The organism is Gardnerella sp. KA00718 (assembly GCF_049244285.1).
Classification (GTDB): Bacteria; Actinomycetota; Actinomycetes; order Actinomycetales; family Bifidobacteriaceae; genus Bifidobacterium; species Bifidobacterium vaginale.
The window spans coordinates 115,344-346,029 of record NZ_CP058370.1 but is presented as its reverse complement, the minus strand read 5'-3'; the positions used below and the strand labels follow the sequence as shown (position 1 = coordinate 346,029).

The window sequence follows — 230,686 nt, the reverse complement described above, 5'->3', positions numbered from 1 at the left end:
GCAGCTTCTGCCTTATTTTCTGCCTTATCTTGATCATATTCAGGTTTTGCTTCATCAAAATCAGTTGGATTTACTGGACTATCATCCAACTGCTCAGCCCAAATAAGCAATTCTTTAAGCAGCTTAGGACCATCCTGATGCAAACGTTCATCTTCCATATCACTAGATTTAAACGCGCAAACAATATCTAAATTTCTACGAGCTAATGCTAACGAATCAAGAAGTATGCCCTTACCGCCTTCTTCTTCCAAAACACCAAATTGTTGCAAAAGCCTACCGTGAGAAGTTTTTGCATAGCATAAGGAAAGAATAACATCCGTAGCGGCAGCACCAACAGACTCACTAGCATCTACAAGACGAACATGGCGAAGGAATCTATTCATATTTTCATCTTTAATAGCAAGAGCCTTAAGCTCCGCTCCTAAACGATTCCTAAACACACTCGTAAGAGTTACAACTGCAAGAACATAGCTGGAAGGAACTACCGTGAAAGTCGTAGCACGCTGTTTTATCAAGGAAACAACTTCGTCAATTTCCCTCTGACTACTCTCAATCAAACCAGTAGACATAACAGGAACACCAGAAGCCTCAACTTGGTGAAGCTTAACTTTACCTTGCATTCTATCTACAGGAACATCGTGACGAAGCGAACCATACCCATGATTTTCAAGGAAATTGGCAAGACGAAGAGAACGCCTAGTAGCACGAGATTTAACATGTACAGAAGGCAAAACACTAATCAAATCGTTAACACTCTGCGAACTTACCGTATTCTTATGAGCAATGACCACAACTTGGCGAGCACGAGCGAGAATGCTAAGAAGCTCAATATTGCTCAAATGCTCAACAGAATCAAGGATCACAATGTCTACAATCGGCTTAAATTCAGTCATCATAGTCAAAGTAGAAGGCATAGCAACCATAATTGGCTTAGCAGCAAGAAGAAGATCTGCATGAGAATTCATCAATTTGGTAAAAGTCACGCCAGAACTATTACTTGCCAGAGTTGTGTGAAGCTGATTAGCTTCCTGAGACCTAGAGAAAAGAAGTTCACACAAACGTTTTAGAGTCTCTTGTTGAACCATAGGCCCCACAGAGCGCACATGCTCAGTATCTACCTGAACAAAACGGTCAGAAGCATCTTGCATAGCCGAACCATCTTGGTTAGAAATAATCGCGGAAGAATTAACGATATCTTCAAAAACCGTAGTCCACCAAGCCAAGTGAAGCTCACCATCTAACGCAGAACCAGTAACATTACGCCTACGCAAATCGCAAACAAGGTCTTCTAAACCAACACCGCGTAAATCGCGCTCAATCACACACCTACCAGGTAAAGTATCTAAGGAAGCACGATCGTCATGTAAAGCCTGCAAACGCTCATCAAGTTTAGTAAACTCAACATTTTCAAGATCAGCACCCAAACGCGTGGTGGAAAGAACAGCATCAAGAGCTACAAGATTACGATCCAAAAGCTCCTGAGTACTAACAATCTCATCTAACTTAGGCGGTAACACAGGCCACCCTCCATGAGGAACAAAAGTACGCCACTGAGCAGCTTGCTGAGCAACAATCTTCAAAGCCTCATGAAGATCATCTACTTTAGCTCCTACACGCAAAAGACTACGAGCTTCTTTAATATGACGTCTACGCTCCCAGAAGCCCATTACTGTACCTTCACGCTTGCGAACAGCTTTAGGCTTACTTGCTTCAATCATCGCGCTAAGATCACGTTCAAAAATATCTGCTTGGAAAACATCTAAAACTCGGCGAAGATTCTTTAACACCGTAACCTGTCTACCCCATTCGCGTGCGGTAGCGGGAACAGGAAAACCGCAGTTTTGAACAGTTGATTTAACATGTTCGCGTGCTGCAGGAAGAAGCTTTAGTAGAACATCTACAACGCGCTGATATACAGCAACAGCCTCATTCTCATTGAACAAAGACGCGCCAAACCACGGGGTATCTTCAGGCTTTATCGTAAATTCTCCAAGCTCATCTGCTTGATGTAATTTTTGCGCCCATTCATCTAAATGACCAGAAAGCGATCTTGCAGCAGCAACATCTAGTCTTACATGAGTACAAGGATGAGTAGGCAACATTGCAATAGCAGCAAGATTTTGCATTGTCTGATACGCTGACACACCCCAACGCTCATCTACTCCGTGCAAGTCTCCCAAATAACGATTTAAGCGAGTTTTAACACCAACTAACTCGTCACAAACCTGCTCAAAACGGCTAGAAGCAACGCTTTGACGCGCCCCAACTGCAGCTATGAGCTGAGAATCCACATGTTTCGCAAGGTGAGAATCCGAAACGTCTAGCGCAAGCGAAGAAATCTCATTCGCACTAAGAGCATGACGGAATCGACGCTGTTGTTCCATAACATTTGGAACATATAAAATGGACTTTCCAGCAAGAACACAGCGTGAAGAAATCGCAGCCGCGATAGAAGCAGAATCAGATCCAGCATCCACGTCTAAAGCCAGAGAAACGCCATTAGCAGCTAAACCAGATGCATAACGTACAACATTATCTACATCACCGACTTCATATTCACAATGAGGGTCTACATCTAGAGGAGAATACTCTTGCCTATCATTTGCTGCCAACTCTTTAAGCGCACGCTCATCGCCAGCAACCGCATCAATCATAGTGTTTCCAACATTCCCAACTTTAAGCGCCTGCAAAATCTGAGCGCTTTCAGCCAAAAATCTGGATCCCGAATCAGTAAAACATCCAAGAACAATATCTCGTTCAATATCAAAATCTGGGAACACGCTGCGAGCAGATGCACAAATTGCATCAAAAACAGCTGACGTTTCTGGTGTTCCGCTTTCATAGTTTGCGCCGTCAAAAAGCGCATCTTCACTAAGATTCACGCCTCTCTCTTGCAATCTAAGAACAAGAGCATGGTTTAAGCGCACATTGCCAGAAAAGTAGATTGTTGCGTATGTTTCATCCTTGCCAGAGTCTCGAATAACTCTCACTGGGTATGTTAAAACTGGCACATGATTACCGCTCCACGATGCCACTCCAACAACAAGCGAAAGCTCCGAAACACCATTTTCGTGCGCCTTATTATCTCTATCTTCAAAAACCCTGTCTAGTCTGCGCCCTGCCGCGCGCAACATTCCAGAATCGCGGAATAACGCCTGAAGAGTTACTTTTCCACTCGCAAAAAGTTGCGCTATCCCAGATGGGTGAGCATGCGTTAATTCTAATTGTGCGGAAAGTTTCGTTATGTCTTCAAGCGGCGAAGGCGCAAGCTGTGACTTGTATTGTTCGCGCCAAGAGTTTATTCGCCTTAACTTTTCATCTCGCGAAGCTGTAGCCTGCGCACTTTCATGCTTTATTTGCGCATTCTGCTCGTAAGCTTCTTGATAATTTTGTTCACTCGCATTATGCGCTTGATTTACTTGGCTTATAAAATCATTCTGTTCGCCGCTCATACTACTAAACTCCCCTGTTTATAAACCTACTGCGTTGCGGTAAGCGTTATACCCGCTATTTTGCGCTAAAGCTTCATCTACATCTGCATTGCCTTGAGCCGAAAGCCAAGCGTATAAATCGTCATAAAGACCTGTATTCATGGCTAAAAATGGAAGTAATTCTTGATATTTTGCTATCTCAAACTGCTTAGAGAAATCAGTGGTTTTCTGAGCTTCTTCCGAAGTGAATCCACCTGCTTGTACAATTTCTTTATGCGCGTTGAATTCTCCATTTGACACTTTTTCGAACACAGACCCTGGTTCAAAAGCTGGAGTGTATTGCGAATCTTCTTGAATATTGACTGAATTGGATCGAATGAATTGTTCATGATTTAGTTGAATTTGAGGTTCATCTTGCAATGAATCGTCGGTTGCTTGCGACTCATCTTCTGCACCATCTTGTAATTCATCCTCATCTTGATAATTGATTTGAATTTCTGCTATCTCCTCTTGTTCAGTATTCTGATCTTGCGTTGTATGATCCTCGTTTTCAACATCTACATTTTGTGAGTACTGAATATTAGAATCGTCTTGAACATCGTGAGAATCAAAAGAATCATTTGCAACAACACTGTTGTCAGAAATAGCAGCGTTACCTGCAACAGCACTGTTATCCACAATATTATCTGGATTCACAGTTTCATCACTATTAGTTTTGTCACTACTAGCTTGTGATGCATTAGCTTGTGCTGCATCATCAAAAAGATTACGAGGTTCTGCAGCAGACTCAAAATCTTCACGCACAACAGGAAGAACAACCTGATTAGCAATCACGGGATCGCTTTGTTTTACAGGATTTACTGAAATATCAGCCTTGCTTGCACTATAAACATCATCAGCTTTACCGGCGGCATTTAATTTGGACTGATTATCCCACACTAAATTAGGGTGTGAAACAGATTGTGCACGGAAAACGCCTGTTGGCTCTCCAGCACGAATATCAAGAATATCATCGACCGACAAATCCGAAGCATCTGGCTCTTTAATGGAACCGTCAGCAGCATAAGAGAACAAGTCACGAACAGGCTCCGCACTATTTTCAGCCAAAGGAACTGGCTCTTCTATACGCACAAAGTCAATTGGCACATCTCCAAATTGCATGCGAACAATGCTATCTGGCATATGAAAATCAACATCTGGATCTAATCGCAGCAAATCGCCGCTTTCGTTTACAAGATAAGTTCCGTTTGTAGAATGCAAATCTCGAATAGTCGCCACGCCACTTGTGTCTACTATAAGAAGCGCATGCCTTTTAGACATTGAGCGCTTATTGTCTACAATGTCTACACGCATAAAACCGTCTTCGCGCAAAGGTCGTATAGGCTTTCTGCCGATCTCCACAGACTGACCCGCTCCAACGCGCGCCTGCTCGACACCACCTACTGTAATCATCCAACGCTGCAAGGTTTGTCGACTTCCCACGGAACCTGCTCCCTTCAAAAAACACACTACATACTATTGTGTCATGCTTTGTGTATATTGCGCGAATCGACAACTCCGAGCTGCATAATGCGCGAGATCACCTCGATTCGCTGAGTCTATTAGAGCAGAAGCAATAGCTTGCGTTATATTTGTAGCTCACATGATGCGTTTGTAACGTTTTTACCGCAAAAAACGTTACAAACATCTCATCAATGATACAAATGTAACGAAAATCAGCAAAAAAACGTTACAAATGCCTCACAAGCGATACAAATATAACAAACAAGAAAAGTACGAGCAATGTAAGCTATATCTTTTATCTTTGAAATACAAAAAAGCCCTCGTAAAATACGAGGGTTATTCGCTGGGGTACCTGGACTCGAACCAAGAATGGATGAACCAGAATCACCTGTGTTGCCAATTACACCATACCCCAATTGGCAGGCTTCGCGGCTCTTGGAACCGTTCCGTCTTTGTACCCCCGACCGGATTTGAACCGGTGTTGGCGCCGTGAGAGGGCGTAGTCCTAGGCCGCTAGACGACGGGGGCTTCATTTATCTGCTACGCCTCTAGACGCAACAAATGTCGACTTTACAACATAACAGCTCAATACGCAACCGCGGCGTGTCGAAAATACGCTAAAACTCCTAAAAACACAAAAAGCGGAAATGCAGAATTCCACTACATTCCCGCTTTATACAAAATCTACTTAAGATTTAAAAGCTATTTGCGATTTACAAATGCTCACGCAATCCAGTCAAACGAGCCAAAGTCACGTCTTTACCGACGATTTCCATGGACTCAAAAAGCGGAGGCGAAACTCTGCGACCAGAAAGAGCCACTCGCACAGGGCCAAATGCCAATCGCGGCTTGTATCCAGCTTCTTCAACAAGCTTCTTGTTCAAAAGCTCGTGCAAAGAATCCGTATGCCAATCAGAAGCATCAACACTTTGCAAAGCAGCGAGCGCAGCATCTAGCACATCACCAGCAGATTCCTTAAGCTGCTTACGCGCATCGTCATCTGGCTCAATATAGCCATCTTCGCTTAACAAGCTAGAAACCATGCCAGCAACTTCACCAAGCAAACGCACGCGAGGCTGAACAAGAGGAGCAGCAGCGGTGAGCACTTCACGCTCACGGTCAGTTAACGCATCCCAAGAATCCGCGCTAACTACGCCATCCTTATGCAAGTAAGGCACAGAACGGTTCAAAAAATCTTGAGGCTCAAGCATGCGAATATGCTCAGCGTTAATGGAAATTGCTTTGTCTAAGTCGAAGTGTGCAGGGTTTGCCTTAACGTCTCGCACATCAAACTTTTCAATCATCTCGTCCATAGTGAACACGTCGCGATCAGGAGCGATCGACCAGCCAAGCAAAGCCAAATAGTTCAGCAAGCCTTCTGGAATAAAGCCATTATCCCTATGCAAGAACAAGTTGGACTCAGGGTCTCTCTTAGAGAGCTTCTTCTTGCCTTCGCCCATAACGTAAGGCATGTGGCCGTAAAGGGGAGTTTCCTTCGCAATACCCATTTCCATAAGATAACGGTAAAGCACAATCTGACGAGGTGTGGAGCTGAGAATATCCTCACCGCGCAAAACAACGTTCACATCCATTAACGCATCGTCAACAGGGTTCGTAAGCGTGTAAAGTGGATCACCATTCGGGCGCACAATCACATAATCTGGAACAGATCCAGCTTTAAAGGTGATTTCGCCACGAATTAAATCGTTAAAAGTAATGTCTTCATTTGGCATCTTCAAGCGAAGTGCAGGCTTGCGACCCTCCTCGCGGAAAGCTTGCTTCTGCTCCTCAGTAAGGTTGCGATCATAACCATCGTAACCAAACTCAGCTGGGCGCCCTGCAGCAATATTGCGCTCTTTAATCTCTTCTGGAGTAGAGAAGGACTCGTAAGCGTATCCTGCATCAAAAAGCTTTTTCGCTACATCCTTATAAATTTCCATACGCTGAGACTGGCGGTAAGGGCCATTTTCTCCGCCAACATCAATGCCTTCGTCCCAATCAATATTGAGCCAACGAAGAGCCTCAATAATCTGCTGGTAGCTTTCCTCGCTATCTCGCTCATTATCTGTATCTTCAATGCGGAAAAGCAATTTACCATGCGTGTGGCGAGCTTCCGCCCAGTTAAACAGCGCTGTACGAACCATGCCAACGTGAGGCGTGCCGGTTGGCGAAGGGCAAAAACGCACACGAACATTCTTTGGAAGTTCAGGCTTTGTGGATTTTGTTGCATTATTAGCAACTTCTTGAGTTTCCTCTGTATCAGTCATAGGTTCCATTGTGCCGCGCGTTACGGACGTGCCTATCTAGTCAAGCGCTTGCGTTGATTCCTTATTACCTTCCACATGCGCAAACTTTGCAGCAAGAGCCTCGCGAGACTTTCTATCGTCTTCTTCTTTTGCAAGCTTCTTAGCCTCTTCTGGATCCCAAAGTACGTCTTCCTTATGCTTTAACCATTCGCGCTCAAGCAATGGGGCTGCAATTTCAAGTAGCGTGCTCATACTATTTTCGCCAGTTTCGCCATCATCGCCACTTTTTACGCAATCAACAATCGCACGCCACTGATTATCCTTAAACATCATTCGCGGAACTCCCGCGCACTCACACACTTCGTTAATATATAGGAATATAGGCAAAGTTTCGTAAATGTTGCTTGTTTTTTCAATAAGACTTTTAAGAATAGACAGTATTGCTGTAATTTTTTGCGATTCTACAGAATTAAGTCCGCAAAAATCACACTCTTGTTTTGCGCATCTAAACGCATCTTGCAAGCTATCAACACTCCAATTACCTGCAACGCTTAAAGAATCCGCAGCACCGTTGATTGCGTTAACATCATTAGAAAGATTTGATTCAAGCTTGTTAAAAATAGCGCTAACATCATTCGTGTTATTTTCTAGCTCTTCTTGCGCTTCGCTGTAGTCTGGTTCGTAGCATAAATCCATATCATCGTAAGCGTTTGCAGCAGCTAAAAGCGCGTCAACTATCTCTTGAGGGCGTCCTGGAATTTCGTCTGCACCTTCATACACAAACTCTGCATCTGGAACAGTAACGTCTAAATCTGTAATAATTCGAGCAATAGTGCGAATCGCCCTAACCTCAAGATTTTCAGCATATTTTGCGTCATTATCTAAATGGCGAGCTTCGCTTAAAGGCCACAATTTAGTTAAATCCGCGGCCGACTTTGCAGCAGACTCAAGCAGACTCAAAGCCTTTGAATCCAGCTCTTCTACAGAATCACCCATAATAACGCTCCTTCGCATTAGCTGTAAAAAACAGTTTCTACGCATCTTTTATGCATATTTTAAAGTCTATTGCTTATTATTCCACACGTTCTATTGCACACGCGCCGCAGGATCCACATATGTGATGGAAAGCACATTCATATTTGCGCAATCGTACGTAATCGAAGTAATCGATGCTAAGGCCGTTTTACGCAAAAGCATATTGTGCTCAGCGTGACCTGTTTCTAGCAAATGACGGTAAGACCATATTGGCGATTCGTGCGTTACAGCTACGATTTGCTCTCCTGGGTGATTTTTCACTTGTTCGCACGCAAAATCGCCAACGCGCGCAGCAATACTCTTGTAGGATTCTCCCCAACTTGGCTTCCACAAGTTAGATACAAGTTTCCAATTGTTGTTTTTCCACAAAGCGCCTTCGCCGTAGCCGATTCTTTTCCCTCGAAAATTGTTTTCTGCTTCGATTAGACGATTGTCTAAAATAATCGGGCCAATTTGCAAAGCGCTTGCGATTTGTTGCGCTGTTTCTTGCGTGCGCTCCAAAGGAGACGAGTAAATCGCACTAATTCCGCGCATTTGTGGAACAGTCGCAATGTATTTTGCTGTAGCGCAAGCCATTTTTAAGCCGCGATTAGATAAGTGAAATCCTGGGAGCCTCTCGTAAAGCACGTGATTTGGATTTTCCACTTCCCCGTGGCGCACAAAATGAATAGTCGTAGCTGGCATATTTTCTAAACCTACTTCCAAACCTACTTCCACCCTTTTGGAGTGTGACTTAACGACCATTCACCTAACTTGTGAGCAAAAGTATTGTCTTTAGCGGCATCATAATCAGGTTTTTGCGACTTTGTGTCGTCTAAAAGCCATTTTCTAATAACAAAATTCCACACAGCTACAACAACTGTTGCAATAAGCTTGCCAATGTTTGTGCGAAGCATGTAAATCGCAGTACCACGCAAAGTTTGTGCCATTCCAAGCGTGCTAAGCCAAATAATCGCATCGTTAATAAGCAAACCAATAACTGCAGAAATAATAAAAATCAGCAATTCCATCCAACGAGCCATGTCTTCGCGGTGCTTAAACACGTACTTCATGCTGGCAATATAGTTAAAAATAAGTGAGATTATAAAAGATATTGTTCCAGCAACAACGTTATTAAGATGCACAAGAAGAAGCAGGTTTAGCAATACTACGTCAATAATCAGCGCAATAATGCCTACGATTCCAAACTTAACAACCTGTTCAATAAGTTTTTTCATACATTCAATTAAACACGCGGAGGCTAACAATTCACTATAATTATTGCGTAACGCAGGTTTATTATTGCGTAACATAAGTTGCGCAGCACAAGTTTATAAACTTAAAAAATTCATAAAACTTAGCAAAGGAGCGATTATGCCAGTTATTCACACTCATGTTTCTGTAAGCACTACACCTGCTCAGCGCGATGCCTTAAAAGCAGCATACGGCAAAGCGATTAGCGCAGTTCCAGGCAAAAGTGAGCATTGGCTTATGTGCCCGTTTGAAGACAATATGCCAATTTATTTTGCAGGAGACAATTCTAAGCCTGCAGCTTACGTTGAAGTGAACGTTTTTGGCTCTAGCGTGCCAGGATCTGCTTGGGAAAAGTTGACAGAGCAGATTATGGCAGCTTTGAATCGCGAGCTTGGCGTACCACAAGACCGCACTTACATTCGTTACACTGCAACAACTGACTGGGGCTGGAACGGCGGCAACTTCTAGTCGCAAGTCGCAAGCCTAAAATCTCAACTCGCAAAAATCGCCATATCGCAGCTCATATGAGCATTAATATGGCGATTATTTATTATTACAACTATCTATACAAATAGTTGTGAATTAGTCACTAGGATTGATTGCCAAAATTAGGCTCGTCAACAGTAGACTTAGCAGATACAGCGAACGCATCCGACTCGTCAAAATCAGCATCGCTTGAAGAATAATCATCGCTATTAGCAACGCTGCCTTCAAGATCTGGGCCAGCAGCTACGCGAGCCACTTCTTCCATACCTTTGTTGTCACATAAAACCATACGAACATAGCCAACAACAAATCCAACAGCAGCAGGGCAAACCCAAGCCATTCCAAATTCCGAGAACGGCAACCAGTTTTGAGCAACCAACAACATATCGTTCATATGCAATGCGTTGCGCAAAGCGGATGGCAAACTATTTAAAAAGTCAAATACAGCTGCAACACCAGTAAAACCAAGTGTCCAAGCGTACACAACTTTGGAATTTCCAAAAAGTCGACCACACAAAGCCAAAAGAATCAGCACGATTGACAGCGGATACAAGAACATTAATACTGGAACCGCATATTCGATGATTGCGCTCAAACCAAAGTTTGCAAGGCCAAACGAAACAAGCGTAATCAATACAGACCAAACACGATAGCTAGGACCTTTAGGGAATAGCTTAGAGAAAGTTTCCGAACAGCTTACGATTAAGCCAACTGCCGTCTTTAAGCATGCAAGAGTTACAGTTGCAGCAAGCACGAATAAGCCAACGTTTCCAAGATGATAGCGTGCAACTTGCGCCAAAGTCACGCCACCATTTTCCGCAGGTGGGAACAGCGCGCGGCTACGCACACCAACAACAACAATCGCAACGTAAATCAACGCCATAAGCAAGCAGCTAAAGAATCCAGAGCGGGCAGTATTAACTGCCACATCTTTAGGATCTTTTACACCAAACTGACGAATGGTGCTAACAACAACAATTCCAAATGCCAAGCTAGCTAAAGCATCCATTGTGTTGTAGCCATCTAAGAATCCTGTAAAGAATGACTTATTAACATAATTTCCTATAGGAGCAGCATCCGAAGAAGCACCGCTTATAGGAGAAAATAGTGCAGTAAATACCAAAACAGCTAGGAACACAAGGAAGATTGGCGTAAGAACTTTACCAACCCACGTAAGTATGCCGCTTGGCTTCATAGCAAAGAAGAACGCGAGCGCAAAGAACACTACAGAGAACAAGAACAAGTATAGTTGTCCGTTTCCGTCTTGCGGAATAATTCGCTCCAATCCAACAGTGTATGAAGTTGTTGCACAGCGCGGAATTGCGAAGAACGGGCCGATTGTTAAATAAAGAACGCATGTAAAGAACATGCCGTATTTTTTGCTAGCTTTGCTAGAAAGCTCAAAAAGACCGTTTGCGCGGCTCATTGCAAGAGCTGTAACACCAAGTAATGGCAAACCAACGCCAGTAACAATAAAACCGATTGCTGCAGGCGCAGAATTGTTTCCTGCGTTAGCACCAAGGAATACTGGGAAAATCAGGTTTCCAGCGCCAAAGAACATGCCGAACAACATGACCGCCACGTATGCGGATTCAATAATTGTCAAGTTCCTTTTTTTCGGGGCACTGTCTGTGCTGACACTTTGTGTTGTGACGCTCATGCTACACCTCCTATATGGTGAAAAATTGTTTAAGCATATTATTTAACGCATTGAATAACAAAACTGAAACCGAAAAATAATATTAGGGGGTATACTAATCAATCGCATGTACTTAATCGACAAAAATTTGCAATTTCGCGCGTGTCTACTAGTCAAAAATAAAAGGACGCTAGCGTAAAAACTAACGTCCTAAATAAAAAAGCAAATGCACTAAATCACATCTTGTCTGGAGCAGAAACTCCAAGCAAATCAAGGCCAGATGCAATAACTGTGCGAACAGCCTCGTTAAGCTTTAAGCGAGCTGCAGCGCGTGCTGGCTCTGGGCACTTTGCAATGCGCTGAGCTTCGCGCTCTGCTTCTGGCAAACGATTTTCTGGGTCGCTCAACTCCATTGGCACTACGCGCTCAAGGTTGTACCACTTGTGGTAGCTTGCTGCCAAATCTTCAAGATAATGCGCAACTCTGTGTGGAGCACGCAAATCGCCAGCTTGTGCAAGAGCTGCAGGCCATTGCGCCAAAGCAGCCAACACTTCGCCATCTGCCTCAGTATTAAGCAAGCTTAAATCGGCCCCATCTGCACTAATTCCAGCATCCGCAGCGTTACGAGCCACATTACAGCTGCGTGCGTGAGCGTATTGCACGTAATACACAGGATTATCGTTGCTGTGAGAAGCAAGCAAATCCAAATCAATATCAACGCTTGTGTTGTAGTCGGTGCGCGCAAGCGAGTAGCGAGAAGCATCAACGCCAATTGCATCAACTAAATCGTCAATCGTAATAACGTTTCCAGCACGCTTACTCATGCGCACAGGCTTACCATCTTTCATAACGTTTACCATCTGACCAATAAGAATCTGCATGTTTTCGCCTGGCTCATCCCCAAAAGCCGCGCACATTGCCATCATTCTGCCAATATAGCCGTGATGATCCGCGCCAAGCATGTAGATTGCTACGTCCGCAGGATTCTGTTCGCGATGACGCTTGTTGCGATAGTACGCAATATCTGCAGCAAAATAGGCGTAATTGCCGTCAGACTTAATAATTACGCGATCTTTATCGTCGCCATGCTTAGTAGATTCAAACCAAGTTGCGCCATCTTTTTCAAAAATGTCTCCACGCTCACGCAAATCTGCAATAGCGCGCTCAACTTCGCCATCCTCGTACAAGCTGTTTTCGTGGAACCACACGTCGAAACCAACGCGAAAATCGCGCATTGACTTGCGAATTTCCGCAAACATCATTGGAACTGCGCGCTTGCGGAACTCTTCACGCTGCTCAGAGTCGCCCTCGCCAAGCGGCAAACCTTCCTCGTCTTTACCAAGATCAATTCGAGGTAAGGAAAGAACATCAACGCCGTCTGCTTGCGCTTCTTTTATAACAGCATCCGCGATTTCGTTAATATACGCGCCTTTGTATCCGTCTGCAGGCGTTTCTTCGCCGTGAGCTGCAGCAACTAAAGACTTAGCAAAACGGTTAATTTGCTCGCCGTGATCGTTGAAATAGTATTCGCGCACAACTTTTGCGCCGTTCGCTTCCAAAACTCGAGCCATAGAATCACCAACTGCCGCCCAGCGAGTGCCACCAATATGAATTGGGCCAGTTGGGTTTGCGGAAACAAACTCAAGGTTTAGGGTTTTTCCGCCCAAGTGCTCATTCTTACCAAAATCCGCGCCCTGCTTTAATACTTCGTCAACAACAGCCGCTGCAGACGCAGAATCAAGCGTTATATTAATAAAGCCAGGGCCTGCCACTTCTACGCGCGCAATACCTTGCGCTTCTTGCAAACGCTCGGCAAAAAGTTCGGCTAAATCATGAGGCTTCATACCAGCTTTTTTAGCGAGTTGCATAGCAACATTCGTGGCCCAATCGCCGTGTGCGCGATCTTTTGGCCTCATAACTGCGAGTTTTTCGGCAGCTGGAATCAAATCTTCTGTTAGATTGCCAGCTTTACCACTTGCTACTAAATCTTTCGCGATTTTTTCAATTAATTCACTTAAGCTTTCTGGATTCATGGTTTACAGTCTAGCGTTACCGCGCGATGCTTAGTATTTACAATACACAAAAAGCGCTGGAGTCAAAGATTAACTTACAGCGCTTTTGTTTTGCAATTAATCGCGAAGAAGCTTACGATTAGTTACTTCGCGATTAATCATTTTCGATTACTTGCGATTACTGGCGATTACTTCTTTTTTGCAGGAGCTTCACCGAGTTCGCTTTGAGCAACAGAAACGTTTACATTAGTTGCATCAGAATCTGCATCTGCAGACGAAGAATCCGCCGCCGAATCGCCAGCATCCGCAGCCTTAACAGCGTTAAGCTTTACTTCTCCAGTAACGCGTCCAGCTTCAGCAACGTCATCCAAAGTCTCCTCAACAGCCTTATAAGCATTTTCTGCTACGTTCAAAGTCACTTGCAAAATAGGAGTCTTCATAGAAACCTTTGCTTCAGACTTAATCTTTCGCAAAGTAGCCAAAGCTTCACCCGCGTAAGCCAAAGTGTCTGCAGAAACACCGTTTGCAGCAGCCTCATACGCCTTAGCGCATGGCCAGCTAGCGCGATGCACGGAACCTTCGCCGTCATGCATCCAACTCCACACTTCTTCCGTAGCATAAGGCAAGTAAGGAGCAAGCAAGCGAGCCAAAGCGTCGAGCGCAAGACCAAGAGTTGTGCGAGCAGACTTTACAGCAGCTTCACTTGGAGTACGTCCAGTGGATTCCGCAGTACCATAAGCACGATTCTTTGCAAGCTCAATGTAATCGTCACAGAACTCCCAGAAGAATGTTTCGATTGCTTCCAAAGCCTTGGAATGCTCGTAAGATTCAAGCGCATCAGTTGCGGTACGAATAACGGATGCGAGCTTTGCCATAACAGAGCGATCCAAAACTTCCGTAACGTCTGCAAAATCCCAATCCGCACTAGCAGACTCAAGAACTTGATGTTCATCGTTTTCTCGGCCAATCGCGAGCGCAAACTTAGTAGCGTTTAAAAGCTTAATCGCAAGGCGGCGGCCAATCTTCATCTGGCCTTCGTCGTAAGTTGCATCCAAGCCAAGCTTTGCAGAAGTTGCCCAGTAGCGCACAGCATCCGCACCAAACTCTTCGATTGGCTTATTTGGCACAACCACGTTGCCTTTAGATTTAGACATCTTCTTATGGTCAGGATCAAGAATCCAGCCAGAAAGCGCAGCATGCTTCCAAGGCAAGCATCCGTTTTCAAGATGCGCACGATCAACCGTACTAAACAGCCAAGTACGAATAATATCCTGGCCTTGTGGACGCAAATCCATTGGGAAAGTAGCCTTAAACAGAGCTTGATTTTCCTCACCTGGCTCTTCCCAACGAGTCACAATTTGTGGTGTTAAGGAAGATGTAGCCCAAGTGTCCATAATATCCTGCTCAGCAGTAAAGCCATTTGGCTGGTCTCGCTGAGATTCATCGAAGCCTTCTGGAACGTCAATAGTTGGGTCGATTGGCAAACGATCTTCGCTAGGCGTCAAAGGATGCTCGTAATCCACTTCACCATTTTCATTTACTGGGTACCAAAGTGGGAATGGCACGCCGAAGAAGCGCTGGCGAGAAATAAGCCAGTCACCATTCAAGCCGTGAACCCAATTCTCGTAGCGCACGCGCATAAAGTCTGGGTGGAAGTTAAGTTCCTTACCGCGCTCAATAAGCTCAGCATTCAGCTTCTCATCTGTGCCGCCGTTCTTTAAGTACCATTGGCGAGAAGTGACGATTTCCAAAGGCTTATCGCCCTTTTCGTAGAAGTTCGTCATACGCTTTGTTGGCTTTGGTTCGCCTTCCATATCTCCAGCTGCTTGCAAAGCTTCAACAACTTCCTTGCGAGCGGAGAACGTGGTTTTGCCGGCAATTTTCTCGAACATTTCACGGCCAGACTCGTCCGTAATCCAATCAGGAGTCGTCATTACAATGCGGCCGTTACGCTGAATAATTGGTCGAGTTGGCAAACTCAAGTCGCGCCACCACTCAACGTCAGTTACGTCACCGAAAGTGCAGCACATTGCAATGCCAGCGCCCTTGTCCATTTGAGCTGCAGGATGCGCCAAAATCGGGACCTTCACCTTAAACAGCGGTGAGTAAACTTCCTGACCAAAGTACTTCTTGTAACGCTCGTCGTCTGGATGCGCGATCAAAGAAGTGCATGCAGCAAGCAATTCTGGGCGCGTAGTTTCAATATAAATTGGCGTACCATCTTCAAAGCGGAACGCAATCTTATGGTAGAAGCCAGGATATTCGCGCGCTTCAAGCTCAGCCTGCGCAACTGCAGTCTGGAATGTAACATCCCACAAGCCTGGAGCGTCTTTCTGATAAGCCTCTCCACGAGCAAGATTGCGCAAGAATGCTTTTTGTGCAACTCGGCGAGGCTGCTCGCCAATAGTGTGATAAGTTTGCGACCAATCAACAGAAAGACCAAGCCTACGCCACAAAGCTTCAAAAAGCTTCTCATCTTGAGAAGTTAGGCGCTCACAAAGCTCAATAAAGTTCTGTCTGCTTACAGGAACCTGATCCTTAGCTTCAATCTTCTTGCCTTCAGTGCCTTCAAAAGGCGGCTTAAAATCAGGGTCATACTTCAACGAAGTATCCACTCGCACACCGTAATAATTCTGCACGCGGCGTTCTGTTGGCAAGCCGTTATCGTCCCAACCCATTGGGTAGAACACGTCAAAACCTTGCATACGCTTATATCGCGCAATCACATCAGTATGCGTGTAAGAGAATACGTGACCAACGTGCAAGTGACCACTAACTGTTGGAGGTGGAGTATCGATAGAATATACTGCCTTACGGTCGCGAGAATTATGGAATGCGTAAGTCTTAGCTTCGTCCCAATTGCTACGCCACTTGTCTTCAAGACCATCAACGCCAACTTTGTTAGGAAGAGGCGTTAAATGTGCGTGTTTTACTGTGTTATTATCCTGTTCGCTCATGAACTGAATATTAGAAACTCAGCGCGACAACGTCAATATTTTTACAAATATTTGCAAAAATTATTCAAATCAACGGTTGCTTGCGACTAATCCCAAACCACACGCACTTATATTCCTTAAATAATCCTGGATTTATTTTACGTTTACATCGTGCAATGGTAAAAGTTGATCAGTCATGTTTGTAGGATATCCGCTAACATTAGATTTAGCTACCACAATGCTCTTTCGCGCATACATCCAGTCAGAAACAGCGTAATTATTCAACTCTCTAGCATACTGTTTGATATTTGACTCATATCCTTCTGCATTTGTTGATTTCATTGCCTGTGCAAAATATTTCTGAGACTCATGATCTTGGAACAAATAAGTAGACTTTGTATCTGCATACGCTCCAGAATCCAAAGTGTGATTCATCCATGTGAGTGCTAAGTCATATTTACCATCATGAATTCGCTGTTTCATAGTGTTCTCATCTACTTCTTCGACATTCACACGGAAACCGCCGGTAGCGTTTAACTGAGAACCAAGCGCATTACCAATATTGCTCATTCCAAGAGGTACGAGGAATGTAATTTTACCAAGGTAGGCAGCAGAGAAATATGAGAATAGAGATCGAGCTTTTTGAGGATCGTGTGGATAAGTGCCACTTAAATCCTCGTATCCTGGCGACAATGGGGAAATTGGTCCGCGCACAATTTGACCACCAAATGGATCAGCCGATAAAACAGTGTTTACATCCATTGCGTAACTGCTTGCCCTACGAACGTGCTGATCGCAGAAAATAGACGATATTCCAGTGTTATAAGCAATCATTCGTATTCTAGTGCTCTGACCTTCAACAAGTTGAGTATTTGGCATTGACGCCATACGTTTGTTTTCATTGCCATCAAGAGGAACAGCCATTTGAATATCGCCATTCTGCATGGCATTTGCTAAAGATGTATCGTCATTAAAGTATTTAAGAGTTATGCTAGCGCAGCCAGATGCTGTACCCCAATATTTGTCGTTTCTCACAAGAACAAGGTCTGAACCTTTACTATAACCGTTAACTTTAAAAGGTCCTGTTCCCATAGCGTCTGAAGCGTAGTTTAATGAAGCGCGAGTGTCATATACAATTCCAGCTCTACCTGCTAATCTTCGCAGCAGTAATGGATCTGGCATTTTTAATGAAATGTTTAGAATATCAGGTCCTGAGTTAGATACGCTTGTAATATTCGTCAACTTTTCATAGCCTGGATAGCTTTTTGTAATACCTTGTTGAAGTGATTGCAGTACGGAGCCAGAGTCCATTACGTCTCCATTTGCAAACTTCACGCCTGAACGAATCCTAAACTTATAATTCAAACCGTCGGAAGATACGCTCCAAGACTGAGCAAGACCTGGTTTTAAAGCATTATTGCCGTCTCGTTTAATAAGCGTTTCATAAACGTTTTCAATAAGAGCTTGTTGCAGTGAATCACTGTCGTCAGTCCTAATATCTAAGGATGCTGGGGCTGTACGCAAGCCTATTTTTAAAACTGAGCCTGATGCTGGAACAATACTTTCTGGAACTATTGATCTTCCATCTAAAAATCGCCATCCACCCCATGCAACAACAGACATAATGGCAATTAAGACTATAAAAATAACCCACGAGGACACGCCTTTTTTAGCTTTTTTTGCATAACGTGCTTTTCTCATATGTGATCCAGATGAGTATCTTTCAAATTCAGACATAGCCAACAGTGTATATCATCGATTGAATCATACGTAGAATTTATGCAGAAAATAATCTAAAAATACCCTAAGAATATTCTAAAAGTTAATTATATGAGATATTAGAAAAATCCGTTACGACAACCACAACGCAGCTACGACAAAATCCACGACAAAACCTACAACATAACTACAACATAACTACAACATAACTACAACATAGCTACAACGAAACAGATGGGCACAGAAATCTTAGAGGGCAGTCAGCACAATGCGGATTTCTAGCTGTACATATTTTTCTACCATGAAGAATAAGGCGGTGAGACAAATTAGTCCATTCTTCTGGCGGAAAATAAGATGTAATTTCACGCTCAACTTTTATAGGATCTGACTTAGCGATTTTCCAATCGCTTCTCCATCTAAGCCTTGACGTCACACGCATAACGTGGGTATCTACTGGAAACCCTGGGATACCAAAAGCATTGCCCAATACAACGTTTGCTGTTTTTCTTCCTACACCTGGAAGTTTTGTAAGATCATCCATATTATTTGGAACTACACCATTGAAATCGTCCATAAGTTTTTGCGAAAGCTCTATAATATGCTGCGATTTTACTCTATAAAATCCAAGTTGATGGATGATCTCTTGTACCTTATATATTGGTGCGCGCGCTAAATCTTTTGGCGTAGGATAAGTTCTAAAAAGTTGTTCCGTTACAATATTTACACGTCTATCAGTGGTTTGTGCGCTAAGAACAGTGGCTATTAGTAGTTCAAATGGATTTGTAAAATTTAATGCACACTTTGGATTCGGTATTTCTTCGCATAAAATCCTATACTCTTCACTCATCCTAGCAATTTTTTTAGATTTTCTAGAATTGGAAGATGATTCTTGACTACTATTCACGCTTTGTAATTTAACCAATATAATAAACCACTAATCCTCTACAGAAATTCTAGTCGGAAGCTGCCGACGAATCATTATTATCAGAATCTGTAGAATCTACAACTTCATCCTGAGACTCTAAAGGATCGAAACGATATCCAACATTCCTAACCGTTCCAATAACGTGCTCATATTCAACGCCTAATTTCGCGCGTAACCTACGAATGTGAACATCCACTGTACGAGTTCCACCGTAATAATCGTAACCCCAAACCTCTTGAAGTAGGTGAGCACGAGTGAATACTCGCCGAGGATGCTGAACAAAGTATTTAAGAAGCTCAAATTCTTTATACGCTAAATCAATAGGCTTTCCGTGCAAGCTAACTGTGTAACTCTGCGTATCTACGACTAAATCCCCAGAGCACATTTGACCGCTACTGTTAATTTCCACGCTACCAGAATCAGCTACATGTTCTTTAGAAGTAGATTCAGCCGACCCACCTCGTTGAGAAGCTAGTCTAAGTCTACCTTCTACTTCGGCTGGTGAAGCGGTTGTCAGCATAACATCGCTAACACCCCAAGATGCATTAACAACTGTGAATCCGCCTTCTGTAAGAATTAAGATAACAGACATTGTTAAATTAGAAGCACGAACAATAGAGCATAAAGATTTCGCCAAAGACAAATCTTCTCTAGCATCTACAAGAAGAATAGTGTTTTCTGGCATCTTAAGCATACTAGACGGTTCCATTGGGAGCACTCGCACTCTATGCGAAAGTAGAGTCAAAGATGGCAAAACTTTTGCAGGCGCGGCACAAGAGGTCATCAATGTAATATCCGTCATATTGATACCTCCAGAACGCATAGAATTGAATAACAAATTCAAAATCAAGCTGTTAAAAGAGAATTGTAATCCATACTTAAGATACTTAATAAGAATCGAAGCATGCAAGTGTACGCTTACATATAAAATAAGTTAATACGGCTAAACAATTTATTAAAATTATCTTATAAAACGCGATAGGAGCGTAATATGAGCAACGATAACATCGCACATAATGCAATGCACAATCACATTACGATTATTGTAACTCAATTCGTTGCTATAGCTCTTTTAGCAATTGCAGCCATTCTGCCAATAGCAACAACAAAAGCCGTTATAACCGTTTGCGTGATTATTCTTCTTGCTCTAGTTACTTTCTGGCCGTTACAAGGTTCTACAGCAGATAAAGCTATTCCGCTTTTTGCCGGAATCGCATCCATGTGGTGCGCGACATTAGCTTTAAAAGGTTGGCTTCCTAGCAGCGTAATAGATAATACAGAAGTTAGTATGGATAAGTTCATTGCAGCTATTCACCCATATGAACGTTGGGCTGTTAGCTTTGCTCTAATTCTTGTTGCTGCAACTTTTGTTAGCTTTGGTCGTCAAATGCTTAGGGAAGAGAGATCTAATCTGGTAAGAAATATTTCACATTCTCTTACAGCAAGTATCGCTTGTGCAGCTCTTCCAGGATGGCTTTTTTTGCCTTCGATTATTCGTTTCACATTCTCCGTGCGTATTCTAGAACTTGGCATACTGGTAGCAGTATTGGGTTTGCTTGCCGTGATTGTTCTAGCTGGACTTTCTCATCTTTGGGTTAAAGATGCAAAATACAATACTGACATGCTTTTGCCACAAGTTGGTACTGCTTTGATTCCCGTGATGATGGGCGGAATGGTTGTTTACGCAACTGGTTTAGGAATGCTACTAATCGCTTAAATTTTTTAGAATAAAAAAAGTGTCTAACACATAAAAATGTGTTAGACACTAGCAAACGCGTTTCTAAAACGCTCGGAAGATTCGCGACTAATATCGAAAACTACTTTTCGCTTTCTTCAAGACGCTTGCGAGCTGCGACAATTTCCTTTTCAGCCTGCTCAACTCCAGCCCAGAAGTCACCAGGAAGAACTTCCTTACCTGGCTCCAAAGCCTTGTACTGCTCGAAGAAGTGCTTGATTTCAGCCTTGTGATACTCATTCACGTCATCAATATCCTTGATGTCGTCGAAACGAACATCTGCTGGAACGCACAAAACCTTATCGTCTCCGCCAGCTTCGTCAACCATGTGATACAAGCCAACAGCGCGGCACTCAACAACGCATCCTGGGAACACAGAGTTTGGAATCATAACAAGAGCATCGAGTGGATCGCCATCTTCGCCCAAAGTTCCATCAATGTAACCGTAATCATCTGGATAACCCATAGCTGTGAAAAGGGTACGATCCAAGAAAACGCGACCAGTTTCGTGATCAACTTCATACTTATTCTTGGATCCGCGTGGGATTTCTACCACAACATTGAATGTTTCTGCCATGTTTACTCCTTAATGCGTAAAACACACTGTTTATCAATCTAACGTTTATACACCTAAATTAGACTGTTCAGTCTAACTCTAGCGCGCAGCAAAGAGCACGTAAAACGCGTTGTATAACATTGGCATTTTAGCAAACAAAAGTCGAAAGCAACCGCACTAAAAAATAACAGAGAAAAATCTTAATAAAAACGAATAATTACCTTGAAAAATATTTAAATCCATATTAAAAAATTTCATAAAACTTGCAAAAAACATAAGAAAAATCAAGGAAAAACTAGGGAAAAACTAAGACACGCTATAACTAACTACAGTGTCTTAATACGTAGATAATATGACTACGTTTTGGGCGATGTTAGTCATAAAACAATTCATACCCACATCATGTCCACAACCAAAATTAAACCACGTATTAGCAAGTTGCAGGCAAAATGACAGAGATAAACAACGCAGCTAACACTACAAGCAAACGCAACGCTGCAATAGATGGCATGCGTGCTATTGCTGTTATTGCGATTGTAGCGTTCCACCTACGTCCAATAGTACTTCCAGGAGGATTCTTGGGAGTAACAATGTTTCTTGTTATGGCTGGATACTTCAGCACTGTATCTCTGCTAAAAATGTTTGAAACATCAAATGCGCAAAAGTCGCCAGCAACCAGCGAACAAACCAAAATACCGGTAAAGTCTAAAATATTCGCCTACTTAAAATACTTGTTTAAACGCGTAAAACGAATTTGGCCGTCTACTATAGGGATTATTGCTCTGAGCGCCCCACTAATGTGGCTATTTTCACCAAGTCTTTTAACAAAACTACAATCTGACGCACTAACAGGCGCTAGCTTTACAAGCAATATGGCGTATATTTTACGAAAAGTATCTTACTTTGAACAATCAGGACTACCATCCCCAATAAAACACCTTTGGTATTTGGGACTTATTATGCAAATCTTTGTATTTTGGCCGATTATACTATGGGCGATTCTTAAAATTGTGCACTCTAAATTTGTAAGAATGTGCGTTACGGCGATTCTTATGATTGCATGTTCGTTGGCAAACCTAGCAATTACGATTTTTTATGGAGATGGCCAAACCATTGCGCGCGTGTATTACTCTATTGACACTCGAGCTGGAGAATTCTTAATTGGTGCATTACTAGCAATGTATTGCACATGGTTTAGCGAACGTTCCATTATCAAAATTATTGCAGATGCTTGTAAATATATTGTTGGAAACAAAAGCAAAAAAACACAAATCGAAAAAATAGAGGATTCATCAGAGATAGAAGCGCAAAATACACAAAATACGCAAAATAAAAGCCAATCCTCAGAAGCCTCGATACCAGACGATTTACTAGCAGGATTGCAAGTAAACATGATGGAATCTGATAAAGATGGCGAATATGACGAATCCGATGAATCTAATAATGAAATTGCTGGGGAAAAGTGGCAACAAACCAACGAATCAGAAAACACTGATAAAGTAAAAACTGATCTAAAAAATAAATCAGAATCTGGTAAATTCGCAAAAATAGCAAAAACTCTTCAAAAACCTCTAAGCACACTACAAAAATCGATTATAGGATTGGCTGCGTTAATTTTTATTCTATGGTGCTTATTGAAAGAAGACGGTTCAAAAACCTGGATTGTTTACGACGGATACACGATATTCGCAATAGTTTGCGCGATTTTAATGTGGTCCTGCCTACAGAAAAATAGTATTTGCACTAAAATACTTGAAATTGCTCCACTGAAATATATAGGTCTAAGATCTTTTGCGATTTACATAGTCCACTTCCCTATTCTAGAAATACTAAACCCTGCTACAAGAACCACACAGATAACTCTTTGGGAACAGGCAGGGCAATGCGTAATAGTTATTATTGCAGCAGAGGTTTTTTACAGAATATTCGAGATGCCTCTTGCAAATAAGCATATAACCTTTAGTATTAGCCAGAAAGACGATATTATCTCGGACAATATCGACGCGAAAAACCCTGATTTATCTCCTGATTTATCTTCAGATACGTTAAACGTTAAAAGTAAGAATATAAGATTGCCGTTTGTTTTAAGAAGAACGGTAATAGTGATTTGTGCAATAGTTGGGCTAGCAATAATTGCAGCGCCAGTTAACTGGAATAGTATTGCGCAAGCGCGAGCTATACAATTAAGACCAGAATTAAACGCGCAAGACGCGAATACTCAAAACAAAACTGCACAAAACAAAACTGCACAAGAAAAAAATTCCGCTAATACGAAGAAAAAAACAGGCGGAAAGCGCGAGAACATAGAAAAACAAACGCTTCCAACAAAACCATCTGACCATAGGATTCTCAACCCGATTGCAGAAAAAGTGCCAGAAAACATAAATACAAAACCATGGAAAATAGACTCAAAACGCAATGTTTGCACTGCAGACATAACAATGGTTGGAGATTCCGTAACAGAAGGCGCAAAACCATACCTTATGCAAGCATTACCAAACGCTTGGATTGACGGAAAAGTGAGCAGACAAATATTCCACGGAGCGGAAGATTATCAGCAAGATTTAGTTGGGAAACACCCTGGAAGCGTTGTAATCTATGAGCTTGGAACAAACGGACCTCCTAGAGACGAATCTGTTTTGCAAAATATGGTAAATGTTACAGGTGGCAAACCAGTGTATTTTGTAACAACCCGTGTTCCACAGCCTTGGCAAGACGAAACAAACGCAAGACTGCGCGCTTTTGCAGCGAAACGCAAAAACGTTGGAATAATAGACTGGTATGGTTTAAGCGCAGGACACTCCGAATTCTTAACAGACGATGGAATACATTTGACTCCTATTGGAGGTCCACAATACGCGCGAATGATAAGACTAGCCGTGTGCGGAGGATAATTTACTGGTAAATCCTAGTAAGAATCATGGTAAGTCCTGCGCAAATTTTGGTAAGTCCTGCGCAGCAAATCAAGTCGAAACATTACGATGGTATACATGACTGAATTAAGAACCGCAATATGCTCGACTGCGCATAGCGAAGAAACAACAGCTTGGAAAAATCCGCTACGCGATCCACGAGACTTGCGTTTGGCTCGTATTGCAGGACCATGTAGTTTAGTAATATTCGGAATTACTGGCGATTTAGCGCGCAAAAAACTTATGCCAGCCGTATACGATTTGGCGAATCGAGGGCTTTTGCCACCTGGATTTGGTTTAACGGGCTTCGCAAGACGCGACTGGACAGATGAACATTTTGTAAACTTTGTGCGTGAAAATATTCAACAACACTGCCGCACACCATTTCGTGAATCAACATGGATTAACCTTGCTAAAGGCATACGTTTTGTTCGCGGAACATTCGACGACGCAAGCGCATTTGAGCGCTTAAGCAAAACCGTAAGCGAATTAGACAGAGATCTCGGAACTCGCGGAAATCACGCGTTTTACATGTCGGTTCCGCCTTCTAGCTTCCCTGTTGTGGCACAGCAGTTAGCAGCATCGGGGCTTTCACATTCCTCCGAAAACGCGTGGAGACGAGTGATAATAGAAAAACCTTTTGGTCACGATTTAACAAGCGCACAAGAGTTGGATCGCGTAGTTTCCGAAGTTTTTGACCCTAATTCTGTATTCCGCATAGACCACTATTTAGGCAAAGAAACTGTGCAAAATTTGCTGGCTTTTCGTTTTGCAAATGCAATGTATGAGCCAATTTGGAACGCTAATTATGTTGACCACGTGCAGATTACTATGGCAGAAGATATTGGCATAGGCGGCAGAGCTGGATATTATGATGGGATTGGAGCAGCCAGAGATGTTATTCAAAATCATCTGCTGCAACTAATGGCTCTTACTGCTATGGAAGAGCCAGTAAGTTTTAGTGCTAGTGACTTGACGGCTGAAAAAACTAAGGTCTTGTCTGCTATACGCTTGCCTAAAGATTTAGCAACAAATACTGCGAGAGGTCAATACGCAGAAGGTTGGCAAGGATCGTATAAAGCCGTTGGATATTTGCAAGAGCAAGGAATTAGCCCGGATAGCACTACGGAAACATACGCTGCCGTGCGTTTAGACGTAGACACTCGTCGCTGGGCTGGAGTTCCGTTCTATTTGCGAACCGGAAAGCGCTTAGGAAAGCGCGTTACAGAGATTGCCGTGATTTTTAAGCGCGCTCCACACTTGCCTTTTGAGTCCACTGCTGTGCGCGAACTTGGTAGTAATGCGATTGTGATTCGCGTTCAGCCAGATGAAGGCGTAACAATGCGATTTGGCGCAAAAGTGCCAGGCGGAACATCTATGGAAGTTCGCGATGTTTCTATGGACTTTAGTTATGGAAGATCTTTTACAGAAAACTCTCCAGAAGCCTACGAGCGCCTTATTCTAGACGTTTTACTTGGCGAGCCACCGCTTTTCCCAACTACACAAGAAGTTGATTTAAGTTGGAAAATCTTAGATCCTATTGAAGATTTTTGGAGTTCGCTTGGTACACAGCCTCAGCCATACCGTGCTGGAACGTGGGGTCCAGCGGAAGCTGACGCTATGCTTGCTCGCGATAATCGCCATTGGAGGCTGCCATGATTATTAATCTTCCTAACACAAACACGTCTAAAATCTCTGCAAAAATCGACGAGCTTCACGAAGAGCGTGGAGAATCTGCAACTGGACGCGTGCTAACTCTTCTTATTGACACCACTCTTAAAGATCTTGAAAACGCACTGGGAGCAGCAAATGCAGCTAGTCGCGAACACCCTTGTAGAGTTATTGCCATTGTTCGCGAATCACAAGTCAATATAGCAGATTCACGAAGCGAAGAAACGCCAAACTTAGACGCGCAAGTACGCTTTGGCGCAGATGCTGGAGCTGGGGAAATCATTATTCTCTATCCTCATAATGGCTTAGTTCGACATCCAGATACGCTTGTTATTCCTCTGCTTGTTCCAGACGCGCCGATTGTTGCGTGGTGGCCTACAAATGCACCAGAAAATCCTGCTAAGGACTTGCTTGGAACTATGGCAAGTAGCAGAATCACTGATGCTCAAAATGCGGACAATACCCTTGAAACTGTGAAAAATTTGCGCAAAAACTGGTCTTCTAAAGATGTTGATCTTTCTTGGACTCGTCTTACTCCTTGGCGTGCAATGCTAGCTTCTATGCTTGATCAGCCTCCGCATTTACCTGTTATTAGCGCTAAGGTTAGCGGTCCAAAGCATTATGTTCCGATGCATTTGCTCGCACAATGGCTAAAAATATCGCTTAATGTTCCTGTTGAAATTGTTGAGGATTCGAGTGCGCATGCAATTACGGAGGTAAGTCTTAAAAGACAAGATGGCGTGCTTTCTTTGACTCGTCCTTCTGGAGAAGAACAAGCAATGATAAGTCTTCCAGGACAAGCAACACAGCCAATTGCAATGCCAATTAGATCTTTAGAAGATTGCTTGAGTGAGGAGTTGCGTAGAATCGATCCAGATGAGATCTATGCTCAACTTGTTCACGCAGATTGTTGCACAATGCAAGATAACGAACTTTAATACAACGGGTAAAAAATAATAAAAGGATTCATTATGGCTGAAGATTTTAGATTTGCGCATAACGCAACAGTGTACGGCTACGATAATCAAGATATTCTAGCTGCTGTTGCTGCGCAAAAACTTGTGACTTTGATTATGCAATGGCAAAACAATGTTGAAAATCTTAATAAGCCATTCCATCTTTTGCTAACAGGTGGAACAGATTCTATTCGCATGTTTCAAATGTTAGCTAGCAACCCATTGCTTCCAGCAATCAACTGGTCCAATGTTCATATTTGGTGGGCAGATGAACGTTTTGTAGCTTATAACAGCGACGATCGCAATGCGCTCAAGGCTCGCGAGCTACTTCTTAATATGCTTAGCGATCACAAAGTTTTGCAGGAGTCTCATATTCACGAAATGCCTGCAGATGATCGCAATGCGCAAGAAGTGGCAAATGCTAGCGATGCTGAAAACAATGCGATTTTAGACGCAGCAGCACGCGATTACGAAGAAGAAATTATAGGCTTACTAGGCAAAGAGCCTGTGTTTGATTTGGCAATTCTTGGCATGGGACCAGACGCACATATGGCTTCACTTTTCCCAGGATTGCCGCAAATTCATAATCGCGATCGCATAGTTTTAGGCGTGAATCACTCCCCTAAGCAACCGCCAATGAGATTAACTCTTAGCGCACCCGTGCTGGCTCATAGCCGCCGCACTTGGTTCTTAACGGCTGGAGAGCAAAAAGGAAAAGCTTTAATGAACGCGCTTTCTTCGGATAATAACCCAGATTATCCTGCGTCTTTTGCCAACGGCACGGAAGAAATCGCATGGCTAACCACCGCAGAAACTTTGCACGCTGCAATTCAGTAATCTGCATAATATTCAGCAAGTCAAAAATTAAATGCGCTACATAAATTGGCGCAAATGCGAAAATAGCATGTTTAAAACATGGCGCATTTGGGAAAATCTTCATAAAACCATTGAAATATCAAGGAAATCAATCAATTTAAGAATATTAGTAAAATTCAGCAATAAAATATGCTAAAAAAGATCAGAATAGAGTACATGCCTCTGCATAATAATGCAAAGGCATGTTAGTTATAAATATTATTTGATTTAATCTTGCTTTACTTCTGGGCGATTAGGCTCTGCCCACAAAGTGTGGAATACTCCTGGCTCGTCAATGCGACCGTAAGTGTGAGCGCCGAAGAAATCGCGCTGAGCCTGAATAAGCGAAGCTGGCAAACGCTTGGAACGCAAGCCATCGTAGTATGCAAGCAAGCTAGAGAATGCTGGCACAGGAACCCCGTGCTCAACTGCGCGCGCAATAACACGACGCCAAGCAGCTTGAGACTTTTCAATAGCATCCTTAAAGTAAGGAGCAAAAATCAAGGAAACACTCGCCTGCCCAGATTCAAAAGCCTCGGAAACGCGGTTTAAGAATTGTGCACGAATAATGCATCCGCCTCGCCAAATGCGAGCAACAGCAGCCTGGTCAATCTTCCAATCATGCTCAATTGCAGCAGCTGCAATCTCGTCGAATCCCTGAGCGTAAGAAACAATCTTAGAAGCATACAAAGCTTGGCGAATATCCTCAATAAACGCCTTACGCTCAGCATCGTTCAAATCAAAATGCATATCTGGACCAGTCAAGCCTTGACTTTCAGCAGCTTCTCGCAAAGCAACTTGGCTTGAAAGTCCGCGAGCAAACACAGCTTCAGCAATACCCGTTACAGGTATTCCGAGAGAAAGCGCAGACTGCACAGTCCAAGTACCCGTGCCCTTCATACCAGCGTGATCCACCATCATCTCAACCAAAGGCTTACCAGTCTTAGCATCCTTCTGTCGAAGCACATCTGCCGTAATCTCAATCAAATAAGAATCAAGCTCGCCCTTGTTCCACTCGCTAAACACGTCCGCAATTTCGTCAGACTTCATGCCCAAACCACGAAGCATTAAATCGTAGCTTTCTGCAATAAGTTGCATATCCGAGTACTCAATACCGTTGTGAACCATCTTCACAAAGTGGCCAGCGCCATCAGTGCCAATATGGGTTACGCAAGGCTCACCTTCTGCAACAGCTGCAATCGACTTTAAAATAGGGCCAAGAGTCTTCCAAGACTCCTCCGTGCCACCTGGCATCATCGAAGGACCGCGCAAAGCGCCTTCTTCACCACCAGAAACACCGCAACCAACGTAGTGAAGACCGCGCGCGCGAATGTTACGCTCTCGGCGAATCGTATCTTCAAAGTAGGAGTTTCCGCCGTCAACAATAATATCTCCTGGCTCCATAGCGTTTGCAAGCTCTTCAATAACAGCGTCTGTAGGAGCACCAGCTTTTACCATAATGATTGCAGTGCGTGGGCGCTTAAGCGAAGCAACAAATTCTTCAACAGTTTTAGCAGGAACGAAAGCACCTTCACTGCCGTGCTCATTCATCAAGGTTTCTGTGCGCGAATAATGACGATTATAAACAGCAACTGTATTACCGTGATGTGCAAGATTTCTCGCTAAATTCGACCCCATAGCCGCTAAACCAACAACGCCAATATTTGCTCTAGCTTGATTTTCCGCCATTTTGCACCTCTATCTTTTAATATTTATAACCGTAATATTTATAACCGTTTTATTATTTTATGATTGCTTTATTTTTAACACTTAACCAATCAAAACACACTTTTTTAAGTTTATCTACCTATATGCACAAGCGTCATTCATACGATCACAAAGCCTACGACATAGCCCACGCGTTAATGGCAATTTTGTGATAAAGATTACATTTTTACTTTTATTAGTCGCTATTAAAAAAACATAAATACCGCTTAAATCTTACAGACACGCGTGATAGCCAAAATTTGGACACACTAAATATAGGGATTAGACATACAACACGCCACTATAAATAGTGTTAAGTGGTAGTAGACTGTTAAATCGTGCCAAAAAGCACAAACTTAAATAATCATAAAGAAAAAAGACTTAGAATACACTCAACGAAGGGAGAAGAACCGTGACTATTACAGTTTTCACCAAGCCACATTGCCCACAGTGCGATGCCACAAAGCGTCAATTCACTAAGCTAGGCGTGAATTTTGAAACAGTAGACTTAACTCAAAGCCCTTCTACTTTAGACCAGTTGCGCGCAGCAGGATATCGCCAAGCGCCAGTGGTGATTACTCCAAACTCGTCGTGGAGCGGATACCGCCCAGATTTGATTGCCCAAATCGCAAGTCAACTAGAAGACGAAAATAAAAACGATTAAAGCAATCAAGAATCAAGAATAAACAATCAACAATCAAAATAATCAAAGCAATCAAGAAGCATAAAAATGTGTGATCAAGAAAATATGTCACAACCAAGCGAGCCAGAAGCGCGCGCACAAGGCGAATCAATCGGAGCTGTAGTCTATTTTTCTTCCGTCTCCGAAAACACACTACGATTCGTGAAAAATTGCGATTTTCCAAGCAACAATGTGAACGTATATCGCATACCGCTTCGACCAAAAGAGCCAGAATTGCACGTGCGCGAGCCATACGTTTTGATTGTACCGACTTACGGCGGCGGAAATATTTCTAAAGCAATACCAATGCAAGTGCGAAAATTCCTAAACAATCGCGAAAATCGTTCGTTTATTCGCGGCGTAATATCTTCTGGAAATACGAATTTTGGAGACGCATATTGCGCTGCAGGCGGTCAAATCGCAGGAAAATGCGCAATCCCAAATATGTATTCGTTTGAACTTACAGGAACTGCAGAAGATATAGAAAAAGTAGCGCAGGGAATACCAAAATTTTTAAGGCAATTAAAAGAAACAGAAAAATAGAAGAAACAGAAGAAACGAAATAAACAAATAAACAAAATCAACAAAAAACAGCGTTTGAAAAGCAAAACTAACGCACGAGGAAAGGAATAAACACCATGAATAGCACGGATCCGATGAGCGAATCTACTTCGCTTAATCTTGATCACACTGACGACACCAACACTGCTAGCAGCACAGCAGAGCGCATTCGCAACAGCCGCGACTACCACGTTCTTAACGCTATGCTCGGTCTTTTCGACCCAGAAAAAGGTATTCAGTTTGATAAAGATCAGGAAGCAGAAAAGCTTTACGTTTCGGGTTACGTGCAAGAACACAGCATGAAGTTTGCTTCAACTCATGAGCGCTTGAACTATTTGATTAGCAACTACTACTACAACGGAAACGTGTTCAGCAAGTATAGCAGCGAGTTTCTAGATAAGTTCTACGAGCACGCAGAAGCTGCTCACCACACTTTTGGCACTTTCTTGGGTGCTTTTAAGTTCTACACTTCTTACGCTTTAAAGACTTTCGACGGCAAGCAATATTTGGAAAACTTCGCTCAGCGCGCAGCAGCCGTAGCTTTGGAACTTGCAGATGGCGATGAAAAAGCAGCGCTCAACTATTTGGACGAGATGCTTGCAGGCCGCTTCCAGCCAGCCACTCCAACGTTCTTGAATCTTGGTAAAGCTCAGCGCGGAGAGGCTGTGAGCTGCTTCCTCGTGCGTTTGGAAGATAATATGGAGTCTATTGCACGCGGAATTAACTCTGCTTTGCAGCTTTCTAAGCGCGGCGGCGGCGTGGCTCTGCTTCTTACGAATTTGCGCGAGCTTGGTGCTCCTATTAAGCGCATCGAAAATCAGTCGAGTGGCGTTGTGCCTGTTATGAAGCTTTTGGAAGATTCATTCTCTTATGCTAATCAGCTTGGCGCTCGTCAGGGCGCTGGTGCCGTGTATATTAGCGCTCACCACCCAGATATTATGCGTTTCCTTGACACTAAGCGCGAGAACGCGGACGAGAAGATTCGTATTAAGTCGCTTTCTTTGGGTGTTGTGATTCCAGATATTACTTTTGAGCTTGCTAAGCGTAAGGAAAAGATGGCTTTGTTTAGCCCTTACGACGTTGAGCGCGAGTACGGAAAGCCTTTTGCAGACATCTCCGTTACCGAGCATTACGATGAGATGGTTGCAAATCCTCGCATTCACAAGAAGTACATCGACGCTCGCGAATTCTTTATGACTCTTGCAGAGATTCAGTTTGAGTCTGGATACCCTTACATTTTGTTTGAAGATACTGTAAATCGCACGAATCCTATTGAGGGCCGCATTACTATGAGCAACTTGTGCTCCGAGATTTTGCAAACTCAGGAAGCAAGCACTTATAACGCCGACTTGTCTTATAGTCACGTTGGCCGCGATATTTCTTGCAATCTTGGCTCGCTTAATATTGCTAAGGCGATGGACGGTGACTTGGGTACAAGCGTTGATTTGGCTGTGCGCGCGCTCACGTCTGTTTCGGAGCATACTTCGATTGATTCCGTGCCTTCGATTCGTCGCGGAAACGCAGAGGGCCATGCTATTGGCTTGGGTCAAATGAATTTGCACGGTTTCCTTGCTCGCGAGCACATGCAGTACGGAAGCGAGGAAGCTCTTGACTTTACAGACATGTACTTTATGACGGTTGCTTACCACGCTTATAAGGCTTCTCACGCTTTGGCTGTAGAGCGCGGGACTGCTTTTGCAAGCTTTAAGACTAGCGCTTACGCTAAGCCTGCAGGAAAAGGCAACTACTTCGATAAGTACACTGATGGCAGCCGCTCGCTTGAGCCTAAAACTCAAAAGGTTCGCGATTTGTTTGCTCGTTTTAACGTTGCAATTCCAACCGTTTCGGATTGGGAGCAATTGCGCGACGAGATTTTGCGCGATGGCATTTACAACGAGTATTTGCAGGCTGTTCCTCCAACTGGTTCCATATCGTACATAAACCATTCCACGAGTTCAATACACCCGATTGCTTCTCGCATTGAGATTCGCAAAGAGGGCAAAGTTGGCCGCGTCTACTACCCTGCTGCATACATGACGAATGACAATATGCAGTACTTTAAGGATGCTTACGAGATTGGTTGGAAGGCAATTATTGACACTTACGCGGAGGCAACTCAGCATGTAGATCAGGGATTGTCTCTTACTTTGTTCTTCCCAGACACTACGACTACTCGCGATTTGAACAAAGCTCAGATTTACGCGTGGCGTAAGGGTATTAAGACTCTTTACTACATTCGTATTCGCCAGAAGGCTTTGGAAGGTACAGAAATCGAGGGTTGCGTAAGCTGCACGCTGTAAACCTTATGGTTGTAAATCTTTCGCAAATTAAATCAAAAACTTAAAAATTTTATAAAACGTAAACACAGAATCAGGAGTAATTATGACAGAACTCAGCCCAACTGCGCTCGATCCAACAGAACTTCGCAGTAGCTTAGATAAGCCTTTCGGCACGAACCGCGTAATCGCAGACGACGCTATGATGGCAGATTCCATCACCCCAGCTCAATACCGCTATCATCACGGATCTCGCGTGCGCCCAGTTAATTGGAATAATATTGTTGACGACAAGGATTTGGACGTTTGGAATCGTCTTATTGCTAACTTCTGGCTTCCTGAAAAGGTTCCGCTGAGCAACGATATTCCTTCTTGGCGTTCCCTCACCGATCTTGAACGCAAGACAACTACTCGCGTTTTTACAGGCTTAACTTTGCTTGATACCAGCCAGGCAACTATTGGCGAACTTTGCCAGATTGAGCACGCACGCACGGAGCACGAGCAGGCTATTTACACGAATATTGCTTTTATGCAGTCGATTCACGCGCGCTCCTACTCCTCTATTTTCTCCACTCTTTGCTCTAGCGAGGAGATTGACGAGGCTTACCGTTGGGCTGTTGGAAACGACGTTTTGCAGCAGCGAGTTACAACCGTGCTTTGCGAGTATGAGAGCGAAGATCCACTTAAGCGTAAGATTGCTGCAACTATGCTTTCTTCGTTGCTTCTTTACGCAGGTTTCTACCTTCCGCTTTACTTTGCTTCCCGCGGCAAGATGATGAATACTGCCGATATGATTCGCTTGATTTTGCGAGATAAGGCGATTCACGGCTACTATTCTGGCTACAAGTTCCAGCGCGGTTTGGAGCTTAGAAGCGAGAACGACAAGAAGAATCTTGAAAAGTTCACTATGAACTTGCTTGATACTTTGTATGATTTGGAAGTTGAGTATTCTGGTCAGATTTACGAAGGATTTGACTTCCACGATGACGTTTTTGACTTCGTTCGTTACAACGCTAACAAGGCTTTGATGAACCTTGGCTACCCTGCTAAGTACAGCGAAGAAGAAACTCACGTAAGCCCAGAGATTCTTGCGGCTCTATCTCCTGCAGCCGACGAAAATCACGACTTCTTCTCTGGCTCTGGTTCCAGCTACATTATGGGCAAGTCTGTTGAAACCGACGACGACGATTGGGATTTCTAGTCGCTAGTCGCTTTACTAATTAATTAGGTTGCTTATGCACTTTCATAAGCAACCTTTTTTATTTAATTATTTAAGAATATTTCCGTTTTGGAACTATTTTTAAATATCCGCGTACTTACTGAGTTATCGTGGCAGATTTTATAAGATTTGCATTTTCTGCCATGATAACTGTGTGCGTCACACATTTGCTGGTTCTATTGCAATACGTCCACCTAATGCTTGAACAACCTTCGCAATAGTTTGGAAGCTGGGATTGCCGTCTCGTCTTAAGCTTTTGTAAAGGCTTTCCCTTCCAACCTCGGCTTTTTGAGCAATTTCTTTCATTCCTCTAGCTTTTGCAATATCGCCTATAGCGGCTTGCAACAAGCGAGGATCGTTAAGTTCTGCTGCAGCATTGAGATACGCAATAACATCATCATCGTTCTCAAGATACTCACTCGCATCCCATTTACTTATATTTACCATTTTCTCATCCAATTGCGATACTCATCTGTTTTAAGTATCTCCATAAAAATATTTTATCCTGCAGGATACAATTTTGCAATTTTTGCCATGATAACTTGTTATTTTGTAATAATTGTGTACACAATGGCGCTACTTTGGCATTACGTTGGGTGCTACATGTCTGCTACAATAAAGCAAAGCACGAATAACAAATTTATGATTCTAAGCTTAAAGGAAACGACATGACTTCTACAAAAACGGTTAAAACAGGCAGATTAAGTGTAAGAGTTAATCCAGAAATACGAGATAGTGCATCGCAAGTTCTTGAACATTATGGTCTTGATATGAGTTCAGCAGTCAACCTATTTTTGTATCAGATTGTAAATACGCAACGTTTCCCATTTTCACTTGAAAGTTCTCCATATGAGCACTCTATTGATGAAGCTATGAAAGAAAAACCAATAGCTGCAGGTACTGTTGACGATTTTGCTGAGCTGATGCGCAATGCCTAAACCGCCATTTTATAGTCCAATCTATCTGCGAGATGTTCTACTGTTGTATCAAGTTAAAGAAGATTGCATTATATTCCTACGCTTAGGATCTCATGACGACTTATTCTAGTTAGCAAAAACTGTCACGATAACGCATGATTGCGTTGAGCATATTGAAAAATAATATAATTTAGATTATTATAATTATGATTATAATAATCGCGATTATATTAACTAGAGTGCAGATTCAGCAGCAATAAGATGCGCTGAAAAGTATTGCAATTATTGGCGTAACGGCAGGTGGAATATGGTTTTTGTTGGCAGACAAGACGAGTTACAAGTACTTGAAAAATTATATGAGAACAGCAAACACTCGTTCCAAATGGCAATAGTTTATGGTCGAAGACGAATAGGAAAAACTTCGCTTATTTCACAATTCTGTAAAAATAAGCACGCAATACTTTTTACTGCTCGCGAGCAAACTAATATCGAGAATTTGCGTGATTTCTCGCGCACTGTGTACGACTTCTTCAATCTACCGTCAACTACAGGATCGTTTAATAATTGGAACGACGCTCTCGATTTTGTTGCGCAACAATCTAACGCCGTAGACCAGAATGCTCCTAAATCTCCACTTATTCTAGTTTTCGACGAATTTCCGTACGCAGCTCAAGCAGATAAATCCTTAGCGTCAACATTCCAAGTCGCAATAGATCATAAATTTAAAAACGCGAACATGACTCTTATTTTGTGCGGCAGTAACGAAGGATTCATGGAAAGTGAAGTGCTTGGCAAAAAGAGTCCGCTTTATGGAAGACGTACCGCACAGATTCGCTTGCAACCATTTAATCTTTTTGAAGCATCTGAGCTTATGCCAAATAATGCTACTTGGGAAGATAAAATCAACTATTTTGCATCCCTTGGAGGAACACCATACTATATAGAGCAGTTAGATAATAAGTCTTCGTTTGCGGAAAATCTTGAGCAATTATGCTTTAACATTTCGGGAATTTTGTACGCTGAACCAGACATGCTCATGCGCCAGGAATTGCGCGATCCTTCAACATACAATAGTGTGCTAAATGCTCTTGCTACGGGATGCAATACTCCGACTTTAATATCGGATCGCATTGGATTGCCAGCTACATCAGTGAACGTGTATTTGAAAACATTAGAAGGCCTTGGATTAATTGAAAGAAATATTCCATTTGGCATGAATCCACTTCATTGCAAAAAAGGATTATGGCAGATTTGTGACCCATTCTTTGCGTATTGGTATAGGTTTGTAGCGCCTAATAAAGGATTGATCGAACGCGGACTTTCACACGCTGCCGCAAGTAGTGTTCTTGGCGGTGAGCATGAAGCGTTTAGTACTTTTGTAGGTCAACAGTTTGAGAAAATGTGCGAACAGTGGATTGTGCACCAATGCAAAGTTGACGGAATGGACTTTTTGCCAACTAAGTTAGGTAAATGGTGGGGTGCGGATCCTATTGCTCGTGAGCAAACCGATATTGATATTGTTGCAGAAGACGATATTAACAAGCAGCTTCTTATTGCAGAATGTAAGTGGCGTAATAATCTTAACGAAGCTGAAGCAGTGAGCAAGTTGTTGCAGCGCGCAACTTTAGTTGAGAATGCAAAAAATAGCGATTATAAGAAAATATTTATGTTGTTTACAAAACATCCAACTTCTTACAATCCTCGTCATGCTAAAACAATCATCAACTTCGTTGACGCACAAACAATGTTTTTTAACTGATTGCGCGACAATAGTTACGTACTATATCGCGCAGCCGAAATCACGCGTTATCGCGTCAGTTTTTATAAGATTTGCAATTTTTGTCACGATAACTTCATCTTCTCATATGTTACGTAAATATATATCTTTATTATTTTTGCGACAAAACGACAATTTTGGCGACATAAAAATGTCGCTTTGTGCCATATTTCCCATGTTTATTCTTGACAAACTCATACAGCAACTTTAATATTTTTAATAAAAGTTTAATTTAATTAAAGTTTATAGGCTGAAGAAAGGGGTGATATGGATCATATTCCAAGATGGATGGCTAATCTCACAGACGAAGACATGTCGTTTATAAAGAACTTTGTATTATCGTCTGGATCGTTAAAAGAAATGTCGCAAATGTATCAAGTCTCTTACCCAACGATGAGAATCAGGCTTAACAGGCTCATTGAAAAAATTCAAATAAGCGACAATGAACCAGAAGACCCGTTCGTTCTTTTAGTAAAGAGTCTTGCTATTGACGATAAATACGATGTTGACACAGCTCGAACACTCATAAACGAATATAGAAAAAGAAAGGATGAATCATGAGCTATGCATTATTTGGTCCGATAATTGACATTCTTATCGCACTTGCTATATGTGCTTTAGTGTTCTTTATCGCAAGAAGTCTTATTCGCTATGCGCATTCTCTTAAAAAGGACGATAAGTCATCTAAGCAGTCTGCAGAAGATAAAAGAATTGCGTTACAGGACTTATAAAACACAAAAACCGAGTTATCGTGGCAGTTTTTGCTAGATTTGCAATTTTTGCCACGATAACTCGATATAAAATAGCAACGAAACAGCATTCTGCATCACATATTAACCGCTTACTTGCATCTGCTGCACAAAGGCGCGTCCAAATACTCGATTGAAAAGCATCCAAATACTCGATTAAATCGCAAGAAAGCACAATAATTAATTATTCTTGCATAATGGCTATTTCTCTACATGAAGCGGAACGTGTACATTAATAATCCACGAATCGTCATCTTCAATAACTTTAAAAGTTCCACCAGCCCGTTCCGCAAGCATCTTATGAAGACGCAGTCCATATCCTAATTGCAAGTTAGCAAGAATACCGCGTTGCGCACTATTTATACACGTAATATGACATTCATGGTCATTAAGCATTACATTCATAGCATATTCTTTAGGTTTTGCAGCATGCTTTTTTACGTTTGCAAGTAGTTCTCGACAAATATATTCAATTTGAGCACATTCTTCAAAAGGCAAACGCATTGATCGAGAATCTTCAGCAGTTAAATCACTACTCAAGTCAATGGAACCAATATAGCCAAGCTTTTCAAATGACTTTTGTTCACAGTCAAATAAAACACGTAAGCCTGTGCAAAAATCTTTATAACATGTAGTAGATTGCATAACATCACCAGTGCTTGCAGTTGTAGCATTGTCAAGAAAAGAAATGATATTGCGTGCTTTATGAATAGTTGTAGTAGCACATTGAAGAATCTCTCGTGAATTTTCATGCTCTTGGTCATGAGTCGTTTGAGGTTCAATAGATTGTTGTGCCATCATCATAATACTGGAAAGCTCATTAGTTACTTCATCGTGCATGCGAATTGCCGCAATAGTGGCATATTTTTGAAAAACGTTGTAACGCTGTGCAAATAACTGCTCCTGTTGCTGGTGAATAGTAGAAATATAGTATTTTACGATTGCGCTAGAAATAAGAGTGATAAGAAGCCACCACCCCAACACATAAGCGTTTTGAAAATCGCATATAATAAAGAGCCATGAAGATACTCCGCAAGAAGCAAGCACGGTGTACCAAGGTTGAGTAATTACAGCAATTGCCAAACAAATCAATATGGTAAGCATCATAGATGAATAGTTGATATTGGGTGCAACAATTACCAACGGCATCCAAATGAGCACAATAAAAGATGCCTTACGTGGCCATATTGCAATACATAAGCATATTACAATCCATACTATTTCAACTGTAATTGCATGCCAATTAGAGTAGTAATGAAGATTATTATAGGAACAAATTTCAAGAATCAAAGTACAACTTATGATTGCACCAATTCCAATTTTCTGCCAAGCATCATGCGGCAAAAAATTGATCATACGCATTAATAATTTCATAACTACCTACTTTTACACGTTAATTTCTTACACGTTATATGTCATGCGAGTATTTTGCGAGCGCAGCGAGCGCCTGCATGCGACTTTTAACTTGAAGTTTTCCATAAATACGCCGTAAATGCGTGTTGACTGTTGAAACTTTCACATTAAGCTGATCTGCAATCTCTTTCGTAGAAGATCCCTGTTTGCACAAGCGCATAATTTCCGATTCTTGAGGAGACAAAACTGAAGTCTTCGGAAGTTGAGAAATCATATTAAATGATTCTTGCGGAGTGTGAAAATAGTCAATATATTGTGGCAATTCTGGGCAACCGTAGCTTGTTGCGCGCGATTGGATGGCTGCAACTACGTCTGCTAAATTGTCTTTATGTACTAGCGCTTGACCACCCGACTTAGCAACTTGCAATACGTATTCATCTAGCATGTAGGAAGTAATGCCAATTAAAACAATATTGCTATTGCGCTCGCGAATTGCCTTAATTACATCAACACCACTCATTTCTCTCATTGACATATCTACTAAAAGTACGTCAGGAGTATTCTCTGCAACGCAACGATGAATAGCTTGTTTTGCAGAAGAACACATCCATGCACAAACAAAGTTTTCAGGCAAACGACTTTTAAGAAGAAGTTGCATATATCGCAATACAAGCGTGTCATTATCAACAATTGCGTAAGTAGTGTTCATACAATATATGATATCTTGTTTTGGAATCCGCTTATCAAGAGATGTGCGATTGTATTGTTTTTCTCAAATTATCAAGATTGTACACATTAAAGTGCCATACGCTAGCACTTTCCGTTGGCACACTCCATTCTTCGGTTTTGCCATTCGCAGTAAAACGAATTATTTGAGTTGTTGGTTTACTTATAACTTCAAAATTAGTGAGTTGATTCCACGCAATACGACGAAGATACTTATCGTCTAATTTAGCTAGATTACCCGAGCCTAAAATGACATTCGGATTAACAATAATAAACTCATTATTAGTGGCAGCAATAATACGCGCAACAACGCCTTGCGCTACATAGAATAATTTAGGTAACAAAAATAGTTTGATTAAATCTTTCCACCAAGGGTCGTATTTCATTGTAAATACATACGTCTTATCAACTGAAAGATTGTGATCTTTAAAATACTTGACGATATCTTCTTCTCGCATACCGCGCAAAGGATTAGTCATAATAAGCACCTCCTCGTGATTCTCGTTTTGTAAATTACCAACATACTAGCGTGCAGATTTTATCTACACAAATAAGCGTACCTATTTTTAACGATAGTGCTTTTAGAAAACTTTTAAAAAACTTTTACTATTAGCAGTTTGTATGTTCTCAACAATCAACATTTAAGAATATTTCCGTTTTGGAATTATTTTTAAATAGAGGCGTACTTATGGAGTTATCGTGGCAGATTCTGTTAGATTTGCGATTTTTGCCACGATAACGCAAGAGTCTGATTGATACTAGTTTAGCGGAATAACAACATTGACCAGCCAAGTGTCGTCATCTTTTTGCGCGTTTAAAGATCCACCTAAACGTTCCACAAATTTTTTGTGGAACAGTAGCCCTTTGCCAAAAACAAGCCTTTCGCCAAACTTGTTCAACGTCGAAATCGAATTCATGCACATTATTTTGCATTCACGCTCATCAACCATAACATTCATAGAAAAATCAACGCTAGTACTGCAATGCTTACGAATATTAGTAAGCAGCTCGCTGCACATGCGAATAGCACATTGAGCTTTTTCAGTACTAATAGTTGCAGATGCAGTAAAATCACCACTCCCCGAACTTTTATCATTCACTGTTAGAGAGCCATAGTACCCAAGCTGCTCGCAAATCTTACGTTCAGCCTGTAAGCGTGCGCGAATATTGCATAAGAAATCAGCCAAACTTATGCGATTATTGCTATTAGAACTATAAATAAACTGCGTGCTGGCAATATTTGAATCTAAAGAATCATCATACTTATGCTCAGCTTGCTCAAGTAGATTAATAACAAGTCGCGTTTTAGAAAGCGTATTACGAGAATGCTCAACAATCTGCTCTAGCGACTCTTTTGTATGATCACTTTTCTCGGTATACAAAGCATCAGTCGCAAGCAATGTAATATCCGTAATCTCATTGTTCACATCGTCGTGCAATTGCAATGCAACAGAAGCAATATAAGACTGGAACTCACTGCGCACAATATCCATTTTTGCGCGATTATTTTCCTCCAACATGTTCAAATACTTGCGCAAAGCGTAACCGCAAATCATGGAAATAAGAATAAAACAAGGGAAAGTAAGCGGAATATACGCCATTTTTGCAAAGTACATAATATTCAGCGAAACTATGTACGCACAAAGCAAATACTTCCACGAATCGTAAAAGCCTGCAACAAACATGCTAGCGATCAATGAAAAAAGAAAGCAAGTTGCATTTACGCCTGGTACTGCTAACGTTACGCAATATAAAATCGGAGTTACGAGGGATATTTGACGAGGAAAAGCAATCAAAAGAAATATTGCGAACATCCAAACGTATTGGCACACAGATTGTAATGGATTATGCCACAAACCAGCTGTATTGCAAGATTGCACATCCATTGACACTACAAGAATCGCCAATATTATGAATAAAGTTCGTTGAATTTTCCAGCTTTTAACCAACTCAATAACGCGCGAAAATGTTTTCATTAACATGCGTTATCCGTTTCTTGCAAAAGATTCGGATGATTCTGCGGCGAATCATTAAAATATTGCATATTGCTATTTTGCTCACGATTTTGCATTGCAGCAAACGCGGATATTGCTTGCACTCGGTTAGAAACATGTAATTTTTTGTAAATTCTATGAATATGCGTGTTAATAGTGTTTGGCATAAGACCAAGTTGAGACGCAATCTGATTCGTTGTGTACCCTTTAGCAAGCAGATCCATAATTTTTAGTTCTTGAGGCGGCAAAACGCTGCGCGATCTTGATTTAGAAAGCCTAATAAAAGATTCTTGCGGAGTAGCAAAATCGTAAACAACGTCTTTAACGCAACGGCAGCCATACACATTCTGCTTATCGCAATATTGCAAAGCTTCTGCTAGCCATTTGAAATTGTCTTTAGCAACCATCGCTTGCCCGCCAACTTGCGAAACCATAGAAGCGTAGGATCTACAATCGTAAGAAGTCATGCCAATTAAAATAATGCTGTTGTTTTTCTCACGAATTGCGCGTATTACGTCTACTCCAGACATGTCTTTCATTGACATATCTATCAGAATATAATCTGGAGTAGTTTTTGCTACTTGGCAATATTTCAAAGCTTGCACGCCTGATTTTACGCACCATTTGCACTCGTACTCGCTTGGCAAAAGCTTGCTGAGCACGTTTTGCATAACCGCTAAAACTAATGTGTCGTTATCTACTATTGCATACGTTTTTTGCATAATGGCTTTCTTGCAATCTTATGCTACTTTTCCTACATTCTACTTTATAAGCATGCGCAAAATAGAGCAAATCGTGTAGTAATAAATGATTACAAGTAATGCATGTAAATCAAATGTGATTATAATGAGTGACAATATGTGACTTTTGGTTGCGTTGAAAATTTATTTTTAATAATGATTGCAGCAGGATTATATGAAAAAACGACTAGTAGTATTGCACTCCGCAGAAGTAGCTGCGATGGCGTTTGCCTCAGCAGCTGCTTTTATGCGTAGCTTTGACTTTTTCGCTTTGTGGCTTGTTCTAGGACTTCTTTCTGTTGCAATGTATTCTTGTGCATATTTTTTCTTGCTCAAAAGCGTTATTAAAGCAAAAAATGCGTATATAGAAAATAATATATCTAAGCTTAGCGGCGCGGGCGCTAACAGCATAAGTAGTGATGTTGAGAATATAGAAAACAACAAAGATTACATAATGACTCTTGAGCGAGAGCGCAAAAAAGTCGAATCACAAAATAATCAAATACTCAACAATTACTCAAATAATTTAATAAATATTATTACATGCTTTATTTGTGGGCTTATTCACGTTCCTTGGATTTATTACTACGGAATTGCAAATGGCGTTTTAACATTAGTGATTCTGTGGCGAGTAATAAAGCGTCCACAAGGTCACCCTATTGATGAAAGCGATTTTTAAAGATTTAAGACTTTAAGGATTTAAGCTTATTGCTGATCTTCCATTGAAAGATTTAATCCTTTTGCAGCATTGCGAAAATATTCTATGTGATCGCCATAACCGTCTGCAATAATAGCATCCTCTTTTACAACAAAAGAGCCATTTTCTAGCACAATATATTTTGTAAAGAATTCTTCTAATTGCTTAGCTAATTCATCAATTTCATCTTGTGAAAGCCCATCGCTACTATTTTCCGCAAAGTTATCTTCCTGCTTTTGAATTTGATTAATGCTATTTTCACTAACATTTCCTATTTTGTTTACGTTATCTTCTGGCTGCCAAGAGTTTATGCCAAAATCACTCATGCTTACACTACCCATATTTGCGCTACTCATGTTTGTGTCTCCTTGTATTTGTAACATATTCACAACTTATATTCGCAGCACATTTGTGCGTTGCTTTAAGTCTAATTACAAACATTTTCCGCGCAATCTTGAGTACTGAGTTCTGAGTACATAGTATTGCTCGAGGGATTGCAACATTTATACTAGAAATACAAAATACATACGAACGATAAGCAATGTACATGAATTAGCTACAATGCTCACAAACAAAACAGCAAATTGGAAGGGAAACAACTCATGAGCAAGTACTATATAAAACTTATTAAAAAAACGCTTATTTGGATTCTTAAGTGGGCAATATTTACAGCATTCGAATTCCTTATTTTGTACGTTGCGCTTATATCTTGTAATCATGATTTTGTACAGTTCATGCACGAATACAGTAATGCTATTATTCCATTTATGGCAACAACCGGAGCCATGACAGCAACGATGATTCGCAACGAAGGCACTATTTTTGAAGTCAAAGATTAAGGTGGTTCAAGATTATTTTGCGGATTGAATTGAAGCCTCTTGGCGAGCAACGTCAAGCGCTTTGTTGAAGGCATCACTAGTCCAACTTGCTCCAGCAACAACCGAAATATGCAAATCTTTTAACGGTTTTCCAACGATTTTTCCTGGAATAGCCTCACTGAAAGCGCTCATGTGTTTTTTGGAGATTGGCGTAAACGGATGAGACGTTATTTGCACACTGCTAATATTTCCATTTGCAACGCTTAAATTCACGTCAATGCTATCTTCTGCAACTGGCCCATACTTAGCTTTGATTTTGTAATCGCCATCTTTGTAATTGCCAGTGTCTGTTTTAGGCGAATTTTGCTGATTTTGCGAATCCTCACTTTGCGCGGAAGCGTGCGATTGTTGAGCACCAGAATCGTAAGATTTCGAAGCATTGCCACTATCGTTTTCGCTTTGACCAGAGTTTCCTGCAAACTCATCATTCATTGGAACGGCACTCGGCTCGCCGCAAGATGCAAGAAACGCACTTGAGCTAGCCAAAACCGCAATCGCAGCAACCGTTTTTGCAATTTTTTTAGACTTCAAATCATCACGCAAATTAGTGCAGCGTGAAACATTGTGAAACATATTGTCTAAAATCATAAATCATCGCCTTTAAATCTTAAATTAAAACTATGCGCAACTAATCATTTAAAAACTAATCATCTAAATTCGCTAATTTAGGTGACTTAGTAGGCTCATGATTTTGCAAAGCTTCCGCAACGCTTTCATCAACATGTGCACTCGTAAACGCAGGCTTGCCACCAATCGCCTCGTACGCTTTGCGCGCAACCTCATTATTCCAACGTTCACCAACAAGCACACCGTGGTTGAGCATAATTTCACGATCCGCGCATTGAGCAACCAAAGAATCGTGCGTTACAACAATAATCGTAGTTCCCTGGGAATGAAGCTGCTTAAACAAGTCGAGTACAATCTGCTCATTCTTTTCGTCCAAATTACCAGTCGGCTCATCCGCAAGAAGCAACTTCGGGCAGTTAATAAGAGCACGCGCAACGCAAACGCGCTGCTGCTCACCGCCAGAAAGCTGGCTTGGTAAATGATGTGCTCTGTCCTTTAATCCCACGCGTTCCAAGGCTTCCATTGCTTGCGATTCATCTACAACTGAATGATAATATTGCGCAACCATCACATTTTCTACAGCTGTTAAATGTGGCACAAGATAAAACTTTTGAAACACAAGACCGATTACGTTTTTGCGAACGTCTGCAAGCTGGCCCGCGTTCAAATCCTCGAGTTTGCGGCCTTGCAAAGCAACGGAGCCTTTAGACGGCGAATCCATGCACCCAATAATGTTCATTAGCGTAGTTTTGCCAGAGCCGCTCGAGCCAACAATCGAAAGCCACTCGCCTTGCGGCACAGTAAGCGACAAATCGTCAACAGCGCGAAGAGAGCCGTAAATCTTGGAAACATGGTCCAAAGTCAACAGCATTTCTGGCTCAGCTTTTGTGCTCTCCAGCTTAGTTTCTTTATTCTCTGTCATATTAAATCCTTAACTAAACACTATAAAATCACTCTAAAAATCACTATAAAAGCTATTCTTCTCGAAGCACAATCGCAGGGTCTATTTTTGAAGCGCGCAAAACAGGCGGCAACGCAGCAACGCAAGACGCTGCAACGCTAAACACAATAGAAAACACAACCAGCCACCAATTTACGCTCAAATCTCGCGCAAACACCATTGACGCAAGCAATCGCGCAAATCCATACCCCACTGCTGTACCAGCGATTCCGCCAATAAAACCATAAAGCCCAGATTCTGCAGTGAACTCAATGCCAATGCTTTTAGCGCTCGCACCCAAAGCTTTGCGCAAGCCAATCTCATTTCGGCGCTGCTGCACAATCGAAGAAATCGTAGTGCTTACGCCAACCATCATCAACGCAAGAACAACCAGCGAAACAATCCAAAATAGGCTGCGAAGCATAGCAATAATGCCAGTATCTGCCGCCGTAACTTTAGTAACTTGTTGCGCACGAACACGCATAGAAGTCATATCGTTAATGCTGCGCACAACAGCATCTACGTTCGGAGCAGAAGACGAGTAAGCAATCACGTCCGCACCGCGCTTAACGCCTGTAAGCGCACGCAAATCCGCGTTAGTTGCGTAAAGCATGGAATCTTCGGCGTCTCCCGTATCTAAAATGCCGCAAACGCGGAAAGTTGTGCCGTGAGTATCCATAATATCTGTGGAAACTCTGCCTTCAACAAGCTTTTTTTGAGAAGATTTATCTGTTTGATTTTCTGCTTGATTGCCTGCTTGATTACCTTGCGATTTTTGCGCAAGGCTATGCGAATCCGAGGAATTATCGCCAGCGCGATACGCGATTGCAATGCGCGAACCAATCTTCAAGCCCATAGCCGAAGCAACATCTCGCCCAACCATAACGTTGCCACTGCTAGGCCAAGCGCCGTCCACGTTCCAATGCTTATTAAGCGACTTAACAGCGGAAATATCCACTCCAGCAAGCACGTACGGAGCCGCATTAATGCGCACATTTTCGTAACGGTAGGTAGCAGATCGCATAGCACCTTTTGCAAGAACCATGTCGTTAGTGTGCAAAACCATTGCGCGATCAATGCCATTTTTCCACTCGCCTGCAAGCGGCGTCACAATAATATTCGCTCCGTATGCGCGCATTTCGTCACTCATTTGTTGAGGAACAACAATGCAGATTGCAGCCAAGCAAAATAGCGTAGCGGCACCAACAAGAGTGGCAACTACTGCCATAAGCGCACGCGACTTTCGGCGAAAAACCGCGCCAAAAAGCATAGTCGCAAACATTGCGCTATTAGAAGTCATACCCGAACCAGATTTAACGCCCATGAAGCACCTCCGCAGGACGCACATGCAAAATAGAGCGAATAGAAGAGCCAGCAGCAGCAAGAACAGTAATCGCAAGAAGCACAAACACCAGCACAAACACCATTGGTCGAAGCGAAATCGCAGAACCAAACACGCTAAATCCAATCACTTGCGCAACGCCAAAGCCTGCAATCATGCCAATAAGCGCACCAGCGCATGCAATAACCGCTGTTTCCATAAGCATTAGCCGCGCAACAGCACCATCGCGCGCACCCAGCGCCTTGAGCAGCGCAAGCTCCCCCGAGCGCTCCGAAATCGCAGCCGCCATAAGATTCGCAACCGCAACAGCCGCCGCAACCAAGCTAAGCGCCGTCATAAGCACCATCACAGCGCGCGTCTTGTTAAGCACGCTGCCTTGCATAGCCGAAACTTGCCGCACTTGCTTTGCAACAGCGTCTGGAATCACTTCTTCAATTTGGTAAGTAATCGAGCTTGGGTAGGCTGTGCAATACCACGTCTCCCACTCTTCTTGGCTAAGCGCCGCTGGATTCTTCGCCGCTTTACGCGCTAAATCGTTTTCTGGCGTAGTCAATGCTTTAACTTCAATCACCTCAACCATATTTGGCTTGTTTGCAATACGCTGTGCCTGGCTGGAATCCGCGTAAATCGCGTTATTGTCGCTATCTCCAGAATCGTAGATGCCAACAATTTTAAGTGAGATTTGCCTGCTAGAACGATCTAGTTTTATTCGCTGACCAACTTTTAGATTATGACTTTTAGCAAGATTTGTGCCAACAGCGGCCTCGTGCTTAAAATCGCGCGGGAATCTGCCTTCAAGCATCTTCCACCAAGACCGCATTCCTTGTACACCAACAACTGTTGTTTCTCCAGAAGCGAGCGCAAGCTTGCGATTAAACCACGTGCCAACAATTGGGACTACTGAATTAGCAGAATTAGCAGATTCGGCAGAAGAATTTGCTTTAAGATTTGCATAAATCGTTAGTTTTGGCGCAAAATTCGTTATGTTAAACGCCCAAAAAATCATTTTGATTTTTGCAGCATCCGATTCCTTCAAAAAAGCGGTAGATTCTTGACTTTCCGCATCAGCCAAAGTTTGAGAAGTTCGAGAAGTTTGCGAATTACTATAGTTCGACTTTGTGCGAGACGCATACAAGTCGTTCACAACAGCATTCGACTTAGGCTGAACAATAATATTGGATCCGTAAGAGCTAAGCTCCGCGTTAATTTTGTCTCCAACGTCGTAAACAACACTAAGCATTGCAACGCTTACACACGCACTCAAGCACACAACAATCGCTATAAGAACTCGCTTTTTAATCTGCCTTGCAAGAGATCGCGCAACCATTCGAATCATAAACATTTGCAAGCACTCCTACTTAAAGTGCGAGCTAAGCACGTCTAAATCGGCTGTGTGAATGGTAATTTTGCCACCACCAGCCTTGTACGGGAATGGAATCGGGTTGCATCCGCCCTTAAACCCAATAGTCGCCAAATTTATTGCAACATCGCATTTTCGGCATATTATCTTGCCATCTTTTTCGTAGTAGCCAGCATCTCCGCAATTTTCGCAAGCATCCAAGCCCACGCCATACGCTCCACCATTTTTCTTGATGATTATAAAGCGCATAACAGTGCCATCTTTAGCTTTGTATTGGAATCTATGCAAGTGGCCATCGCTAATTTGCACAAAGTTGATTGTTGCTACGCCATCATGCAACTCGTACGGTTCTGGCGGCGTAAGCGTTGGCTTAATATTCATAAGAGACACACCAGCAGTAAGCGTAAGTATTACTACGATTGCAGCCATTAGCGCCGCAAGCGCAGACCTTCTAGACTTGCGCTTAAACGCTCGCTTTGCGCGGATTTGTGCAGAATTTTCTCCAACTACAGGCGTCTTAAAACCAATTACAAGAGAGGCGAATGCAGGAATCAAAAACATGCAAATTTGCGCCATAATCATAAGCGGAGAGTTGTTTATAAGCCAAACAAGAATGCTAAACGAAAAATCGTCTATATACAGCAAAATACTTCCTTGCATAATTTGCAGCAGGGATGTTAAATGCTGAATTAGTAAGATTATTATGCTTAGAATAATTGCGATTCTAAAGGCGCCAATACTCGCGGTTGCGCGCAAAGATCGCACCATAAGACTTATGCAAATCGCAGCAGCCGCGCCAAGAATAAATCCTAGCGCGCGAAGAAGCATATCGGAAGTAAACGGAGGCGTGCTGGAGTCAACGAAAATCGTAAGCTGCAAAATAACGTCTGGGAGCGCGTAAAACATTGTAAACGCTAGGCAAAGCGCGCCAATCGCATTGCTTATGTGCAAGGGCAGCGGATTTTTGCGCCATTTTGCAACCGTTTTGCCAGATGCGCCAACACAAACGATTGTGGCAACATCTAGCGGAACAGCAATGCAGAGCGCTGGAAGATTCACAAAATTGCGCTGATTAATCACCACGCTTGCGCGCAAAAATGCAAAAACAAGCGCCGCAACTGTTCCAAAAATCAAGCCAAAAAGTCGCCAGCGAGAGCTGATTGGCTTATCTCGCCCCTCGCCGACGCTTAGCGTGGCGCTTAATCCCATTGTAAGCAGCGCAAGAGGGAGCAGCCCTGGAAGTACTGTAACGAACATCCTGAGCATATTCCCTCCTTTGCTGTTTACATGATTATTCGTTATCTATTTTTGTTTTTTATTTATGCGCCATTTTGCACTATTTATGCATTACTCATGCATTCTATTGGCAAAACTACCACTGGCAAAACTACCACTGACGTGGAGTGTACTTCCAATCGTCGAATGTAGCGGTAATTGGCTCAGTCCAGAATCTGCCAGTCACGCCCGTAGCAGGATCTACATGAAGCATCCAGCCCTTCTTTTCTGGCGATTCGACAGAAAGCACTAACTTGTAGTTTCCAGCCTTATCGAGCTTAACATTTGCGCCGTAGTGAGGACCGTCGGAAGCGTTCATTTGCATAAACGTTCCCTTTACAACGGCTTCGCCGCTCGCCTTATCAATAATTTGATAATTCACAGTCAAATCTGGAATAAACTCGCCCTTGCCGTAGCCAAGCTTTGTACCTTCCTTGTTTGCGTGAATATCTGCCTCAAGGTGGAAGCTTGCCTCGCTTGCCTTTAAGCCCATGCCTGCTGGAACCATGTCAACTGGCTGGAAGTACACGGCGCCAATCGTAAGTGGGCCAATGTTCTGGTCTTGGTTAGGTCCAACTGGAACCTCTTCAAAGCCTTTGTCTCCGCCCTTGTCGTCAGCCTTTTGCTCGGATGATTGTGGCTTTGCAGCAGATTTTGCCGCGTTTCCGTTTGCACCGCAACCAGTGAGTGTTAGCATTCCTGCCAGCGCTAAGGCTGCAATTGCCATCATCTTTTTGTTCTTCATATCTAACCTTTTCTGTTAGTTAATTATTTGTTTATTATTGCTTGATTTTTAGTTTTGATTTTTAGTTTTGACTTATCCGCGAACGGTTGCTTGCGACTTGTGTGTGCGCAAAATAGACACGCATAGCAGTGCAATAACCACGATTGCAGCTACGACTTGCGCCGAAATCGTTTCAACGTACGGATAGAATCCAAGCCAATCGTTAGTTGGCAAGCCTTGAATATAAACCCCAGCGAGCGCATCACCCTCTATAAGCGCGTGCACGCCTCCGCCAGCAAAAATCACCACTAGGATACACATTAGAGCGCTGGTTCCTGTAAAGAATGGGCGAATTGGTATGCGAACGGATGCAAAGCGAATTAGCAGGAAGATTACAACCAAAACAGCGGCTGCGGATACAAACCCGCCCCAGATCATGGAATCTGCTCCACTTGATACAGCAAAAATCGCTTGATAGAAGATTACAGTTTCTGCACCTTCGCGAAACACTGCTAAGAAGCTTAGCAGCGCTAGAGAAATCAGACTTCCTTTAGAAACTGCTGCCGTCGTTTGGTTGCGAATATACTCGTTCCAAGCTTGCACAGAAGATCTTGAAATCATCCAATTGCTTGTGTACAGCAGCATAAGCATTGCAAACAGTGCCACAACACCTTCAGTGATTTCTTGCTGCGGACCAGAACCGTTAAACAACAATCCAAATAGCGCAGCAACAATAAGCGAAGCTATGATTCCTGCAACAAGCCCCATGTAAATGTACTTAACCATGCTCTTGTGCCCAGATTTAATAAGATACGCGATTATTGCAGCCACGACCAGCAGCGCTTCCAACCCTTCGCGCAACAAGATTATAAAAGCCTGCCCAAAGGAGCTTGTTATAAATTGCATAAACGGGTTGGAGTTAGATGCCGCTCCGCCGTCTAGTTTTGCTGCATCTTCAATAAGCATTGACTTAAGATCTGTCACGAACTTTTTTGTTTGCGCAAACGATTTGCCATCGTTCATAGCCTGCCTGCACTCTTTGAACTGGTATTCAACAGTGCTTACTCGGCTGCCGCTTATTGCGTTCATCACGTTCTTCTCAAAACCGAGCTTTTCGTAATATTGGTAGTAGGCTTCGTTTACTAAATCAACAGCTTTGGCAACTTCTTGCTTATTTCCTTTTGCCGCTTTGTACGTTGATGCAGATTTATCTAGTATAACGTTCATTTCTCGCGCTACTTGGCTCCAAGTTCTGCCATTTCGCCCAAGATTTTTCTTTTTTGCTGCATCGAGCTTTTTACGCTCTTTTGCGATTTGCGCGCGCAACTTGGCTGCGTAAACATTCGGCTTATCTAGCTGCGTGTTTGCATCGAGTTGAGAAGCGGTTTGCGCAATATCTCTTTCCAGAGTAGATGCCACTTCACTAATCTGTGCGCTTTGATTTTGTTGATATACCAAAGTTTGCAGTTGCTGGAACTGGTCACTTTGCGACTGCACCTTATCTTGCCCAATTGTGTCTCTAACAACGGTTATGAAGTTTGATGCTACGTATACCGAATTGTATGCAGCTTGGAATCTGGTTGCAGCTCCTGCCATATTTGCACTATTGTATTCGTTTTTACCTTGTTCTATTTGGCTTGTAACTGCTGAAGAAACTTCTGACCAACTGTTATAGGTTTTGTCAGCGTCAGTTGCGTAGGCTATTGTTGGCTCTCCAACTAATCCTACTAATCCAACTACTCCCATTGCACAACTTATTAAAATGCATATTGACAACAAAAATGCCGATGCGCTCGCAACTTTTTGGCGCGCTTTTGCACACGCGTGCATAATGTCTCCATATCTCCTTTGGCTCTAATCCCCATCGAGCGCACACAATTTTTTCTATTTTCGTTTAGTTTTAATCGTTCAAATTTTTTGGCGGCTTTTGCACGGTTTGTATTTCCGTTTTTATTCTGTTTAAAGTCGCTTCGCAAGTAACCCCATGAACATAATATCGATATATCAAGTAGATTGATATAGTTAGACGCAAAAAACACGCAAATATTACAAAAATGATATTGATAATGATAATTATCAATCTTTTTGCGAATCGTATTGAGAAAAGCCAATAAGCCCAACAAACTCATTAAACATGTTTCTCATACTTTCTACAATGCGACTTTTCTTCTCAGCGCGCGCAATCGCCGCAGCGCCATTGCTATAATCCGCAAGCTCTCGAAGCTCTTTTTCGTTAAGCTGCGCAATAAATCCTTCAATAAGCTTCTTTTTACTACGCAACTGCGGACTAGCGTCAATCTCCACCCTAATAGAAGAAAGAATATTTTTATCTCTGATTTGTGTTGGCGTTTGTTGTGCGTGTGGGGGGGTGAGTGTTGAATGTGTTGCTTTCGGTTTTGTTTGCTACTAGGGGCATTCAAAACCGAAAGCTTTTTGTTTTTGTTCTATTTGTTTCCATACTGCGTTTTGAACGTTTTACGCATTTTGTGTATAGCTAAAAACTTATACGCGATTTTGCAAGTCACATCTGCATTTGTTATTTCGTTTCATTTGTTATTTCACTGCATTGTTATTTAGTACCCCTTGTTATCTCATCTCTTTTTTGCCAAATTGTGTTATTGCAATCAAAAATACAAACACAGATATTGCAATTGCACATGGCAAAAATGGTATAAGATTAAATCCGTTTCCTAATCCTGTTGATGTAACTGCATGTAGAGAGCGGGAAACCATATATCCGCTGTAACAATAAGGATAAACTACCCAAAGTGGAGTATTTGCTATTAATACGCCAGGAATCACAAGAAGTATATTTAATCCAACGGATAACATTGACTTTTCAAAAAGAACAGTAATCGCCCACATGACTATTACGCTTGGAATCATAGTCAAAAACAGATCTAAACACCATTTTAGTAGATACATAATTGGGAGCGTTTCTGTAACTCCTGTGCTACTGGTTGCAAACAATCCTGCTATGACGAATACAGCAAAAAATACGACCATTTCCATAAGCAAATAAAATAATAGTACGCAAAATTTTGCAGCAGAAATCGCGTATCGACTAACAGGCAGTGCCAGCATTTTTAGTATTCCGTTATTGCTCGTTTCTCGTCCGGCAATCATCACGCAAATAACAATCATACTAAGAGGAAGCAAATAGTATGAATAGACTAATGCGCTTTGAATAAACATAGCAGCCCATGCGTGTGTATATTCTGGAGTGAAGTATCTATGAAGGCTTGCTACACCAGATCCAACCACAATTAGTGGTGCAATAAAAATCAAAGGAATAATTTTACTACGCTTTACTTTCTTAAATTCGATTCTAAGAAGTTCAAAAAATCTCATTTTCATAATCTCCTTATTCGTAGTGCAGCTTCTTAGCTGCCCACAATCCAGAACATAAAAACAGAAGTGTTTCAACTATTGATACGATTACGACCGTAGTATTAGGTTGCGCGCTCATGGCAACTGCTGGTTTTAGCATAACGATAAAAGGTGATGCCATAAAAAGCACGATGTCTGACGAAGCCAATGCCATGCCGCTTAAAAATCCTGCTACACCAATTCCAAGCGTTACCCACATGTTTTCAAATCGTGATGATACAAAAATCATAAAGGACAATACGGGCATTGATGTAATAAATGAATATGCAGCAAAAGATATAAGAGTACTTACATTAAACGTGCCTTGTGGCAAATCTGTTACACCGATTTTTGCAAGTGCTAAATTTTGTATGCAAATAGCGATTAGTAACAGAACGGTCAGCAGCATAAATTTGCATAGGTACATAGTTGGAACACTCATAGGAAGCATATGCATCTTTTTTACTGCATTTCCCTTAAATTCCATGTTGTAGATAATGCATGCGGCAACTATTATGCCGAACATGTTTAACACCATAATCATGCCGTAAAGCTGTGTAAGAAGAATATCCATAGGAGCTAAAGGCAGATTTAATAATGTACTTTTTCGTACAATGAAATTCACAAAAGCGTACGCTGCTCCCATAATGCCAATAGCAATCATAAGAGCTATAAAACCAGTTCTCTTGCATTTTTTTAGTTCGATTACAAGCGTTTTCATAGTCTTGCACTCTGCTTCCTGATCTTATTGTCTTCATCAATCATGGATAGGAACATATCTTCCAAATTGTCGGAAGCAAAACCAGATTGTAAAGCATGCTGTCGTAGTTCATCTAAACTACCTTCAAATAACAAGTGTCCGTGATTAAGTATTCCAATATCATCTGCAATAAGCTCAATTTCGGATAGCATATGAGAAGAAATAAGAATCGTGCAATCGTAAAGATCTGGCAACGACTTAATCAGATTTCGGATTTCATGTATGCCAGATGGATCTAGTCCATTTGTTGGCTCATCTAAAATCAAAATAGGTGGTCTACCAAGCAATGCTCCAGCAAGACCAAGCCTTTGCTTCATGCCAAGCGAATATTTTTTTGCAAGACGGTCTCCAAACTCAGAAAGACCCACTAATTCTAATGCGTCATCAACTGCACTCTTAGGCAATGCTAAAATGCGACGTATAATGTCAAGATTTTCTCTACCTGTTAGATTTGCATAGAAAGATGGCGATTCAATAAACGAGCCTATTTCTTTCAAAATAGGTATGCGGTCGGCAGGAAACTGCTTTCCGTCGATTGTAAACACACCTTTTGTTGGAGCCGTAAGCCCTAAGAGCATTTTCATTGTTGTAGATTTTCCAGCTCCATTTGGCCCAAGAAAGCCGTAAATGCTACCTTTGCGAATATGAAGTGAAACATCATTAACAGCAATAAATGACTTATATTTTTTTGTTAAATGTTCTGTTGTAACAATATTGTTCATGGCAATATCTCCTTTCAGGATTTATGATATTGCGTCAACCTTTCTACAACATTCTCTTCACCTTACATCTACCTTACATTTTTATGCGAGGTCAAAAAATGAATATTCACATGGCATAATATATGTTAGGGGGTTCTCCATGAATCTGAATGATTATTTATTGAACAAGCATCTGCTGCTTGTTGACGATGAGCAGGAACTTCTAGATATGGTTGTGTCCATATTAAACGAATACGGTTTTTATAATATAACGACTGCAAAAAGTATAAAAGATGCCGTAGAAGCAACACAAAAATTACGTCCAGAATTAGCAATCCTTGATGTTATGCTCCCCGACGGTAATGGGTTTGAACTAATGAAGCAGATAAAACAATATAGTGATTGTCCTATTTTATTCCTTACTGCTTGCGGTGAAGATGAAGATAAGTTTAAGGGATTTGACTTAGGAGCAGACGATTATATTGTAAAGCCGTTTCTTCCAAAAGAGCTAACGTTTCGCATTATGGCAATTTTAAGACGAAGCTACAAGAGCGAAAATCCCATTGTTAAACTGAAAAATAGTCAGATTGATTTTTCTTCTGCAGAAGTAATAAAAAATAACGAACATATTCCACTTACAGCCAAAGAACACGATTTGCTTTCTGCTTTATATAGAAATGCGGGACGTATCGTAACAATTGACGCGTTATGTGAAGCTGCATGGGGTGATAATCCTTTTGGATATGAAAATTCTTTAATGGCGCATATACGTCGTATCAGAGAAAAAATAGAACTCAATCCATCGCAGCCTGTTTCATTGGTAACAGTAAAAGGTTTAGGATACAAGCTGATTGTGGAGTAAAGCAGAATGAAAAGCATACCAAAACTAATACAACGCTTTATAAGTATTTTTCTACTAAGCACTGTGCTCATAGTATTAATGAATATTATTGCGTTTGTTGTACTTATAGGGAGTTACGCACCCGATAAAGAGATGTCTCCCTATAACATAGCAAAAGAGACGGGAGAAGCATTACAATTATCCGCAAGTGGGGATTATGTATTATCAAAAAATATGTCTTCCAAATTGACAAATTCTGGCGCATGGGCAATTTTGATTGATAATAATACGTTAAGAGTCGTATGGAAAACAAAAGACGTTCCTGCAACTATTCCAAACGATTATACTTTGTCTGATGTAGCTAATTTGAGCATTGGCTACATTGATGGTTATCCAACTTACACTGGTGATAATAAGAATGGAGTTGTCGTAGTCGGATTTCCGCACAAAAGCTTTTGGAAACATACGCAACCAAGTTGGAACTACAGTTTAATCTCAAATTTTCCACAGATTGTTTTAAGCGTATTCTTCATCAACATTTTGCTTATTCTTGGAATTTATTTAATAGCTAATATAAAACTACTAAAATCAATTAATCCGATTACAAAAGGGATACAACGTTTATCTAGTGGAGAAAGCGTGCATATTCCAGAAACAGGAGCACTTTCAGAAATTTCATCTAACATAAATTCTGCTTCCGATATTTTGCAAATACAAAAAGAACAATTGAGAAAAAAGGAGACTGCAAGAGCGAATTGGATAGCTGGAGTTTCGCATGATATTCGTACTCCGTTATCTATGGTTATGGGATATGCGGGACAGTTAGAAAATTCTCTCCATATTTCGCAAGAAGATCGTAAAAAAGCGACGATGATTATTAAGCAAAGTGCAAGAATGAAGAATTTGATTAATGACCTTAATTTGGCTTCAAAACTTGAATATAATATGCAACCCATTATGAAAAAAGAAGAAAATATTGTTGCTGTTGTTAGGCAAGTTGTTGTGGATTTTATGAATATGGGTATGCAAGATGAGTTTTCGATTAAGTGGGAAACAGATGCTAAATTGACTGTTTGCAATATTAATGTAGACAAAGATTTATTAAAACGAGCAATATCTAATCTTATTCAGAACAGCATATCTCATAATGAAAATGGGTGTACGATTTATGTATCCGTTGCTGCAAATAATAATAATTGTATTATTTGTGTTGAGGATAATGGTATAGGTGCTTCAGATGAAAAAATCGAAAAGCTTAATCATGCACCGCACTATATGATTTGTGATACAAGTACTGCAGAACAGCGGCATGGTTTGGGTCTGCTAATTGTTCAGCAGATTATTGGCGCTCATAATGGAACAGTTGATATAAGTAGAAGCAAATACGGTGGGTTTAAGGTTGAGTTAACAGTGCCAAGTAAAAAATTTGGGTTATAGGTCTTTTGGCCTATAACCCAAATATCCAGTACTTATTAGTTGTCTTCTTTGTACACTACCAGAAATAATTAAGCCGCTATCTCTAAGATGTCGCATTAAAGAATCAACTGTTTTATAAGACATTACACACAATCTCCTTCTCTGCAATTTTTTACTTTACAGTAAAATTTATTTTACAATTTTACTATGCACGTTTGAAAGTGGAAGCTGATTGCAACGCTACCGTATTGTTTGCGTCTAGCTTCGATTCTTGCAAGCAAGCTAGCTCGCATAGTCATTATTGGGCATTAGTTGGAATTATTCAGCATTACTCAGCATCACTCCGAAAAAAGCGCGCTGGGAATGCACGCGTTTTGCGAAGCGTTTTATTAGGCAGCATTACAGCAAACTCAGCACTGGTGGTTTGCACGATTTTTTGCAAATCGTTTTCTTGCGATACAAACAACGCAGTTGCGAGCGCATCAGCGTAAGCAGTTGGGAAATCGCAAGTTTTAGCAGGAATATAAACCCAGCTTGCGCATAAATCGCAAGCAGGAATGCCATCAAGCGCATTAATCAAGTGAGTCGCAATTAAATTAGACTCAAAGCCACTTGCATCTTTGCCTAAGTAACTTGTGTCTTTTACTTTCCAACGCCTTCTTGCGCTAGACGACGCACACAACGCTCCGCTTGCGATTGATGCCACTGCAACTGCTTGAGTTGTGTCAAACGGATTTTCCAGAGCAACTTTTATTTGGTAATCTTCATTGCTAAAGCAAGCGCGCATATCACCGCCAGCGTTTACCAAAAAATCAAAATCCGCAGGAGAATCGCTATTCGAAGGCGAATCGCCGCTAAGCTCCTCTTTAATAATCCGCGTTACAAGATCTACAAAATAACCTTTACCCGCTGCACCAAAATCAAGCTGCACTGGCTGATTCGTGTGAAGCGTTACGCTGCCGCAATCTCGCGAAATATTCCCCCACGTAACTGGCAAAGCGCGGCGATAATTAGCCCAACTGTCACTATCATCACTCGCGCTAGCTGCCGATTGCGGAACGAATTGCACGGAATTATCGTAGCCAAGCGCAAGCAGATCTGCACCAATACAAGCGTCGAAAGCTCCGCGAGTGGCAGCGTAAAACTCGCTATAAAGCGCAAAAAGTGGCCCAGCCCATTCTGGAAACTCAAAATCGCCGCCATCAGCCGCACAAGCCATGCACGAAACAAGCGAATCTGCACGAAAGCGCGAAAGCACCGATTCATACTCTTCAACAAAAGTGCGAATCCGCTTCTGCACGCGCTGCGAAATCGGCTTGCTGCTAGAGATAATAATCCCCGTTCCAAGCGCGCGCTCAATCGCCATTACGTTCCTAAACATCGCTTGCTTCACTCCCAATATCAAACACTCTATCAATCATCAAAAACCATAACAATATCCCCCCAAAATCCACAAAATAGCAAAATGTCGTCATAGTTTACAGAAAATCGCATTCTATACCGACATTTTTAAAAAATAGCAGCATAGCGAGTAAAAAACATTCATCTATACCGACATCGTGGGAAAAATACTGTATCAACAACTATATTAAGATTGATGGTAAAGTCAGCATAAATCACAAATCCTCACTTATATACATGCCAGATCGCAATTATCTTTAATATTTTCACATCAGCATATTGCCAACGAAAAATATTTACAAAATATATAAATATAATATTTATGTACTTTACCTTGGTAGAATTTGTCTAAAAATTAATCAACTTATTGAATTCTGTCGAATAAGAAAAATTAAAAACAATATTGACATTCGATATAGTAATTGCAAATCATTAAGACTCTTCAGGGAAAAAATCAAATATATTATCATCGCATAAACAAGACTTACTACAACAACCAACATGCTTGCAACATGCCGGTAAAGCTTTTGTATTATTGCAAAAAGATTAATATTCCGACAATGACTTTATTAGCTAAAAATACATTACAACGGTATTCATAATATAAAAATAAACTTACTTTTTGTATTTAGCACTTAATTTATTATTAAATTGTACATATAATTATCCCATATTATTCAGTCGTATATGAAAATCGAAAATTAGTCTACTAACTTATGCAGCTAAAGATGATTATCATGCGTGAATGGGAAAATGATGAAAACAGATCAATTAGGCATGACCCACAAAGATCATCAAGCTTTAGACGTTGCAAAGCTTTATTACAATGGATTATCTCAAGCTGAAGTGAGCGAAGTTTTACATGTTTCAAGGCCGAACGTGTCAAAATTATTATCTCATGCTAAAAAACGTGGATTCGTAAAAATTACAGTAGAAGATCCAAGAGAGAAAGACATACATCTTATAGAAACATTAAAAAAATATTTTCAACTTGATGAAGTTAGACTTGTCTCTCCTATAAGAGGACGCGATACAAATCTACATAAATCATTAGGAAAAGCTGGTTCACAACTCATAGCTAGCCTTCTGAGAGATGGAGATACAATTGGAATATCTTGGTCAAGGACAATCGATTATGTTGCTTCACAAATGCCAGAGATGCATTTTAATAACATACATGTTGTTCAATTGCGCGGAGACATGTCTTTGCCTTCTATGGATTTTTCTATGATGAACGCATTAAAAGCATTCCATATCGCTTTAAATGCCACTATACATACAATTGCTTATCCAATTATTTTTGAATCTGTTGAAGCTAAACAGGCTGTAGAACGTCAAACTGGCATAAGGAATGTGATTTCTCATGCAGAAAAAGCAAGAATTGTCGTCTATAGTGTTGGTTCAAATGAATCTACATCGCCTCTTATGTCTTCTCCACTCATAACAAACAATGAGAAAAAAGAATTAACTGAAAATTCTGTCGGCGATATTTGTTCACATTTCGTAGATAGAAATGGTAGGGTTTGCTTACCAGATTTAAATGCTCGGACTCTTACGATTTCTTTGCCAGAATTACGGCACAAAGAACAACGCATTTTAATAGCAGGCGGAAATGAAAAATTAGACTCCATTTATGTTGCATTGACTTATAAATATGCAAATCGATTGGTTATAGATGTACCAACTGCGCACAAACTAGCGTCGATATGTAAAAAGAGTAACAATTCTTAAAAATTGCACATATGTTCTGAAATTTTGTTCAAATACGTCTCCTGAACTACTACACTCTATGCCTAGAGAAACTGAGGTAGTTTCTCTAAAGTCAAAGGAGACAAAATGGAAGAAAAAGCTAAATACATAGATCACACATTGTTAGCTCCCGATGCAACAACAGAACAGGTCATAAAAATCTGCAACGAAGCTAAAAAGTATGGATTCTGCTCAGTATGCATAAGCCCATGCAGAGTTAAACTAGCTTCAGAGCTCCTTAAAGATAGTGACGTGAAAGTTTGCACTGTAATTGGATTCCCTTCTGGAACGCATTGTACAGAAGTCAAAAAGTTTGAAACAGAACTTGCAATCAAAGAAGGTGCAAATGAAATCGACATGGTTATTAATATAGGAGCCGCGAAAGAAGGCGACTGGGGATATGTAACCAAGGACATTGAGGCAGTTGTAGAAGGTGCAAATCGCCAAGCTATTGTTAAAGTCATCCTTGAAGTGTGTCTATTAACAGATGAAGAAATAGTAAAGGCCAGCAAATGCGCACAAGAAGCTGGCGCTGATTTTGTTAAAACTTCAACAGGCTTCTCTACTGGAGGAGCGACAGTACACGCTGTTAAACTTATGCGAAAAACTGTTGGACCAGATATGGGCGTTAAAGCTGCTGGGGGAATTCATACATCAAAAGAGATGAACGAAATGATTGAAGCTGGCGCCAACAGGATCGGAGCCTCTGCTGGAGTGAAACTTCTCTCAGGAGAAGAATCATGATTACACAGCAGTCAGATTTAGCAAATGAAGAAACATTTGCTACTAATAACACTTGGGGAATTATAAAAGATAAAACCATACAACTAAAAGATGGATATCTAAATAAAACTCCTATTTTTCAATACATGCTATTATCGATATGCTTCCCAATGTGGGGAATCGCAGCAAGTCTTAATGATGTATTAATCACTCAATTTAAGTCGGTGTTTTCACTGTCCGATTTTGCATCAGCATTTGTACAATCAGCATTCTACGGGGGGTATTTCTTAATCGCTATACCTGCGTCTAGAGTAATTCGGCATTCTAGCTACAAGGTTGGCATACTGATAGGTCTTACCGTATACATAATTGGATGCTCATTGTTCTTCCCAGCATCCACTATGGCAACATATTCTGTGTTCTTAGTGTCTTTATTTGCAATAGCAGTAGGTTTGTCATTCTTAGAGACATCATGCAACACATATTCATCGATGATTGGAGAAAAACGACTTTCCACTTTGAGATTAAACATTTCTCAAACTTTCTACCCTCTAGGGTCTATCGCTGGTATTCTGCTAGGAAAGTATTTAATCTTCACAGAAGGTGAATCTTTACATAATCAAATGGCAAAAATGAGTGTGGCAGAGAGCCAAAAGTTTGCCAGGGAAATGTTACAAAGGACTCTACATCCATATAGGGTTATCATTTTAATCCTGTTAGTAATGCTAATTATTATTGCTATAACACAATTCCCATCTTGCAAACCTACACACACTGATGAGGATGCAAAAGATAATGCATCAATAGTGGAAACACTACGCTATCTAATAAAAAATTCTAGGTTTAGAATCGGCATTCTAACACAATTCTTGTATGTAGGAATGCAGACGGCTGTTTGGTCGTTCACTATTAGACTTGCTCTCAATATAAATCATGGTTTAAATGAACGCACCGCAGCAAACTTCATGATCTTTTCATTCATTGGATTCTTCGCAGGAAAGTTTATTGCAAACTTACTTATGACGAAGATAAATCAAGATCTTGTGCTTATTGGATACTCAGCATGCGGATTTATTGCATTAGTGTATGTAATACTTGTTCCAAATATGACTGCCGTATATGCAGCAGTGTTAGTATCAGCACTATTTGGACCATGTTGGGCAACTATTTACTCGCGTACTCTGGATTCCATAGAAGACAAACGTTTCACAGAGACTGGCGGCGCGGTAATTGTTATGTCAATAATCGGTGGAGCAATTGTTCCCGCAATACAAGGACTTGTATCTGATCACACTGGCTCTATGCAAATCTCATTCATAGTTGATTTAGTCTGCTTTGCAGCGGTATTCATCTATTTCTACTTAACCTACAAAAAATCTAAAAAAGAAAGCTGAATGTCATGTCAGAATTTAATATTAATCTTTTCGAATCACAATTCACTGAATCAGTAAAAGAAATATTACACAATAATGAATGGTCTGTTACCACGAAACAATATCCTCAAGGTATTGCATCCTTGACAATACATAATTCTAGAGGATATGTTGAAGTGCTCCCATTCATGGGACAGATTATTTGGGATGCAAATTTTGATGGTAAAAGTTTGAGAATGGATAACATGTTCTCAAAACCTAAACCAGCAAACCAAATTGTTAACACATACGGGTGCTTTGCATTCCATTCTGGACTTTTAGCTGCAGGGTGCCCTTCTCCGGAAGATACGCATCCTTTACACGGTGAATTCCCATGCTCGCATATGGATAATGCAAAATTAATTGTTACCGAGACATCTATAACAATTGAATCTTCCTACGAATACTTACAGGGCTTTGGTGATCACTATGTTGCAAAACCTTCAGTAACTTTACACGAAGGTTCTTCAATGTTTGATATTCATTTAGAAGTAACCAATAAGTCGCTATATGCGTCAATGCCACTACAGTACATGTGCCACATGAACTATGCATTTGTAAAGGACGCTAAAATAACACAAAACTTTGGCAATGACACATTCAAGTTACGAACATCTATTCCTGCTCACGTAAAGCCAACTCCAAGATGGACACAACTTAATGAAGACATACTAAGTGGTAAAAAAGATGCTAATTCATTAGTAGGAGCAGAAGAATTTGATCCAGAAATTGTCTACTTTGCGGATGGAGTAAACAAAATTACGGACAATGCAATTATTGATATGGTTGCTCCAGACGGTACTACATTCGAAACACAATTCTCCACGCAAGAATTCCCTGTTGTGACCAGATGGATCCTTTACAATGCAGATCAAAAAGTTGCAGCTTTTGCTCTGCCTGGAACATCTAGGCCAGAAGGGCGCGAAGCTGCTAGGAAAGCTGGCACATTGATTCAATTAAATCCTGGCGAAACAAAGAAATTCACTGTTCATACTGGAATTAAGGAGAAGTAACAATGGAAATTGCAGTAGTTGGATCAAATATGGTTGATTTGATTTCTTACATAAACCGTATGCCAACAGATGGAGAAACAGTAGAAGCCCCAGACTTTCACATGGGTTGTGGAGGAAAAGGTGCTAATCAAGCCGTAGCAGCATCTAGAATGGGCTCAAAAGTATTGATGGTAACAAGGGTTGGTAACGATGTTTTCGCGGAAAACACAATTAACAATTTTGAGAAAAATGGTATTGACTCTAAATTCGTAATGAGAACAGACGCTACATCTGGAGTAGCCCCAATCTTTGTAGATCCACAATCGCGAAACTCAATAATTATTGTCAAAGGAGCAAACGCAAAACTTAAGCCAAATGATGTGGAAAAAGCTCGCAGTGAAATCTCAAAATGCAAACTGATAGTTCTACAGTTAGAGATTCCTCTAGAAACTGTATATGCAACAATAAGAATGGGGGCGGAATTGGGTGTACCAGTCCTACTGAATCCAGCTCCAGCAGATCCAGCTTTATCACTAGAGAATATTCGCAATTGCGAATTTATTGTGCCTAACGAAAGCGAGCTTTCTCTCCTTACTGGAATGCCTGTTGACACTAGTGAAGATATCACTAATGCAGCTAGAATGCTATTACAATCTGGCATTCCTAATGTAATTGTTACATTAGGAAGCAAAGGAGCCCTATTGGTAAATAGCGAAGGCGAAAAGATGTTTAAAGCTGATGCACAATCCGCGCAAAATGCAGTTGACACAACTGGCGCTGGCGACGCGTTCATTGGATGTTTCAGCCATACATGGGTAAAGACCCATGACATAGAAGCATCTATAAAGGCAGCCAACATATATGCTGGAGATGCTGTAACCAAACGAGGTACACAGTTATCTTATGCTACGGCAGAAGAAGTTGGATTGGAATAGTTTATTATAAACTCAATATACACTAAAATTAAGCGTATAGCATAAAAGTTGGGTTGATTATACTCTATATAGTTATCAACCCAACTTTTTGTGTTATACAATGGAAAATTGCTATTGTATCTTCCCAGACCAAAATTAGGGTTAATTGATTAATTTGCCTTATCATACATCTAATAATCAAACAAAAAAGAATGTAAACAACAAAAATGTAGTCAAAAATAATATCAGTTTATTAATGCGTGCTCACGCAAACGCGCAATCAGTGTAGCAATGGCATACAAGCTATATAAAGCTTTTAGAACAATCCCAGACTTTTGGCTCAACCTTCAACGCGACTACGATATTCTGCGATTTGACGAATCCAGCATGGGTAACATCACGCCAATCGTTTCAGCGTAACATGATTTACGCGCTTTAATGCCAAGCAAATCTAATTTCGCAAAACAGAGCAAATCTAATTTCACAAATTTGAAAATTTTTTAATTTTGCGAAATGAAACAAACATCGCTTGCCTCACGCAAACATTTCATTCGCTTTTTTAGAAAGCTCATACCGAAGAGGGCGTTCGCCAATAGAATCAACCATTTCAAGCTCAATCAAACCGTTAAGCGCGCTCACAATCTTTCTCTCACCAATCTTCTCATCAATTGCATTGCCAACGTATTCGCTTAGTTGCTTGCGAGTCATCGGAGTTGGATTATACGAAAAAAGCTTATTTTGCAACAAAATAGACAGAGCCTCACGCTGCACTTTAGAAATTTCTTCCTCTGGGAAAAGCTCACGCAGCTTACCCATACAGTAAATAATGTGCTTTAATTGCACACTAATATTCTCAAACACTTCGCCCTGTGCTCTTACAATATATTCCAACATTGTGCAACAAAACATAGTTAAATCATTGCAATTAAATAGTTCCTGAGCTTTAGAAAAAGCAGCATAGTATCCAGACTTTTCTGCATAAATTATAGAACTTAAGCTCAAAATTGTTGGCATCGAAAGCTGCTCATGCAATTGCAAAGCAAGCAAAAACCGCCCAGTTCTGCCGTTTCCATCATAAAATGGATGCACGCTCTCAAAAGCATAGTGGCACATGCACGCCTTAATAAGCGTTGGAACGTCACTACTATTCATCAAATGCAACATCTGCGTTAAATGCTTTTGAATTTCCACTTCCGTTGCATCTCCATCATGTACTACATTATTTGCACCATCGCGAATACTTACTTTTCCACTCCTAAAAATCTCACCATCTGGAATATTATTTGCTTCTAATTCGCCCTGCATAATACTGTCGTAGATTTTTCGTATAGCTTGCAAGGTTTGTGGAATCGAAGTGTCACATTCATTTGAATCCGCAAGCTCGAGAAAAAGCTTAGTAAATTCACTAAAACGCGTATGCTTATTCTGCTCGTTTGCAGCATCAAGTGCTTTGGAAAGCTCTTTTCTAGTGCTGTGAACACCTTCAATAATGTTGGTATTTTGCACTTCTTTTGCAATAAGTTGCATTAAATACTCGCGCTGAGCAAACCGCGACAACTCGTTCCACGCTTTTTCAACCGCTTTTTCAGTATTCGCAATATAATTCATGCACGTTACAAGATCCGTTACACACATTGCAAAAATCTCATGCGCATCAAATATGATTCCAGAACGATAGGTTGCAGGATTATCAATGCGCAATCGATATTCTTCTTCCGCAATATCACAAGGTTTTGCATTACTTTTAGACATTGCAACTATTGTGCGTATTGTTTTGTAATCCATAATGCGACTCCATTTACGTTATTGCGTTTACATTATTGAGGATTTTGCAGTAATGTCTTGCAATATTTTGCTTGCGATATTTTTGTTTACAAGCAAATAATGCATTTATTACAAAATGATTGCATAGCTAACGTAAGAATCTATTCTATACCTACATTTTGCCAAAATGAAGGCATAGCTAGTAAAAAACATTCATTTATACCGACATTTTGGCAAAAACGCACTATAGAAACATCGGCAGCGTCGGTAACATCAACATAACGCCACTCGTTTCGGCGTAGACAACACCAATGCTACGCACGCAAAAGTAAAGATTCGGGATTTTACGCAAACATACGCCCCCACTTTCAAAACTTAAAAAATATTAAAGTTTTGAAAGTAAAAATACGTGTTTGCTTTCAAAAGTAAAAATACTACGAGCTTGAAGATAGCATTAGTGACAATGCAACGTTGGAGCGCGAACTTTCGCCACTAAAAGCAATAAAAGACTCATACACTAAAATCCTACTTGCAAACACTCGCCACGATTCTTACGACGTTGAAGGAATCCACGTAATAGACATAGAACAATGGCTAATTGACGCAAAGTGAGTAAAACATAAAAAGGGTTTATTAGAAGTAATCTAACAAACCCTTAAAACCAGAAGGAAGAATCCCGTCCCTAGCAGGAAACAACCAACCAGCAACAAGCATCAAGCACAATCAAACAGCAACCCAAACTCCACATGGTAAGAAAAGGAAATTTTCGGCAAACCACACGAAAACCCAAGCCACTATTTGAAAGCTTGTGATACGCGTGAAGCAAAACAACACGCGTATCACACGCTCAACGCAAGCCTTTTAACTTAGTGACGCATCTTGCGAACAGCAGCACCCATACCAGCAAGCATAGAAGCAGCCAAAGCAGTCAAAGCAACACCAACACCAGCATTACCAAGCTTCTCGCCAGACTTACCATGACCCTTAGCGCCTTTAGCAGCAAGCTCACCCTTAGCAGCAGCCTTATCAGCAGTCTTCACATGAACACCAGGAACAACAGGCTTTGTTTCAGGCTTGGATGGAGTATTCTTATCATCCTTCTTAGGAGTTACTTTCTTGCTCTCAAGCTTAGCTAAAGCAGCTTCATCATCAGCAAGCTTCTTCTTAGCAGCATCAACAGCAGCCTCAGCCTTATTAGCAGCAGCCACAAGAGCAGCAACTTGAGCCTCGGTAACTGCGCCTGCCTTAACTAATTGGTTCAACTTACCATCTTTGCCAAGAACAAGAACATGAGTTGCTTGGCTTGAATCTGCAGGAACAACACCATCAACAGTAACTGTTGCTGTATTAGTGTTAGCATTAGCGTAAGCAGAGCTTACCTTATCATTCCAGTCCTCAGCAGCTTTGATTTCCTGCTTATCCTGCTCGATAGTAGCCTTAAGAACAGAAGCATCAGTACCATCAGAAACCTCAGCAAAACCATTATTCTGGTTATACATTGGTATTAGAGACTCAGCCATTGCTGGGGTTGCCATTGCGAAGCCGGCAAGCAAAGTTGCGCCAGCAGCGAAAGCGGCGATAGCCTTCTTATTCATCATTTTAATTTCCTTTCTTCTTCTCCTCTGCGTTAGGGGCGCAGAGAAAAATTTGCTCCACAATCCACAACACGTGAATAGTGGTTTAAACACCAGCCAAAACTAGGAGCAGCTGGCGTTTGCTTATTAACATACCCCCCCCCCGTTTAAAAAAGTCAAGAGGCACCCACACAAAACAAACAGAAAAAAATAATGTTACACACAAACTAATCCACAATAAAAACTATTTTCATCATAATATTTGTGGATTAACACTAATAAAACCGTAAAAACACATTGTTTCAAGGTTTTTAAAGAATTTTCCCAGACTTTTCTCAGGAAACTACTCGAACAAGAACACTAACACTATAAAACCATTGAAAAATCAACATTCCACACAAACCACACACGCAACACGCCGACACCCCACCACTCTTCACTCTGCCTATTTCTTATCCCGCATTTGTTTACGTATTTGGCGATTTTGGGAACAAATGCGGGATAAAAGAAACAAAAAGCAGGAGCCGCGATAAATAATCGCAAACTCCTGCTTATCTAGCGTACCTTATTACAAAAGTCAGCCTTAGATTAACTTAGATCACATTAAATCACCTTAGCGTTAGGCAACACATTGCCGTCCTTATCAACGTTACAACTGTGCTCAACAGCAATAGTAATATTGTCTGAGTCAACAGAAAAGAATCCGTCAGTCACCTTAAAAACATGACGAACGCCCTTCAAATCGTCAACCTTTACAAATCCGTGATCAATCAACGCAAGCACAGCCTCATGCCCAGGAAGAACACCCATTGCGCCATTCACAGAAGGAATAACCACAAACTTGGCATCGCCTTCCCAAACAGGATGCCTGGCTGCAACCACACTAACGTGCAGCGTTTTCACTTGCTTTTCTGCCATAATCACGCACCAAACTCTTGCTTCATATCGTGCCAACGACGCTCAAGATCATCGATGCCACCAATGCCAGAGAACGCCTGCTCAGGAATCTCATCGTAAGTACCATTGCAAATTCGCGTAAACGCCTCAATGGTCTCATCAGCTGGAACATAAGAACCTGGACGACCAGTGAACTTTTCAGCCACATAGAAGTTCTGACCAAGGAACTGCTCAATCTTACGAGCACGGCTCACAGTGGTCTTATCTTCCTCACCAAGCTCATCAATACCAATCAAAGCGATGATGTCCTGAAGCTCCTTATTACGCTGCAAAATAGCCTTCACGCGATTAGCGCAATCGTAATGAGCCTGACCAACATAACGCGGATCAAGAATTCGCGAAGTAGAAGTCAAAGGATCCACAGCTGGGTAAATACCCTTAGCCGCAATATCACGCGAAAGCTCAGTAGTAGCGTCCAAGTGCGTAAAGGTTGTTGCAGGTGCAGGATCGGTGTAATCATCTGCAGGCACGTAAATAGCCTGAAGCGACGTAATAGAATGACCGCGCGTAGAAGTAATGCGCTCCTGCAACGCACCCATTTCATCCGCCAAGTTTGGCTGATAACCAACTGCAGAAGGCATACGACCAAGCAACGTGGAAACCTCAGAACCTGCCTGAGTAAAGCGGAAGATGTTGTCGATAAACAGCAACACATCCTGATTCTGAACATCACGGAAATACTCAGCCATAGTCAAAGCAGTAAGAGGCACACGAAGACGAGTCCCAGGAGGCTCATCCATCTGACCAAAGACAAGCGCTGTTTTCTCCAAAACGCCAGCCTCAGCCATTTCGCCAATCAAATCGTTACCCTCACGAGTACGTTCGCCAACGCCAGCAAACACAGACACACCACCGTGATTCTGTGCAACGCGCTGAATCATCTCCTGAATCAACACGGTTTTACCAACGCCTGCGCCGCCGAACAGACCGATCTTTCCGCCCTGTACGTAAGGCGTAAGCAAATCGATAACCTTGATACCAGTTTCAAACATTTGAGTCTTAGACTCAAGCTGATCGAAAGCAGGTGGGTTGCGGTGGATTGGCCAGCGCTCGGTCACCTCAATGTTTTCGCCTGGTTTAGCGTTTAAAATGTTACCAGTTACGTCAAAAACGTGACCTTTTGTAACATCTCCAACAGGCACAGAAATTGGTCCACCAGTGTCTCTAACTAAAGCGCCACGGACCAAGCCGTCCGTAGGCTTTAAAGCCACTGCACGCACAGTGGAATCACCAAGATGCTGCTCAACTTCCAATGTAATCTCGTGAACAGTATCTCCCTCCGTATTTCCAACGGTGTTGATATCCACTTTGAGAGCATTGTAAATATCTGGAAGATAGCCGACTGGGAATTCAACGTCAATCACGGAACCCTGAACACGGGTTACGCGACCAGCCGTTGGATCGGCTTCCTTTGCATCTTCTGGAGGTGCTGTGGTCTGATCTTCAGCCATATGCTCCTATTCCTCCTCATTATTCAGCGCGTCAGCGCTGCCGATAATCTCGGTAAGTTCTTGTGTGATGGAAGCCTGGCGAGAAGCATTAAGCTTTCTTGTCAAATCCTCCACCAAATTGCGGGCGTTATCTGTAGCCGTATGCATAGCATTCTGTCTACTAGCTGTTTCGGAAGCAGCAGAAGTAAGCAAACATTCGTGTATACGCGATTGAATATACTTTGGCAAAACCGAATCCAACACTTCGTCTGGACTTGGCTCAAAGCAATATTCCACAGCGTCCGGATTACTGCGGCTAACAGCTTCTTCTCGAGCCGAAACCGCACCCGTAGACGAAAGCGAAGCCGAAGGGCCAGAAGCTGCCTCGTAATCTGGACGATGCATAGCAAACTCTTCGCCGTCCTTTAAAGGAACCAGCTCAACTGGAAGCATGCGCAGCGTACGAACCTTCTGCCTCACCATGTTTATAAACTCGGTGAATACAATGTAAAGCTCCGAAACTCCTCCATCTTCTTCTGGAGTCATATACGCATCCATTAAAGTATCGGAAATTCGCTCCGCAATAGTCACATCAGGATGATCAGTAGACCCTTCCCAAGTGCCTGCAACATCGCGATTACGATACTTGTAATAGGTTGCGCCACGGCGACCATACACGTACAGCTCAGCGTGCTTTCCTTCCGCATCCAACTTTGCGAGCAACGCCTCGGTTTCTCGAATAATCGAAGACGTAAACGCGCCAGCCATGCCACGGTCTGAAGTTAACGCCAACACGGCTACGCGATTACCCGAACGTTCTTTACCAAAAATAGGATGCTTAATATTCGCTTCATGATGAGCTACCAACGCCTGCACGGCATCGAAAATTGCGTCGCTATAAGGCTTAGCATTTAGAGCGATATCACGCGCTTTTGCTATATGAGAAGACGCAATCATTTCCTGAGCCTTAAAGATTTTACCTAAAGACTGTGTGGAAATAATTCTCGATTTCAATGCAAGTTGGGAGGACATACGCTACTTCCCCTCAGATTCACGATTATCCGACTTCGGCTTTGCAACAAGCTGCTCTTTTTCAACTGGAGCAGGGTTTTCAGCTGGAGGCAGAGAATCCTTAACAATCAAAGGCTTACCTGCAGAAGTCTTAAACATCCTACGGAAGTCGTCAATTGCAGCATCAAGCTCCGATTCTGTTTCTTTAGTGAAATCTTCAGTATCGCGAATCACTTGCAAAATGTCGGTTCCCTTATCGAGATAATCCAATAATTCGCTTTCAAAACGCAAAACATCTTTTACAGGAATGTCATCTAACTTTCCGTGTGTACCAGCCCACACAGAAACAACCTCTTGCTCCATGGAACGAGGCGAGAACTGCTTCTGCTTAAGCAACTCGGTTAAACGAGCGCCACGAGTGAGCTGTGCTTTGGAAGCTGCATCCAAATCGGAAGCGAACATTGCAAAGGATTCCAAAGACTTGTAACGAGCCAGCGAAATCTTAAGCATGCCAGAGACCTTCTTCAAAGCCTTGGCCTGAGCTGCGCCACCAACACGAGACACGGAAATACCAACATCGACTGCTGGACGCTGACCTGCGTTGAACAAATCGGACTGCAAGAAGATCTGACCATCGGTAATAGAAATCACGTTGGTTGGAATGTATGCAGAAACGTCATTTGCCTTGGTCTCAATAATTGGCAAGCCAGTCATTGAGCCGCCGCCCATATCGTCGGAAAGCTTTGCGCATCTTTCTAGCAGACGAGAGTGAAGATAAAACACATCGCCTGGATACGCTTCACGCCCAGGTGGGCGACGAAGAAGCAAAGAAATCGAACGATATGCTTCTGCTTGCTTAGACAAGTCGTCGAAAACAATCAAAACGTGCTTGCCGTTGTACATCCAATGCTGACCGATTGCAGAACCAGTGTATGGTGCAATGTACTTAAAACCTGCAGAATCCGAAGCTGGGCTTGCAACGATTGTTGTGTACTTCATAGCGCCTGCTTCTTCGAGGCTTTGACGTACAGATGCGATTGTTGAACCCTTTTGTCCGATTGCTACGTAAATGCAACGGACTTGCTTCTTTGGATCTCCACTTTCCCAGTTTGTGCGCTGGTTAATAATCGTATCGATTGCGATTGCTGTTTTACCAGTTTGACGATCGCCAATAATCAACTGACGCTGACCGCGGCCAATTGGCGTCATTGCGTCAATTGCCTTTAAACCAGTAGACAAAGGCTCGTCCACAGGGTGACGATGGATCACGTCTGGAGCCTGGGCTTCAAGAATACGACGCTCCTTGCATTCAATCGCACCAAGACCATCAATTGGATTACCCAATGGGTCTACAGTACGACCAAGATAGGCGTCTCCCACTGGCACCGATAACACTTCGCCAGTGCGGTAAACTTCCTGCCCTTCTTCAATGCCCGTAAAATCGCCTAGAATAACCACGCCGATTTCGTGAGCATCAAGGTTAAACGCTAAGCCAAGGGTGTCGTTTTCGAAGGTGAGCAGCTCGTTTGCCATGCAGCCAGATAATCCAGCTACGTGCGCAATGCCGTCACCAGCCGTAACAACATAACCAACTTCTTGCGTTGGCATGTCTGCCGGCTTATACGAGTCAACGAACCCGTCAAGTGCCTTGCGTATAAGGGCGGGATCAATAGATAGTTCCGCCATAATTCTCCTTATTTAACTTATTTCACTGCCTGTGTCCAAGCACCATTTCGCGCAGAACGTTGCAACTGCTTAAGCTGCATCAACATTGTGCGGTCTGTTACTTGATCGCCAATACGTATACGCATTCCACCAAGCACGTTTGGATCCACAATTGGGTTTATGTAGGCACGATGACCCAACTTGTTGCTGTAAATCTCAATCAAACGCTTGATTTGCTTATCCGTAAGAGGCTGAGCGGTTGTAACAGTAACCAAAGTTTCGCCTGCTTCGCGCTCAAAACCAGACCACGCGCCTCCAAAGCTGCCCGTTTTACCGCTTTCGGCGCCGCCATGCCAAGTACCTACAAGATAGTGCATAATGCGCAGTACAACAGGATGCGCCTTACCTCCAATAAGCTCGTCAATCAGTCGTGACTTATCTTCCGAAGACCTATTTGGATCGGTAATAGCGTCAGAAAGCTCTGGATACTTTTCTAATGTATCCATCATTGTCGAAAGCTCATCAGATATGCGCTGAGCTTCGTCATGAGCATCTGAAATGGCTTGCGCAAGCGAAGAGCGTGATAAGTTTTCGCTTACTCGCGATGCCTTTTCTGGCATCCTTACCTCCTCATTCATGCAAAACTTAAGTAGTAATTAAGCAATACTAAAAATCGTTTTAGCTACTCTTTTAACTACTTGTTTTGACCCGAACTCTTAACGTCTCCCACTTCATCAATAACATGATCAATGATTTTGGAGCCTACGGTATCGTCATCTAGCTTAGACGCAAGAATCTTTCCAGCTAATGCTGCAGCGAGTACCGATACCTCTCCTTGGAGGCTAGTCATGGCGTGCTTATGCTGAGCCTCAATGGAATGCTGAGCTTCGCTAATGATTTTCGCAGCGTCCTTTTCGGCACGCTGTCTTGCTTCATCAACAATCTTGGAAGCTTGTGCACGAGCCTGTTCGCGAGTTTTTGCGGCATCTGCTTGAGCTTGTGCAAGTTCTTCTTCCATCTGGCTCTTTAACTCATCAGCTTCACGCTGCGCGTTTGCTGCTTTAGCCATTCCGCCTTCGATTTTTTCTGCACGCTCATCGAGAATTGCCTGGAATTTAGGCATAACGAACTTGTAGAAAAACGCTGCAAGAATTACCAAAACAACTAACGACCACACTACGTCGTAAGGCTCAGGCAAGAACAATGCCAAACCATTACTCTCAGATGAATGTGCCATGGCTTGTCCTTTCTATTCTTTCAACACTTTTATATTTGTGCTGGAACGAGTTGTTTCGTTCGGTTCATTTTCCCATAATGTAGGCAACGAATCCGAGCAAGCCCAGAACCTCGATGAATGCCAAGCCAACGAACATGAACAGCTGAATACGGTTTCCGACTTCTGGCTGACGCGCAGTGGACTCCATAGCTTTAGCAACAACGATTGCCATGCCAAGTGCAGGAGAGATTGTTGCCACAGCAAAGCCAAGAATGCTCAGGTTACCGATCAGTCCTGCTAGAGCGATGATGTTATTCATTGGTTTCCTTTCTGTTAAAACAGTAACCAGTATAAACCCATAAGATGTGTAAAATCTGAGAGTTAAGCTAATGCACTATGCAACAGCAACAGCAGATTTTTCTTCTTCCTCTGGGTAACTTTCCGAAATGTAGACGGATGCAAGCACGGTAAAGATAAATGCCTGCAATCCTGCTACCATAATTTCGAATAGGGTAAACAGAATGCCACCAAGCAGCCATAATGCACCGCCGAAGGCAAGGAGTTTATTGCTGGAATCCACCACAAAGAAGTTGGTGAATACTAAGCAAGTGGCCACCAGCAAATGGCCAGCAATCATATTCGCAAACAAACGGATTGTAAGCGAAAGTGGTCGCACAATTATTAATTCTATGAGCTGCAATGGCGAAAGAATAAAGTAAATCGGCCATGGCACGCCCGCTGGGAATAATGCTTCACGGAAGAATCGCAAAAAACCTTTTTCGCGTATGCCAGCAATAAGATATTGGCATACAACCCATAAAGCAAATACAAGCGGACCAGTAATGGTTGCGGTTGCAGCCATATTCAATCCTGGAATCACAGAACAAAGATTAAAGAAGAAAATTGTTATGAACAATGTAGACATCATTGGCACGTAACGCTTGCCGCGTTCTTCGCCAATCATCTCGTACACAATGTTGTATCGTACAAAGTCCATTAGGATTTCTAGCACGCTTTGGAATCTACCTGGAACAACCTTTGCACGAGCAGCACCAATTCCAAAAACGATCATAACGATCACTGCCATAAGCACACGCACTAAAATAATGCGGTTCATTGCAAATGGTGTGCCTTGGAACAAAATCTCCGGAGGTAAAAACTCATCAATCTTAGGCAACTCTGGACTTTCTGAAGCTAGCAATACTGCCGAATTCACAGTGCCAGCTAAGACTCCGATAGCTCCACTCATCAGCTCCTCCTTATAAGGCGTCGTTTATATCGCTACTCACGTCTGGTTAATACCAATCCATCAAAAGCTAAGTTGTATAAACAGCAAATCCTGAAAATCTATTCGTTGGCGTGCGTACGAAACGAAAATACATCTCTAAAAAGCTGATTCTACTCTTGGTTCGTACATTTAAGTCATATCGTTGATTAATAACGAGTTTTGCACTTATAACAGAATTAGCAAGTCGATAGCCAATTGTTTATTGTACTCCACTTCTGTTTAGAATTAAACTATTTTTAGATTTATTTGTTGTATTTATTTTGCACAAAAATTACACAAATCTTCGGTTGCTGGCGACTAACAACACAAAAAGCAAATAGAAACACGCCGAGAACTTGACAAATCACAATTTGCACCTATCGTAGATAGAGCTGCTAAAAGTAGCCGACGCGGGGTGGAGCAGCTCGGTAGCTCGCTGGGCTCATAACCCAGAGGTCCATGGTTCAAATCCATGCCCCGCTACTAGAAAGCCAAGAATCGCATATTTCTCACGAATGCGAATCTTGGCTTTTCTTTTACTTTTTATCCATCAGGTGCAATCATCCATAATCAATAAAGGAGAATTGCTAAGCGACGACGCGCACGATTCAAACGCTCATCGCCAGCTGGAAGCATCGCAAAATACTCAAGCATACGTTCTTTAATAACATCTGCACTATCGCGATGACCAGCAAGAAAATCAAGAAGTCTACTAAAAGCATCTTCAATATGACCATCAATCATATCCACATCTGCTACAGCAAGCTGAGCGGAAGCATCACCAGGATTATCACCAGCAGCCTTGCGCACAGCCTCCACATTTGTGTTTGTATTTCTGCCAAGAAGCAATGCTTTAGCGCGTTCGCGAGATGCCAAAGAATCATTCGGGTTAGCCTGCAATACTTTTTCATACTCACTTGCAGCTAAAGCATAATCGCCATTCATAGCCGCCTCATGCGCAATTTTGTGTTCTGGTGGAACATCAGAAGAATCTACAGAATCCGCAGAATCCGCAGAATTATTGCCTACACCAGAATCGCCTGTAGAATCGCCTGAATCAACATAAGGAGCCATCCCAGCTACACCAGATTTTTCCGCAACTTTAACCAGCTGAGGCAGAATATCATTACAAATCTGCTGCAACTCATCTGCACTAGGCAATCCCTGGCAAATAGGCATTGGCCTGCCTCCAACCAATCCATATACAGCTGGAAGCTGCTGTGCGCGTAAAGCTTGAGCAATTGATGGGCTTTCATCCGCATCAATACGAGCAAGCTGCATTCTGCCATCTAACGCAGTAATAGAATCCGCAAGTTTTTGTGCTAAGTCATAAGAAGTTTCATCGCTTTTTTGCCATACAAGCAAAATAATTGGAAAACTTACAGAAGTCTGAACCATTGCCTGAAAAGTTTGTTCATTAACATCAATCACATACCCACAAGCAGGAGGCATCTTAGACTGAGGTTTTCCTGACTTTGCAGCCGCTTCTCGTTTTGCAAGAGCTTCTGCTTTGCGTTTTACACCTTCCAAGTCCACTGCTCCAGCCAGAGAGAATCCGCCTGGGTTCATACCCATCGATTGTGAATCAACCATAATTTCCTCTTTTGCTTATATTGCTTACAACTTTGCTTACATTTCTTATATTGCTTATACAACTGCTTACAGGGCTTCTACCTTTATAGGCTGACGCTCCGCTCCCACAGGAACAATCTGCGCATTAGAGCCAGCTGGTGGAACAACCATTGCTACAACATTTACGTAAGTTACACGCATTGTAGAAGTAGCTTTAGCATTTCCAAACAAAGCTTTCTCCTCGTCAGACGCTGGTCTTGATTCTCGACCTTCTCCAGCTCTCCTAGTCCACACGGAGTCAATACGCGCAACCACTAAATCACTACCATCGCTTGCGCGCATAACGCTAATCTGATTTGGAACTGAAGCAAAAACCTGTTCCTGAGAACCTTTGTTTCGCTCCATTCCCGCTTGAACAGTCTTAGATAATTCTGCTAATTTTGCACGCAAATAATCACTAGCAAAACTCTTTGCAAATTTACTAGATTCTCCTTGCTGCAGAACATCAGCATAAGCCGCTGCTGCCGCATGAGGAGTCATAACAAGACCAGAATCATTTGCTTTACCCATTGAAGCGCCGATTGAAGAAACAGGGAATTTTGGCAGACGCACACCAGGGAACAGTCTTGCAACTGCCCACAATTTATAGTTTGAGCGTGCCCTATCCTGACGGATCACCAACAATCGCTTAGACTGCTGGTCTTTTGTTGTAGTAGTAATCGTCATCAAATCACGAGGCCAGTTTGCATTCGTAGGCACAATAGTCTGAGCAACTTCACGAGGAATTGTTGTTTTTGGATCCAATTTTCCTGTTTTAGCCGCAATCGCAAGTTCACTAGTTCGCACAAGCATTGCAGGACCACTCATATAGCCATCAAGATTACTAGAATTCTTCTCTTCATTCGCGCGCTCTAGAGACCTCAAAACTCTTAAACGTATATCTTTTTCTCTAATAGACGTTACGTTTGGAAGCTCCTTTGTGCTATGCCCCTCAGCGGCTTTAGGAACTTGACCATCGCAAGCGCTAAGAACAAAACACATAATTATCGTCATTATTGTAGCGAATGTAAATCTTACATAATATTTGATTTTATGCGCATAAAACATAGTCATACTTACTTTCCACACTCACTTTTGCTCATTTCCACGCGCATTATTTTTACGCTTACGATTCTGGTTATAGTTTGAATTCGTGTTGCCACCAGCGTTTCTGTTATTTGCATTATTTTCGCCGCTATTTCTATTACGATTATCTAATTCGTTAGATCGACGATTTTTGCCATATTTTTGCCCGCGCTGACTATGCTGATTATTCTGGCTATTCTTGCGCTGGTCGCGATGATTACTTGAATCACGATGATTTCCTTGATCTCGCGACTTGCTGCGATTATTTGACTTTTCATTGCTTGAGTCGCCAGCAACCGCGGATTTACTACGATTATCTCTATATTTGCGATTCTCTACATCTCTGCTACTAGAACGACCATCTTGATTGTCATGCGAATCACGATTTCTTCTACCATATCTACTATTGCGGTTGCCACGATTGCTATGACTCGACTTTCTAGAATTATTATTGCTACTATTTCCAGAATATTCCTTTGAAGATTGCTTTTTATTAGAATCATCATTCAAAGAATCTTTGGAATCACGTATAGCATATTCATCTTTAAAAGAATCAGAGGAAGATTTATCAGAAGAAACATCAGAAACTTCTAAAACAGTAGATGAATCGCTATTATCTTTGGAAACATCCGAAACTGATTCGCTAGCAAAACGAGCAAAATAAGACTGCAAATCTTCTTTAGAAATCACAGCAGTTTCATCCAAAGATGGAGTTGGAGAAGAATTTAAACCAGACTTTACGTTTACAGACAAATCCACGGTTGCTTGCGACTTTGCAACACGAGTTTTTGAATGAGCACCATGACGAGCATGAGAAGCTGAAGAACCTTTATGCCTTGACTTTTTATCTTTAGCAAAACTGCCAAAAATACTAGCCATTGTGCCAGCAAAAGCATCTGAGAATTTAACTTCTTCGTCTCTGGAGACACTTTCTACAGTAATAAGACCACTTCTACTAGCCACCAAACGCTTATTACGCCTGCGATGTGGAGCCATAGCGAACACAGAAGCAGAAAGGACACAAAGCAGAACAAACAGTGCTCCAACAAAATACAAAGGAGTTGCAAAATCTGGAAGATTGTGTCTACGCCAACGAAACTCTACGAATGCTTCAGGAGAATTTTTACCTAAGTCAATAATCAGCACGCGTCGAGAAATCCTTGCACGCAATGCGGATGAAACTTTTTGATGATTCGACTGGCTATTTTCTTGATTTGCTTGATTTTCTTGATTTACAGCATTGCCACTGCTCAAATCTCCAGGAACAATGTTCTCAGATTGTTCAAAATCTTCCGCATTAACAAACAATTTAGCCAAACCCATTTGGCAAGTAGCATTAGTCCACAAATCTGAATCTTTAAAATCTACATCTTTAGAAGCCTTAGAATCAGAGTTATTCGCGGAATCTACAGAATTTTTGTTATTCACATCTGACTTTGCAGAATCATCCGCCTTCATAGGGACAGTAGAAAGATTCTCCCAATCTTGCAAACCAGTTATTCTCTGTACAGAGTAGCCACGAGTCCACCCACGAACATCTTTAGCCAAACCAACTGCTACACAAATCGGCTTACGAGTATTAAGAGCCGCAACACTAATTTTTACGCGGTAATCCACAAGATTTAAAACACCTGGATCCGTAACAATGTATCTTGAACCATACACGTTTGTATGAGCCGAAACAATAGAGTTTGGCTTCCAAACTGTGGCATTAAGAACACCAAGAACAATACTAAGCACAGCAAGCAACCCAAAAATAGGTGCCACGATTCCTCGCATAAACTTAGCTCGTTTTGTAGGTCGTTGCATCAAACCTCTTTCTGCATCCTAATCAGCAATAAATCATGCATTATGCTTGTAATCAGAGCATGAATTCTTTTTGATATTCGCCTTAATAATCGTCATATCGTATTTGCTCCTATCTATTCTACAATCTTTCATAATCTTTTATAATTAATCGATTGTTATATTTATTAATCTTTTACAATTCTTCGTAATATTTAAATATATTTGCTACTGAATAATTAAAATCAGACTCAAGCGATAGTCTTAAACCTATGAGAAAAACCAGATTATACACAATCAAATCTTTTGCAATACGCGCAATTAGCACAATTAGCGCTGCAGCCTTGTGTTTTACAATGGCATCTTGCAGCGGGAATAGCACGAATGATAACGGAATGGCAGACCCAGCCGCGAATGCTGCTGGAATGCAAGTTTTAGGCGGCGTTAAGGCTAGTGGAACTTTAGGCAAACAACCAAATGTCGATATAACTACTCCTATAGACGTAAAGCCAAATTCTTACGCCATTTTGCAAAACGGAAACGGTGCTAAAATCCAAGAAAATAGTCGCGTATGCGCTAATGGCATTGTGTACAATGCTAAAAACGGCAAAGAGCTTATGAACACATGGAAACAAGGCAAACCAGATTGCTCAATCGTTGTTAAAAAAGGCGTTACGAGTAAACCTTATTATGCACTGTTTAAGGGAAGAAAAATTAATTCCACGATTGCATTTGGTGTGCCTGCAAATCCGCAAACTAAGCAAGATGCGTACGTAATGGTGTTAACTCTTGTTTCTTCAATGAAATCTCTTGAACGCGCAACAGGCAATAAGGTTAAGGATATCCCTGAAAATCTGCCGAAAGTAACTCTGAGTAAATCTGGAGAACCATCGTTAGATAAGAATAACTACGTGCCAGATGGAAAGTTGGTTTCTCAAACTTTGATTGAAGGAACTGGTAAAGAGGTGACCAAAGAAAGCACTGTAACCGCTCATTACACTGGCTGGACTATCGATAAAGACGGCAAATTGCATCAATTTGATTCGTCATGGAAGCGCGGCACGCCTGCAGACTTCTCTCTTGCAGGTCAAGTGATTCCAGGATGGACTAAAGGCTTAGCTGGGAAGAAAGTCGGATCTCAAGTTCTTTTGGTAATTCCTCCAGAAGATGGCTATGGCAAAGAAGATAAGAAGGATGCACAAGGAAATGTAACAATTCCTGCAAATTCAACGCTTTACTTTGTTGTAGATATTCTCTATGCTTCCTGATCTATTAATCTCTTAATGATTAATTCTCTTAGTGATTAATTACCAATCGAATCATGCCGCGCTTGAATAAATCTTGCGCGGCATTTTTATACGTAAATTTACGTAAATTTCGTAATAAATTACAGATAAAGCAAAAAATCGCTAAGCTAAAACAGGCGAAGATCGTTAGACTCAACACCGCGCATTTCATCGTAATCGAGGATTAAGCAAGTAAAGCCACGATCCTCAGCCAAAACTCGCGCTTGCGGGCTAATAGTCTGCGCAGCAAAAATACCTCGAACTGGTTTAAGCAACGGGTCTCGATTCAACAACTCACAGTAACGAGTAAGCTGCTCAACACCATCAATACCACCGTGTCGCTTAATCTCAATAGCAACATGAACACCGTTTGAATCCTGCGCCATAATATCCACGGGGCCAATAGCAGTAGGATATTCTCGGCGAACCAATGTAGCACCATCGCCAATACGCTCAATTTGCTCAGCTAAGTAGCGCTGCAAATGGTCTTCTACACCATCTTTAACAAGACCTGGGTCTGTGCCTAAATCATACGAAGAATCGCTATAAACGTGTTGCAGAACAATGCGAAGCAGGTCATTGCCCTTTTTTGCAGCAATTTTTAAAACAGTTCCGTCGCTAAAAACACGCGAAAAGTCGAAAGCATCCGCGCTACAAGCGCCGACAGAACCATCTGAAGAAACAGAACTCGAATCGTCGCACCCATCAGAACAATCGTTCTCTTTAGAAACATTTCCATCAATAACACGCATAGTGCAAGGAGCAACCATCCAATTAAGAGGTTTATATGACCCTAACTCTGAAAAAATCAGTACACTACCATCAGCCTTAATAAGCAACACGCGCTTAGCTGATGGAAGGCTTGCATTAAGCCTACCCGTATATTCTGCACTACAATCCGCAACAATAATTCGCACACAAAAAGCGTAACATAAATCGCGTAACTAGCTATCCAGAGCTACCTACCCAAAGCCGCCGCTAAATCGCGATTCTGCCAATGCTGATGCAGAGCGCAATAGCCTCCAAAAAGAACAAGCCAAATAAGACCGCCAATAGCAGATCCACGAGTATCCTCGCTAATAAACAGCGTTATGTACACAAACACAAAGAATGCAATAGTAAGAGAATTAAGCAGCTTATAATGCGGCATAACAAAACCATCTGGCATAAAATCAGCAGAAGCACGGTACTTTCTGTGCGTGACCATAATCAAAATGTAAATCATGATTATCACTGCAGAAGAGGCAGAAGCAAACACTATAAACGCTCCGTGAACTCCAGGAATCGAGTTAATAATCGGCGAGAACAGAATTAGTGCAGCAGAAAAAACGATTGCTCGTGCAGGAACTTTAGCGCGCGAAACCTTGCGCAAATGCGAAAGAACAGGCGAATTAGATTCCAACGCAATCTGATACATGTGGCGTCCTGCAGAATAAAGCAGCGAATTAAGAGCAGAAGATGCTGCAGTAATCACCACAAAGAACACAAGTGCAGAAGCCCAATGAAGCCCCGCATATTGGAAAACCATTATGAACGGAGACATATAAACGCCTTTAGAATCGGTAGCTTTAAATTGTTGCCAAGGAACAATTAGCATGATTGAAGCAAGCGCTCCAACGTAGAAAATCAAGATTCGCATAATAATCTCGTTGATTGCCTTTGGCAAAACTTGGCGAGGATTCTTAGTTTCCGAAACTGTAACGCCTACAAACTCAATAAGCTGGTATGCGTAGAACACCATTTGAAAACTCATCAAAAATGCCAACCATCCATTTGGCATAAGCGAGAAGTTGTTGAAAATATTGTCAAAGCCTGCGTGGCCTGCAGGATTTACAACGCCGCTAATCTGTGTTGCAGGGTAATGGTAGCCAATAATAACCATAACTGCAGCAGTTGCAATAAGAGCCACAATCAACGTGATTTTAATCATTGAGAACCAAAACTCTGTTTCGCCAAATAGCTTAACAGCAACCAGATTTATGCACACTAAAGCAGCTAAAAACGCTATTTCTATAAGCCATTTCCAGCTGCTAACGTCTATGCCAAAAGTTTGGAAAAATGTAACACAATACGTACTTACAGCCGTAATCTCACTCATGCCAATAAGTACAAGCACTATCCAATACGACCATCCTGCAAAATTGCCCCAGCCTTTGCCCAAGTATTTAGTAATAAAACTAATAAACGTATGCTGGTTTGGATCCTTGTACATAAGTTCGCCAATGCCTCGCATAAGCAAAAACATGATTAATCCAACGATTATGTACACAAGCATAATGCTTGGACCCGTAAGACTAATGGATTTGCCCGAGCCTAAGAATAGTCCCGTGCCGATTGTTCCGCCTATAGCAATGAATTGCACGTGTCTTTTTGTAAGGCTGCGCTCCATTTTGTTAGTGTGACCATTGTTAGTTTGGTCAATATCACTCATTGCTATAACTCCATTCTTTTAGCCGTGAGCTTTCAATTTTATAAGAACCCGTAAATATTTGAATTTCATTATTCAACTTTATTCAACACTTTTAAGCGAACTAACAGGGTCAATGCGGTCCAACGCGGGATTAGTTGACCATTGAACAACTAAAGCAAAGACCAGCGTTGCAAAGCCAGCAATAGCGTAGCTTAATGGAGATACTTCAACCTCAAAATACAGAGAAGGCATGCGCAAAGCATTTGTTAACAAGCCTGCAACCAATCTTCCAAGAGGCAGACCAACAAGAATACCAATTACAGTAAGAGTAAGCATCTCCTTATGCACGTAAGCATGAACTTCTCTACGATAAAAGCCAAGAACCTTTAAAGTTGCCATCTCTCGCGCACGTTCCGAAATATTAGTGCTTGCCAATGTAAACAGCACAGCTAACGCCAAACCTGCTGCAAGAGTTACTATAAGCGCAACCACAGCATTCATTAAATCAAAGCTAAACGAATGTTTCATGCGCGTAATGTTCATAACAGCTAACACGCCATCCCTATCTGCCACATGGTCTGCGTAACGCATTCTTGCATCATCGTCTCCACGAAGACGCATAATTAGCGCATTATTCTTAACATTTTTCCCATTTTTAAAACCGAATATTCTTTCATAGCAGCGAGAAGTCATATAAATATTTGAACCAATAAGATTACGCACGACTGCACGCAACTTCACTTTTGCGCGCTTAAAACTGGAGTTTGTTATTGTAATATAGTTTCCGCTCGCAATTCCCAACGACGATGCTGCACTCTGTGAAAGAAGCGGACCATCATCATTAAGTGAAATATTTTGCAAATTATTGTTAACATCTTGTAGACGAACCATATTAGACAAAGCTGCGGCATCTTTAACAACTACGATTTGTACGCTTTCAGAATCTCCAACGATTTTATTATGCGAATTGTTATTGGAATTGCTATTAGATTTACCATTATCTGCATCGCTTTTTGCGATTTCTCCAGAGCTAATGTAGGCAGGCAAAATGGTATCAACAAGATTGCTGGATTTATCTTTTTGCACACTTTTCTTCATATTTTGAAATGCATCTGGAGTGGAAATAGAAATCATATCGTAGCGGTAAATGCCGTCATATTGGCGGATTCCAAGAGTGGCTACAGTATCGTTTAATGCTAAAGCACACACGATTAATGCCGTGCAACCAGCTACACCGCCAATCGTCATAAATAGTCTGCCTTTAAAACGAGCCAGATTCCTTATAGATACTTTGTTGAGGAAACTTAGACGATTCCAGATAAAAGGTAAATGTTCAAGAAGCACGCGAGCGCCAGCTTTTGGAGATTTTGGACGCAATAATGCCGATGGTACTTGCCTTGTCTCCCTCCAGCTTACGATTATTGTGCATATTGCAACTGGTATTACAAACGCGAGTACACAAATCGAACCATAAAGCCAATCGTATCGTAAAACAACTCCTGGAACTGTGTACAATCCGCGCAAAATCTTAAGTAGTAAAGATGGAATTGCTAAGAATCCTAGAATATCGCCAATTCCGCCGCCTACTAGACAGGCAAAAATCGCAAAGAAAGCGTGCCTTGTTATTGCTGCGCAACGTCCATAACCTAAGCTTAAGTATGTTCCAATTAGTCCTCGTTCTTCTTCTACCATTCTTGCCATGGCTGTTAGGCTCATCATCATTGCCACCACAAGAAAAAGCACTGGGAAAGCGTATCCAAGAGATTGAATCGAGGCAACATCAGAACGCAAGCGAGTATAGCTCCCGTTTGATATGCGAGCAAAAATATGCCATCTTGCTTGAGGAACATGCTTTTGCACTTCTGGCTTAATTTTTGCGTAAATTTGCGCGCGAGCCTTAGCCAAAACCGAGTCGGGAGCGTTTTTAAGCATTGGCATATTGGCTATAGTTTGATCTACTTGTTGATTAGTCTGGTCTTTTACAACCTGATTTGTGCGCGCCTCTTGGCAATCGCTTTGCACACTGTCTTTAATCTGGTTTGAAGCATTTGCCACAATTGCGCGATACTTTTGCGAAAAATCGTTAACGCGTCGAGCCTCATTTAGGCGCACATATATAGCTGTGTATGGAAGATTATTTGTGCTTTCAGTAATCGCAGAGGTAAAAATAGGGTAGCGTGATATTACGGAATTGCGGAAAGCTTTTGATTGATACCCGTTTGGATTATCCAAATCGTTTACGTCTAACACGCTTCCTGTAATTAGAAGCTTATATTTTTGATTTTGAATCGGTTGATTAGACGAATTAGGCTGATTAGCGACTTGTTGCATACTCAAAAACAGTGTGCTACCAATGCGCAATCCGCTATTGTGCAAAAATCGCTCGGTTACTACAGCTTGACGATTGTTTGTTGGCATATTGCCACGCATTAAATGCAGACGATTCAGTTTTTTAACATTGTGATTATATTGAACTACGTTCATTGCATAAGACAAATTGGCATTATTCGAAGGATGAGCAGTAGCTTTAAACGACTTTCCCGCCTCTGCTTCACTAACAAATGGTAATTTTTTGATTGCTTTAACATCTTTGTCAGTCAAGCCAAGCGTAGAAACAATTTGTAGGTCGTAAGCTTTGAGCTTAGAGTAAGTATCATTTGCTCCAAGAAGCATATCGTTGCATCCTGCATAAATGCCAGTCATAACTGCAACGCCAAGCATTGCTATAACTGCTAGTATGCAAAAACGACGCCATTCGTGGAACCACATTCTAATAGCACTAATAAAAACCATTGGAAAAATAGAGCGTGAGCGCTTATTACGAATCGCATATTTACGCTTGATTTTCTTAGATTTTACAGTTTCGCTACTCACTACAAACCACCACTCTACAAATCACCATTCAATATCTGCAATTGCCGTAGGATTTTCTTGTACTGTTTCGCTCACGACTTTTCCAGAATGGAATCTCACAACTTTATGAGCCATAGGAGCAATAGCAGCATTATGAGTAATAATAAGAACCGTCATTCCTTCTTTTTGGCAAATATCTTGCAATAATTGCAAAACAGCTTTTCCGGTTTCATAATCTAGCGCACCCGTAGGCTCATCGCATAAAAGCAACTTAGGCTTTTTAGCAAGTGCGCGCGCAATAGAAACTCGCTGCTGTTCGCCTCCAGAAAGTTGTGCTGGGAAATTATTAAGTCTTTTTTCCAACCCTACGTCAATAAGTGTTTGAGCTGGATCAAAATGATCTGAGCAAATTTGTGAAGCAAGCTCCACGTTTTCTAACGCCGTCAAGTTTGGAACAAGATTATAGAATTGAAAAACAAAACCAATATCTTCTCTTCGATACTTTACAAGCCCACGACCATTTAGCTTTGTAATATTTAAATCACCAACAGTTACGCTACCGCTTGTTGCCGTATCCATACCGCCTAAAATATTCAATGCTGTAGTTTTACCTGCGCCCGAAGCCCCTAGTATTACGGTGAGCTTACCGCGCTCGGCTGTAAAACTAGCATCATCTAGAGCGCGCACAACACTTGATCCAGATGGATACTCTTTTACAACATGATCAAAAGTTATGTATGCCACAATACACCTTGCTTACTTACTACCTAATGACGCTTTTTCTATCAACTTCTTAATTTATTAGATTAATATTTAATACTCTTCATTGGAATAGAGATACACCACGACGTGCTGTACAATATGCGTTGCCAAGCCAAGTATGCCTTGAATTTGGCCATACAGCTCCAAGACGAGGAGCACCTTGACTCATCCAAATACTCGGCACTCTTCCATCGGAACTTTTAGACCCAAGAAGATTAAAACCATTTTTTATTTCAAGCCAGTCTGGATGCTGAGTAACAACCGCCAATCCTTCTTCTAAAGTCAAAGGAAGACGCTCGTCTGAATCTATAAGTTTTCTGGCAACATCTGGCTCACGATTCAAATACGATGTACCTGTATGAGGGTCTAATGCCAAGTAAAACGGACCTTCTGGAGGCTCAAAACCATCTTGTGGCAGGAAACTAGCTATATCTCTAGGCGGCATTGTTGTAAAACCAGCCATACGATCAATACTCGTCCTAGAAATTAAGGATTCTGGCGAAACTAGCTCACGAGTAGGCACAAGAAGAATATTAGTACCCAAATCGCTTTGATCAAGAGCGCGAATAAGCGGCAAAGCTAAAGCACGAAACGATGCAGCACTCATATCTGCAACATCTGGGTAGCCAAGAGCAACAATACGATCAAGCTGCTTTTGTATTTCTTGCGAAGCTATAGACATAATTACATTTTACGTAAAATTTTTTATAATAGCGAATTCGCGCAGGTCTAATCAATCCACAAAGTGTCGTTTTTTAGCTACGATTTCCGCCAATTGCACAGCGTTAAGAGCAGCACCCTTACGAAGATTGTCATTTGTAATAAACATTGCCAATCCGTGCTTTCCATCAACCGCTTGATCTTGGCGAATACGACCAACGTAGCTTGCAGACTTTCCTGCAGCAAGTTGCGAAGTAGGAATATCATCTAGCGCAACGCCAGCGGCCGATTTTAGCACTTCGCGAGCCATATCTGGAGTTACATCGCACTCAAATTCGGCATTAATGCTCATTCCGTGACCTGTAAAAACGCCTACGCGCACGGATGTGCAGCTTGCTGCAAGCTTTGGCAGATGCAGAATCTTACGACTTTCATTGCGGAGCTTTTGCTCCTCGTCGGTTTCTTGCGAACCATCCTCAACAATCGCACCAATGAATGGCACAACGTTAAATGCGATTGTGCGCGCAACTTTTGTTGGTTGCGGAAAATCAATAGCATCCCCATCAAACACAAGCTTATCCGCGCCCTGATCTAAGGCAGCTTGCGCTTCGTTCATAAGCTGCAACGCTCCAGCTCTGCCAGCTCCAGAAACCGCTTGATAAGAAGATACAATAAGTCGCTTTAAGCCAAAAGCATCGGAAAGCGGCTTTAAAACAGGCATGCACGCCATTGTTGTGCAATTAGGGTTGGCAACAATCCCACGCGGAATATCATTTAAATCTTCTGGATTTACTTCTGCAACTACAAGAGGCACATCGTTATGCATACGCCATTGAGAAGAATTATCTATTACTATTGCACCCGCATCTGCAAATCGCGGTGCCCACACTTTGGATGTTCCGCCGCCTGCGGAGAAAATCGCAATGTCAATTCCACTTAAATCTGCTTTTTCTACATCTTCTACAACAACATCTTTGCTGCGATATTTCAAAACAGTTCCAGCGGAGTGTGCGGAAGCCAAAAATCGCAAGTTTTTAATTGGAAAATCGCGCTCGTCTAATACGCGGCGCATAACCATTCCAACTTGGCCAGTGGCGCCTAAAACCGCAAGGTTTACGCCTTTGTTGCTTATAATTGCCATTTTGTCTCCCTTATTTTGCGTGTTTTTGCGATTTTCTTTGATTTTTGCGATTATTTAAGCGTGATTTTTGCGTAATTTTTGCGCGCGATTAGCGTCCGCTTCCTCCATAAACAACAGCTTCGACTTTGCTTGCGTCTAATCCGTAGGCTGTGTGAAGCGCACGAACCGCTTCGTCAAGCTGTTTTACTGGAACAATCGCTGCAATACGAATTTCTGATGTAGAAATCATAAGAATATTAATACCGTGATCGCTTAGCGCTGTAAAGAAGGTTGCTGCGAGACCAGAATAGGTTTTCATTCCAACGCCAACAACTGCGACTTTGCCAACAGAAGGGTCCACGTCCATAGACGTAAACTGCAATTCGCCGCGCGCGCCCTGCAAAACCTTGCAAACGGCGTCTAGGGACGAGCTTGGAGCCGTAAGCGATATGTCAGCCGTTTCGGTGGATGCGCTTGCCTGAGCAATCATGTCTATGTTAACGTCTGCAGCAGCAAGAGTTGTAAACACCTTTGCAGCGTTTCCAGGCTTATCGGGAACGCCTCGAAGAGTAATCATAGATTCGCTTCTATCGTGTGCAACGCCAGAAATCACAGGGGTCTCTGGGCCTAAGTCTGGGAATAAATCGCCCATTGTTGAGCGAATGTCTACATTTGTTATTTTATTTGCCATTTTTGCCGCCTTATGTCTATTGCCTATGCGTTCTGTCTGTTGTTATGCTTGTGTCTTCTTTAATAAATAATTAGTTTAAATTCGGCAAGCTCTTTGGATTTACTCCACTCGGCACAATTAATGTTCCGTTTCTGTGCGAAAACGAGCTGCGAACATGAAGAGGCATACTGAATCTTTGTGCGTATTCAACGCATCTCAAAGCTAACACTCGAGATCCGCAAGATGACATCTCAAGCATTGAATCATAATCGATAACAGGAATTCGCTTTGCGGTTGGAACAATTCGAGGATCTGCCGTAAATACGCCATCAACATCTGTGTAAATCTCGCAAACATCTGCTCCAAGAGCAACAGCAAGCGCCACTGCCGAAGTGTCTGATCCGCCTCTACCAAGCGTTGTGTCGTCACCAATCTCGCTGATTCCTTGGAATCCTGCAACAATAGCAACACTGCCTTTTTTAAGCGCATGCTGAACACGATCTGGCTTAACAGCGCGAATATGAGCTGCTCCAAATTGCGCGTCTGTCATAAATCCAGCTTGAGAACCAGTAAAAGAGTATGCGTGCGAGCCTTGAGCATGAATAGCCATTGCTAGAAGACTCATGGAAATACGCTCTCCTGCAGTCATAAGCATATCCATCTCTCTAGCAGGAGGATGCGCATTTACACTCATTGCTTGGTCAATCAAGTCGTCTGTGGTATCTCCCATAGCGGAAACGACAACAGCAACATCGTTACCAGCAGCTTTTGTATCAAGAATCCTTTTGGCTACACGCTGAATTGCGTCCGTATCTTCTACGGACGATCCACCGTATTTCTGCACTATAAGAGCCACTGTAACCCCTTATGTTCAGCCGTCACTATTATCTAAAGCACGCTAATGCAATAAGAATTAATCCAAATAAGACTAATCTAAAATTAGACTATCAACTGTGCTCTATTTATTTTTAGTTTTAGAGATATTATGAGTGGCGTATATACAACAAGCGGTTTCTTGCGACTTATCAAACGCGTTTGCTTATGAATTCACAAATCTTCTATACTTCTTGTCTTCCTGCAAATGCGCGACCAAGAGTTATCTCGTCTGCATACTCTAAGTCTCCACCAACTGGCAATCCGCTTGCAAGTCGCGTAATACTTATGTCAAGCGGCTCAAGCAAACGTGCTAAATAAGTTACTGTAGCTTCTCCTTCAATATTTGGGTCAAGCGCTAAAATGACTTCTTTTACTTGCGCGTCTTTTAAGCGCTCAAGTAGTTGCGTTATTTTTAAGTCTGCAGGTCCAATGTTTGCCATTGGATTAATGGCACCGCCCAAAACGTGGTAAACGCCAGCGTATTCGTGAGTTCTCTCAATGCTCATAATGTCTTTTGGCTCTTCTACAACGCATATTTTTGTGTGATCTCTTCGCGGATCTTGGCAAATAACACAAGGACTTTGCTCGCAAACATTTCCGCAAATTTCACAAAATCGCACATTCTCGCGCAAGTCACTGATTGCGTCAATTAAATCCTGCGTTTGTACATCAGATGATGAAAGTATATAGAATGCAATTCGCTGCGCGCCTTTTGGTCCTATTCCTGGAAGCTTAGAGAACGCATCAATAACTCTGCCTATTGCACCGTCATACGATGACACGTTATGCACTTTTACTTACTCCTCTTGCTTTCGCTTATGCAATCCTGCATTTTTAGGATTTTTTGGATCACTTGCAGCGAATTCTTTTACAGATTTCACCTCAAACATCTTCTCTAAATCATCTATGCTCAAATTGGTTGCCGACTCTAACGATTCGTCCTGCATTGAACATTCGTCTTCTTGCGCGCCGTTTACACCATCAGAGATTCGTGCTTTTGACTCATTATCTGCCTGTGATTCTGAATTTGCGCGCTGAGGATTTTGCTGGCTTATCTTCGACTTTTGCCCCCATTGCTGCGCGTTAGATGCAGCGTTATCTGCGTTTTCTGAATCGTTTACTACTTCAGCATTAAAATCTGCATTCTGTAATGCAGCAATCGCATCTCCCATTGGAGCAGATCCCATACCTGCCCATGCGTCATCTTTCTCAATATCTAAATCTAAAGCACTTTCTGAAATTGCAGAACCAGATAAATCGCTAGCCTCCGCACCAGCACTTGAATCGTCACTAGAGCCAGCATCATCGCTACTGGAATTCGAATTATTTGAATTTGAATCAGAACTTTTCTCGATTATTTTTCCGAATCCTTTTACGATTCCAGCTTTTCGCATAAGCAAGTCTCGCTTAACTTGTGCTAGTCGTTGCGGAGTCATTCTTGCAACAGACTCCACTTTTTCGCCGTTTGCAGCTACTAAATCTGGCGCTATTGCAACGTTTTTTCCAAATGCGTCTTTTACTTTGTTCATAACCACAACTGGCACTTTTTTACCATCGTAAGGTTCTGTTGTGCAAATCGCGAGCGCAAAAGCATGTTGGCTTATAGGCTGGTCAAAAGTTAATACAAGCCTTCTTTTTGATGCATTTCCATCGTCTAATCTAACTTTTGGAACGCGATCTCTCTCTACGTATTCACGAACATCGTCTGGCAGATTTTTAACCAGATTATCCCAAGTTTCGTCCACGTCAAGCTCTTGTGTTGTCTGTTTTTCAACGGTTGCAGTTGACCAATTCGCTTGCGTGTTATTGTTGATTTCAGATTTATCATCAAGAATTACCGAAGGAGCTTCAGCAATTTTTACTGGATTTACTGGATTAACAGGATTAACTGAATTTACAGCAGAATTTGAACCAATAAAATGCCTTGCAGAAGATGCAGGATGCGAGGAGGACTTTGCAAGAGATTGATTAGTGGCTTTAGAAAATGGTTCCTGCGCAGTAGTACTAGATTGCATATCAGCAAGAAGTCTAGCCATAAGAATCTCAAGATTCATTCTAGGAGAAACCGCATTTGCCATTCCCGCAAAAGCATTATTGACGATTTCTGCCATTTTGGACAAGCTTCTCAAAGTTAGCTGACTTGATTGTCGTTGCAAATCTTGCATGTCTTCTGGCGATAAATCGCCTAACAAGTTTTTAGCACAATTTGGACCAGCAGAAACCAAAAGCAACAAATCACGCAATCGTCCGAGAAGATCTTCCACAAACTTACGAGTGTCAAATCCTCCGACTACCACTTTTTGTACAACTTCATATAATTTTGCACCGTCTTTTTCAATAAGGGCATCAATAACATCTGCAATAAGATTAGAAGGCGTAAAACCAAGCAAAGCAACTGCTGAATCTAACGAGATAACACCATCATCTGAGCCAATCATAAGCTGATCTAAAACAGATAATGTGTCTCGCATGGATCCGCCGCCAGCGCGCATAGCAAGCCGCAAAACGCCCTTTTGCGCTTGAATACCTTCCTTTTTGCAAATGTCTTGCAAATACGGTCCCATTACTTCTGGAGGAACAAGTCTAAACGGATAATGGTGGGTTCTAGAACGTATAGTTCCAATCACCTTATCTGGTTCAGTAGTGGCAAAAATAAACATAACATGCTCAGGTGGCTCTTCCACAATCTTCAGCAAAGCATTGAATCCTTGCGGAGTTACCATGTGCGCTTCATCAAGAATAAAAATCTTATATCGATCGCGCGCTGGAGCGAAACCTGCACGTTCGCGTAATTCTCTAGCATCGTCAACACCATTGTGGCTTGCAGCATCTATTTCTACAACGTCTATTGAACCTGATCCGCCTGTTGCAAGATCTTTACAGCTTTGGCATTTTCCGCATGGTTTAGAAGTAGGACCCTCTTTGCAGTTAATACAACGAGCAAGAATACGCGCAGAGCTTGTTTTTCCACAACCGCGTGGACCCGAAAATAGGTAGGCGTGCGTTATTTTGCCTTGATCTAGCGCTCTCATAAGAGGAACGGTAACTTGATTCTGTCCTATCACTCCTTCAAACGTGTCTGGACGATACCTTCGATACAATGCAAGTGCCATAACTATAACCTACCGTCACCTGAATATTAGCTCAACTCTACTTGAGCAAAGTTTCTGTTCTATTCTAAACATTTAGACATTAACATGCTAATCGCCTATTAACATGCTACATTATGACCAATCGCATGAATACTTGATATTTTCCACACACTTATTAGTCGCAATCTATTAAACCAGCTCTAGCCATTACATTTATCTTATTAACCATAGGAAGTCGTAAAGGCACACTTAGACTGATTAATACATCATCATCTTTTTCAACACAAGATTCTATTTTCCCATTATTTGCCTTTGCTGTGCGCTCTGCAACTTGACATGCATCATCTTGCATATTTCTCATAGCAACTGCACCTGATATAGCCGATGCATTTGCAAGAGCGTAAGCTCGGTGTTTTTGCACCAAAATTGACCCTAAAGTCGCACAAACAACAAGCATAGAGCAGATTGCTATTACCAATCCTATGCCTAGCATAGTTCCAGAACCACAATCTGCTCTACGCAAATGTTTAAAACTGTAATATTGCGTATTCAAAATGCTTAATCGTTTACATATTTTTTGACTCATATTAAAACCTGGCTAATGCGAGCTTCCACAGACAATGGCAATACTTTTAAAGGGTCTGGCACAACTGGGCAGCTTACAACAATATCTGCCATATTCCCAACATATTTGACTTTTACAGAACTATTAACTCCAGATACTTTAGATACTATATTTTGCGCATCTTTAGAATTGTGGTGCGAAGCAACATAGTATGCTACTTGACCTGCTGCATCATGGCAATTCATTGTATTTACTACTGATTTACCAACAAAAAATAACGTTAAAGCAAGTACCACAACTGCAGGAAGAATAATAGCAAATTCTGCGGTAACAGCCCCAGAATCTTTTGAATTATTTATACAATTATTCTTAGTCGTTCTCTTATCTAAAATGTTCAAAAATACATGATTCTCCATTTTGTCTCGTTTCTTTTCGCATTAGTTAAAATCCCACAACAAATCACATAAACATCACGGTCAAAAAAACTTTATAAATATTTCATATCACGTTTTTCAAAGTATGTTTTAAGTTTCACGCAATGTTTCACAGTTTTACAAATGACTATTTACTTAAAGCTAGCTAACATGTAGAGCTTTTGTAACAAGCTCACTGATAGCTGTACGAACAGCATCTGATTTGGCAATAGCAATAAGCACTGTAGCAAAAGCTGTGGCAGCTATAAGAACAACAGCATATTCTGCCGTAACAGCCCCATCATCACACTGCTTTAAATCTTTGCTCAAACGATTCTGCACTCTATTACATGCTTGTTCAGCTTTAATTAATCCTTCATTCATTCGCATTGAACACATGCAATACCATGTTGACAATGCAGCAGTAATTAATCTCATAATCACTCACCGTTACCTTTCTTTTTGTTATTTTTATTGTTATTTTTCTTTTATTTATGTACCCAATATTGGGATACAAATTTTTTATTTTTAGATTGCGATTAATACATAAATGCAGATACTGTCGGCAAAATTCCTACGAAAATAAACGCTGGCAGAAAACATAACCCAACAGGCAGAAGCAGACGAACAGAAAGCCTAGAGCTTTCTTTTTTTGCCACGTTTCGCATAGATTGCTCATAATTTTGTAAAATCGCTATGAGTACAGGAACTGGAGAACTTCCACAACTCCATGACTCTCTAAGTGACTGTCTAAGCCACATACTTAACACAAAAGATGCAGATGGATTTTTATCTTTTTTATCGAAGCACACATAAGGAGCACTCCAAGCTTCTATCCAAGTATCTCCAGAAAGTAGTGCTTTAGAAACATTCCTTAGCCAAATCCCTTTTCCTCCAGGAATAGATGATCCAACAGCGTCAAGCGCTCTAGTAATTGCGACTCCACTTTTTAAAGCAACTATCATCATTTGCAAACCCAAAATTGGATCTATATCTTCAACTTTGTTACGCCTAAAATCGTAATTGTCTCTCATAGAAATCGCAGGTTTACAAGCGCGCTCATAGCACGGGTTAAGAATCATCTGTCTAGTAAAAAATTTGCATAATGTAACTATATAAGCTACTAAAATAATCCAGACGATAATTGCCTTAAACATTTTCCACGATCCTTAATAACCATTAACTCATTAATCGACATTAGAAACAGCACTCAGCATTGCTTTTTTAGATGACTTCATGATCCATGTAACCCATAAAAGACCGATTACATAAAACAATAAGCCAATACCTAAGAGTGCGTATCCTCTAGAACTTGTAAAAATCATCAATATTGGATTTACACCCAACAATTGTCCAGTAAGAAGAGCCAAAAATGGTAGAGCAGTTAGCAATCTAATAGTTGCTTTAGGCATCGCAAAAACTTCTGAGCTTAAATCATTAACCCTCTTATTGGCATGATAAGAGTCAGAAACAGCTTGAACGCAATCAGTCATAGAGCATCCTATAGAACTGCTCAATTCGTATACAGACATAAGCGATTGTGCAACCTTGCGCATGTCTTTTCTAACTTTACTTCTTTGGCGAGCGCTAAGATTTTTAATCCTATTAGAACAGCGAGAATCAATCCATTTAAACACCGATTCAACGTTTATAACTTGGAAATAGCTTTCGCTGTTATTGCTGTTGTAATTGTTATTGCCATTATCGGTCTCTTCAATAAGTCCATTGCGATTCTCATTATTGCTGTCTCCTCTTATAATCGATTCAAAAGAAGCACCAGAACGCAAAGAAGACACAAGAGCAGCTAGTGATTCTTCAATACCCATTTTCAAAAAATCCTTTACTGTCGGTATCAATTACAGAAACAACCCTGTATTCAACGGTAAATGCCATTTAACAGCAAAATTTTTCCAAGCAGACGTTTCCTCTATCTGAGCAGAAAAATTACTATCATTAGAATTAACGCAATTTTTCAATCTTAAAATTGGCACACCTTCTAACGCGCCAGAATCCGTAGAACGCAATACTCCAAGTTCTTTTACAATTCGCATACCATTTACTCTTTCTACATGTATAACAACATCAAAAGCATCAGCGGCAAGAGCACATAGTGAAGAAGGTTCCAGTCCTGCAAGAAGCCCTAAAGACATTAATCTGGCTGGCACCTTTTGGACTTTATCAGCATGCAAAGTTGTCATTCCACCTTTATGACCACATGTAAAAACGCGTAATAAATCAGCTATTTCTTGACCTCTGCACTCACCTAAAATAATTCTGTCTGGTCTCATCCTCAAAGTTGCCTTTACAAGATCCGACAAGCCAACGCTGCCTACTCCTTCAACGTTTGCTTCTCTTGTAGCTAAAGACACATGATCCTTAGATAATGAACCTAATTCTCTTGTTTCTTCAACAGTCACTATTCTGTCTTTTTCATCACAAGAAGCTAAAAGAGACTTCATTAACGTTGTTTTACCAGAGCCAGTGCTTCCCGTAATCAAAATATTCGCACGTTGAGTTACCAATAAATAAAGTATTCTAGATAATTCAATAGGAAACATTCCTCTACTACTTAACTCTGTTAAGCAATAGCGTTTTAAAGCGGGAAAACGAATCGAAATAGCAGCACCACTTAAAACTATTGGAGCAATAAGAGCGTGTACTCGCACTCCTACTGGGCTAGAAGCATCTGCGATTGGGCATGAATCATCTAATCTTTTGCCTAATTGTGCACAAAGCCAAACTGCATATTCTCGCAAAATCATAGGATTATCAAATGGAATTCTTGGATTGTACTCTTGCAACCCAAAACCTTTATCTACCCAAACGCGACCTGTGTCTGTAACAACAATATCTGTTGTTTGAGGGTTATCCGCAAGCTCTTGCAGAATGCCAAAATCAATATCTTCTAAAACCATGCTTACCCCTTGATATTTTTGAGAATCTTTCAGATTCATATGATTGTGAATTTGATTGTTTATATTGTTGTTCAGATTGTTTTCCAGATATTTTCAAAGAGGAATTAGAGGAGTCTCCAAGCAACCATGTTGTTATTTTTTCTATTGGAATTTTGGCGGATTTTGGAATATCTCTTATACCGTAACCAGATATTATGTCTTCGTACATTTTAGGATCGTGACCAATTGGGCCTTCTACATCGCAAAGCAAATAATCACAAGCTTCATTAACATTTACAGGGCAAAACCTTTTAGAAAGACCACGCGGATTTAATCCTGCGACAATAGAAGTTTGTTTTCTAGAGTAATCTTTATGGTCAGATTCTAGGCTTCGCCAATATGCGCGCAATCTGGCAAGACCAAGAACACTAAGCTCTGCAGCAAATATGGTTGGAACTTGCGCTAAAGTTGGAAGATTCTTTAAAAGCCTTCTTGCTGAAAAACCAGATCCAATATCAACAATTACTACATCACAAGCGTTGGAAAGACCTCTAATAGCAGCTTCAATAACCCATGGCTTAGGCTCTTCACTTTTCCAAGGAGCGTAAGCCAAAATATCAACGTTATTCCAGTGCAGAAGTTCACAACGCAATACATATCCGTCTAATCGTCCTAAAGGAGCTTGAACCTCTTGCAATCTTCTACCCTCGTCCTGCTCCAATCCCAACAAAACATCTAATCCGCCGTTAGAAATATCTGCGTCGATTAGTGCAACAACATATTTTTTACTAGATATATGACTTGCCAGAAGAGCAAGAGTAGTGCTTAAACCAACTCCATCATTTGCCGATGAACCGATTACAACATTTTTTGGAAAAGGCTTTAGCGAATAGTTCAAGCTACCAATATTTTTTTGAACACTATGATTATCTAATGCATCAAAATCGCTATGAACTGAAGTAGAAGATACACCAGTCGCGTAATCTACATGATTTGCGTAATCTGCATTATCCACATGATTCGCATGATTCAAAGATGCGATAACAGTCGAATCTTCCAACTTATTACTATCAGATGTACTTTTGCGCATACTTTTTATCACACTCGCCTGAGGCGGGTACGTTTCTATAATGCGCGGAACGCAAGAAGGAGCATCGTAATTATCAATAGTCATATTGTCCATGTGGCTATTGAATCGCATACTAAACCATTAGGCAATACTATTTAAACAATGTGGTTAAAGGATCAATAAACGTTGCAATTCCGCCAAAAAGTTATCCACATTGCTGTTTTTGTTGTATTAACGCACAAGTTTTGGATTAGAAGCCATATATCTTTCCAGAAGTTCGCCATAGATTGGCTTAGTGTGCAAAATATCGGATACAAGAAGCGCAATAAAAGCAGATGCAGCAACTGGAAGAGTGTGAATCATTGTTCCCGACATTTCTACAGTTAGCAAAATCGAAGTGAGCGGAGCTTTTACAGAAGCCGAAAGCGTGCCAGCCATAACACACACTGTAAAAATTGGCATTAGCTTTGCGTCAATGCCAAGAATCGGAATGCTTATTATTGCGCGAGAAGCAACGCCGCCTGCAAGTGCGCCGACAGCAAGAATTGGCATAAAAATTCCGCCAGGCGCTCCGCATCCAAAACTTGTAGAAGTAAATAGCATTTTTGCAACAAACAGGATGCACAGAAGCGCTATGCTTGCTTTTCCATATTCAGAGAGCTTAACAAGATTCGATCCTCCTCCAAGAACATCTGGCAAATATAAGCCAACAGGAATCGCGATTAAGCATGCTACAGATACGGGAGCCCACTTTGGCAAATACTTATACAGCGTTTGTAATCCAAGCAAGGATCTGTTCATTAAAGAGCCAATAAGCCCTGCAAAAATGCCAAGTGGAATCAGCCAAAAATGAAGTGTCATTGGTAAGTCTGGAATTCTTCCAAAGTCTAAAACAGGTCGAAGTCCAAAGCATGTTTGAGACACAAAGTCCGCGCAAATAGATGCAGCAGCAGCTCCCATAAGAACTGTAGAAGACAATCCGTGTTGAACTTCTTCCATAGCAAACATAAGCCCAGAAAGTGGAGCGCTAAACGCTGCAGATAAGCCAGCTGCCGCTCCAGCGGTTACAACATAATGCTCTTGCGTATCGTTTTTATTGCCCTTTCTAAAGATGCGAGACATCATTTGCGCGCCGCAAGCTCCGATTTGAATCGAAGGGCCTTCGCGCCCAAGAGACAAGCCAAATAGCGAACCCAACAATCCGCCTACAAATCGAACAGGCAAAATAGTGTTCCAACACATTTTTAGACCGCGTTGAACGTATCCAACAACTTGTGGAATGCCGCTTCCAGACGCCATACTTTCTTTGCGACTCATCCAGCCAATAAAAAGCCCAGCAGCAATTGCAAAAACCACGCAAGGCACAATCCAAAGCATGTTTTGCAATATTTGCGCATACATCCATCGCGCAAAATCGGTTCCGTACTCAATCCCAAGTCTATAAGTTGCTACAAGCGCACCAGAAACAAGACCAACAACTACGCCAGCAAGAACCATCTTCCATCTAAGATGCTTAAGCGTTTTAAGAACGCGATCAGAAAAGTCGCGCAAAAAATCGCGTATAAAACCGCCTACGTTCTTTAAAGTCACAATAAACCTATTCTTAAATCAAATCGCAAACAAATACATCAAGCATTTTAACATTTTTAATAACACAATAAATATAAATTAATAAAATACGTCAATTAATAAAATTCAAAACTTAAGACTTTAGAAGCATAAATATTACAAATGACGGTCCAGCGTATGCAATAAATGCGCACAAGAATGGCACTATTAGTTCGCTAATAAAAAGCCATAGTCCAAGCTTGATTTTCTTTAGCTTAAACAGGCTTACGATTTCTAAGATTGCGGTTGAAAACGTTGAAAATCCGCCTAAAAATCCCAATGCGCACGTGTAAATAATAGTCGAAGCAAAAGTTAAATCGTATATAATCGAAGAACTTAAAAATACAACTAAGCCCATTATAAAAGACGCAAAAGCGTTGATTAGCAAAGTTGCGATTGGAAAATCATGGTTATAAACGCGCCCGATTGCGTCAGATATTGCACAACGAAGAACGGCGCCAAGTCCAGCGAAAACAACAGGCAGCCAAAAAAGAACATATGCGTAAGACATCATTTTGCACCGCCCCTGTTAGCGTCTATTTTATTGATGACGTTTGCATCACCAGCATTTTTTACGCTGCCATTGCCTTTAAAAGCAAAAATTTTATCTCCAATTAGACTCCCAACAAGCACTGCTAAAACGCCAAGAACCATAGACAACGCCATAATGGCAATTACTTCTACAATGTTCATTGCAGTAAATGCGGAATGCGCGCCCTCAAAAGCAAAAGTAGACATTGTTGAAAGTCCGCCGCAAAATCCTGTGCAAAAACCGTATTTTATTAAGTCTTTGTTCTTGCAGCTCTTCCCACTTACAACAAGTGAACTTACTAAAGCAAGAATAAAACATGCTAAAACGTTCGACAAAAGAGTTGCAAAAGTAAAGCGGCTAAAAAGCATAGAATATCCCGAGTCCCAATGCATGCCGTGCGTAAAACCACTTATTTCACTACGCACAAAAGCGCCAAGCAATCCGCCAATAAACACAACAAAATATGTTTTTGCACCAAGTGATTTATGCTTATGCTTTTTAGGCAAGTCGTGGCAATTACTGCTTGGAATACTCATAGTTTTTAGCCGCCTTAAATAGCCTTAAATAGCTATTCAAATAGTCACTAATCAATCAACGAATGAACGCTAATAATGTGGTCGCGCTGAGGACCAGTACCAATTGCCGAAATGCGGCACTTTGAGAGTTCTTCTAAGCGCTTTACGTAGCTTTGAGTATTTGCTGGCAATTCTTCAAACTTGTGAATTTGCGAAATATCCTCACTCCATCCTGGAAGCATCTCGTAAACTGGCTTAGCGCTAGCAAACAGAGACTGATCTACTGGCATTTCGTTCATTCTCTCAACGCTTCCGTCAGACAAAGTTACATCGTAAGCTACGCAAACTGGAATTTCTTTTAAGCCAGTCAAAACATCTAACTTAGTAAGGACAATATCAGTTAAGCCATTTACGCGAGTAGCATAGCGGCTTACAACGGAATCAAACCATCCGCATCGGCGAGGGCGACCAGTAGTTACGCCATATTCGTGACCCTGCTCACGCAGCCAATCGCCACTTTCATCCAAAAGTTCCGTAGGGAATGGACCTTCACCAACACGAGTGATATAGGCTTTAGCAACTCCAATTACTCGCGTAATACGAGTTGGACCAACGCCAGTTCCCGTGCAAGCACCTCCTGCAGTAGGATTTGAGGATGTTACAAATGGGTAAGTTCCATGATCGACATCCAGCATGGTTGCCTGACCGCCTTCAAAAAGCACGGTTTTGCCATTTTCTATAGCCTGATTCAGTATAAGCGAAGTATCTGCAACATAAGGCTTCAAACGCTTTCCAAGCTCCACAAGCTGTGCTGTAACATCATCAATATCTATTGGATGCTGGTTGTAAAGTTTAACTAACATCTGATTCTTTTGATGCAAGCTAGCTTCAACCTTATCCCTCAAATGCTCTGCATTAAATAAATCATGCACACGAATACCAACGCGATTAATCTTATCTGCATAAGTCGGGCCAATTCCGCGACCTGTTGTACCAATCTTGTGCTTGCCAAGGAACCTCTCCGTAACCTTGTCAATTACGCGATGATAAGGTGTAATCACATGCGCAGACTCGCTCACTTTCAAACGAGAGCAATCAACACCTCTAGATTCAAGTGCGTCAATCTCCTCAAACAGAACTTCTGGGTCTACAACAACACCATTACCAATAACAGGAGTTACATTAGGGCTGATTATACCGCTAGGAAGTAAATGCAAAGCGTAAGACTCGTTTCCCACAACAACAGTATGTCCAGCGTTATTACCGCCATTAAATCTTGCGACAATATCTACCTTAGAACCAATTAAATCAGTCGCTTTGCCTTTACCCTCGTCACCCCATTGAGCGCCAATAAGCACAATTCCAGGCATGCTGAACCTCCATTTTTGGGCTAACGTTGCCCAAATAAACACAATTCCTACGTGTTAAGACTAGCGCAAAGCCAATACCGAATTTAATTTGCAACTTGATGAACTTATAAGGCTTTACCGGCAGAGCCAAGCTGTACACAGGCTTCAACAACACGCTGAGCCATTGCTTTTTCTGCCTCTTTGCCCCAAGACCTTGGGTCGTAGAGTTTTTTGGCTCCAACTTCTCCGTCGATTTTAAGAACTGAGTCGTAGTTGTGGAACATGTGATCTGCTATCGCTCGAGTAAACGCATATTGCGTGTCTGTATCGATGTTCATTTTTACTACGCCGTAGCTTACAGCTTGCGCAATTTCTTCGGGAGTAGATCCAGAACCTCCATGGAATACCAATAAGAATGGTTTTGTTGGCACACCAAACTTGCGATTACATAAATCAAGCTTGTACTTGTTGTATACAGCGCTTTGAATGTTGTCTAGCAACTGTGGTCGCAGCTTAACAACACCAGGCTTGTATGCACCATGCACATTGCCGAACGTAAAAGCAGCCATATATCTTCCGCTCTCTGCCAAACCTAATCGTTCAACTACTCGCATAGCGTCCTGCGGCGTTGAGTATAGTTTTTCATCAATGTCTGCTCTATGACCGTCTTCTTCGCCTCCCACGGCCCCAATTTCAATCTCTAACACCGTATGAGCCTTCGCCGACGCCTCAAGCAATTCTTCCGCAACGTCTAAATTGTGTTCAAGCTTAACTGTGGATCCGTCCCACATATGCGATTGAAATATCGGCTCTTTGCCGTGCGCAACTTGATCCGCCTCATAAGCCAAAAGTGGCTTAATCCAGTCATCTAAATAGCCTTCTGCGCAATGATCCGTATGTAAGGCAACGGTAATATTTGGATACTGCGCTGCTACTTGATGCGCGAATTGAGCAAACGCTAGCGAACCGACAACACGATTATTTACGCACTGTCCCGAAAAATACGCGGACCCCCCAACGGATACTTGAATAATTCCGTCGCTTTGCGCTTCTGCAAATCCTTGAAGTGCAGCGTTTAAGGTCTGCGTGCTAGTAACATTAATTGCAGGATATGCGTATCCGCCTTTGCTGGCGGCATCAAGCATTTGCGCGTAACGTTCAACAGTTGCGATAGTCATATTTTTATTATGACTCTAAGCGCGCATATTTTTTTAGATTTTGCTAGATTTTTTACTAAATTTGACTAGATTTTTGATTAAATTTTTGATTAAATTTGTAGCTATTTTTAACTATTTCTGGCTATCTTTTATTTCTTGATGGCGCTTTTTTGCGGCAGCTAAAACAAAATGTAAATATTCGAGCGCGATTTCTTCTTTTAATCCAGATTCTTCAGCAATTTTTTTAAGTCGATTTGCTTGGCGATTTTCTCTAGATTTATCTTCCGCAGCAAGATTTGCGCGAGCTTTTATTTCTCCGACTTTTTCCGTAACTTTAAAACGCTCTGCAAGAAGTGAAACAACTGCATTGTCAATATTGTCAATCGATTGACGCAACGCAAAAATCTCGCTTATTGAATCGTTACAATCATTGCAACTCGGTTCAATCTGATGCTTACGCGCGCCAACCGATTCTTTAGGAAATTCACACATATTACTTCTAGTCGAAATAAGTCTGCAAAACCATAGTTGTTTCTGTGCTAACTGGCACAATCCTATGAATCGTGTTAATTAGCTCTTCTAGCTTGCTAGGTGTAGCAACACGAACTACGAGCATGAAACTTGGGCTTCCAGTGATAGAATAGCAGGCTTCAATACCTTCAATATCTTTCAACTTGGCTGGAACAGATGCTTCTTGCTCAAAGTCAAGAGGTGTTACAGCAACAAATGCGCTTACTGGCAAGCCTCTGCGCTCATAGTCAATCAACGCACGGTAACCAGTGATAATTCCTCTGCGCTCAAGCTTTTGTACTCTAGATTGTACGGCAGAAACCGATAATCCAGATGCTTTAGCTAGTCTGGTTAATGTTGCACGACCATCATGTTCAAGAATATCTACAATAATCGCATCTGTAGAATCTATAGGAGCAACTGTGCTCACATTAGCGTTCAAGCCAGAAGGAATATTATTTTCAATCTTATGAGAGTTTCCTGTCATACGACCTCCATCCTCATACAGCGCATCTTCCTGAATACTGTTGTAGATTTCAGATTGCGCTACCCTGCAGTCTCTTCAATCGTATCGTATTTTTTAACGAAAAAGAACAAAATTATATAAAAAATCACGGTTTTTCACATTAAATATCAAATGTTTATGGGAATAAACTTTTGACAAGTAATTATAATTATTTAATTTTCATTATTTACATATACATAATCAATAGTAAAAATTACCAAGAATAGTGTATTTTATAAGAAATTAATTATATATAAACGTATATTTTTTTATTTTAAAACACAAAATAAGTCTGTAATAAAAACAGTATTAAAAAATAAACAATAAAAATTACCCCTCGATTGATCAAACCAAGGGGTAATTAAAGTGTATTTTTTAAAGTTATATTTATAAAATTACACGAACATAACCTACTTAAGCAGCGGTTGCTGGCGACCCGCCATTTGTAGAGTTATTCGCTTGCTGCACAATCGCCGCGAGAAAATCGCGATTCGACGCAGTTTTCTTTAAGCGTGGCACCAAAGTCTGATAAGCCTGCTCTGGCTCAAGTCCGCCAAATAGTCGCCTTAAGCGATAAATAATAGGCAATTCTTGAGCAGGAGTAATCAACTCTTCGCGGCGCGTGCCAGAAGAATTAATATCCACTGCTGGGAACAAGCGCTTATCTGCCAAATCGCGACTCAAGCGAAGCTCCATGTTTCCAGTGCCCTTAAACTCTTCGAAAATAACTTCATCCATCTTTGAACCAGTTTCCACTAAAGCGGAAGAAATAATAGTCAAAGAACCGCCATTTTCAATGTTTCGCGCGGCACCAAAGAACTTTTTAGGAGGGTAAAGCGCCTGAGCATCCACGCCACCAGAAAGAATACGACCAGATGCAGGAGCAGCAATATTGTATGCACGAGCAAGACGAGTCATAGAATCAAGAAGAACAACAACATCTTGGCCAAGCTCTACAAGCCTCTTAGCACGCTCAATCGCAAGCTCCGCAACAGTAGTGTGGTCTGATGCTGGACGGTCAAATGTAGAAGAAATAACCTCACCCTGAACAGTGCGCTCCATGTCGGTAACTTCTTCTGGACGCTCGTCTACAAGAACAACCATCAAATGCACTTCTGGATTATTAACAGCAATCGCGTTCGCAATATTTTGCAAAGTGATTGTTTTACCAGCCTTAGGAGGCGAAACAATCAAACCACGCTGACCCTTACCAATAGGAGCCACAAGATCAATGATTCTGCCAAGCATACGATTTGGCGTAGTCTCCTGCTTTAAGCGCTCTTGCGGATACAAAGGCGTGAGCTTAGCGAATTGTGGACGATTCTGAGCATCTTCTACGCTCATGCCATTAATGCTGTCAACGCTTTGCAAAGGAACAAATTTTTGGCGCTGATTCCTACGATCACCTTCGCGAGGAGCACGAATAGAACCTTGAACCGCATCTCCCTTGCGCAAACCATACTTTTTGATTTGGCTCATAGAAACGTAAACATCATTTGGACCAGGCAAATATCCAGAAGTGCGCACAAACGCATAAGATTCAAGCACATCTACAATACCAGCAACTGGAACAAGCTCTTCTTTTGGTTCCTCTCTACGAGAAGCTGATTCACGAGACTCGTGGTCTTCACGAATATCATTGCGATCAGAACGATCATTCCTCGTAGGTCGATCTTCACGCTCTAAATGATCAGAGCGATCCGAGCGTGAATCGTAATCATCTCTATCGCGTCCACGACCACGCATACGACGTTGATACCTGTCATTCCTATCTGAATGCGTATCATAATCGTCATCGCCATTAGAACGCGAAGCTCCGCGTTGCCTGCGAGATTCAGAATCACGATTTGCGTTAGAATCAGAAGACTTTTCACTTGGCAAAGTAGCAAGAATCTGATCTAGATCATCTTCCGTATCATCTGCATCATCCGAGTTATTTCCGCGATAATTATCTTTAAAATCAGACTGACGACGACGCTGAGATTGATTATCACGCGTAAACTCACGACGACGCCTAGACTTACCGCTTCTATTTGAATCAACAGAATCATCAGAATCAGAAGATTCAACAGAATCAGGCAAGCCGAGATTTTCTAACAAATCCTCATCAGCAGATTTACGAGCAGACTCACCACTATCATCATCAAAATTGCGACGCGACCTAAAAGATGAAGATGAATCGTATTTAGACTCATCCTCATCATTAAGCGACGAACGACTATCCCTAACAATGCTTTTAGGAACATGTACGCTAACTCCTGCTGGCGCATCCCCACCATTGCGCGCAGCGGTAAGCGTAGCAATCAAATCCGGCTTACGCATTGTAGACGTACCGCGCAGGCCCATTTGCTTCGCAAGATCCTTAAGCTCAGAAAGCTTCATATCATCAAGATTTTGGCTTGTTGCCACAGTTATACCTTTCCCTAACCCCAAGAAACAAACTACTTGGAGCTTTACATGGAAGATTTCGGAAAAATCCGTTGTGAATACAACGATAAGCACATAACAATGTGACTTAATCGCTGATAAATGTATGCTACTACACTCATGCGACTCACAACAACACGGCGTGGCAAAAAGAAAAAACGCTACTTCTTTTCGTGATATGACTTTTCTGTATTAACAGACCAAACATTATCTTTAGACTGTTTTCCACTGTTAATATTAGACACGGCTTCAATAGCAGTAGCCATAGAATGATCCTGATTATTGTAACGATGCTGACCATTTCTACCAACACAATACAAGTTACCAAAACCATCCAAATACTTAACAAGCTCAGGCATCTGAGCATAAGTATCGAAGTAAGCTGGATAAGCCTTTGGAACACGCTCACGATGCGCATCCAAAACATCATCTTCGCCATCAATAACCTGCATACGAGTAAGCTCATCAATCGCAGATTTACGAGCCTCTTCGTCGCTCATATTCCAAAAATCATCGCCCTCATTGCAGAAGTATTCAAGACCAATCCACACAGTGTTGTCAACATCCTTAACGAGATATGGGCTCCAGTTGTTAAAGATTTGCAAACGACCAACTTTGTATCCTGGATCCTGCACATAAATCCAGCAATCAGGCACAATAGGAGGGTTACCTAACGTTGGAATATCAGTCGTATTACGCAAACGCATACGCTTAACAAGAAGTCCAACGGTTACGAAATCACGGTAAGGCAAGCCTTTAGCAACTCGTTGTAATTCGGCTGGAACCTGCACAGACTCATTTCCTTCGGCGCCATGCTCAATAGCTGCAACCAAATCTTTTATTGGCATAGAAGAAATAAACTGATCCGCATGAAGTTCTTGCTGCAAACCATCTTGATTTTCAACGACAACACTAGAAATTTTACCGTCGCACTGTTTAATAGCAACAACTTTTGCATCTGTTAAAACAGTAGCGCCATTTTCACGGCAACGACGTTCAACAGTCTCCCAAAGCTGACCAGGACCAAGCTTAGGATACCAGAATTCTTCAATCAGTGAAGTTTCAACTTCCTGATTTGCCTTCTTTTTCGGCATAAGCTTAGAGAAAGCATTCTTTAAAACTTCAACAATGCTCAAACCCTTAACTCGCTGAGCACCCCAATCTGCAGAAATCTGACTTGGATGCCTTCCCCAAAGCTTCTCGGTATAGCCCTCAAAGAACATAGAATACAGCTTTTTGCCAAAGCGATTAATGTAGAAGTTTTCGAGGTTTGTTTCTGGCAACTTGTGAATCATAGACCAAAGGTAGCTAAAACCAACCTTCATAGTAAGAACAAAGCCCATAGAGCGCAAAGTAGACGCAGAAAGAGAGATAGGGTAGTCGAAGAAATGATGATTCCAGAAGATTCTAGAAACGCGATGACGCTTAAGCATAACCTCATCTTCGACTTCTGGGTCTGGGCCGCCATTCTCTAAATCGTGGTGTCTGCCAAGTTTTTTGTCGTCGTAAGAAGGAGCGCCTTGAAGTGGAAGCATATCTCGCCACCATTGCATAATTCGATCATCTTTAGAGAAGAATCGGTGACCGCCAATATCCATGCGGTTTCCGTTGTATTTTACAGTGCGAGAAATTCCGCCAAACTCTTTAGATGCTTCAAGAACAGTTACATCGTAGCGGCTAGCTCCGCCATCTTTTACAAGCTCCCATGCAGCCGTCAACCCTGCCGGACCGCCACCAATAATCACTACAGATTGTTTCTGGGATTGTGTATCAGTCAATTTTCCTCCATACCTAAAAGACGCTTTATAAAGTCAAAATCGCAAAATTGCAAGCACGTATCTATATTAAAATCTAAACATAAGCTTTACTAGCATACTCTTATCATGCGATAGATTCTGGAATATCGATATCTGTTTTCTGCACTTCTTCCACATTTACGTCTTTAAACGTAACAATACGAACGTTTTTCACAAACCGCGAAGGGCGGTAAACGTCCCACACCCAAGCGTCTGTTAATTGCACGTCAAAATACACATCTTGACCTGCAGAACGCACGTTAAAATCCACCTTGTTTGCCAAATAGAATCGTCGCTCAGTTTCTACAACATACGTAAAAAGCTTAATAACGTCACGATACTCCTTGTACAACGCAAGCTCGGCGTCAGTTTCGTAATTGTCGAGATCTTCAGCGCTCATCGCTTCCCTTCCGCATTATTGCCATTAGTGTTACGCTTACGACCGCGCCCTATAATACGCCACCATGCACGTTTAGAAGAATCTTCTTTGACTGTAGCCGCATTATACGGCCACGATTCGTCGGAATTATCTTTGCTAACAGGTATTGCAATTGAATGCTCATGCGCACTTAGCGCTTCACAAACACCAGGATTATCTTCAATAACGTGCAGACCAAAAGCGTCTAAAGAACGAATGGCATCATATTCATCTACGAGAGTGTCCATAACAACAAAATCTTGATATTTTTGATTTTGTGAATCCCACAAAGCATCTCTAGCTGTTCCAGTTTTTACAAAACCAAGAGACTGATAAACAGAAAGAGAACGCGTATTCGCTGCTGGAACACCAACCCAAATCCTATGCAATGCTAAACCAACTGTGTCTGGAGCAAAACCATACGTCATAACTCTAGGCATTGCATCTCTAGAATACCCACGACCCCTATAATCGCGTCCTAGAATCACCTGAATTCTAGCGGATTTAGACCAACCATCAATGTCGATCAAAAAAATCATTCCAATAATATCGCCATTGGTATTTTTAGCGTCATCAATAAGATCTGGCACAATTGACCATGCGATTGTTGGGCGTGATTGAGCATCTCCAACAACCCCAGCATAATCAGACATACTTTTATCATTATTGCCCAAAGACCACTGCACAGAACGCTCAACCCACGCATGAACCATAGCACGTTCAGATTGTGAATCCTTGCCAGTTATAACAGCCGCACCATCAAAAGCATGTAATGAATCCATCCTAGCTAAATCTTCGATGGTTGCTTGCCTAAGACGAGCCATCTCGCCGCGTATTGACGGAATTACAATACTTTCTGGTAACTCTCGAGAGTTTGTAGAGTCAGCATTGACTTCCTGCATATTCACCTGTTTCCTGTACCTAATTGACCTTGCGTTACAAAAAGTTCTACAAAAAGCATAATCAAAATACAAATGCGTAAGCAACTACAATATAAGATTACACTTTTTGCACTCTACACAATGCTATAAAACACAAGGTTAAAACGCAAAGCATAAAATGCAAAAAGTGCATCTATAAACTATTCTTTTCTAGCTAAATTTTAATCTAACTAAAATTTAAATCAGCCTTTAATCTTTGCCATCACGATCTTAGTAACAGCCTTAGCATCAGCCTGACCTTTAGTCGCACGCATAACAGCGCCAATAATTGCGCCCATCGGCTTCATATTTCCAGCCTTAAGCTTTTCTGCAACTTCAGGATCAGCAGCAAGAGCAGCGTCAACAGCAGCTTCCAAAGCGCCGTCGTCGTTCATAACCTTGAATCCGTGCTTCTTAACAACTTCATCAGGCTTACCCTCGCCAGCCAAAACGCATGCAACAGTTTGCTTAGCGAGCTTATCGTTAAGATTGCCATCTGCAATTAGCTTTTCAACTTCAGCCACATCTTGCGGAGTAATAGGCAATTCTTCCAAAGTCACGCCACGAGTGTTTGCTTCGCGAGCAAGCTCACCAAGCCACCACTTCTTAGCACCAGCAGCACTTGCACCAGCCTTAACGGTTTCTTCAACCAAATCAAGAGCATCCGAGTTAAGAATATCTCGCATTTCAAGATCGCTAATACCCCATTCGCTTTGCAAACGGTTACGGCGCTCGCGAGGCATTTCCGGCATTTCGGCCTTCATGCGCTCAATATGCTCTTTAGTTATATGAAGCATAACCAAATCAGGATCTGGGAAGTAGCGATAATCGTCAGCATCCGACTTCACACGACCGCCAGCAGTAGTCTGAGTTGCTTCATCCCAGTGACGAGTTTCCTGCAAAATCTCGCCACCTTCGCTCAAAATAGCAGCCTGACGACGAATCTCATATTGCAGCGTCTTTTCAATACCGCGGAATGTGTTCACATTCTTAGTTTCGGAACGCGTACCAAATGGATCAGTCGACTTGCGACGAAGCGAAACGTTCACGTCAGCACGCATATTGCCCTGCTCCATACGAGCGTGGGAAATGTTAAGAGCGCGAACAATATCGCGAATAGCACGCATATAAGCACCAGCAATTTCTGGAGCGCGGCTACCCGCACCTTCGATTGGCTTAGTTACAATCTCAATTAAAGGCACGCCTGCACGATTGTAATCAACCAAAGAATGATTTGCGCCTTCAATACGACCGTCAGCGCCGCCAACGTGAGTATTCTTACCAGCATCATCCTCAATATGAGCGCGCTCAATCGGCACGCGGAACACGGTGCCGTCTTCCAGCTCGACATCCAAGTAACCGTTGCCGTTAGTAGGCTTATCGTACTGGGAAATCTGGTAATCGCGAGGCATATCTGGGTAGAAGTAGTTCTTACGAGCGAACTGGCTCCACTCAGCAATCTCGCAATGCAACGCTAAGCCAAGCTTAATCGCGTAATCAACTGCAGTCTTGTTTACAACTGGCAAAGAGCCTGGCAAACCAAGGCTTACAGGAGTTAGCTGAGTATTTGGCTCGCCACCAAAAGATACTTCTGCTGGGCAGAACAGCTTTGTGCGCGTGCAAAGCTCAACGTGAGTTTCCAAGCCGAAAACTGGGTCAAATTGCTCCACAGCATCGGCGTATTTCATAAGTTTTTCAGCCATGAGAATCCTTCTTACTTAAGCTTTATTTCACTTTACTTAGCCAATGAATCGAGCCAACCAGCTTTAAGCGACTTCCAGATTGGGCCACTCCACTTTTCTTCGAGCGCTGCTTCCAACGCTGCTGCAGGCTTGTACATCTTTTCATCATGGCATTGCGGAGCAATAATCTGAATACCAACAGGCAGGGCATCGTCGCTTAAGCCAGCTGGGAGGCTCAAAGCTGGAACGCCAGCCATGTTTGCAGGAATCGTAGCAATATCGTTCATGTACATGGAGAGTGGATCGTTCATCTTCTCGCCAAACTTAAATGCCGTTGTAGGGCTTGTTGGAGAGACTAGAACATCTACCTTATTAAACGCTTCTTCAAAGTCGCGAATAATAAGCGTACGAACCTTTTGCGCAGAGCCATACCAAGCATCGTAGTAGCCGGCGGAAAGTGCGTAAGTGCCAAGAATAATACGGCGCTTTACTTCGTCGCCAAAGCCAGCTTCGCGAGTTGCAGCCATCATGTTTGCAGCAGTTTGAGGCTTGTCTGCTGGTGGCATTACGCGCAAACCGTAGCGCATGCCATCGTAGCGAGCCAAATTAGAGCTAACTTCGGAAGGCATAATAATGTAGTAAGCAGCCAAAGAATAAGGGAAATGAGGGCAGGAGACTTCTGTTACTTCTGCGCCCATATCCTTAAGCAATTGCACAGCCTCATTAAAGCGTGCTTCAACGCCTGGCTGGAAGCCTTCTCCGCTAAGCTCTTTAACAAGACCAACCTTTACGCCCTTCAAATCACGGCGAGCACCCTCGCGCGCAGCCTGAGCCATTGGAGGAACAGGAGCAGGAATCGAAGTTGAATCGCGCTTATCGTTGCCGCCAATGATTTCCTGCAAAAGTGCAGAGTCAAGAACGGTACGAGAAACAGGGCCAATCTGATCAAGCGAGCTTGCCATGGCGATTGCGCCAAAACGGCTAACTCCGCCGTAAGTTGGCTTTGCGCCAACAGTACCAGTTAAAGCGCCTGGCTGACGAATAGAGCCGCCAGTATCTGTACCCAAAGCAATAGGAGTCTCGAATGCAGCAACAGCAGCTGCAGAACCGCCGCCAGAACCGCCAGGAACGCGCTCAGTATCCCAAGGGTTGCAAGTGGTTTGGTAAGCGGAATGCTCGGTAGAAGAACCTTGAGCAAATTCATCTAGGTTAGTCTTGCCAAGAATTGGCATGCCAGCTGCCTTGAGCTTTTCAATAACAGTAGCATCGTAAGGTGGAACCCAGCCTTCAAGAATCTTAGAGGCTGCAGTAGTTGGAATGCCCTTAGTAACAATCATGTCTTTAATGGCAATTGGAACACCTGCAAGCTCAGGCAATCCTTCAGTCTCACCCTTAGCGTTCTTAGCATCAAAAGCATCTGCTTGTTCAAGTGCAACATCTGCAGAAACATGCAAGAATGCTTTGATTTCTGGTTCGGCTGCTTCGATTACTGCCAAGTGAGCTTCAACAAGTTCGCGGCTAGAGACTTCTTTAGCTTTTACAGCTTTTGCCATATCGGCAGCAGAAAGCTTTACTAAATCTTGAGTATTAGTCATGTTTTATTCCTCCCCCAAAATTCGAGGTGCTACAAACATGCCAGACTCACTTCTAGGAGCGCCAGAAAGCGCTTCTTCTTGAGTCAATGGCGTAGCAGGCTCGTCTGGGCGCAAATACGCTTCAAGAGGTACTGGATTTGCAGTAGGTGGCACATCTTCGCCAGCAACTTCCTGCACTTTGTTAATAGATTCTGCAATGACGTTTAATTCGCCTTGCAAGCGACTGATTTCTTCGTCGCTAAGCGCAATCTGGGATAGAACGCCCAGATGCTCAATTTCTTCGCGTGTGAATGTTGGCATAACCTCAACTATATGTGTGATGCGTGACCTTCTTATAGAAGAAAAAAGCAATATTGATAAAAGATTTACACACGTTACTGTAGAAATATTTTCCCAATTTTAGAACATGATTGTCGATCCATATTTTCTAGGGAAAATTATGTGTAATATTAAAAAAATTTTATTAGTGAGACAATAAGCGAAATAACAATTATTATCACATACAGTTTTCATAAAATTAACGAGTATAAAATAGTGAAGACGAGGGTCTATGCATGTCAACACGCCATGAAATGGAAATAATTCAATAAAAGAATGTTGGCATTCCAACCTTCTTCATACGTTTATTTGCAGAATAAAAAAATTTGTTTTATTTCACTATCCCAGAAATAAAAAAGCATGTAATAATTAAATGCTATGAGATATTAAGCTAATGCAGCGAAGCATTCCATGCATAGAAGCAAATAAGTTACGGTATCTCATAAAAAATAACATAAAATATAAAATTGAAGGACACATATGAATAACACAAAGTTCTACCGTAATGCAGCAATGTTGCTCCTCGCGGGCGCAACTATTATTCCACAATGCTTAGCAGCACCAGCAATGGCCGCTCCTGCAGCTAAGGATTCTGAGCCAACCGCATCTTGCGCAGCCAAGAAGGACTCGTTGAATAATTATTTGTGGGATTTGCAATACGATAAAACAAACATTCTCGCCCGTCATGGCGAAACCATTGACAACAAATTCTCTAGCGATAGCTTCAACAAGGGCGATGAATTCGTTGTTGTTGAGCATCAGAAGAAGAACATCACAAATACAACTTCAAACTTGTCGGTTACTTCCGCCAACGATGATCGCGTATACCCAGGTGCTCTTTTCCGCGCTGACCAGAATTTGATGGACAATATGCCAAGCCTGATTTCCGGAAACCGCGCTCCAATCACGTTGAGCGTTGATTTGCCAGGCTTCCACGGCGGCGAAAGTGCTGTAACTGTTCAGCGCCCAACCAAGAGCTCTGTAACTTCCACAGTGAACGGCTTAGTTTCCAAGTGGAATGCACAGTACGCTGCAAGCCATCATGTTGCAGCTCGCATGCAGTACGATTCTGCAAGCGCACAAAGCATGAACCAGCTCAAGGCAAAGTTTGGTGCTGATTTCGCCAAGATTGGCGTTCCGCTGAAGATTGATTTCGACGCTGTGCACAAGGGCGAAAAGCAGACTCAAATTGTGAACTTCAAGCAGACCTACTACACCGTAAGTGTTGATGCTCCAGATAGCCCAGCTGACTTCTTCGCACCATGCACTACGCCAGAAAGCTTGAAGAGCCGCGGAGTAGACAGCAAGCGTCCGCCAGTATATGTGTCCAACGTAGCTTACGGCCGTTCAATGTACGTAAAGTTCGACACCCGCAGCAAGAGCACCGATTTCCAGGCTGCTGTTGAAGCTGCAATCAAGGGTGTTGAAATCAAGCCAAATACCGAGTTCCACCGCATTTTGCAGAACACTTCTGTAACTGCTGTAATTCTCGGCGGCAGCGCAAACGGTGCAGCCAAGGTTATTACCGGCAACGTCGACACGTTGAAGGCTTTGATTCAAGAAGGCGCAAATTTGAGCACCTCCAGCCCAGCAGTTCCAATTGCTTACACCACTTCCTTCGTCAAGGATAACGAAGTAGCAACTTTGCAAACCAATAGCGATTACGTTGAAACCAAGGTTTCTTCCTACCGCGACGGCTACTTGACTTTGGATCACCGTGGAGCTTACGTAGCTCGCTACTACATCTACTGGGATGAGTACGGCACCGAGATTGACGGCACTCCTTACGTGCGTTCTCGCGCTTGGGAAGGCAATGGCAAGTATCGTACAGCTCACTTCAACACCACTATTCAGTTCAAGGGCAATGTGCGTAACCTCCGCATCAAGCTTGTTGAGAAGACCGGCTTGGCTTGGGAACCATGGCGTACAGTATATGACCGTTCCGATTTGCCACTGGTTCGCCAGCGCACAATCAAGAACTGGGGCACCACCTTGTGGCCACGAGTTGCTGAAACTGTGAAGAACGACTGATACTTATCACAATTTCAAAAAATAACTTAATAAAGATAATTTAATAAATAATAAATTAAATATAAGTGAATACAATTAAGGGCTTTATCTTGTAGTCGGTTACGAGATAAAGCCCTTGTTGTTTGCTAAATATTATTTGTAGTTAAATATCGCGATGTTTTTCAACAACGTGGCCAATTGCATACATGACTACGCCCCAAGCGAGAACCACCAAGCCTGATTGCCACCATGTAAAAACATATGCGTTTGGTGGAAGTTGCCGCCCAGAACTAGCGGAGACTCCTAAGAATTGGCTTGCAGCATTGCCTGGCAAAATCTGAATAAGTATTGAAGTCCACTTCGCAAAATTGCTTGCAAGCATAATAATGCTAACAATGGCCTGCAGAATCATCACGGCTCCAATAACGCACATAATTCCGCCAGCAGTTGACTTGCAAATCATGCCAAAACCGTAGGCCATTGCTGACACAACAACCATAATTGCAGGAGAGCCAAGGAACAGAGTAAGCGGAAATTTCCACACGTTGCTTCCCGATAATCCGGAAATGTTATCTCCCATAAAAGCTAATTCTGCAGCAGCTAAAGAAACTGCCATTGCAATAAGTTGGGCTACAAAAACATAGATTGCAACCGCAATAAACTTAGCCGTAAAGAACATACCCCTTTTAGGTACAGCCGTAAGAGAAGCCTGAATTGAAGTCGTAGAATGTTCCGCAGTTACAGCAAGCACTGCAAAAATCGCCAAAACAATCAAAGATATAGAAGCAAAGCTAACGACCAAGCGGAAAATGCTTTCTTGAGATGCAATAAGGTCACTTTTATCGCTCGGTCCAACAGTAATTGCAGCGCTTGATTTACTTTGATTTGCTCCATTCTTAATGTCAACTTTAGACATTGCTTTCTGCACAAGCGCGATTATAAAGCTGAAAATTACTGGCAAAACAATTGTTAATGCCATGCACCACCACGTAGACGCAAGTCCGCGCAGCTTAACAATTTCAGATTTAAGCGTGTGCATAAATGTAAGGCGTAAGTGCTGAGCGTTCATGCTACGGCCAGTCTTGTATGCGTTAGATTGATATGCATTAGATTGGTGTGCGTTAGATTCAGCCAATTGCACTTGCTGATTTGCTACTTGCTCACTCATTTTGCACTCCCCTGATTATTAAATTGAGCTACACTTTGCTCAGCAGGATTTAAGTTTCCGGAAGGAATAGTCCTAGTCACGTACTGCTCTTGGCCATGCGTAAGAGCCAAATATGCTTCCTCAAGCGATGCATGCTCTTGATTCAGCTGATAAACCATGATTTGATTATCTGCAATTTCGCGAGCAAGCTGATTAAGCTCGCATCCTGTTATTCTGAGGAGCTCGCCTTCTTGAACGTCTTGAGGAGTGCGAACATCTTGCAAAATCTTGCATTCAGGATGATTTTGAGCAAGCACAGACTTTAGCTTTTCGCCTTCTGGAGTCACAAGTCGCACAGCGTGCTGCGAATGTGCATTAACAAAATCTTGTACTGTTGTACGCTTCAAAATTTCGCCATGCGCAATAATCACAAGGTTATCTGCAGTAAGCGCAACTTCGCTCATTAAGTGCGAACTAAGTAGTATTGCTCGACCTTGGCTTGCGTAATACTTGCACAATTCGCGAACCCACTTAACGCCTTCTGGATCCAAACCGTTAATTGGCTCATCCAAAATGAGATTGTGCGGGTCTGCTAAAAGCGCTGCAGCAATCGAAAGACGCTGGCTCATGCCAAGCGAGAACGAACCTGCTTTGCGGGTTTTAACACTTGATAATCCAGTAATATCAATCACTTCGTCAACGCGCTTTTTTGATATTCCATGAGTTAAAGCCAATGAATACAAGTGATTGTAAGCGGAACGACCTCTGTGGGCAGACTTTGCATCAAGAACTGCTCCAACTTCCGTCATTGGGGATGCGATTTTTGCGTAAGGTTTTCCGTCAATAAGAGAAGTGCCACTATTGGCGTGAATAAGATTTAACGCGCAACGCATGGTAGTAGATTTACCAGCGCCATTAGGACCTAAAAAGCCCGTGACTCTACCGTCTTCGGCGACGAAAGAAACGTCGTTAAGCGTTGTTTTTGCGCCGAAACGCTTTGTAATATGTTGGAATTCTAACATAGCTTAACAGTATCACAAATAAAAAAAAATACACATTAAATGTAAGCGTTTATGAGTACAGACTGTTGAATTTTAATTAATATTTAGCAATTTGGTGCTGCATGTTGCGCAATCCACGCGTGCATGGAAACAGCCGCAGCAGCTCCTGCGTTTAGAGAGCGAACAGAGCCAAATTGCGAAATATAAACAACGTCATCCGCCATCTCTAGTGCTTTTTTAGAAAGACCTGGACCTTCCGCGCCAAAAAGCATAAGGCAACGTTTAGGGAACTTGTAGTTTTCCATAGCAACAGCGCCTGGAATAATGTCGAGCGCTATAACGCGCGCGTTTTTAGCGTCTTGTTCCTTAATATTTGCGATTTTTTCGGCTTCTTTATTGCCTTCTGCTTGTGCTTTAAGCAAAAGTTGATGCGCTTCTTCTGCTTCTTTAAGCATATTTTCGCGCCAATTAGTTACTAGAGTTTCAATAGTTGGGCAGCATTCAACGTATTGGTATAGCTCGGTCATTAACGAGCCTTTACGATTCCATTTATGAGGCCCTACGATATACACTTTTTTCGCAGTAAACGCGTTTGCAGTGCGAACCATAGAGCCTATATTAAAATCGTGAGTCCAATTTTCTACAGCTACTTCAAACTCATGACGGCCTTTAGAATCGAGATCCGCTTTTATGGCTTCTACTTTCCAGTACCGGTAACGGTCTAGGACGTTACGTTGGTCGCCTTCGTCTAGTAATTCAGTGCTAAACCGCGCATCATAATTTGGCGATTCTGGATTATCTGGACGAGGTTCACCTGGATGCTCGTCTTCCCATGGGCCAACTCCTATAGGTCGAAATTCTGGCTCATCGGAAGCTTTTGCAGCCAAAGTAATTGGATTCGGTTCGTGCATGTGTGAGTTTTGCTCCGTTTAATACTTTTTCTTAGTATTGGCAGCTAGTAATTGCAACTAATCTTGGCAGCCGTCAGTTGCGCAATCGCCTGTGCAACCTGACTTGCAATGACCGCCACAGCAATTGTCTTCACAGCAAGGCTCAGTGCAACCATCGTGAGCGCAATCACCAGTGCACTCTACTTTGCAATGACCACCGCAGCAGTTATCTTCACAGCATGGCTCAGTGCAACCATCATGCTTGCAATCACCAGTGCATTTAACCTCGCAATGACCGCCACAGCAGTTGTCGTTGCAGCAATCGTCGCGATCTGCATCTGCACGTAATTCTTCTTCATCGAAAGCTTGAACAAATGCCATTTTAGTACTCTCCTCACTTATTGGATTTACTAATTGAAGATGCCTTGTGCCTTGTTCGTCGGCGTCAACACCACCAATTAATGCAACTATAGCAAGAATTTGCGCGCCTTGCTGATTAACAATGCCAAAATCAAGACTTAATTCATTTCCGTGTCGTAAAGTCACAAGCGAAGAAGTTTGAACATACGATTTTTCAGAGAGCCAAGAGTCAAGTAACAATACTCGCTTGCCTTTAACAGACGGACCTTTTGTTGCAGGAAAAACAAAATCCATAACAAAGCCGTCGAGTGCAATTCCTTTACGTTCTGCAGCATGAATAAGTGCAAAAACCATTGGAACTGCAGCGGCAGTTAACGCACCAACAGCGTCAACATCGCGCTCTAACGAATACCCAGCTTTCTCAATTGAGTCAAAAAGAACATCACCAACTAGCTTAGAGCCGCGCTGAGCAAATGTAACAGAAAACAGTTCGCTAAATGGTTTCGCGCTCATATCTGCATAAAGCATGCGTTTAAGTTCCGCGCGTTCCTCTTGTAATTCTGTCATTTTTGCACTCCTTAGCGTTTAGAGTTCTTCAATTTTTTATGCTTTAATGTTTTTACGCTTAATGATCTTCTACTGATACTTCTGGAGCGCTCAGCTCTTTAACATCAGCTTTATCGGAATCTATAAGATCTATTGAAGCAATAACTTTACTTTGGTCTAACTTCTGAAGTTTACGCGCTGTTACCAACACTCTAGACTCAAGTGAGGAAGCAAACTTATTGTAAGCTGCGACTGTTCTTGCCAAAGATACGCCAAGCTTTGAAGCATTTTCTCCAAGAACCGCAAAGCGATCGTACAATTCTCGAGATAAATCGAAAAGTTCTTTTGCGTCATCTGTAAGACTTTGCTGCTGCCATGCGTATGCAACAGACTTAAGCACAGCCCACAAGGTAACTGGGGAAGTGAGGGCTACTTTTTGCGCAAAAGCATCATCCATAAGTGTTGGATCCGCCTCAAGGGCCGCCTGAAGCAATGCTTCGTTTGGAATAAATGCAACTACAAAGTCTGGTGCTGTTTCAAAAGCCTGCCAATATGCTTTAGCTCCTAATGCTCTAACGTGCTCTCGCAAAGCCTTAGCGTGCGCTTTTAGAAGCTCACTTCTTCTAGCTAATTCTTCGTCGCTTGCGTTATCTGGGATTTCGCAAGCGCGCTGATAATCCGCATATGGAACTTTTGCATCAACTGGAATTGTTTTGCCTCCTGGCAGATGCACAACCATATCTGGCCTCTGCTGTTCGCCATTTACTCCCGTTACAACAACCTGCGTATCAAAATCAACATGCTCAAGCAAACCTGCAGATTCCACAATATTCTTTAGTTGAGCCTCGCCCCAAGCTCCGCGAACCTTATTATTTCGCAATGCTGCAGAAAGCGAACTTGTTTCGCGGTCAAGCCTTGCTTGCTGCTCGCTTAAGCCTTTAAGCTGAGTGTTCAGCGCACCCATTTCTTGCTTACGCCCTTCTTCAATCTGCGAAACTTTATTCTTCAAAGCTTCGAGATTGTCTTTTACTGGAGCAAGCGCTTCCAAGACTTTGCCTTGCTCTTTCAAAGTTTTCTCACGATTTAACCGTTCGCGTTCTTCTCGCTCTGTTCGCAATTGCTCTTCGCGATTCACTCGCAATTGCTCTGCTTGCTGCGCTTTAGCAAGTTCTGCTTCAACAAACTTTAATCGCTCAGCAAGCTGCTCTGCTTGCGTGCGATATCGTATAGCCTGATTGCCATTTTCTTGCGCTTGCGCGCGCGCTTGTTCATACTGAGAGTGCAATTCGTTAAATTCGCGCTGGTTTACGCCATTAGCGCCTTGCGTTCCAGAGTTGTGCTTAACAATAGCCAGCACAACAATGGCGGTTATTACAACAGCAACCACCATTAAAACAAGCATCACAATATTATCGAACATACGTTCTATTAAACACTACTGGTTCGACTTTTGAAACATAATTAGACACGCGTATTATTGCATAGAAAAATAAGCGTTATGCAACAAAATAGCGCGCTGCATACTGGAAAATAATCCAATAAACAGCACGCTTTGTTTTATTTGACTACATTATTTGACTACATTAAAAAATGCAGGCACTACGCAATCTTTAGGGTCACATGGTCGCTAGTATTCTCACAATCCGCAACTATGCGAGCACCATCATGTACCTTTCCAGAAAGCAGCAATCGCGCAAGTTGATCGCCAATTTCCGTTTGAACTAATCTGCGCAACGGACGAGCACCATAAACTGGATCGTAGCCATGCTCTGCAAGCCAAGCGCGAGCAGAATCGCTCACATCCAAGCTAATGCGGCGGTCGCTCAAGCGTGCAGCCACTTGACGAACTTGAATATCCACAATTCCACCAAGCTCTTCGCGGCTCAACGGATGGAACATAACAAGCTCATCCAAACGGTTGATGAACTCTGGCTTAAACTCAGCATGAACAGCGTTCATAACAGCCTTGCGTTTAGCAGCATCGTCCAAGCCTTCTTGCACAAGGAATTGCGAACCCAAGTTTGATGTCATAATCAAAATCGTATTCGTAAAATCAACCGTTCTACCCTGACCGTCAGTCAAACGACCATCATCCAAAACCTGCAACAAAATGTCGAATACTTCTGGATGTGCCTTCTCAACTTCGTCAAAAAGCACTACAGAATACGGGCGTCTACGCACAGCTTCAGTAAGCTGACCGCCTTCCTCGTAGCCAATGTAGCCAGGAGCAGCACCGATTAGACGAGAAACGGAAGACTTTTCCATGTACTCGCTCATATCAATGCGAACCATTGCACGCTCGTCGTCAAACAAGAAGTCAGCAAGAGCCTTTGCAAGCTCCGTCTTACCAACGCCAGTAGGACCCAAGAATAGGAACGAACCAGTCGGGCGATTCGGGTCTGCAATTCCAGCACGGCTTCTGCGCACAGCATCCGCTATAGCCTGGATTGCTTCGCTTTGACCAACAACGCGCTTAGAAAGCTCCTTTTCCATGTTGAGCAGCTTCTCATTTTCGCCTTGCATCAAGCGGCCAACAGGAATACCCGTCCATTCGCTAACGACTCCAGCAATAGAATCAGCATCAACCTGGTCTGGAACCATCGGCTCTTTCGCTTCACTCTTAGCATTAGCAGCAGCCTGTGATTCCGCTTCTTCCAAAGCTTTTTGAATGCTTGGAATTTCGCCATACAAAATACGGCTTGCCTGCTCCAAGTTGCCTTCGCGCGTGAATTTGTCGGCTTCTACGCGTTTAGCGTCGAGTTGCGCTCGCAAATCGCCAACCTTGTTATGGCCAGCCTTTTCCGCATCCCAACGCGCCTTCAAACCAGCAAGCTTTTCGCGCGAGTTTGCTAATTCTTCTTGCAACTTTTCTAAGCGTTCGCGCGCAGCAGCATCTTCCGCCTTCTTTAATTGCATTTCTTCCATTTCAAGACGCGTAACTTTGCGCTGCAATTCATCAATCTCTTCTGGCGAAGAATCAAGCTCCATACGTAAGTGAGCTGCCGCTTCATCCACCAAATCAATCGCCTTATCTGGAAGCTGTCTGCCAGTAATATAGCGGTTTGAAAGCGTTGCTGCAGCTACGATTGCATCGTCACTAATAGTCACCTTGTGATGTGCTTCGTAACGTTGCTTAAGTCCGCGCAAAATCGTCACCGTATCTTCAACAGATGGCTCGCCAACAAACACTTGCTGGAATCTGCGCTCAAGAGCGGAATCCTTTTCGATATGCTCGCGATACTCGTTAAGAGTAGTTGCGCCAACCAAGCGCAGCTCACCTCGCGCAAGCATTGGCTTAAGCATATTGCCAGCATCCATTGAACCTTCTGCAGATCCTGCGCCAACAACAGTGTGAATCTCATCAATAAACGTAATAATTTGACCGTCTGATTGCTGAATTTCCTTCAACACTGCCTTTAAGCGTTCCTCAAACTCGCCGCGATACTTCGACCCTGCAACCATCGAAGCCAAATCGAGACTGATAAGACGCTTGTTTTGCAAAGTCGTAGGCACATCTCCTGCCACAATTCGCTGAGCTAATCCTTCTACAACTGCCGTTTTTCCAACGCCTGGCTCGCCAATTAGCACAGGATTATTCTTCGTGCGGCGAGAAAGAATCTGAATCACGCGGCGAATTTCCTGGTCTCGTCCAATTACTGGGTCAAGCTTTCCTTCGCGAGCGCGCGCCGTCATATCAACCGAATATTTTTCAAGCGCTTTGTAGTTGCCTTCCGCGTCTGGGCTTGTGACTTTCGCACCACCGCGTACAGTTGGCACAGCCTTGCGCAACGCATCTGCAGAAACATTGTGCTTTTTGAAAATATCCGCAACAGCATTCGGCGCGCTTGCAACCATGCCAACAAGCATGTGCTCCGTAGAAACGTATTCGTCTCCCATTGTGCGCATTTCTTTTTCTGCCTGGCTTAGCGCAGCTAAAAGCTGACGGCTTGCGTCTGGCTTAGTTGTAGTTGAGCCAGTAGATGAAGGCAGTGCCACTAATGCGTTGCGAATTTCAGCGCCGATTTGTTGCGCATCTGCACCAGCCTGTGCAATAAGCGCGCGCACTACGCCTTGCTCTTGGCGAAGTAAAGCATCTGCCAAATGTAACGTATCAACTTGCGCATTGCCAGCTGCCGCCGCGCTTTGCACAGCATCACTTAATGCATCTTGCGCTAAGGTCGTAAATTTTTGTTCCATATTTACCCCCATTTGCACCGCTATCTAGCGGATTTTAGGTGATTTACGTGCACTTTTTGCGATTGCACTCAAACCACATTCTGTCAATTTCTAAAACTTGAGTCTACTACACTCAAGTTTTGTTTTCAAGATGTTTGTGGCGTTTTCTTATACAACGGTTGCTTGCGACTTTTCCATATCAAATTCATCAATTGCAAAGTCGTCAGTCAAAAATTCGTTAATCGTCAATAGTCAATCGCAAAGTAACAAAGTCAAGTATTAAAAATAAATAAGTATTAAAAATAAATAAGTATTAAAAATAAATAAGTATTAAATATGTCGTAATCTTAAAAATATGAGAATTGCACGTTTTTCCTATAATGAAGTTCCTCAATACGCGTTTGTCCAAAAAGACGAAGCAGACGGCAAGGATTATTTAGTAGCGCTAGAAGGTCATCCACTAAGCCCTCAAGGAGTTAAGCCAACAGGCAAGCGCTACGAGTTAGATGCCGATGGCGTGCGCCTGCTTGCACCAGTGATTCCTTCAAAAGTATACGGATTGGCAAAAAACTACGATACGCGTTCTGCCGAAGAGCGCGCATCTTCTGCTGCGTCGTCAAGCCACATGGCAGCAGACATGGTGATTTTTACAAAGCCGAGCACATCTGTAATTGGCCCAGACGACCCAATTGTTATTCCTGCTTTTTCAAACGATATGAATTTTGAGCCAGAAGTGGCTGTTGTTATGGGCAAAATCGCCAAGAATGTGTCGGTCGACAAGGCAATGGACTACGTTTTTGGCTTTACTTGCGTAAATGACGTGACTTTGCGTGATTGCGCAGGCAGCGATCCAATGTTTACGCGCGCAAAAGGATTCGACACGTCTTGCCCACTTGGTCCATGGATTACAACCGAGCTAAATTGGCGAGACGCGCATATCTCGTTTACGCTTAATGGAAAAGATGTGCCAGAGGCGAGCGGCACCACAGCGCGATTGATTCACAGTATTCCAGAGCAAATCGCTGCGATTTCAAGCTTCTCAACTCTTCTTCCAGGAGATGTGATTTTGACAGGAACGCCGTATCCAGCAGGAACTTTGCACGCTGGCGACGAAGCGATTGTGCATGTAGATGGTATTGGTTCGCTGCGCAATGTGATTATGCATGCGTAACGGTAATAAAAGTAAAAGATAAAAATCAGAAGCTAGACAAAACTTAATACTATACAAATGCGCGCGGGCCAAAGATTGCCGAACCAATTCGAACCATCGTCGAACCTTCGGCAATCGCCCACGCAAAATCACCAGACATTCCCATTGAAAGCTCTAATTTTGTAGAGTTTCCATCATGATCTTGCGCGAGTTGTTCACTCACGCAATCTCTAATTTCTCGCAATTTTGCGAAACCACTTCTCACTATTTTTTCATCATCCACGCGCGCTCCAAGTGTCATAAATCCGTGCAAATTAAGCGCAGGCAGGCTAGATATAGCGAGAGCTTCGTCAATCGCACGTTCTGGCGCGCATCCGGATTTCGTAAATTCTCCCGAAACATTCACTTCCAACATAACGTCTACGCGAAGTCCCAAATTTTGAGCGCGAGCAGATATTTTTTGCGCAAGATCAATGCTATCAACCGACTGAATACCATTTGCGAGTGGCAAAACTTTGTTTATTTTATTGCTTTGCAGCTGACCGATTAAGTAGAGCGGAATTTCGCCGTTTACACCAACGCTTAAATTCTCGCGCGCAGCTTCCTTGCGTAAAATTTCTGCTTTTGCAACAATTTCTTGCGGACGATTTTCCCCAATTACGCGCACTCCTGCTCTGAGCGCTGCCATGATTTCGCCAACATCTCGCGTTTTAGTTGCAGCAAGCAGCGTAACAGACCCAGCTTTGCGCCCGTAACGCGATTCGGCTTGAGCAATGGCGTCTTGCACGCTGTGCACGCCGTCGGCAATTTGACGCGCGCGAACACAATCTACCTCAGTATTCGCTAAATCTTTTTGCGTCATATATGCCATTTATTGCCCCAATCTATCATTCTAAATACATAGTTTAGTCGAGGAAGGGCACGGATTTGTCTGCTAAGTTTGCGCGAACAGAATTCCACGGCGTTTCGTCGCTTTTAAATAACGCGAGCGCATCTGCAGCGCTCATATCTGCTGGGCGAGTTTGCTCAGGATTCTTATATCCCAAAAGATACATGCAGTAACCAATCATGCGCTCGGCGCTCCAGCCAGATTCACGAAGTGCGCCAACATCTAGTGAATGCTTGCTTTTTGCGAGTCGCTCGCCTTGAGCGTTATCAATTAGTGGCAAGTGCGCAAATTGCGGACGCACATAGTGCACGCCGTTAGCCGCAAAAAATCCCAATTTTTCCAGCAATTCACCAATCCAAATTTGAAGCGCAGCAGAACGAAGCAAATCGCGTCCGCGCACAATGTCGTTTACTCCGCTCAAAACATCGTCAACAACAACCGCAAGCTGGTAAGAAAAAACGCCATCCGCGCGACGAATCACCATATCCCCCAAGTCGCGATCAATATTAAAAGATTGCGCACCAAAAATCGCGTCTTCAAAATCAATATTTGCCTCCCTCGAATCAGCCGAAGGAACAGCAAGCCGCAAAGAATGTTGTTGATTATTTTGCAAACGCTTTTCGATTTGCGCCAAGCCTTGCGCATTTTTGCGAAGATTTCTGCACGTACCGGGATAGCGTATAAAGCCGTCGCCTTCTTGCGGCGCTGCAATCGCGCGAATATCGGAACGCGAGCAAAAACACGGGTAAATCAGGGAATTCCCGTCTCCGTCTTGCAAAGATTCTAACGCATCAAGAGCTTCTTGGTAGAGTGCAGTGCGCTCATGCTGATAAGTCGGCTCACCAACCCAATCAAGCCCAGCCCACTTCAAATCGTCAATCACTCGCGCGCTTGCATCTTTTGGCATTCTAGCAATATCGAGATCTTCCAGACGCAAAATCATGCTTCCACCTTGCGACTTTGCAGAAAGCCAAGCAGCCAACATTGCTACCATATTGCCAATATGCATACGCCCAGAAGGAGTCGGCGCAAAACGACCAATTGCAATAGGTGACTTAGAAAACATGATTTCGTCTTTCTAATATCTTTCTTAAAATCTTTCTTAATAAGCACAAGTTTGCAAAGCATAAACTTGCAAAACAAGAAGCGCGTAACGCATTCATACTAGCATCACGCGCTTCTTACAACCGCAATTAATCACAATCAATAACAATTAAAAGCAACTGTTTTATGCAAATAGCGACTTAAACATAAGCACGCCCAAGATTGCGCCGGCAATAGGGGCTACGACTGGAATCCACGCCTCGCTCCAACGAGAAGAACCCTTGTGTGGAATAGGCAAAATGGCGTGGAGCAAACGCGGCATAAGGTCTCGAGCAGGATTCAAAGCAGGACCAGTCGGACCACCCATAGAAGTCACCAATCCCCAAACAACAAAGCCAACTACGATTGATGCTCCAGCCAAATTCTTCTCTCCCCAAGGAGAAGTAAGGCAGCAAAGCGCAGCCAAAACAAGCACGAGCGTGCCAAAGAATTCGTTTAGGAAGTAGTTAAGCTTGTTATTGTAAGCATCCGTAGTGCAGAACGTGCCAAGAATAGCCTCTGGCTCTTCGGTTTCGTTGTAATGTGGCAAATAAGTTACGTACACAATAAGCTGACCGACCAATGCGCCCAAAAGCTGAGCCACAATATACGGAAGTACGTTTGACCAAGGGAACATTCCGCAAACAGCTTGCGCAATTGTCATAGCAGGATTTATGTGCGCTCCAGAAATTCCACCGAACATTAGCACTGGGAACATAACGCCAAAACCATAGCCCATAGCAATGTTTAGCCAGCCTGCGTGATGACCTTTAGTGTTTTTAAGTTCAACATTGGCAACGGCTCCATTGCCAAAAATCATAAGAATGGCAGTTCCAATAAACTCAGCTGCCAACATTACTGTAAATGAGTGTTGCATGGTCCTTCGATCCTTCTTAATTGTTTTGCTGCTTTTGCTTTTGTACCACATCTCATTTTCAAAGAAGCTAAGAAAATGAATCCAGCAATTATTATTCCAACAATTATTCTTTGATAGTTTCCCCTATGAACACGACACTGCGAGTAAATATCAAATAGTCATATATATCAAAAGAGGCCCGCCACACTGGCGAGCCTCTTACTTACAAAAACAATCTTCAGCGGTTCTATCTGCACAACATCCTCGTTGCAACGGTAAAGTCTTATGTATCCGTCCAACGTAATTGGAATCTAACATCCATACATTTTCTGTGGTCTACCGCTCTTTTAATTTGTTCTTGTGATTCTTATTATTACTGTTTTTTGTTCTTTAGTAAAGTACAAAACCATCTTTGTTCACATATTGTAATTAGTGTTCATTCGAACATAAAAAATAGATGGTTTTGCATCATTTTGTGAATATGCAATGGTTGTCATGTTCAGATGCGTTCACATATTGCAATTATCGGCGTGTCGAGCACGCGCAGCTGCCGACACTCAGTCGCGCACATCCCTTACAGCGCATACAATTACGGAGTATGGTACAAATTTTTGACGCTCCCTCAAAGGCGATTCTGCGCGGTCAAATTGCAGAGCACATCGCCGAAGACGAAAAGGCAGAAAAGCGTGAGGCTCGTGAGGGCGAGCTACCGTTGCCAAAAGATCGCTTCTTTGACCGCGAGCTTAGCTGGTTAAAGTTCAATCGTCGCGTGCTTGAGCTAGCGCAAAATACTGATTTACCACTTCTTGAACGCGCTAATTTTGCAGCCATCTTTGCTTCCAACCTAGACGAGTTCTTTATGGTTCGAGTTGCAGGCTTAAAGCGCCGAATTGACTCAGGAATTGCAGTAACCGCTGCAAGTGGGCTTAGCCCGCGTCAGCAGTTGCGCGCAATTAGCGAGGTTACGCATCGTCGTCAAGATGAGCATGCGCATTATGTTATTGACCACATTTTGCCAGAGCTTGCTAAGCAGCGCATTGTTATGCTCAGTTGGGACAAACTTACGCAATCCGAAAAAGATAGACTTTCAGACTATTATCGCAAGCAGGTTTTCCCAGTATTAACGCCACTTGCAGTGGATCCTGCACACCCGTTCCCATATATTTCTGGCAAGTCTATTAACTTGGCTGTTATTGTAGAAAATCCAAATTCTGGCAAATCGCATTTTGCTCGCGTAAAGATTCCAGATAATTTGAATCGTCTTGTTCCAGTTGACGATTTAACCGACGAAGAGGGTCGCGAAGAGCGCTACGGCTTTATTCCTATGGAAAAGTTGATTGCAGCACATTTGGAATCGCTTTTCCCAGGCATGATTATTAAAGAAGCGCGATCTTTCCGCGTTACGCGTAACGAAGATATTGACGTTGAGGAAGACGATGCAGAAAACTTGCTTAACGCTATGGAAAAGGAGCTTTTGCGTCGTCGTTTTGGACCGCCTATCCGTCTTGAGATTTCCGACGAAGCTAGCCCATTCTTGTCGCAGCTGCTGGCTAATCAGTTGCGTGTAAGCCCAGAGGAAGTCTATCGTTTGCCTTCGCCGCTAGATATGACGGTTCTTTTTGAGTTGCAGGCGCTGGATCGCCCAGATTTGAAGTATCGTCCGTTTATTCCTACTACAAATCGCCAGATTGCAGAAGTTGAAACTAGCCATGCGCAAGATATTTTCGCTTCGATTCGCGAGCATGATATTTTGCTTCATCACCCATATGATTCGTTCTCTACTTCTGTTCAGGCGTTCTTGGCGCAAGCGGCGGCAGATCCAAAGGTGCTTGCAATTAAGCAAACGCTGTACCGCACGTCTAGCAATTCGCCAATTATTGACGCTCTTGTTGACGCAGCACACGCTGGCAAGCAGGTTCTTGCGCTTGTTGAGATTAAAGCGCGATTCGACGAAGACGCTAACATCGCTTGGGCGCGTAAGCTTGAGCGCGCAGGCGTTCACGTTGTTTACGGCATTGTTGGATTGAAGACGCATTGCAAGCTTTCGCTTGTGGTTCGCCAAGAAGCCGAAGGATTGCGCCGCTATTGCCACGTTGGTACTGGCAACTATAACCCTAAGACGGCTCGCCTTTACACAGATTTGGGCTTGCTTACTTGCGATCCTGTAGTTGGTCAAGATTTGACTCGCTTGTTTAATCAGCTTTCGGGTTACGCTCCAAAGTCTAGTTTCCATCGCTTGCTTGTGGCTCCTCGCACAGTTCGAACGGGCATTATTGAGCGAATTCGCAGGGAAGAGGCAGCGGCTCTTGCTGGAAAAGAAGCGTGGATTAAGATTAAAGTCAATTCTGTTGTTGACGAAAAGACGATTGACGCTTTGTACCGCGCGGCTCAAGCTGGAGTAAAGATTGACATTGTTGAGCGTGGAATTTGCTCGCTAAAGCCTGGCATTGAAGGATTGAGCGAGAATATTCGAGTTCGCTCTATTCTTGGCAGATTCCTTGAGCACAGCCGAATCTATGCTTTTGCTAATTCTTGCGGTCCGCAAATTGGCGATGGTCCTGCAAGTGGCCCAGAAGTGTGGATTGGCTCGGCCGATTTGATGCATCGAAATCTTGATCGCCGCGTTGAAACACTGGTTCGCATAAGCGCTCCAGACCAGGTGGAAGCGTTGATTCAATACATTGATTTGCAAATGGCTGATTCAACAGTTTCTTGGTGGATGGATGGAGATGGCACATACACGCTGCATTCTCGCGATTCCGAAGGTCGTCCTCTAGTCGACAGTCAGGAATATCTAATTCATACTCACACACGCAAACCTCGAGGTGTGAACTGATTGCGAGTAACTAATAAACAATAGGCAAAGAGCCAGATTCAGCAATATGATTCTGGCTCTTGTTGTATTTATTGCTCCTTCTAATCTGACTAAATCTCAAGCGTTCCCTCAGCCAAATCGCTAGCCACGAACGTCATAAAATAAAATGGTATAGTCGCGATTTTCTGATTTGCATCATAGCCATAATTATTTTTAGAAACTTTTATTGCAAACTCAAACTTGTTGTGCATTGCAAACTTATTTAGAGAATTAAGAGTTCCTCTGCCTTTTTTAACATCAATCGGAAAAAGTTTGTTATTTGATTCAATTATAAATTCCAATTCTGAATCTGATTTTCCGCGCCAATAAAACAGTTTTAAACCATTTGCGCTAAGTTCGTTTGCAACGTAATTTTCGAAGAAAATACCAGATAGCGTATTGTCTCTTTCGTTTGAAATAAAAGATGCTGCATTAACTCCGCTTTGATATGAGAACATGCCAATATCGCACAAAAATAGTCGGAAATTACTTTCGTTTTCTTGCATAAGCGGCGTGGTTATATGCTCTTTGAGTTGGAATGACTGATTAACAATATGAGTCATAAGCAGCCACTGAATGGACGTCGCAAAATCTCTAGTTCTACTGTCTTTTTTAATAAGACCAGCTGAAAAGTTTTTTGATTCCTTGTTAAGCTCTCTGAAAATATTCTCAAATAAAAGTCGAGATCTTAAAATCGATTCGCTACTTGCTTGGTACAACTCCATATCTGCAAGATAATTGTCATAAAGCGAGCGCAAAATCTCACGCGATTCTAGTAAATCTTTACGTTCAATGTATGCCTGTACTGCTTCTGGCATACCCCCAATCAGCAAATATTTATAAACCTCATTTAACGCAAGATTGTGTATTTCTGTAGGCAGCGCTTGCTTAGAATCATAGGCTTCGCGCACCTTTGAATATAGAAGACTATTATTGTTTAGTAGGAACTCACCAAAAGTCATTGGATAGATTGTTATCTGGTCAATTTTGCCTACTGGAAAGAGGAATTGACCAACTGCTGATTTCGACGAATTTTGCTTGTGAGCTTCGCGATGCAATTTAATTCGCACCATTGAACCCGTTGCAATTACGTGAATTTTTCTAAAATCTTGGCAAAAATATTTAAGCGACGAAATAATATTTGGGCATTCTTGGATCTCGTCAAAAATCAGCAAAGTGCCTTCATCTATAGCCTTGAAAAATCGCAAAGACAAGTATTCTATAATCTTTTCTGCGTTTGCTGTGCTTTCGCAAAAGTTACGAACCTCATCTTCTTTTTTAAGATCGATGTAAATATAACTATTTTTATAATATTTTTCCGCAAAAAGTTCTTTTACTAGATACGTTTTGCCAACCTGGCGCGCACCCCATATTATTAGCGGCTTGCGATTCGGCTTGCTATTCCAGGCGATTAATTTTTGTAATGCTAGTCGTTCCATGGCTTACTCTTTTTAATGTTGATATTACAACGATTATAGCATTATTTGCCAGTTTTAGGAGGTTTTTTGAGCAATTATTTGCCAGTTTTGGCATGTTTTTTACGCCATAATTTGCCAGTTTTTGTAAGTTTGGGAATTTAGTGTTGCCAATGTTTTAGTACAAGTCAATTACACGCGCGAGAACAATAATCTTATTCTTTAAATTTTCAACTACTTTTATGTACATTTTATACAAAAAACTATTTGTAGATTGCAAATATGATATTTTACGATATTCTTATATAAGATATATCGCTGTAGATAGTAGATAATAATCAAAAAATTGATGCTATTTTTGGTTAAATAGCAAACTTAGCACTGGAGACCACTATGTTGCTTAATTTTAGCGTAGAAAACGCGCTAAGTTTTCGTCAATCGCAACAATTCAGCATGCAAAGAACCGTACATGCAAAAAACAGTTCGTGGCCCCATCCAGATGTATCAACTCTTGCAGCCATTTACGGAGGAAATGCCTCAGGGAAAACAAATCTGCTAAAATGCATAGCATTCTTAAAAAATTTTGTGGAAGGAAGCTTCAAAGGCGGTAACTCAAATTCAAAAATAAATGCACTTCCTTTTCTTTTAAATAAAGAATCTGAAAATGAACCTTCAACATTCTTTATAGAATTTATTGCAAAAGATAACAACAGATATAAATATTGGTTCACTTTCAATAATAATTACATTATTGAAGAAGGACTATGGCTTTTCCGCTCTACAACAAACAGAAAAACTGTGCTGTTTGAACGAGAGCATGGCAAACCAATGCGATTTGGCTCAAATCTAAAAACCATAGGAAAAACTGTAGAAAAAATTACGAGAGACAACGCATTATTTCTATCTGCAGCTGCAGCATCAGGTGTACAAGCATTGCAAGCTGCATACGAAGAAATAACTTCTACACAGCAATGCAGAACAGTTGACTTTGATAAGTATTCCAATAATTTGATAACAGTTTTACAAGAAAATCCAGATTTTGCATCCAACATTAGCAAGTTGCTAAAATATGCAGATTTAGGATTAAAAGGTGTAACAGTCCAATCCGAACAGCTAGATGCTAAACAATCAGAAAAACTAGCGAGACTCGCAAATCTTCTTAATGAACTTGACGGAAACAACAATAAACTTACAGATAACACTTCTGAAAACGCTGAAAAATTGCAAAAATTCAGTGTTTCACGTTTAATGTTTACACATTCTGGTCAAAAAGATTGCCAACTTCCTGAAGATTTTGAATCTTTAGGAACTAAAACAGCATTATTGCTATTTGCTTTCGTTATAGATGCATTATCAAAACATTCCATACTTCTAATCGATGAAATAGACACAAGTCTAAGCATGCAATTCGTGTCTGAAATACTCAAGCTTTACAGTAATCCAGAAACGAATCCTAACCAATCGCAATTAATTTTTACTACTCACGATTTAAGTCTTATTAGTAATTCTGGAACCGACAAAACTATTCTCGACAGAGATCAAATTTGGTTTATAGAGAAAAATACATTAGGCGAATCTTCACTACATCCACTTACGGAATGGGAAAACCGCAATGTAAACTTTGGTAAAAACTATCAACACAACATATACGCTTCAGCACCACAACCGTCTCTATATGATGTTTTTGCGGAAATACTTACAAATACTAACAGAAGCTAAAACACTACCAGTATTCAAAACGATATAAAACACTAGTATTCATGAGGAGCGGGCTATGGTTCATGTTCCATCACACGGCCGTTCGAAGAAACAGTCGAAACGAAATAAAAGATTCCTCATTGTTTGTGGCGGTGTAGTTACAGAGTTTGAGTATTTTAGCTATATAAAATCAGAAGTAAGTAAATATTGTGCTACATCATGGGATATTCATAAATCAATTAACATAGAAAAAGAGGGCGTAGATCCACTCACTTTAACAAATTATGCGATTAAACTTGAGAGATTAGACTGCAAAGAAGCGAAAAAAGAAAACTACAATCCGTTTACACTGGTATGGGTTGTAACAGACGTTGATGAATTTGGAGAAAAAATTCAACAAGCTCAATCTAAGTCGGATTCAACTTGTTGGAAGATAAAATTAGTAATTTCCAACCCTTGCTTCGAAGTATGGCTTATTGACCATATAAAAAGCTGTCCTCTTTCTTGCACAGAAACGCGAGATTGCCAAAAAGAAGCAAAAGAACTTGGGCTACTTCACAACACTACTGGGAATAAAAATAAGCATATCCAATTAGAAAAATTAACTGGAAACTATAAGAATGCTTTTAAAAACGCAAAGCAGCATATGCAAACCGAACAGATAGAAAATCGCAAAAATCACCCTTCAGTAACTCAAAAGTCAAACTACGCTCCTTGGACAGATGTTCCAGAAATAGTAGAAACAATATTAAATGAATGCAAGCGTGTATCAGGAATAGATTTGTCAGAAAAATTGTGAATTAATGATGTAACTACATATGTCTTCATTACTGTTATTAACAGCAATAATCTAGATGTGGGTGAGATGATGGCGCAATATTGATGAGTCATCACGTCTATGGAGTGAATTATCACAGTCACGGAAGTTAAAATGACAGTCATAAGTCGACACATCTCGGTCAAATACGAAAAATCACTGTCAAATAGTAGATGACTGTCAAAATTGAAAAAATGACAGTCACAGCGCTTTTATCACTATCATGACTGTGATAAACGTAAGCAACGTAAATATGCGAAAACCAGCAACTAAATTGACTCTAACCAAATAAGCGAATAAACGAATCGTAATAAATAACCAGGCACAACTAAAAGTTGCGAAAGAAAACCGCTAAAATAGTGAATATGAGTGTAGTAACGACGCGATACGTTGAGGCTGCTGGCGGAATTATTTATCGCAAGCGAAATACAATAGACAGCTCAAACACAAGTGACTTGAAAAAAACAAGCAATCAAGCGGACATGATAAGCGATGACGACTTTGAGCTTTGCCTTGTTTACCGACCAAAGTATGACGATTGGAGCTGGCCAAAAGGCAAGAATGAGCCAAAAGAATCGCATCGTCACACAGCTGTGCGCGAAGTTGGGGAAGAAACAGGCTACGCAGTAACACTAGGACCTCACATTGCACAAATAGAATATCCGCTTGAAAACGAAGGCAAAAAATCAATCTCAAAAAGCGGTGCGAAAAACAGTTCACAAAACAACAACAAAACAGAAGTAGTTAAGCGAATTCACTACTGGATGATGCGCGAAATAGACGAGAATGCCGCAATGAAGCGACTACCAGCATTTGGTCCAATAAAACCAGCAAAACCTACTGAAATTGGCAATGTTATATGGCTTACTCCTTCTAAAGCTCGCAAAAAACTCACACACGATAGCGATAGAAAAGTTTTAGATGCTTTTCTTGAAAAGCTACACGATGGTCAAACTGAATATAAGACATTGATACTAGTACGACATGGAAAAGCTGAATCACGTAAATCATGGCAAGGCAGCGAAGCAACTCGTCCAATCACTCCTCTTGGATCTGCAGCATCCTACGCTCTAGGTCGTGAGCTTGCTTGCTATGCTCCAAATCGAATTGTCTCGTCACCTTGGAAACGTTGCGTGGAAACTGTTGCAACTTTTGCACACGATTCTTCTCTTTATATAGAACAGATTGCGGAACTTACTGAAGATCATCATGAGAATAAACCGAAATCTACATTATCTGTTCTTATAAGTGAAATACAAAATCTTGATTGCAACGCACAAAATACACAAAGCACACAAAACACAGAAGCAAATATTAACAATTCAATAGTTATGTGTTTGCATCGCCCTATTATCGGCACTTTCTTTGACTATTTGCGAGGAATCACAAAACCGCGAGCACATAAACGTATACTTAGCCAAAAATCTCCATACATGCCTACTGGTAGCGCAATAGTTTTGCATATTAGCAATACTTCTAAAGGCGCTCGCATTATTGATATTGAAAAGGTGTTACCAATTGTCTACTAGCCTTAATTCACAATCGAGTTCTATCCATTCGAGCAGATCTGCTTTTATGCCAAGTCCAATAGGTGCAAGTCGCCCAAGCAGACCTGCACAAATGGATCCTGCAATGCTCGCGCAAATTGAAGGCGGCACAGATCCACAAATTGTAAACGAAATCAGCCACACTTCAGCAGCAGTTCTGCTTAACCGCGTGCATAAAACACAATCTCCAGAGATTGTGGAACGCGTACTGAATTTGGTTGAGAATGAGGGTATTGAGGTCATCGCAGACTTGTGGAGTCAAGCGCAACCAGATTCGCTACCTGGAATGCTTTTTAGGCTATATTTGCTTCGGGGGTCTTTGCGTAAGCAGCGAGAAGCATATGCGGAGTATTGGAATCTTGGAGAACCATCTGCAACTAGCGCTTCCGCAATTACTGGAATTGACGAATCTCCTACAGGAGAAGATATTGCGCGACTCGCGGATTCTATTCTTTCTGGTGCTTTCACGGGCGATTTTGCTGTTGCTCTATATCGAGCTTCTGCGTTTACTGCGATTATTTCGTGCGGAATGCGTTCTTACGCGAAAAAATTAACACAGAAGATGAACGATTCCAAAAGAGATGATTCACAGCGTCTTGCTAGCGTTTTGCACAAATCCGCAAACATGCATGCACTTTCCTTATGCTTCGCTAATGGAGCTAAATTGTGGAGACTTGGAAAACTCGATTAGTTTATTTGTTATCACACTGCGTTTATTTGTTATGCCATAACGCGGCGCGCTGAAATCTAAAAGCATGTATACTCGGGAAGTGACGCTGGCTTGTGTTTAAGCCCCGGGCTCCATTTTTTGCCGCTGCGAGCGGCGTTTGCGCCGACAGGCGCTTTCGCAAGTCAGCGTTTTTAAGTATGTTTTAATTTTCCAGCAATTCACAAAATTCAACCTTCATTAACACTTGTTTATATTTTTTCTAAATAGTCACGGCACGCCGATAGCTTAACATGCCGCACTTGCACTAATCTAGAAGGTATGGATCTTCATGTTTTACATCATCCGCTGGTGGACCACAAGCTCACCGTTTTGCGTGATAAGAATACACCTTCTAACATTTTCCGCGAGTTAGTTTCCGAATTGGTAACTCTCGAAGCATACGAAGCAACCCGCAATTTGGAAGTTAGCGATCGCGAGATTGAAACTCCTATTTGCAAGATGACTGGCAAGCATTTGAACCGCCCACGCCCAATGGTTGTGCCAGTTTTGCGCGCAGGTTTGGGTATGCTTGACGGCATGACTCGCCTTCTTCCAACCGCTGAGGTTGGATTCCTTGGTATGAAGCGCGACGAGCAGACTCTCGACATCGTCACTTATGCTAACCGTTTGCCAGAAGATTTGACTGGTCGTCAGTGCTTCTTACTGGACCCAATGCTTGCCACTGGTGGCACTCTTATTGCGGCTACGCACTATTTGGCTGAGCGCGGCGCTAAGGATGTTACTGCTATTAACATTTTGGCAGCGCCAGAAGGCTTGGAGCGCATTGAGAAGGAGATTGATCCTTCTATTGACTTTAAGGTTGTTGTTTGCGCTGTTGATGAGCACTTAAACGACAAGGCTTATATCGTTCCTGGTCTTGGCGATGCTGGCGATCGCTTGTATGGTTTAATTGATTAATAGTTACTAACCGAATCAAACGAAAACTAGAATCAAAAGCTAGAAATAAAACTACAAAATAGCCTGCTGATTTGCAACACTTTGCAAGCTTCAGCAGGCTTTTGTATTTACATCTTTAATTATTTGCCGGTCTCATATTCGTTTAATTTTATTACTATTAAATTCCAGTTCGTGAATACTCCATAACACCATTGAGACAACTACGATAGATGCAGCTGCAACAGTAGCAACATTAACTTGCGGTCCACGATCCATTGTGTACTTGACCATTCCACGATTCAAAACATGTACAACAATAAATTGGCCAAAGAATATTTCAATAAAGCCAGCAAGTATTAATATGCTATCAATAATAATTAATATTTTCTTACGAATTAATCCTCTATTACACAACCCAACAATCATTTGAATTATTGGTGAAATAATTGAAACTAACACAACACCCAAAAGACTTAAATCAAAATCTGCTGGATACTTTCCTGGCATTTTAATAAGCAATAAAACTGCTAAAAATACAAAAGATAATGGTAAAAACCATTCTTTCCAATATTTAACGACGAACACGATAATAAGCTCCTTCACCATTGAATGAATACCAATTCTTATCCCAATCTAAATAATTTTCAGTGTGTTGAGCTATACGCAATCTACCGTTGCTTTTTAGGAATACAAACCCTATGTGATCGACAGTACCATCATTACTTTCATCAACACCAATAAAATCTCCATCCCTAACATTATCTACTAACATTCCCCAATAACTTGTACTAAATCCATACCCCATATAATTTTTAAAAACATTGGCATTAATCCAAGAAACCGAACGATCTCCTCTAGCTTTCCACCACCACCCTTTAAATACATCATTATGCTTATCCATACCAATACCACCAGCATATAGAATTTGCGAAGCGAAATTTGTGCAATCTGCCGGAAATATTAACTTACTTTTTTCTTCACCATATTTTGGATTTATTTTCCACGCCCATTCTCGCGCATATGCTCTGGCCGCTTCAAGATTTATGCCTGAATTTCTCTCAGTAAGTAAAGGTTTGCGAGGTGTAACCTCCTGCTTTGATGGAAGCCACAATTTTGCAATATTAATAGCTTCCTTTTGTGTTAGTTCATTTTTTAATACTTTTAACTCTAATTTATGCAATTCTGATAGAATCTGATTATTTTCATATTTATTCTCATATATATCTAGAAATTGCAATATTTTTGTTACATTATTGTTATCTTTATGCGAGGAATTAAAAAGAGAATTCTTGTAAATAGTAGCTGTTTCTTCACTAAGAGAAGGAAGCATAGCTTCGCTCTGTATTCTTTGTAATTCTGTAAAATATTTTGAAATATAGAACTTTTTTACTAACTCTGGATTTTCATAAGTATCTAGTAAAGAAAAATACATACTCTGAAATTTTGTCTTATGCTGCTTTTTGGGAAAATCTACATAAGTCTCTGATTTATAGTCAGATGATTCAGCTTGAGCAACATTAGCAAATGACAATATTAAAATAATAGAAAATAGCGCAGCTATAAATGCATAATGCAAAACAACTTTGTTTTTCATATATAACTCCATTATTATATAAAATTCCTTTTTACTATTCTATCACAATAAATACCAGTTGTCAAATATACACAGCGGCTATGTAATCATATACTCATCAGTTCTACATTTAAATAGCCTGCTGATTTGCAACACTTTGCAATTTTCAGCAGGTTATTTTGTATTAATTGATTGCTGCAATATTGCATAACAAATCAGATAATATAGCTAATAATACAACTAAGCTTTATTCACAGCTCCTTTAGCATATAAAGCTTCTAAAGCATCTCGCAAAGCTCCACTGTAGCTGATGCCAGCTTTTTGTGCCCAAGTGTCAAGCCAAGCTGGAACAGTAACATTTTTACGAACTGCCTGAGAACCGTATTTTGCAGCATAGGAATCCATATCAAGCGCAACCATAGACAACTTTGAATTAGGATTTTCTACAACAATATCACTAATATCGCTAGCTTTTGGCGCAGTTTTACCACTTTCGAGTTCCGTAAGAACCCATCCACTTGCTGCATCTTCTGCCATAATCAGAGCCTCTGCAAGATTACTACCGCCAGTTACACACCCTGGCAAATCAGGGACTTCTGCAACAAAACCTCCGCTATTATCTTCGTATGGAGTAAGAATAACAGGATACGCTAATTTCATCATTTCACCTTTGCTTCACTAATTCCCGCCTGACGCCAAATTGACTTAACAACAGATGGGTTAATATCACCTGGATGTTTAGGCACTGTGACTTTACCCGCTTTAGTTTTATGTACGAATTGGCAATGACTTCCACGCTGTGCAAAAAGTATCCAGCCGTCCTTCTTAAGACGTTTTTCAATCTCTTTGTATCTCATAAAAAGATTATACACACTATGCGCATAAAATAAAATAATCAATCAAATTTTTACTAAATCGCGCATACGCCTATGTTAATTTACCGCGGACGAGTTACGGCGACTTTTCGAGCGCGCTCGGCTAATTCGTCTAATTTAGCAAGCTCTGCGCGTTGAGAATCAGTCTGCTTTGGCGCAAATTCTCCGTAACGATTCTGCGCAGCTGTACGAATTAAAAAGTCAGACAAACGCGGATTTTTTGGCAAAACTGATCCGTGCATATAAGTGCCGATAACGTTGTATTTGCGCGCACCTTCCGTATGATCTTCGCCGTTATTTCCGCAATTTTCGCCATCAACTGAGCCGAGTGGCTGCGTACCACTCTCCAAACTTGTGCGACCAGAATGGTTCTCGTATCCCACAATATCTCCAAAATCGCGGCTATGCTCAACAAGATTTCCAATCATGCGCACGTCTTGACCAACCGTATGCTCTCCGAGTATGCCTATGCCTTTAAGCTTTTGGCCTTCAATAGTCTCAAAGTACTCTCCAAAAAGCTGGTAAAGACCGCAAATCATAAGCATTGGAACGCCATTTTTTGCAAGCTCGCGAATCGCTTCCGCGCGCGCAAATAAATCATCCGTAACTCTACTTTGACCATGATCTTGACCGCCGCCACCAAGAACCATATCTACTCGCTTTGGCCAATCATCGCCAACGTTGTACTCGTGAAGCACAGGCTTGTAACCGTACAATTCCGCTCGACGCATAATCGTAAGTACATTGCCATAGTCACCGTAAATATTCATGTCTTTCGGGTACAGCGACACAATATCTAATACACGATTTTCGGCTTTATTAGTAGCATTCGCTTGACTAATATAATTAACATCACTCATATCATTCATGACGACTACTTTCTTGCTACTTTCCAACTCCAACGTCTTTAACGCTTGCGATTTGCCCCAACGTAGATCGCACGCGAAGCATAGCAGTGTATGTGCAATATATGCGCTTAGCATTTTTAGCATCACTACTAAAATCGCCATTTACAAAGGTTTTAACATCTTCTTCTAAATCAGTGTTCACATTTCTAGAGGCAACTTTGTCGTATTGTAAACGCAAAGCCATATCCCACGCGCGCGTGCCAGAAACACAAGTGACTCCAGTGCCACTAAAGCATGTAAAATCAACGTCCCACAGCCAGCTCATGTCTCGCCCATCCGCGTATTCGTCACAAATCGCAATCATTGTGTCATGATTTGCAGGCTTATCCGAAGCGAGCGCAAGTCTAAATCCAATAGGATTTTTCACTAGAACAAGCTCCACAGGAGCGCCGTTAACTTCGATTACTTCGCCTCGACCAAATGCTGGCGTTACGCGAGAAATAGATTCCATAAGCGCATCGTCGTCGAATTTTGCGAGTGTTGCATCTTTTTTAGCAGCATCTGCCAAAATAGCGCGCACAATCGTAGACGCAGCAGCCGCGTTAAAAACGTTATACACGCCTCGCAGCTTAACGCTAGTGGTTTTTCTATGCCCATCAATCAAAAAATCGGCTTTATTATCTGCAACTTTTGCCAAAACAACATCTGCATGCGGAAGATTACGCGAATCGCCATTAAAATCGCCACACAAATCACTATGCAAATCGTCGTCGGTTGGGAACATGCTTCTTAACGAATCATCCAAACCGAAATATTTTATCTTACAAGACGGCAAAACGTCTTTAGAAAGCGCAGAAATTCGCGGATCTTCGCGATTTAGCACAACTACTTGCTTAGTTGCGTGCGCAACATTGCTCAACAATTTAGCTGTAGTGTCAATCTCGCCAAATCTATCTAACTGATCTCGCATAACGTTTAGAAGAAGCGAATAGCGCGGCTTTATTTGATTTACAAAATGCACCGCATAAGCTTCATCAAGCTCTAAAACAGCTATATCCGCATCTAACTTTGTGCCAAAAACAGGCATTTCTTGCACCAATGCTGCTACAACTCCGCGTGTAAAATTCGATCCCGTAGGATTTGTAAACACGCGCAATCCAGCATCTCTAAGCATAGACGCAACCATGCGAGTTGTAGTGGTTTTACCGTTAGTTCCAGAAATTAACACAACACCATAAGGTAATTTTCCTAGCGTTCTAGCCAAAAACCCAGGGTCTAGTGTTTCCACAACTTTGCCTGGTAAAGCACTTCCTCCGTGGTTTGTCGCGCGCGAAATCATCCTAACCAATTTCCCTACAGCTGGCATTATGAATCCAAAACAACAGCGTTTTACCACTTTATTTTTGACGATCATCAATCCCCCTATTAACTCTACTGCTGATATGCCTGAGACTGATGCGAATCATAACCTTGAGCATCATTACCTTGCGAATATGATTGCGGCTGGTATCCTTGCGGCATATCTTTAAACTTAGACGTTGCTCCAAGAAAAGCTAGATTGAACGTTTCTGTAGGACCATTACGATGCTTTGCCATAATAATGTCTGCTTCGCCTGGACGATCTTCTTTGTTGTAAAAATCAGGTCTATGCACAAGAAACACAACGTCAGCATCCTGTTCAATAGATCCCGATTCGCGCAAATCTGAAAGCTGAGGCTTTTTATCGTTTCGCATTTCTGGTCCGCGGTTTAGCTGGCTTAGCGCAACAACTGGCACTTCTAGCTCTTTTGCTAAAAGCTTTAATGCACGCGAAAACTCCGAGACCTCTTGCTGCCTCGATTCGACTTTCTTTCCAGAAGTCATAAGTTGCAAATAGTCGATTACAACCAACTTTAGATCGTTCGTTTGCTTTAGTCGCCTGCATTTTGCGCGAATTTCCATAAGACTCATATTTGGGCTATCGTCTATAAAAAGCGGAGCGTCTTTCATTTTTGACCAAAACGCATTTAGCTTAGTCCATCTATCTGTTGTAATGTCTTCTGAAGTTCCGCGATGCATTGCCGTCATTGGAATATCCGTTTCGGCTGCAATTATTCTTTGAGCAAGCTCCAATTTGTTCATTTCTAGCGAGAACACGATTGTTGTCATATTGTGATGCAACGCTGCAGAACGCGCAAAGTCGATTCCAAGAGTTGACTTTCCCATTGCAGGCCTACCAGCTACGACTACCATTTGCCCTGGTTGCAAGCCTTGCGTCATGTCGTCAATATCTCTAAATCCTGTTGGAACGCCTTTTTCAATCTCGTTACTTTGCAACTTGTCTAATTGTTCGAGAGCATCTTGAACAACAGGACCAATAGCAGAATAATCCTGGTGAACTTTGCCAGAACTCATCTCGTAAACTTCGGATTGTGCAAGATTTACAACGTCTTCTGCTTGATCTCCCGTGGCAGAATACCCCATTTGCGCAATCTTTGTTCCAGCAGCAATCACATTTCGCAAAATCGCATTTTTGTGTACAATATCCGCGTAATATAACGCGTTTGCAGCTGTTGGAACTGATGCAACTAGACTATGCAGGTAGTCTGCTCCACCAATTTTCTCCAGGTTTTCGTCTTTTAGAAGCTCGTTTGCGACTAAAACAACATCTACTGGTTGTGAACCAGAAAATAAGCTTATGATCGCGTCGTAAATTGTTTGGTGTTTTGGCACATAAAAGTCTGCTGTTTCTAGGATTTGCGAAACTTCGCCAATGGCATCTTTGCTCATTAGCATTCCACCTAAAACGGCCATTTCCGCGTCTTCGTCGTGAGGCGGAACCTTGTCAAACAAAATACTGTTATATGATGCGTTGCCTGACTGGTTTGCGTCATTTCTACTTGACTTCCACATATCATTACCTGCCATAGAATCGAGTATAAACGCCCGCACGGAGCACACCAACAAAAGTTGATATAAACCAACACAAGTCGCAAGTTGAATATTTCACATATTTGAATATTTCACATATTTACATACTTACAGACTTGCAGACTTCATCCAATCATCTGTTTTAACCCTATGAGAATTTCCTAAAGCTCTTCCACCAATGTATACAAGGTTCAGAGCCACCCACAATGACACGGTTCTAATTATGTCAGTAGAGCAGAAAGCTATATTTACGAAGCACATTGCACTAATCGCAAGAAGGTACACAATAGCTGTAATCGAGCACGATTTGGCCAAATACTTGTGGTCTCCAGCTCCGATTAGCACTCCGTCTAAAGCCCACATAAATCCAGATAACGGCAAGAAAATTCCAAGAATCGTCATTCCTATTGAAACTAAAAGTTGTATTTCTACGTTTGGGCTAAATAACGGGGATAGTAGCCATCCTGCAAATATCATTAAAATTCCAACGATTACGCTACTTAATGCTCCTACTTGTGCGCATATTTTTGTGATCATGTTAGCGCGTTTTAATAATCCAGCTCCAAGCGCAGAGGCGACTATTGTTTGAGCTGCAATTCCTATAGCGTCTAATATGTTCATAACAAAATTCCAGCAAGAATTTGCAACTTGGTATGCAGCTAAAGTATTTGTTCCAAGACGAGCAGCCGCTGCAACAGTGGCAACCATGCACGCGCGCAACGCCAATGTGCGTATAAACAGCGGAATACCACTTCCAGCGCTTTTAAGTATGCTATGCGCTTGCGGACGCAAACGTGCTTTTTCACGAGCTGCCCAAAAAATCGCTGGAAGCGTTAAAACAATACCCATATACCATTGCGCTATCATTGTTGCTATTCCAGATCCAAAAATGCCAAGATTCATTCCAAACACAAATAGAATATCTAAAATAGCGTTTAGCACAGCTCCACTTATTGCAGCAAAAAGTGTGATTTTTACTTTGCTAAGTCCTCTGAATATGCCATTTGCCGCGTAAATTAGTAGCATCGCAGGCAATCCTGGCATAACAGTTTGAGTGTAAATAATCGCGTTTTTAAGCGTATCTCCACTTGCACCAAAGCTTTGACAAAGCGGACCTGCGAACACCATTAAAACAAGCGTTAAAACAACACCTAACCCAAGAGCCAGCCATAGACCGTCCATTCCAACGCTTAGTCCTTGACGATTTTTCCCAGCACCCAATAGTCTCGCGACTTGGCTTGTGGTGTTGTATGCCAAAAACAGGCATAGTCCCGTTGTTGTTAAAAGCACAGTTGATCCTATTGAAAGCCCTGCAAGTTGCGTTTTGCCTAAATGACCTACTATTGCGGTGTCTATTAAAACAAACGCTGGCTCTGCAATAAGCTGTCCAAATGTAGGAATAGCTAGAGAAAATATATGCTTTAGTAAATCTTTTTTGTTTATAGCAGATTCTTTATCTTCTTGTCTATTGGTAGCTGCGTTACTCTTGGCTATTGTCATAATGCACTATTGTACTGTCGAAAAAACTTATTAGATTAAGTATTTAATAAAACTATTATTTTTATTACTTTTATTATTTTTATTACTTATTACATTACTTTTCTAAATCTGATGTTCGGTAGCTTGCGACTTTTCCTTTTTATTTCGCTATCATAAATATTTGCCAATTGCAAATCAAAATTGTTTTTGGAAAAGTTATCCGCAGGATATCCACAATGTTATCCCCCATTTGTGTATAACTTTTTGAGATACACACAGCAACACGCCTAAAATGTGGATAACTCAAAGTTTTTATCCACATCACTTAGCCCGTGTGTGTCATAATCTTGAGATATTCACACCAATGGGGGATTACTTTACACAAACTTTGATATTTTATTGCTTCTTTTGAGATTTCTTAGAATTACTTCTAGATTTATCTGACTTATTTTCCACAGAACTAGAATCAGATTCTTCTGAATTTTCTGACTCTTTTCCATCATTTTCAGTTTCAATTTTCTCTTCGCCCAATTCAACTTCGTCTTGCGATTGAGCAGAAACATTATCATCAGAATGAGCTGAATTATCGCCAGCAACCGTTGAATCACCATCTGCATCTACAGAATCACCATCTGCGTCTACAACTGATTCATCAACAGAAATAGCTACTGGAGTAAGAACTGCCACTTGGGTTTTCCCTTCTTCAGAATCAGCAACTTCTACAACAGCTCCAGCTCTAGCTTGAGCAATACTCGAAAAGTCATATGCGCGCTCACCCTGATCTGCCAAATCAACACCCTTACGCTCTTTAGCTTCCGATATTCTCCAACCAAAAAGCTTCTCTAAACCAAATGCAACTAAAGCAGTAACTGCACCGGAATAAAGAACAGTGATTACAAGTAAACAAATCTGCGCGATAAGCTGATGCCAGTCACCAACGCAAAACAGTCCGCTACTATCAGCAAATAATCCCACTGCAAAAATACCGGTAAGAGCAGCGATGCCGTTCACGCTCACAACATGAAGCGCTCCATCATAACGCGCAAAAGTCTTAGAATGCGTTGCAAGGCATGTAACGACACCAACAATAACTCCTAATACCATTGCCCATAAAGGCGCAATCACATCTGCAGCGGCAGAACTAGCGGCCAAACCCGCCATAATTCCAGACGCGGCGCCAACAGCAGTAAAACAACCTGAACGCAAACGCTCTGTAACACCCCAAGCAAGCATAGAAGCAGATGCTGTAATAGTGGATGAAACCCAAGCATATCCAGCAACTCCAGGAAGACCTACAGAAGATCCAATCATTAAGCCAAGCCAGCCAAACCAAATAATAAAAATTCCCAGAACAACAAACGGTACATTATGCGGATGGCGTTTTAGAACATTTACAGAATTATCAGCAACATCACTAACAGCTTCAACAGAACCATTAGAATCTTCTGCTTTAGAAGATGATGAACCCGTATTAGTCTCTAATTTACTAAATCTCGCAACGTCAGCCCACAATGCACGAACCAAATTTCCCTTATGCTCAGAATTATTACTACTGTTACCTTGAACAGTAGAGGATTTGGTATGAAGCACAAATCGCTTTAACGGGAAGTGCGCATGACCACCAATAATTAGCACGATTGCAAGCGCAGAAACTGCTGCAGTCAGGTGCAGCAACGATCCTCCAGCAAAATCGTGTACTTGAATTCCTAAAGCTTGTGATATTGCGCCATTAGGGGAAAGCAATCCCCCTCCGCAAACCATATGCGCTAGAGGAGCAAATACTAAAGTGACCCATACCGCCACGAATATAAGCCAAATTGCGTATTTTACGCGTCCAGCCAACGCACCAGTAATAAGAGCAACTGCTACGACAGCGCACGCTAATCTAAAGGCTGCTGGAATACCTCCGCCCGACAAGCCTGTGTTTGCGTCCATAGAAGTAAAAATTCCATGATCTGCAACCATTGAATCACGTAGAAGCAAACCACTCACAGGATCACCCACAACGCCGCCAATCATGTCTTTCCCAGCGAAAGCCATTGACCATCCCCATAGCGTCCAAACTATGGTTGTTACCGCAATAGCTCCAGCAGAAAGCATCATCATGTTGACCATAGATGTTGCTCGTTCGCGACCGCCATAAAATAGAGCAATCCCTGGCGTAATTACAAACACTAAAGCAGCGGCCAATAATGCCCATTGCGGATCCATTGCGGTCATCTTTCACCTCACAATACACAACCCTCGGCGGTTATGTCTTCAATATTCTATTTTATATGTTCTTTTATATTCTACTCAACTGGCGCTGCGTGATTAATAACTAATTACGATAGATTAATCCAATATTCCATCCACAAAACTTTCTGGATCGAATGGAGCTAGATCGTCTGGACCTTCTCCCAATCCGACAAGCTTCACAGGAACGCCTAACTCTTTTTGAACAGAAACCACGATACCGCCTTTCGCGGAACCGTCTAACTTAGTTAAAACCACACCTGTAATTCCAATTGCCTCAGCAAAAACTTTTGCCTGGACCATGCCATTTTGACCAGTTGTAGCATCAAGAACCAAAAGGACTTCATCTACAGGAACAGTTTTTTCAATAACTCGGCGAATTTTGCCAAGCTCGTCCATAAGATTTGCCTTATTTTGCAGCCTTCCAGCCGTGTCTACAATCAAAACATCTGAATTGGATTCCTTAGCTTTGGCGGCACCGTCAAATGCTACAGAAGCTGGATCTGCACCGTCTTTTTCGGATCGAACGATTTTAACACCTACAGCATTTGCCCAAGTTTCAAGCTGGTCGGCAGCTGCAGCGCGGAAAGTATCTGCTGCAGCTAATATTACAGAACGATTTTTAGAAACCATTAGTCGCGCAAGCTTTCCAGCAGTAGTGGTTTTACCAGTGCCATTTACACCAACCATCATGATTACGCTTGGCTTATGAGCTTTAGAAGAATCCGCATTTAGGCTTCTATCTGTTTTGGCACCAACGATATCCAGCAATTTTGCACGAAGTATTTCACGTACATCTTGTGCGCTTGCTGTTCCAGAAATCCTAGCATCTTTTCTAAGTGATTCAACCAATTCATCACTTGCCTGTGCTCCAACATCTGCCATTAAAAGCGTATCTTCTACATCTTGCCAATCGTCTTCACTAAGATTATCTTTGCTCAATATATTGAACAGAGCACGACCAAAAGGATTCGCACTATTAGCAAGTTTAGAACGCAATCTTGTAACTCGAGAGGCAACGTTTTCAGGCGCAGATGGCTCAACATTGCTATCACTTTTAGCTACGCTAGGCAGTGGATTATCTTTGCTAGTAGGTATTAAAGGACCTCGCGACTTACTGATAATTCTCAGCACAACTGCCGCAGTCACTAAAAGCACTGCTAAAACAACTGTGCCAACAGTGGACCATATAATCAAATCTAAATCCATAACTATATTCATATAATAAAGACTATGAAATTAAAGGGACAGTTGATTAGAATGTAACGAAGACTGTTGCTACAGTAAGCAAAAATCACGTAAATATTAGCATTTTAATACAATGCTTTTGTAAGTTAATTTTGTAATCAGAAATTGAATTGGGGTATTGCGTATGGAAAACTCGCCATTGATTGATGTTTATGGAGCAGATTGGTGTGGCGATTGCATCAGAGCTAAAGCTGCGCTTAATAAGTTTAATGCTGCTTTTACTTGGCATAACATTGAATCTGAAGAAGGCGCCGAACAAAAGGCTATTGATATTAGTGGGCAGAAGCATATTCCTGTCGTTACTTTTAGCGATGGAAGTTTTATGGTTGAGCCGACTGCAACTCAGATTAAAGAAAAACTTGAAGAATTAGGACAGATCAATTTGTGATTTTTGCCTGCAATTTTGCAGCAACTTGCCACAAAACACACGCTACATGTAGACATGAGTTGGATTAGTCTACAAAATGTAGTACACTAGGCATTTGTTGCCCCTTTAGCTCAATTGGCAGAGCAGAGTCCTTTTAAGTCTTGGGTTGTGGGTTCGAGTCCCACAGGGGGCACTTTTTTATACTCATTTGCATTTCGAAGCACTGCCTGCACAACAGCAATGCTCTCACCACGTAAAACTATGTCATCACCGCAAGAACATTGTTGCACACGAATAGAATGGTTTTGTAATGTTGAGGCGGCTTCGGCATTAATTGCACATTCAGTCGCACCTAAAAATATATCGTCAACAATATCTTTTGAACCGTATACAAAAACATCATCTAAATCAAGTAAGCTAACAGACGGAGCAAGCACATGTCCAAGTGAACGACCTGCTTCCTGTAGCATTGTCGTCCTGTCTAAAGGATTCTCATTAATTCTTCTTCGTAAGTTTGCTGCAGATATAAAAGTCTCTAAACAACCACGCTTACCACACGTGCATTGTGGACCATCTGGATCAACAACTACGTGACCGATTTCACCTGCAGCATGATGACTCCCCAAAACGAGCGAATCATCGATTAACAATGCTGCGCCTACGCCAACAGCGATTTGAACAAAAATGCCAGTTGCTCTGCCAGCTCCACAAAAACGTTCACCGATCAAAGCACTATTCGCATCATTATCTACCGTACAGAACTTACCAAAATGTTGTTGAAACATCTTGCGCAAAGGCACATTCTTCCACCCAAAATTCGCAGTTTCAACTACTACACCATCTTCATCAACAATACCTGGGACAGCAACACCAAAACCAAGTATATGTGAGGCACCATCAAGTAGTGACTCAGCCAAAGCAATTACAGTTTCAGGCGTAATAGCAGTAATTTTATCAAAGGATTTTTCAACTCTAGTTACAATTTCACCGCGTAAATTCATTACAGCAGCTTGCAACAAAAATGGCATTGATAAGTCCAGAACAACCACATTCCAATATTGATCATCTACACTTACTAAAGTTCCTTTTTTACCAGGTCGCGTTGGTTGTTCATATCCATTTTCCATCAGAAAGTGTTTATCTAACATGTCAGACACGACTTCGCACGCAGCAACTCGCGATAATCCAGTTTTCCTACCAATTTGTGCTCTAGACATAGGACATGATGAAAAAATTTGTCCAAAAACCATCATGCGATTATTGATTCGTACATCAGCGGGTTCATGTTTTTTAGTAACTGTCATAGAAGGTGATAGAAAGCAAGACAAGGCATTATCATCAGTTGTTCCAAACATGACACTCCTCAAGTATAGGGCTGTTGCAGCATACTGAAAGTAAGTACTACATCGTACCATCCCACCAATAGGCCAAATCATCAGGAAAAATGTTGTCAGCACATGTACTCACAACAAAATTTCACAATAAACTATATTGTACACTCTCAACCATTGTAGCCAGCTGTAACACATACGCGCTAGGCATAATTACCATAATTATTAACAATAATTTCATCCCAATATACACACAAGTATTTGTATATTTCTTGGACTTTACAACAAATAAATAATTTGTTAAGATAGTTAACATTGAATGTTCCTACGACATAGATGCCGCCGGCAATCAATACACAACTCGTCAAAGTCGACAAGTAAAGCTTCAAAGAAAGGAAGCGCCATGCATAGTGGAAAGAAAATTATTGGCATCATTGCAGCAGCGAGCGCCGCTCTACTATCGCTTGCTGGATGCGGTAACACCAATAACTCGAGTTCATCAGCGCAAGTTGATACTAAAACACCTGTTAACCTCACTGTGTGGACTGGTAATACAACACCAACAAAAGCAGCAGCAGCAATATTTGAAAAGAAATATCCAAACGTAAAAATTAAAGTAGAAACTGTAACAGACGCTTATCAGGCTCTGGATACAGCCATTCAAGCTGGATCGGGAATTCCAGACGTTATGGAATTTGAGTACTTGACGGTTCCTTATTTCGCAATTCAAAATAAACTTGTAGATTTAAGTACTCTTGGCGCAAATAATGATAAAGGCACATTTGTGAAAGGCGCATGGCAGGACATCAGCTTCAACAATAAGCCATACGCAATTCCAATGGATTACGGCCCAAGCGTCATGTTCTACAATAAGGCAATATTAGAAAAAGCAGGAGTAAGCAAAGTACCAGAAACTTGGGAAGAATATTACCAAGCAGCTAAGAAAGTAAAAGCACTCGGAGACAAGTACTACATAACAAATGACGCAAGCGATATCTTCACATTGCTATCCCTTGTATGGCAAGCTGGAGGGCATCCATTTAAGGTTAACGGAACCACTGCTCACATTAACGTAAAAGATCCAAAGATGCAGGAAGCTGTATCTTACTATCAGAAGATGATTCAGGAAGGCTTAATCGCAACTAATATCAAAACTTGGTCCGATGATTGGAACAGAGCTTTAAACGATGGAACTATTGCCACACAAATCATAGGAGGATGGTTCACCTCTAGCATTAAAGATCGCGCTCCAAAACAAGCTGGAAACTTCCGTGTTGCCCCTATGCCTCAATGGAAAGCGGGCGAACAGTTGAGCGCAGAAAACGGCGGCTCTGGCTTTGCTATTCCAGCGAAAGCAAAGAATCATCAATGGGCTTGGAAATTCTTGCACTTCCTTGCCTACGATAAGGAAGGCGTAAAAGCACGCGTTGATGCTGGAGTATTCCCTCCAAATGTTTCCGTACTTAAGAATAACGAATTCCTTTCTTCTACTGACCCTTACTTCGGAGACCAGAAGTACCGTGAGCCTATTGCCGATTCAGCTCAAAAAGTAGGAGAAGGATGGCAGTACCTTCCGTTCATGGAAAAAGTGCGTGATCTATATGGTGACAATATGGATTATGCAAAAGTAGCCAAAGGCGAATCACTGCAAACTCAGCTAGAAAACTGGGCTAAGCTGTGCATCGACTATGGAAACAAACAGGGCTTCACAGTAAGCAAATAATGTTTACTAATAATAGCAAATAAACTCATTACCATTTAAGGTGCTGTTGGTGCTACAACACCAACAGCACCTAATTTAACTGAAAAGTTTTTACATTGGGGGAAAGCAATGATATTGAACACTTCTAAAAATAAACGAGCGAATTTAACACGGCAACGCAATGGAATTAAACGCGAAGGAGCTGCTGGTTGGATGTTCGTGCTTCCATTTTTGCTTCTCTTTACCTTCGTGTTTATTATTCCACTTGTATACTCGATGTACATTAGTTTCTTCGGACACCAATTAATTGGCGGAACTGTGTTTGTCGGCGCAAAAAACTATCTCGAACTTTTGAAAGACCCATTATTGTGGCAGGGTATTGCACGCGTCCTCATATTTACAGCAATCCAAGTCCCTCTAATGTTAATAATTTCCATTTGCCTAGCGCTTGCTATCGATTCGAAACGTCTATATGGTACAAACTGGTGCAGAATCTCAATATTCATTCCATACGCTGTTCCTGGTGTTATCTCCACATTAATGTGGGGGTTCATCCTTGGAACTAGGTATGGTCTGTTTAAGAATTTTAATGAAATATCTCATACTGATATAAATCCATTTTCTCCTTCATTTATCATGATTTCTATCGGAGTAATGATTAGCTGGGCTGCTATTGGATATAACATGCTCATCTTCTATTCTTCATTAAAGGCTATTTCACCAGATCTTTACGAAGCTGCTGTAATTGACGGAGCAAGCTATCGCCAAATAGATCGTTATATCAAGCTTCCAGAGATTAGAGGCTCACTGGCTATAACTACTATCTTCTCAATAATAGGTAGTGTACAGCTTTTCAACGAGCCGCAAATTTTGTCAAAAATGGTTGGAGGCACTGGCATTACAACCAGTTGGACACCAAACTTATACATTTACAATCTAGCTTTTGGTGACTCTTCACAGGGATATGCTGCTGCAGCAGCATTGATTATGGCAATTATTGTCATTGTCGTTACATTTACGATTCAAATTCGCAATATGCGCAAAAATGTCACCGCTGATTAACCATAGACGAAATATGCAACGAAGCATCCAAAAGGAAGAACAAATGATTAATACAACAAAATCATCAAATAATCAGGCAGCGATGCCTCCACTCACGAGGTTCTACACTGTTGAACATCCAAAGAAGAGTCCAATGATGACATTCTGGGTGTATCTATATCTATTATACGCTCTCGTTCCATTTGTTTGGCTATTCATAAATGCTACAAAAACTAAGGCTGATTTTGCTTCTACATTCGGTCTATCATTTGGATCCTCATTCGCTCTATGGGACAACATAGTAGAGGTATTTACATATAACAATGGCATTTTCGCACGATGGATTCTAAATACGGTCCTATACACAATAATTGGCACTATCATTTCTGTATTGTTTGCAACTATGGGAGGATATGCTCTAGCAAAACTCAATTTTAAAGGCAAACACTTTATTTTGCTAACCATCTTAGGATCTATGGCAATTCCAGGAGTACTGCTTGTAGTTCCACAGTTCTTGATTTTCTCGCAACTTGGTTTAACAAACACTCCTTGGGCTGTAATAATTCCATCTCTACTAAACCCATTTGGTCTATATTTAATGTGGACATTTTCAGGGCAAAGTGTTCCAACTTCTCTTATAGAAGCAGCACGTATCGATGGTGCTGGAGAAGGACGCATTTTCTTCCAAGTTGCATTACCACTTATGAAACCATCATTGGTAACAGTGTCATTGTTCGCATTTGTTTCTATTTGGTACAATTACTTCCTTCCATTGATAATGCTGAAAGACTCTAAATGGTATCCATTGGCATTAGGTCTTGCACAGTGGAATGCTCAAGGCAATGAAGGTGGCAATATGCCTATTATTCCAAACCTAGTCATTACCGCATCTTTGCTAGTCGTATTCCCACTGATTCTGCTCTTCTTGGCATTGCAACGCTACTGGCAATCAGGCTTAGCAATTGGAGCTACAAAAGGGTAACCAGCTAAATCTGCTTTTATTGCTTCTGACAGTTTTATGCTGTCAGAAGCATAATTAATCTATACGTATTCTTAACTTTTACTAACACGATTTGGAGCATGTAATGGCTAGGCCATCTATTTATAATGACAATACTTGTTGGGATGAGCCAACATATACTTGCATATCTTCCAACTATGCAAAAACTGATTGGATAACAAATCCTCAGGTTTTTGCCGTTAACACTATTTCAGCGCATTCACATCATCATTACACAATAAATGACACCACACCAATACAGTCACTTAATGGAACGTGGGAAGTAAAGCTACTTTCTTCCCGCGTATTCAACCCTGAAAACTTAGATGAGGATATTAAAAATTACGAAGATTCTTCATATCAAACAATCTCAGTTCCATCTCACTTACAGATGAACGGTCTATTAAAACCGCAATACGTTAACGTTCAATACCCTTGGGATGGTCATGAGGACGTTAAAGCACCAAATGTTCCTTCCTTAAATCATGTGGCAATTTATAAGAAACATTTTGTTTTACAAAATAATCTTAAACAGATTTTGAACGAAGAATGTAAAGCTACTATTACCTTCCATGGAGCACAAACAGCTATTTATGTATGGATTAACGGAAAGTTTGTTGGATATAGTGAAGACTCTTTTACGTCGAGTGAATTTGATATTACTCAATTTTTAAAAGATTCTGAAAATAGTATTGTTGTAGCGTGCTACGAATTTTCTAGCGCATCATGGCTAGAGGATCAAGATTATTGGAGACTACACGGAATTTTCCGTTCCGTTGAACTGTGTGCACATCCTTCCACCCATGTATCAAATCTTCATGTTGATGCAGATTATAGCAATGATACAAATACTGGGAAACTCGCATTCAGAGCAAACATAGAAGGAGACAATTTAAAAGATATTACACTGCATACTTACATTACAAATCATAAATACAGCAACGATAAATTCACAAATAATAATGAGATTTTGTGGGACTGCACGCTACCTGCACAAACGATTACTGAACTAAAACAGACTACTATTACTAAAGCACTACCTTGGAGTGCTGAATACCCTGCGCTATATGACTTACATATTGATGTTGTAAGCAAAGAATCAAATATTATTGAACATGTAGTGCAGCCGATTGGTTTTAGACATTTTGATATTGAAAACGGCATAATGAGATTAAACGGAAAACGCATTATTTTCAAAGGCGTAAACCGTCATGAATTTAATTGCGACAGAGGCCGAGCAATAACATATGATGACATGGTTTCCGATGTGATTTTTTGTAAGCAACACAATATAAACGCTGTACGAACTTCTCACTATCCTAATCAAGATGCTTGGTACGATTTATGCGACGAATATGGGCTATATATTATTGACGAGACTAATTTAGAGACACATGGAACGTGGTCAGATGGGCGCGGAAACATAACTCCAGAATGCGCTATTCCTGGCAGTAGAGATGAATGGCGTGCCGCGTGCGTAAATCGCGTCGATAACATGATTAAACGCGATTACAATCACCCATGTGTGCTGATTTGGTCTCTCGGAAACGAGTCCTTTGGTGGAGACGTATTTCGTTCTATGTATCATCATGCTCATGCTCTAGATGCACATCGCCCAGTGCATTACGAAGGGCAGACTATGGATAAGTCTTGGCGCGATACTAGCGACATTGAAACACGCATGTATGCTCACGCAGATGAAATAGAAAAATACGTGTCAAACAACCCAGATAAACCTTATATATCTTGCGAATACATGCATGCTATGGGGAATTCATTGGGAAACATGAACGAGTATGTTGCTCTTGAAAAGTATCCGCATTACCAAGGTGGTTTTATTTGGGATTTCATCGATCAGGCAATAAGACAAACCCTACCAGACGGAACCACGCATTTGGCATATGGTGGCGACTTTGATGATCGACCTACCGATTATGAATTCTGCGGCAACGGTCTATTATTCGCAGATAGAAAACCAAGTCCTAAGGCCATTGAGGCTAAACAACAATATGCAAATATAAGACTATATCCAAACGAAAATGGTGTTCGCATAGAAAATCATCAGCTTTTCATGAATACTGAAAATTACGTATTCTTGGCAAAATTACGCGTTGACGGCAAAATTATGTGGTCTCAACCATATACGTGTAATGTGGAACCTGAAAATGATTTTGAAATGCCCATAGAGTGGCCATTAGAACAGTATCAAAGCAGTGGGGAAGAAATTACTTTTGAAGTTTCGTGCACGCTTGCAAAATCTACACGTTGGGCACAAAAAGGATACGAATTATCGTTCGGACAATACACAATATTAACTAAAAATTCAGAATCACAAGCTAAGCAAATATCAAATGCACGATTACATAAAGATGGCACTGTTACTATTGGACGCTGGAACGCAGGAACACGTAACTCTTCGATCGAAACGCTTTTTTCATATTCACAATGCGGGCTTATTTCATACCGTCTTGACGAACGAGAATTTGTGATTAAACGTCCTTTGATCACTACATTCCGAGCACTAACAGACAATGACCGCGGTTGCAAGCATGGTTTTGAGCGTGCTCAATGGTCTGTAGCAGGTAAATATGCTAAATGCGTAGATCAAACAGCTGAGAAGCTCGACGACAATACGCTACAAATTGTATACAAATATGAACTTGCTAACGCAGATCATACAATAGTGAATTTAACATATGTGTCTAAAACATCAGGAGATTTACACATTGAACTAAATTATGTTCCTTCTGGAAAAGATTTACCTTCCATTCCAGCATTTGGATTGGAATGGATGCTACCAATAGAATACAGAAACCTTGAATTCTACGGTATTGGTCCTGTTGAAACATATGCCGACCGCACCAGTGCGGGACGTTTAGGGATTTGGAAAACAAATGCTTTTGACGATTTTATGCCATATCTTGTTCCACAAGAAACTGGCAATCATGAAAAAGTAAGATGGGCAAACGTAACAGACGATTCTGGGCATGGCATGCGTATTCAGCGGCATAATAGTACTAGCAACTTCTGCGTAAGTTTACTTCCATACAGCAGCACTATGATAGAGGAAGCACAACATATAAGTGATTTAGGTGACTCAAAACATATGTTCTTGCGAATTCTTGCAGCACAAATGGGAGTCGGCGGCGATGATTCGTGGGGCTCGCCTGTGCATCCCGAATATCATTTGCCTGACAATAAACCATATTCTCTAAATGTGGATTTGCAATTATTCTAACCCTCCCTCCTATAGCCAATACCGCTGATATAGTTACAAAAAAGTTTCTATGTCAGCGGTATTTTATTGCTATTGAAATAAATTTATATCAGAGTTTTCTTTTCTACTACTCGTCTTGTGCAACTAGTGGATAGCATGATTGAAGAGCTACATATTGACGAATACTAGTTATTCTCACAGTTAACGATACTGCACGAATCGCGTCAAAACGTAGAATTTTGCGATATCCTATGGCATGAACATCTGAAACATGATGATTTACTCCACATTCATCAACAACGTGAATTTCAGCTGTTTCAACGTGTTGTCCTTTACTAATATCTTCTTCAATAACTAAGCCATCAATATAAGTAGGTTCAGTAAATACCATACGAAAATCAATCGGCTTAGAAGATGACAATGCTGTACCCTGTTTTCTGTCAACCAAGTACTTTGGATTTCCTTCATATGTATTAGGACTTAAAACTTGTATTGATAATGCTTCATGATCTCGTAATTCGCGCCCATGGAATTTACGAATCTTATCGCCCAATTCTTTTAAAATTTTAACATCAGAATCTGCTAACAAACCATGACGTGTCGGTGGCACATTCAACAAAAGTGTTGAGTTACCCCCTACAGATTTACACCATATATCAAATAATTCATCAGAACTGCGAACATTATTATCCTCATTATCGTGATGGAACCAACCTTTGCGAATAGAGGTATCAACTTCTGCTGGATACCAAGCAAAATCGCCTTCGTAGTGTGCAAGCGCCTTACGAGACCCTAAATCTTCATCAGTAGACGCAAATTTGCGAGAGAACTTACCATCATCTGATTGTTGTGATTTTGAAGAGGTTAATTCAGCACTACGTAATTCTGTAGGTAATACGCTCCACTCATTAGAGCGCGTATGACCAGCTTCATTGCCGCACCAACGCACATCTGGACCGCAAACACTGATAACAGCATCTGGCTGCAGCGCCCGGACTGTATTATAGATTCGTTGCCAGTCATAAGTTTGCGTTTTACCATTCTCACCCTCGCCGCAAGCACCATCAAGCCATACGGAAAAAATAGGACCATAGTGCGTTAGCAATTCAACAAGTTGATTAATATAAAAATCGTTGTAAACTTTGCCAGTGCCATATGATGATTCTGTACGATCCCATGGTGAAAGGTATACGCCAAATTTCATATTATGTCGATAAGCTGATTCACTAACTTCGCGCACAATATCTCCTTTTCCATTTTTATATGGAGAGGACGCAATGGTATGCTTGGTGTACTTTGAAGGCCACAAGCAAAAACCATCATGATGCTTGCAAGTTAGAATCACGCCGGTCATACCTGCCGATTGTAGAGCATCAAGCCACTGGTCAACATCTAAATTATCTGGATTGAATATCTTCGGATCTTCGTGACCAAGCCCCCATTCACGATCTGTCATAGTATTCATTCCAAAATGAATAAAACCATACATTTCCATGCGCTGCCAAGAAATTTGACGTGCTGTAGGCCTTACATTTGCTAAATAATCCTCATTCATGCTGCCACCCTGCTTTAGCGATCAATGCAACTTTACACCGACCAATCAATTGTTTACTATATTAACAAAAAACAAGGATGTGCGCCAGTTAAATCATTATCCGCATATTCAAAAAGCAGTATTCTAAAGTCTTTCAGACATAAAAAATCCCCATGCACAAATAGGCATAAACACTAAATACACATGGGGATACACTAACAGAATAGACTAATTATATACACCTATAATGGCTATTTTTGTCGCACTTTCCTACTATGTCTAACAAGTAAATGAAAAGCAAAAAATGTTAACGAAAGCACCGAGACGCCAGTCACACTACTACCTCCAGCAACCAACATGCCACGAGAGCACTTCTCACGTTTTTGACACAAGCCATTCTTACGAATAGTAGGCTGCTTATTTTCGCTCATTCTCAGTCCACTGACATTCGAATCACTTGGACCATAAGAATTATCCGACTGTCTTGAATCAGTAGAAACACCACCTGAATCAAGAACAGACGGACCAGACATAGACTTATTCCGCTTAGCCTTTGACATACCATCATGATTATCACCAGACTCCAACGTCACACTTGGACCATAAGAATTATCCAACTGTCTTGAATCAGTAGAAACACCACCTGAATCAAGAACAGACGAACCATGCTTAGATTTTGGAGTCTTCTTTTGCTCAGTCTTAGAAATCACTTTAATTTCACTAATAGTTGGACTACCCGGATGCCCATTATACATATCAACATTCGGATATACCTCATCTATCTGCACACGCAATTCGCTAGCATATTGAGAATTCTCGAAATTGATATCACTGAGATCTTCCTTTGCAGCATTATCTTTTCCATATATTCTTTCCCATGAGCTCTCACTATACGCTGAACGATCACACTGATTTTTTGTCCATAAGGAGAATTTTTTAATGCGATGGTTCACGTTACCCTCAACAAATTCTTCAATTTGCACAGCATCGAACTTAGCATTGCACCCTAATGTGACATCAAGCGTCACTGGATAATTTGGATTATCTGGAGCTGCCCAACGCGTAGATATGTCACCGTCAGTTAAGGATTTAGCAGCATACTCCGGCTCAGTACGTGATTGACTTGCTATAACATTCTTATCTTTCGCAATGTTCTTTGGTTCTATATCCTCAATTTTTTTACGTTCATAAGCTGCGTTATTTTCCAACCAATACAGCAATCGAGCACGACCTCCGCCAACACGTTCTAGTTTTACATCCTGCTCATCATCACCATCTTTAAGCGGAACTGTCTTAGCTATGTATGTACGCGGATCAACCTGCATGAGTATTGCATTTCTAGAAGGTCTTTTTACAGTAAGCGTGATATCCTGTGCCGTTTCAGCATAAGAACCATTATCATTACGTGTTGATAAATAATATGATGGATAGCGAGTATCACCAGTTAAAGCATTAACTACCAACAATGCCTTTGGTGCATATTTACTTTCACCAAAAATCTTTTTACGAATTTCCTCATTAAGATCTTTTAGTGTTGAGAAATGACCGACAAGCACATCTCCAGGTTTTCCGTTATTAACAGTTCCGACATTCTTTACGGTAATCTTTTGCAACCCAAATTCTGCATTCGCTAGCTTTCCCTCCGTGCTGTCAAAAGCTCCCATACGGAATCCCTGAATATTCGGAGCAGATGCACGATCTGCATATACGCCAGATTTCAATCCTGCATACTCATTATTCATTGCAACCAAGTATTTCCCAAGGCCCTGCACATCTTTGAAAATGCTAGAAAACTCGTAGAAGCTTCGCGTTGGAGCTCCATCTTGGTCAATAATCGAACTGCGATCATAAGCATTATATTCCATACGGAATAGCCCAAACCATTTTTGGCCAGTAGCTAATCCTATCATAGGAACAATCGACTTTTGAGAAGCAGAAACATTAGCATCCCAGTTGTAATCTAAATATTGTCCAAATAGAACTGGCTGACTGCAATCACCTGTCAAACCCTCTAGGGCTGCTTGTCTCTGAGAAGTCCATAGCTTATTCTGCAACATGTTTGCCACAATTTTACTTGGCTTTGGACCTTGACCTGCACCATAATAATATGTATCCCACGAAACAAGATCAGGCTTTGCTGTTTTGACAAAATGACTCATATTGGAATGCGTTTCCCAACCAAGACCAAGAGCTTGATTAGAATGCACTATTGCCCCAGGATACCTATTCTTAGACCAACTGAACCATCGATTAAATTTCTGTACTTCACTTTCGCTATAACCTCCCTCATCACCATATTGAATATCAACAAGACTATTAGCATATGGCTTCATTTCTTCAGTCAAAAAATCTTTAGGTACACTATTTTCACCCATACTATTGCCACCCTTTGGAGCTTTAGCAAGTGACCAAGGCACACCTTTCCCTAATTGCCGCATCAATGGAGCATTAAATAAAGGCTTATCATAGAACATAGGGAACGATCCGCCAGTTAAACGGCGTTCTGCATCGTTATAAACTCCACGCCCATAGCCTTCAGAAGGTACCCAAGTTGGCAATAATACACCGTATTGCAATGCCAATGCTTGTGCACGATTCACACCATATTTATTTTCATTTGCATTAAAACTGGTATATTTAGGTTTTTCATCAGGTACTTTAATTTCTTTTGGATTCTGACCCTCAGGCAACCCCCACACTTCTACTTCTTCCAATCTCATCCCAGTGGCACCTATTCCGTTTTGCTGTGGATCGTGAATTTTGGGCTTGTTAAGCCACACACGTATATCTTGTGTTTTATGATAACCGTTCAAATCCCAATACCATAAGCCATCACTATCACGCGTAAGGCTTGCATTGGTGACAACCGTATTCCAATTGTCACCAGCTTTGACATCAATAGCAACAGAATGCCCTCCTTGCCACCCAGGGGAGCCAGCTGGCATGGTCGGCCAACCATAAGCTTGTATACGTCCTACATAACGAGGGCTATTTAAATGAATTGTAAAACCAGTTGATTTGTTAGACCATTCAGCGCTATCTTTCAAACTCGTAGTATTCCAAGAAGTGGCACGCATACCATCCGTAACAATTAGATTGTCATTATCATTTGCACCATTTATCTTCACAGTTGCATTAATTTTTTCATTGCCACGGAAATCTGTGTCAACCTTTGTCACATTTACAACATATGTACTTGCAGCATTACCAACAACAACTTTTGCAACTATAGCATTAACACCTTTTGTTAACGGAATGCCCGATACTCTTCCATCAGAATCCACCTTGCGGCCATTGATAGTAGCCGTAGCCCCAGTGGGCAACTTAACTCTGGCAGACACAGAGGTTGTATGATAGTATGCAGTAGATTCATAAGTATATTGCGATGGACTGAAAGTAACTGGCTTACCAGGAGCACCAAATGGCAATTGATCAATGAAGAAATCAATAGGCGCAGCTGTTGCATCACCCCGTCCTTGTTTCTTCATATGTTCAACTGGTAAACATGGAACAAGTTTGATGTCTGAAGCCGACATATCTTTTTTGCTACTATCAACTGCTTTAAAACCAACCAACGTCAATATTGGCTTATTGGTAGATTTAAACGAGATAATTTGCGGCTCATTGATACCTTTTAAACCACCAGTTGCAATCAATTCGCCATTATTAAATTTCGTTTGATGAACTTTAGAACGCCAATTAATATCTTTCTTATCAGATGGATTTCCTGGATCTTTATCGAATGCAAAAACACTATAAACACCTGGCGCATTCGAATTACCTTGCACTGATTCATACGATGGCCGCGCAGTATACTGAATTCCACAAACCTCTCTATTAGTATTATTTTTTATAGCGAGAATGTGTGGGAAATTATCGTATCCACCTTGCCATTTTGTTGTCCAAAACGTTTTAGCACTATCCACGCTCCCATCGCTATCAGTAAGCGCAGAAATGGTACCATTTGGCTTTTTCTCACCATTTTTTTCTTCAGAACTTGCCCACAGTATTGAGGGATGGAATGGATCAATTGAATCTTCCTGTGGCACTGAAGCTTGTGCAATCATCGGACTAGCCATACTGATCGACAAAGCAAATATTGCGCCGCCTTGCAACAATCGTCGAAACTTCATGGGATTCCTTTCTTCATTAAGCCAGCCATCCACATCTCTTCATCGAAATGTAAATATGTGTACCTCAAACAAAGATAAAATCGATAAAAACGCACACACATTTGTGCGGTTAATGCACAAATGACTGAATTACATACGGGCTGCCATCGCTGCCAGCCACAGTTATAAATAATCAAGAGCAACAATATGCATCGCATATACGTATTGTTTACACTCATTATAATAACCAGAATTAATTGTATACTAAGTTAACAAAAAACACCATACACTCAAAACCACAAGTTTTATCAATACACAACTAAAAACACTGCAGCGCAAAATAAGAAATTACAAAAATCTTATTTACAACAATGCAGTGTTAAAAAATACTCTAATCAGAATCTCTGGTGGGGTTTATTGGTATAAGGGTTATTTATTCTCCAGCGAAAACCACACCTTTTCGAAGCATAATATTCGCATATTGAGCACGTTCACCAGTAGCAACCACACAATACGCATTCTTCGCTTCATCATAAAATGCAAAACGCTCCAAGGTTCCTATGGTATTAGCGCCGCGCTTATCAAAACCAGAAATAATATCTTCATAGTCTTTCCAAATTGGAGTTTCACAAGAATCCCCTGGAACAACTTCCATAAGAGTAACTGGCTTAGATGTGTACTGGTCAAGAGGCATAAGCTTCAATATCGCTTTTAGCAATTCTGAAGTACCATGACCATCACAACGAACAACAATTGCATCTTTTCCTACCGATTCGGTTGGAAAATTTCCATCTGCCAAAACCAAAACGTCTCCATGTCCCATTTCGCAAAGTACTTTCAATAATTCTGGCGATATAATGGGATCAATGCCCTTTAACATAGAAATCTCCTTTGATTTACACAATAACTATTTCCGTTAGTTGACAATCATTGGCAACTAATAGGTTGAATAATATCACACGATATTAATAAAAAATTCCATAATTATAGCAAAATATTCTTTGCTGATTAAAGAAAAATATGAACTAACTAGTGAATTCAACTAGCCCAAACACTAGCGTCTTGGTCATCTTCATCAATATCGCGAGTCATAGGAGACGAAGTGGAATACGTGTATTCATCATCTACCACACCAGAATCAGCATCCGCATTAATCGCGGCCAAAACACGCTTGTCCATCTTATATTGCGGTAAAACGTTCTTAATATAGCTTGTTACAGCGTCTTGCATAGAAACATCATGCCCAACGCGTTCCGCCATAAACCAACGATGATCTAATACTTCATGGAAGAACTGTGCAGGTTGGATTTGCGATCTAAACTCAGCAGGAATCATGCGTACCGTAGGCTCAAACACCTCACGCATCCAATCAGTAGCAACAATCTCCAACTCTTCGCCCTGGCGCCACGTAGACGTACGATAAGCATCTAAATCATTAAGAAGCCTACGAGCCTGATTCTCCTGAACATCAAGACCAGTCAAACGAAGTAGCTTACGTGAAGCATAACCAGCATCCACAACTCGTGGACGAACCAACACTCTTCGCCCATCCACAGAAGTCTTCATTTCCAACTCGTCAACATAAAAACCAAGCTCATTAAGCCTATTGACTCGTCTTTCAATACGCCACATTTCGTCTGGGCTAAATTTGTCCACATCTGTAAGCGTGCTCCAAAGAGAATGATAACGGTCAACTAGCCTATCTCCAATGCTAATCTCATCAACCTCACCAGGCAAAAGTTGACCAGAACTTAAATCCATTAGTTCGCCAATTATGTTTGTGCGAGCTAAATCAATATCGTATTCACGCTGACCTTCTGTAAGGCTTCCATGCAAATCACCTGTTTCAGCATCAACTAGAAATGCTGTAAAAGCGTCCGCGTCTCTTAAAAATAGAACGTTAGAAAGAGAAACATCTCCCCAATAGAATCCCGAAAGATGAAGACGAACCATAAGCACAGCAAGCGCATCAATCAAACGCTCTGCAGTATCAGGTCTTAAGGTACGAGCAAACAGAGCACGATATGGAAGAGAGAATTTAAGATGACGAGTTACCAGCATTGCCTCAAGCGGTTCACCGTTCTTATCTTTTCTACCAGCTACAACCGCTATAGGAGTAACGGTTGGAAGCTCCAATTTGCGCAAACGCCTTAAAAGCTCATATTCTCGTTCAGCAACTTGACGAGTAATTTCCTTCATTGCATACACTTCGTCACCTACGTGCACAAAGCGCACAACGTGCCTAGAGATACCGCGCGGCAAGTTTACAAAAAGATTCGTAGGCCATTGAGATAATGGAAGCTCCCACGGAAGCATAAACATTTGAGGATTAGAGCTTGCGGCAGTAATCTTCAAAGCTTGAGGCTCTGCAGAAGATACAGTTTCATCCTGCGCAGATACTGATGTTGCTTGCATAGCACGTGGATCCAATAAAGGAGTATCGTTCCATTCCATAAACTTTAATCTACCCGTTAAGTTCGAACGCCAATAATTGAATAATAAATCGCAATCAAATTATAACTAATCGCATTATAACTAATCGTAAATAATTCAAACGATGCGAAAACGGGGCTCGCGTAGCGAACCCCGCCATACCCTTATACAGAAATCTTGGGCACTTTAGACAAAGCACCCAAGAAAACAGCAATTAGTTCAAACGCAGCTCTGTAGAAGGTGCAAACAGGTGCATCTTGGATGGATCAATCTTGATCTTTACAGTGTCACCGACCTTTGGAAGCGCACGTGGGTTCACGCGAATCGTTGTGAGCTTGTTCTGGTCGCTCATCATTGTAGACGCTTCTTCTGGAGAACCATCAGTGATGATGTTTCCGTAAATATAACCGTCAGAGCCAAGATCTTCCACGTTCACAACCTTCAAGGAGAAGGCATTTGGATCATCAGAAGTTGCCAAGCTTGCATCTTCTGGACGGAAGCCGACAATAATCTGACCCTTATCTTCTTCAGTAAGCTTATCAACAGCTTCTGCTGGAAGAGTGATGGAATCTTCGCCAATTTGAGCCTTGCCATCAACAACTGGATGCTGGTTGATGTTCATAGATGGGGAGCCAATGAAGCCTGCAACGAAGACGTTCGCTGGACGATCATAAAGCTCGGTAGGAGCACCAACCTGCTGCAAAACACCAAGCTTGATTACAGCAATACGATCACCCATTGTCAAAGCTTCAGTCTGATCGTGGGTCACGTAAAGGGTAGTGACGCCAAGCTGACGCTGCAATGCTGCAATCTGTGTACGAGTCTGTACACGAAGCTTTGCATCAAGGTTGGAAAGAGGCTCATCCATGAGGAAGACTTTTGGTTCACGAACAATTGCACGACCCATTGCCACGCGCTGACGCTGACCACCAGAAAGTGCCTTAGGCTTACGATCCAAGTACTCAGTCAAATCCAAAACCTCAGCAGCCTTTTCAACACGCTTGCGGATTTCTTCCTTACTTACGCCTGCAATCTTAAGAGCAAATCCCATATTGTCTGCAACAGTCATATGTGGATACAATGCGTAGTTCTGGAACACCATTGCAATATCGCGATCCTTTGGCTGCATTGTAGTAACATCTTGACCACCAATAAGAATGCGACCTTTGTTAACCTCTTCCAAACCAGCTAACATTCTCAATGTAGTTGACTTACCGCAACCAGATGGACCAACGAGTACAAGGAACTCGCCATCCTTAATAGTCATGTTCAAATCATCAACCGATGGCTTGTCATTGCCAGGGTAAATACGGGTGACATGATCAAATACAACTTCTGCCATGATATTTTCCTTTCATCGGCAGGTACGTGCCGAACGATCCGTTGTGAAGGGTGTGCACTCAAGACCCCAAGTCCTACGTCGGCGGCGTCAATCGTCCACATTTACTTACATGGTTCATTGAAGGTTCTCTTCGTTGAGCCATGCTCTAATATATCATGTTTATTTAGTAAAAACAGCAAAATTACAGTATTTTCTAGCATTTCGGCGTGTCGAACAGATAAATCACATATAAACAATGTTTAACAAACACGCATTAATATGCATTAAATATATAAACATTTGTTTATAAAATTTTGTATAAATTTTCCACCAAAACGCATAATTGGCATACTCTCCCATTACCATAATGCATTATGGAAGATGTGAGCATATTTGATTTGCGTTCTGGTCAAAACATTGGCGGATACACGCTAATTGAACGCTTAGGCGGAGGCGCTATGGGGTCTGTCTGGCGCGTTCACGATGATGGTGGCCAACTTTACGCAATGAAAATTCTGCGCGCATCTATGTTAGAAGATCAAAGTGAAGATTTAGATTCATTAGAAAACACTAATCCTCAAGAACAAGCAAGACTTAGACTTAAACGAGAAGCTCTAGCTTTACAAAAAATTCATCACGAAGGCGTGTGCTCAATAGTAGATATGGAGCTTGATGCTTCCATAGCCTTTATAGTTACAGAGCTAATTGATGGGCACAATCTTAAAGAAGATGTCGCTATTAATGGTCCATATGTCGCAGACGATTTAGAACGACTCGCTCATAAGCTAATCGATGCAGTAAAAGCTGTTCATAACGCTGGAATAATACACAGAGACATTAAGCCTACAAACGTTATGATTTCTACAACAGGACCAGTTTTAGTTGATTTTGGTATATCTATGGGTCAGGGCGAATCACATGTAACACGCACTGGTTTAGTTATGGGCACCCCTGGTTTTATTGCTCCAGAAATCATTGAAGGATCAGACTCTGACGAGATTACGGATTGGTGGAGTGTTGCTGCAGTTCTTGCTTTTGCTGCAACAGGAAAGCCTGTTTTTGGAACAAAACCAATAATGGCGGTTTTGGAAAGGGCAGCTTCAGGAAACGCTAATCTTAATGGACTCCCTATAAATACTATGCATGCATTTAGATCTGCATTGAGTCCTAAAAGAAGCGAACGCTGTACTCCCGAACAACTTGAGCAAGCTATTTACCAAGATGCGTTAAATCCCCTGTCTTTACAGGAATCTAACTACCCTTTTGACTATACGGCTGATGGGTTAACCGTACCTAATCAGCTAACACAAACTCGGATTATGTCAGAAAATCCTAGAAAAATGTGGGTTTCTGAAGATACTAAAAGAAGTGATTTTACAACAACTGTTAATACAACACGTTTTAATACAGATTCTGATGACTCTACAAAAATTGTTGATAGACAAAATTTCAATCAACAAGATGTTGATGAGCAGAATAATGTTTATCAAGATGAACAGGAATACGAGAATAAGCAAGAATACGCAAAAAATTCTGAACAGGGTAACATACATCCTAAAATAAGCAAATACATGTTTCGCGGAACATTTTTTTTAATAATATTTGCAATACTTTCCTCATCTATTTCAGTATTCTCTATTATTGACGCACTGTCTGCAAACATTATTCTTATGCTTGTTACAGCCACAATAGGATACAATGTTTGCGCGCAATTACGCAGACAATCCGCAAATGATTCGACCGGTGGAAAAGATTGGCTAATAAGAATCGGGAGTATACCTTGGCATTTTGTACGAGCGTCTATTTACACGATACCTAGATTAGTCACAATGATAATTACAGGTGTTATTGGCGCATACATCTACCCACTTATGATTCATGCAACTCCACAATTAATTAAATTCAAAATATGGTTTATTACCATACATTTTCCAACTTACTCTCCAGAGGTTTTCTCTCAAACATCAATTGGATATCTTATTGGTTTTATAGCAGGATGGATTATTGCTTTTATTTTAGGGAAAACTAAGATCTTCAGAATCGGGGCAGGAGCAATTCTCGGAGCGGGAAAAATCTCAAACGAGCAAGAAATATAGACAGTTGATACCGTCAACTAGACTATTCTGCAGATATTTTTATTCCACGAGAACATCACCAAATTTGCTTGTACAGAAACCTGTGCAGAAAGGAACAACATGCCAAACATTAATCAAAACAGCATGCAGAATCACAATGGTAAGGATCTTAAAGACAAAAAGGCTAAAGAGTTACGCCAGCAAACTATTGTTGGAATCGTTGTTGTGGTTATTTTACTTGGCATGATTGCTGCGATTGGCATTACGGCTCTTAATGCAAACAATATGGAAAATCAAAAGAAAATTGAGCAGGCTCAACAAGCAAGACGCGCTGTTAAAAAACTTACGACTAACCAAAAGCCTAAGTACTCTAACAACGAGGGCGGAATTTTAATCAGCAAAAACGGCTATGGAACAACAGTTGAGAATGCTCCAACCATTGCAGTTTATGCTGATCCACTATGCCCTGGGTGCGGTAATTTTAATCGCGATTCCGATCAAATGCTTATTGCCATGATGAAGGCTGGTCAGATTAACCTTGAGATTCACCCAATGTCATTCTTAGATCGAATTTCTAGCGACCACTATTCAACACGTGTAACTGGCGCAATCGCATACATTTCGTCTAACGACGACAATCCTTTGCATTTGCTTCAATTTATTAACAACATTTTTGCTGAAGATTTCCAGCCAGAAGAAGGCGATGATTATAAACCTGTAAGCAATGAAAAGCTTATTGAACAGGCAGTTAAGGCTGGAGTTAGCAAAGAGGTAGCAAGTAAAGCGTTTGATAGGAATTATCTCGCTTGGCAAGACGCTATTAATTCCGATACTCCAAATCGTAAAGCTTTGTGGAATGTTAGCGGACAAAATAAGGGAGCTATGACAACTCCTACAACTACTATCAACGGGAAACTTCTTGATATGGTTGAAGTTAGCAAGAAGAAGCTTAGTACACCAGATGCAATTCTTAAGTCTATTGGGTTAGACAAATCTAAGGTTGGAGTTGAAGGTGTTATGCCAAAAATAACTGACAAAGATCAGCCAAATCCTATTGACTAGTTCTTGTTGATTAGTGTTTCAGCGCAAACAAGTTGCATTTTGGCATTGGGTGCTGGTACACTAATCAATGTTTTGCGCGCAAGCTAGTTATTGCACGCAGAGACGTGCCTCCTTAGCTCAGATGGCCAGAGCGGCCGCCTTGTAAGCGGCAGGTCGCCGGTTCGATCCCGGCAGGAGGCTCTGTTTTATTCTTCTACTTGTTAAAATACGATCGTTAATAGTGTTAAGTTGAAGGCTTTTGGCAATTTTAGTAAAATTTGCATTAAAGGGTTAGAATTAAAGCAAATACGTTTATAGATTTGTCGTATGATAATTTATAAAAAGTAAGACTTATTCATCATAAAACATAAAATAAAAACTTACAAAAGATTTGCATTGTAGACTTTGCTTGAGTAAGTTCTCGGAAATCTTCCCCCAACTCAGGATTTCCGAGTAAGAGGGTGGAGCGTCCCCCAACCAGCTCCTCCTCTACGGGGGCGGGAACAATCCCCTTCTCTCCCGCCCCCATTTTTATGATAGATTTCATCAACATTTAGAAGCTTTTAGCTCAGTTGCGAGCATTATATATAATTAAAGTTCAGTTTTACTTTGGAAGTGAGGTTGAATGGCACGCAGATGGACGCCTCAGAGGTTTGTTGTAATGAGAAGAATACGCATCCTTGTATGCGTTTTGGCTCTTATTATCTCAAGCACTGGGATTTTTACTCTTTCTGCGCGAAAATCTGTAGCTCTAATTGTCAATGGTAAAACAAGAATTGTCACAACCTATGCGTCTACTGCACAAAGACTTCTGCAGGAACAAAAAATACCCGTTAAAACGCATGATCAAGTTATTAGTACTTCGGGAGAAATTCTTGCAGATCACACAACTGTAACTGTTAGGAGCGCTTACCAAACTTCTGTAACAGTAGATGGCATAACAATACCATTTTGGACTGTTGCAACCAGCGTAGATCAACTAATTGGATTCTTCCAAGCAAATGCAGATCATGCTGCAAAAATCACAGTAAATTTGCAGAATATTTACGACAAACTCACTGGAGGATTGTCTATTAACAAAAAAGGACCTGTAGAGGTTATTTGCGATGGCAAATCTAGGATAGCGCCAGATGGAACACTTCCAGCAAGTTCTATTCTCGATTCTCTAGGAATCGTTTTGGGAAAAGAAGATAGAGTTACCGTAAGCGAAAATGGATCACAAACCGTATTACGCATTCTTCGCGTAACTCATGGAAAAGAATCTAGAAATGTCATCGTTCCTTTTAACACTAGAACGATAAATGATCCAAATTTGCCATCTGGAGTGAGAGTTGTTAGACAATCTGGAATAAATGGCGAGCGAACAGATTTATACAATGTGACTTATGTTGATGGTAAAGCAGAAAGCTCTGTATTAATAAAACAAAACGTGATTACTCCTACAACAGATCAGATTGTTGCTGTAGGTAGCAAACCTAATTATCAAGCCCCTAAGCAGAATAAGCAAAGTAGTAACAACACTAACGGAAAGACTTCACAAAAACCTTCTAGCAATACTAATTTGAATAAAACTAACACTAAACAAGAAATAAAACCACAAGAATCTAAAAAACCTTCTCAAAATAGTCAATCCCAACAAAGTGTGCAAAATTCTCAAAACCATAACAATAGTAATTCACAAAATCAGCATCAATCTAATGCGAATAATCAGCAAAATCCTTCTTCCTCTTCTCAAACACAAGCACCTGCAGCATCACAGCCAGCATCACAAACGCCAGCTCCCGCTCCTGCAGCCCCACCAGCACCTGCTCCACCAGCCAACAATCCCAATGGCATGGTTCACGCCACTCCTGAGCAAGCAAAGCTATATGCTCAAGCTGCATGTGCTCAAATTGGTTGGACTGGTGCAATGTGGGAAGATCTTGTTAAATTGTGGACAAGAGAATCTCACTGGCGTTGGAACGCAGAAAATGAAAGCTCTGGCGCATACGGAATACCACAATCTCTTCCAGCAAACAAAATGGCGAGCGCAGGAGCAAATTGGCACGAAGATGCATCAATACAAATAACGTGGGGAATTAATTACATTAAAAGCAAATACGGGAATCCTAGCGAAGCATGGAAGCATTCAGAAAAGTTTGGATGGTATTAAAGTTTGGATGGTATTAAATTGACACAAAATAATATTAGTGAGCAAGAAGGCTCTCTTCTTGGAGCCGCTGACATTCGTAGGATTGCAGCAGAAGAGGGCATTACTCCTACTAAAAAATTCGGTCAAAATTTCGTTATTGACCCTGGTACGGTTAAGAAAATCGTTACTGCGTCAAAAATTAATTCAAACGATTTTGTTATGGAAGTAGGCCCTGGTCTTGGCTCTCTTACACTTGCGATTCTTCAAGCTGGCGCAAATCTTACGGCTGTAGAAATAGATCCTCCGCTTGCTAAACGTTTGCCGAGTACCGTTAAAGAATTTATGCCTAACGCCTTAGAACGATTTAATGTGATTCTTAAAGACGCGCTCGAATTAAACGCTCAAGACGTTCCCAATTTAGCAAATGCACAACACTTTACTCTTGTTGCTAATCTTCCTTATAACGTTGCAACCCCTATTATTCTTACACTTCTTGAAAAGTTTAATAATCTTACAAGTTTCCTTGTAATGGTTCAAAAAGAGGTGGCAGATCGCCTCTGCGCTCAACCAGGCACAAAAACATATGGAACTCCAAGTGTAAAGTTGGCTTGGTATGGCGAATCTCAAAAAGCTGGTTTAATTGGTAGAAATGTATTCTGGCCTGCTCCAAATGTTGATTCTGCTCTCGTTTATTTTGAAAGAAATAACGAGATAAGAGAAGATGAGCAAGAGCGAGAAAAAGTGTTTAAAATTATTGATGCAGCGTTCCAACAGAGAAGAAAAACACTGCATTCTGCTCTTAAAGGCATTATTTCTAATGAATCGTACGATATTGCCGGAATAGACCCAACTAGGCGTGGAGAGACCCTTACATGCGCAGAATTCTTGGCTCTTTATAAAGCTTCGCAGATATGAATTATTTTTAAAAACACAGTCATACATAGTAAGTAAAATTGCTAGTATTGTTTTGTGTATAAAACATTATGATTTATGCATAATTGCAAGTCTCGTACAATAAGATACGCAACAGAAACATAGTACAGATCGGAAGTTAGCATGACGCAATTTTACGACGAGCGGCTGGCGCGCAGAGAGTTCATGTATCAAAAGAAACGATTTGTACTTACTACTGTTGGAATTTGTGTTGGAGCAGCGTTTCTTCTTGCTGTTCTAGTGCAATGCCATGTATTTGGTATTGCTGCCCCTAAAACTCCAGAAATCGACCCAAATTATGGAGTTCAAGCGCCTTGCCCTACAAAAAATAAAGATGAGAATAAGGCTACTTATATCGATAATCGTGCTGTTCCTATTCGAGTACTAAACGGAACAAAATTCCGTGGATTCGCAAGAGCGGTAGGAGAAGGACTACGAAACCGCGGTTTTAACCTGATTGAAGTTGGAAATAGCGAAAAAAGTGTAAAACGCACAACAATCTACTTTGGTAAGAAATCAATTAATGAAGCTTATACTTTAGCTGCTAACTTTAAAGACGCTATTTTGCGAATGGACGATAGACAAGATAAGCTAATTGACGTGGTTTTAGGCGTAACATTCAACAATCTTAAACCTAAGACTGATGTTCCTGCAGCAGGTGCAACAATAGTTGAAATAAAAGGATGCGCTGATTTTAACTCTATGAAAAATCTTCCAAAATCCGCAAATCATAATCCAGTTCAATAAGTTTTATTCAACAACATGATGTTAAATAAAGCAAAATAAAGTTAGAATAATAAAACTTTACTTATTTAAGCTACTTATTTAAGCTGGAATACCATTTCTTTAATTCCTCAACAGCAATATCGTGATCTACTGGACCGTTATCAAGGCGATAATCCAACATATGCTTATATGCTTTACCAACAATAGGACCAGGTTTCAAATCAAGCAATTGCATAATCTCATTGCCATCTAGGTCTGGACGAATCGCGTTAAAATCTTCCTGCTTTTTAAGCTCTTTAACTCGCTCTTCCATCTCATCCATAGCCTGCTCAAACATCAGCGATTTACGCTTGTTCTGTGTAGTTGCATCCGCGCGGGTTAGACGATTTAATCTCTCATACAAGTGTCCTGAATCCTTAACATATCTGCGTACAGCAGAATCAGTCCAAGGCTCGTCAACATATCCATGGAATCGCAAATGCAGATTCACAAGCTCGCTTACATCATCAATAATATGATGATCAAAATGAAGAGCTTTCATGCGTTTGCGAGTCATTTTAGCTCCAACAACATCATGATGGTGGAAACTTACTTTTCCGCCTTCTTCAAATTTTCTAGTACGAGGTTTGCCAATATCATGCAAAAGAGCAGCAAGTCTCAAAGTCAAATCGGGTCTAGGAACCGCGCCTTCGTTATCTGTTTCTAATGCTATTGCTCGTTCAAGAACCATCATTGTATGCTCAAAAACATCCTTATGCCTGTGATGTTCGTCAATTTCTAAGCGCAATGCAGGAATTTCTGGCAAAACCCTATCTGCAATACCAGACTCGACCATAGCTTCAATACCAGCACGAGGATTAGCAGAAAGCAGCATTTTTGTTATTTCATCGCGGACGCGCTCTGCAGAAACAATATCCAACCTAGAAACCATATCTAAAATAGCTTCTGCAGTATTTGCTTCAATAGTGAAACCAAGTTGAGCAACAAAACGAACAGCACGCATCATTCTTAAAGGATCATCGTCAAAAGATTGACGAGGATCTACTGGAGTACGCAGAATACCTTTTGCTAAATCATTCGCTCCACCGAATGGATCTACAAATTCCAAATCTGGAACACGCAAAGCCATTGCGTTCACAGTAAAATCACGCCTAGAAAGATCACCTTCCAAAGTATCGCCATATTTTACTTCTGGCTTCCTAGAATCTGGCTCATAGTCATCACATCGGTATGTTGTTATCTCGACTTTTACTTCTGTTCCGTCTTTTCTGCGACGAACAGCTCCAAGCGTGCCAAATTTTCGACCCATATCCCAAAAGCCATCGTGCCCCCAACTCCTAAGAATATGCTCAAATTCTTCTGGTTTGGCAGAAGTGCAAAAATCAAGATCGTGCGACGTTCTATGCAACAACATGTCTCGTACAGGACCGCCTACAAGAGCCAGCTCATAATTATGTTTAGCGAATAATCTACCCAACTCCATGGCTTCAGGCCAAACTTCAAAGTTCACAGACACGCTTGGAAACACCCTTTCAACAAAAATCAAACTATATTCCAGCATACCGTTACCCCAATGCACAGCGGATTGAGTAAGGTGGAGTGTATGGTTACCCCAGCAGACTTAAGACGCATGCTCGCCAGAGCCTCGGATAATCATGCCCAAAATACGCCAGATATTCGAGTTACACCACTTGATATCGCTAGGATGAAAAGCAAAATACAGCCTCAACAGGCAGAAGAAGACGAGTCAATTTTCGTTGATATTTCAAGCTTTTCGAGCGATTATCACGTTGAAAATATTCATGTTGATATAACGGAATCTCGCCAACAAATAACATCATTAGAGGCACCTTCTCCAGCTTTAATGCCTCAGAGGAGAGTTAACGACGGTCCTAAAACTTTTGCCTCTTTAGATGCTCAAGACTTACCTATTGTGAGAGAATATTCCGCTGGAGGACTAGTTTTTGACACCCTTGGGCGTGTCGCGATTATAGCTCGTCATTCAAGAAGTGGGCATATGGAATGGTGCTTGCCGAAGGGTCATATAGAAAAAGGCGAAACTCCTCAGCAAACAGCTGTTAGGGAAATTCATGAGGAAACTGGAATTCTTGGAGAAGTAGTGGATTCTATTGCTACTATTGACTACTGGTTTACTGGAACAAGTCAACGTGTGCATAAGCTAGTTCATCATTTTGCTTTGAAATATGTTAGTGGAGAACTATCTGTTCTTGGAGATCCAGACCATGAGGCAGAAGATGCAATTTGGGTGGATTTCAAAGAGCTTAATGATGTTTTAAGCTATCCTAATGAACGCAAGATAGCGTGGATGTACGCTAAAAAGGCAAATAGGCGGTCTAATCGTGATTAATGTGATTGATTTTGCAAACAACCAATTACGGGAGTTACAAAAAGTCACTAATAAAATCGCCCGTAAAATGTTTTATTTTAAAAATCCTATTCAATTTTGTTTTAAATTTAGTATTACTTTAATTCTTGTAGTACTTTTGCTTGCTATTACACCGCTTTATTGTGTTTCAAATACAGCTTTTGCTTACGAATCATCGCAGAATACAAGCCATTTATCTAACGTTAATCAAGCTTCTGTAAAATATTACGAATCTTATAATTCCAAGGATAAGGGTATTTCTTTACAAATAGTTAAATCAACTTCAATTCTTACAGATAAAAGCGGATACCATATAACCATTTTGGTTAAAAATACTGGTTCTCAAGATTTTCCAGATGGAAAAATTCAGGTTGCATTTAACCCTTGGTACACGTTTATGTCTAGGACTGATTTGCAAAAATGGAGTCAAGCCGAGTCCAGAATCCCTACTCCTCAGCTAATTGGCGAAGTTAGCGTTCCAGCTCTTGCTCGTGGCAAATCTTATAACGCGCAAATTGATGTTGACTCAAACAGCCCTAATCTTTCTAACATCCTTTATTGGGGACCAAAGCCTCTTTCTGTAACGTATTCTTCATCGGATTTTAAGCATTATTCTTCTGTAAAATCGTTTGTAACACGAGCAAATATTGGCGTTAAAAACATACAAACACCTCCGATTAATGTCACATTGCTTATTCCTATAGTCGCTAAAGCATCTGACTGGCGTTATGAAATTAACAAGCAGAATATTTCTCCTTCGATGAATATTCCACCTAGCGAATCTAATATTGTTTCTAAAGAGGAATCTAAAGCAGATACTAAAAAAGAAAATTCGGACAAAACTAACACAAAAACGGTTGCTGGCGACTCTTCCCAAGTAAGCAAAGATTTAAACCAATTTAAAGACAATAGAAAAATAAGGTTAAGCAAAAAGAGCATAAAGCATATTGCTTCTTTGATATCTCTTGCACAAAAGCATCCTCGATTACAAACGATAGCAGATTTAAATACTCTTAAATCTTCTGGAATTAGCTTCACTCCTTCTGCATTTATGCAAAATAACGGTTTTGACATAAGTAAATATGCTGAAACAAGTAATTCTTCTTACTACCAATCATCTGGGATTGACGCTGAGTCTTGGAGTGAAGAATCGTCAATTCCAAAAGATCATACAGGTAAAGCGCCAAAATTCGAGTCATACGCTTTTCAAACAGGCGGAAAATGGACCTTAAAGGCACTAGAACAGGCTAAAAGCAATGGTTATAAGACCGTTGTGGCAACAAACGGATTTGATGCTTTAGCGCACCGTTTTGCAGTTAAGAATGGCGTGTATGACGTTCAGACTTCTTTTGGAAACGTAAAAGTGCTTTCCTCGCAAGAAACTCTTAGTGATTTGGCAAACGAAAAACCAACAAGTAGTAGGTCAACTGGCGAAAACACTAATGCTGGAAAACTAAACAGGATTATTGCTCAAAGCGCGTTTTATCAGATGGAACAACCGTATTCTTCAAGACACTTGCTTATAACATTCCACCAAGATACGCCATCTTCTTATATCGATTCTGTTATAAGCAATTTGGAAAAATCTCCGTGGATTTCCCTGCTAGATTTAAGATCTTTATCTAACGCAAAATCTTTTTCTAAAGAATATCTTGGGTACAATCCAGTTCCTAAAGATAGTGCGATATCAAACGAATCTATAATCAATAGAAAGTCAATTCTAAATCAACTATCTTCAGATAGAGAAAACATTAAACAGTTCATAAGTGATATTCTTGACCACGGTGAATTAAATAATCATCACGTTAATGAGTCAGATGTTCAATCTCTTGCAAAACAAAACGCAAAACTGAAAATTAACCAGAACAGCAATATTTGGAGTAAGAATCTTCTTAAACTTTTTGATGCTATGGCTCAACGAGAAGTAAATGATAGTAGACCAAATAATGTTGATTCTAAAGGCACTCATAATCTATCCAAAATTTTAATTTCTGGAATACATATTATTCCTCCAAAAGATGTAACGCTTGTAAGCGAAACAGCAACAATGCCGATTACGATCAGCAATACTAATCCATACCCTGTTAGCGTATATCTTACTTCTTACACTAATTCAATGGAGATAGTAACTCCTAGAAAAACTCCAGTTAAGATTGCTGCAAATAGTGAAACACAAATTATTCTGCCACTTAGATCTACAACTTCTAGTAAAGCTAGAGCAATTTTCGGACTAGAAGATAGAAGCCATCGCGCTTTCTACAATCATAAAGAAACAATGATTACAAGCACGCTGCAAATCAGCGATAAAAGCGGTACGATTATTATAATATTTGCCTTCGCGCTTGGAATTTTAGGGCTTTGGAGGCAGTTCCACCGTAAAAAGGATCCAGACGAATGAATTCAGTAGGCCGCAACTCAATCATAATGGCAAGCGGCACGGCAGCTTCAAGAATAACTGGTCAGGTTAGAACTATATTACTTGCTGCAGCCCTTGGCACTACAGGTCTAGCAGCTAATGCATATCAGGCTGGGTCCATGATCCCTCAGCTTATTTACACTCTTGTGTCTGGTGGAATTTTCAATGCTGTTTTAGTCCCACAAATCGTTAAAACTCTGGAAAAACAAGATGCAAAAGATAGGTTAAATAAGCTTATAACCTTTGCGATTATTCTGCTTTTAGGCGTAACCGCTTTAATGGCAATTGCCACACCTGTTTTAACATGGCTCTATGTTGGATCAAACCAATCCATGATTGCTCTTACTAACGCTTTTACGTTATGGTGTATGCCTCAAATATTTTTCTATGGACTTTACACCGTGCTCGGTCAAGTTTTAGCCGCAAAAGGCAAGTTTGCAATGTATGCGTGGAGTTCCGTTGCAGCAAATATCGTCAGTTGCGTGGGCTTCGGCGTTTTTATTGCAATTTTTGGCAGAGCAAGCAGGCAGCCAGTGGGTTTTTGGAACAACACTACTATGCTTCTTACTGCAGGATTTTGGACTTTGGGTGTTGCAGCTCAGGCGCTTGTTTTATTTATTCCTCTTAGAAAAATCGGATTAAAATACAAACCAAGTTTCGGCATTAGCGGCATTGGTTTGCGTTCAATGGGCCCTGTTGCAGCATGGAGTTTTGCAATAGTGGCTGTTAGTCAGATTTCTACAATGGCAACTACTCACATAACTACAAGCGCTCCTTCTGTAGCAGAAAAAACGTTGGGGTTAAGTCAATTTGATGTTGCTGGAAATGCTACTTTTCAAAACGCATACACAATGTTTATTCTTCCTTATTCGCTTATCGCTGTGTCGGTTGCTACCGCTGTTTTCCCTAAAATTTCTAGATCAATAACAAACCATGATTTATCAACAGTTCGTGCAGATTTAAGCTCTTGTCTTAGAAATGTAAGCATTTTAATGTGCTTCTTTAGTGTTGCTTTTATTGTGATTCCAATGCCTATATCTTTGGCTCTTTTACCTTCAATCAGCATAAAAGAAGCGTATCTTATGGCAAATCCGCTTATGATGCTTTCGCTTGGATTGCCTTTATCTAGCGCATATTTGATTATTCAACGCACATTCTACGCTTTTGAAGATGGCAAACATCCGTTTATGTTTTGTGCAGCACAATTATTTGTGGAGCTTATTATTGTATTTTCTTGCATACAATTCCTTCCGCCAAACTATTGGGTTACCGCTTTAGCTGCAGCCGCATCTTTTAGTTATATTCTCACTTTTCCTTCGCTTGTTAAAATGATTAGATCTCGTTTTAACAACGATTTAGACGATAAGCAGCTTGTTATTACGCATCTAAAGGTGCTTGCAGCTTCTATAGTATCTATTCTTGTTGGAATTTTGTTTAGAGAATTTATTTACAAATGGATTTCTTTAGATTCATCAAACCTCCATGGTGTTAGTCGTTGGTTGCTTGCGATTTTTGTTTGTGCAATTATCACCATTATTTTGGCGATTATTTACATATCTATCTTGTTACTTTTAAGAACGAGTGAACTGGCAGGTCTTATTAATCCAATTCTTAGAAGAATCGGTGTAAAACTGCCATTTTTGTTGAATCTTGAAAACATCAATAAAAGCAAGTTAAATAATAAACAGACTAATCATAGTGAAAATAATAAGAATGCACATACTAGGATTATTAGATCGAAAATAAATCAACACAGTGAGCGATAATTAAATCAAGATAATTAAATGCAGTAACTCAGGGCGTTTCACTAGATTCTACAGTTACAATAATTTGTGGGATTTATTATGTAACGCATTATTATTCATTACTCATGTAGGAAGACGGGGAGTAGATGAAACCTCAGTTGGGAGATATTATACTTGATCGCTACGCTTTAGTATCACCTTTGCGCGAAGAAGCGGGTCTTCAAGCATGGCATGCTAGCGATCGTATACTTGCTCGCGATTGTCAGCTTTTTATAGTACGTGATTCTCGTTTTCTTCCAGAAGTCAACACTATATCTTCTACTCTTGCTCTGTCTAGAATACGCAAATTTACGCCAGTTTTGAAGCTTCATCATATAGATGATGTCGCTATTATTATAACCGAGCTGGATTCTGGAGTAACTTTAAGCGATTATATGAAGCTACATAGTTCAACACTTAGCTATGAAGCAATACGTTCCATAGTTGCAGAAACAGCTAATGCGCTTAGTAAACTGTTAGCAGATGGAATAACACACTATGCTATTTCTACGAATACCGTAAGGCTTACTGATTCTGGAGTAGAACTGGCAGATGCTCCGATAAGCCCTCTTTTAAAAGATGTGACTATTGAAGATGAAAAGCCAAAAAAGTCAGCAGAAGATGGGGAGTCTGCTGTAGAGTCTGCCGACGAAGGTTCAGGTAACGATTTTAACCATCCTAAAGCTCAAAATAAGAGCATAGAAAATATTGCTACGCATCAACTTTCAGCATTGCTATATGCTCTACTAACTAGAACAAATTACACTCAGAATAATTCTGTATTTAATCTTTCTAGGCTTACAGATGGAGTGCCTAGTGAATTTTCTATGATTTGTAGAAGAGGACTTTCTTCTACAGAAGATTCCAATATTATACCTATGGCATCAATAGGAGAGCTATTAGCATTACTTGGATCTTATACTCCTGTTAGAAAACTTTCTGATAAAGATATTATTTTTGATAAAACTACAAGTAAAGCCTCCGTTCAAAATGCGTTATTGCTTCCAGAAGACGATAAAAATCTTCTTGATTTTCCAGAAGGATTAGCTCAAAATGAGGACTTGCTCGAAAATAAATTATCAGAACAGGAGTCCAATAACAGTCTTGACTCTGTTGAGAAACTAGATGATAGTAAACAGGGTAAATCCAATAAAAATGCTGGTTTTACAGGCGGATTGTCTGCAGCAGGAGCTGGTTTAAAAAATGCTGGAAGAACTATAGGAGCATTAAGTGCTCTTCTTAAAAGAAACAATAAGAACGATTTAGATAATAATTCAGATTCTTCTACAGAAACTGACTCTACTGGAACAGATTATGACTTCCACGATATTGCTGCCGCAGAAATGGCTAACATTTTAGCACCTACGGAACTTGATGCAGATGATTCTATATTCCACAACCTATCTTCCACATACACAAGTTTTCCTAGTTATTCAGAAAGCAAGTCTTCTGATGCGTTAAATAATGAAGAAGCAGAAAAATATAACAATATAGAAAACGAATCAGATTCTAAAAACGATTATTCACAAAAAGATAATTTAGCTTCCCCATTAATGCCTAGAAGATTTGATTTTGAAGACCTTCTCACAGATAACACTAAACACACTGAGCTGATGTCTAGACCACAAAGTTTACCTTTGGAAGCAGAATCAACAGGTAGGGTTCCAGTTGTAGATAGTAATGGGCGTTTTATTGCTCCTGGAGAAGAATCTGCACGCGCTTTGCGTGAAGAAGAGTTGGAAAATGGTGACTATGAAGATTATGATGGCGGTTCTTTAAAGTCATCTTATTCTTCAATGCCTCCTAGTTTCCAGCCTCATGAGCGTCAGGAATCTCTGGAGTCCAAAAAGAATTCTGGGCAGAATGGCGTGGATATAGCAGACGCAAAAATTTTTGGCGGTATTTCAACAAAGGTTCTTGCAATCAGTGTTGTTGCAATATTGGTTGTAGTGGTATTCGCATTATCTTTGCATAGTCTTTTTAATTCTCATGATGCTCCTTCTAGTTTTACAAAATCTAACTCGTGGGATTCTCAAAGCGTAGAAAATGTTCCTTTTGGAAGTCAAGGTGTTCTTCCAGAAGATAAAAGTGATTCGTCTAAGAATAAAGCAAAATCTGATTCCAATGCTGTTTCTAAGGCTGATGCAAACGCAAAGAAAGACAAATTAAATAAAGAAAACAAATCAAATAAAAGTAAGCATAAAAAACTTAATAAGAGTAAGAAGGTAAAGCAGGTTCCAAAACCTAAAATGCCTACTAACACTACGCCTTATCCTATAGATGTACAACAATTCTTGGATTACACGGCTAACCAGAGAGGTTATGGCTATTACATGCATTTGGCTCAACCTCAAGAAGCATATCGTTTTGTTGTTTCAATTCGTTCTTCTGGAGGACATGGTTATTTGATTGCGAATTCTAAAAATGATCCTAGTGCTGGAGATAAAGTTGCTGATTTTACCTTTGATGCCAGTGGTGTAACAGATGTAAAGTTCAAAAAAACTATTACGGCACAAGACTTTATTTTGTGGGTTCCAGAGGACTCTATGCCTCAAAACAGCCTATACATTAATTACGTAAAAATTTACTAAATTTTATTAAGATTATTGAGAATATTAGGAATATTTTATGGAAAAACTAAACAAAAAAGTAATAATTATTGGCTCTGGCCCTGCGGGTTATACTGCGGCATTGTATTTAGCACGCGCAGGCTACACTCCTTTGGTCATTGCTGGAGCATTAACTCCTGGTGGACAACTCATGAACACTACAGAGGTTGAAAATTATCCAGGATTTGTAGATGGAATACTTGGACCAGATTTAATGGAAGCTATGCACAAGCAAGCAGAAAAATTTGGAGCACAAATTATATTAAACGATGTTGTGTCTGTAGATTTTAAGGACGATTTGAAGACAGTTACAACAGACGATGGAGAAACTTATACAGCAAATGCAGTAATCATTTCTACAGGCTCGCAAGTGCGAAAATTGGGGGTTCCTGGAGAGCAAGAATACTCTGGACGAGGTGTTTCATATTGTGCAACTTGTGATGGATTCTTCTTTAGAGGAAAACCAATCGTTGTAGTTGGCGGAGGCGATTCAGCTTTTGAAGAGGCATTGTTCCTAACTAGATTTGGTTCTTCTGTAACATTGATTCATAGGCGCGATTCATTCCGTGCTTCTAAAATCATGATTGATAGAGCTCGCAAAAATGAGAAGATTAAATTTGTTTTAAACTCTGTTGTTCAATCAATAAATGGTTCCAATGAAGATGCTCAGTCTGTAACTGTAAAAAATGTTGTAACTGGAGAAACTCAAGATATTGAAGCATCTGGTATTTTCGTTGCTATTGGTCATCTACCATCAACCTCATTCTTAAATAACTCTATAGCTCTTAACGAAGATGGAACTATTTCAGTACAGGGTGCATCTACTAAAACATCTATTCCTGGTGTCTTTGCTGCAGGAGATGTGGTAGATAGCGTTTATAGGCAAGCAATATCTGCAGCAGGAATGGGCTGCCGCGCTGCTCTTGATGCTCAAGCTTATTTAAATGATTTAAGCGAATAATAAATTATGTTCCACGTGAAACAAAAAGCTTCAATGAATTACTTTTAAAGTAATTCATTGAAGCTTTTCAGTTTGTATTATGTTAATTTATGTTGCTAATCTTTTTTGTTTACTAAAATGTCAAAAATCCTTTGCATTTCTTCTGGAGATGAAAATACAATTTCGATTCTTCCATGGTTTTCTGTGCCCTTAATTGCAACTTTTGTAGAAAATATATTCTCAAGTTGTTTTCTAATAGGAGAATGCGCCCACTTATTATTTCTTTGAACCCTATTTCTCTTAGAAGACTCATCACTATTGTCTACTCTAATAGACACAATCTCTTCAGTACTTCTAACAGATAAGCCTTCTGCAATTATTCGTTTTGCCAATGATTCCATTTCTTCAGATGTAGGCAAAGCAAGAAGTGCGCGAGCATGACCTGCAGAAAGAACACCAGATGCAACATGCTTTTGCACGCTAGCTGGAAGATTTAACAGACGTAAAGTGTTTGCTATTTGCGGACGTGATTTAGACACAGATTTTGAGAGTTGAACCTGTGTTAATCCAAAATCATCAATCATCTGAGCATACGCTGCAGCTTCTTCTAAAGGATTTAAAGCAACTCTGTGCAGATTCTCCAAAAGAGCATCTCTAAGCATATTCTCATCAGAAGTTGTTCTAACAATTGCTGGAACTTTTTTAAGACCAGCTAATTGAGTTGCTCTCCATCTGCGCTCACCCATTATTAATTCATAATGAGCATTATGCGTATCCTCTTGATCTACGTTATTAATTTTTCGCACAACAATAGGCTGCAAAACTCCAACTTCTTTGATTGATGCAGCTAATTCTTGAAGCTCTTCTTCATCAAAAATCGTACGCGGCTGGTGAGCATTTGGAACAATATCAGTTGGATCTAAATATGCTAAATAGCCGCCTTCAACAGGTTTTAATTCTTTATTTTCCGCGTTGTGTTTTTCATCAATTGTTTTATTAAAGATTTTCTTTTCTTCAGTTTTTTGTTTTGAAGACACAAACGTTTTAGACGCAGAATCACCAAAGAAAAAGTCAATTGGTCTAGTTACATCGTCAATTGATGGCATAGAAGATCGCTTTGACGAATGCTTATTTTTATTAGCAATCGGCGGCACTGTTTCACGTGAAACGGTGGTTTTTTGAACATTATTTTGACCTTCATGTGGAGAAATTGCTTTATCAATACTAGGAACTTTAGTTTCACGTGAAACATCGTTAAAAACATCTTTTTGTATTAATGTTTCATGTGAAACATTTTCATTATTTTTTGCCTCAGCATTAACAAGAGCATTTTCCCCAGGTAGTGCAGGAAATAGCGCCCCTAACCCTTTACCTAAACGAGATTTAGTTGTACTCATTATGCATTACCCTCTCTTTTAGCGTCAATTACAGCTAAAATAGCATCAGACTTATTTGCTATCTCTAACGCAGCTTCCCTATACGACACTGCTCCAGTTCCGTGTGGATCATAAGTTATAACACTTTGATTAAAACTTGGTGCTTCTGGTATTTTGACAGTTCTTGGAATGGTAGTATTTAGAACAATATTTGGATAATGGTTTTTAACTTCTTGAAACACTTCTCTACCAAGAAGAGTTCGCTTATCAAACATCGTTACTAACATTGTTGAAACAACCAGCGTAGGATTGTAATGTTGTTGCACTAATCCAATTGTCCTAATGAGTTGTCCTAATCCTTCTAGTGCATAATATTCAGCTTGAATTGGTATTAGCATTTCATGAGCAGCACACATCGCGTTAATTACCAAAAGACCTAGAGATGGTGGACAATCAATAAACACATAATCGTAGTGCTCATTATTATTGCCAAGAAACTCATTAACAGCATTTTTAAGAAGATTATTTCGATCTTCCATCTGCGCAACTTCTAGTTCTGCTCCACTTAAATCAATAGAAGCAGGAACAACATCAAGTCCTTCAATATCTGGGCAAGTTTTCTTTACTTCAGCAATAGTTTTTCTTCCCTCGATAACATCATAAACAGAGGGATCTGCTGAAGAATGAGGTATATTCATAGCTGTGGAAGCATTACCCTGAGGGTCCATGTCAATCAACAAAACTTTTGAACCACCAATAGCCATAGCTGCAGATAAATTTACAGCCGAACTGGTTTTGCCAACACCACCCTTTTGATTCGCAACAGCAATAAATCGCGTTTCTTTAGGCTTAGGAAAAACTACCCCATCAATGGCATGAAATCGGCTTGATATATTAGCCAATTCACTACCTAAGGAAGATCCAGAATCTCCAAAAATACGCTTAATCGTATCTTCAGCTGACTCCACCATAACTTCATCCACCCCCGACCACCTATGGGAAAATTACCATAATTTAACCAATTTAAACCTTAGTATTTTCAAGTTTCGTTTCTTCTATGGACATAAAACACAGCAAAAAGAGCACAAGTTTCACGTGAAACACGTGCTAAATATAAAGGAAAATGACGAAAGATAGAAAACAAAATAAACTATATTATACGTATTTTATACAAACATTTTTACATAAAAATATTTGTTTCACGTAAAACACTGGAAGATTAAAGTTTCACGTGAAACGAATTATTTTATATGTAATTAATAATATGAATTATGCTTTGTCAACTAATACAACAGTCGTAGATTGAAGACCATTTGCAACAGGAGCATCAACAACCCTAGGATTCACACCCTTCGCTTTTTTGATCATTTTTGCGGCTTTCTCAATTTCAGCCTGCGCAGATTTCCCCTTTAACGCAATCAGTTGACCATGTGTATTTAATAGAGGAATAGTCCACCCTGCTAGTTTTGTCATAGGTGCTACAGCTCTACACGTTACAACGTCAAACGGTGATATATCATGAGATTTTATTTTTTCAATAATTTCATCTGATCTTCCGTGAAAAATAGTGACATTGTCTAATCCCATAAGTTCTACACATTCTTTTAGCCAAAGAACGCGTCTTTCCATAGGTTCAATTAATGTTACATCACAATCAGGCAAACATGCTGCTATAACAATACCAGGGAATCCACCACCACTTCCTACATCTGCTATAGATTTTTTCTTAGACTTTTTAATAGCTTCCTTAATAAAAGGAACAACAGCTGCAGAATTTAATATATGTCTTTCCCAGAGAATACTCATATCTCTAGGTCCAACTAACCCTCTCAGCAAGCCCTCTTTTTGAAGTTTCACGTGAAACATCTTACATTTATCAAGAGCATCACCTAAAACTTCGCTTAGTAATGGTGAATTTTCTAATTCATCAATTGTCTCTTGAGTATTATCGTTATTATCTTTATTTAAATTTTCTTCCATACTTCCCCGCGCTTATCAAATAAAAAGTAACACAATAAAACATTTTTTGTTTCATTGTGTTACTTTTATAGTGTTTCAACAGGCTTATGCAATCGTAAAAATTGCAAAATCTTAAATCAGTCTTCTATATACTCTTCATCTACATCAGCAGATATATCATCAAGATCTTCGTCTTCAACTGCACTTACAGGCATATAAACGGTTACATAACGATGTGGTTCTTCTCCATGAGACCTAGAACGCAAACCCTCATCTCGCACAGTGTCATGAATTACTTTACGTTCAAATGAATTCATCGGCTTCAATTCAACTGGATCCCCAGTCTCACGAACCTCATCAACAGCATCCAAAGCAATATCACGCAAATGCTGACGCTTACGCTTAAGGAATCCATCAACATCAACAATTAAATGAGATCTCTCACCAGTTTTTTGTTGAATAGCTAATCGGCTAAGCTGCTGCAATGCGTCAACAACTTCTCCATCCCTGCCAATCAAATGCTTAATATCGGAATCATCATCCGCAACAATCTGAATCATCGGTCTATTGTTACGAACACCCATTTCAATATCGCCCTCATAATCAGCAATATCTAGAAGTCCTTCTAAGTAATCGGCAGCTATATCAGCTTCCTCATTGAGCTGGTCAATGCTTCTAGTTTCGTCTTGCGCCATTTACATACTCCTTAATTGCAATAAATGTCAAGAATCACAATTCTGTCTACAAGTGTAACTGAAGATAAATCCAAAATTACCTACTTGTTTATTCACATATTTTTATCTATTTATTTTTTCGCTTACGCGTAGGCTGCTTACGCTGAAACCCTTCGGCTTCTCTACGCTTAGCAACTTCTCGAGCTTGTTGAAGCTTTTCTTCTTCAATAGAAGGCAAACCTTCGCGCTTTCTGCGCTCTGTTTCTTTTTTGTAATCGCGCTCTTCTTTTTCCTCGGCTGCAGGAGAGCCAGGAGTTGGGAAAGCATATACCTGCCAAATAGAGCGAAGCATATTCATAATGTTGTTTACAAGCCAATAAACAAGCATTGCAAATGGAAGAGCGAATGCAGAGAAAACGTAGATTAATGGGAATCCCCACATCATAAGTTTTTGCATCGTATACTGGGGACCCTGCTTCGATTCTGGCGGAAGATTCTTACGAATATTGTTAAATTGCATGTACCACATTGCAGCACACATCAATATAACAAAGATTACAATAACAACTTTTCCGCCCGCTTGAACCGTCATAAACGTGTCGGAAACACCAACGCCAAACACATGAGTTTTAACAAATTGCTGTGCTGTAGCAACATCAAAAGCACCAAGAGCAGTATGCTTGCCTCTAGCAATAAATGGTATAACGGAAAGCGTGTACCAAATACTCATAAACGCTGGACCTTGAATCATCATTGGCAGGCAGCTTCCTGCAGGATTTGCGTTGTTTTCTTGATACAGCTTCATCATTTCTCGCTGCATGGCTTCTTTGCTAGCAGGATCGCTTTTACCCTTATACTTTTGCTGAATTTTCTTCATTTTAGGAGCGATTGCTTGTATATTGCGCATACCTTTAATGCTTTTTATAAAGGCAGGGAATATACACGCGTGCACAACAAGCACAAGGAAAACGATTGAAAGTACCCAAGAGAATCCAATTTCATTCATCCCAATAAGAACAAATAGCTTGTGGAAAAGTGACATTACTTGAGTCATAAGCCATTCAACTGGCGTAAGGATTTTATAAAACCATCCCCAAATTCCGTTATCAAGTAAGAAATGATCTTGATTAAACATTAGTTATCCTTGTCTTCGTCAGCCAAGGGAGTTAACCGTGGCTCTTCATGCGCTTTAGACCAGGCGCAACGATAAAAAATTGAATATTTTCGTGGTACGTCGTCAATACTGCAGCTAGTCCATGGTCTACAGCGCAACAGACGTAAAACGGCTAGAATACCACCCTTAAACGCCCCATAGCGGCTAACGGCTTCTATAGCGTATCTTGAGCACGTTGGATAATAACGACAGCAAGCAGGTCTTTTGGCAGAAATCACGCGTTGATACCAGCGAATCGCTTTTATAATCAAATTCGCTACAACACTATTTCTACCGCTCATGATTCATCACTGCTCCTGCGAGCTTGCTTTACTATCACTATCTTCGCTAGTTTTTAAGCACATAGTTTGCATGAATTGATTTTGATCTTGAAGATTTTTAGCTATTTTGCCGAAAATCTTTTTGATTTGCTCATTCAACGAATCAAACGAAGATTGTGCAGCAGTAGGTTTTGCACGCAATACTACATCGCAACCATATGGAAGCAACGACTCGTGCTCTTTTGCTATTACCCTAAAACGTCGTTTTACCTTATTTCGAATAACAGCTTTTCCAACTGATTTAGATACAGCAAGACCTAACCTTAAAGCAACATCATTTTTTTGAGGTTGCTTTAAGGTATCACAAAATGCCGCGGGAGTGTTTTCAAAACCCGTGGCAATATCATCTGGACTTACTTTTCTGTCTTCGTTAAGCGCGTCTAATACGGTTACACATACACGCATATCATAATGCGCGACTATATCCCGTGAACACACTTTGCGTCGTTTTTTGAGCACCGCAACAAAATCGCGATGGCTTTTCAGCCTATCCATGCTTTACGACGCGTCCCAGCTCAGGCAGAAAGTGTCTTGCGGCCCTTGGCACGACGACGGTTAATCACTGCGCGACCAGCACGCGTACGCATGCGAACGCGGAAGCCGTGCTTCATGTGACGACGACGGTTGTTAGGCTGGAATGTCCTCTTCATAACTAACGCTCCTGTATTTAGCCATGCAAAAGCATGGCTCCGTATGAGTCAAGCTATACCAAATTACTATCACCCCTCACCAAGAACTAAAATTTTATTAATTATCGTGTTCTAAATAGGACTTTTAGAATAATTCTTATTCTCTAAATAACTTTATAAATCTATTAAAAAACGTAAATAATTCGTCTTAAAATCGTTGGAAAATGTGGATTACTAAGTTTTACATTATCCACAAATTACACACATGTTATTAACATACAAGTATTTTCAACACGCTAGGCTGTGGATAACTTCTTAGGGTCGGAGTAAACATATTCTACTAGCACTCTTTTCACACATAAATGTGTATTAAAAAAATACACTGAGTTGTTAATGCGAAAAGGAAATTACTTTTGATTGGGGGTGTAACATGTCTGAAGCCTTTGAGGATCCTAGTGCTCAAGCCGCCATAGTATGGTCTAATACTCTCGCCGTGTTGCGCCATAATGCACTTCTAAGCAATCGGGATAAAAGTTGGTTTGAGAGTGTAAAACCTGAAGCTATTTTTGGAACAACAATTGTTTTATGCGTTTCTAATATTGAGACTCAGCAAGCTCTGCAAAACGAACTTAGTTCTGCTCTGCTAACTTCTTTGAAAATTTGTACTGGAAAAGACATGTTTCCAGCATTTAAAATTATCCAAAATAGTGAGAAAGAGAATAACAATACTTTACAAAATGTAAGTAATACTTCAAAAACTTCTCAATCGCTAGATAATACTACAAATAATAATTCTGATTCGTCAGATTCTAATGATTCTTCTGATCCTAAAAAAGTTGAATCTTTTTTGGACGATTCTTATGATTCAATTCCTGTACAGAAAGATTTTGATTACGCAACTGGTTTGAAAACCATGCAAAATACAAATCTCAATGTGCAATCTATTAATCAAAAGCAGACAAATATACCTGCATCAGTTAATAGAGATCCAACAACTCATTTGAATACTTATGCCACTTTTGACACGTTTGTTCCTGGCGATTCCAATCGTTTTGCTCGCACAGTAGCATTGGCAGTTGCAGAAGGCTCAGGACGCGATTTTAATCCTTTGTGTATTTACGGTGGATCTGGTCTTGGCAAAACACATTTGCTTAACGCAATTGGAAATTATGCGCTTGTTAAAGATTCTTCCCTTAAAGTTCGATATATTACAAGCGAAGAGTTTACTAATGAATTTATTGAGGCTTTACAAAATACAAGTCAAAATCAAGGTCAGATTGCTAACTTTAATAGAAGATACCGAGAAGTTGACGTTCTACTAATCGATGATATTCAATTTTTAGGTGGTAAAGAAGCAACTCTTGAACAATTTTTCCATACTTTTAACGCTTTATATCAGGCTAATAAAAGAATCGTAATAGCTTCTGATGTTGCTCCTAAAAATCTTAGAGGATTTGAATCTAGACTTATTTCTAGATTTGAATCTGGTTTAACAGTAGATATTAAACCGCCTGATTTAGAAACTCGTATTGCTATTTTACGAATGATGGCTTCTATGAATGGGTCCAATGTTCCTAGTGATGTTTTGGATCTTATTGCGGAACGTTTTACTGAAAATATTCGCGAACTTGAAGGCGCTTTAACTCGTGTTACGGCGGTTGCTTCTCTTAGTAACCAACCAGTTAGTAAGGCTTTAGCTGAGCAAGCTTTACAGGACTTTTTTGCATCCGATATTGAAGTTAGACCAACAGATATCATCGGTCAGGTTGCTCAATATTTCCATATGACTTTTGATGAGATGGTTGGAAGATCAAGAACTAAAAATGTTGCTTTAGCTCGTCAAATTGCAATGTATTTAGCTAGAGAAATGACTAGCATGAGCTTGGTTGATATTGGAGAAGTTTTTGGTGGTAGAGATCATACCACTGTTATGCATGCTTATACCAGAATTAGTGGCGAAATGCAGGAAAAGCAAGAAATTTATAACTATGTTATGGAATTGACTGTTCGTTTGAAACAAAATCCTTCCAAAAAATAGAGTTTTGCACAAGTTTATTCATAATTTGTTTATTAAAGTAAATAAAGTTATCCACATAGTTAGTAACAAATGTGGGCAAAAGCTGCGAATAACTGGTGGAAAACGCCGTTTAAAAAGTGAATAAACTGTGTTTAACTACGGTAAAAATGTTAATAATCTAAAAATTAGAAAATTATGTGGATAACTTCAGCTTTTATGCACATACTTCTCTTTGTGTTGTCAACATTTTTAAATTGTGGATAAAGGCTCTAAATCAGCAGTTCTTTAACTTTATCCACATGTTAACAACCTTTATTACTTTTACTATTTTATTTTTATCTAATATTCATATTTAATTACTTACTCAACTAACTTTCATAAAATATGATTTTTAATTGGCAGCATGATATAGAATAAAACACAGATTTAAACAGAAATGAGGAAAAATGAAAGTTGAAGTTAATTCCGCTTCTTTTGCTGATGCAGTAGCTTGGACAACTAGAGTCATAGATTCTAGACCAGCTAATCCTATTCTTGCAGGACTAAAACTAGAAGCAAAAGATGGAATTCTTCAACTTTCTGCTTTTAACTATCAGCTCTCTAGCAGACATCATGTTGAAGCTGGAATAGATGAGCAGGGTAGTGTACTCGTATTAGGCAAATTGATGGCAGATATAACTAAATCTTTACCATCAGAAAAAACCTATTTATCCTCTAATGAAACTACTCTTACTATTTCTTCTGGAAAATCAACTTTCACACTCCAACTAATGCCTGAAGGAGAATATCCTGATTTACCACAAATTCCTGAAAAACTTGGTCAGGTAGATGCTCCTACTTTTGTTCAGGCAGTAGTACAAGCTTCTGTGGCTGTTTCAAGAGAAGAAGATAGACCTGTTTTGACTGGAATTCATGCTCATTTTGAAGATGATTCTGTTACTTTCACTGCTACAGACAGATATCGCCTTGCAAGATCAACTTTTAAGTGGACACCAGAACATTCTGACATAAATACTTCTACTCTAATCAAAGGAAGCATTCTTAGAGATATTTCTCGATCAATAGATGAACATCAAAATGTTATTGTAAACCTAAACGATAAAGAACCATCTATTCTTGGTTTTGAAAATTCTGGTAGAGTAAGTACTTCTCAACTAATTGATGGAGAATTTCCTTCTGTAGATCGACTTTTTGTTGATGAATATCCTATTCATGCAATTATTAATCGAACAATGCTTATTAATGCTATTAAGCGAGTTGCACTTGTTGCAGAAAAAGATGCTCCTATTTACATGTCTTTCTCTGGAGATGAATTAACTTTAAGTGCTGGAAATGATTCAGAATCTCAAGCAAAAGAACTTATCGATATAGACATGGACGGTCAAGATATTATAGTTGCTTTTAATCCTAATTATTTAATTGAAGGTTTAAGCGCTATAAGCGAGCCATTTGTTCATGCAAAAATCACATCTGCAGTTAAGCCTGTTGAATTTAATGGTCAGCAGGAAGCTGATGGCGATGAGTCTATGAATTACAGATATCTTGTTGTTCCAATGCATCCTTAAAGATAAATAAATGTATGTTTCAAGACTTGTACTAGATCATTTTCGTTCTTGGAGTAGTTGTGTATTAGACTTTTCTCCAAAAATTAATGTTCTATTTGGCTCAAATGGTTTAGGTAAAACTAATATTGTTGAAGCTATAGAAGTTATATCTACTGGAACAAGTCATAGAATATCATCTTTGATGCCACTGATAGAGTGCAATAACAGTTGTGCTACCATACGACTTAATACTAAAAATTTTGATAATAATGATTTAGATGAAACTACATATGAGCTTACGATTAATTCAAAAGGAGCTAACAGAGCAAGAATTAATAGTGGAAAATCATTGTATATGAAGGACATAATTGGATTAGTTAAATCCATTTCTTTCACTCCAAGAGATCAAAATTTGATTTTTTCAGATCCTAATATTCGTAGGACTTTTATAGATCAAGCTGGAGCACTATTAATACCAAATTATTTACAAGTTTTACAAGAATATAATCATATTGCAAAACAACGTGCATATCTTCTTAAAAGTCTATCTAATAATAATTTAGCTAGTTCAACAAATGGATATAATCCTATATCTGATTTGGAAATATGGACGGGTAAATTCATTGAATCAGGAATAATTCTTACAAAAAATCGAAAAAAAATAATAAATTTGTTAAATAAAATTTTTCCTAAAATAGTAGATAAACTTTCCCGATCTTCTAATTTTGCTTCGATACAATATAATCCGTCTTTTGAAGAGTTAGAAGTTGAATCAAAAGAAGATTATTTTCCGCAAAAAGCTATAAGCGAGCATTTTCAACGAATTTATGCTGGGGAAGTTGCTAGAGGATACAACCTAATAGGTCCTCATAGAGATGATTTTACAATATTAATAAATAATCATCCTGCAAAAGAATTTGCTTCTAATGGTGAATCATGGACTCTAGCATTAGCTTTAAAAATGGCTTTATTTAAGACTTTAGAAGAAAAAAATAATCAAAAACCAATAGTTATTTTGGATGATGTTTTTTCACAATTAGATGAATCTAGAAGAAAACAAATTTTAGAGTTTGCAAAAGAACAAGAACAAGTTTTTATTACAGTTGCATCCTTAAGTGATATACCAAAAGATGAGAATCTTTCAGAAGAATCATTTATTGATATATCTAAAATAGTAGAAAAAAATAATAATCAAGATGAAAATTTCTTTAATAATAATCTTGACTCTAATCATAAAGATCTACTAAAAGATATTATTAATAATCGAAAAAATAATATCGAGAATAATTCTAATAGTTAAGGGGAAAATAATGAAAATTCCCGTAAATAAATTATTAAAATTAGACACTAGAAAGCTTCCTGAGATTGTTTTTTCTCCTATAGAAAAAAGGGGAGAAAAGAAAACAATAAACGAGCAAAATGCTTATAAATCTTGGGAAAGTTTTGGAAAACCTGGTAGGGATCCACAAAATCTGTATTCGTTGCTAGGTAATTTTGCTAATAAAAAACATTGGAATGAGCCGCTTGCTATAGCAAGAATGCGAGAAGATTGGTGGAAAATAGTTGGTAAAAGTGCATCTTTAAATTGTTATATAGATCAAATAAAAGACGGTATTTTAATAGTTAGAACAAAATCAAACGTTTGGTATACACAACTTAGCTACTGCAAACCTATGCTTGAGAAAAAAATATTTGAATATTCAAAAAATATTAATATTAAAGAAGTCAAAATAGTTGGTCCATCTTTGCAAAAAACAGGCAAAAAATCAATAAATAGTAGGTTTAATATTAAGAATCACTAATAACGGCTCTTAATAAAGAGCGGTCATTATGCATGTGTAGAATGTTATGTAATATAGTTAAATCGCTAGAAACCCCTTTTTTGTGCTTTCTAGCGTGTATCGACCTCGTAAATGCCTCTTGGCATGAGGTAATACGGGAAGGGATCTAAAGTGTTAAACACTGAAGATAATTCAATGGAAAATTCTGTTGAAGAACATAAACTCGATGACGCTCAGCTTGATGATTCACTTTCTCCTGAACATTATGATGCTAGCGATCTTCGCGTTCTCGAAGGATTAGAAGCAGTTCGAATCAGACCAGGTATGTACATTGGTTCAACTGGTCCAAGAGGCTTACACCACCTTGTATACGAGATTGTAGATAATTCGGTTGATGAGGCTTTGGCTGGTTATGCTTCTCACATTGAAGTGACAATATTGCCAGACAATGCAATAAAAGTTGTAGATGATGGTAGAGGCATTCCAGTTGACGAAGTACCAGGAGAAGGCGTTTCTGGTGTTGAAACGGTTATGACTAAGCTTCATGCTGGTGGAAAGTTTGGCGGCGGCGGATACGCCGTTTCTGGTGGTTTGCATGGCGTTGGTATATCCGTTGTTAACGCACTTTCTACACGCGTAGAAATTGAAGTTCGTCGTCAAGGGTTTCATTGGACTCAAACGTATGTAGATCAGCATCCAACAGCACCATTGGAAAAAGGAAAGCCAATGGAAGAAGGTGAATCTACTGGTACATCCGTAACATTCTGGCCAGATGGTGCTATTTTTGAAACAACTACATACGATTTTGAAACTTTGCGATCTAGATTCCAGCAGATGGCTTTCTTAAACAAAGGATTGAAGATCTCTTTAACTGATTTGCGCAAGCCTGATGAAGCAGGGGACGAAGTCACAGGAGAAAATGAATCAACTAGTGAAGAAAAGCATCAAAGCGTTAGCTACAAGTATAATCACGGAATCAAAGATTACGTTGACTATTTGGTTAAATCTCGAAAAGCTGTTCCTGTAGAGCCAGATGTTATTGATTTTGAGGCTGAAGATCTTGAAATTGGTATTTCTGCCGAAATTGCTATGCAATGGACTGTTGCATATTCGGAAGCAGTTCACACTTTTGCTAACACTATTTCAACTACTGAAGGTGGTACTCACGAAGAAGGATTCCGAGCTGCACTTACATCTCTTGTAAATCGTTATGCTCGAGAAAAGAATATATTAAAAGAAAAAGATACTAATCTTTCTGGTGACGATGTTCGAGAAGGCTTAACAGCAGTTGTTTCAGTAAAGCTTACAACTCCACAGTTTGAAGGTCAGACTAAAACCAAGCTTGGCAATTCTGAAGCTAAAACCTTTGTTCAGCGAGTAATGACTGAAAAGCTTGGAGATTGGTTCGACGCTCATCCAAGTGAAGCAAAGAACATTATTCAAAAAGCAATTGAAGCATCGCGTGCGCGTATTGCAGCTAAGAAAGCTCGCGAAAATACGCGTAGAAAGTCAATCTTTGAAACTGCTGGAATGCCAGATAAATTGAAGGATTGCCAGTCTAATAATCCAGAAGAATGCGAGCTGTTTATAGTTGAGGGTGATTCCGCAGGTGGCTCCGCAATTCAAGGACGAGATCCTATTACTCAAGCGATTTTGCCTTTGCGCGGTAAGATTTTGAATACTGAGCGCGCTTCAATTGATCGAATGATGAAGTCGGAAACTATTGAATCCTTAATAACTGCTGTTGGAGGCGGTTATGGTGAAGACTTCGATTTAAGTAAGGTTCGATATCACAAAGTCATTATTATGGCTGATGCTGATGTTGACGGCGCTCATATTGCTACATTGAATTTAACACTGTTCTTCCGTTATATGCGTCCAATGATTACAGCAGGATACATTTACGTTGCTATGCCGCCTCTTTACCGTTTGAAGTGGAGCAAGGGAGCACATGACTTTGTTTATACCGATGCTGAGCGTGATCGAGTTCTTGCAGAAGGTAAAGCTGCAGGCAGACAACTTCCTAAAGGCGAAGGTATTCAGCGATACAAGGGCTTGGGTGAGATGAGCTATCAGGAGCTGTGGGAAACAACGATGGACCCTGAACACAGAATCTTAAAGCAAATTCATATTGAAGATGCTGCTCGAGCTGATGAGACATTCTCAATGCTTATGGGAGACGAAGTAGAACCTCGTAGGCTCTTTATTCAACGTAATGCTCATGATGCAAGATTTATTGATGCTTAAAAATAGTTAATAAATCAACGTAAAAATAAAGCAAAATAAACTTTAAAATATAAATAAGAAGGAATAGCAGTGGTAGACGAAATAAACGCCGCTAATGATGGTGAATATAGAGATCAGTTGCCTGATGGGTCTATGGAACCACAAAGTCCGCAAGAATCAGATAATACTGATTACGGCTTAATGAAAGGTGCTCGCGTAAAACACATGGATTTGCAGCAGGAAATGCGCGAATCATATCTTGCTTATGCACTTTCTGTTATTGTTGAGCGCGCTTTACCAGATGTTCGAGATGGCTTAAAACCAGTGCATCGTCGTGTTATTTACGCTATGTATGATGGCGGCTATAGGCCAGATAGAGGGTATAACAAGTGCTCTCGCGTTGTTGGCGACGTTATGGGTAAGTATCATCCTCATGGTGATTCTGCTATCTATGACACTTTGGTTCGTATGGCTCAATCTTGGTCAATGAGATACATGCTTGTTGATGGTCAAGGAAACTTTGGTTCCCCAGGTGATGATCCTGCAGCAGCAATGCGTTATACGGAATGCCGTATGGCGCCTCTTGCTATGGAAATGGTTCGAGATATTGACAAAGATACTGTTGATTTCTTGCCAAACTACGATGGTAAAACTCAAGAACCAACAGTTTTGCCAGCTCGTTTCCCGAATCTTTTAGTTAATGGTTCTGCTGGTATTGCTGTTGGTATGGCAACAAATATTCCGCCTCATAATATGCGTGAGGTTGCAGATGGCGTACATTGGGCATTAGATCACCCAGCTGCTAGCAATTCCGAACTTCTAGAAGCTTTAATTCAGAGAATTAAAGGACCTGATTTCCCTACTGGAGCAACTATCTTAGGTCACAAGGGAATTGAGCAAGCTTACCGTACAGGCCGCGGATTAATTACAATGCGAGCAGTAGTTAATACCGAGGAAATTAAGGGACGTATGTGCTTGGTTGTCACCGAGCTTCCATACCAAGTTAATCCTGATCGCTTAGCTGCTTCTATTAGGGAAGCTGTGCGAGATGGAAAGATTCAAGGCATTGCAGATATGCGCGATGAAACGTCTGGCCGTACTGGTCAGCGTTTAGTGCTTGTTCTTAAAAGAGATGCTGTTCCAAAAGTTGTTTTGAACAACTTGTATAAGCATTCGCAGCTTCAGCAAACTTTCGGCGCTAACATGCTTGCTTTGGTTGATGGTGTGCCGCGCACTTTGAGTTTAGACGCGTTTATTCGTCATTGGGTAAGTCATCAGCTTGAAGTTATTGATAGGCGTACACGCTACTTAAAGCGTGAGGCAGAAGAGCGAGATCATATTTTGCAAGGCTATTTGAAAGCTTTGGATATGATCGATGAAGTTGTGGCTTTAATCAGATCTTCTAAAGATGTTGATTCTGCTCGTACTGGTTTGATGAATTTGCTTGATGTTGATGATGTTCAAGCAGATGCTATTCTTGCAATGCAACTTCGTAGACTTGCAGCTTTGGAACGTCAAAAGATTCTTGACGAGCATGAAGAATTAATGCGCAAGATTGAAGATTACAACGATATTCTTGCAAGCCCAGAGCGCCAGCGCAAAATTGTTGGCGATGAGCTTGATGAAATTGTTGCTAAGTATGGTGATGAGCGCAGAACTAAGATTCTTCCATTCTCGGGAGAAATGAATGTTGAAGATCTTATTGCCGAAGAAAATGTTGTTGTTACAGTAACTCGTGCAGGCTATATTAAGCGCACAAAAGCAGACGAGTATCGTGCTCAGCACCGCGGAGGCAAAGGCATTAAGGGTGCAAAGCTTCGTGAAGATGATGTTGTAGATCACTTCTTCTTAACTTCTACACACAATTGGTTGTTGTTCTTTACTAATCGCGGACGCGTTTATCGCATTAAAGCATATGAGCTTCCAGAAGGATCAAGAGATTCTAAAGGACAGCATGTTGCTAATTTGCTTCAATTTACTCCTGGAGAAACAATTCAAGCAGTGTTATCAATTCCAAATTATGATGTAGCGAAGTATTTGGTTTTGGCAACTCGTTCTGGAAAAGTTAAGAAAACTGCTTTACAAGAATATGATTCTCCACGTCAAGGTGGTTTGATTGCTGTTCGACTAATGACTAATGAAGAAACAGGCGAACCTGCTGATGAGTTGATTGGTGCAGCTTTGTGCAATTCAGAAGATGACATTATTCTTGTTTCTAAGCTTGGAATGAGCTTGAAGTTTAGAGCAGATGATGAGCAACTTCGACCAATGGGCCGCCAAACTGCAGGCGTTCAAGGCATGCGATTTAGAGAAGGCGACGAATTACTTGATATGGATGTTGTATCTGTAGAAACAAGTAAAGATCTTCTCGTTGTTACTAATGAAGGTTTTGCTAAGAGAACCGCTATTGAAGAGTATCGTTTGCAAGGAAGAAACGGATACGGTGTTAAAGCTGTTCAACTTGCAGAAGGTCGCGGTTCTTTGGTTGGTGCCTTGATCGTTGAAGAAACAGATCAAGTAATGGCAATTATGAAGTCTGGTAAGGTAATTCGCTCTGATGTTAACGAAGTTAAGCGCACTGGTAGAACAACTCAGGGTGTGACTTTAGCTAAGCCAGATAAGGGTGACGAAATCATCTCTATAGCTCGTAATGAGGAAAGAGATGATGAAAGTGAAAATAAGAATGAAGAAGTAGAAGAAAATACTAGCAGAAGGAACTTAGATGAGTGAGGATTTTGAAACGTCCAATAGCAAAGTTAATGGCGAACCTAACACTAATTCTCCAAGAACAATTGGTGGAACAGCTAGTTTTGAATCTAATGGTTATGCCAAGAGAAAAACTAGTCAGCCGCGTGCTAGAAGAATGAGTCTTTCCTTAGTTAGGGTAGATGCGTGGTCTGTTGCAAAAGTTACTTTTCTTCTTAGCGTAGCTGGAGGAATAATTCAAGTAATTGCAGCAGGATTAGTTTGGCTATTTCTAAACATGGTTGGTGTTTTTGATCAAGTAACTCAGATTGTTTCATCAACAGGTTTGAATAGCAACGGTTTTAATCTTGCTGATGTATTCTCTCTTCCAACAATTTTAAGTGCTGTAACAATTCTTTCTGTTGTGGAAATAGTTATTTTAACACTACTTTCTGCAATTGGTGCTTTGCTATATAACGTTGTTGGTTCATTAGTTGGTGGAATCCATCTAACTCTTGGCGATGATTAAAATAAGTGAGTTAAAATAAAATAATCAAAAATTCCCCCGTTAATCTTATTTAGACTAGCGGGGGAATTTTTAAATTAAAATCAAAGCATTTTTACTTAGAAACAGAATCTCTAATATCTTCCAATACTTTAATCATTTTTTCTTCACGTTCCTTGCGTTTTTCTTCATCTGTTTTTTCTTTTTCAATATTTAAGAAATTAACACCCATTTCTCTCAATTTATTAATAGGCAAAACTATGAAAAAGTAAACAGCTACAGCAATAATAAGGAAATTTAATACAGATCCAATAACAGCACCAAACGAAATAGTTGCACCATTTATTGTTATTGTTAGAACACCATCTAAATCTGGTTTTCCACAAATTATTGCTATAAGAGGATTAATAATATTTTTAACTATTGAATTAACAACTGCTGTAACAGCACCGCCCATAACAACACCGACTGCCATGTCGATAACGCTGCCACGAGCAATAAATTTTTTAAAACCATTAAACATTGTTTATTTACCTTTATCTTTTTAATATTTTTCTATTAATAAAACTACTGTTTTTAAAGAAATCAAGATTATACATAACTAATATTGGATACATTATTGCAGAAGTTATAACGTCAGTAGGGAAGTGAGCTGCAACAACAAGCCTAGAAAGAGCCACTATTACAACAACAACAATGCTTATTATCAAGCCAAGTTTTAACAATGATTTATTAGATACATAAAGAATCATAAGAATCATAGCGCAAATCGCAACAGCTGCTGCAGTATGACCACTTGGAAAACTTGGATCTGGTGGAAGTTTAACCTTTACTCCAATAAAAGGCCTAGGTCTATGAACTATGAATTTAATTGCAAAAATATAAACCATAGGCAAAAGAGAAATAACAAGTTGTGTAAGAGTTATACGCCAATTTCTTTTAATAAAGTAAGAAATAATAGATAAAACAAGAAGTATGACTATGCAACATTTTGTAGAAAAAATTATTGCGAGAATCTTTGAAATAGACATTATGAAAGATGGGGAATAATTGTGGAAAAATGCAACTATGCCTGTTTCTAAAGATCTTTCCTCACTCATAACAAGCACCCCTTTACCAATGCAAGGGATTAAAATGGCAAGAAGTAAAACAATAGAAGACTTTTTATTATCTACTATTTTTTGCCAAAAGTCATAAAACTGATTTTTTTGATTCATAGTTAAAGATTACACTTAGAAATATATATGATAAATATGTATTATGAGTATGCGTGTTTATTTATTTAAATGGATGATTTGATGGATGATTTTGTAATATAAAAGAATATTGATTAAAACAAGTATTAATATACGAATGTAATAAGTTGAACACCGTACGAGGTGACGAGTAATATGAGGAAAAGATAGAAAGGGTTTACAATGAGCATGCTTGACCGACTTGAGAAGAGCGTTGAAGGTGCAATGAACGGGGTCTTCGCAAAATTCGGCTCTAAAGACTTGCAGCCTGTTGATCTTTCCAGTGCATTAGAGCGAGAGATTGATAATCAATCTATGCCAATTGATCGCGATCGTACAGTTGCTCCGAATGAATATCATTTTAAACTTAGTACGCCAGATTTTGATCAGCTTGGTAGTGAAGCTTTAGCTAACGAGCTTGCAGATAATCTTACACAATATGCAAAAAGCCAGCATTATGCATTTGTTGGGCCTGTTGCAGTTATTTTTGAAGAAGACACAGATCTTGCTAAAGGTAATTTCAATTTGATTTCTGACTCTGTTCCAGGAAATGCTGTTCCTGTAACAACTCAAGAGCAGTCAGAAAATCATCCAATGCTTGAAATTAATGGAAATAGATATTTGTTAACAAAGGATCGCACTATATTAGGCAGAGGATCTGGCTGCGATATTGTTATTGACGATCCTGGTATTTCTCGTCGACATCTTGGAATAGATATTACGCCTGATGGTGTTATTGCTAGAGATCTTGGTTCTACTAATGGAACTTATGTTGAAGGACATCAAACTCCAGCAGCAACACTTTTAGATGGAAATACTATAACTATCGGACGTACTCGTATTTTCTATTGGGCTTCATCACAAGATCAGGAGTAATAGACGAATATATAAAGAGATACGAGTACGCGCATGATATTAACCGAGTTAACTTTTGCTATACTTAAGTACAGTTTCTTAGTACTTTTGTGGGTATTCGTGTGGTTTGCTGTTCGTTCTCTTCGTAGAGATATTGAGATTTTTAGTCCTAAAAAGTCTCGTTCTTTTAAGAATAAGTATCGTCGTAAGCCAAGTAATTCAAGTAGTGAAAATAATCAAAATAATATAGTTTCTAGGAATGAAGAATCTAATAAACTTTCAGAAAATCCTACTTTACTTGTTATTATTGATGGTCCTTTGGCTGGATCATCCTTCCCTCTTGAACCATCTGGTGTAACTCTTGGAAGATCAGCAAACAATACTGTAGTTTTAAATGACGAATTTGTATCGTCTCATCATGCTCGTGTTTATTTTAATCAATCTGTAAAATCTTGGGTACTCGAAGATTTGGGCAGTACTAATGGAACTATGATTGGTCATAATAGAGTTAATGAACCAGTCGTTTTGCAACCACGCACTTCTGTGCGAATTGGCGCAACAATGTTTGAATTGAGGTGATTATATGACACAATTAGATTCAGACATTGATAGTAGAAATTCCGATACTGTATATAATTCTTTAAATAATAAAAACACTAATCGAGATAAAGAAAATAATTTTAATAAAGCTTCATTTATTGATAAAGCGTTGTTTATGTATTCCACGGCTGTTAGTGATGTTGGTACAGTTCGTAGTAATAATCAAGACTCAGCGTTCGCAGGAGAGCGTTTAGCATCTATTTGTGACGGTATGGGTGGCCATGCTGGTGGAGATACGGCGTCCACTATTGCAATAAGATCTTTAGCTCATATTGAGCAGGATTCAAGACCAAATGATGTAAAAGCTGTTTCTTCTATGATGGAAACGTCAATTATGGCAGCTCACGACGCGATTGTTGGAAAAGCTAAGCGTGAAAGACGTCTTGCTGGCATGGGAACGACAGTAACAGCTGTTTCTTTAGTAAACGGATACTGGGTTCTTGCACATTTAGGTGATTCTAGAGCCTACTTGTTGCGAGATAATCATCTTATAAGAATGACTTGTGACCATAGTTATGTTCAACATTTAATTGATACTGGTCATATTACTCCAGAAGAAGCAAGAAATCATCCGCAACGCAATGTTGTTATGCGAGTATTGGGTGATTTTGATATTGATCCACGCCCAGATATGGCAATTCGATTAGCTCATCCTTCAGATCGCTGGTTGCTTTGTTCAGATGGAGTATGTGGAGTATTAGAAGATTCCACTATTCAAGAAGTTATGAGCAGTGTATCTAATCAAGAAGAATGTGCTCAAAAACTTGTTTCAATGGCTCTTAAAGCTGGAAGTACTGATAATGCCACAGCTGTTATTGCAGATGCGACTTTGGCACTAGACGCAGATGCTTTTGATTTACCTCACCAAACACCATTGATTGGCGGTGCTGCAAGTAAGGATTTGGAATCGATAGCAGATATTGTTAATAAGGCAGTATCTTCCACACCAGTGTTGCGAGAAGGTAAAAATTCACCTGCTCAAAGAGCCGCTGCTCTTATACAAGATGGTGAAAAGTCGAGTGAAAAAGATGTTGAAAAAGTTGAAACAACTCGTTTAGTTCAGCCTTCTCACTTAAGAAATGAAGAAGAACTTAGGTCTACAGATACAAATGAGATTCCTATTGTAAAAAAGAAGAATGGAAGAATCTCAACTGATCCTAGAGATCCAGATGTTGCTAGAGCTGTAAAAAGAGAACAAGCTGAAGCACATAAAGCAAATAAGATTAGAAAAAGATGGATGAGAATAGGAGTTGCTTTCGCAATACTTGTAATATGCTCTATTGTTGCTTCTGGGGCATATCTTGTATATTCGTGGACTCAAAAGCAGTATTACATTGGTAAAGGTAACGATAGAGTAGTTATTTACCAAGGTGTTCCTACAAATATTTTTGGTTTAGAACTTTCTCATCAGATCGAAGAAACAGATATTAGAGTAAAAAAACTAGATAAATCTTGGCAAGATCAACTCGATGAAGGAATAAGTTTTAGCAGTCTTAAAGAAGCTAGAGGACACGCAAAATTAATAAGACGTGAAATGCGTGCTAGAGAAATTGAAAAACACAGTAATAAACAAAAAAGCGCTAAATCTAGTTTAGACGATAAAGATGGCAATAATAGTGGAGTTGTAAATTCAGACTCTGATTCAGGGGGTAAAACCTCATGAATATGTTGAGTATTAGAATTAAACAAATTTCTCTACTTCTGTTTTCCATAATTATATCTTCATTAGCATTTTTGCAGATGTTTTTGAGGATTAATGGATATATTCCAGCAGATTATATTGGAATGCTTACTTTTACAACAGCCTTATACTTGGTTCTATGGGGAGTTTTAATAGTAAAAAAACCTTATTGTAGTCAAGTTATATTGCCATGTATGCTTCTGCTTACAACTATCGGCACAGTAATGATTGCTAGGATAGATAAACAGCACAATACAGATATTGCTATGAAACAGCTTATATGGGTTTGTGTTGCTCTTGTTTTGTCAATAATTTTTGTGCTTGTTCTTGAAGATTACAGAATACTTAGACGTTTTTCGTATGTAAGCATGATAATAGGTTTTATATTGTTACTATCTCCAATGCTTCCTATAGTTGGTAAGGAAATTGGCGGAGCAAGAATATGGATTGGTTTTGGTAACCACACTCTTCAACCTGGAGAATTTGCAAAGTTATTCTTAGCATTCTTCTTTGCAGCATATTTGTTTGACCATAGAGACAGGCTTGCTGTTGGCGGAAAAAAGATTTTAGGCGTGCATCTTCCGCGATTTAAAGACATGGGTCCTATTGCACTTGTTTGGGCTGCATCAATGTGCGTTCTTGTTGTACAACATGATTTAGGAACATCTTTAATGTTCTTCGCAATGTTTGTTTCTATGTTGTATGTTGCTACAGGCAGAAAAGGTTGGCTTGCAATTGGATTTATAGCATTCATGATTGGATGCTTTGTAGCTGTTAAATTATTTGCTCACGTGCAGTATAGAGTAGATGCTTGGCTTAATCCGTATGACCCAGTTATTTACAATAGATTCCCAGGTGGTTCTGCTCAGATTGTTACAGGATTATTTGGATTGGCAGCTGGTGGTGTTACAGGAACAGGATTAGGGCAAGGTCACCCATCTTTGACACCTCTTGCTAATTCTGATTTTATTTACGCTTCAGTGGGTGAAGAATTAGGATTGACTGGGTTGTTCATAGTATTAATGCTTTACTTGATTATTATTTCTTCGGGTATGATAACGGCAATGAAAATCAAGGATGGTTTTGGAAAACTCCTTGCATCTGGTTTAGTTTTTACAATGGCTTTCCAAGTTTTTACTGTTGTTGGAGGTATTACTCTTGTAATTCCTTTAACTGGTTTAACAATGCCATATATGGCTGCTGGAGGATCATCATTAGTGGCAAATTATTTGCTTGCTGCTATTTTGATTGTTATCTCTAATGCTGCAAATAAGCCTGAAACTGCTGTTATGTCTGATACTTTCCAATACGAAGCTTTAGCTGCATTAAGAGAACGAGAACTTAGGGAGAGAGAAAATAAAGCCTCTGATCTTAAAGAAGATGGAGGTGAAAGTTATGAATAAATGTTTAAAAGAGCTTTTTACTGCAGTAATAATATTATTCGTAATACTTTGTGTTTCTAGTACTTATATAACTTCTATAAAAGCAAACGAGTTAAATTCAGATCCTAGAAATAGACGAGCACTATACCATGAATTTGGGTCTCCTAGAGGAGCAATACTTGCGTCTGATGGAACAGTATTAGCAAAATCTGATCCATCTAAAGATGCTTTTGTTTATCAGCGCTCATATTTCAATGGTGAAGTTTATGCTCCGATTACAGGATATTATTCAATAAGTCAAAGAGCTGATAGAGGAATAGAAGCGTCAAGGAATGAGCTTTTAAGTGGACAGTCAGATGCTTTATTCCTTCAAAAGTTTAAGTCATTGTTTACTGGAGCAGAAAATAGGGGTGCTTCAATAGAAACATCTATTAACACTAAGCTTCAGACTCTTGCATATAATCTACTAAAAAATAAAGAAGGTGCTTTAGTTGCTATAGAGCCAAAAACTGGACGAATACTAGCAATGGTTAGCACTCCAAGTTACAATCCTTCCCTTCTTGCTTCTCACAATATTTCTTCTGTAAATAGGTCTTACAAGGATCTTATATCTAATATTTATAATCCGATGCTTAATCGTTCCATTTCTGAACTATATGCACCAGGATCTACTTTAAAAACACTTATTGCTGCTGCAGCGTTAGAATCTGGAAAATATGATTTAAATACTCAGATTCCAGCTGGATCAAGCTACACTCTTCCTGGAACTCGAACACATTTAACAAATGTTGTTGTTCCCGCAAATGGAGTTAACGGACAAATATCATTTGAAGATGCTTTGGCTTATTCTTCAAATACTGCTTTTGCGCAGTTAGGAATATCGTTAGGGTCTGACGCAATAATAAAGCAAGCTAAGAAATTTGGATTCTTTAGCTCATTTACTTTAGATGGATCAGATTCAACTGGTTTCCCTATGAGAGTAGTAACATCATTACTTTCTACTAAACCATCTCAAGATAAATTAGCTCTAGAATCTATAGGTCAAGGAGATGCAAAGATTACTACGCTTCAAAATGCTATGATTGCGTCGGCTATAGCTAATAATGGAACTCTTATGAAACCAACTTTGGTTGATTGCGTAAGATCTAGTGATTTGTCTGTTATATCGCAAACAAGTCCTACTGTTATGAGCCAAGCTATTAGTGCACAGACAGCTGCAAAACTTAATAGTATGATGCAAAGTGTAGTAGTTAAAGAAAATTCAAATCTTTCTCTACCAAATATCCATGTTGCAGCAAAAACTGGAACAGCGCAGATTGGTGTAAAAAATCAGTCTGCAAATGGGTGGGTAATTGGATTTGCCCCAGCAGAAGACCCTAAAATAGCTATAGCAGTAGTAGTTCATAATGCGAACACATATGGAACTTATACTGCAGGACCTATTATGAAGCAGGTGATGAAGGAGGCTCTTAAGCAATGAAACTTGTTGAAGGACAGTTAGTTCATCATCGATATAGGTTAGATAGACGTCTTGCACAAGGCGGTATGGGCGAGGTATGGAAAGGTTTTGACATACAGCTCGGCAGGATTGTAGCAATTAAAGCTCTTAGAACAGACACTAACAATGTTGAAGCTAAGTTGCGTAGACTTCGCGCAGAAGCACATAATTCAGCCAATTTAGCGCATCCTAATATTGCGGCATTATTTGATTATTATGAGCATGATGGTATTGGCTTCCTGATTATGGAGTATGTGCCTAGTAAATCTTTAGCAGATTTGTATCATAAAGAAAAAACTGTGGAACCAACTCGTTTGCTTCCTATTCTTATTCAAACAGCTAGAGGTCTTTTTGTAGCTCATTCTCATGGTGTTATACACAGAGACGTTAAACCAGCAAACATTATGGTTTCTGATACTGGAAGTGTAAAAATAACAGATTTTGGTGTTTCTTATTCTAGTGATCAAGAACAAATAACTCAGGATGGAATGGTAGTAGGAACGGCTCAATATATTTCTCCAGAACAAGCTCAAGGAGAACAAGCTACTGCTCAATCTGACATATATTCTCTCGGAGTTGTTGCTTACGAAGGACTTTGTGGACACAGACCATTTACTGGAGCTACGCCTGTAGATATTGCAGCAGCTCATGTTAACGATCCTGTTCCACCTCTTCCAGATAGTGTTGATATCCAATTAAGACAGTTTGTAATGTCAATGCTTTCTAAAAATCCAAAAGACAGACCTAAAGATGCTCTAGTAGTGTCAAAAGTTCTTTCGAAAATAGAAAGAAGACTTTTAGATCAACAAACAGCATTTAATAATAAAAACTCAGTACCTTCTTCCGCTGTTCAGCGTCCTGCTCGTAGCGTGAGAAGTGTTCCAAAAACTCAAGTGAATATTATTAACATTTTAAACAATAACAACCGCAAGGAGCAGCAATGAGTAACACAATGCCTACCTCATTAGCGAATGGACGGTATCAATTAGGTGAATTAATTGGTCGTGGCGGAATGGCCGAGGTGAGAATCGCAGAAGATAAACGTCTTGGTCGTACTGTTGCGGTTAAAATTATGCGTTCTGATCTGGCAAATGATGAGATTTTCTTATCTAGATTCCGCAGAGAAGCACATTCAATTGCTCAGATGAACAATCCTAACATAGTTAATATTTATGATTCTGGAGAAGAATCTGTAGAAGATGACAATGGTGTAGAAGAGCATCTGCCATATCTTGTTATGGAATATGTTAAGGGTAAAACTTTACGCGATATTCTTAAAATGAATGGTGCTTTGAGTCAAAGAGACTCTGAGCAGGTTATGCTCGGAGTTCTTAATGCTCTTGAGTATTCGCACAGAATGGGTGTAATTCATAGGGATATTAAGCCTGGAAATATTATGATTTCCGAGCAGGGCATTGTTAAAGTTATGGATTTTGGAATCGCTAGGGCATTGGACGATTCTGCAACAACAATGACACAATCACAGGGCGTGGTTGGAACTGCTCAATACTTGTCTCCTGAACAGGCTCGTGGAGAACAAGTAGATATGAGATCTGACTTATATTCTGCTGGCTGTGTTTTATATGAGATGCTAACTGGTAGACCTCCTTTTACAGGTGATTCAGCTGTTGCAATTGCGTATCAGCATGTGTCTGAGGTTGCAACGCCATTAAGTACGCTTGTTCCTGGTCTTCCTGTTATGTGGGATAAGATTTGTGCCAAAGCAATGGCGAAGGACCGCCAGAATAGGTATGCAACTGCCGCAGAATTTAAAAATGACATATTGGCTTTTATGAATGGTGGTGTTCCTGTTGCTGCAGCATTTAATCCTCTGACGGATTTGGCTAATATGCGTGCTAGAAAGCAGGCTGAGCAGAATGCTGCAACACAAGCAATGAACAATGCTGATACCGCATCAACTCAAAGCTTTGGTGCTATTACAGGTCAATTTGAGCCTTATACTCAAAATACTGGTTATAACACTAGAGCAGCGCAGCTTGCAGCTAATAGAGCAAAAAGAAGTAAGAGAATTGTTATTACTTCCGTTATATCTGCTGTAGTTTGTGCAATTGTTGTTGCTGGAATTTTATTGGTTTTGAATCGCAGTAAACTTGCTGGAGAAGTTGTAGTTCCTACATTTACAGAAACAACAACGCAGGATGCTGCTCGCGAAAAGTTGCGAGCTCTTGGTCTTATCCCAGATATTTTGGAAGATGATAAATCTTCTCAACCAGAAGGAACTTTTACAAAACAGCTTCCTAAAGGTGGAGCTAAAGTTTCTTCAGGATCTAGAGTAAGCGTATGGTTCTCTGTAGGTCCACAGTCCACTAAGATTCCAGATGTTACTGGTAAATCGCAAGATGTAGCACGTAAAGCTCTTGAACGTGCTGGATTTAAGATATCTAATGTTCGTGTAGAAGATAGCACGGAAGTTAAGAAGAATCATGTTACTCGTACAGATCCTTCTGCAGATTCGTTTGCAGACAAGGGGTCTATGGTTACCTTATACATTTCTTCTGGTCTTACAAAGATCCCTGATGGTTTAGTTGGACAATCTAAGGATGTTGTAACAAGCGAATTGCAAAATCTTGGTTTTACTGTAAATGTTGTTGAGGAAGAATCTGATACTGCATCTGAAGGAACTGTGACCAAGATGAACCCATCTTCTGGTGCTGCAGTAAAGCCTCATAGCTCTGTAACAGTATATGTTTCTAAAGGAAAGCCTAAAGTTGAAGTTCCTCGTTTGGCTGTTGGCACTGTAACTTTCAAGCAGGCTAAACAAGTATTGGAAGCAAAAGGCTTTAAGGTTGTTGCATCTGATGCATCAGCTAAAGATGATGACATAGTTACTGGAATGTCTGAAAAAGAAGGAGCAAAGATTGACAAAGGTTCAACAATCACTTTGACTGTGAAATCTGCTACTCCTTCATCGGACCTTACAAAGCCAGGTACGGGATTAGATTTGAATAAACCTTCTACTGAAGCCCCATCTACATCTACTACAACAACAGATACAGGTTTGTAAAAAGCAAAGCATAAAGCCAGTAAGTTTAATAAGCTTACTGGCTTTTTATATTAATTAAATGCATATGTTAATTAAGTGCATGCTTAATGTCCACGTGTTTTAGTTAGTTCTTGTACATAAACCAAAAGTAGATTATCTAATCTTATACGAAAAAATCAGGGTTAAGAAATCATCCTAACCCTGATTTTTATTATTTATTAATCTTATCTACTTACTTATTATCTACTTACCCTTTAGTAAGGCGTTGCTGTGTATGCAGACATTTCTCTTAAGAATGGTATATTTGCCGAAACAAACGGGTATACCCATTGCATAAGTATCATAATGCATATTAGGTAGATAATTAAGGAGAGAATTAATCTCACTGGAAGAATTCCAGGCTGTAGCCTCATGAGTCCGCCAAAGATGCTGAATTCAGGCTTTGGCTTTAGACCTGCTTTAATCTCGCGTCTTAATGGCCACTGCCATGCAATAGCTCCAGCAGCAAAGATAATCAAATAAACTATCAGCGCGACAATCATAAGCGGAACAAGCGAATCGAGATGAGAGATCAAAGATTGTTGCTCGTTATTAACAAACTTAACTTTTCCGTTTTCATCTAAAGTAGAAAGCTCTTTTGGAATACCGTCAGAAACTTTAGCCCAATAGTCAAGCTCTCCAAAGCTAACAAAGCGGAACTTAGGTGTAGAGAACTTAGGTTCGCATGTAATAATGGTGATCATGCGTTTCTTTGGCTCTTTACTATGGTTTATTGGATCTGGGTCAAGAACCTCAACCTGTTCTGGTCTAACAATCTTGTGAGTAATGTATTTGTAAACGAACCAATAATCTTTAGTTCGAAGAATAATAGAATCTCCCTTTTGGAACCTATCAACATCCGCAAGAGGCTGACCATAACCATTGCGGTGACCAATAATTGTAATGTTTCCGATTTCTCCAGGCAACTCAGTTTTAGGATAATGACCTAATCCTCGACGATTAAGTATCTCCATATCTACACCTTCAATAACATTACGCTCCCATTGATCACCGAAGCGTGGAATATAGATTCGTGCTAGAAGATCTCCATGTTTAACGCCCTGTAATTTAGGAGGATTGTCTACTTGAGGAAGAGCAATTTTTGTTTTAGGACCAGCAGCAGGGTTTGTCCAAGAAACAGATTGACGTGTTTCAACTTGTATATGTTCAGCTTGTGCACCCGTCCACCACATCTGCCAGACAATATACAGTGCACAAATAACAGCGAAAGAAATAAGAAGTTCTCCTACAACACCAACTGCTTGCCAGATAATACTGGTTTTGCCGTGTTTAGTTTCGCTACGTTCGTGCATATTGTTAGAACGCTTCATGTTACTCCTTTATTGCCTGTTGGAATGGTGTTGTGGCGAAATATTACTACTAATAAAATCGGCATCTTTTGGAACCGAAGCATATCGTAGCGGCTGTAAAAGTGCAGAAGATTCTGCGAATTTTAGATTACTCTTTTTTTCCACTTTCCATCCCAACCCAAAACCGCTGACATAGTCTTTATATGTTCGAATTGCTGGAGAGTCATCCAGCGCATCTACCATGTCTTCGATTGAGCCAATAGCAGATATTCTATACGGTGGCGAGTACTGATGACCTTGTAGCATAAGCACATTTCCGATACAAACAACAGCAGAATTGAATAGTATGCGTTGGTCTTGGATTGTTATTGCCTCTGCTCCGCCTCTCCAAAGGGCATTTACCACCGCTTCTATGTCTTGTTGGTGTATTACGTAGTCATTTATGTTTGCGGAGCTTCCAGACCCGTTTACGGCTGTTTTCCACAGTGGTGAATCGTTTAGTGTAACACTAATTCCAGGTCCCTGTATTGCTGGGAGTATTGTGCTAGCACCAGTATCGTCGGAAGAATCTGCATCATTTGTATTATTCGTTAAAGTTTTGTTTAGAAGATTTACCTGTGAATCTAGCTCTTTAACATCTTCTCTTAAACTTTTTGCTCTTTGAGAATTTCTTTCTACCATCTGACCGGTGTCTGATGTAACAAACGCTGTACGATTAATACGCAAGTTAGTAATAAATAAATATCCTGTAAAAGAGATAGCTAATGCCACAGCAATGCTTCCTAACAGCGATTTTTTAGCGCTGTGTTTACCTGTTTGTCTAGCCATAGCATCCAGTCTTCTTATTGCGTTCGAGTGTAACTATTATTATAGCGTGTAGCCGATTGATTGGAGAGTTACTGTTATGGCTGACGAAGAATTAAACACATTGAATGCTGCTTCATCTGCCGATGCTGGCGAAGCAAAAGAATCTTCTAAAGAAGATTTGTATGGCGTGCCTATGGAGCAGGTTGAAGCTGTGCTGAATGCGACTGCGGACAAAGATTCTTTGTCTCCGCAGATACAGCGAATGATGAAGCGTCAAGAAGAAAATACTCGTAGAGTTGAAGAGTCAATTAAAGGAACAAAGGCTAATGCTGGTTGGTTTGTTCCGCTTTTCTGCACGCTTATGATTGTTGGTTTGTTCTGGGCGGTTGTTTACTACCTGAATCCTTCTCTACCAATTCCTGGAATTGGAGCATTTAATCTTTTGATTGCAGCATGCTTGGTTATGGCTGGATTCTTAATGACAATGTGCTGGAGATAAAAAGTTAATAGAACTTTTTAAATCTTGATTAATGGCTGCGTGCATGAGTGCGCAGCCATTAATTTATTTATTGTATATTATCTGTTTATCTGTTACTTGACTTGCTCTAATAATTACGTGCTGGTTTTTACTATCCGTAGTAGCCAGAATTCTAGTTGTACCACCATCTTTTAATTTAAGTTTTTTCTTCAAATCATTAACACTAATTGGAAAATTGTACGTGGCTATATTCGCGTACTCTAAGTCTGAAATAATTTGCTTGATTTCTTTTTTATTCATGCTGCAGACTCCTTCTATTTTCCAAATTTTTCCAGGAAAATCAGAGTTACAATTTTCTGAAATAAAAATGTGGCTGTTGCTTGCGATTTGATAAACACCATATTTTTGTATTAAGAGATTGAAACATCCTGCTTTCATAATAGATGCGTTTGGCTCATAAACATATTTAGCTAAATTTCTCCAATTTTCCATAACATTTGTGACATTATTTGAAATCTCGTAAGATTCTTCAACCTTGTGTAAAGACGAATCATATTTTGCGCAAAAAACAGTAATATTTTCATTGTTAACGCAATGAATCTCAATAATGTTATGTAAATTTGCGTCCAATACTAAAAGTAATTCTTTGCATTCATTGTTGTGAGAAATTATGTGTACCTGACTAACGTTTCCGTTAAAATCACATATAGCTTTTCTCCAATCAAGCATTGGGGATAGTTTTATAATCACAAATTTTGAAGCATCTAGCATCTGTGACTTTAGGTTTATAACATTCGGAGTGCAATCTTCTATAGCGTATGTTCTGGATCCTTTTTGGTCGCGTCTTGCGGGATCAATGTAAATAATGGTAGCTGAATTTACGTTATTTAATACTTCAGAGCTTGTGCAATTTACGCAATGAACATTTTTTAATCCCATTACAATCATATTGTGCTGGCTAATAGCAGATAATTCTTCTTGTTTTTCTGCGCAAATAGATTCACTGAATTCTTTGCTCATTATTGCGCAATCTACGCCAAATCCGCCAGTTAAATCAATTAGTGTAGTGTTAGACTTGTTTAAGTTATTATCTTTTATAAGATTATGAACTATCTGCGCCTTATATTGTGCGGTTGCTTGCGATGAACATTGTTCCATCGAAATGTGAGCTGGATATATTACTTGTTTATTCATATACCAATTAGGCAGTTTTGTTTTTGCAATCTGTTTTCCGCTTATTTGATTAACGGCAAATAAAACATTGATTTTGGGATTATTAGATGCTTTTAAAGCAGCATCTTTAGGGTTAGCAGCTTGATTTTCCTTAATAAAATCAAGTGTTTCTTGGCTTTGTGGATCTAGATGTTTTGGATGATTGAATTTAGATTGCATAATTTTATTTCTTATTAAGATTGGAGAAAATCACAATTTATAAAAAATGTGGATAACTTTTATGCACTTGTTAACAGGTTTTAAAAGACTGAGTTATCAACGTTTGTGTACAACATTGTGGATAACATGAGCAGATATTCCCATGTTATACCCAAGTTATCCACTTTTGTGTCCACAATTGTGGAGAACTACATACGTGTAATTTAAAGTTGATTAGCATATGCATAACATGCAAATAGATAGGAGCACAATAAGAATCAGTAAAGAATATATAGCAAAACGCTCATTAAAAGATGCTTTTTTAAGAATCGGATTATTAACTCCAAGCAAAGTAGCCAAAATTGTTCCAGTGATAAGACCACCAACATGAGCCTGCCAAGCAATATTTGGAATAATAATAGGCATAGCTAGAGTTAAAGCAATCCATATCAAAGTTCCTCGAGTATTTTCACCGAGTCTCCATTGAGCTACAAGAAGTGCCCCTATAAGCCCCATAATTGCACCTGATGCACCATAAGCCGACAAGAACCAGTTTCCCGTCATTCTGCAGTAAAGTAGGGTTGCAACGCATCCTCCTAGTCCTGAAATGGCATATAGGAAGAAGAACTTCCACCTGCCAAAGAATTTCTCTAATTCTATTCCGAGAGAATATAAGCAGAGCATGTTGAAAAATATGTGGCTAAATCCAGGAGAATGAACAAACATAGATGTAAACCAAGTCCAAATAGATTTTTTAATCAAAAATGGAGAAAATGCTGTATTCTCAATAAGTACTTGATACAAGTTTGGCGAAAAAGTATGAAGAATAATTTCAACAAGCCAAACAAACACACAAATATAAATGAGTGAATATGTAGCGCTTTTGCAATTAATCTTAAAACGCCTAATAATATTTTTTACATCAAAATTGTTCATAAAATAACATTATCTAATCGCATACACAAAGTTTAAATATTTGTAACCAATCTATATGATAAAAAAGATGCGAGTATTGAAAAAAATCACTATGATAGTGAGTACGCGAGTGAAACTCGATATAAATTGTTGACTTGGACGAGCAGGTCAGCTTGACGAAAGGAGCCATCATGGAGAACAGGTCCTCTGGCGGTTGGAAGTTCTTTGCACTGCTCTTTGGAGCACTGCTCGCAGGTATTGCAGCATTGTATGTATACAAGCAGCATAATCCTGATTATGATCCATGGGAGCAGCCATGGGAGAACAGCTCTTCACCAATCGATTTAGGTGCTGAAAAAACAGATAAGGAAGAATCTGAAGTAGCTAAGCCAGTTGAGGCTTAGATAGAATTAAAATTCTTATACTCAGATTTTTAGCTATATAAGGTGTGAAGTTCTGCACTTATAGTGCATAGTTTCACACCTTATTTTTTTTTTTATTTTGATATTTATTTTTAATTATTTTTATAAATAAAAAAGGCTGTGACCAACAAACGCTAGTCACAGCCTTTTTTATTAAAGCAATTTTTAAAATGCTTTTACATAATTATTCAGCAGTTGGAAGAGCGCCAGTGTGCCAAATGCGATCGAGGTAATCTTCGATAGAGCGATCAGAAGAGAAGTAACCAGAGTTGGCTACGTTCAAAACTGCTATGCGAGCCCACTTCATAGGATCGCGGTAAGTTTCCTCAATTTGAGCTTGAATATCCATGTAAGAGCTAAAGTCAGCCATTGCCATGAAGTAATCGTGAGTAAGCCAATCATTAACGAGTGGCTCATACGCGCTCTTGTCACCATTGGAGAATGTGCCGTCAGCAACCATGTCTACAGCAGTCTTCAATCGAGGATCAGACTCGTAGTACTTGCGGGAGTCGCCGTGATCGTAGCCTTCAGCATAGAGCTTCTCAACCTCGTCAACAGTCATACCAAAGAGGAAGAAGTTCTCAGCGCCAACGCGTTCACGAATCTCAACGTTTGCACCGTCGAGAGTACCAACAGTCAAAGCACCGTTCAAAGCGAACTTCATGTTACCAGTACCGGAAGCTTCCTTACCGGCCTGAGAAATCTGCTCATCCAAATCGGTTGCAGGAATCAAGTTCATAGCAAGTTCAATGTTGTAGTTCTCTGGGAAGAACACTGCGAGCTTGCCCTTGCATGCTGGATCGTTGTTCACAACGCGAGCAACATTGTTAATGAGCTGAATCGTAAGCTTTGCCATAGCATAGCCTGGAGCGGACTTAGCGCCGAAGAACACGGTGCGTGGAAGCATCTTGTCTACGTCGATTGTGCCATTCTTGATTCCAGCGTATGTGGAGATAACCTGGAGGATCTTCATGGACTGGCGCTTGTACTCGTGCAAACGCTTAACAATGGTGTTAAACATAGTATCTGGGTTGATTTCAAAGCCATACTTGTGCTTTGCAAAATCAACAAAGGCAAGCTTGTTCTGCTTCTTAACTTCAGCAAACTTCTTAACGAATGCTGGATCGTCAGCCAATGGCTTCAAACCTTCAAGAAGCTCCAAATCACCCTGCCATGCGTCGGTGCCCAAGCCCTCAGTAATAAGGGCAGACATGCGTGGGTTGCTCAAGCGCACGAAGCGACGAGGAGTTACGCCGTTAGTAACGTTCTTGAACTTATCTGGGTAAACGCTGGAGAAGTCCTTCAAAGTGACATCCTTCAACAACTCAGAGTGAAGCTCAGCAACACCGTTAACATAAGAACCACCGTAGGTAGCCAAGTAAGCCATGCGAACTACAGCACCTTCGCCATTTTCGTCAGCGTCGGTAGCGATACGCATGCGCTCAACCTGATCCTCAGCAACGCCTTTACCGCGAAGCTCATTGCGGAACTGCTCGCTAATGCCTTGAATAATCTCAAGGTGGCGTGGCAAAAGTTCGCCAATAAGCTTTGCTGGCCAAACTTCCAAAGCTTCTGGAAGAAGCGTGTGGCAAGTGTAGTTGAAGGTCTTGGTGGTAATGCCCCAAGCGGTGTTCCAATCGTAGCCGTACTCGTCCATAAGAACGCGCATAAGCTCTGGAATACCGATAACTGGGTGAGTATCGTTCAACTGGAAGTTGATCTTGCTTGGGAAGGTGGTGAGATCCGGCTTATCCTGACCTGGATAGAATACGCGGATAGCATCATGAATAGAAGCAGCTACGAAGAAGTACTGCTGCTCAAGACGCAAAGCCTTGCCTTCTGGAGTGGAATCTTCTGGGTAAAGAATCTTAGAAATGTTTTCTGCTGCAACCTGTGGCTTAACAGCATCCAAGTACTCAGACTTGTTGAAGGTGAGCAAATCAAATTCGTCGTAAGACTTTGCAGTCCACAAGCGAAGAGTGTTTACGCGACCAGAGTTGTATCCTGGAACCATGTAATCAACTGGAACTGCGCGAACAGACCAAGCTGGTTTCCAAACGCGCTTACCGTTTTCTTCAACAACTTCGCCGCCGAAGTTAACGCGCTGATCTCGACCGTAATCGATGTGACCCCATGGCTCTTCGTTGCTAAGCCAGTAATCAGGGGTTTCTACCTGCTTACCATCTTCGTCGAAGCGCTGCTTAAAAATTCCGTAACGATACTGGATGCCGTAGCCAAATGCTGGCACGCCGATAGAGGCGAGCGAATCGATGAAGCAGGCTGCGAGACGACCCAAACCGCCGTTACCTAAACCTGGCTCATACTCAGCATCGATAACAGCTTTTGGATCAAAACCAAGCTTAGTTACAGCCTTGTTGAACTGGTCAGTAAGACCAGCGTTAAGCAAAGCGTTCTCAAGCTGCTTGCCCATCAAGAACTCTGCGCTCAAATAGCCCACAGCCTTGGTGTTGCCGTTAATCATGTCATGCTGGGTCTGCATCCAAGAGTCCATCAAGTGGCGACGGACCGCGGTAGCAGCGGCAACATACACATCAGCCGTAGTGGCCTGTTCTGGCGTGACACCTTGAGTGTACTTCAGATGTTCTTGAAGTTCTTTGGCAAATGTCGCCGCAGTTGTCTTGGCTTTCGGCGCGACGTGTTTAGTCATATTTGACTCCTTGTGCCGTGAATAATATATTTACCTAAAATGTGCGAATAGCAACCCCTGATTATGTTGGTTGTAGCCGCGCCAAATTGCACTTAACAAGACGGTACGCGGCAATGCACACGTTTTCATTGTTGATGATATCACAACCCCAAACACTTATTAAGAATTATTCACAATATGACTTTTATTAAACTTTTATCTAGCTTTGATTTAGCTTTAATAAAACGCTACTAAAAATACAGATAATAGTCATGTAATTCATGAGATAATTCAAATATGACGGTTATAAGAGAAAAAGATATAAATCGCGCTAAAGAATCATTTAAATTATGGGAAAATAAGGCGAAGGTGTATGTGAAATCTCTGCAAGATAAGGAAAATTTCACATGTATTAACAGCAAAACTCTTGAAGTTAGTAGAGATGATGAAGCAATGGCTGTTAGGTATTCTCTTTATGTTTTGGAATCAATAGCGCCTGGATTTGCTGTAGAGGTAAGAGTAGCGCCCTGGGGAGCTATAAAAATCCTAGAAGGTCCACAATCAGATCCACACAATCTAACGCCGCCTGATGTTATAGAACTAGACCCAGATGTTTGGTTGCGGCTTTCCTGTGGAATAACAAAATGGAATTACGAGCAGCAAATTGGCAACATAAGTGCAATTGGAGAGCGAGATAACCTAAGCAATCTGCTGCCCGAACTCACAAAATCTCTTGCATGAGAATAATTTAATTCAACAATTTAATTCAACAATTACTTGTTTATTATTTTTAAATTACTTCTTATGCATAAAATTCGGCATAGGCATAGGAATATGGTGGTGGACCGTGCCAGAATTGCCGGACGATTTATCTTTATTGGCTGCAGACGCAGCTGCTTCAGCAGCCCACTTAGCGTAATCGTCTAAATCGTCATCGTTACAAGGAACAGAATCGCACGAGTCTTGCTCTTCATTAGCGTCTTTAGAATCGCTATCATCAGCAAAATCAGACGAATCTTCTTCCTTATCAAGATAATCTTTAGATTCATCATAATTATCAGATTCAAACGGATCGAAGGATCCCTGACCAGGCTCGTGAGTATTAAGCTCCTTAGCAAGCTCGTCATAATCCGTATCGGTCGTCAGGTATTTGAGCTTACGGGCAATTTTCTGTTGCTTTGCCTTCTGTCGTCCGCGGCCCATCTGACCCCCTCTAATTTACCGAAACAATCAATTCATCACACAAGAGCGTACCACTGTGCCGCAACCGAGTATATTGTCTGAGTGGACTTTTACGATAAAAGCCATATTTTTAAGCTTAAAAATCGCAAGAAAAATCGCGTGCGTAAGGAGTTAGAAATGTCAGAAGAAGCACAAGTTACGGCTGCTGGAAATGAAATAAGTGCAAGCTTTGTAGCAGCTCAAAAACGTTCAGACGCAACGCTTGAGAAGCTAAAAGCAAATCCTAGCTCCTTTACTATGCTCACAGGAGATAGACCAACAGGAAGACTTCATTTAGGACACTACTTCGGTTCGATACGTGAGCGTGTCGCAATGCAAAATCTTGGCGTAAACACAAACGTGATTATTGCAGACTATCAGGTGATTACAGATAGAGACACTGTTGAACACGTAGAAGATAATGTACTAAATCTTGTTCTTGATTATATGGCTGCTGGAATTGATCCTAAGAAAACAATGATTTTTACACACTCCGCTGTTCCTGCAGAAAATCAGCTTATGCTGCCATTTTTGTCTTTAGTTACAGAAGCCGAATTGCATAGAAATCCTACTGTTAAAGCCGAAATGGAGGCTTCTGGTCATGCTTTAACAGGACTTTTGCTTACATACCCAGTGCATCAAGCTTGCGATATTTTGTTCTGCAAAGCAAATGTTGTGCCAATTGGAAAAGATAATTTGCCACACATTGAAATTACGCGCACGATTGCTCGTAGGTTTAATGAGAGATACGCAAAGAAGAATCCTGTTTTCCCAGAGCCAGCTGCGATTCTTTCGGATACGCCAGAAATCCCAGGATTAGACGGACGCAAAATGAGTAAGTCTTACGGAAACTCGATTATGCTAGGCGCAACTGCAGAAGAAACAGCGAAGCTGATTAAGAAAAGCCCAACTGATTCTGAGCGCACAATTACATTCGACCCAGTGGCTCGCCCACAGGTTTCTGCGCTTTTGACTACTGCTGGTTTGGTTACAGGCAGAGATCCAAAAGATATTGCGCAAGAAATTGGTGACGCAGGCGCAGGAGCACTAAAAGCGTATGTTATTGAATCTGTAAACAACTTCCTTGCTCCACACCGCGAGCGTCGTGCGGAATTGGCAAAAGATATGGACGCTGTGAGAGATATTTTGCACGATGGAAATGCAAGAGCTGCTGCGATTGCGCAAGAAACACTTGATCAAGTGCGAGAAGCAATGAACATGAAGTACTGATTAGCAATATTGATTAGCAATAATTAAATCTGATTAATTCTTGCTTGATTGCATACAAATAAAACGCCCAGTAGTCGCTGGGCGTTTTTGTTTAGGTTTATACTATTTTGTTTATTTTCGATATTACTAAATGTCGTATCGCCAGCTTTTATCTGTTATAACTCGCGCAACAGCAAGTCCTAATGGCAAGCAAATAATCACCATAAACGCGCGGAAAGTCCAATCTAAAGCAGGAAGAGTATTAAACTGTCCAAGATAAAACATTGCGCGATACATATAAAGTCCAGGAACCATAATCACAATAGATGGAACAGTAAGACCAATACGCGGATAGCCCAAATATTGAGGCGCCCAACCCCTATGAACTACAGATCGCCAAGCAGAAGCCAAAAGACCAGCAAGCAAAGCGCCAGTAAATGCTGCGATTTCTGCAGCAATACCAAAATCAGCCATAGTTAAGCGCAAAGTATCGGTAATCGCGCCGATTATTCCAGCAACGAAACACATTCTTTGAGGAGAATTAAACAGAACGGAGAATCCCCACACGCCTGCAAACGCTGTAATCATTCTAAGAACAGCATTAAGCCAAGGATTTAAGCCCAGTGGAGTAAAGCCTTGGGGATTAAGTTGAACAAGGCTTGCAACCATCCAGCCAGCAAGAGTACCCATTAGAATAATAGCCATTGTGTAGCAAAGTCGCTGAATGCCAGAAGGAAAATCAATCTTAGCAATATCCAAGCCGCCTGTAATAAGAGGAAAACCTGGAATTACAAACAAAACAGAACCGATATAAGCTGTATTGTGGTGTAAGGCAGCAGGATCAAAACATCCAACAAGTCGAAGAGAAGCAATGCAACTCAAAGCGCCAACAGCAACAGCAATAAACGTTACAACAAATTGGTTTAGATGATGCATAAACATGCGTCTTCTAACATAATGACCAATGCCAGCTCCAATAAAAGCACCAAGCATATCGTAAGCGCCGCCGCCGAGCAAAAATGCGAAGGATGCGCATGCTACTGCAGACGCAAGACCCGCAAACCAAGGCTTATAAAGAGGCTTACGATTTTTAATTAAATCGAGACGGTCGTGAACTTGACGAACAGTAAGCGGCGCGGAAGAATCGCAAGCGGGATTTTGATTAGATAAAGCGGCGGAATTGTTTTTAAGATCTAAATTCAAATTATTTTGGCTATTTTGAACATTTTTGACATTTTGAACGTGAGAAAAATGCTCAGCATACGTTCTTTCTGGTTGAAGCGCAAAAATTCCACGAGGTTTTTCTTTGCGAATCGCCTCTTGAATTGCCATTTTTTCTTCGACTTTTGCAGCGTGCTCCTCCGACTGCTTAGCTGTTTGAACAATCGCATTCTCATTGCTGCTAGCTTGAAGAGTGTCCACCAACTCCTTAGAAACAGCTGCCTTTGAATGGTATAAGGAATCGTTTCCAAGTTTAACATTAAACCAATCTGCAAAATGTTCGAGAAGCCAAATTCTCTCCGTATTTACGCCAGTAGTAGGCAGATCAACAACTTCGGTAATGCGCTCATGCTTATCTGTGCAAGTAGCCTCAATATCGGTTAAATTAACGTCTGCACGAACATTTACACCCATAGGTTCGCCAATGCGGTGCATAAGCTCGCGAACGCGGTAGCTTCCAGTTCCTGCGCCTAAACCTAAAGCGCCAACTCGAATAATAATGCTGGATTTTGCTGCAATCCCAGCTTCCGTAACTGGTTTATCCCAATCGCGCTCAACATCTTCCATATCTAGCGGAATCGCGTGCGTTTGAAAGCGCCCAGAAGGCTTTCCTACTATATGACCAGTCGAAAGTATTTGTGGAGTATTGCCTATATTACTGTTTGAATTACTATCAGCGTTATTCTCTTCTATGCTCACAATTTTTAGTATACGCAGCGCGTAGCCTATAAGAAATTTATAGAAAAAATCAGTCCTAAGGTCGGTTCACAATTATTTTGGAATCTCGCTGGGAACAAAGGCTGTGGGCTTGCAACTTTTGACCTAAATAACCGCGGAGGAGCCGCGGAAGTCAAATGACCAAGCAACCTTATGACTAGCACAAGGAGGTCTGATGACAACTCAAAATCAACAGGTTACTCCAGCAGACGCAACAATAGTTACGTCTGGACTAGGAAGAAAAGGACCTGAAGAGCGCGAACTGCCAGCATCGCTTAAGCAAGACATGGATTTATGCTTACATATTCTGCGCGATGTATTAGGCGAATTTGATGAAAAACTATTAACCGTATTCGACGAAGTGCGATTAAACGCAGTAAACGCAAGCACAGCACACTTCGCACAAATGGTTGATGCACAAGGAACAGAAGACGACGGGCTAAACAAAGCTGTAGAAAAAATCAACGGCATGGATTTGCCAGATATGCAGCTTCTTGCGCGTGCGTTTGCTACATACTTCCACTTAGCAAACCTTTGTGAAGAAAACTACAGGGTCTCCGTGCTGCACCAACGCGAATGCGAAGTAGAAGAATCTAATCCCGTAGACCCAGTTAACGAGCTAACATGCGCATACCACAAGTTGCTCACGGAAATGAGCCCTGCGCAAGCTAAGGAACTGCTAAATAAGCTTGAATTCCATCCAGTTTTCACAGCGCATCCAACCGAAGCAAGACGAAAAGCTGTAGCTGGTAAAATCCGCAGAATATCAAAGCTTCTAAGCAAACACAATAGGCTAGGAGGATCAGACAAGCGCGAAAACTACAGGCGTCTATACAACGAGATAGACGCATTGCTCCGCACATCGCCTATTGCTCTTAAAAAACCAACACCAGTTGAAGAAGCAGACACAATACTAGATATATTCGACGCAACATTATTCAACACAATTCCGTTGGTTTATCGCAGATTTGACGATTGGCTTTTGGGCAAAAAAGCTGGATTAGTGCCACCGCGCTGCCCAGCATTCTTCCACCCAGGAAGCTGGATTGGATCCGATAGAGACGGAAATCCAAACGTTACAGCAAAGGTAAGTAGGCAGGTTGCGAGCAAGTTTAGCAACCACGTTTTGAAAGCGCTGGAAGAACGCACGCGCGAAGTTGGCAAATGCCTGACTATGGAAACACGCACAACGCCTCCAAGCGTTGAACTGCTGGAACTTTGGAACCGACAGAGGGAAATGAGCGAGCAGCTCACTGAAAACGCGTCCGACGTATCTAACAGCGAGCCGCATAGAGCCGTTATGCTTGTGATGGCAGATCGACTACACCACACGATTAGCCGCAATACAGACTTGATGTATCATTCTTGCGAAGAGTTCATTGAAGATTTGCGGATAGTGCAACGTTCGCTTGCTGAGGCTGGAGATGCTCGAGCAGCATATGGACCATTGCAGGATTTGATCTGGCAGGCGCAAACCTTTGGATTCCACATGGTGGAGATGGAGTTCCGTCAGCATTCGCTCGTGCATTCGCGCGCATTGGAAGATATTCGTGAGCATGGATTACACGGGGAGCGTGGCCCTCTGCAACCGATGACTCGCGAAGTTCTAGACACATTCCGCGCGCTTGGAGCAATTCAAAAGCGAAATGGAATGCGAGCGGCTCGCCGCTACATTATTTCGTTTGCAAAGTCTGCTCAGCATGTTCGCGATGTATTTGAGCTTAATCGCCTTGCGTTTGCGCATCCACAGGATGCTCCAACAATTGACGTAATACCACTTTTTGAGCAGCTAGAAGATTTGCAGAATTCGGTTAATGTTCTTGAGGAAATCATTAAGATTCCAGAAGTTCAGGCTAGACTGAAGGCTACTGGTCGCAAGATGGAAGTTATGCTCGGCTACTCCGATTCTTCCAAAGACGCAGGTCCTACTTCTGCAACACTTGCATTACATTCTGCTCAAGAACGTATTGCACAGTGGGCTAAAGATCATGACATTGATTTGACACTATTCCACGGCAGAGGAGGAGCTGTTGGACGAGGCGGTGGTCCTGCAAACCGTGCTGTTCTTGCTCAACCAGTTGGTTCAGTAAATTGCCGATTTAAGCTTACTGAACAAGGTGAGGTTATTTTTGCTCGCTACGGAAACCCAATTCTTGCCATTCGTCACTTGGAATCAGTAGCTGCAGCAACTTTGCTTCAATCTGCTCCAAGCGTTGAGAAAACCAACACGGAAATGACTCATAAGTATGCGGATATGGCTCAAAAGCTTGATGTTGCAGCGCATAATCGTTTTATTGATTTGCTTCAAACAGATGACTTTACGCCTTGGTTCTCAACCGTTACTCCGCTTAGTGAGATTGGTTTGCTCCCAATCGGATCTCGCCCTGCAAAGCGCGGTCTTGGTGCAAAGTCTTTGGACGATTTGCGCACAATCCCGTGGGTTTTCTCTTGGGCGCAAGCTCGAATCAACTTGGCAGCGTGGTACGGCTTGGGTACAGCTTGCGAAAAGTTTGGCGACTTGGAAACTCTGCGCAGAGCTTACGAAGAATGGCCGCTGTTTAGTACTTTTATTGACAACATTGAGATGTCTTTGGCTAAAACAGACGAGCGAATTGCTCGCATGTATCTAAGCCTTGGAGATCGCGAAGATTTAAGCGATAAAGTGCTTTCGGAAATGCAACTTACTCGCAAGTGGGTTTTGCAAATTGTTGGAGATAAATGGCCGTTGCAACATCGCCATGTGCTTGGCCAGGCGATTCGCGTGCGCTCGCCTTACGTGGACGCGCTTTCTGTAATTCAATCACTTGCTTTGCATAAGCTTCGCAATAAGGTGGATAAGGAAGAATTGAGCGAAAGCCAGCAAGCAGAGTTCATCTACCTGATTCTCTGCACTGTTTCCGGTGTTGCTGCAGGCTTGCAAAACACTGGATGATTTTAATAAATTACTGAATCAAGAAGGCTCTCGTATTTGCGAATTGCAATACGGGAGCTTTTTTGATAATAGGATTATATTCTTAAACAAAATTCTTATTTACTACGAAAGATACAATATATTCTAAGTCAAAAATTTTAAACTTTAAGCAACTGAAAATATTGCCAATGCCAGTGTAGGAGATAATAATGCAAGAAGAAGTCAGCGAAGATTTTGCTAATGAAGATTCAGTTTTAGCTACATCGGTATTAAGCGCAATGCTTGCAGGGAATCGCAAATTTGCAGACGGCAATTCAGCGCATGCAGGCGTAAATTCAGAATCGCGCATGAAACTTATTGACGGTCAGCATCCTGGAGCTGTTGTGCTTTCGTGCGCAGATTCGCGAGTTGCTCCAGAATTTATATTCGACGCCGGTTTGGGCGTTATTTTTTCTGTTCGCACAGCTGGAGAAGTGTTGGATGATGCCGTAATAGCTTCGCTAGAATACGCTGTAAGTGATTTGGGAGTAAAAGTGTTGGTTGTGCTTGGGCATGAGCATTGCGGCGCCGTAAAGGCTGTTTTGCCGAACGTGCAAAAGCTGGTTTCTGAATACGGCGAAGATAAAACAAGCGAAATAATTGAGTCGAGCGAGTTAATATTGCTGCGTTCTTTAGGGCCTGCTGTGCTCGCAGGTGTTGAGGAAAATTTAGATACAGATGATATTGAACGTATTCACGTGTCTAATATTTTGGCTGAAATTTGTGAAAAATCACAAATAATTCGCGAAGCTGTTTTCAAAGACGCTTTGATGCTTGTTGGAGCAAGGTATCGAATGAGTGACGGCTTGGTGGAAGTGTTGTCATGCTAAAAACAGAAACCGAAGCAAAAACAACGAGCCAAGTAGAAAAAGCAAGTAAAGCAGAACAAGCAAATTCTGCAAACTATCTATATTTGATTATAGGGATTCCTTTTATTTCTTTGATTATTGCAATGTTTCCAGCGTTGCAAGCGCGCAACCCTTGGATGCCTGTAAACACTATTATTATGGGTGTTGCTGGGCTGCTTTTACAAGCTGTTCCTTTTACGCTAATTGGCGTGCTTGTTTCTGCTGCTGTAGAAACGTGGATTACGGCAGATTTTATTGAAAAACACGCTCCAAAGTCTATTGCAAACGGCTTTTTGGCTGCAATTCTTGCTGGAGTCTGTGTGCCAGTATGTGATTGTGTTGTTGTTCCAACGTTTTCTCGTCTTGTTGCGCGAAAGCTGCCATTGCCTTGTGCTGTGACATTTCTATGCGCTGTGCCAGTGGTAAATCCTGTTTCTATTTGGGCTACTTGGTACGCATTTGCGGACGTTCCAGCAGTTGCTGTGACTCGAGTGGCTTTGGGTGTTGGTGTGGCTCTTTTAGTGGGAATTAGTTTTGTGATTTTTCCTGTAAAATCACAAGTTTTAAGGGAAAAATTTTTCATAAAATCATGTGGATCAACATGTGATTCATGTGATTTTGACAATAATGATGGGCCTTTAATAAGTTTTAAAGATCATTTAAAAATTTATGCTCATCACGTCTATGCGGATTTTATGCGATTAATGCCAATAATATTGTTTGGAACAACTGTAGCTTCGATTATTCGCGTTTGGCTTGGCGCAGATCCTGCATCAAAAATAAACACAACAACAGTTTTTGTGGCGATTCCAGCAATGATGCTAATAGCATACGCAAGCTCCTTATGTTCAAGCTCCGACGCAGTAATTGCGCGCTCTTTGGCTGCTTCTCTTCCAATGAGTTCAGTAATTGTTTTTCTGCTTTTTGGGCCAATGCTAGACATAAAAAACACTCTTATGCTTATTGAAGATTTTAAAGGGAAATTTGTGATACGTCTAACAGCAACTATTGTTGTTATTTGCTTACTCGCAGCGCTTCTTGTTCACCTTGCATGGGGTGTGATGCTATGAGTAGTGTAAATGTTGTATGCAATGTTGATTGTAATAATGCAGATTGCAAGCAAACTAAGCATAAAATTACTTTTGCTCATATTGCGCAATCGTTGTGTTTGATTTGCTTTTCAGCCACACTAATGTGGAGCGCATTAAGCGGATGCTACACAATCCTTACCACTCCGCGCGCATTCGTATACCTTATTTTTGCTGCGATTTTGCTTTTTGTTTTGGGAATTTGCTCGCTTTTTGGTATTATTCCAGTTTTTGCAAAAGATTCTAAACGCATTCTTGTTTCCCTAATAATTCCAATGCTCGTGATTTTAATTCCACTTCAAATGTCAAAATCAGCATTAGATCAAGGTTTTACAAAGTCTGCAGGTTTTGACGAGTACGCCTCTGGGCGCGCAATAGCAATCGCGTCTAATCGTAAAAATAATAAAAAAACTTTAAGAGGACTAGACGTAGCTAATAAAAAAATTATTATTTCAGACGATGATTTTGGAAATTGGTATGACGAAATTGACCATAATTTAGAGAAATACCAGGGATATGAAATTGTGGTAAAAGGTTTTATAAGTCGAGAAAACACGCTTTCTAAAAATCAGGTTCGCATATCTAGACAATTTATGTCTTGCTGCATTCTAGATATGTCTCCGTTTGGGTTTGTTGCAGATTTTTCTAAAAACTTACGATTTAAAAATCACCAATGGGTGATTGTAAAAGCTAATATTTCATTAGGGAATATTGGTGTTAGTGGATATTCACACAAAGGTGTTGTTCTTAAAGTTGAATCCATTAAAGAGATAAGTAAAGCTCCATCCGGTTATTTTTATAGAACCTGATTGTGTATATTATTTCGATATTAAGCACAAAGCTTTTTATATATGTTAAATTCAACTAAGATAGCAAGTATGTCGTTGGGTTTTAACATTGCACTCATTGTTGTGTTCCTTTTGTTTGGTTCCATATTTGCAGCAACCGAACTTGCGCTTGTTAATTTGCGATCGTCGCAATTAGACCGCATGGAAACGCAGGATGCTCGTGGGAAAAGAGTTGCAAAAATAGCTCGAGATCCAAACACTTTTCTTTCCACTCTTCAAATCGGAGTTACGCTTTCGGGATTTCTTTCGGCGTCTTTTGGTGAATCTGCAATCGCGCCTCATATTGTGCCAATTGTAAAGTCTTGGGGAGTTCCAGATCATGTTGCTGGACCATTAACGACTATTGTTTTAACGCTTATAATATCGTATTTTTCAATAGTAATTTCTGAACTTGTGCCAAAGAGAATAGCAATGCAGCGCTCTGAGCAAATCGCTCGAGCAGTTGTTCCAGCAGTAGATATATTCTCCAAAATATGCAAGCCTTTAATATGGTTGATTGCTAAGAACACCAACGGTTTTGTGAGACTTCTTGGATTCGATCCAAACGAAAAGGAAAGTGAAGTTTCCGACGAAGAGCTACGTGTTTTAGTTAACTCGAATAAAAAGCTTAGCCAAGATGAGCGAACAATTTTAGACGATGTTTTTGATGCTTCTGAAACGATTGTTGCCGAAGTTATGCGTCCTCGTGCAGACGTTGAGTTTTTGGACGGATCTTTAAGTCTTGAAGAAGCTGCTGCAAAAATTAGAGAATTGCCATATTCTAGATATCCTGTAACAGGCAAAGATTTTGACGATGTTATTGGATTTGTGCATGTACGCGATTTGTTAGATGTTAGAGATCCTAATGCTAAAACAGTTGCAGATGTAACTCGAGAAGGAATAAGTCTTCCTGGAACGTCTAAATTGCTTCCAAGCTTGGAGATGCTTAGAAAACGCGGAATACATCTTGCTGTTGTTATTGACGAGTATGGCGGAACGGATGGCATCGTAACTCTTGAAGACATGACCGAGGAATTGGTTGGAGATATTAGAGATGAATACGATTTGCCAGACGAGTCAGATTTGAAGCGTGATAGTAAAGCTACTGTGTTTGTAAACGGGGTTGCTACAGTTGACGGTGGAATGACTATAGAAGATTTCGCAGATGTGACTGGAATT

General features: G+C 40.9%; 193 protein-coding genes, 5 tRNA genes and 2 pseudogenes (2 of these 200 only partly in view). 76 read left to right on the top strand and 124 right to left on the bottom strand.

All coding sequences use genetic code 11. From position 1 onward, the window contains the following. The 8 genes from HXT55_RS01430 to HXT55_RS01395 all read right to left on the bottom strand — a co-directional run. Nucleotides 1-3,452, bottom strand: partial view of a helicase gene (locus HXT55_RS01430; RefSeq protein ID WP_174190785.1) — the 5' portion only. It extends 370 nt beyond the left edge of the window; 3,452 of the gene's 3,822 nt are visible here — the first part of the coding sequence; the start codon lies at nt 3,450-3,452; its stop codon lies off the left edge, out of view. Between the two features lie 18 nt (nt 3,453-3,470). Beyond that, nucleotides 3,471-4,913: an FHA domain-containing protein gene (locus HXT55_RS01425; RefSeq protein ID WP_116437945.1), complete on the bottom strand. Its 1,443-nt coding sequence runs from the start codon at nt 4,911-4,913 to the stop codon at nt 3,471-3,473. Between the two features lie 364 nt (nt 4,914-5,277). Next, nucleotides 5,278-5,349 (bottom strand) — tRNA-Gln (locus HXT55_RS01420). 40 nt (nt 5,350-5,389) lie between these two features. Then, nucleotides 5,390-5,462: transfer RNA gene (locus tag HXT55_RS01415), tRNA-Glu, on the bottom strand. Nucleotides 5,463-5,647: 185 nt separating this feature from the next. Then, nucleotides 5,648-7,210, bottom strand: a complete 1,563-nt coding sequence (gene gltX, locus HXT55_RS01410; RefSeq protein WP_421792281.1) for a glutamate--tRNA ligase — start codon at nt 7,208-7,210, stop codon at nt 5,648-5,650. Between the two features lie 27 nt (nt 7,211-7,237). Further along, on the bottom strand, nt 7,238-8,176 hold the full coding sequence (locus HXT55_RS01405) for a hypothetical protein (RefSeq protein ID WP_064623032.1): 939 nt from the start codon (nt 8,174-8,176) through the stop codon (nt 7,238-7,240). 90 nt (nt 8,177-8,266) lie between these two features. Next, on the bottom strand, nt 8,267-8,899 hold the full coding sequence (locus tag HXT55_RS01400; protein ID WP_009994640.1) for a histidine phosphatase family protein: 633 nt from the start codon (nt 8,897-8,899) through the stop codon (nt 8,267-8,269). A gap of 23 nt (nt 8,900-8,922) precedes the next feature. Further along, nucleotides 8,923-9,432, bottom strand: a complete 510-nt coding sequence (locus tag HXT55_RS01395) for a GtrA family protein (protein WP_004114300.1) — start codon at nt 9,430-9,432, stop codon at nt 8,923-8,925. A 136-nt stretch (nt 9,433-9,568) separates the two neighbouring features. Here HXT55_RS01395 and HXT55_RS01390 point away from each other — a divergent pair, with 136 nt between their 5' ends. After that, a complete protein-coding gene (locus HXT55_RS01390) occupies nt 9,569-9,916 on the top strand; it encodes a phenylpyruvate tautomerase MIF-related protein (RefSeq protein ID WP_004114298.1) in 348 nt (115 codons plus the stop codon). A 121-nt stretch (nt 9,917-10,037) separates the two neighbouring features. Here the strand turns inward: HXT55_RS01390 and brnQ are convergent, their stop codons facing one another. The 6 genes from brnQ to HXT55_RS01360 form a co-directional block, all read right to left on the bottom strand. Beyond that, nucleotides 10,038-11,594 carry a branched-chain amino acid transport system II carrier protein gene (gene brnQ, locus HXT55_RS01385; protein WP_013399771.1) on the bottom strand — a complete coding sequence of 519 codons (1,557 nt, stop codon included), beginning with the start codon at nt 11,592-11,594 and terminating at the stop codon, nt 10,038-10,040. A 215-nt stretch (nt 11,595-11,809) separates the two neighbouring features. After that, the gene (gene argS, locus HXT55_RS01380) at nt 11,810-13,606 is read right to left on the bottom strand and encodes an arginine--tRNA ligase (protein WP_004138659.1); all 1,797 of its coding nucleotides are present in this window, start codon (nt 13,604-13,606) and stop codon (nt 11,810-11,812) included. A 167-nt stretch (nt 13,607-13,773) separates the two neighbouring features. After that, nucleotides 13,774-16,542 carry a valine--tRNA ligase gene (gene valS / locus HXT55_RS01375; RefSeq protein ID WP_004138758.1) on the bottom strand — a complete coding sequence of 923 codons (2,769 nt, stop codon included), beginning with the start codon at nt 16,540-16,542 and terminating at the stop codon, nt 13,774-13,776. 132 nt (nt 16,543-16,674) lie between these two features. Next, nucleotides 16,675-18,222, bottom strand: a complete 1,548-nt coding sequence (locus tag HXT55_RS01370) for an ABC transporter substrate-binding protein (RefSeq protein ID WP_064623034.1) — start codon at nt 18,220-18,222, stop codon at nt 16,675-16,677. A 238-nt stretch (nt 18,223-18,460) separates the two neighbouring features. After that, a complete protein-coding gene (gene nth / locus HXT55_RS01365; RefSeq protein ID WP_004116115.1) occupies nt 18,461-19,162 on the bottom strand; it encodes an endonuclease III in 702 nt (233 codons plus the stop codon). A gap of 31 nt (nt 19,163-19,193) precedes the next feature. Next, nucleotides 19,194-19,967: a response regulator transcription factor gene (locus HXT55_RS01360; RefSeq protein ID WP_004114288.1), complete on the bottom strand. Its 774-nt coding sequence runs from the start codon at nt 19,965-19,967 to the stop codon at nt 19,194-19,196. 189 nt (nt 19,968-20,156) lie between these two features. Between HXT55_RS01360 and HXT55_RS01355 the strand changes: the two genes are divergently transcribed. Next, the gene (locus HXT55_RS01355) at nt 20,157-20,882 is read left to right on the top strand and encodes a hypothetical protein (RefSeq protein ID WP_004114286.1); all 726 of its coding nucleotides are present in this window, start codon (nt 20,157-20,159) and stop codon (nt 20,880-20,882) included. A gap of 100 nt (nt 20,883-20,982) precedes the next feature. On the opposite strand, the gene HXT55_RS01350 is transcribed toward HXT55_RS01355, so the two are convergent. Further along, nucleotides 20,983-21,477: an inorganic diphosphatase gene (locus tag HXT55_RS01350; RefSeq protein ID WP_004105658.1), complete on the bottom strand. Its 495-nt coding sequence runs from the start codon at nt 21,475-21,477 to the stop codon at nt 20,983-20,985. A 428-nt stretch (nt 21,478-21,905) separates the two neighbouring features. Between HXT55_RS01350 and HXT55_RS01345 the strand changes: the two genes are divergently transcribed. The 4 genes from HXT55_RS01345 to pgl all read left to right on the top strand — a co-directional run bounded on the left by HXT55_RS01345 (nt 21,906) and on the right by pgl (nt 27,832). Continuing rightward, a complete protein-coding gene (locus HXT55_RS01345) occupies nt 21,906-24,350 on the top strand; it encodes an acyltransferase family protein (protein WP_421792278.1) in 2,445 nt (814 codons plus the stop codon). Nucleotides 24,351-24,446: 96 nt separating this feature from the next. After that, nucleotides 24,447-26,027 carry a glucose-6-phosphate dehydrogenase gene (gene zwf / locus HXT55_RS01340; protein ID WP_004116127.1) on the top strand — a complete coding sequence of 527 codons (1,581 nt, stop codon included), beginning with the start codon at nt 24,447-24,449 and terminating at the stop codon, nt 26,025-26,027. After that, nucleotides 26,024-26,977 carry a glucose-6-phosphate dehydrogenase assembly protein OpcA gene (locus HXT55_RS01335; RefSeq protein WP_004116131.1) on the top strand — a complete coding sequence of 318 codons (954 nt, stop codon included), beginning with the start codon at nt 26,024-26,026 and terminating at the stop codon, nt 26,975-26,977. Before zwf ends, HXT55_RS01335 begins: the two co-directional genes overlap by 4 nt. A gap of 33 nt (nt 26,978-27,010) precedes the next feature. Beyond that, the gene (gene pgl / locus HXT55_RS01330; protein WP_004138753.1) at nt 27,011-27,832 is read left to right on the top strand and encodes a 6-phosphogluconolactonase; all 822 of its coding nucleotides are present in this window, start codon (nt 27,011-27,013) and stop codon (nt 27,830-27,832) included. Nucleotides 27,833-28,078: 246 nt separating this feature from the next. On the opposite strand, the gene gndA is transcribed toward pgl, so the two are convergent. After that, the gene (gndA, locus tag HXT55_RS01325) at nt 28,079-29,539 is read right to left on the bottom strand and encodes an NADP-dependent phosphogluconate dehydrogenase (protein WP_013399773.1); all 1,461 of its coding nucleotides are present in this window, start codon (nt 29,537-29,539) and stop codon (nt 28,079-28,081) included. A gap of 430 nt (nt 29,540-29,969) precedes the next feature. Between gndA and HXT55_RS01320 the strand changes: the two genes are divergently transcribed. The 4 genes from HXT55_RS01320 (at nt 29,970) to nrdF (ending at nt 34,277) form a co-directional block, all read left to right on the top strand. Next, on the top strand, nt 29,970-30,221 hold the full coding sequence (locus HXT55_RS01320) for a glutaredoxin family protein (RefSeq protein ID WP_004114274.1): 252 nt from the start codon (nt 29,970-29,972) through the stop codon (nt 30,219-30,221). Between the two features lie 66 nt (nt 30,222-30,287). Beyond that, nucleotides 30,288-30,782, top strand: coding sequence for a class Ib ribonucleoside-diphosphate reductase assembly flavoprotein NrdI (nrdI, locus tag HXT55_RS01315; protein ID WP_004116137.1), 495 nt, complete (start codon nt 30,288-30,290; stop codon nt 30,780-30,782). Nucleotides 30,783-30,877: 95 nt separating this feature from the next. After that, on the top strand, nt 30,878-33,100 hold the full coding sequence (gene nrdE / locus HXT55_RS01310; RefSeq protein WP_080575267.1) for a class 1b ribonucleoside-diphosphate reductase subunit alpha: 2,223 nt from the start codon (nt 30,878-30,880) through the stop codon (nt 33,098-33,100). An 82-nt stretch (nt 33,101-33,182) separates the two neighbouring features. Then, nucleotides 33,183-34,277 (top strand): class 1b ribonucleoside-diphosphate reductase subunit beta, encoded by a 1,095-nt coding sequence (nrdF, locus tag HXT55_RS01305; RefSeq protein WP_004114270.1) that lies wholly within the window; start codon nt 33,183-33,185, stop codon nt 34,275-34,277. A gap of 177 nt (nt 34,278-34,454) precedes the next feature. Here nrdF and HXT55_RS01300 read toward each other — a convergent pair whose 3' ends face one another. Then, nucleotides 34,455-34,742, bottom strand: coding sequence for an addiction module antidote protein (locus HXT55_RS01300; RefSeq protein WP_004114268.1), 288 nt, complete (start codon nt 34,740-34,742; stop codon nt 34,455-34,457). A gap of 221 nt (nt 34,743-34,963) precedes the next feature. Here HXT55_RS01300 and HXT55_RS01295 point away from each other — a divergent pair, with 221 nt between their 5' ends. The 4 genes from HXT55_RS01295 to HXT55_RS01280 all read left to right on the top strand — a co-directional run bounded on the left by HXT55_RS01295 (nt 34,964) and on the right by HXT55_RS01280 (nt 37,720). Next, nucleotides 34,964-35,233 (top strand): type II toxin-antitoxin system RelB/DinJ family antitoxin, encoded by a 270-nt coding sequence (locus HXT55_RS01295; protein ID WP_004114266.1) that lies wholly within the window; start codon nt 34,964-34,966, stop codon nt 35,231-35,233. A 286-nt stretch (nt 35,234-35,519) separates the two neighbouring features. Next, the gene (locus HXT55_RS01290; RefSeq protein WP_004114264.1) at nt 35,520-36,971 is read left to right on the top strand and encodes an ATP-binding protein; all 1,452 of its coding nucleotides are present in this window, start codon (nt 35,520-35,522) and stop codon (nt 36,969-36,971) included. A gap of 285 nt (nt 36,972-37,256) precedes the next feature. Next, nucleotides 37,257-37,550 carry a DUF2089 family protein gene (locus HXT55_RS01285; RefSeq protein WP_004116156.1) on the top strand — a complete coding sequence of 98 codons (294 nt, stop codon included), beginning with the start codon at nt 37,257-37,259 and terminating at the stop codon, nt 37,548-37,550. Next, entirely contained in the window at nt 37,547-37,720 is a 174-nt protein-coding gene (locus tag HXT55_RS01280; protein WP_004110365.1) for a hypothetical protein, read from the top strand. Before HXT55_RS01285 ends, HXT55_RS01280 begins: the two co-directional genes overlap by 4 nt. A gap of 219 nt (nt 37,721-37,939) precedes the next feature. On the opposite strand, the gene HXT55_RS01275 is transcribed toward HXT55_RS01280, so the two are convergent. The 5 genes from HXT55_RS01275 to HXT55_RS01255 form a co-directional block, all read right to left on the bottom strand. Further along, entirely contained in the window at nt 37,940-39,112 is a 1,173-nt protein-coding gene (locus HXT55_RS01275) for an exodeoxyribonuclease V (RefSeq protein WP_410313169.1), read from the bottom strand. Between the two features lie 34 nt (nt 39,113-39,146). Continuing rightward, nucleotides 39,147-39,800 (bottom strand): response regulator transcription factor, encoded by a 654-nt coding sequence (locus tag HXT55_RS01270; RefSeq protein ID WP_004114259.1) that lies wholly within the window; start codon nt 39,798-39,800, stop codon nt 39,147-39,149. Between the two features lie 34 nt (nt 39,801-39,834). Continuing rightward, entirely contained in the window at nt 39,835-40,296 is a 462-nt protein-coding gene (locus HXT55_RS01265; RefSeq protein WP_421792275.1) for a hypothetical protein, read from the bottom strand. A gap of 279 nt (nt 40,297-40,575) precedes the next feature. After that, nucleotides 40,576-41,799 carry a histidine kinase gene (locus tag HXT55_RS01260; protein ID WP_421792273.1) on the bottom strand — a complete coding sequence of 408 codons (1,224 nt, stop codon included), beginning with the start codon at nt 41,797-41,799 and terminating at the stop codon, nt 40,576-40,578. Then, nucleotides 41,793-42,533, bottom strand: a complete 741-nt coding sequence (locus tag HXT55_RS01255) for a response regulator transcription factor (protein ID WP_116437933.1) — start codon at nt 42,531-42,533, stop codon at nt 41,793-41,795. Before HXT55_RS01255 ends, HXT55_RS01260 begins: the two co-directional genes overlap by 7 nt. Nucleotides 42,534-42,726: 193 nt before the next feature. On the opposite strand from HXT55_RS01255, the gene HXT55_RS01250 reads away from it, so the two are divergent. Beyond that, nucleotides 42,727-43,230, top strand: coding sequence for a hypothetical protein (locus HXT55_RS01250; RefSeq protein WP_014554325.1), 504 nt, complete (start codon nt 42,727-42,729; stop codon nt 43,228-43,230). Nucleotides 43,231-43,256: 26 nt separating this feature from the next. Here HXT55_RS01250 and HXT55_RS01245 read toward each other — a convergent pair whose 3' ends face one another. After that, nucleotides 43,257-43,604 carry a hypothetical protein gene (locus tag HXT55_RS01245; protein WP_004573685.1) on the bottom strand — a complete coding sequence of 116 codons (348 nt, stop codon included), beginning with the start codon at nt 43,602-43,604 and terminating at the stop codon, nt 43,257-43,259. A gap of 246 nt (nt 43,605-43,850) precedes the next feature. On the opposite strand from HXT55_RS01245, the gene HXT55_RS01240 reads away from it, so the two are divergent. Next, a complete protein-coding gene (locus HXT55_RS01240) occupies nt 43,851-44,087 on the top strand; it encodes a hypothetical protein (RefSeq protein WP_180372286.1) in 237 nt (78 codons plus the stop codon). A 12-nt stretch (nt 44,088-44,099) separates the two neighbouring features. Here the strand turns inward: HXT55_RS01240 and HXT55_RS01235 are convergent, their stop codons facing one another. The 11 genes from HXT55_RS01235 to HXT55_RS01185 all read right to left on the bottom strand — a co-directional run bounded on the left by HXT55_RS01235 (nt 44,100) and on the right by HXT55_RS01185 (nt 55,185). Next, complete coding sequence (locus HXT55_RS01235) at nt 44,100-44,714, bottom strand: FMN-binding protein (RefSeq protein ID WP_004138761.1); 615 nt, start codon at nt 44,712-44,714, stop codon at nt 44,100-44,102. A gap of 55 nt (nt 44,715-44,769) precedes the next feature. Then, nucleotides 44,770-45,615, bottom strand: coding sequence for an ABC transporter ATP-binding protein (locus HXT55_RS01230; protein ID WP_004114240.1), 846 nt, complete (start codon nt 45,613-45,615; stop codon nt 44,770-44,772). A 52-nt stretch (nt 45,616-45,667) separates the two neighbouring features. Next, nucleotides 45,668-46,957 (bottom strand): ABC transporter permease, encoded by a 1,290-nt coding sequence (locus tag HXT55_RS01225; RefSeq protein WP_421792270.1) that lies wholly within the window; start codon nt 46,955-46,957, stop codon nt 45,668-45,670. After that, nucleotides 46,947-48,317 carry an ABC transporter permease gene (locus tag HXT55_RS01220; RefSeq protein WP_421792268.1) on the bottom strand — a complete coding sequence of 457 codons (1,371 nt, stop codon included), beginning with the start codon at nt 48,315-48,317 and terminating at the stop codon, nt 46,947-46,949. Before HXT55_RS01220 ends, HXT55_RS01225 begins: the two co-directional genes overlap by 11 nt. A gap of 12 nt (nt 48,318-48,329) precedes the next feature. After that, nucleotides 48,330-49,601: a Fe-S-containing protein gene (locus tag HXT55_RS01215; RefSeq protein WP_421792266.1), complete on the bottom strand. Its 1,272-nt coding sequence runs from the start codon at nt 49,599-49,601 to the stop codon at nt 48,330-48,332. A gap of 121 nt (nt 49,602-49,722) precedes the next feature. Next, complete coding sequence (locus tag HXT55_RS01210) at nt 49,723-50,355, bottom strand: iron transporter (RefSeq protein ID WP_004573680.1); 633 nt, start codon at nt 50,353-50,355, stop codon at nt 49,723-49,725. A 72-nt stretch (nt 50,356-50,427) separates the two neighbouring features. Continuing rightward, nucleotides 50,428-52,164: an FTR1 family iron permease gene (locus HXT55_RS01205; RefSeq protein WP_101886629.1), complete on the bottom strand. Its 1,737-nt coding sequence runs from the start codon at nt 52,162-52,164 to the stop codon at nt 50,428-50,430. 246 nt (nt 52,165-52,410) lie between these two features. Next, nucleotides 52,411-52,671: a hypothetical protein gene (locus tag HXT55_RS01200; RefSeq protein WP_331244722.1), complete on the bottom strand. Its 261-nt coding sequence runs from the start codon at nt 52,669-52,671 to the stop codon at nt 52,411-52,413. 249 nt (nt 52,672-52,920) lie between these two features. Then, on the bottom strand, nt 52,921-53,685 hold the full coding sequence (locus HXT55_RS01195; protein ID WP_004114222.1) for an ABC transporter permease: 765 nt from the start codon (nt 53,683-53,685) through the stop codon (nt 52,921-52,923). Nucleotides 53,686-53,698: 13 nt separating this feature from the next. Beyond that, nucleotides 53,699-54,424, bottom strand: coding sequence for an ABC transporter permease (locus HXT55_RS01190; RefSeq protein WP_064623421.1), 726 nt, complete (start codon nt 54,422-54,424; stop codon nt 53,699-53,701). Continuing rightward, the gene (locus HXT55_RS01185) at nt 54,421-55,185 is read right to left on the bottom strand and encodes an ABC transporter ATP-binding protein (protein ID WP_004138603.1); all 765 of its coding nucleotides are present in this window, start codon (nt 55,183-55,185) and stop codon (nt 54,421-54,423) included. The genes HXT55_RS01190 and HXT55_RS01185 overlap by 4 nt, the downstream gene beginning before the upstream one ends. A gap of 139 nt (nt 55,186-55,324) precedes the next feature. Here HXT55_RS01185 and HXT55_RS01180 point away from each other — a divergent pair, with 139 nt between their 5' ends. Both HXT55_RS01180 and HXT55_RS01175 read left to right on the top strand, forming a co-directional pair. Continuing rightward, nucleotides 55,325-56,026 (top strand): response regulator transcription factor, encoded by a 702-nt coding sequence (locus HXT55_RS01180; protein WP_004114219.1) that lies wholly within the window; start codon nt 55,325-55,327, stop codon nt 56,024-56,026. 6 nt (nt 56,027-56,032) lie between these two features. Next, nucleotides 56,033-57,442 (top strand): sensor histidine kinase, encoded by a 1,410-nt coding sequence (locus tag HXT55_RS01175; RefSeq protein ID WP_101886630.1) that lies wholly within the window; start codon nt 56,033-56,035, stop codon nt 57,440-57,442. On the opposite strand, the gene HXT55_RS01170 is transcribed toward HXT55_RS01175, so the two are convergent. Both HXT55_RS01170 and HXT55_RS01165 read right to left on the bottom strand, forming a co-directional pair. Then, the gene (locus tag HXT55_RS01170) at nt 57,437-57,565 is read right to left on the bottom strand and encodes a hypothetical protein (RefSeq protein WP_101886631.1); all 129 of its coding nucleotides are present in this window, start codon (nt 57,563-57,565) and stop codon (nt 57,437-57,439) included. The two genes, HXT55_RS01175 and HXT55_RS01170, sit on opposite strands and share 6 nt — an antisense overlap. Nucleotides 57,566-57,749: 184 nt before the next feature. Next, entirely contained in the window at nt 57,750-58,787 is a 1,038-nt protein-coding gene (locus HXT55_RS01165; protein WP_064623064.1) for an FAD:protein FMN transferase, read from the bottom strand. 788 nt (nt 58,788-59,575) lie between these two features. Between HXT55_RS01165 and HXT55_RS01160 the strand changes: the two genes are divergently transcribed. From HXT55_RS01160 to HXT55_RS01135, 6 genes are all read left to right on the top strand, one after another. Continuing rightward, nucleotides 59,576-60,553 carry a sugar-binding transcriptional regulator gene (locus tag HXT55_RS01160; protein WP_225622744.1) on the top strand — a complete coding sequence of 326 codons (978 nt, stop codon included), beginning with the start codon at nt 59,576-59,578 and terminating at the stop codon, nt 60,551-60,553. A 105-nt stretch (nt 60,554-60,658) separates the two neighbouring features. Next, on the top strand, nt 60,659-61,315 hold the full coding sequence (deoC, locus tag HXT55_RS01155) for a deoxyribose-phosphate aldolase (protein ID WP_004116226.1): 657 nt from the start codon (nt 60,659-60,661) through the stop codon (nt 61,313-61,315). Further along, nucleotides 61,312-62,688, top strand: coding sequence for an L-fucose:H+ symporter permease (gene fucP / locus HXT55_RS01150; RefSeq protein ID WP_004116227.1), 1,377 nt, complete (start codon nt 61,312-61,314; stop codon nt 62,686-62,688). The genes deoC and fucP overlap by 4 nt, the downstream gene beginning before the upstream one ends. A gap of 5 nt (nt 62,689-62,693) precedes the next feature. Next, nucleotides 62,694-63,719: an aldose 1-epimerase family protein gene (locus HXT55_RS01145; protein ID WP_004116228.1), complete on the top strand. Its 1,026-nt coding sequence runs from the start codon at nt 62,694-62,696 to the stop codon at nt 63,717-63,719. Nucleotides 63,720-63,721: 2 nt separating this feature from the next. Then, the gene (gene rbsK, locus HXT55_RS01140) at nt 63,722-64,633 is read left to right on the top strand and encodes a ribokinase (protein WP_004138744.1); all 912 of its coding nucleotides are present in this window, start codon (nt 63,722-63,724) and stop codon (nt 64,631-64,633) included. A gap of 270 nt (nt 64,634-64,903) precedes the next feature. Beyond that, on the top strand, nt 64,904-65,032 hold the full coding sequence (locus HXT55_RS01135; protein ID WP_004138655.1) for a hypothetical protein: 129 nt from the start codon (nt 64,904-64,906) through the stop codon (nt 65,030-65,032). Nucleotides 65,033-65,146: 114 nt separating this feature from the next. Here the strand turns inward: HXT55_RS01135 and HXT55_RS01130 are convergent, their stop codons facing one another. After that, nucleotides 65,147-66,397 (bottom strand): Fic family protein, encoded by a 1,251-nt coding sequence (locus tag HXT55_RS01130; RefSeq protein ID WP_064623229.1) that lies wholly within the window; start codon nt 66,395-66,397, stop codon nt 65,147-65,149. A 426-nt stretch (nt 66,398-66,823) separates the two neighbouring features. Between HXT55_RS01130 and HXT55_RS01125 the strand changes: the two are divergent. Further along, nucleotides 66,824-66,988 (top strand): annotated as a pseudogene (locus tag HXT55_RS01125) (ATPase); the annotation flags it as partial. Between the two features lie 254 nt (nt 66,989-67,242). On the opposite strand, the gene HXT55_RS01120 reads toward HXT55_RS01125, so the two are convergent. From HXT55_RS01120 to atpB, 9 genes are all read right to left on the bottom strand, one after another. Further along, complete coding sequence (locus tag HXT55_RS01120; RefSeq protein ID WP_004573671.1) at nt 67,243-67,974, bottom strand: hypothetical protein; 732 nt, start codon at nt 67,972-67,974, stop codon at nt 67,243-67,245. Between the two features lie 579 nt (nt 67,975-68,553). Beyond that, the gene (locus HXT55_RS01115; RefSeq protein WP_004116284.1) at nt 68,554-68,868 is read right to left on the bottom strand and encodes a F0F1 ATP synthase subunit epsilon; all 315 of its coding nucleotides are present in this window, start codon (nt 68,866-68,868) and stop codon (nt 68,554-68,556) included. A gap of 2 nt (nt 68,869-68,870) precedes the next feature. Then, on the bottom strand, nt 68,871-70,358 hold the full coding sequence (gene atpD / locus HXT55_RS01110; protein ID WP_004116286.1) for a F0F1 ATP synthase subunit beta: 1,488 nt from the start codon (nt 70,356-70,358) through the stop codon (nt 68,871-68,873). 6 nt (nt 70,359-70,364) lie between these two features. After that, nucleotides 70,365-71,369, bottom strand: a complete 1,005-nt coding sequence (locus HXT55_RS01105; RefSeq protein WP_004114205.1) for a F0F1 ATP synthase subunit gamma — start codon at nt 71,367-71,369, stop codon at nt 70,365-70,367. A gap of 3 nt (nt 71,370-71,372) precedes the next feature. Further along, entirely contained in the window at nt 71,373-73,034 is a 1,662-nt protein-coding gene (atpA, locus tag HXT55_RS01100; protein WP_415698128.1) for a F0F1 ATP synthase subunit alpha, read from the bottom strand. Nucleotides 73,035-73,051: 17 nt separating this feature from the next. Continuing rightward, complete coding sequence (locus HXT55_RS01095) at nt 73,052-73,633, bottom strand: F0F1 ATP synthase subunit delta (protein ID WP_004114200.1); 582 nt, start codon at nt 73,631-73,633, stop codon at nt 73,052-73,054. A 74-nt stretch (nt 73,634-73,707) separates the two neighbouring features. Then, entirely contained in the window at nt 73,708-74,250 is a 543-nt protein-coding gene (locus HXT55_RS01090; RefSeq protein WP_004120482.1) for a F0F1 ATP synthase subunit B, read from the bottom strand. 64 nt (nt 74,251-74,314) lie between these two features. Next, the gene (gene atpE / locus HXT55_RS01085) at nt 74,315-74,548 is read right to left on the bottom strand and encodes an ATP synthase F0 subunit C (RefSeq protein ID WP_004114197.1); all 234 of its coding nucleotides are present in this window, start codon (nt 74,546-74,548) and stop codon (nt 74,315-74,317) included. A gap of 75 nt (nt 74,549-74,623) precedes the next feature. Further along, complete coding sequence (gene atpB, locus HXT55_RS01080; protein ID WP_004574496.1) at nt 74,624-75,478, bottom strand: F0F1 ATP synthase subunit A; 855 nt, start codon at nt 75,476-75,478, stop codon at nt 74,624-74,626. A gap of 427 nt (nt 75,479-75,905) precedes the next feature. Here atpB and HXT55_RS01075 point away from each other — a divergent pair. Continuing rightward, nucleotides 75,906-75,979 (top strand) — tRNA-Met (locus tag HXT55_RS01075). 87 nt (nt 75,980-76,066) lie between these two features. Here HXT55_RS01075 and HXT55_RS01070 read toward each other — a convergent pair. The 3 genes from HXT55_RS01070 to HXT55_RS01060 all read right to left on the bottom strand — a co-directional run bounded on the left by HXT55_RS01070 (nt 76,067) and on the right by HXT55_RS01060 (nt 80,002). Further along, on the bottom strand, nt 76,067-77,089 hold the full coding sequence (locus tag HXT55_RS01070) for a co-chaperone YbbN (RefSeq protein ID WP_174142957.1): 1,023 nt from the start codon (nt 77,087-77,089) through the stop codon (nt 76,067-76,069). A gap of 66 nt (nt 77,090-77,155) precedes the next feature. Then, nucleotides 77,156-78,181, bottom strand: a complete 1,026-nt coding sequence (locus tag HXT55_RS01065; protein ID WP_174142958.1) for a hypothetical protein — start codon at nt 78,179-78,181, stop codon at nt 77,156-77,158. 15 nt (nt 78,182-78,196) lie between these two features. After that, a complete protein-coding gene (locus HXT55_RS01060; protein ID WP_254597593.1) occupies nt 78,197-80,002 on the bottom strand; it encodes a hypothetical protein in 1,806 nt (601 codons plus the stop codon). A gap of 248 nt (nt 80,003-80,250) precedes the next feature. On the opposite strand from HXT55_RS01060, the gene HXT55_RS01055 reads away from it, so the two are divergent. Continuing rightward, nucleotides 80,251-81,246 (top strand): FKBP-type peptidyl-prolyl cis-trans isomerase, encoded by a 996-nt coding sequence (locus HXT55_RS01055; RefSeq protein ID WP_174142959.1) that lies wholly within the window; start codon nt 80,251-80,253, stop codon nt 81,244-81,246. 146 nt (nt 81,247-81,392) lie between these two features. Here HXT55_RS01055 and nucS read toward each other — a convergent pair whose 3' ends face one another. From nucS to gatC, 31 genes are all read right to left on the bottom strand, one after another. Further along, the gene (gene nucS / locus HXT55_RS01050; protein ID WP_174142960.1) at nt 81,393-82,181 is read right to left on the bottom strand and encodes an endonuclease NucS; all 789 of its coding nucleotides are present in this window, start codon (nt 82,179-82,181) and stop codon (nt 81,393-81,395) included. Between the two features lie 41 nt (nt 82,182-82,222). After that, complete coding sequence (locus HXT55_RS01045; protein ID WP_174142961.1) at nt 82,223-83,695, bottom strand: amino acid permease; 1,473 nt, start codon at nt 83,693-83,695, stop codon at nt 82,223-82,225. Between the two features lie 78 nt (nt 83,696-83,773). Beyond that, nucleotides 83,774-86,548, bottom strand: coding sequence for an FtsX-like permease family protein (locus HXT55_RS01040; RefSeq protein ID WP_174142962.1), 2,775 nt, complete (start codon nt 86,546-86,548; stop codon nt 83,774-83,776). Between the two features lie 21 nt (nt 86,549-86,569). After that, on the bottom strand, nt 86,570-87,271 hold the full coding sequence (locus tag HXT55_RS01035) for an ABC transporter ATP-binding protein (protein WP_004114181.1): 702 nt from the start codon (nt 87,269-87,271) through the stop codon (nt 86,570-86,572). A gap of 79 nt (nt 87,272-87,350) precedes the next feature. Continuing rightward, nucleotides 87,351-87,971, bottom strand: coding sequence for a DUF5701 family protein (locus tag HXT55_RS01030; protein ID WP_004114180.1), 621 nt, complete (start codon nt 87,969-87,971; stop codon nt 87,351-87,353). A 51-nt stretch (nt 87,972-88,022) separates the two neighbouring features. Beyond that, nucleotides 88,023-89,090 carry an aspartate-semialdehyde dehydrogenase gene (locus tag HXT55_RS01025; protein ID WP_174142963.1) on the bottom strand — a complete coding sequence of 356 codons (1,068 nt, stop codon included), beginning with the start codon at nt 89,088-89,090 and terminating at the stop codon, nt 88,023-88,025. Nucleotides 89,091-89,178: 88 nt separating this feature from the next. Continuing rightward, on the bottom strand, nt 89,179-89,760 hold the full coding sequence (locus HXT55_RS01020) for an ACT domain-containing protein (RefSeq protein ID WP_004114175.1): 582 nt from the start codon (nt 89,758-89,760) through the stop codon (nt 89,179-89,181). Between the two features lie 70 nt (nt 89,761-89,830). Next, complete coding sequence (locus HXT55_RS01015; RefSeq protein WP_004114173.1) at nt 89,831-90,595, bottom strand: aspartate kinase; 765 nt, start codon at nt 90,593-90,595, stop codon at nt 89,831-89,833. A 202-nt stretch (nt 90,596-90,797) separates the two neighbouring features. Next, entirely contained in the window at nt 90,798-91,406 is a 609-nt protein-coding gene (gene recR, locus HXT55_RS01010) for a recombination mediator RecR (RefSeq protein ID WP_004114171.1), read from the bottom strand. A 6-nt stretch (nt 91,407-91,412) separates the two neighbouring features. Next, entirely contained in the window at nt 91,413-93,728 is a 2,316-nt protein-coding gene (gene dnaX / locus HXT55_RS01005; RefSeq protein ID WP_020760441.1) for a DNA polymerase III subunit gamma/tau, read from the bottom strand. Nucleotides 93,729-93,882: 154 nt separating this feature from the next. Further along, nucleotides 93,883-94,293: an Rv3654c family TadE-like protein gene (locus tag HXT55_RS01000; protein WP_014554843.1), complete on the bottom strand. Its 411-nt coding sequence runs from the start codon at nt 94,291-94,293 to the stop codon at nt 93,883-93,885. Beyond that, nucleotides 94,290-94,688: a TadE/TadG family type IV pilus assembly protein gene (locus HXT55_RS00995; protein ID WP_014554844.1), complete on the bottom strand. Its 399-nt coding sequence runs from the start codon at nt 94,686-94,688 to the stop codon at nt 94,290-94,292. Before HXT55_RS00995 ends, HXT55_RS01000 begins: the two co-directional genes overlap by 4 nt. 159 nt (nt 94,689-94,847) lie before the next feature. After that, a complete protein-coding gene (locus HXT55_RS00990) occupies nt 94,848-95,123 on the bottom strand; it encodes a DUF4244 domain-containing protein (protein WP_041160663.1) in 276 nt (91 codons plus the stop codon). A gap of 101 nt (nt 95,124-95,224) precedes the next feature. Next, entirely contained in the window at nt 95,225-95,842 is a 618-nt protein-coding gene (locus HXT55_RS00985; protein ID WP_048730761.1) for a type II secretion system F family protein, read from the bottom strand. A gap of 30 nt (nt 95,843-95,872) precedes the next feature. Continuing rightward, nucleotides 95,873-96,511: a type II secretion system F family protein gene (locus HXT55_RS00980; protein ID WP_004114160.1), complete on the bottom strand. Its 639-nt coding sequence runs from the start codon at nt 96,509-96,511 to the stop codon at nt 95,873-95,875. A 30-nt stretch (nt 96,512-96,541) separates the two neighbouring features. Then, complete coding sequence (locus HXT55_RS00975) at nt 96,542-97,600, bottom strand: CpaF family protein (RefSeq protein WP_004574825.1); 1,059 nt, start codon at nt 97,598-97,600, stop codon at nt 96,542-96,544. Beyond that, nucleotides 97,581-98,762 (bottom strand): hypothetical protein, encoded by a 1,182-nt coding sequence (locus HXT55_RS00970; protein ID WP_103013275.1) that lies wholly within the window; start codon nt 98,760-98,762, stop codon nt 97,581-97,583. Before HXT55_RS00970 ends, HXT55_RS00975 begins: the two co-directional genes overlap by 20 nt. 117 nt (nt 98,763-98,879) lie before the next feature. Beyond that, the gene (locus tag HXT55_RS00965; RefSeq protein WP_020760132.1) at nt 98,880-100,238 is read right to left on the bottom strand and encodes a ClC family H(+)/Cl(-) exchange transporter; all 1,359 of its coding nucleotides are present in this window, start codon (nt 100,236-100,238) and stop codon (nt 98,880-98,882) included. Nucleotides 100,239-100,350: 112 nt separating this feature from the next. Further along, entirely contained in the window at nt 100,351-100,770 is a 420-nt protein-coding gene (locus tag HXT55_RS00960; protein WP_004114152.1) for a fluoride efflux transporter FluC, read from the bottom strand. Further along, complete coding sequence (locus HXT55_RS00955; protein WP_020760130.1) at nt 100,767-101,324, bottom strand: fluoride efflux transporter FluC; 558 nt, start codon at nt 101,322-101,324, stop codon at nt 100,767-100,769. The genes HXT55_RS00960 and HXT55_RS00955 overlap by 4 nt, the downstream gene beginning before the upstream one ends. A gap of 47 nt (nt 101,325-101,371) precedes the next feature. Continuing rightward, nucleotides 101,372-102,673: an adenylosuccinate synthase gene (locus HXT55_RS00950; protein WP_004114149.1), complete on the bottom strand. Its 1,302-nt coding sequence runs from the start codon at nt 102,671-102,673 to the stop codon at nt 101,372-101,374. 104 nt (nt 102,674-102,777) lie between these two features. Continuing rightward, nucleotides 102,778-103,830 carry a class II fructose-bisphosphate aldolase gene (gene fbaA / locus HXT55_RS00945; RefSeq protein WP_004573641.1) on the bottom strand — a complete coding sequence of 351 codons (1,053 nt, stop codon included), beginning with the start codon at nt 103,828-103,830 and terminating at the stop codon, nt 102,778-102,780. 111 nt (nt 103,831-103,941) lie between these two features. After that, nucleotides 103,942-104,301, bottom strand: a complete 360-nt coding sequence (locus HXT55_RS00940; RefSeq protein WP_004116348.1) for a chorismate mutase — start codon at nt 104,299-104,301, stop codon at nt 103,942-103,944. A gap of 7 nt (nt 104,302-104,308) precedes the next feature. Next, nucleotides 104,309-104,806 (bottom strand): Lrp/AsnC family transcriptional regulator, encoded by a 498-nt coding sequence (locus tag HXT55_RS00935; protein ID WP_004114142.1) that lies wholly within the window; start codon nt 104,804-104,806, stop codon nt 104,309-104,311. 432 nt (nt 104,807-105,238) lie between these two features. Then, nucleotides 105,239-107,233 carry a transcription termination factor Rho gene (gene rho / locus HXT55_RS00930; protein WP_004116351.1) on the bottom strand — a complete coding sequence of 665 codons (1,995 nt, stop codon included), beginning with the start codon at nt 107,231-107,233 and terminating at the stop codon, nt 105,239-105,241. A gap of 179 nt (nt 107,234-107,412) precedes the next feature. After that, nucleotides 107,413-109,029, bottom strand: a complete 1,617-nt coding sequence (locus HXT55_RS00925) for an NAD(P)/FAD-dependent oxidoreductase (RefSeq protein ID WP_004114139.1) — start codon at nt 109,027-109,029, stop codon at nt 107,413-107,415. Nucleotides 109,030-109,132: 103 nt separating this feature from the next. Then, a complete protein-coding gene (locus HXT55_RS00920; protein WP_004105898.1) occupies nt 109,133-109,447 on the bottom strand; it encodes a DUF2469 domain-containing protein in 315 nt (104 codons plus the stop codon). Continuing rightward, nucleotides 109,444-110,367, bottom strand: coding sequence for a GNAT family N-acetyltransferase (locus HXT55_RS00915; RefSeq protein WP_004114137.1), 924 nt, complete (start codon nt 110,365-110,367; stop codon nt 109,444-109,446). The genes HXT55_RS00920 and HXT55_RS00915 overlap by 4 nt, the downstream gene beginning before the upstream one ends. 221 nt (nt 110,368-110,588) lie before the next feature. Further along, complete coding sequence (gene gatB, locus HXT55_RS00910) at nt 110,589-112,088, bottom strand: Asp-tRNA(Asn)/Glu-tRNA(Gln) amidotransferase subunit GatB (protein WP_048730777.1); 1,500 nt, start codon at nt 112,086-112,088, stop codon at nt 110,589-110,591. A gap of 32 nt (nt 112,089-112,120) precedes the next feature. After that, nucleotides 112,121-113,662 carry an Asp-tRNA(Asn)/Glu-tRNA(Gln) amidotransferase subunit GatA gene (gene gatA / locus HXT55_RS00905; RefSeq protein ID WP_064623172.1) on the bottom strand — a complete coding sequence of 514 codons (1,542 nt, stop codon included), beginning with the start codon at nt 113,660-113,662 and terminating at the stop codon, nt 112,121-112,123. Nucleotides 113,663-113,665: 3 nt separating this feature from the next. After that, the gene (gene gatC / locus HXT55_RS00900) at nt 113,666-113,962 is read right to left on the bottom strand and encodes an Asp-tRNA(Asn)/Glu-tRNA(Gln) amidotransferase subunit GatC (RefSeq protein ID WP_004114131.1); all 297 of its coding nucleotides are present in this window, start codon (nt 113,960-113,962) and stop codon (nt 113,666-113,668) included. Nucleotides 113,963-114,460: 498 nt separating this feature from the next. On the opposite strand from gatC, the gene vly reads away from it, so the two are divergent. Beyond that, nucleotides 114,461-116,011, top strand: a complete 1,551-nt coding sequence (gene vly / locus HXT55_RS00895; protein WP_415681630.1) for a cholesterol-dependent cytolysin vaginolysin — start codon at nt 114,461-114,463, stop codon at nt 116,009-116,011. A 142-nt stretch (nt 116,012-116,153) separates the two neighbouring features. Here the strand turns inward: vly and HXT55_RS00890 are convergent, their stop codons facing one another. From HXT55_RS00890 to clpB, 6 genes are all read right to left on the bottom strand, one after another. Further along, complete coding sequence (locus tag HXT55_RS00890; protein WP_421792254.1) at nt 116,154-117,158, bottom strand: ABC transporter permease subunit; 1,005 nt, start codon at nt 117,156-117,158, stop codon at nt 116,154-116,156. Then, nucleotides 117,155-118,159, bottom strand: coding sequence for an ATP-binding cassette domain-containing protein (locus HXT55_RS00885; RefSeq protein ID WP_004114128.1), 1,005 nt, complete (start codon nt 118,157-118,159; stop codon nt 117,155-117,157). The genes HXT55_RS00890 and HXT55_RS00885 overlap by 4 nt, the downstream gene beginning before the upstream one ends. A gap of 83 nt (nt 118,160-118,242) precedes the next feature. Continuing rightward, nucleotides 118,243-119,049: a TrmH family RNA methyltransferase gene (locus tag HXT55_RS00880; RefSeq protein WP_004114127.1), complete on the bottom strand. Its 807-nt coding sequence runs from the start codon at nt 119,047-119,049 to the stop codon at nt 118,243-118,245. 57 nt (nt 119,050-119,106) lie between these two features. Further along, nucleotides 119,107-119,955 carry a hypothetical protein gene (locus HXT55_RS00875; RefSeq protein WP_004114126.1) on the bottom strand — a complete coding sequence of 283 codons (849 nt, stop codon included), beginning with the start codon at nt 119,953-119,955 and terminating at the stop codon, nt 119,107-119,109. A gap of 58 nt (nt 119,956-120,013) precedes the next feature. Then, nucleotides 120,014-121,354, bottom strand: coding sequence for a DNA recombination protein RmuC (locus HXT55_RS00870; RefSeq protein WP_004114125.1), 1,341 nt, complete (start codon nt 121,352-121,354; stop codon nt 120,014-120,016). A gap of 179 nt (nt 121,355-121,533) precedes the next feature. Beyond that, complete coding sequence (gene clpB / locus HXT55_RS00865) at nt 121,534-124,131, bottom strand: ATP-dependent chaperone ClpB (protein WP_064623313.1); 2,598 nt, start codon at nt 124,129-124,131, stop codon at nt 121,534-121,536. Nucleotides 124,132-124,465: 334 nt separating this feature from the next. On the opposite strand from clpB, the gene HXT55_RS00860 reads away from it, so the two are divergent. Beyond that, nucleotides 124,466-125,281, top strand: a complete 816-nt coding sequence (locus HXT55_RS00860) for a fumarylacetoacetate hydrolase family protein (protein WP_064622991.1) — start codon at nt 124,466-124,468, stop codon at nt 125,279-125,281. Between the two features lie 49 nt (nt 125,282-125,330). Here the strand turns inward: HXT55_RS00860 and HXT55_RS00855 are convergent, their stop codons facing one another. The 3 genes from HXT55_RS00855 to HXT55_RS00845 form a co-directional block, all read right to left on the bottom strand. Further along, nucleotides 125,331-126,131 carry a YggS family pyridoxal phosphate-dependent enzyme gene (locus tag HXT55_RS00855; protein WP_064622993.1) on the bottom strand — a complete coding sequence of 267 codons (801 nt, stop codon included), beginning with the start codon at nt 126,129-126,131 and terminating at the stop codon, nt 125,331-125,333. Nucleotides 126,132-126,165: 34 nt separating this feature from the next. Next, nucleotides 126,166-127,215: a glutamyl-Q tRNA(Asp) synthetase gene (locus tag HXT55_RS00850; protein WP_064622995.1), complete on the bottom strand. Its 1,050-nt coding sequence runs from the start codon at nt 127,213-127,215 to the stop codon at nt 126,166-126,168. A 162-nt stretch (nt 127,216-127,377) separates the two neighbouring features. Next, on the bottom strand, nt 127,378-128,109 hold the full coding sequence (locus HXT55_RS00845; RefSeq protein WP_064622997.1) for an MIP/aquaporin family protein: 732 nt from the start codon (nt 128,107-128,109) through the stop codon (nt 127,378-127,380). A 577-nt stretch (nt 128,110-128,686) separates the two neighbouring features. Between HXT55_RS00845 and HXT55_RS00840 the strand changes: the two genes are divergently transcribed. Beyond that, nucleotides 128,687-130,924: an RNA degradosome polyphosphate kinase gene (locus HXT55_RS00840; protein ID WP_004114108.1), complete on the top strand. Its 2,238-nt coding sequence runs from the start codon at nt 128,687-128,689 to the stop codon at nt 130,922-130,924. Between the two features lie 89 nt (nt 130,925-131,013). On the opposite strand, the gene HXT55_RS00835 is transcribed toward HXT55_RS00840, so the two are convergent. Next, the gene (locus tag HXT55_RS00835; protein WP_101892062.1) at nt 131,014-132,381 is read right to left on the bottom strand and encodes an ATP-binding protein; all 1,368 of its coding nucleotides are present in this window, start codon (nt 132,379-132,381) and stop codon (nt 131,014-131,016) included. Between the two features lie 369 nt (nt 132,382-132,750). Between HXT55_RS00835 and HXT55_RS00830 the strand changes: the two genes are divergently transcribed. From HXT55_RS00830 to upp, 5 genes are all read left to right on the top strand, one after another. Continuing rightward, the gene (locus HXT55_RS00830) at nt 132,751-134,076 is read left to right on the top strand and encodes an AAA family ATPase (protein WP_101892063.1); all 1,326 of its coding nucleotides are present in this window, start codon (nt 132,751-132,753) and stop codon (nt 134,074-134,076) included. Between the two features lie 55 nt (nt 134,077-134,131). Further along, entirely contained in the window at nt 134,132-134,854 is a 723-nt protein-coding gene (locus HXT55_RS00825) for an RloB family protein (RefSeq protein ID WP_064623368.1), read from the top strand. 383 nt (nt 134,855-135,237) lie between these two features. Continuing rightward, nucleotides 135,238-136,401 carry an NUDIX hydrolase gene (locus tag HXT55_RS00820; protein WP_032836320.1) on the top strand — a complete coding sequence of 388 codons (1,164 nt, stop codon included), beginning with the start codon at nt 135,238-135,240 and terminating at the stop codon, nt 136,399-136,401. Between the two features lie 46 nt (nt 136,402-136,447). After that, the gene (locus tag HXT55_RS00815) at nt 136,448-137,110 is read left to right on the top strand and encodes a hypothetical protein (protein ID WP_014554862.1); all 663 of its coding nucleotides are present in this window, start codon (nt 136,448-136,450) and stop codon (nt 137,108-137,110) included. Nucleotides 137,111-137,407: 297 nt separating this feature from the next. Then, the gene (upp, locus tag HXT55_RS00810) at nt 137,408-138,046 is read left to right on the top strand and encodes a uracil phosphoribosyltransferase (protein ID WP_004120306.1); all 639 of its coding nucleotides are present in this window, start codon (nt 137,408-137,410) and stop codon (nt 138,044-138,046) included. 132 nt (nt 138,047-138,178) lie between these two features. Here the strand turns inward: upp and HXT55_RS00805 are convergent, their stop codons facing one another. The 10 genes from HXT55_RS00805 to ftsY form a co-directional block, all read right to left on the bottom strand. Next, nucleotides 138,179-138,631 carry a hypothetical protein gene (locus tag HXT55_RS00805; RefSeq protein ID WP_018617206.1) on the bottom strand — a complete coding sequence of 151 codons (453 nt, stop codon included), beginning with the start codon at nt 138,629-138,631 and terminating at the stop codon, nt 138,179-138,181. After that, complete coding sequence (locus tag HXT55_RS00800; RefSeq protein ID WP_004116409.1) at nt 138,597-139,619, bottom strand: amidase domain-containing protein; 1,023 nt, start codon at nt 139,617-139,619, stop codon at nt 138,597-138,599. Before HXT55_RS00800 ends, HXT55_RS00805 begins: the two co-directional genes overlap by 35 nt. 219 nt (nt 139,620-139,838) lie before the next feature. Continuing rightward, the gene (locus HXT55_RS00795; protein WP_004116411.1) at nt 139,839-140,258 is read right to left on the bottom strand and encodes a type II toxin-antitoxin system HicB family antitoxin; all 420 of its coding nucleotides are present in this window, start codon (nt 140,256-140,258) and stop codon (nt 139,839-139,841) included. Next, nucleotides 140,258-140,455 carry a type II toxin-antitoxin system HicA family toxin gene (locus HXT55_RS00790; RefSeq protein ID WP_004116413.1) on the bottom strand — a complete coding sequence of 66 codons (198 nt, stop codon included), beginning with the start codon at nt 140,453-140,455 and terminating at the stop codon, nt 140,258-140,260. Before HXT55_RS00790 ends, HXT55_RS00795 begins: the two co-directional genes overlap by 1 nt. 80 nt (nt 140,456-140,535) lie before the next feature. Continuing rightward, entirely contained in the window at nt 140,536-141,342 is an 807-nt protein-coding gene (locus HXT55_RS00785) for a type 1 glutamine amidotransferase (RefSeq protein ID WP_421792246.1), read from the bottom strand. A gap of 16 nt (nt 141,343-141,358) precedes the next feature. Next, a complete protein-coding gene (locus HXT55_RS00780; RefSeq protein WP_410309579.1) occupies nt 141,359-142,660 on the bottom strand; it encodes a MurT ligase domain-containing protein in 1,302 nt (433 codons plus the stop codon). Between the two features lie 92 nt (nt 142,661-142,752). Then, nucleotides 142,753-144,228 (bottom strand): replicative DNA helicase, encoded by a 1,476-nt coding sequence (dnaB, locus tag HXT55_RS00775; protein ID WP_004116417.1) that lies wholly within the window; start codon nt 144,226-144,228, stop codon nt 142,753-142,755. 111 nt (nt 144,229-144,339) lie between these two features. Further along, nucleotides 144,340-145,731 (bottom strand): MATE family efflux transporter, encoded by a 1,392-nt coding sequence (locus HXT55_RS00770; RefSeq protein WP_020760016.1) that lies wholly within the window; start codon nt 145,729-145,731, stop codon nt 144,340-144,342. A gap of 375 nt (nt 145,732-146,106) precedes the next feature. Continuing rightward, nucleotides 146,107-147,930 (bottom strand): ammonium transporter, encoded by a 1,824-nt coding sequence (locus tag HXT55_RS00765; RefSeq protein WP_248911419.1) that lies wholly within the window; start codon nt 147,928-147,930, stop codon nt 146,107-146,109. Nucleotides 147,931-148,044: 114 nt separating this feature from the next. Further along, nucleotides 148,045-149,166, bottom strand: a complete 1,122-nt coding sequence (ftsY, locus tag HXT55_RS00760) for a signal recognition particle-docking protein FtsY (protein ID WP_020759652.1) — start codon at nt 149,164-149,166, stop codon at nt 148,045-148,047. 151 nt (nt 149,167-149,317) lie between these two features. Here ftsY and HXT55_RS00755 point away from each other — a divergent pair, with 151 nt between their 5' ends. Continuing rightward, nucleotides 149,318-149,581, top strand: coding sequence for a glutaredoxin domain-containing protein (locus tag HXT55_RS00755; RefSeq protein WP_004114090.1), 264 nt, complete (start codon nt 149,318-149,320; stop codon nt 149,579-149,581). A 99-nt stretch (nt 149,582-149,680) separates the two neighbouring features. Next, nucleotides 149,681-149,753 (top strand) — tRNA-Lys (locus tag HXT55_RS00750). 103 nt (nt 149,754-149,856) lie between these two features. Here HXT55_RS00750 and HXT55_RS00745 read toward each other — a convergent pair. Then, nucleotides 149,857-150,561 (bottom strand): annotated as a pseudogene (locus HXT55_RS00745) (ROK family protein); the annotation flags it as partial. Between the two features lie 145 nt (nt 150,562-150,706). On the opposite strand from HXT55_RS00745, the gene HXT55_RS00740 reads away from it, so the two are divergent. From HXT55_RS00740 to HXT55_RS00720, 5 genes are all read left to right on the top strand, one after another. Further along, nucleotides 150,707-150,952 carry a hypothetical protein gene (locus HXT55_RS00740; protein WP_226913180.1) on the top strand — a complete coding sequence of 82 codons (246 nt, stop codon included), beginning with the start codon at nt 150,707-150,709 and terminating at the stop codon, nt 150,950-150,952. 342 nt (nt 150,953-151,294) lie between these two features. Continuing rightward, the gene (locus HXT55_RS00735) at nt 151,295-152,614 is read left to right on the top strand and encodes an ABC transporter substrate-binding protein (protein ID WP_004114086.1); all 1,320 of its coding nucleotides are present in this window, start codon (nt 151,295-151,297) and stop codon (nt 152,612-152,614) included. Between the two features lie 108 nt (nt 152,615-152,722). Next, the gene (locus HXT55_RS00730) at nt 152,723-153,655 is read left to right on the top strand and encodes a carbohydrate ABC transporter permease (RefSeq protein WP_004120282.1); all 933 of its coding nucleotides are present in this window, start codon (nt 152,723-152,725) and stop codon (nt 153,653-153,655) included. Nucleotides 153,656-153,698: 43 nt separating this feature from the next. Further along, nucleotides 153,699-154,616 (top strand): carbohydrate ABC transporter permease, encoded by a 918-nt coding sequence (locus HXT55_RS00725; RefSeq protein ID WP_004114082.1) that lies wholly within the window; start codon nt 153,699-153,701, stop codon nt 154,614-154,616. Nucleotides 154,617-154,719: 103 nt separating this feature from the next. After that, nucleotides 154,720-157,872, top strand: coding sequence for a glycoside hydrolase family 2 TIM barrel-domain containing protein (locus tag HXT55_RS00720; RefSeq protein ID WP_421792243.1), 3,153 nt, complete (start codon nt 154,720-154,722; stop codon nt 157,870-157,872). A gap of 106 nt (nt 157,873-157,978) precedes the next feature. Here the strand turns inward: HXT55_RS00720 and HXT55_RS00715 are convergent, their stop codons facing one another. The 5 genes from HXT55_RS00715 to HXT55_RS00695 form a co-directional block, all read right to left on the bottom strand. After that, complete coding sequence (locus HXT55_RS00715; RefSeq protein WP_075038468.1) at nt 157,979-159,406, bottom strand: alpha-L-fucosidase; 1,428 nt, start codon at nt 159,404-159,406, stop codon at nt 157,979-157,981. 230 nt (nt 159,407-159,636) lie between these two features. Next, complete coding sequence (locus HXT55_RS00710) at nt 159,637-163,518, bottom strand: discoidin domain-containing protein (protein ID WP_421792240.1); 3,882 nt, start codon at nt 163,516-163,518, stop codon at nt 159,637-159,639. A gap of 412 nt (nt 163,519-163,930) precedes the next feature. Then, the gene (locus HXT55_RS00705) at nt 163,931-164,377 is read right to left on the bottom strand and encodes an RbsD/FucU family protein (RefSeq protein WP_004114069.1); all 447 of its coding nucleotides are present in this window, start codon (nt 164,375-164,377) and stop codon (nt 163,931-163,933) included. A 158-nt stretch (nt 164,378-164,535) separates the two neighbouring features. Continuing rightward, nucleotides 164,536-165,951 (bottom strand): DUF4032 domain-containing protein, encoded by a 1,416-nt coding sequence (locus HXT55_RS00700; RefSeq protein WP_004114068.1) that lies wholly within the window; start codon nt 165,949-165,951, stop codon nt 164,536-164,538. A gap of 193 nt (nt 165,952-166,144) precedes the next feature. Beyond that, nucleotides 166,145-167,272: an ABC transporter ATP-binding protein gene (locus HXT55_RS00695; protein ID WP_004114066.1), complete on the bottom strand. Its 1,128-nt coding sequence runs from the start codon at nt 167,270-167,272 to the stop codon at nt 166,145-166,147. A 353-nt stretch (nt 167,273-167,625) separates the two neighbouring features. On the opposite strand from HXT55_RS00695, the gene HXT55_RS00690 reads away from it, so the two are divergent. The 6 genes from HXT55_RS00690 to HXT55_RS00665 all read left to right on the top strand — a co-directional run bounded on the left by HXT55_RS00690 (nt 167,626) and on the right by HXT55_RS00665 (nt 174,178). Beyond that, nucleotides 167,626-169,347 carry a serine/threonine-protein kinase gene (locus tag HXT55_RS00690; RefSeq protein WP_004116436.1) on the top strand — a complete coding sequence of 574 codons (1,722 nt, stop codon included), beginning with the start codon at nt 167,626-167,628 and terminating at the stop codon, nt 169,345-169,347. Between the two features lie 99 nt (nt 169,348-169,446). Further along, nucleotides 169,447-170,388 (top strand): DsbA family protein, encoded by a 942-nt coding sequence (locus HXT55_RS00685; RefSeq protein WP_065189345.1) that lies wholly within the window; start codon nt 169,447-169,449, stop codon nt 170,386-170,388. A 106-nt stretch (nt 170,389-170,494) separates the two neighbouring features. Beyond that, nucleotides 170,495-170,568, top strand: a tRNA-Thr gene (locus tag HXT55_RS00680). Nucleotides 170,569-170,992: 424 nt separating this feature from the next. Next, the gene (locus HXT55_RS00675; RefSeq protein ID WP_020759659.1) at nt 170,993-172,519 is read left to right on the top strand and encodes a G5 domain-containing protein; all 1,527 of its coding nucleotides are present in this window, start codon (nt 170,993-170,995) and stop codon (nt 172,517-172,519) included. Between the two features lie 3 nt (nt 172,520-172,522). Next, nucleotides 172,523-173,413: a 16S rRNA (adenine(1518)-N(6)/adenine(1519)-N(6))-dimethyltransferase RsmA gene (rsmA, locus tag HXT55_RS00670; RefSeq protein ID WP_004114054.1), complete on the top strand. Its 891-nt coding sequence runs from the start codon at nt 172,523-172,525 to the stop codon at nt 173,411-173,413. A 141-nt stretch (nt 173,414-173,554) separates the two neighbouring features. Beyond that, complete coding sequence (locus tag HXT55_RS00665; protein WP_009993929.1) at nt 173,555-174,178, top strand: LytR C-terminal domain-containing protein; 624 nt, start codon at nt 173,555-173,557, stop codon at nt 174,176-174,178. Nucleotides 174,179-174,248: 70 nt separating this feature from the next. On the opposite strand, the gene HXT55_RS00660 is transcribed toward HXT55_RS00665, so the two are convergent. Continuing rightward, nucleotides 174,249-175,718, bottom strand: a complete 1,470-nt coding sequence (locus tag HXT55_RS00660; protein WP_004114050.1) for a CCA tRNA nucleotidyltransferase — start codon at nt 175,716-175,718, stop codon at nt 174,249-174,251. Nucleotides 175,719-175,760: 42 nt separating this feature from the next. Here HXT55_RS00660 and HXT55_RS00655 point away from each other — a divergent pair, with 42 nt between their 5' ends. From HXT55_RS00655 to trxB, 5 genes are all read left to right on the top strand, one after another. Then, entirely contained in the window at nt 175,761-176,525 is a 765-nt protein-coding gene (locus HXT55_RS00655; protein ID WP_004114048.1) for an NUDIX domain-containing protein, read from the top strand. Further along, nucleotides 176,518-178,941, top strand: a complete 2,424-nt coding sequence (locus HXT55_RS00650) for a DUF6049 family protein (RefSeq protein ID WP_101886665.1) — start codon at nt 176,518-176,520, stop codon at nt 178,939-178,941. The genes HXT55_RS00655 and HXT55_RS00650 overlap by 8 nt, the downstream gene beginning before the upstream one ends. Beyond that, complete coding sequence (gene murJ / locus HXT55_RS00645; RefSeq protein ID WP_192381869.1) at nt 178,938-180,725, top strand: murein biosynthesis integral membrane protein MurJ; 1,788 nt, start codon at nt 178,938-178,940, stop codon at nt 180,723-180,725. The genes HXT55_RS00650 and murJ overlap by 4 nt, the downstream gene beginning before the upstream one ends. Nucleotides 180,726-180,850: 125 nt before the next feature. Continuing rightward, nucleotides 180,851-183,334, top strand: a complete 2,484-nt coding sequence (locus tag HXT55_RS00640; protein ID WP_192381867.1) for a kinase — start codon at nt 180,851-180,853, stop codon at nt 183,332-183,334. 37 nt (nt 183,335-183,371) lie between these two features. Next, nucleotides 183,372-184,313 (top strand): thioredoxin-disulfide reductase, encoded by a 942-nt coding sequence (gene trxB, locus HXT55_RS00635; RefSeq protein WP_192381865.1) that lies wholly within the window; start codon nt 183,372-183,374, stop codon nt 184,311-184,313. Nucleotides 184,314-184,408: 95 nt separating this feature from the next. On the opposite strand, the gene HXT55_RS00630 is transcribed toward trxB, so the two are convergent. The 8 genes from HXT55_RS00630 to rpmH all read right to left on the bottom strand — a co-directional run bounded on the left by HXT55_RS00630 (nt 184,409) and on the right by rpmH (nt 190,445). Further along, the gene (locus HXT55_RS00630; protein WP_004114043.1) at nt 184,409-185,689 is read right to left on the bottom strand and encodes a ParB/RepB/Spo0J family partition protein; all 1,281 of its coding nucleotides are present in this window, start codon (nt 185,687-185,689) and stop codon (nt 184,409-184,411) included. Beyond that, entirely contained in the window at nt 185,689-186,639 is a 951-nt protein-coding gene (locus HXT55_RS00625) for a ParA family protein (protein WP_174160350.1), read from the bottom strand. The genes HXT55_RS00630 and HXT55_RS00625 overlap by 1 nt, the downstream gene beginning before the upstream one ends. A gap of 298 nt (nt 186,640-186,937) precedes the next feature. Next, nucleotides 186,938-187,648, bottom strand: coding sequence for a 16S rRNA (guanine(527)-N(7))-methyltransferase RsmG (rsmG, locus tag HXT55_RS00620; protein ID WP_004114039.1), 711 nt, complete (start codon nt 187,646-187,648; stop codon nt 186,938-186,940). A 116-nt stretch (nt 187,649-187,764) separates the two neighbouring features. Beyond that, nucleotides 187,765-188,322: a protein jag gene (locus HXT55_RS00615; protein ID WP_004120222.1), complete on the bottom strand. Its 558-nt coding sequence runs from the start codon at nt 188,320-188,322 to the stop codon at nt 187,765-187,767. A gap of 106 nt (nt 188,323-188,428) precedes the next feature. Continuing rightward, a complete protein-coding gene (yidC, locus tag HXT55_RS00610; RefSeq protein ID WP_421792235.1) occupies nt 188,429-189,436 on the bottom strand; it encodes a membrane protein insertase YidC in 1,008 nt (335 codons plus the stop codon). After that, nucleotides 189,436-189,756 carry a membrane protein insertion efficiency factor YidD gene (gene yidD, locus HXT55_RS00605; RefSeq protein WP_016827106.1) on the bottom strand — a complete coding sequence of 107 codons (321 nt, stop codon included), beginning with the start codon at nt 189,754-189,756 and terminating at the stop codon, nt 189,436-189,438. The genes yidC and yidD overlap by 1 nt, the downstream gene beginning before the upstream one ends. A gap of 6 nt (nt 189,757-189,762) precedes the next feature. Further along, nucleotides 189,763-190,290 carry a ribonuclease P protein component gene (rnpA, locus tag HXT55_RS00600; RefSeq protein WP_004120215.1) on the bottom strand — a complete coding sequence of 176 codons (528 nt, stop codon included), beginning with the start codon at nt 190,288-190,290 and terminating at the stop codon, nt 189,763-189,765. A 20-nt stretch (nt 190,291-190,310) separates the two neighbouring features. Continuing rightward, a complete protein-coding gene (gene rpmH, locus HXT55_RS00595) occupies nt 190,311-190,445 on the bottom strand; it encodes a 50S ribosomal protein L34 (protein WP_004114029.1) in 135 nt (44 codons plus the stop codon). Nucleotides 190,446-190,854: 409 nt separating this feature from the next. On the opposite strand from rpmH, the gene dnaA reads away from it, so the two are divergent. From dnaA to HXT55_RS00560, 7 genes are all read left to right on the top strand, one after another. Then, nucleotides 190,855-192,462: a chromosomal replication initiator protein DnaA gene (dnaA, locus tag HXT55_RS00590; RefSeq protein ID WP_004114028.1), complete on the top strand. Its 1,608-nt coding sequence runs from the start codon at nt 190,855-190,857 to the stop codon at nt 192,460-192,462. A 425-nt stretch (nt 192,463-192,887) separates the two neighbouring features. Then, nucleotides 192,888-194,006 (top strand): DNA polymerase III subunit beta, encoded by a 1,119-nt coding sequence (gene dnaN, locus HXT55_RS00585; RefSeq protein WP_004114027.1) that lies wholly within the window; start codon nt 192,888-192,890, stop codon nt 194,004-194,006. 10 nt (nt 194,007-194,016) lie between these two features. Beyond that, complete coding sequence (gene recF, locus HXT55_RS00580; RefSeq protein ID WP_048730960.1) at nt 194,017-195,285, top strand: DNA replication/repair protein RecF; 1,269 nt, start codon at nt 194,017-194,019, stop codon at nt 195,283-195,285. Between the two features lie 10 nt (nt 195,286-195,295). Continuing rightward, a complete protein-coding gene (locus tag HXT55_RS00575; RefSeq protein WP_020759664.1) occupies nt 195,296-195,787 on the top strand; it encodes a DciA family protein in 492 nt (163 codons plus the stop codon). A 150-nt stretch (nt 195,788-195,937) separates the two neighbouring features. After that, on the top strand, nt 195,938-198,013 hold the full coding sequence (gene gyrB, locus HXT55_RS00570; protein ID WP_421792232.1) for a DNA topoisomerase (ATP-hydrolyzing) subunit B: 2,076 nt from the start codon (nt 195,938-195,940) through the stop codon (nt 198,011-198,013). A gap of 69 nt (nt 198,014-198,082) precedes the next feature. Beyond that, entirely contained in the window at nt 198,083-200,722 is a 2,640-nt protein-coding gene (gene gyrA / locus HXT55_RS00565) for a DNA gyrase subunit A (RefSeq protein ID WP_004116461.1), read from the top strand. Continuing rightward, nucleotides 200,715-201,206: a DUF3566 domain-containing protein gene (locus tag HXT55_RS00560; RefSeq protein WP_004116462.1), complete on the top strand. Its 492-nt coding sequence runs from the start codon at nt 200,715-200,717 to the stop codon at nt 201,204-201,206. The genes gyrA and HXT55_RS00560 overlap by 8 nt, the downstream gene beginning before the upstream one ends. Nucleotides 201,207-201,297: 91 nt before the next feature. On the opposite strand, the gene mscL is transcribed toward HXT55_RS00560, so the two are convergent. Then, nucleotides 201,298-201,705 (bottom strand): large conductance mechanosensitive channel protein MscL, encoded by a 408-nt coding sequence (gene mscL / locus HXT55_RS00555; RefSeq protein WP_004114018.1) that lies wholly within the window; start codon nt 201,703-201,705, stop codon nt 201,298-201,300. 13 nt (nt 201,706-201,718) lie between these two features. Further along, a complete protein-coding gene (locus HXT55_RS00550) occupies nt 201,719-202,399 on the bottom strand; it encodes a phosphatase PAP2 family protein (RefSeq protein WP_004114017.1) in 681 nt (226 codons plus the stop codon). A gap of 201 nt (nt 202,400-202,600) precedes the next feature. Here HXT55_RS00550 and HXT55_RS00545 point away from each other — a divergent pair, with 201 nt between their 5' ends. Genes HXT55_RS00545 through pknB form a run of 7 tightly spaced genes read left to right on the top strand, consistent with a single transcriptional unit; the run spans nt 202,601 to nt 211,458 of the window. After that, nucleotides 202,601-203,293 (top strand): FhaA domain-containing protein, encoded by a 693-nt coding sequence (locus HXT55_RS00545; RefSeq protein ID WP_004114015.1) that lies wholly within the window; start codon nt 202,601-202,603, stop codon nt 203,291-203,293. Between the two features lie 33 nt (nt 203,294-203,326). Further along, complete coding sequence (locus HXT55_RS00540; RefSeq protein ID WP_004114013.1) at nt 203,327-203,851, top strand: FHA domain-containing protein FhaB/FipA; 525 nt, start codon at nt 203,327-203,329, stop codon at nt 203,849-203,851. Between the two features lie 4 nt (nt 203,852-203,855). Next, complete coding sequence (locus HXT55_RS00535; RefSeq protein ID WP_004114012.1) at nt 203,856-205,535, top strand: PP2C family protein-serine/threonine phosphatase; 1,680 nt, start codon at nt 203,856-203,858, stop codon at nt 205,533-205,535. Next, entirely contained in the window at nt 205,532-206,956 is a 1,425-nt protein-coding gene (locus tag HXT55_RS00530) for an FtsW/RodA/SpoVE family cell cycle protein (RefSeq protein WP_004114010.1), read from the top strand. Before HXT55_RS00535 ends, HXT55_RS00530 begins: the two co-directional genes overlap by 4 nt. Then, complete coding sequence (locus HXT55_RS00525) at nt 206,949-208,415, top strand: peptidoglycan D,D-transpeptidase FtsI family protein (RefSeq protein ID WP_004114007.1); 1,467 nt, start codon at nt 206,949-206,951, stop codon at nt 208,413-208,415. The genes HXT55_RS00530 and HXT55_RS00525 overlap by 8 nt, the downstream gene beginning before the upstream one ends. After that, complete coding sequence (locus HXT55_RS00520; RefSeq protein ID WP_004137650.1) at nt 208,412-209,377, top strand: serine/threonine-protein kinase; 966 nt, start codon at nt 208,412-208,414, stop codon at nt 209,375-209,377. The genes HXT55_RS00525 and HXT55_RS00520 overlap by 4 nt, the downstream gene beginning before the upstream one ends. Then, on the top strand, nt 209,374-211,458 hold the full coding sequence (gene pknB / locus HXT55_RS00515; RefSeq protein WP_421792229.1) for a Stk1 family PASTA domain-containing Ser/Thr kinase: 2,085 nt from the start codon (nt 209,374-209,376) through the stop codon (nt 211,456-211,458). Before HXT55_RS00520 ends, pknB begins: the two co-directional genes overlap by 4 nt. A gap of 233 nt (nt 211,459-211,691) precedes the next feature. On the opposite strand, the gene HXT55_RS00510 is transcribed toward pknB, so the two are convergent. Both HXT55_RS00510 and HXT55_RS00505 read right to left on the bottom strand, forming a co-directional pair. Next, on the bottom strand, nt 211,692-212,807 hold the full coding sequence (locus HXT55_RS00510) for a class E sortase (RefSeq protein WP_421792227.1): 1,116 nt from the start codon (nt 212,805-212,807) through the stop codon (nt 211,692-211,694). 9 nt (nt 212,808-212,816) lie between these two features. Further along, nucleotides 212,817-213,614: a DUF881 domain-containing protein gene (locus tag HXT55_RS00505; protein WP_004113998.1), complete on the bottom strand. Its 798-nt coding sequence runs from the start codon at nt 213,612-213,614 to the stop codon at nt 212,817-212,819. Nucleotides 213,615-213,690: 76 nt separating this feature from the next. On the opposite strand from HXT55_RS00505, the gene crgA reads away from it, so the two are divergent. Beyond that, nucleotides 213,691-214,092 carry a cell division protein CrgA gene (gene crgA, locus HXT55_RS00500; protein WP_004113997.1) on the top strand — a complete coding sequence of 134 codons (402 nt, stop codon included), beginning with the start codon at nt 213,691-213,693 and terminating at the stop codon, nt 214,090-214,092. A gap of 63 nt (nt 214,093-214,155) precedes the next feature. Here the strand turns inward: crgA and HXT55_RS00495 are convergent, their stop codons facing one another. Together HXT55_RS00495 and HXT55_RS00490 are read right to left on the bottom strand one after the other, a co-directional pair. Beyond that, complete coding sequence (locus HXT55_RS00495; RefSeq protein WP_421792225.1) at nt 214,156-215,463, bottom strand: THUMP-like domain-containing protein; 1,308 nt, start codon at nt 215,461-215,463, stop codon at nt 214,156-214,158. Between the two features lie 213 nt (nt 215,464-215,676). Further along, on the bottom strand, nt 215,677-216,378 hold the full coding sequence (locus HXT55_RS00490; RefSeq protein ID WP_004116470.1) for a rhomboid family intramembrane serine protease: 702 nt from the start codon (nt 216,376-216,378) through the stop codon (nt 215,677-215,679). Nucleotides 216,379-216,548: 170 nt separating this feature from the next. Between HXT55_RS00490 and HXT55_RS00485 the strand changes: the two genes are divergently transcribed. After that, nucleotides 216,549-216,761 (top strand): hypothetical protein, encoded by a 213-nt coding sequence (locus HXT55_RS00485; RefSeq protein WP_004113993.1) that lies wholly within the window; start codon nt 216,549-216,551, stop codon nt 216,759-216,761. A 202-nt stretch (nt 216,762-216,963) separates the two neighbouring features. On the opposite strand, the gene HXT55_RS00480 is transcribed toward HXT55_RS00485, so the two are convergent. After that, on the bottom strand, nt 216,964-219,447 hold the full coding sequence (locus HXT55_RS00480) for a glycogen/starch/alpha-glucan phosphorylase (protein WP_421792223.1): 2,484 nt from the start codon (nt 219,445-219,447) through the stop codon (nt 216,964-216,966). A gap of 276 nt (nt 219,448-219,723) precedes the next feature. On the opposite strand from HXT55_RS00480, the gene HXT55_RS00475 reads away from it, so the two are divergent. After that, nucleotides 219,724-220,167, top strand: coding sequence for a sterol carrier family protein (locus tag HXT55_RS00475; protein WP_020759672.1), 444 nt, complete (start codon nt 219,724-219,726; stop codon nt 220,165-220,167). 54 nt (nt 220,168-220,221) lie between these two features. Here the strand turns inward: HXT55_RS00475 and HXT55_RS00470 are convergent, their stop codons facing one another. Next, on the bottom strand, nt 220,222-220,629 hold the full coding sequence (locus HXT55_RS00470) for a DUF3073 domain-containing protein (RefSeq protein ID WP_004113981.1): 408 nt from the start codon (nt 220,627-220,629) through the stop codon (nt 220,222-220,224). A 156-nt stretch (nt 220,630-220,785) separates the two neighbouring features. Between HXT55_RS00470 and trpS the strand changes: the two genes are divergently transcribed. After that, nucleotides 220,786-221,877: a tryptophan--tRNA ligase gene (gene trpS, locus HXT55_RS00465; protein ID WP_101891685.1), complete on the top strand. Its 1,092-nt coding sequence runs from the start codon at nt 220,786-220,788 to the stop codon at nt 221,875-221,877. 126 nt (nt 221,878-222,003) lie between these two features. Here the strand turns inward: trpS and HXT55_RS00460 are convergent, their stop codons facing one another. Then, nucleotides 222,004-223,776, bottom strand: coding sequence for a threonine/serine ThrE exporter family protein (locus HXT55_RS00460; protein ID WP_004116483.1), 1,773 nt, complete (start codon nt 223,774-223,776; stop codon nt 222,004-222,006). Between the two features lie 193 nt (nt 223,777-223,969). On the opposite strand from HXT55_RS00460, the gene HXT55_RS00455 reads away from it, so the two are divergent. The 5 genes from HXT55_RS00455 to HXT55_RS00435 all read left to right on the top strand — a co-directional run. Further along, entirely contained in the window at nt 223,970-226,726 is a 2,757-nt protein-coding gene (locus tag HXT55_RS00455) for a phosphoenolpyruvate carboxylase (protein ID WP_004116485.1), read from the top strand. A 188-nt stretch (nt 226,727-226,914) separates the two neighbouring features. Continuing rightward, on the top strand, nt 226,915-227,574 hold the full coding sequence (locus HXT55_RS00450) for a carbonic anhydrase (protein WP_009993864.1): 660 nt from the start codon (nt 226,915-226,917) through the stop codon (nt 227,572-227,574). Then, the gene (locus tag HXT55_RS00445; RefSeq protein WP_004573594.1) at nt 227,568-228,662 is read left to right on the top strand and encodes a permease; all 1,095 of its coding nucleotides are present in this window, start codon (nt 227,568-227,570) and stop codon (nt 228,660-228,662) included. Before HXT55_RS00450 ends, HXT55_RS00445 begins: the two co-directional genes overlap by 7 nt. Beyond that, on the top strand, nt 228,659-229,489 hold the full coding sequence (locus HXT55_RS00440; protein ID WP_004113975.1) for a TIGR03943 family putative permease subunit: 831 nt from the start codon (nt 228,659-228,661) through the stop codon (nt 229,487-229,489). The genes HXT55_RS00445 and HXT55_RS00440 overlap by 4 nt, the downstream gene beginning before the upstream one ends. A gap of 69 nt (nt 229,490-229,558) precedes the next feature. Continuing rightward, on the top strand, nt 229,559-230,686 hold the 5' portion of the coding sequence (locus HXT55_RS00435; RefSeq protein WP_004573593.1) for a hemolysin family protein. The gene runs 174 nt beyond the window's last position; 1,128 of the gene's 1,302 nt are visible here — the first part of the coding sequence; its start codon is at nt 229,559-229,561; the stop codon falls past the right edge of the window.

Bases quoted from the DNA above. Each gene is read 5' to 3' on its own strand.
- HXT55_RS00880 (WP_004114127.1), bottom strand. From the start codon at position 119,049: ATGCACGAACCGAATCCAATTACTTTGGCTGCAAAAGCTTCCGATGAG.
- HXT55_RS01215 (WP_421792266.1), bottom strand. From the start codon at position 49,601: ATGCTCAGGATGTTCGTTACAGTACTTCCAGGGCTGCTCCCTCTTGCG.
- atpD (WP_004116286.1), bottom strand. From the start codon at position 70,358: ATGGCTGAAGATCAGACCACAGCACCTCCAGAAGATGCAAAGGAAGCC.
- HXT55_RS01255 (WP_116437933.1), bottom strand. From the start codon at position 42,533: ATGCAAAAAACGTATGCAATAGTAGATAACGACACATTAGTTTTAGCG.
- HXT55_RS00520 (WP_004137650.1), top strand. From the start codon at position 208,412: ATGAAACTTGTTGAAGGACAGTTAGTTCATCATCGATATAGGTTAGAT.
- HXT55_RS00545 (WP_004114015.1), top strand. From the start codon at position 202,601: ATGAGCATGCTTGACCGACTTGAGAAGAGCGTTGAAGGTGCAATGAAC.
- fbaA (WP_004573641.1), bottom strand. From the start codon at position 103,830: ATGACTATCGCAACTGTTGAACGTTACGCGCAAATGCTTGATGCCGCC.
- HXT55_RS00475 (WP_020759672.1), top strand. From the start codon at position 219,724: ATGACGGTTATAAGAGAAAAAGATATAAATCGCGCTAAAGAATCATTT.
- HXT55_RS00935 (WP_004114142.1), bottom strand. From the start codon at position 104,806: ATGACAGGAAACTCTCATAAGATTGAAAATAATATTCCTTCTGGCTTG.
- HXT55_RS00915 (WP_004114137.1), bottom strand. From the start codon at position 110,367: ATGCAGGAAGTCAATGCTGACTCTACAAACTCTCGAGAGTTACCAGAA.
- HXT55_RS00695 (WP_004114066.1), bottom strand. From the start codon at position 167,272: ATGGCAGAAGTTGTATTTGATCATGTCACCCGTATTTACCCTGGCAAT.
- HXT55_RS00715 (WP_075038468.1), bottom strand. From the start codon at position 159,406: ATGAATGAGGATTATTTAGCAAATGTAAGGCCTACAGCACGTCAAATT.
- HXT55_RS00535 (WP_004114012.1), top strand. From the start codon at position 203,856: ATGACACAATTAGATTCAGACATTGATAGTAGAAATTCCGATACTGTA.
- HXT55_RS01185 (WP_004138603.1), bottom strand. From the start codon at position 55,185: ATGAACAATATTGTTACAACAGAACATTTAACAAAAAAATATAAGTCA.
- HXT55_RS01025 (WP_174142963.1), bottom strand. From the start codon at position 89,090: ATGGCAATTATAAGCAACAAAGGCGTAAACCTTGCGGTTTTAGGCGCC.
- HXT55_RS00800 (WP_004116409.1), bottom strand. From the start codon at position 139,619: ATGAAAAACAAAGTTGTTTTGCATTATGCATTTATAGCTGCGCTATTT.
- HXT55_RS00845 (WP_064622997.1), bottom strand. From the start codon at position 128,109: ATGCAACACTCATTTACAGTAATGTTGGCAGCTGAGTTTATTGGAACT.
- murJ (WP_192381869.1), top strand. From the start codon at position 178,938: ATGAATTCAGTAGGCCGCAACTCAATCATAATGGCAAGCGGCACGGCA.
- HXT55_RS01020 (WP_004114175.1), bottom strand. From the start codon at position 89,760: ATGGCAAATAAAATAACAAATGTAGACATTCGCTCAACAATGGGCGAT.
- HXT55_RS00765 (WP_248911419.1), bottom strand. From the start codon at position 147,930: ATGACCGCAATGGATCCGCAATGGGCATTATTGGCCGCTGCTTTAGTG.
- HXT55_RS01210 (WP_004573680.1), bottom strand. From the start codon at position 50,355: ATGAAGAACAAAAAGATGATGGCAATTGCAGCCTTAGCGCTGGCAGGA.
- HXT55_RS01045 (WP_174142961.1), bottom strand. From the start codon at position 83,695: ATGAGTGATATTGACCAAACTAACAATGGTCACACTAACAAAATGGAG.
- vly (WP_415681630.1), top strand. From the start codon at position 114,461: ATGAATAACACAAAGTTCTACCGTAATGCAGCAATGTTGCTCCTCGCG.
- HXT55_RS00640 (WP_192381867.1), top strand. From the start codon at position 180,851: ATGAAACCTCAGTTGGGAGATATTATACTTGATCGCTACGCTTTAGTA.
- HXT55_RS00470 (WP_004113981.1), bottom strand. From the start codon at position 220,629: ATGGGCCGCGGACGACAGAAGGCAAAGCAACAGAAAATTGCCCGTAAG.
- valS (WP_004138758.1), bottom strand. From the start codon at position 16,542: ATGAGCGAACAGGATAATAACACAGTAAAACACGCACATTTAACGCCT.
- gndA (WP_013399773.1), bottom strand. From the start codon at position 29,539: ATGGCGGAAAATCAAGCTAGAGCAAATATTGGCGTTGTTGGTTTAGCG.
- HXT55_RS01355 (WP_004114286.1), top strand. From the start codon at position 20,157: ATGAGCAACGATAACATCGCACATAATGCAATGCACAATCACATTACG.
- yidD (WP_016827106.1), bottom strand. From the start codon at position 189,756: ATGAGCGGTAGAAATAGTGTTGTAGCGAATTTGATTATAAAAGCGATT.
- pknB (WP_421792229.1), top strand. From the start codon at position 209,374: ATGAGTAACACAATGCCTACCTCATTAGCGAATGGACGGTATCAATTA.
- HXT55_RS00690 (WP_004116436.1), top strand. From the start codon at position 167,626: ATGGAAGATGTGAGCATATTTGATTTGCGTTCTGGTCAAAACATTGGC.
- gatC (WP_004114131.1), bottom strand. From the start codon at position 113,962: ATGCCAACATTCACACGCGAAGAAATTGAGCATCTGGGCGTTCTATCC.
- HXT55_RS00730 (WP_004120282.1), top strand. From the start codon at position 152,723: ATGATATTGAACACTTCTAAAAATAAACGAGCGAATTTAACACGGCAA.
- HXT55_RS00755 (WP_004114090.1), top strand. From the start codon at position 149,318: ATGGAAAACTCGCCATTGATTGATGTTTATGGAGCAGATTGGTGTGGC.
- HXT55_RS01350 (WP_004105658.1), bottom strand. From the start codon at position 21,477: ATGGCAGAAACATTCAATGTTGTGGTAGAAATCCCACGCGGATCCAAG.
- HXT55_RS01195 (WP_004114222.1), bottom strand. From the start codon at position 53,685: ATGAGATTTTTTGAACTTCTTAGAATCGAATTTAAGAAAGTAAAGCGT.
- HXT55_RS01120 (WP_004573671.1), bottom strand. From the start codon at position 67,974: ATGATGAATAAGAAGGCTATCGCCGCTTTCGCTGCTGGCGCAACTTTG.
- HXT55_RS01135 (WP_004138655.1), top strand. From the start codon at position 64,904: ATGGCATACAAGCTATATAAAGCTTTTAGAACAATCCCAGACTTTTGG.
- HXT55_RS00485 (WP_004113993.1), top strand. From the start codon at position 216,549: ATGGAGAACAGGTCCTCTGGCGGTTGGAAGTTCTTTGCACTGCTCTTT.
- HXT55_RS01095 (WP_004114200.1), bottom strand. From the start codon at position 73,633: ATGCCAGAAAAGGCATCGCGAGTAAGCGAAAACTTATCACGCTCTTCG.
- HXT55_RS00655 (WP_004114048.1), top strand. From the start codon at position 175,761: ATGGTTACCCCAGCAGACTTAAGACGCATGCTCGCCAGAGCCTCGGAT.
- HXT55_RS01290 (WP_004114264.1), top strand. From the start codon at position 35,520: ATGGTTTTTGTTGGCAGACAAGACGAGTTACAAGTACTTGAAAAATTA.
- HXT55_RS00510 (WP_421792227.1), bottom strand. From the start codon at position 212,807: ATGAAGCGTTCTAACAATATGCACGAACGTAGCGAAACTAAACACGGC.
- argS (WP_004138659.1), bottom strand. From the start codon at position 13,606: ATGAATCCAGAAAGCTTAAGTGAATTAATTGAAAAAATCGCGAAAGAT.
- HXT55_RS01235 (WP_004138761.1), bottom strand. From the start codon at position 44,714: ATGATTTTAGACAATATGTTTCACAATGTTTCACGCTGCACTAATTTG.
- nrdE (WP_080575267.1), top strand. From the start codon at position 30,878: ATGAATAGCACGGATCCGATGAGCGAATCTACTTCGCTTAATCTTGAT.
- HXT55_RS01190 (WP_064623421.1), bottom strand. From the start codon at position 54,424: ATGAAAACGCTTGTAATCGAACTAAAAAAATGCAAGAGAACTGGTTTT.
- HXT55_RS00795 (WP_004116411.1), bottom strand. From the start codon at position 140,258: ATGAAATTAGCGTATCCTGTTATTCTTACTCCATACGAAGATAATAGC.
- HXT55_RS00450 (WP_009993864.1), top strand. From the start codon at position 226,915: ATGCAAGAAGAAGTCAGCGAAGATTTTGCTAATGAAGATTCAGTTTTA.
- dnaA (WP_004114028.1), top strand. From the start codon at position 190,855: ATGTCTGAAGCCTTTGAGGATCCTAGTGCTCAAGCCGCCATAGTATGG.
- HXT55_RS00660 (WP_004114050.1), bottom strand. From the start codon at position 175,718: ATGCTGGAATATAGTTTGATTTTTGTTGAAAGGGTGTTTCCAAGCGTG.
- HXT55_RS00740 (WP_226913180.1), top strand. From the start codon at position 150,707: ATGTCAGACACGACTTCGCACGCAGCAACTCGCGATAATCCAGTTTTC.
- HXT55_RS01390 (WP_004114298.1), top strand. From the start codon at position 9,569: ATGCCAGTTATTCACACTCATGTTTCTGTAAGCACTACACCTGCTCAG.
- HXT55_RS00630 (WP_004114043.1), bottom strand. From the start codon at position 185,689: ATGAGTACAACTAAATCTCGTTTAGGTAAAGGGTTAGGGGCGCTATTT.
- gatB (WP_048730777.1), bottom strand. From the start codon at position 112,088: ATGGCTGAAAAACTTATGAAATACGCCGATGCTGTGGAGCAATTTGAC.
- HXT55_RS01285 (WP_004116156.1), top strand. From the start codon at position 37,257: ATGGATCATATTCCAAGATGGATGGCTAATCTCACAGACGAAGACATG.
- brnQ (WP_013399771.1), bottom strand. From the start codon at position 11,594: ATGAGCGTCACAACACAAAGTGTCAGCACAGACAGTGCCCCGAAAAAA.
- HXT55_RS01280 (WP_004110365.1), top strand. From the start codon at position 37,547: ATGAGCTATGCATTATTTGGTCCGATAATTGACATTCTTATCGCACTT.
- HXT55_RS00480 (WP_421792223.1), bottom strand. From the start codon at position 219,447: ATGACTAAACACGTCGCGCCGAAAGCCAAGACAACTGCGGCGACATTT.
- HXT55_RS00960 (WP_004114152.1), bottom strand. From the start codon at position 100,770: ATGATGTCTTACGCATATGTTCTTTTTTGGCTGCCTGTTGTTTTCGCT.
- fucP (WP_004116227.1), top strand. From the start codon at position 61,312: ATGATTACACAGCAGTCAGATTTAGCAAATGAAGAAACATTTGCTACT.
- HXT55_RS00875 (WP_004114126.1), bottom strand. From the start codon at position 119,955: ATGACAGAATTACAAGAGGAACGCGCGGAACTTAAACGCATGCTTTAT.
- HXT55_RS00995 (WP_014554844.1), bottom strand. From the start codon at position 94,688: ATGGAGAATCATGTATTTTTGAACATTTTAGATAAGAGAACGACTAAG.
- HXT55_RS00575 (WP_020759664.1), top strand. From the start codon at position 195,296: ATGAAAATTCCCGTAAATAAATTATTAAAATTAGACACTAGAAAGCTT.
- atpE (WP_004114197.1), bottom strand. From the start codon at position 74,548: ATGAATAACATCATCGCTCTAGCAGGACTGATCGGTAACCTGAGCATT.
- HXT55_RS01345 (WP_421792278.1), top strand. From the start codon at position 21,906: ATGACAGAGATAAACAACGCAGCTAACACTACAAGCAAACGCAACGCT.
- HXT55_RS01250 (WP_014554325.1), top strand. From the start codon at position 42,727: ATGAAAAAACGACTAGTAGTATTGCACTCCGCAGAAGTAGCTGCGATG.
- HXT55_RS00560 (WP_004116462.1), top strand. From the start codon at position 200,715: ATGAGTGAGGATTTTGAAACGTCCAATAGCAAAGTTAATGGCGAACCT.
- ftsY (WP_020759652.1), bottom strand. From the start codon at position 149,166: ATGAATATAGTTATGGATTTAGATTTGATTATATGGTCCACTGTTGGC.
- HXT55_RS01165 (WP_064623064.1), bottom strand. From the start codon at position 58,787: ATGGCGATTGAGCGCGCGCTTGGAACGGGGATTATTATCTCTAGCAGC.
- HXT55_RS00790 (WP_004116413.1), bottom strand. From the start codon at position 140,455: ATGAGATACAAAGAGATTGAAAAACGTCTTAAGAAGGACGGCTGGATA.
- HXT55_RS01400 (WP_009994640.1), bottom strand. From the start codon at position 8,899: ATGCCAGCTACGACTATTCATTTTGTGCGCCACGGGGAAGTGGAAAAT.
- HXT55_RS01370 (WP_064623034.1), bottom strand. From the start codon at position 18,222: ATGAGAAAAGCACGTTATGCAAAAAAAGCTAAAAAAGGCGTGTCCTCG.
- HXT55_RS00495 (WP_421792225.1), bottom strand. From the start codon at position 215,463: ATGCAATCTAAATTCAATCATCCAAAACATCTAGATCCACAAAGCCAA.
- gltX (WP_421792281.1), bottom strand. From the start codon at position 7,210: ATGGAACCTATGACTGATACAGAGGAAACTCAAGAAGTTGCTAATAAT.
- HXT55_RS01220 (WP_421792268.1), bottom strand. From the start codon at position 48,317: ATGTTTATGATTCGAATGGTTGCGCGATCTCTTGCAAGGCAGATTAAA.
- HXT55_RS00940 (WP_004116348.1), bottom strand. From the start codon at position 104,301: ATGTGTGAATTTCCTAAAGAATCGGTTGGCGCGCGTAAGCATCAGATT.
- HXT55_RS00685 (WP_065189345.1), top strand. From the start codon at position 169,447: ATGCCAAACATTAATCAAAACAGCATGCAGAATCACAATGGTAAGGAT.
- HXT55_RS01300 (WP_004114268.1), bottom strand. From the start codon at position 34,742: ATGGTAAATATAAGTAAATGGGATGCGAGTGAGTATCTTGAGAACGAT.
- dnaB (WP_004116417.1), bottom strand. From the start codon at position 144,228: ATGGCAGGTAATGATATGTGGAAGTCAAGTAGAAATGACGCAAACCAG.
- HXT55_RS01170 (WP_101886631.1), bottom strand. From the start codon at position 57,565: ATGTCTTATAAAACAGTTGATTCTTTAATGCGACATCTTAGAGATAGC.
- HXT55_RS01245 (WP_004573685.1), bottom strand. From the start codon at position 43,604: ATGAGTAGCGCAAATATGGGTAGTGTAAGCATGAGTGATTTTGGCATA.
- HXT55_RS00835 (WP_101892062.1), bottom strand. From the start codon at position 132,381: ATGGAACGACTAGCATTACAAAAATTAATCGCCTGGAATAGCAAGCCG.
- HXT55_RS00860 (WP_064622991.1), top strand. From the start codon at position 124,466: ATGAGAATTGCACGTTTTTCCTATAATGAAGTTCCTCAATACGCGTTT.
- zwf (WP_004116127.1), top strand. From the start codon at position 24,447: ATGACTGAATTAAGAACCGCAATATGCTCGACTGCGCATAGCGAAGAA.
- HXT55_RS00540 (WP_004114013.1), top strand. From the start codon at position 203,327: ATGATATTAACCGAGTTAACTTTTGCTATACTTAAGTACAGTTTCTTA.
- HXT55_RS00665 (WP_009993929.1), top strand. From the start codon at position 173,555: ATGACGCAATTTTACGACGAGCGGCTGGCGCGCAGAGAGTTCATGTAT.
- dnaX (WP_020760441.1), bottom strand. From the start codon at position 93,728: ATGGCACTTGCATTGTATCGAAGGTATCGTCCAGACACGTTTGAAGGA.
- HXT55_RS00550 (WP_004114017.1), bottom strand. From the start codon at position 202,399: ATGAATCAAAAAAATCAGTTTTATGACTTTTGGCAAAAAATAGTAGAT.
- HXT55_RS01115 (WP_004116284.1), bottom strand. From the start codon at position 68,868: ATGGCAGAAAAGCAAGTGAAAACGCTGCACGTTAGTGTGGTTGCAGCC.
- HXT55_RS01260 (WP_421792273.1), bottom strand. From the start codon at position 41,799: ATGTTAATGAAAACATTTTCGCGCGTTATTGAGTTGGTTAAAAGCTGG.
- atpB (WP_004574496.1), bottom strand. From the start codon at position 75,478: ATGAGTGGAGCTATCGGAGTCTTAGCTGGCACTGTGAATTCGGCAGTA.
- HXT55_RS00625 (WP_174160350.1), bottom strand. From the start codon at position 186,639: ATGGTGGAGTCAGCTGAAGATACGATTAAGCGTATTTTTGGAGATTCT.
- gatA (WP_064623172.1), bottom strand. From the start codon at position 113,662: ATGACTAATACTCAAGATTTAGTAAAGCTTTCTGCTGCCGATATGGCA.
- HXT55_RS00770 (WP_020760016.1), bottom strand. From the start codon at position 145,731: ATGACAATAGCCAAGAGTAACGCAGCTACCAATAGACAAGAAGATAAA.
- rpmH (WP_004114029.1), bottom strand. From the start codon at position 190,445: ATGAAGAGGACATTCCAGCCTAACAACCGTCGTCGTCACATGAAGCAC.
- HXT55_RS01395 (WP_004114300.1), bottom strand. From the start codon at position 9,432: ATGAAAAAACTTATTGAACAGGTTGTTAAGTTTGGAATCGTAGGCATT.
- HXT55_RS01070 (WP_174142957.1), bottom strand. From the start codon at position 77,089: ATGGTTGATTCACAATCGATGGGTATGAACCCAGGCGGATTCTCTCTG.
- clpB (WP_064623313.1), bottom strand. From the start codon at position 124,131: ATGGAACAAAAATTTACGACCTTAGCGCAAGATGCATTAAGTGATGCT.
- HXT55_RS01230 (WP_004114240.1), bottom strand. From the start codon at position 45,615: ATGACAGAGAATAAAGAAACTAAGCTGGAGAGCACAAAAGCTGAGCCA.
- HXT55_RS01335 (WP_004116131.1), top strand. From the start codon at position 26,024: ATGATTATTAATCTTCCTAACACAAACACGTCTAAAATCTCTGCAAAA.
- atpA (WP_415698128.1), bottom strand. From the start codon at position 73,034: ATGGCGGAACTATCTATTGATCCCGCCCTTATACGCAAGGCACTTGAC.
- HXT55_RS01205 (WP_101886629.1), bottom strand. From the start codon at position 52,164: ATGCACGCGTGTGCAAAAGCGCGCCAAAAAGTTGCGAGCGCATCGGCA.
- HXT55_RS01180 (WP_004114219.1), top strand. From the start codon at position 55,325: ATGAATCTGAATGATTATTTATTGAACAAGCATCTGCTGCTTGTTGAC.
- HXT55_RS01030 (WP_004114180.1), bottom strand. From the start codon at position 87,971: ATGTCTATAGCTTCGCAAGAAATACAAAAGCAGCTTGATCGTATTGTT.
- HXT55_RS00525 (WP_004114007.1), top strand. From the start codon at position 206,949: ATGAATAAATGTTTAAAAGAGCTTTTTACTGCAGTAATAATATTATTC.
- HXT55_RS01130 (WP_064623229.1), bottom strand. From the start codon at position 66,397: ATGGATTACAAAACAATACGCACAATAGTTGCAATGTCTAAAAGTAAT.
- HXT55_RS00890 (WP_421792254.1), bottom strand. From the start codon at position 117,158: ATGAGTGAGCAAGTAGCAAATCAGCAAGTGCAATTGGCTGAATCTAAC.
- rnpA (WP_004120215.1), bottom strand. From the start codon at position 190,290: ATGGATAGGCTGAAAAGCCATCGCGATTTTGTTGCGGTGCTCAAAAAA.
- HXT55_RS00505 (WP_004113998.1), bottom strand. From the start codon at position 213,614: ATGGCTAGACAAACAGGTAAACACAGCGCTAAAAAATCGCTGTTAGGA.
- HXT55_RS00825 (WP_064623368.1), top strand. From the start codon at position 134,132: ATGGTTCATGTTCCATCACACGGCCGTTCGAAGAAACAGTCGAAACGA.
- nrdI (WP_004116137.1), top strand. From the start codon at position 30,288: ATGTGTGATCAAGAAAATATGTCACAACCAAGCGAGCCAGAAGCGCGC.
- deoC (WP_004116226.1), top strand. From the start codon at position 60,659: ATGGAAGAAAAAGCTAAATACATAGATCACACATTGTTAGCTCCCGAT.
- HXT55_RS00735 (WP_004114086.1), top strand. From the start codon at position 151,295: ATGCATAGTGGAAAGAAAATTATTGGCATCATTGCAGCAGCGAGCGCC.
- HXT55_RS00950 (WP_004114149.1), bottom strand. From the start codon at position 102,673: ATGCCTGGAATTGTGCTTATTGGCGCTCAATGGGGTGACGAGGGTAAA.
- HXT55_RS00855 (WP_064622993.1), bottom strand. From the start codon at position 126,131: ATGGCATATATGACGCAAAAAGATTTAGCGAATACTGAGGTAGATTGT.
- nrdF (WP_004114270.1), top strand. From the start codon at position 33,183: ATGACAGAACTCAGCCCAACTGCGCTCGATCCAACAGAACTTCGCAGT.
- rbsK (WP_004138744.1), top strand. From the start codon at position 63,722: ATGGAAATTGCAGTAGTTGGATCAAATATGGTTGATTTGATTTCTTAC.
- HXT55_RS00840 (WP_004114108.1), top strand. From the start codon at position 128,687: ATGGTACAAATTTTTGACGCTCCCTCAAAGGCGATTCTGCGCGGTCAA.
- crgA (WP_004113997.1), top strand. From the start codon at position 213,691: ATGGCTGACGAAGAATTAAACACATTGAATGCTGCTTCATCTGCCGAT.
- HXT55_RS01160 (WP_225622744.1), top strand. From the start codon at position 59,576: ATGATGAAAACAGATCAATTAGGCATGACCCACAAAGATCATCAAGCT.
- HXT55_RS00805 (WP_018617206.1), bottom strand. From the start codon at position 138,631: ATGGTGAAGGAGCTTATTATCGTGTTCGTCGTTAAATATTGGAAAGAA.
- HXT55_RS00850 (WP_064622995.1), bottom strand. From the start codon at position 127,215: ATGTTTTCTAAGTCACCTATTGCAATTGGTCGTTTTGCGCCGACTCCT.
- HXT55_RS01105 (WP_004114205.1), bottom strand. From the start codon at position 71,369: ATGTCCTCCCAACTTGCATTGAAATCGAGAATTATTTCCACACAGTCT.
- HXT55_RS00720 (WP_421792243.1), top strand. From the start codon at position 154,720: ATGGCTAGGCCATCTATTTATAATGACAATACTTGTTGGGATGAGCCA.
- trpS (WP_101891685.1), top strand. From the start codon at position 220,786: ATGTCAGAAGAAGCACAAGTTACGGCTGCTGGAAATGAAATAAGTGCA.
- HXT55_RS00815 (WP_014554862.1), top strand. From the start codon at position 136,448: ATGCCAAGTCCAATAGGTGCAAGTCGCCCAAGCAGACCTGCACAAATG.
- HXT55_RS00710 (WP_421792240.1), bottom strand. From the start codon at position 163,518: ATGAAGTTTCGACGATTGTTGCAAGGCGGCGCAATATTTGCTTTGTCG.
- HXT55_RS00705 (WP_004114069.1), bottom strand. From the start codon at position 164,377: ATGTTAAAGGGCATTGATCCCATTATATCGCCAGAATTATTGAAAGTA.
- HXT55_RS00975 (WP_004574825.1), bottom strand. From the start codon at position 97,600: ATGGTTTTAGAAGATATTGATTTTGGCATTCTGCAAGAGCTTGCGGAT.
- HXT55_RS01360 (WP_004114288.1), bottom strand. From the start codon at position 19,967: ATGACGGATATTACATTGATGACCTCTTGTGCCGCGCCTGCAAAAGTT.
- HXT55_RS00725 (WP_004114082.1), top strand. From the start codon at position 153,699: ATGATTAATACAACAAAATCATCAAATAATCAGGCAGCGATGCCTCCA.
- HXT55_RS00440 (WP_004113975.1), top strand. From the start codon at position 228,659: ATGAGTAGTGTAAATGTTGTATGCAATGTTGATTGTAATAATGCAGAT.
- HXT55_RS00885 (WP_004114128.1), bottom strand. From the start codon at position 118,159: ATGTTAGAATTCCAACATATTACAAAGCGTTTCGGCGCAAAAACAACG.
- HXT55_RS00700 (WP_004114068.1), bottom strand. From the start codon at position 165,951: ATGGAATGGAACGATACTCCTTTATTGGATCCACGTGCTATGCAAGCA.
- HXT55_RS00490 (WP_004116470.1), bottom strand. From the start codon at position 216,378: ATGAACAATTTTGATGTAAAAAATATTATTAGGCGTTTTAAGATTAAT.
- HXT55_RS00455 (WP_004116485.1), top strand. From the start codon at position 223,970: ATGACAACTCAAAATCAACAGGTTACTCCAGCAGACGCAACAATAGTT.
- HXT55_RS00530 (WP_004114010.1), top strand. From the start codon at position 205,532: ATGAATATGTTGAGTATTAGAATTAAACAAATTTCTCTACTTCTGTTT.
- HXT55_RS00820 (WP_032836320.1), top strand. From the start codon at position 135,238: ATGAGTGTAGTAACGACGCGATACGTTGAGGCTGCTGGCGGAATTATT.
- HXT55_RS00675 (WP_020759659.1), top strand. From the start codon at position 170,993: ATGGCACGCAGATGGACGCCTCAGAGGTTTGTTGTAATGAGAAGAATA.
- HXT55_RS00920 (WP_004105898.1), bottom strand. From the start codon at position 109,447: ATGAGCGCTGAAGATCTCGACAATTACGAAACTGACGCCGAGCTTGCG.
- HXT55_RS00830 (WP_101892063.1), top strand. From the start codon at position 132,751: ATGTTGCTTAATTTTAGCGTAGAAAACGCGCTAAGTTTTCGTCAATCG.
- HXT55_RS01225 (WP_421792270.1), bottom strand. From the start codon at position 46,957: ATGGGCGTTAAATCTGGTTCGGGTATGACTTCTAATAGCGCAATGTTT.
- trxB (WP_192381865.1), top strand. From the start codon at position 183,372: ATGGAAAAACTAAACAAAAAAGTAATAATTATTGGCTCTGGCCCTGCG.
- mscL (WP_004114018.1), bottom strand. From the start codon at position 201,705: ATGTTTAATGGTTTTAAAAAATTTATTGCTCGTGGCAGCGTTATCGAC.
- HXT55_RS00615 (WP_004120222.1), bottom strand. From the start codon at position 188,322: ATGGCGCAAGACGAAACTAGAAGCATTGACCAGCTCAATGAGGAAGCT.
- HXT55_RS01090 (WP_004120482.1), bottom strand. From the start codon at position 74,250: ATGGCACATTCATCTGAGAGTAATGGTTTGGCATTGTTCTTGCCTGAG.
- upp (WP_004120306.1), top strand. From the start codon at position 137,408: ATGGATCTTCATGTTTTACATCATCCGCTGGTGGACCACAAGCTCACC.
- HXT55_RS00955 (WP_020760130.1), bottom strand. From the start codon at position 101,324: ATGAGTATTCCAAGCAGTAATTGCCACGACTTGCCTAAAAAGCATAAG.
- HXT55_RS00870 (WP_004114125.1), bottom strand. From the start codon at position 121,354: ATGTTCGATAATATTGTGATGCTTGTTTTAATGGTGGTTGCTGTTGTA.
- HXT55_RS01000 (WP_014554843.1), bottom strand. From the start codon at position 94,293: ATGAGTCAAAAAATATGTAAACGATTAAGCATTTTGAATACGCAATAT.
- HXT55_RS00785 (WP_421792246.1), bottom strand. From the start codon at position 141,342: ATGAATGATATGAGTGATGTTAATTATATTAGTCAAGCGAATGCTACT.
- HXT55_RS01145 (WP_004116228.1), top strand. From the start codon at position 62,694: ATGTCAGAATTTAATATTAATCTTTTCGAATCACAATTCACTGAATCA.
- HXT55_RS01275 (WP_410313169.1), bottom strand. From the start codon at position 39,112: ATGAAATTATTAATGCGTATGATCAATTTTTTGCCGCATGATGCTTGG.
- HXT55_RS01060 (WP_254597593.1), bottom strand. From the start codon at position 80,002: ATGCAACGACCTACAAAACGAGCTAAGTTTATGCGAGGAATCGTGGCA.
- HXT55_RS01240 (WP_180372286.1), top strand. From the start codon at position 43,851: ATGAGCAAGTACTATATAAAACTTATTAAAAAAACGCTTATTTGGATT.
- HXT55_RS01295 (WP_004114266.1), top strand. From the start codon at position 34,964: ATGACTTCTACAAAAACGGTTAAAACAGGCAGATTAAGTGTAAGAGTT.
- HXT55_RS00985 (WP_048730761.1), bottom strand. From the start codon at position 95,842: ATGTTTAAGGCAATTATCGTCTGGATTATTTTAGTAGCTTATATAGTT.
- pgl (WP_004138753.1), top strand. From the start codon at position 27,011: ATGGCTGAAGATTTTAGATTTGCGCATAACGCAACAGTGTACGGCTAC.
- HXT55_RS00445 (WP_004573594.1), top strand. From the start codon at position 227,568: ATGCTAAAAACAGAAACCGAAGCAAAAACAACGAGCCAAGTAGAAAAA.
- HXT55_RS01265 (WP_421792275.1), bottom strand. From the start codon at position 40,296: ATGACTAATCCTTTGCGCGGTATGCGAGAAGAAGATATCGTCAAGTAT.
- HXT55_RS00970 (WP_103013275.1), bottom strand. From the start codon at position 98,762: ATGGACAATATGACTATTGATAATTACGATGCTCCTTCTTGCGTTCCG.
- HXT55_RS00980 (WP_004114160.1), bottom strand. From the start codon at position 96,511: ATGGGTATTGAAGAATCACTAGCTGCTCTTGTGTCTTCTTTGCGTTCT.
- HXT55_RS01270 (WP_004114259.1), bottom strand. From the start codon at position 39,800: ATGAACACTACTTACGCAATTGTTGATAATGACACGCTTGTATTGCGA.
- recF (WP_048730960.1), top strand. From the start codon at position 194,017: ATGTATGTTTCAAGACTTGTACTAGATCATTTTCGTTCTTGGAGTAGT.
- HXT55_RS01055 (WP_174142959.1), top strand. From the start codon at position 80,251: ATGAGAAAAACCAGATTATACACAATCAAATCTTTTGCAATACGCGCA.
- HXT55_RS00780 (WP_410309579.1), bottom strand. From the start codon at position 142,660: ATGATTTCGCGCGCGACAAACCACGGAGGAAGTGCTTTACCAGGCAAA.
- HXT55_RS01175 (WP_101886630.1), top strand. From the start codon at position 56,033: ATGAAAAGCATACCAAAACTAATACAACGCTTTATAAGTATTTTTCTA.
- dnaN (WP_004114027.1), top strand. From the start codon at position 192,888: ATGAAAGTTGAAGTTAATTCCGCTTCTTTTGCTGATGCAGTAGCTTGG.
- HXT55_RS00990 (WP_041160663.1), bottom strand. From the start codon at position 95,123: ATGAGATTAATTACTGCTGCATTGTCAACATGGTATTGCATGTGTTCA.
- HXT55_RS01065 (WP_174142958.1), bottom strand. From the start codon at position 78,181: ATGACTATGTTTTATGCGCATAAAATCAAATATTATGTAAGATTTACA.
- HXT55_RS01405 (WP_064623032.1), bottom strand. From the start codon at position 8,176: ATGGGTGATTCTGTAGAAGAGCTGGATTCAAAGGCTTTGAGTCTGCTT.
- yidC (WP_421792235.1), bottom strand. From the start codon at position 189,436: ATGTTTAATCAAGATCATTTCTTACTTGATAACGGAATTTGGGGATGG.
- rsmG (WP_004114039.1), bottom strand. From the start codon at position 187,648: ATGGAAGAAAATTTAAATAAAGATAATAACGATAATACTCAAGAGACA.